This window comes from Enterococcus hailinensis (genome assembly GCF_045862035.1).
Lineage (GTDB): Bacteria > Bacillota > Bacilli > Lactobacillales > Enterococcaceae > Enterococcus_A > Enterococcus_A hailinensis.
The window spans coordinates 1-186,101 of the sequence record NZ_BAAFRV010000005.1; the positions used below are offsets into that span (position 1 = coordinate 1).

At 37.4% G+C, this 186,101-nt stretch carries 185 protein-coding genes, 1 pseudogene and 2 riboswitches; of the genes and pseudogenes, 166 read left to right on the forward strand and 20 right to left on the reverse strand.

From position 1 onward, the window contains the following. Positions 1–250 precede the first annotated feature (250 nt). Positions 251–685 (reverse strand): GNAT family N-acetyltransferase, encoded by a 435-nt coding sequence (locus tag ACKTSC_RS05130; RefSeq protein ID WP_407855938.1) that lies wholly within the window; start codon positions 683–685, stop codon positions 251–253. A gap of 76 nt (positions 686–761) precedes the next feature. Between ACKTSC_RS05130 and ACKTSC_RS05135 the strand changes: the two genes are divergently transcribed. The 4 genes from ACKTSC_RS05135 to ACKTSC_RS05150 all read left to right on the forward strand — a co-directional run bounded on the left by ACKTSC_RS05135 (position 762) and on the right by ACKTSC_RS05150 (position 6,934). Continuing rightward, a complete protein-coding gene (locus ACKTSC_RS05135) occupies positions 762–1,886 on the forward strand; it encodes an AI-2E family transporter (RefSeq protein ID WP_332580391.1) in 1,125 nt (374 codons plus the stop codon). A gap of 119 nt (positions 1,887–2,005) precedes the next feature. Beyond that, positions 2,006–3,382, forward strand: a complete 1,377-nt coding sequence (locus tag ACKTSC_RS05140; protein WP_332653372.1) for a hemolysin family protein — start codon at positions 2,006–2,008, stop codon at positions 3,380–3,382. A gap of 172 nt (positions 3,383–3,554) precedes the next feature. Then, on the forward strand, positions 3,555–5,132 hold the full coding sequence (locus ACKTSC_RS05145) for a peptide chain release factor 3 (RefSeq protein ID WP_332580389.1): 1,578 nt from the start codon (positions 3,555–3,557) through the stop codon (positions 5,130–5,132). 23 nt (positions 5,133–5,155) lie between these two features. After that, positions 5,156–6,934 (forward strand): hypothetical protein, encoded by a 1,779-nt coding sequence (locus ACKTSC_RS05150; protein ID WP_407857028.1) that lies wholly within the window; start codon positions 5,156–5,158, stop codon positions 6,932–6,934. Between the two features lie 18 nt (positions 6,935–6,952). Here the strand turns inward: ACKTSC_RS05150 and ACKTSC_RS05155 are convergent, their stop codons facing one another. Together ACKTSC_RS05155 and ACKTSC_RS05160 are read right to left on the reverse strand one after the other, a co-directional pair. Next, positions 6,953–7,249: a DUF1827 family protein gene (locus tag ACKTSC_RS05155; protein ID WP_407857029.1), complete on the reverse strand. Its 297-nt coding sequence runs from the start codon at positions 7,247–7,249 to the stop codon at positions 6,953–6,955. Positions 7,250–7,391: 142 nt separating this feature from the next. Continuing rightward, positions 7,392–9,605: an ATP-dependent Clp protease ATP-binding subunit gene (locus tag ACKTSC_RS05160; protein ID WP_332653375.1), complete on the reverse strand. Its 2,214-nt coding sequence runs from the start codon at positions 9,603–9,605 to the stop codon at positions 7,392–7,394. A 434-nt stretch (positions 9,606–10,039) separates the two neighbouring features. On the opposite strand from ACKTSC_RS05160, the gene ACKTSC_RS05165 reads away from it, so the two are divergent. The 32 genes from ACKTSC_RS05165 (at position 10,040) to ACKTSC_RS05320 (ending at position 37,445) form a co-directional block, all read left to right on the forward strand. After that, the gene (locus ACKTSC_RS05165) at positions 10,040–10,306 is read left to right on the forward strand and encodes a phosphocarrier protein HPr (protein WP_071858253.1); all 267 of its coding nucleotides are present in this window, start codon (positions 10,040–10,042) and stop codon (positions 10,304–10,306) included. Further along, entirely contained in the window at positions 10,306–12,033 is a 1,728-nt protein-coding gene (gene ptsP / locus ACKTSC_RS05170; RefSeq protein WP_407855941.1) for a phosphoenolpyruvate--protein phosphotransferase, read from the forward strand. Before ACKTSC_RS05165 ends, ptsP begins: the two co-directional genes overlap by 1 nt. Before the next feature lie 149 nt (positions 12,034–12,182). Further along, entirely contained in the window at positions 12,183–13,226 is a 1,044-nt protein-coding gene (locus ACKTSC_RS05175; protein ID WP_407857030.1) for an LTA glycolipid anchor biosynthesis glycosyltransferase, IagA/BgsA family, read from the forward strand. A 15-nt stretch (positions 13,227–13,241) separates the two neighbouring features. Then, on the forward strand, positions 13,242–14,480 hold the full coding sequence (locus ACKTSC_RS05180; RefSeq protein ID WP_407857031.1) for a glycosyltransferase family 4 protein: 1,239 nt from the start codon (positions 13,242–13,244) through the stop codon (positions 14,478–14,480). Between the two features lie 19 nt (positions 14,481–14,499). Further along, positions 14,500–15,405 (forward strand): NAD(P)-dependent oxidoreductase, encoded by a 906-nt coding sequence (locus ACKTSC_RS05185; protein WP_407857032.1) that lies wholly within the window; start codon positions 14,500–14,502, stop codon positions 15,403–15,405. Between the two features lie 110 nt (positions 15,406–15,515). Continuing rightward, positions 15,516–15,746, forward strand: coding sequence for a YkuJ family protein (locus tag ACKTSC_RS05190; RefSeq protein WP_010740403.1), 231 nt, complete (start codon positions 15,516–15,518; stop codon positions 15,744–15,746). Between the two features lie 160 nt (positions 15,747–15,906). After that, positions 15,907–17,070 (forward strand): cyclopropane-fatty-acyl-phospholipid synthase family protein, encoded by a 1,164-nt coding sequence (locus ACKTSC_RS05195; protein ID WP_332580381.1) that lies wholly within the window; start codon positions 15,907–15,909, stop codon positions 17,068–17,070. Positions 17,071–17,231: 161 nt separating this feature from the next. After that, positions 17,232–18,611 (forward strand): DUF2142 domain-containing protein, encoded by a 1,380-nt coding sequence (locus ACKTSC_RS05200; protein ID WP_407857033.1) that lies wholly within the window; start codon positions 17,232–17,234, stop codon positions 18,609–18,611. Between the two features lie 200 nt (positions 18,612–18,811). After that, on the forward strand, positions 18,812–19,252 hold the full coding sequence (fabT, locus tag ACKTSC_RS05205; protein ID WP_332580380.1) for a fatty acid biosynthesis transcriptional regulator FabT: 441 nt from the start codon (positions 18,812–18,814) through the stop codon (positions 19,250–19,252). Continuing rightward, positions 19,249–20,208, forward strand: a complete 960-nt coding sequence (locus ACKTSC_RS05210) for a beta-ketoacyl-ACP synthase III (protein ID WP_407857115.1) — start codon at positions 19,249–19,251, stop codon at positions 20,206–20,208. The genes fabT and ACKTSC_RS05210 overlap by 4 nt, the downstream gene beginning before the upstream one ends. A gap of 53 nt (positions 20,209–20,261) precedes the next feature. Next, positions 20,262–20,489 carry an acyl carrier protein gene (locus tag ACKTSC_RS05215; RefSeq protein WP_332580379.1) on the forward strand — a complete coding sequence of 76 codons (228 nt, stop codon included), beginning with the start codon at positions 20,262–20,264 and terminating at the stop codon, positions 20,487–20,489. A 65-nt stretch (positions 20,490–20,554) separates the two neighbouring features. Continuing rightward, complete coding sequence (gene fabD / locus ACKTSC_RS05220; RefSeq protein WP_332580378.1) at positions 20,555–21,493, forward strand: ACP S-malonyltransferase; 939 nt, start codon at positions 20,555–20,557, stop codon at positions 21,491–21,493. A gap of 9 nt (positions 21,494–21,502) precedes the next feature. Continuing rightward, positions 21,503–22,234, forward strand: coding sequence for a 3-oxoacyl-[acyl-carrier-protein] reductase (gene fabG, locus ACKTSC_RS05225; protein WP_407857034.1), 732 nt, complete (start codon positions 21,503–21,505; stop codon positions 22,232–22,234). Between the two features lie 17 nt (positions 22,235–22,251). Next, positions 22,252–23,478 carry a beta-ketoacyl-ACP synthase II gene (fabF, locus tag ACKTSC_RS05230; RefSeq protein WP_332580376.1) on the forward strand — a complete coding sequence of 409 codons (1,227 nt, stop codon included), beginning with the start codon at positions 22,252–22,254 and terminating at the stop codon, positions 23,476–23,478. A gap of 2 nt (positions 23,479–23,480) precedes the next feature. Further along, positions 23,481–23,951: an acetyl-CoA carboxylase biotin carboxyl carrier protein gene (accB, locus tag ACKTSC_RS05235; protein ID WP_407855947.1), complete on the forward strand. Its 471-nt coding sequence runs from the start codon at positions 23,481–23,483 to the stop codon at positions 23,949–23,951. A gap of 59 nt (positions 23,952–24,010) precedes the next feature. Continuing rightward, complete coding sequence (fabZ, locus tag ACKTSC_RS05240; RefSeq protein WP_010746010.1) at positions 24,011–24,433, forward strand: 3-hydroxyacyl-ACP dehydratase FabZ; 423 nt, start codon at positions 24,011–24,013, stop codon at positions 24,431–24,433. Between the two features lie 6 nt (positions 24,434–24,439). Beyond that, positions 24,440–25,804, forward strand: a complete 1,365-nt coding sequence (locus ACKTSC_RS05245) for an acetyl-CoA carboxylase biotin carboxylase subunit (protein ID WP_407857035.1) — start codon at positions 24,440–24,442, stop codon at positions 25,802–25,804. 11 nt (positions 25,805–25,815) lie between these two features. Beyond that, entirely contained in the window at positions 25,816–26,679 is an 864-nt protein-coding gene (gene accD / locus ACKTSC_RS05250) for an acetyl-CoA carboxylase, carboxyltransferase subunit beta (RefSeq protein ID WP_407857036.1), read from the forward strand. Between the two features lies 1 nt (position 26,680). Next, entirely contained in the window at positions 26,681–27,466 is a 786-nt protein-coding gene (locus ACKTSC_RS05255) for an acetyl-CoA carboxylase carboxyl transferase subunit alpha (protein WP_332580372.1), read from the forward strand. Between the two features lie 132 nt (positions 27,467–27,598). Continuing rightward, a complete protein-coding gene (locus ACKTSC_RS05260; protein WP_407855951.1) occupies positions 27,599–28,405 on the forward strand; it encodes a transporter substrate-binding domain-containing protein in 807 nt (268 codons plus the stop codon). A gap of 153 nt (positions 28,406–28,558) precedes the next feature. Further along, positions 28,559–29,395, forward strand: a complete 837-nt coding sequence (locus ACKTSC_RS05265) for a transporter substrate-binding domain-containing protein (protein WP_407857037.1) — start codon at positions 28,559–28,561, stop codon at positions 29,393–29,395. 12 nt (positions 29,396–29,407) lie between these two features. Further along, positions 29,408–30,097: an amino acid ABC transporter permease gene (locus ACKTSC_RS05270; protein ID WP_332653382.1), complete on the forward strand. Its 690-nt coding sequence runs from the start codon at positions 29,408–29,410 to the stop codon at positions 30,095–30,097. 16 nt (positions 30,098–30,113) lie between these two features. Next, complete coding sequence (locus tag ACKTSC_RS05275) at positions 30,114–30,848, forward strand: amino acid ABC transporter ATP-binding protein (protein ID WP_332580400.1); 735 nt, start codon at positions 30,114–30,116, stop codon at positions 30,846–30,848. Between the two features lie 126 nt (positions 30,849–30,974). Then, positions 30,975–31,499 carry a YqeG family HAD IIIA-type phosphatase gene (locus ACKTSC_RS05280; protein ID WP_332580368.1) on the forward strand — a complete coding sequence of 175 codons (525 nt, stop codon included), beginning with the start codon at positions 30,975–30,977 and terminating at the stop codon, positions 31,497–31,499. Beyond that, positions 31,500–32,609, forward strand: coding sequence for a ribosome biogenesis GTPase YqeH (yqeH, locus tag ACKTSC_RS05285; RefSeq protein ID WP_332580367.1), 1,110 nt, complete (start codon positions 31,500–31,502; stop codon positions 32,607–32,609). Between the two features lie 108 nt (positions 32,610–32,717). Beyond that, a complete protein-coding gene (gene yhbY, locus ACKTSC_RS05290) occupies positions 32,718–33,029 on the forward strand; it encodes a ribosome assembly RNA-binding protein YhbY (RefSeq protein ID WP_332580366.1) in 312 nt (103 codons plus the stop codon). 70 nt (positions 33,030–33,099) lie between these two features. After that, positions 33,100–33,699 (forward strand): nicotinate-nucleotide adenylyltransferase, encoded by a 600-nt coding sequence (locus ACKTSC_RS05295; protein ID WP_332580399.1) that lies wholly within the window; start codon positions 33,100–33,102, stop codon positions 33,697–33,699. Continuing rightward, complete coding sequence (gene yqeK / locus ACKTSC_RS05300) at positions 33,686–34,282, forward strand: bis(5'-nucleosyl)-tetraphosphatase (symmetrical) YqeK (RefSeq protein WP_332580365.1); 597 nt, start codon at positions 33,686–33,688, stop codon at positions 34,280–34,282. Before ACKTSC_RS05295 ends, yqeK begins: the two co-directional genes overlap by 14 nt. A 98-nt stretch (positions 34,283–34,380) precedes the next feature. Further along, positions 34,381–34,737 (forward strand): ribosome silencing factor, encoded by a 357-nt coding sequence (rsfS, locus tag ACKTSC_RS05305; protein WP_332580398.1) that lies wholly within the window; start codon positions 34,381–34,383, stop codon positions 34,735–34,737. Further along, a complete protein-coding gene (locus ACKTSC_RS05310; RefSeq protein WP_407857038.1) occupies positions 34,737–35,465 on the forward strand; it encodes a class I SAM-dependent DNA methyltransferase in 729 nt (242 codons plus the stop codon). The genes rsfS and ACKTSC_RS05310 overlap by 1 nt, the downstream gene beginning before the upstream one ends. A 48-nt stretch (positions 35,466–35,513) precedes the next feature. Next, positions 35,514–36,653, forward strand: coding sequence for a nucleotidyltransferase (locus ACKTSC_RS05315; protein WP_407857039.1), 1,140 nt, complete (start codon positions 35,514–35,516; stop codon positions 36,651–36,653). 72 nt (positions 36,654–36,725) lie between these two features. After that, positions 36,726–37,445: a YebC/PmpR family DNA-binding transcriptional regulator gene (locus ACKTSC_RS05320; RefSeq protein WP_332580362.1), complete on the forward strand. Its 720-nt coding sequence runs from the start codon at positions 36,726–36,728 to the stop codon at positions 37,443–37,445. Positions 37,446–37,487: 42 nt separating this feature from the next. Here ACKTSC_RS05320 and helD read toward each other — a convergent pair whose 3' ends face one another. Beyond that, positions 37,488–39,767, reverse strand: coding sequence for an RNA polymerase recycling motor HelD (helD, locus tag ACKTSC_RS05325; RefSeq protein ID WP_407857040.1), 2,280 nt, complete (start codon positions 39,765–39,767; stop codon positions 37,488–37,490). A 658-nt stretch (positions 39,768–40,425) separates the two neighbouring features. On the opposite strand from helD, the gene ACKTSC_RS05330 reads away from it, so the two are divergent. The 8 genes from ACKTSC_RS05330 to ACKTSC_RS05365 all read left to right on the forward strand — a co-directional run bounded on the left by ACKTSC_RS05330 (position 40,426) and on the right by ACKTSC_RS05365 (position 49,148). Beyond that, positions 40,426–42,003, forward strand: coding sequence for an AbgT family transporter (locus tag ACKTSC_RS05330; RefSeq protein ID WP_407857041.1), 1,578 nt, complete (start codon positions 40,426–40,428; stop codon positions 42,001–42,003). 91 nt (positions 42,004–42,094) lie between these two features. Next, positions 42,095–42,271, forward strand: coding sequence for a 2-hydroxymuconate tautomerase (locus tag ACKTSC_RS05335; RefSeq protein ID WP_332580359.1), 177 nt, complete (start codon positions 42,095–42,097; stop codon positions 42,269–42,271). 355 nt (positions 42,272–42,626) lie between these two features. After that, positions 42,627–44,564, forward strand: a complete 1,938-nt coding sequence (gene thrS, locus ACKTSC_RS05340; protein WP_407855956.1) for a threonine--tRNA ligase — start codon at positions 42,627–42,629, stop codon at positions 44,562–44,564. A 367-nt stretch (positions 44,565–44,931) separates the two neighbouring features. Next, entirely contained in the window at positions 44,932–47,049 is a 2,118-nt protein-coding gene (locus ACKTSC_RS05345; RefSeq protein ID WP_407857042.1) for a penicillin-binding transpeptidase domain-containing protein, read from the forward strand. 46 nt (positions 47,050–47,095) lie between these two features. Continuing rightward, the gene (locus ACKTSC_RS05350; protein WP_407857043.1) at positions 47,096–47,569 is read left to right on the forward strand and encodes a glutathione peroxidase; all 474 of its coding nucleotides are present in this window, start codon (positions 47,096–47,098) and stop codon (positions 47,567–47,569) included. Between the two features lie 124 nt (positions 47,570–47,693). After that, positions 47,694–47,843, forward strand: a complete 150-nt coding sequence (rpmG, locus tag ACKTSC_RS05355) for a 50S ribosomal protein L33 (protein WP_010740369.1) — start codon at positions 47,694–47,696, stop codon at positions 47,841–47,843. 145 nt (positions 47,844–47,988) lie between these two features. Continuing rightward, a complete protein-coding gene (locus tag ACKTSC_RS05360) occupies positions 47,989–48,420 on the forward strand; it encodes a hypothetical protein (protein WP_407857044.1) in 432 nt (143 codons plus the stop codon). Further along, entirely contained in the window at positions 48,417–49,148 is a 732-nt protein-coding gene (locus tag ACKTSC_RS05365; RefSeq protein WP_407857045.1) for a DUF6681 family protein, read from the forward strand. Before ACKTSC_RS05360 ends, ACKTSC_RS05365 begins: the two co-directional genes overlap by 4 nt. 56 nt (positions 49,149–49,204) lie before the next feature. Here ACKTSC_RS05365 and ACKTSC_RS05370 read toward each other — a convergent pair whose 3' ends face one another. Then, complete coding sequence (locus ACKTSC_RS05370; RefSeq protein ID WP_407855959.1) at positions 49,205–50,131, reverse strand: ABC transporter substrate-binding protein; 927 nt, start codon at positions 50,129–50,131, stop codon at positions 49,205–49,207. Between the two features lie 158 nt (positions 50,132–50,289). Here ACKTSC_RS05370 and ACKTSC_RS05375 point away from each other — a divergent pair, with 158 nt between their 5' ends. The 12 genes from ACKTSC_RS05375 to ACKTSC_RS05430 all read left to right on the forward strand — a co-directional run bounded on the left by ACKTSC_RS05375 (position 50,290) and on the right by ACKTSC_RS05430 (position 60,457). After that, entirely contained in the window at positions 50,290–51,078 is a 789-nt protein-coding gene (locus ACKTSC_RS05375) for an ABC transporter ATP-binding protein (RefSeq protein WP_407857046.1), read from the forward strand. A 3-nt stretch (positions 51,079–51,081) separates the two neighbouring features. Beyond that, entirely contained in the window at positions 51,082–52,065 is a 984-nt protein-coding gene (locus ACKTSC_RS05380) for a FecCD family ABC transporter permease (RefSeq protein WP_332653408.1), read from the forward strand. Continuing rightward, the gene (locus tag ACKTSC_RS05385; protein ID WP_407857047.1) at positions 52,062–53,042 is read left to right on the forward strand and encodes a FecCD family ABC transporter permease; all 981 of its coding nucleotides are present in this window, start codon (positions 52,062–52,064) and stop codon (positions 53,040–53,042) included. The genes ACKTSC_RS05380 and ACKTSC_RS05385 overlap by 4 nt, the downstream gene beginning before the upstream one ends. Positions 53,043–53,058: 16 nt before the next feature. Then, positions 53,059–54,045 (forward strand): GDSL-type esterase/lipase family protein, encoded by a 987-nt coding sequence (locus ACKTSC_RS05390; RefSeq protein WP_407857048.1) that lies wholly within the window; start codon positions 53,059–53,061, stop codon positions 54,043–54,045. 64 nt (positions 54,046–54,109) lie between these two features. Then, positions 54,110–54,649: a 5-formyltetrahydrofolate cyclo-ligase gene (locus tag ACKTSC_RS05395; protein WP_407857049.1), complete on the forward strand. Its 540-nt coding sequence runs from the start codon at positions 54,110–54,112 to the stop codon at positions 54,647–54,649. A 17-nt stretch (positions 54,650–54,666) separates the two neighbouring features. Continuing rightward, positions 54,667–55,335, forward strand: a complete 669-nt coding sequence (locus ACKTSC_RS05400; RefSeq protein WP_407857050.1) for a rhomboid family intramembrane serine protease — start codon at positions 54,667–54,669, stop codon at positions 55,333–55,335. Between the two features lie 45 nt (positions 55,336–55,380). Then, entirely contained in the window at positions 55,381–55,914 is a 534-nt protein-coding gene (locus ACKTSC_RS05405; RefSeq protein ID WP_407855964.1) for a DUF1697 domain-containing protein, read from the forward strand. A 120-nt stretch (positions 55,915–56,034) separates the two neighbouring features. After that, complete coding sequence (locus ACKTSC_RS05410; protein WP_332580345.1) at positions 56,035–56,241, forward strand: YqgQ family protein; 207 nt, start codon at positions 56,035–56,037, stop codon at positions 56,239–56,241. Between the two features lies 1 nt (position 56,242). Further along, complete coding sequence (locus ACKTSC_RS05415; RefSeq protein WP_407857051.1) at positions 56,243–57,199, forward strand: ROK family glucokinase; 957 nt, start codon at positions 56,243–56,245, stop codon at positions 57,197–57,199. A gap of 27 nt (positions 57,200–57,226) precedes the next feature. Beyond that, the gene (locus tag ACKTSC_RS05420; protein ID WP_332580343.1) at positions 57,227–57,628 is read left to right on the forward strand and encodes a rhodanese-like domain-containing protein; all 402 of its coding nucleotides are present in this window, start codon (positions 57,227–57,229) and stop codon (positions 57,626–57,628) included. Between the two features lie 140 nt (positions 57,629–57,768). Then, on the forward strand, positions 57,769–58,584 hold the full coding sequence (yidA, locus tag ACKTSC_RS05425; RefSeq protein ID WP_407857052.1) for a sugar-phosphatase: 816 nt from the start codon (positions 57,769–57,771) through the stop codon (positions 58,582–58,584). Between the two features lie 100 nt (positions 58,585–58,684). Beyond that, on the forward strand, positions 58,685–60,457 hold the full coding sequence (locus ACKTSC_RS05430; protein ID WP_407857053.1) for an FAD/NAD(P)-binding protein: 1,773 nt from the start codon (positions 58,685–58,687) through the stop codon (positions 60,455–60,457). A 27-nt stretch (positions 60,458–60,484) separates the two neighbouring features. Here ACKTSC_RS05430 and ACKTSC_RS05435 read toward each other — a convergent pair whose 3' ends face one another. Further along, entirely contained in the window at positions 60,485–60,652 is a 168-nt protein-coding gene (locus ACKTSC_RS05435) for a DUF3042 family protein (RefSeq protein WP_071858302.1), read from the reverse strand. Between the two features lie 140 nt (positions 60,653–60,792). On the opposite strand from ACKTSC_RS05435, the gene galE reads away from it, so the two are divergent. From galE to argS, 10 genes are all read left to right on the forward strand, one after another. Continuing rightward, positions 60,793–61,782: a UDP-glucose 4-epimerase GalE gene (gene galE / locus ACKTSC_RS05440; protein ID WP_407855966.1), complete on the forward strand. Its 990-nt coding sequence runs from the start codon at positions 60,793–60,795 to the stop codon at positions 61,780–61,782. A gap of 76 nt (positions 61,783–61,858) precedes the next feature. Further along, entirely contained in the window at positions 61,859–63,340 is a 1,482-nt protein-coding gene (gene galT, locus ACKTSC_RS05445) for a UDP-glucose--hexose-1-phosphate uridylyltransferase (RefSeq protein WP_407857054.1), read from the forward strand. Between the two features lie 12 nt (positions 63,341–63,352). Further along, positions 63,353–64,336 (forward strand): LacI family DNA-binding transcriptional regulator, encoded by a 984-nt coding sequence (locus tag ACKTSC_RS05450; RefSeq protein WP_407857055.1) that lies wholly within the window; start codon positions 63,353–63,355, stop codon positions 64,334–64,336. A 126-nt stretch (positions 64,337–64,462) separates the two neighbouring features. Beyond that, a complete protein-coding gene (gene tsaB, locus ACKTSC_RS05455) occupies positions 64,463–65,170 on the forward strand; it encodes a tRNA (adenosine(37)-N6)-threonylcarbamoyltransferase complex dimerization subunit type 1 TsaB (protein WP_407857056.1) in 708 nt (235 codons plus the stop codon). Further along, positions 65,154–65,702: a ribosomal protein S18-alanine N-acetyltransferase gene (rimI, locus tag ACKTSC_RS05460; protein WP_332580336.1), complete on the forward strand. Its 549-nt coding sequence runs from the start codon at positions 65,154–65,156 to the stop codon at positions 65,700–65,702. The genes tsaB and rimI (ACKTSC_RS05460) overlap by 17 nt, the downstream gene beginning before the upstream one ends. A gap of 2 nt (positions 65,703–65,704) precedes the next feature. Then, positions 65,705–66,130 (forward strand): ribosomal protein S18-alanine N-acetyltransferase, encoded by a 426-nt coding sequence (rimI, locus tag ACKTSC_RS05465; RefSeq protein WP_407857057.1) that lies wholly within the window; start codon positions 65,705–65,707, stop codon positions 66,128–66,130. Further along, positions 66,123–67,145 (forward strand): tRNA (adenosine(37)-N6)-threonylcarbamoyltransferase complex transferase subunit TsaD, encoded by a 1,023-nt coding sequence (tsaD, locus tag ACKTSC_RS05470; RefSeq protein ID WP_407857058.1) that lies wholly within the window; start codon positions 66,123–66,125, stop codon positions 67,143–67,145. The genes rimI (ACKTSC_RS05465) and tsaD overlap by 8 nt, the downstream gene beginning before the upstream one ends. Positions 67,146–67,666: 521 nt before the next feature. Beyond that, entirely contained in the window at positions 67,667–69,013 is a 1,347-nt protein-coding gene (locus ACKTSC_RS05475) for a cation:dicarboxylate symporter family transporter (protein ID WP_407857059.1), read from the forward strand. Positions 69,014–69,149: 136 nt separating this feature from the next. Then, positions 69,150–70,163: an ornithine carbamoyltransferase gene (gene argF, locus ACKTSC_RS05480; RefSeq protein WP_407857060.1), complete on the forward strand. Its 1,014-nt coding sequence runs from the start codon at positions 69,150–69,152 to the stop codon at positions 70,161–70,163. 347 nt (positions 70,164–70,510) lie between these two features. Then, positions 70,511–72,202 (forward strand): arginine--tRNA ligase, encoded by a 1,692-nt coding sequence (gene argS / locus ACKTSC_RS05485; protein WP_332580331.1) that lies wholly within the window; start codon positions 70,511–70,513, stop codon positions 72,200–72,202. Between the two features lie 358 nt (positions 72,203–72,560). Here the strand turns inward: argS and ACKTSC_RS05490 are convergent, their stop codons facing one another. Next, positions 72,561–73,046 (reverse strand): arginine repressor, encoded by a 486-nt coding sequence (locus tag ACKTSC_RS05490; protein ID WP_332580330.1) that lies wholly within the window; start codon positions 73,044–73,046, stop codon positions 72,561–72,563. 389 nt (positions 73,047–73,435) lie between these two features. Here ACKTSC_RS05490 and rpsB point away from each other — a divergent pair, with 389 nt between their 5' ends. From rpsB to ACKTSC_RS05585, 19 genes are all read left to right on the forward strand, one after another. Continuing rightward, positions 73,436–74,233 carry a 30S ribosomal protein S2 gene (gene rpsB, locus ACKTSC_RS05495; RefSeq protein WP_332653427.1) on the forward strand — a complete coding sequence of 266 codons (798 nt, stop codon included), beginning with the start codon at positions 73,436–73,438 and terminating at the stop codon, positions 74,231–74,233. 79 nt (positions 74,234–74,312) lie between these two features. Continuing rightward, positions 74,313–75,197: a translation elongation factor Ts gene (gene tsf / locus ACKTSC_RS05500; RefSeq protein ID WP_332581116.1), complete on the forward strand. Its 885-nt coding sequence runs from the start codon at positions 74,313–74,315 to the stop codon at positions 75,195–75,197. A gap of 129 nt (positions 75,198–75,326) precedes the next feature. Next, positions 75,327–76,049, forward strand: a complete 723-nt coding sequence (pyrH, locus tag ACKTSC_RS05505; protein ID WP_071858314.1) for a UMP kinase — start codon at positions 75,327–75,329, stop codon at positions 76,047–76,049. A gap of 1 nt (position 76,050) precedes the next feature. Beyond that, positions 76,051–76,608, forward strand: coding sequence for a ribosome recycling factor (frr, locus tag ACKTSC_RS05510; protein ID WP_332581115.1), 558 nt, complete (start codon positions 76,051–76,053; stop codon positions 76,606–76,608). A 184-nt stretch (positions 76,609–76,792) separates the two neighbouring features. Then, the gene (locus ACKTSC_RS05515; protein ID WP_407857061.1) at positions 76,793–77,593 is read left to right on the forward strand and encodes an isoprenyl transferase; all 801 of its coding nucleotides are present in this window, start codon (positions 76,793–76,795) and stop codon (positions 77,591–77,593) included. Beyond that, positions 77,590–78,384 (forward strand): phosphatidate cytidylyltransferase, encoded by a 795-nt coding sequence (locus ACKTSC_RS05520; protein WP_407857062.1) that lies wholly within the window; start codon positions 77,590–77,592, stop codon positions 78,382–78,384. Before ACKTSC_RS05515 ends, ACKTSC_RS05520 begins: the two co-directional genes overlap by 4 nt. 164 nt (positions 78,385–78,548) lie before the next feature. Next, a complete protein-coding gene (gene rseP / locus ACKTSC_RS05525; protein WP_407857116.1) occupies positions 78,549–79,817 on the forward strand; it encodes an RIP metalloprotease RseP in 1,269 nt (422 codons plus the stop codon). A gap of 149 nt (positions 79,818–79,966) precedes the next feature. Then, entirely contained in the window at positions 79,967–84,292 is a 4,326-nt protein-coding gene (locus tag ACKTSC_RS05530) for a PolC-type DNA polymerase III (RefSeq protein WP_407857117.1), read from the forward strand. 166 nt (positions 84,293–84,458) lie between these two features. Further along, a complete protein-coding gene (gene rimP, locus ACKTSC_RS05535; RefSeq protein ID WP_332581111.1) occupies positions 84,459–84,932 on the forward strand; it encodes a ribosome maturation factor RimP in 474 nt (157 codons plus the stop codon). A 57-nt stretch (positions 84,933–84,989) separates the two neighbouring features. Continuing rightward, a complete protein-coding gene (gene nusA / locus ACKTSC_RS05540) occupies positions 84,990–86,192 on the forward strand; it encodes a transcription termination factor NusA (protein WP_407857063.1) in 1,203 nt (400 codons plus the stop codon). Positions 86,193–86,210: 18 nt separating this feature from the next. Beyond that, positions 86,211–86,507: an RNase P modulator RnpM gene (gene rnpM, locus ACKTSC_RS05545; RefSeq protein WP_332581109.1), complete on the forward strand. Its 297-nt coding sequence runs from the start codon at positions 86,211–86,213 to the stop codon at positions 86,505–86,507. Next, complete coding sequence (locus tag ACKTSC_RS05550) at positions 86,500–86,802, forward strand: L7Ae/L30e/S12e/Gadd45 family ribosomal protein (protein ID WP_407857064.1); 303 nt, start codon at positions 86,500–86,502, stop codon at positions 86,800–86,802. The genes rnpM and ACKTSC_RS05550 overlap by 8 nt, the downstream gene beginning before the upstream one ends. Positions 86,803–86,814: 12 nt before the next feature. Beyond that, complete coding sequence (infB, locus tag ACKTSC_RS05555) at positions 86,815–89,163, forward strand: translation initiation factor IF-2 (RefSeq protein ID WP_407857065.1); 2,349 nt, start codon at positions 86,815–86,817, stop codon at positions 89,161–89,163. 124 nt (positions 89,164–89,287) lie between these two features. Continuing rightward, positions 89,288–89,635 (forward strand): 30S ribosome-binding factor RbfA, encoded by a 348-nt coding sequence (rbfA, locus tag ACKTSC_RS05560; protein WP_332581105.1) that lies wholly within the window; start codon positions 89,288–89,290, stop codon positions 89,633–89,635. Positions 89,636–89,756: 121 nt separating this feature from the next. After that, entirely contained in the window at positions 89,757–90,047 is a 291-nt protein-coding gene (locus ACKTSC_RS05565) for a hypothetical protein (RefSeq protein ID WP_332581104.1), read from the forward strand. Positions 90,048–90,051: 4 nt separating this feature from the next. Continuing rightward, positions 90,052–92,124, forward strand: a complete 2,073-nt coding sequence (locus tag ACKTSC_RS05570) for a cation:proton antiporter (RefSeq protein WP_407857066.1) — start codon at positions 90,052–90,054, stop codon at positions 92,122–92,124. 132 nt (positions 92,125–92,256) lie between these two features. Beyond that, complete coding sequence (gene truB, locus ACKTSC_RS05575) at positions 92,257–93,180, forward strand: tRNA pseudouridine(55) synthase TruB (RefSeq protein WP_407857067.1); 924 nt, start codon at positions 92,257–92,259, stop codon at positions 93,178–93,180. A 4-nt stretch (positions 93,181–93,184) separates the two neighbouring features. Beyond that, on the forward strand, positions 93,185–94,123 hold the full coding sequence (gene ribF / locus ACKTSC_RS05580) for a riboflavin biosynthesis protein RibF (RefSeq protein ID WP_407855980.1): 939 nt from the start codon (positions 93,185–93,187) through the stop codon (positions 94,121–94,123). 124 nt (positions 94,124–94,247) lie between these two features. Further along, entirely contained in the window at positions 94,248–94,433 is a 186-nt protein-coding gene (locus ACKTSC_RS05585; protein ID WP_407857068.1) for a DUF6440 family protein, read from the forward strand. Between the two features lie 44 nt (positions 94,434–94,477). On the opposite strand, the gene ACKTSC_RS05590 is transcribed toward ACKTSC_RS05585, so the two are convergent. After that, positions 94,478–94,849 (reverse strand): hypothetical protein, encoded by a 372-nt coding sequence (locus tag ACKTSC_RS05590; RefSeq protein WP_332581099.1) that lies wholly within the window; start codon positions 94,847–94,849, stop codon positions 94,478–94,480. Positions 94,850–95,197: 348 nt separating this feature from the next. Between ACKTSC_RS05590 and ACKTSC_RS05595 the strand changes: the two genes are divergently transcribed. Continuing rightward, the gene (locus ACKTSC_RS05595; RefSeq protein ID WP_407857069.1) at positions 95,198–96,364 is read left to right on the forward strand and encodes a pyridoxal phosphate-dependent aminotransferase; all 1,167 of its coding nucleotides are present in this window, start codon (positions 95,198–95,200) and stop codon (positions 96,362–96,364) included. Positions 96,365–96,407: 43 nt separating this feature from the next. On the opposite strand, the gene ACKTSC_RS05600 is transcribed toward ACKTSC_RS05595, so the two are convergent. Beyond that, entirely contained in the window at positions 96,408–96,608 is a 201-nt protein-coding gene (locus ACKTSC_RS05600; RefSeq protein WP_407857070.1) for a hypothetical protein, read from the reverse strand. A gap of 191 nt (positions 96,609–96,799) precedes the next feature. Between ACKTSC_RS05600 and ACKTSC_RS05605 the strand changes: the two genes are divergently transcribed. Then, positions 96,800–97,672, forward strand: a complete 873-nt coding sequence (locus tag ACKTSC_RS05605; RefSeq protein ID WP_407855983.1) for a phosphate ABC transporter substrate-binding protein PstS family protein — start codon at positions 96,800–96,802, stop codon at positions 97,670–97,672. 80 nt (positions 97,673–97,752) lie between these two features. Here ACKTSC_RS05605 and ACKTSC_RS05610 read toward each other — a convergent pair whose 3' ends face one another. Next, positions 97,753–99,489 (reverse strand): sensor histidine kinase, encoded by a 1,737-nt coding sequence (locus tag ACKTSC_RS05610; RefSeq protein WP_407857071.1) that lies wholly within the window; start codon positions 99,487–99,489, stop codon positions 97,753–97,755. Beyond that, positions 99,486–100,181, reverse strand: a complete 696-nt coding sequence (locus tag ACKTSC_RS05615) for a response regulator transcription factor (RefSeq protein ID WP_332581094.1) — start codon at positions 100,179–100,181, stop codon at positions 99,486–99,488. The genes ACKTSC_RS05610 and ACKTSC_RS05615 overlap by 4 nt, the downstream gene beginning before the upstream one ends. Positions 100,182–100,340: 159 nt before the next feature. On the opposite strand from ACKTSC_RS05615, the gene ACKTSC_RS05620 reads away from it, so the two are divergent. The 5 genes from ACKTSC_RS05620 (at position 100,341) to ACKTSC_RS05640 (ending at position 104,050) form a co-directional block, all read left to right on the forward strand. After that, positions 100,341–100,802, forward strand: a complete 462-nt coding sequence (locus tag ACKTSC_RS05620; protein WP_407855985.1) for a 2-thiouracil desulfurase family protein — start codon at positions 100,341–100,343, stop codon at positions 100,800–100,802. Continuing rightward, positions 100,802–101,140, forward strand: coding sequence for a putative DNA-binding protein (locus tag ACKTSC_RS05625; RefSeq protein ID WP_407857072.1), 339 nt, complete (start codon positions 100,802–100,804; stop codon positions 101,138–101,140). The genes ACKTSC_RS05620 and ACKTSC_RS05625 overlap by 1 nt, the downstream gene beginning before the upstream one ends. Positions 101,141–101,221: 81 nt before the next feature. Then, positions 101,222–102,637 carry a signal recognition particle protein gene (gene ffh / locus ACKTSC_RS05630; protein WP_407855986.1) on the forward strand — a complete coding sequence of 472 codons (1,416 nt, stop codon included), beginning with the start codon at positions 101,222–101,224 and terminating at the stop codon, positions 102,635–102,637. Between the two features lie 111 nt (positions 102,638–102,748). Further along, complete coding sequence (locus tag ACKTSC_RS05635) at positions 102,749–103,324, forward strand: DNA-3-methyladenine glycosylase I (RefSeq protein WP_407857073.1); 576 nt, start codon at positions 102,749–102,751, stop codon at positions 103,322–103,324. A gap of 210 nt (positions 103,325–103,534) precedes the next feature. Further along, entirely contained in the window at positions 103,535–104,050 is a 516-nt protein-coding gene (locus tag ACKTSC_RS05640) for a dihydrofolate reductase family protein (protein WP_407857074.1), read from the forward strand. Between the two features lie 5 nt (positions 104,051–104,055). Here ACKTSC_RS05640 and ACKTSC_RS05645 read toward each other — a convergent pair whose 3' ends face one another. Continuing rightward, entirely contained in the window at positions 104,056–104,703 is a 648-nt protein-coding gene (locus ACKTSC_RS05645; protein ID WP_407855989.1) for a GNAT family N-acetyltransferase, read from the reverse strand. 116 nt (positions 104,704–104,819) lie between these two features. After that, the gene (locus ACKTSC_RS05650) at positions 104,820–105,374 is read right to left on the reverse strand and encodes an NADPH-dependent FMN reductase (RefSeq protein WP_407855990.1); all 555 of its coding nucleotides are present in this window, start codon (positions 105,372–105,374) and stop codon (positions 104,820–104,822) included. A 196-nt stretch (positions 105,375–105,570) separates the two neighbouring features. Here ACKTSC_RS05650 and rpsP point away from each other — a divergent pair, with 196 nt between their 5' ends. The 8 genes from rpsP (at position 105,571) to mmuM (ending at position 111,441) form a co-directional block, all read left to right on the forward strand. Then, positions 105,571–105,846, forward strand: a complete 276-nt coding sequence (gene rpsP, locus ACKTSC_RS05655; protein ID WP_071857144.1) for a 30S ribosomal protein S16 — start codon at positions 105,571–105,573, stop codon at positions 105,844–105,846. Positions 105,847–105,857: 11 nt separating this feature from the next. Next, on the forward strand, positions 105,858–106,103 hold the full coding sequence (locus tag ACKTSC_RS05660; protein ID WP_071857143.1) for a KH domain-containing protein: 246 nt from the start codon (positions 105,858–105,860) through the stop codon (positions 106,101–106,103). Positions 106,104–106,182: 79 nt separating this feature from the next. Next, positions 106,183–107,028 carry a membrane lipoprotein lipid attachment site-containing protein gene (locus tag ACKTSC_RS05665; RefSeq protein ID WP_332581085.1) on the forward strand — a complete coding sequence of 282 codons (846 nt, stop codon included), beginning with the start codon at positions 106,183–106,185 and terminating at the stop codon, positions 107,026–107,028. 28 nt (positions 107,029–107,056) lie between these two features. Beyond that, positions 107,057–107,581, forward strand: a complete 525-nt coding sequence (rimM, locus tag ACKTSC_RS05670; protein ID WP_332581084.1) for a ribosome maturation factor RimM — start codon at positions 107,057–107,059, stop codon at positions 107,579–107,581. Continuing rightward, positions 107,571–108,305 (forward strand): tRNA (guanosine(37)-N1)-methyltransferase TrmD, encoded by a 735-nt coding sequence (gene trmD / locus ACKTSC_RS05675; RefSeq protein ID WP_407857075.1) that lies wholly within the window; start codon positions 107,571–107,573, stop codon positions 108,303–108,305. The genes rimM and trmD overlap by 11 nt, the downstream gene beginning before the upstream one ends. Before the next feature lie 139 nt (positions 108,306–108,444). Further along, positions 108,445–108,792, forward strand: a complete 348-nt coding sequence (gene rplS / locus ACKTSC_RS05680) for a 50S ribosomal protein L19 (RefSeq protein WP_071857139.1) — start codon at positions 108,445–108,447, stop codon at positions 108,790–108,792. A gap of 347 nt (positions 108,793–109,139) precedes the next feature. Next, the gene (locus ACKTSC_RS05685; RefSeq protein ID WP_407857076.1) at positions 109,140–110,537 is read left to right on the forward strand and encodes an amino acid permease; all 1,398 of its coding nucleotides are present in this window, start codon (positions 109,140–109,142) and stop codon (positions 110,535–110,537) included. After that, positions 110,530–111,441 carry a homocysteine S-methyltransferase gene (gene mmuM, locus ACKTSC_RS05690; RefSeq protein WP_407857077.1) on the forward strand — a complete coding sequence of 304 codons (912 nt, stop codon included), beginning with the start codon at positions 110,530–110,532 and terminating at the stop codon, positions 111,439–111,441. Before ACKTSC_RS05685 ends, mmuM begins: the two co-directional genes overlap by 8 nt. A gap of 214 nt (positions 111,442–111,655) precedes the next feature. On the opposite strand, the gene ACKTSC_RS05695 is transcribed toward mmuM, so the two are convergent. Next, the gene (locus tag ACKTSC_RS05695; protein ID WP_407857078.1) at positions 111,656–113,131 is read right to left on the reverse strand and encodes an AcpB/EbpR/MafR family transcriptional regulator; all 1,476 of its coding nucleotides are present in this window, start codon (positions 113,129–113,131) and stop codon (positions 111,656–111,658) included. 227 nt (positions 113,132–113,358) lie between these two features. On the opposite strand from ACKTSC_RS05695, the gene ACKTSC_RS05700 reads away from it, so the two are divergent. The 4 genes from ACKTSC_RS05700 to ACKTSC_RS05715 all read left to right on the forward strand — a co-directional run bounded on the left by ACKTSC_RS05700 (position 113,359) and on the right by ACKTSC_RS05715 (position 119,991). Continuing rightward, positions 113,359–117,009, forward strand: a complete 3,651-nt coding sequence (locus ACKTSC_RS05700) for a mucin-binding protein (RefSeq protein ID WP_407857079.1) — start codon at positions 113,359–113,361, stop codon at positions 117,007–117,009. Positions 117,010–117,155: 146 nt separating this feature from the next. After that, positions 117,156–118,547, forward strand: a complete 1,392-nt coding sequence (locus tag ACKTSC_RS05705) for a gluconokinase (RefSeq protein ID WP_407857080.1) — start codon at positions 117,156–117,158, stop codon at positions 118,545–118,547. Between the two features lie 89 nt (positions 118,548–118,636). Next, entirely contained in the window at positions 118,637–119,482 is an 846-nt protein-coding gene (locus ACKTSC_RS05710; RefSeq protein WP_407857081.1) for a sialate O-acetylesterase, read from the forward strand. Then, on the forward strand, positions 119,479–119,991 hold the full coding sequence (locus ACKTSC_RS05715; RefSeq protein ID WP_332581048.1) for a PadR family transcriptional regulator: 513 nt from the start codon (positions 119,479–119,481) through the stop codon (positions 119,989–119,991). The genes ACKTSC_RS05710 and ACKTSC_RS05715 overlap by 4 nt, the downstream gene beginning before the upstream one ends. Positions 119,992–120,034: 43 nt before the next feature. On the opposite strand, the gene ACKTSC_RS05720 is transcribed toward ACKTSC_RS05715, so the two are convergent. Beyond that, positions 120,035–120,379 (reverse strand): SDR family NAD(P)-dependent oxidoreductase, encoded by a 345-nt coding sequence (locus tag ACKTSC_RS05720; protein WP_407857118.1) that lies wholly within the window; start codon positions 120,377–120,379, stop codon positions 120,035–120,037. Next, positions 120,343–120,735 carry an SDR family NAD(P)-dependent oxidoreductase gene (locus tag ACKTSC_RS05725; RefSeq protein ID WP_407857082.1) on the reverse strand — a complete coding sequence of 131 codons (393 nt, stop codon included), beginning with the start codon at positions 120,733–120,735 and terminating at the stop codon, positions 120,343–120,345. Before ACKTSC_RS05725 ends, ACKTSC_RS05720 begins: the two co-directional genes overlap by 37 nt. Before the next feature lie 143 nt (positions 120,736–120,878). Here ACKTSC_RS05725 and ACKTSC_RS05730 point away from each other — a divergent pair, with 143 nt between their 5' ends. From ACKTSC_RS05730 to dnaJ, 14 genes are all read left to right on the forward strand, one after another. Then, complete coding sequence (locus ACKTSC_RS05730; protein WP_407857083.1) at positions 120,879–121,289, forward strand: MarR family winged helix-turn-helix transcriptional regulator; 411 nt, start codon at positions 120,879–120,881, stop codon at positions 121,287–121,289. A 262-nt stretch (positions 121,290–121,551) separates the two neighbouring features. Beyond that, a riboswitch (glycine riboswitch) is annotated at positions 121,552–121,654 on the forward strand. A gap of 177 nt (positions 121,655–121,831) precedes the next feature. Then, positions 121,832–122,218, forward strand: a complete 387-nt coding sequence (locus ACKTSC_RS05735; protein ID WP_407856087.1) for a GrdX family protein — start codon at positions 121,832–121,834, stop codon at positions 122,216–122,218. A 41-nt stretch (positions 122,219–122,259) separates the two neighbouring features. Beyond that, the gene (locus ACKTSC_RS05740; RefSeq protein ID WP_332581044.1) at positions 122,260–123,546 is read left to right on the forward strand and encodes a glycine/sarcosine/betaine reductase component B subunit; all 1,287 of its coding nucleotides are present in this window, start codon (positions 122,260–122,262) and stop codon (positions 123,544–123,546) included. 25 nt (positions 123,547–123,571) lie between these two features. Continuing rightward, positions 123,572–124,045: a glycine/sarcosine/betaine reductase complex selenoprotein A gene (grdA, locus tag ACKTSC_RS05745; RefSeq protein WP_407857084.1), complete on the forward strand. Its 474-nt coding sequence runs from the start codon at positions 123,572–123,574 to the stop codon at positions 124,043–124,045. 17 nt (positions 124,046–124,062) lie between these two features. Further along, positions 124,063–125,364 (forward strand): glycine reductase complex selenoprotein B, encoded by a 1,302-nt coding sequence (grdB, locus tag ACKTSC_RS05750; RefSeq protein ID WP_407857085.1) that lies wholly within the window; start codon positions 124,063–124,065, stop codon positions 125,362–125,364. Positions 125,365–125,467: 103 nt separating this feature from the next. After that, the gene (locus ACKTSC_RS05755) at positions 125,468–126,436 is read left to right on the forward strand and encodes an NAD(P)/FAD-dependent oxidoreductase (RefSeq protein ID WP_407856083.1); all 969 of its coding nucleotides are present in this window, start codon (positions 125,468–125,470) and stop codon (positions 126,434–126,436) included. Then, on the forward strand, positions 126,433–126,756 hold the full coding sequence (gene trxA / locus ACKTSC_RS05760; RefSeq protein WP_407856082.1) for a thioredoxin TrxA: 324 nt from the start codon (positions 126,433–126,435) through the stop codon (positions 126,754–126,756). The genes ACKTSC_RS05755 and trxA overlap by 4 nt, the downstream gene beginning before the upstream one ends. 12 nt (positions 126,757–126,768) lie before the next feature. Continuing rightward, positions 126,769–128,304, forward strand: a complete 1,536-nt coding sequence (grdC, locus tag ACKTSC_RS05765; RefSeq protein WP_407857086.1) for a glycine/sarcosine/betaine reductase complex component C subunit beta — start codon at positions 126,769–126,771, stop codon at positions 128,302–128,304. Between the two features lie 10 nt (positions 128,305–128,314). Beyond that, positions 128,315–129,472, forward strand: coding sequence for a glycine/sarcosine/betaine reductase complex component C subunit alpha (gene grdD / locus ACKTSC_RS05770; RefSeq protein ID WP_407857087.1), 1,158 nt, complete (start codon positions 128,315–128,317; stop codon positions 129,470–129,472). 164 nt (positions 129,473–129,636) lie between these two features. Beyond that, positions 129,637–130,779, forward strand: a complete 1,143-nt coding sequence (gene hemW / locus ACKTSC_RS05775; protein WP_407856079.1) for a radical SAM family heme chaperone HemW — start codon at positions 129,637–129,639, stop codon at positions 130,777–130,779. A 127-nt stretch (positions 130,780–130,906) separates the two neighbouring features. Then, positions 130,907–131,947, forward strand: coding sequence for a heat-inducible transcriptional repressor HrcA (gene hrcA, locus ACKTSC_RS05780; protein ID WP_407857088.1), 1,041 nt, complete (start codon positions 130,907–130,909; stop codon positions 131,945–131,947). Positions 131,948–131,980: 33 nt separating this feature from the next. Next, the gene (grpE, locus tag ACKTSC_RS05785) at positions 131,981–132,532 is read left to right on the forward strand and encodes a nucleotide exchange factor GrpE (protein WP_332581035.1); all 552 of its coding nucleotides are present in this window, start codon (positions 131,981–131,983) and stop codon (positions 132,530–132,532) included. A 53-nt stretch (positions 132,533–132,585) separates the two neighbouring features. Then, positions 132,586–134,415: a molecular chaperone DnaK gene (gene dnaK / locus ACKTSC_RS05790; RefSeq protein WP_332581034.1), complete on the forward strand. Its 1,830-nt coding sequence runs from the start codon at positions 132,586–132,588 to the stop codon at positions 134,413–134,415. 147 nt (positions 134,416–134,562) lie between these two features. Further along, complete coding sequence (gene dnaJ, locus ACKTSC_RS05795; protein WP_407857089.1) at positions 134,563–135,723, forward strand: molecular chaperone DnaJ; 1,161 nt, start codon at positions 134,563–134,565, stop codon at positions 135,721–135,723. 38 nt (positions 135,724–135,761) lie between these two features. On the opposite strand, the gene mprF is transcribed toward dnaJ, so the two are convergent. Beyond that, on the reverse strand, positions 135,762–138,341 hold the full coding sequence (gene mprF, locus ACKTSC_RS05800; protein ID WP_407857090.1) for a bifunctional lysylphosphatidylglycerol flippase/synthetase MprF: 2,580 nt from the start codon (positions 138,339–138,341) through the stop codon (positions 135,762–135,764). A 4-nt stretch (positions 138,342–138,345) separates the two neighbouring features. After that, the gene (locus ACKTSC_RS05805) at positions 138,346–139,065 is read right to left on the reverse strand and encodes an alpha/beta fold hydrolase (RefSeq protein WP_407857091.1); all 720 of its coding nucleotides are present in this window, start codon (positions 139,063–139,065) and stop codon (positions 138,346–138,348) included. Positions 139,066–139,252: 187 nt separating this feature from the next. On the opposite strand from ACKTSC_RS05805, the gene ACKTSC_RS05810 reads away from it, so the two are divergent. The 12 genes from ACKTSC_RS05810 to ACKTSC_RS05865 all read left to right on the forward strand — a co-directional run bounded on the left by ACKTSC_RS05810 (position 139,253) and on the right by ACKTSC_RS05865 (position 150,964). Beyond that, positions 139,253–139,888, forward strand: a complete 636-nt coding sequence (locus ACKTSC_RS05810) for a lysozyme family protein (protein ID WP_407856074.1) — start codon at positions 139,253–139,255, stop codon at positions 139,886–139,888. A gap of 150 nt (positions 139,889–140,038) precedes the next feature. Then, positions 140,039–141,859 carry a DNA primase gene (gene dnaG / locus ACKTSC_RS05815; protein ID WP_407856073.1) on the forward strand — a complete coding sequence of 607 codons (1,821 nt, stop codon included), beginning with the start codon at positions 140,039–140,041 and terminating at the stop codon, positions 141,857–141,859. A 22-nt stretch (positions 141,860–141,881) separates the two neighbouring features. Beyond that, positions 141,882–142,991 carry an RNA polymerase sigma factor RpoD gene (gene rpoD, locus ACKTSC_RS05820; RefSeq protein WP_407857092.1) on the forward strand — a complete coding sequence of 370 codons (1,110 nt, stop codon included), beginning with the start codon at positions 141,882–141,884 and terminating at the stop codon, positions 142,989–142,991. A gap of 177 nt (positions 142,992–143,168) precedes the next feature. Continuing rightward, positions 143,169–145,082, forward strand: coding sequence for a cell division site-positioning protein MapZ family protein (locus ACKTSC_RS05825; protein ID WP_407857093.1), 1,914 nt, complete (start codon positions 143,169–143,171; stop codon positions 145,080–145,082). 130 nt (positions 145,083–145,212) lie between these two features. After that, positions 145,213–146,067: a CvfB family protein gene (locus ACKTSC_RS05830; RefSeq protein ID WP_332581026.1), complete on the forward strand. Its 855-nt coding sequence runs from the start codon at positions 145,213–145,215 to the stop codon at positions 146,065–146,067. 112 nt (positions 146,068–146,179) lie between these two features. Continuing rightward, on the forward strand, positions 146,180–146,635 hold the full coding sequence (gene fur / locus ACKTSC_RS05835) for a ferric iron uptake transcriptional regulator (protein ID WP_332581025.1): 456 nt from the start codon (positions 146,180–146,182) through the stop codon (positions 146,633–146,635). A gap of 109 nt (positions 146,636–146,744) precedes the next feature. Then, on the forward strand, positions 146,745–147,635 hold the full coding sequence (gene xerD / locus ACKTSC_RS05840) for a site-specific tyrosine recombinase XerD (protein WP_332581024.1): 891 nt from the start codon (positions 146,745–146,747) through the stop codon (positions 147,633–147,635). Positions 147,636–147,649: 14 nt separating this feature from the next. Further along, positions 147,650–148,015, forward strand: coding sequence for a GNAT family N-acetyltransferase (locus ACKTSC_RS05845; protein ID WP_332581023.1), 366 nt, complete (start codon positions 147,650–147,652; stop codon positions 148,013–148,015). 1 nt (position 148,016) lies between these two features. Beyond that, the gene (locus ACKTSC_RS05850) at positions 148,017–148,763 is read left to right on the forward strand and encodes a segregation/condensation protein A (RefSeq protein WP_332581022.1); all 747 of its coding nucleotides are present in this window, start codon (positions 148,017–148,019) and stop codon (positions 148,761–148,763) included. Continuing rightward, positions 148,760–149,341, forward strand: a complete 582-nt coding sequence (gene scpB, locus ACKTSC_RS05855) for an SMC-Scp complex subunit ScpB (protein WP_332581021.1) — start codon at positions 148,760–148,762, stop codon at positions 149,339–149,341. Before ACKTSC_RS05850 ends, scpB begins: the two co-directional genes overlap by 4 nt. Beyond that, positions 149,342–150,058: a pseudouridine synthase gene (locus tag ACKTSC_RS05860; RefSeq protein WP_332581020.1), complete on the forward strand. Its 717-nt coding sequence runs from the start codon at positions 149,342–149,344 to the stop codon at positions 150,056–150,058. A gap of 68 nt (positions 150,059–150,126) precedes the next feature. Continuing rightward, a riboswitch (FMN riboswitch) is annotated at positions 150,127–150,245 on the forward strand. A gap of 125 nt (positions 150,246–150,370) precedes the next feature. Next, on the forward strand, positions 150,371–150,964 hold the full coding sequence (locus ACKTSC_RS05865) for an ECF transporter S component (RefSeq protein ID WP_332581019.1): 594 nt from the start codon (positions 150,371–150,373) through the stop codon (positions 150,962–150,964). A gap of 102 nt (positions 150,965–151,066) precedes the next feature. Here the strand turns inward: ACKTSC_RS05865 and ACKTSC_RS05870 are convergent, their stop codons facing one another. Then, on the reverse strand, positions 151,067–151,282 hold the full coding sequence (locus ACKTSC_RS05870) for a ferredoxin (protein WP_332581018.1): 216 nt from the start codon (positions 151,280–151,282) through the stop codon (positions 151,067–151,069). Positions 151,283–151,310: 28 nt separating this feature from the next. Here ACKTSC_RS05870 and ACKTSC_RS05875 point away from each other — a divergent pair, with 28 nt between their 5' ends. The 11 genes from ACKTSC_RS05875 (at position 151,311) to ACKTSC_RS05925 (ending at position 162,428) form a co-directional block, all read left to right on the forward strand. After that, entirely contained in the window at positions 151,311–152,297 is a 987-nt protein-coding gene (locus ACKTSC_RS05875; RefSeq protein ID WP_407857094.1) for a helix-turn-helix domain-containing protein, read from the forward strand. Then, on the forward strand, positions 152,288–153,682 hold the full coding sequence (locus ACKTSC_RS05880) for a RecQ family ATP-dependent DNA helicase (protein ID WP_407857095.1): 1,395 nt from the start codon (positions 152,288–152,290) through the stop codon (positions 153,680–153,682). Before ACKTSC_RS05875 ends, ACKTSC_RS05880 begins: the two co-directional genes overlap by 10 nt. Before the next feature lie 68 nt (positions 153,683–153,750). Further along, the gene (locus tag ACKTSC_RS05885) at positions 153,751–154,434 is read left to right on the forward strand and encodes a LysM peptidoglycan-binding domain-containing protein (RefSeq protein ID WP_407857096.1); all 684 of its coding nucleotides are present in this window, start codon (positions 153,751–153,753) and stop codon (positions 154,432–154,434) included. A gap of 56 nt (positions 154,435–154,490) precedes the next feature. Next, positions 154,491–155,162, forward strand: a complete 672-nt coding sequence (cmk, locus tag ACKTSC_RS05890) for a (d)CMP kinase (RefSeq protein ID WP_332581014.1) — start codon at positions 154,491–154,493, stop codon at positions 155,160–155,162. A gap of 145 nt (positions 155,163–155,307) precedes the next feature. Then, on the forward strand, positions 155,308–156,528 hold the full coding sequence (gene rpsA / locus ACKTSC_RS05895; protein ID WP_332581013.1) for a 30S ribosomal protein S1: 1,221 nt from the start codon (positions 155,308–155,310) through the stop codon (positions 156,526–156,528). Positions 156,529–156,849: 321 nt separating this feature from the next. Continuing rightward, positions 156,850–158,160, forward strand: coding sequence for a ribosome biogenesis GTPase Der (der, locus tag ACKTSC_RS05900; RefSeq protein WP_407857097.1), 1,311 nt, complete (start codon positions 156,850–156,852; stop codon positions 158,158–158,160). A gap of 220 nt (positions 158,161–158,380) precedes the next feature. Then, positions 158,381–158,656, forward strand: coding sequence for an HU family DNA-binding protein (locus tag ACKTSC_RS05905; RefSeq protein ID WP_332581011.1), 276 nt, complete (start codon positions 158,381–158,383; stop codon positions 158,654–158,656). Between the two features lie 174 nt (positions 158,657–158,830). Continuing rightward, positions 158,831–159,466, forward strand: a complete 636-nt coding sequence (locus ACKTSC_RS05910) for a hypothetical protein (protein WP_407856067.1) — start codon at positions 158,831–158,833, stop codon at positions 159,464–159,466. Between the two features lie 110 nt (positions 159,467–159,576). Then, a complete protein-coding gene (locus tag ACKTSC_RS05915; RefSeq protein WP_407857119.1) occupies positions 159,577–160,620 on the forward strand; it encodes a hypothetical protein in 1,044 nt (347 codons plus the stop codon). Next, a complete protein-coding gene (locus tag ACKTSC_RS05920; protein ID WP_332581313.1) occupies positions 160,621–161,868 on the forward strand; it encodes a tetratricopeptide repeat protein in 1,248 nt (415 codons plus the stop codon). A 14-nt stretch (positions 161,869–161,882) separates the two neighbouring features. Then, positions 161,883–162,428 (forward strand): YpiB family protein, encoded by a 546-nt coding sequence (locus tag ACKTSC_RS05925; protein WP_407857098.1) that lies wholly within the window; start codon positions 161,883–161,885, stop codon positions 162,426–162,428. Between the two features lie 38 nt (positions 162,429–162,466). Here the strand turns inward: ACKTSC_RS05925 and ACKTSC_RS05930 are convergent, their stop codons facing one another. Next, on the reverse strand, positions 162,467–163,357 hold the full coding sequence (locus tag ACKTSC_RS05930; protein ID WP_332581311.1) for a YitT family protein: 891 nt from the start codon (positions 163,355–163,357) through the stop codon (positions 162,467–162,469). A gap of 309 nt (positions 163,358–163,666) precedes the next feature. Here ACKTSC_RS05930 and ACKTSC_RS05935 point away from each other — a divergent pair, with 309 nt between their 5' ends. The 25 genes and pseudogenes from ACKTSC_RS05935 to ACKTSC_RS06055 form a co-directional block, all read left to right on the forward strand. Continuing rightward, positions 163,667–164,017, forward strand: a complete 351-nt coding sequence (locus ACKTSC_RS05935; RefSeq protein WP_407857099.1) for a nucleotide pyrophosphohydrolase — start codon at positions 163,667–163,669, stop codon at positions 164,015–164,017. Then, positions 164,014–165,231, forward strand: coding sequence for a CCA tRNA nucleotidyltransferase (locus ACKTSC_RS05940; RefSeq protein WP_407857100.1), 1,218 nt, complete (start codon positions 164,014–164,016; stop codon positions 165,229–165,231). Before ACKTSC_RS05935 ends, ACKTSC_RS05940 begins: the two co-directional genes overlap by 4 nt. Then, a complete protein-coding gene (locus ACKTSC_RS05945; protein ID WP_407857101.1) occupies positions 165,228–165,590 on the forward strand; it encodes a thioesterase family protein in 363 nt (120 codons plus the stop codon). The genes ACKTSC_RS05940 and ACKTSC_RS05945 overlap by 4 nt, the downstream gene beginning before the upstream one ends. Positions 165,591–165,662: 72 nt before the next feature. Continuing rightward, entirely contained in the window at positions 165,663–166,115 is a 453-nt protein-coding gene (locus tag ACKTSC_RS05950; RefSeq protein WP_407856061.1) for a hypothetical protein, read from the forward strand. 243 nt (positions 166,116–166,358) lie between these two features. After that, a complete protein-coding gene (locus ACKTSC_RS05955; protein WP_407857102.1) occupies positions 166,359–166,934 on the forward strand; it encodes a MarR family winged helix-turn-helix transcriptional regulator in 576 nt (191 codons plus the stop codon). 104 nt (positions 166,935–167,038) lie between these two features. After that, on the forward strand, positions 167,039–168,913 hold the full coding sequence (locus ACKTSC_RS05960) for an ABC-F family ATP-binding cassette domain-containing protein (RefSeq protein ID WP_407857103.1): 1,875 nt from the start codon (positions 167,039–167,041) through the stop codon (positions 168,911–168,913). A gap of 28 nt (positions 168,914–168,941) precedes the next feature. Next, complete coding sequence (locus tag ACKTSC_RS05965) at positions 168,942–169,439, forward strand: dihydrofolate reductase (protein WP_407857104.1); 498 nt, start codon at positions 168,942–168,944, stop codon at positions 169,437–169,439. A gap of 104 nt (positions 169,440–169,543) precedes the next feature. Beyond that, positions 169,544–170,383 (forward strand): DegV family protein, encoded by an 840-nt coding sequence (locus ACKTSC_RS05970; RefSeq protein WP_332581303.1) that lies wholly within the window; start codon positions 169,544–169,546, stop codon positions 170,381–170,383. Positions 170,384–170,438: 55 nt separating this feature from the next. Beyond that, positions 170,439–171,320: an SGNH/GDSL hydrolase family protein gene (locus ACKTSC_RS05975; RefSeq protein WP_332581302.1), complete on the forward strand. Its 882-nt coding sequence runs from the start codon at positions 170,439–170,441 to the stop codon at positions 171,318–171,320. After that, a complete protein-coding gene (locus tag ACKTSC_RS05980; RefSeq protein WP_332581301.1) occupies positions 171,320–171,925 on the forward strand; it encodes a YpmS family protein in 606 nt (201 codons plus the stop codon). The genes ACKTSC_RS05975 and ACKTSC_RS05980 overlap by 1 nt, the downstream gene beginning before the upstream one ends. 31 nt (positions 171,926–171,956) lie before the next feature. Next, positions 171,957–172,178 (forward strand): YozE family protein, encoded by a 222-nt coding sequence (locus ACKTSC_RS05985; RefSeq protein WP_332581300.1) that lies wholly within the window; start codon positions 171,957–171,959, stop codon positions 172,176–172,178. Positions 172,179–172,261: 83 nt separating this feature from the next. After that, positions 172,262–173,680 carry a S41 family peptidase gene (locus tag ACKTSC_RS05990; protein ID WP_407857105.1) on the forward strand — a complete coding sequence of 473 codons (1,419 nt, stop codon included), beginning with the start codon at positions 172,262–172,264 and terminating at the stop codon, positions 173,678–173,680. A gap of 45 nt (positions 173,681–173,725) precedes the next feature. Continuing rightward, positions 173,726–174,274 (forward strand): signal peptidase I, encoded by a 549-nt coding sequence (gene lepB / locus ACKTSC_RS05995; protein WP_407857106.1) that lies wholly within the window; start codon positions 173,726–173,728, stop codon positions 174,272–174,274. A gap of 164 nt (positions 174,275–174,438) precedes the next feature. Next, positions 174,439–175,290 carry a ribosome biogenesis GTPase YlqF gene (gene ylqF, locus ACKTSC_RS06000; protein WP_407857107.1) on the forward strand — a complete coding sequence of 284 codons (852 nt, stop codon included), beginning with the start codon at positions 174,439–174,441 and terminating at the stop codon, positions 175,288–175,290. Continuing rightward, positions 175,290–176,054 (forward strand): ribonuclease HII, encoded by a 765-nt coding sequence (locus tag ACKTSC_RS06005; RefSeq protein ID WP_407857108.1) that lies wholly within the window; start codon positions 175,290–175,292, stop codon positions 176,052–176,054. Before ylqF ends, ACKTSC_RS06005 begins: the two co-directional genes overlap by 1 nt. 57 nt (positions 176,055–176,111) lie before the next feature. Beyond that, complete coding sequence (dprA, locus tag ACKTSC_RS06010) at positions 176,112–176,972, forward strand: DNA-processing protein DprA (RefSeq protein WP_407857109.1); 861 nt, start codon at positions 176,112–176,114, stop codon at positions 176,970–176,972. Positions 176,973–177,066: 94 nt separating this feature from the next. Then, positions 177,067–179,145, forward strand: a complete 2,079-nt coding sequence (gene topA / locus ACKTSC_RS06015; RefSeq protein ID WP_332581294.1) for a type I DNA topoisomerase — start codon at positions 177,067–177,069, stop codon at positions 179,143–179,145. A gap of 21 nt (positions 179,146–179,166) precedes the next feature. Further along, the gene (trmFO, locus tag ACKTSC_RS06020; RefSeq protein WP_407857110.1) at positions 179,167–180,465 is read left to right on the forward strand and encodes an FADH(2)-oxidizing methylenetetrahydrofolate--tRNA-(uracil(54)-C(5))-methyltransferase TrmFO; all 1,299 of its coding nucleotides are present in this window, start codon (positions 179,167–179,169) and stop codon (positions 180,463–180,465) included. Positions 180,466–180,659: 194 nt separating this feature from the next. Further along, positions 180,660–181,559: a tyrosine recombinase XerC gene (gene xerC, locus ACKTSC_RS06025; protein WP_407857111.1), complete on the forward strand. Its 900-nt coding sequence runs from the start codon at positions 180,660–180,662 to the stop codon at positions 181,557–181,559. Between the two features lie 40 nt (positions 181,560–181,599). After that, positions 181,600–182,145: an ATP-dependent protease subunit HslV gene (gene hslV, locus ACKTSC_RS06030; protein WP_332581291.1), complete on the forward strand. Its 546-nt coding sequence runs from the start codon at positions 181,600–181,602 to the stop codon at positions 182,143–182,145. A 48-nt stretch (positions 182,146–182,193) separates the two neighbouring features. Next, positions 182,194–183,585 carry an ATP-dependent protease ATPase subunit HslU gene (gene hslU, locus ACKTSC_RS06035; RefSeq protein ID WP_407857112.1) on the forward strand — a complete coding sequence of 464 codons (1,392 nt, stop codon included), beginning with the start codon at positions 182,194–182,196 and terminating at the stop codon, positions 183,583–183,585. 16 nt (positions 183,586–183,601) lie between these two features. Further along, the gene (gene codY / locus ACKTSC_RS06040) at positions 183,602–184,390 is read left to right on the forward strand and encodes a GTP-sensing pleiotropic transcriptional regulator CodY (protein ID WP_407857113.1); all 789 of its coding nucleotides are present in this window, start codon (positions 183,602–183,604) and stop codon (positions 184,388–184,390) included. A 14-nt stretch (positions 184,391–184,404) separates the two neighbouring features. Beyond that, positions 184,405–185,274 (forward strand): aldose 1-epimerase family protein, encoded by an 870-nt coding sequence (locus ACKTSC_RS06045; protein WP_407857114.1) that lies wholly within the window; start codon positions 184,405–184,407, stop codon positions 185,272–185,274. Positions 185,275–185,395: 121 nt separating this feature from the next. After that, complete coding sequence (locus tag ACKTSC_RS06050; protein WP_332581287.1) at positions 185,396–185,869, forward strand: GNAT family N-acetyltransferase; 474 nt, start codon at positions 185,396–185,398, stop codon at positions 185,867–185,869. 111 nt (positions 185,870–185,980) lie between these two features. Continuing rightward, positions 185,981–186,101: pseudogene (locus tag ACKTSC_RS06055) on the forward strand (helix-turn-helix domain-containing protein); the annotation flags it as partial.

Here is a 186,101-nt window from a genome sequence, read left to right on the forward strand (position 1 = left end):
GATTCAGCTCAACAATCATCTGTTTGAAATTTTCTTCGTATCGGGTCATAAAATCCATCCTCTCGTAGATAAGTTTAATTTATTTCTGTCTCTACGAAAAGTTGTCTAAGATTTGATACTAACACCATATATAGAAACGAATATTAATGTTGAGAATAAGTATAAGTAGAGAACAAAAGACTCAAGATGGTTTTATTCATCTCGAGTCTTTTTGTATTGATAAATATTATGTTTTTAAGATAAAAGCAAACTAAAATTCTTTTTTCATATGGATATGATCGATACCGGCATCTTGAAAAATTTCGCCATAGGCGTTGTAGCCTAGTTTTTGATAAAATTTTTCTGCGCTCAGCTGTGCGCCAAGTTCGATTGTTTTAAACTGATGTTGCTTAGCAAAAAGCTCGGCTTCTTCCACGATTGCGGCGCCTAAATTTTGACCGCGATAAGCTTTAAGAACAGCCATCCGTTGGAGCTTGAATGTTTTTTCATCTAAAGGCAATAGACGAACGGTCGCTGCCGCTTGTTTGTCATCGGTATATAAAACAAAGTGGACAGCATAAGCTTCGTTGCCATCGATTTCTAGATTTGATGGAACACCTTGTTCTTGAACAAAAACTTTTTGCCGAATCCGAACAGCATCGAGATAGATTTCGCTCATCGTATCTTTAGTGATTAAAATTTTCATAATGACACCTTCCTAAAGGGGATTTTTCTTCACATGATGTATACTATAAACTAAATTGAAAAAAAGGAGTAGATGAATGTTTGAAAAAATAAAAAATTCAAAATTAATGTTTTGGTCGATTGAAATATTGATCATTGCGACGTTTATCCTAGTTTCGTCAAAAATTGATTTTGTTTTTAAACCCATTGGCACATTTTTTACCACACTATTTGCACCAATCTTGATTGCTGGATTTTTGTATTATCTATTGAATCCATTAGTGAATTTATTAATGAAGTTTGGGATGAAACGCCTGTTGGCAATTGCTCTCATTTTTATCTTATTGATCGGTATCATCATTTTGATTTTCATGAGTATCATTCCTAATCTAGTAGAACAGCTTGTTTCACTAGCAAAAAATATTCCAGGCTTCATTGATAATATGCAAACGTGGTTGCAAGAAACAGCAGATAAAGCGACACATTTTCCATTGTTCAAAGAATTAGACGTTGATAAATATATCAATAATCTAGATGTTTCAGCTGGTGATTTGTTACAACAATTTTTAGGTGGGCTAACCAATGGGTTAGGTTCATTTATTGGGAAAATTACGACAGTCGTTTTATTATTGATTACCGTGCCGTTTATTCTCTTCTATATGCTAAAAGATGGAGATAAATTGGTTCCAAATATTGAGCGTGTCTTTCCTGAAAGACAACGAGGCAATATCAATGATTTATTGAAACAATTGAATAAAACGTTGTCTGACTATATCAGCGGACAAGCGATCGAATGTTTGTTTGTCGGTACATTCACCTTTTTAGGCTATTTATTGATCGGTGTGGAATATGCTTTTCTATTCGGCGTGATTGCTGGATTAACTAATTTGATTCCTTATTTAGGGCCCTATCTAGGTTTGGCACCGGCACTGATTTACACGTTCTTTGATTCACCAACACGAGCGTTGTTATGTATTTTAGTTGTTTTGGTTGTTCAACAAGTTGATGGCAATGTGATCTACCCAAATGTGATCGGAAAATCTTTAAATATCCATCCATTGACGATCATTTTAATTTTATTAGTTGCTGGAAATTTAGCGGGTATCTTAGGCGTCTTTTTAGGTGTTCCAGTATATGCAATTTTACGTACGATCGTGATTTTTATTATTAAAATTTTCAAACAAAGTAAGCAAGAAGAACGGGAACAAGAATTTCTTAGTTAAGTACGGACTATTTTCTATAATTGTTTAAAAGATTGCAATAGAACAACTGATGTGATAGGATTTTACTGTGGCCTTTGTGCCACTTTTTTTACACTTTAAATTAAGGAGCGAATGCAATTATGAATGCTGACCCCGATAGTCAGTCGTTATTACTCCAATCAGGTTTATTGGTAGTTTTAACGTTAATCAACGGATTTTTAGCTGCGGCTGAAATTGCGGTGGTGTCGGTCAATAAAAACCGAGTAGAACAAAAAGCAGAAGAAGGTAATCTTAAATCTAAAAAATTATTAGCGGTTCTTCAAAATCCCAATAATTTTTTATCAACGATCCAAGTAGGGATTACGTTAGTCAATATTTTATCAGGAGCTTCGTTAGCAGATAGTTTATCTGCCCAATTGGCGCCATTGCTAGGTGGGAGCGCAGCTGCTAAGACGATCTCAACTGTGATTGTAATGCTTTTGTTGACCTATGTTTCGATTGTATTTGGTGAATTATATCCAAAACGAATTGCTATGACCAAAACCGAAGAAGTAGCACAATTTACTTCAGGTGTGGTTAGAACTTTAGGAATCATCACGAAACCCTTTGTTTGGTTGTTAACGGCTTCGACCAATCTTTTAGCCAGATTGACACCAATGACATTTGACGACGAAGATACAAAAATGACTCGTGATGAAATGCGCTATATGTTGGAAAATGAAGGCGTATTGGACAATGATGAAATCGAGATGCTGCAAGGTGTGTTTTCTTTAGACACGAAGGTAGCACGTGAAGTAATGGTTCCTCGGACTGATTCATTCATGATCGATATCAATGATTCTGTCTTAGAAAATATTGATGAAATCTTAAGTGAAAGCTATTCAAGAATTCCAGTTTATGATGAAGATAAAGATAAAATTGTTGGGATTTTGCATACAAAAACATTGTTAAAGGCCGCTCGTCAGTTTGGCTTTGAAAATGTAAACTTGCAAAAAATCTTACAAGAACCATTGTTTGTTCCTGAGACGATTTTTATTGATGATCTATTATATGAATTGAAAAAAACGCAAAACCAAATGTCGATTTTGCTGGACGAGTATGGCGGTATGGTCGGTTTGGTTACATTAGAAGATTTATTAGAAGAAATTGTCGGCGAAATCGATGATGAATCTGATGAGATCGAAAAGTTATATGAAAAAGTCGGTGAGAATGAATTTTTGATCAATGGTAAAATGTTGATTGATGAATTCAATGAAGAATTTGAAACGAGTCTTCATATGAGTGATGTTGATACAATGGCTGGTTATTTGATCACGGCATTAGGAACGATCCCTGATGAAGGCGAAAAGCTATCTTTTGATGTTGATAATATCACTTTGATTTCAGAAGAGATGGAAGGTTCTCGTGTCTTAATGATTCGTGCTATTTTCCACCCTGACGATGCTGAAATGGCGGAACCAGAAGAAGAACGCCGTTTGTTTACCAAAGAATTTGAAGACGATGAACCCCGTCGTTAATAAGCTTAAAAGAAAACATTCTGCTTTAGCAGGATGTTTTCTTTTATCTAACCTAAAAAGTGCTAAAGACTCTATCAGAAAATTGATTCAACTTTCCAACAGAGAGTGTTCCATGATATACTGATTGGGTTGAAATTTTATGATATTAGATATAGATGAATGGAGCAAGAAAATGAACAATCCTAATTTAAAACAACAAGTGGACAGTCGTCGTACCTTTGCTATTATTTCCCATCCGGATGCTGGTAAAACTACGATTACTGAACAACTTTTACTATTCGGTGGAGCGATTCGCCAAGCTGGTACGGTTAAAGGTAAAAAAACCGGTAACTTTGCCAAGTCTGACTGGATGGATATTGAAAAGCAACGTGGAATCTCTGTTACCAGCTCAGTGATGCAATTTGATTTTGATGATAAACGAGTTAATATTTTGGATACTCCTGGACATGAGGACTTCTCTGAAGATACGTATCGAACCTTGATGGCAGTGGATAGTGCAGTAATGGTTATCGATAGTGCAAAAGGGATTGAAGCACAAACGAAAAAGCTTTTCCAAGTTGTAAAGCGTCGAGGAATCCCGATTTTTACTTTTATCAATAAACTAGACCGTGATGGTCGTGAACCGCTAGAATTGTTAGAAGAATTGGAAGAACTATTAGCGATTGAATCTTATCCAATGAATTGGCCAATTGGAATGGGTAAGGGTTTAGAAGGGATTTATGATATCTATAATGAACGGATTGAATTTTACCGTCCAGAACAATATGAAGGCGAGCGCTATGTTAAATTAACAAATGGAGAAATCGCAGGCGATCATCCATTAAAAGAAAAATCAATTTATGAAGATGTGCTTGGCGAAGTAGAATTGGTCCGCGAAGCAGGCGATCAATTTGATTTAGAAAAAATCAGCCGTGGCGATCAAACACCGGTTTTCTTTGGTTCAGCTTTGACTAACTTTGGAGTAGAAACATTCTTAGAATCATTTGTTGATTTAGCACCAAAACCACATGCTCATAAAACAATTGACGAAGAAGCTGTTTCACCTTATGAAGAAGAATTTTCTGGTTTTGTCTTCAAGATCCAAGCCAACATGAATCCGAATCATCGCGATCGAATCGCGTTTGTTCGAGTATGTTCAGGTACTTTTGAACGTGGAATGGATGTTACTTTAGGACGTACCGGCAAGAAAATGAAATTGAGCAATGTCACACAATTCATGGCCGATGCCCGTGAAAATGTTGAAGAGGCTGTCGCCGGCGATATTATTGGGGTTTATGATACAGGGAATTATCAAATCGGTGATACTTTATATGAAGGAAAATTGAAAGTCGCATATGAAGAATTACCATCATTCACACCAGAACTATTTATGAAAGTTACTGCTAAAAATGTAATGAAACAAAAATCATTCCATAAAGGTATCTATCAATTGGTTCAAGAAGGCGCGATTCAATTATATAAAACATATTTGACAGATGAATATATCATCGGTGCCGTCGGTCAATTGCAATTTGAAGTCTTCCAATACCGGATGTTGAATGAATACAATGCCGAAGTAGTGATGACACCAATGGGCAATAAAATCGCTCGTTGGATCAATCCAGAACAATTAGACGAACGCATGAGCTCAAGCCGAAATATTTTGGCTAAGGACCGTTTTGATCAACCATTGTTCTTATTTGAAAATCAATTTGCGATGCGTTGGTTTGCAGATAAATATCCAGAAGTAGAACTAAAAAGTTTGATGTAAATAACTATAAGAAGGTAGCCTTAATGCAGAAGAAAAAAAATAGTGTAACAGCATATTTGAAAAAAATATTAGATCAACCTAGTAAAGTATTTTTAATTACTGTGGTGTTCAGTTTAACTATTTTACGTTTGGTTCTTAGTGCTAAGGCGCCTTATTTTGTTAATATGTATGCTGGATATGACGATCAATTATTTGTGCGGTATAGTAAAAGTATACTGTCAGGTAATTGGTTAGGAGGCTACTCAACAACGACCCTATCAAAAGGAATTTCTTATGCTCTCTTTATGGTTTGGGCCAATAAACTTCATATTTCATATGGAGTTTTTTTAGGTCTATTCAATATCTTAGCGAGTAGTGTGTCTGCTTTTGCTTTAAAGCCGTTGATAAGAAATCGGTGGATATTAGTATTTATCTATACTTTCTTCTTGTTTTCACCAGTTGGTTTTACAAGTGAATATAGCACTAGAATTTATCGTAATCCATTAGTTATACCTGCTGTTTGTTTAGTTATAGGATGTTTAGTAGGTCTGTATTTTAGACGAGACACACGCGTAAAAATATTTGCTTGTTGGAGTACTGGGTTGGCATTTTCATTTCCATTTTTTTGGTATATCAGAGAAGATTCTTTGTGGATTCTGCCATTCGTTTTTGTCGGTTTACTAATTATTGCTGGAGCTGTATTCTTTGATACGATAAAATCCTTTAGGTTAAAAGAATGGCAATCTTTTTTTAGCAATCTGGTACTTACAAAGCAAAAAGTGATCAAATTATTTCTATGTTTACTGCCCTTTATATTTTTATTTACTACCACTAAAATATTGCAAAGTTTAAACAATCAGTATTACGGTGTTTCAATAGTTAATGATCGCACTGGTGGATCTTTTAAGGATGTTTCAAAGCAATTGATTCGTATGGATGATGGTACAAATTTAAATCAAACAAATGCAACGATTTGGGTCTCAAAAGAAGCTTTGAAAAAAGCTGAGAAAGTATCACCTACGTTGAAATCAATTTCAAAAAATATTGATTGGATTTACAATGGCAGCCCTTGGTCAGGTGGAGAAGAAATCGCAGGAGATATTATCTTTTGGGCGTTAAGAGATGCAGCCGCTCAAGCAGGTTACTATAAAAATGCAAAAAAAACAGAAGTCTTTTGGCAAAAAGTAAATACTGAGTTATCTGAGGCTTATGCCAATGGTAAATTGGAAAAGAAAAAAGAAATCTATTTAAATGCTACTGGTGATGGTAAAGTTTTAAAAGATTTACCTTTAATTGGAGAATTTATGCGTACAGGTCTAGCATATAATTTACTTTATGAGGATTACAGTCAAGGTTCTGATCAAACGTTAGGTCTTAAAAAAGATATTGCTGAGGCTGAGGAAATATTGAAATACTCTTTCGATAATAACTGGCGTGACGTAAATGAACAAAATAAAGCACCAATAAAAGTAACATTGACTGCTAAGCTATCTAATACAATTATTCGCTTGTACCAAAAATTATTACCTGTTTGGTTAATAATAAATGTTTTAGGGATAGGGATTATTTTAGCAGGTAGCCTTTTTTCCAAATCCCAATTGATTACATTTAGAGGATTACTATTACTAATTGTTGGTTTGACGCTGACGTATTTGATTTTCTTAATTGGTGTTTCTTGGTTCTGTTCTTGGGCCCCAGATCGTAAGGAACTTTTCATGATGACTTATACAGGTGCAGGAGTTCCAGTGATCCAATGGATTGAAATACTCTCATTTACAGGTTTATTACAGTTACCAATCCTAGCTAAAAAAATGAAAAAATAGCTGAGGCTTTTGCCTCAGCTATTTTTTTACGATAGACATTTCAATTAGTCCAGGGGATTCTAAATAAGAGATATGTTCAAAATCATATGTTCCATCATTTAATTTGCGTTGAAAGTATTTATGTACGAAATCGATTTCATTTGGCAAAATGTTTCGATTGTCATTTTTGATAACAATTTCGGCATGTTTAGTCGCATCAGTATAAATCACCGTCGTATTTCCAATCGTGTATACTTTGATCATGTTGGCATCCGTATTGTTTAGTTGATTATAAACCATTTTAGAATGGCTATTGGTCACATTGATTAATTTCATAGCGAAACACCTTCCTTCAAAAAATTATTTGTATAGTAATTATATAAAAGAAAACGAGAAAAAAGAAAAATTTTGCTCATAAAAGAAGTTTGAACCAAATAATTTATAAAAAAGGTTCCCATAATTTTGGGAACCTTTCTCTTTATTCTTTGTTTTCTTTTGCTAAGCGTTCTGGTTTAGAAGTAATGATGATGTGATCTTCCTTGTCTAATTTAGCTTTAAGATCAGTGATTGTTGGATGATCTAGATAAAATTCAGCAATACCATCTTCAATATTTTCTTGGATCGTACGGCGAAGTGGTCGGGCTCCCATTGCTGGATCGTAACCCAAATCGACCAATTTTTCTTTAACATTTTCGGGAACATCAATGTGTAATTTTTGAGCTGCCAACATTTCGTTGACATCATCTAACATTAACGAAACAATATTCATCAAATTATCTTTCGACAATGCACTAAATTCAACGATTGCATCAAAACGATTCAAGAATTCAGGCGCGAAAAAGTCTTTTAATTGGCCTAAAACAGAGCGAGTTACACCGTCTCGAGCAGCGCCAAAGCCGACATTTGCTTCAATTTTTCCAGTACCGGCATTGCTAGTCATAATAATAATTGTATCTTTAAAGCTGACTGTTCGACCTTGGGAGTCCGTCAAACGGCCATCATCAAGAATTTGTAAAAACATGTGCAATACATCAGGATGAGCTTTTTCGATTTCATCTAATAAAATCAAGCTATATGGATGACGACGAACTTGTTCAGTTAATTGACCAGCTTCTTCATAACCCACATAGCCTGGAGGCGAACCGATCAATTTAGAAACACTATGTTTTTCCATATATTCACTCATATCAAAACGAATCATAGAGTCGCTTGAGCCGAATAATTCTTCTGCTAATTGACGTGCTAATTCTGTTTTACCGACCCCTGTAGGTCCAACAAATAAGAATGATCCAATCGGACGGTTTTTCTTATTTAATCCTACACGATTTCGGCGAATAGATTTGGCTACTTTATCGACTGCTTCATCTTGACCAATCACATGTTGTTTCAAATCAACAGCAAGATTTTTCAATTGTGTCTGTTCTTTTTCTTTCAGTTCACCGACAGGGATACCTGTGCGTTTTTCAACGATTTGCTCCATGTCTTTTTCAGTGATGATAGGCGTTTCTTCATCAGTGATTTGACGATCTTTCATTTTTTGTAATTTGTTGATTTGGTCGCGATAATATGCTGCCTTTTCAAAATCTTCCTCTTGTGAGGCTTGAGATTTTTGTTGTTCTGCTTCAGCTAATTTTTTATCGATTGTTTTAGGATCAACGATTTGGATTGTTAAGTTTTTCTTTGAACCAGTTTCATCTAATAAATCGATTGCTTTATCCGGTAGGAAGCGATCTTGGATGTAGCGGTTTGAAAGCTCAGCAGCTGAACGAATTGCTTCATCTGTGTATTTTACATGATGATAATCTTCATAACGAGGTTGTAAACCTTTTAAGATTGCGATCGTTTCTTGGACAGAAGGTTCTTCAACGCGCACGGGTTGCATCCGACGTTCTAACGCCGCATCTTTTTCAATGATTCGATACTCATTTAAGGTAGTAGCACCGACCATTTGCAATTCGCCGCGTGCTAATGCAGGTTTTAAAATATTCCCTGCATCCATGTTTCCATCGCCAGCAGAACCAGCCCCAACAATTTCATGGACTTCATCAATAAACAAAATAATATTTTCTGCTTGACGAATTTCTTCGATCAATTTTTGCATTCGTTCTTCAAATTGACCACGGATCCCAGTACCCTGAACAAGCGAAGCAACATCTAAACGAATGACTTCTTTATCCATTAATTTTTGTGGAACATCGCCATCGACGATTTTTTGCGCTAATCCTTCAACAACTGCTGTCTTACCAACACCAGGTTCTCCGATTAAAACAGGGTTGTTTTTTGTTCGACGATTCAAAATTTCGATTACCCGTTGGATCTCATCGTCACGTCCAACAACAGGATCAATATTTCCTTCACGAGCAAGCCCAGTAATATTGATACCATATTCATCTAATAATCCACCGTTTCCACGAGGGGGTTGATTATTTCCATTTCCACCACCGAATTGAGTTGGTGGAGTTTGATCTGCTGCGCCTTGTCGTTGTTGCATTTGTTGCGACATTGAGCGGAACAAATCATCTAAACTTCCGAAACCAAAAGGATCATTTCCAGCCATTTGCGGTGCACCTCCAGCTTGATTCTTCAATTTTTGATAGCAGTTTTGACAATAATCTAACTGCTTTCGTTGTCCATTAACATTTGCGTATAAATGAATCGTTGCTTCATTTTCATGGCAATTTTGGCAAAGCATTCGTTTCACCCTTTCAATAGTTGATTATTTCTTCCATTGTACATCGAGTAGGCGTTTCACGTAAAAAGAAACGCTAGTCAGTTTTTTGACTATCACTGACCTATAGATAATTATAGCGAGATTTTTGATAAATGCAAACAGTTTGTCTTAGTTTTTAGCACTTGTTAATAGAGAGTGCTAAAAATAATTATCTGATTTTTTCTATTTTTTTATGTTATGGAAAAAAAATGAAAACCAGATAAATCAATAACTAAGTGATTCAGTCTAGATATTTTAAGAAAGGGGATTCAACAAGCGACGAATATTCGTCTAAAATTGTTGTATCTAGCGTAAAAAAATGGTAATCTTAGGAAATGAAGGGCGCAAAATAATGTCGATTATTATTCTGACCCCTAACATAAAAAAACAACTTTTTATAAAGGAGAACGGTCAATATGGAAAAAAAAGATTTTCACGTAGTAGCAGAAACGGGGATTCATGCACGTCCCGCAACTTTATTAGTGCAAGCTGCAAGCAAATTTAACTCTGATATCAACTTAGAGTATAAAGGAAAATCAGTTAACCTAAAATCAATCATGGGCGTTATGTCTTTAGGTGTTGGCCAAGGATCTGACGTTGTTATCTCTGCTGAAGGTGCTGACGAAAAAGAAGCTATCGAAGCTATCGAAGAAACAATGAAAAAGGAAGGATTATCTGAATAATGGTTGAATTACTAAAAGGTATTGCCGCTAGTGACGGAGTTGCCGTTGCTAAAGCTTATCTGCTAGTACAACCGGATTTATCTTTCAAGAAAAACAATGTAGAAGATACGGCTGCCGAAGAAAAGCGTCTTGACGACGCTTTGGCGGCTTCTTCTGCTGAATTAGAAAAAATTCGGGATAAAGCAGCAAAAAGTTTAGGCGAAGCAGAAGCACAAGTTTTTGATGCTCATTTAATGGTTCTTTCAGATCCAGAAATGATTGGTCAAATCAAACAACATATTAATGATAATAAAGTGAATGCTGAAAGCGCACTTAAAGAAGTTACAGACATGTACATCGGTATGTTCGAGGCGATGGATGATAACGCTTATATGCAAGAACGCGCTGCGGATATCCGCGACGTGACCAAACGTGTATTAGCACATCTATTAGGTGTTTCATTACCTGATCCATCAATGATCGACGAAGAAGTTATCGTTGTAGCACATGACTTGACTCCAAGTGACACAGCACAATTAGATAAAAACTTTGTAAAAGCATTTGTAACCGATATCGGTGGACGTACGTCTCACTCAGCAATCATGGCTCGTTCATTAGAAATCCCTGCAATCGTTGGTACGAAAGAAATCACTTCTAAAGTTAAAGAAGGCGATGTATTAGCAGTTAACGGAATTATCGGTGAAACGATCGTTAACCCAACTGATGATCAAGCGGCTGAATACAAAAAAGCCGGCGAAGCTTACGCTACACAAAAAGCAGAATGGGATAAATTGAAAGATGCTGAAACAGTTACGGCTGATGGCAAGCATTTTGAATTAGCTGCAAACATTGGTACACCGAAAGATTTAGAAGGTGTTCATAACAATGGCGCGGAAGCAATCGGTTTATACCGTACTGAATTCTTATACATGGATTCACCAGATTTCCCTACAGAAGACGATCAATATGAAGCTTATAAAGCTGTATTGGAAGGCATGGATGGCAAACCAGTTGTTGTTCGTACGATGGATATCGGTGGAGACAAAGAATTACCATACTTAACATTACCTCATGAAATGAATCCTTTCTTAGGTTACCGTGCATTACGTATCAGCCTATCTGAATTAGGTGACGACATGTTCCGTACACAGTTACGTGCTTTGTTGCGTGCTTCTGTTCACGGAAACTTACGTATCATGTTCCCAATGGTAGCCACATTGAAAGAATTCCGTTCAGCTAAACAATTATTTAATGAAGAAAAAGAAAAATTAGTCAAAGAAGGCGTAGAAGTTTCAGATACGATCCAAGTCGGAATCATGATCGAAATTCCTGCAGCAGCAGTATTAGCTGATAAATTTGCTAAAGAAGTCGATTTCTTCAGTATTGGAACAAATGATTTGATCCAATACACAATGGCAGCTGACCGTATGAATGAACGCGTTTCTTATCTTTACCAACCATACAACCCATCAATCTTACGTTTGATTAAAAACGTAATCGATGCCGCTCACGCTGAAGGCAAATGGGCTGGTATGTGTGGCGAAATGGCCGGCGATCAAACAGCGGTTCCATTATTAATGGGTATGGGATTAGATGAGTTCTCTATGAGTGCAACATCTGTTCTTAGAACACGTAGTTTGATGAAACGTCTAACAACGACTAAAATGGCTGAATTAGCTGACAAAGCGTTGAAAGAATGCGACACAATGGAAGAAGTACAAGAATTAGTTGCAGAATATGTAAAATAATTCTTTTTAGACCGTGGCTTGATAGCCACGGTTTTTTTGTTTTTAATTAAATTAATATCATTCGGTATGTTAAACTCATACTATAGATGGAGAAATTAAGCAGATGCTTGTGATATAATTGACTTGTTTTTGAGGAGGCGTAGTGCAGTATGAAAGTTTTACTTTATTTCGAAGGACAAAATGTTATTGGAAAGTCCGGCATTGGGAGAGCTCTTAGTCATCAAAAAAGAGCGTTAGCATCGGTAGGGATCGACTACACCTTAGATCCTAAGTCGACTGACTATGATATCTTACATATAAATACTTATGGGCCAAAAAGTTTATTACTGGTTAATAAAGCTAAAAGGATGGGTAAGAAGGTTATTTATCATGCTCATTCTACAGAAGAAGATTTTCGCAATTCTTTTATCGGTTCGAATCAATTAGCTCCATTAGTAAAAAAATGGTTAGTAAGTCTGTATCAGCAAGCTGACCATTTGATTACACCGACTCCTTATTCGAAAAAATTGCTGCGCAATTACGGATTGAAACAACCAATTGCTGCAATCTCAAACGGCATCGATTTGAAGCGATATTATCCTGATGAACGAAAAGAAACAGCTTTTCGAAAATATTTTGGTTTGTCAAAAACACAAAAAGTAATTATTTGTGTAGGATTGTTTTTCGAACGAAAAGGGATTCTGGATTTTGTAGAAATTGCTAAAAAATTGCCGGAATATATATTTATTTGGTTTGGCGATGTACCGATGGCTTCGATACCAGCTAATATTCGCAAAATTGTAAAAAAGGATCATCCTGATAATGTTATATTCCCAGGGTATATCGATGGAGACTTAATAGAAGGGGCTTATTCAGGAGCAGATTTATTCTTTTTCCCGTCTTATGAAGAGACAGAAGGAATCGTTGTACTTGAAGCTTTAGCTAGTCAGCAACAAGTATTATTGAGGAATATCCCGGTTTATGAAGGATGGATGGCAGATCGGAAAAACTGCTATATGGCGGAAGACAATCAAACATTTAGCGAATTGATCCGCGAGTTAGTCAATCATCGATTACCGAATCTTTCAATGGAAGGTTTTCGAACAGCTCAATCGAAAAGTATCAATCAAATTGGTAAAGAGTTAGAATCGGTCTACCAAGCGGTATTGGATGTCCCTTATGACCATCAAATGTACGCAAAAGTTGTAAAATAGTTCGGAGGAATAAACGTGCGAATCGGTTTTTTTACAGACACTTATTTCCCCCAAGTCAGCGGGGTATCCACATCAATCAAAACATTAAAAAATCAGTTGGAGTCAAGAGGTCATGAAGTTTATATATTTACTACGACTGATCCAGAAGCAGACGAATTCGAAAAAGATATCGTTCGGATGCCGAGTGTACCGTTTGTATCTTTTAAAGATCGTAGAATCGTCGTTCGTGGTCTATTTTTTGCCTATCAGATCGCAAAAGAATTAGAATTGGATATCATCCATACTCATACAGAGTTTGGCTCGGGATTTTTAGGAAAACTAGTGGCGAATCGCCTGAAAATTCCCGTAGTGCACACGTACCATACGATGTATGAAGATTATCTTCACTATATTGCAAATGGAAAAGTCGTCCGTCCGACTCACGTCAAACATTTTATCAAGATGTTTGTTAATCACTCATCTGGTGTGATTTGTCCCAGTAAGCGAGTAGTAGATACGATGAAGCGGTATGAAGTCGATGTTCCGATGCGAATCATTCCTACGGGGATCGAAGTCAACGGTTTTGTCCGCCCAGATATTACAAAAGAGGATACTGAGAAGTTACGGGAACGTTTAGGGATCCACGCAGATCAATTGATGATTTTATCCTTAAGTCGAATTTCTTATGAAAAGAATATTCAAGTGATCATCAAACAATTTCCAGAAGTCTTGATGAATCTTCCCAATGCACGCTTAGTGATCGTCGGTAAAGGACCCTACTGCGAAGAATTGAAAGCCATGTCGCATGAATTAGGCATCGATGAATATGTTCAATTTGCTGGAGAAGTGCCTCATGATGAAGTCACTTGTTATTATCACTCAGCAGATTATTTCGTAAGTGCTTCTACGTCAGAAACACAAGGGCTCACTTACGCTGAGGCAATTGCTTCAGGGACACAATGTGTTGTAGAAGGAAATGATTACTTGAATGAACTCTTCGATGATGATTCTCTAGGTGTTACTTTCGAAAAAGATGAAGATTTCAGTGAAACATTAGTTGATTATATCCATCAACAAATTTTGTTGGATTCCGAAGTCCAAAAAGCAAAATTACTTGAAATTTCGGCAGATCGTTTTGGTGAAGATGTCTTGGATTTCTATCAAGAATTGATTGGAAGCTACGTTAAAGCACCTTCATCGGAAAAATTACCTAAAAGAACCGTTCGCAAAGTAAGAGTGCGGATCAATTCTTTGAAAAACAGCGAGGATAAATAAAGCTGAAATCCATCTCTTCATGTATACTGGAGATGGATTATTTTTTATTTTGGAGGTTAGTAGAATGAAGATAGGATTTATCGGAACCGGTGTCATGGGAAAATCGATCGTTAAACACTTTTTAGCTGCAAAACATCAAGTATCTGTTTATAATCGCACTAAAAGCAAGACCGACGAATTAGTAGAACAAGGAGCGGTATGGCAAGATACACCTGCTAAAGTGGCATCTGCCAGTGAAATTATTTTTTCAATGGTTGGTTATCCTAGTGATGTAGAAGAAATTTTTTATGGAGCTGAAGGAATTTTCTCTGTTGATGTAACAAAGAAAATATTGATTGACTTGACGACCTCAACCCCAACGTTAGCCCAAAGAATTGATCAAACAGCTAAAGAAAAGGGCGCTGAAGCTTTGGATGCTCCGGTTTCTGGAGGTGATTTAGGTGCTAAAAATGGAACGTTAACGATCATGGTCGGTGGTGATCAAACAACGTATGATAAAGTAGTCCCGTTGTTTGAAATCATGGGAAAAAGTTATTCACTGCAGGGTGCTGCTGGTGCGGGACAACATACAAAAATGGCAAATCAAATTATGATTGCCGGCGCAATGACTGGTATGACAGAGATGCTAGTGTATGCGAAAGCAGCAAAATTAAATATACCTAAAGTATTAGAGACTTTAGGCGGTGGAGCAGCACAAAACTGGTCGATGGATAATTATGCTCCTCGTATTTTAAAAGAGGATTATACACCAGGATTTTTCGTTAAACACTTTATCAAAGACTTGAAAATAGCGTTAGACGAAGCAGAAAAGCTGCAGCTGGATCTACCTGCAACAAAACTTGCAACGGAACTTTATGAACGTTTAGCAGCTGAAGGATTTGAAAATGACGGGACTCAAGCGTTGATCAAATTGTGGTGGGCGTAAACTTAAGTTAGATTTAGCAAAAAATTCATAAATTAATTGATGAAAATCAATGCAAGTGACGGTCTTATTTGATACAATAAGACAGAATTGAGAAGAAGGGGGGCATCTAGATGAAACACTCACAATTAGTTGCCATTATTAAACGCTTAGAAGCAATGACTGAATCAACTGATAATGAAGTACAATTACGTCGCTTTGAAAAAGAAGGCGTTGAAAAATGTACTGTAACTTATGATAATACAACAGAAACATTCGAGCTTACTGAAAGCGACAGCAAACAATCATATCAATTTGACAATATTGATATCGTTGCAATGGAAATTTATGATTTGATTCAATAAAACGGGTTTTCCCGTTTTATTTTTTTTTTGCCTTTAGTTAAGGGGTTACATGCAATTTTAATGAAAATTTAATGAGAATTGACTATTTTTTTTTCAAATGGTTAGTTTTTCTTTTGAACTTATCTCTTTTTAGGAACAGAATATCCTATGGAGGGATAATATGTTAGATAAAGAAGTATACAATCAATTATTTAAACCATCGTTTTCTCAAAAAACGCAAGTAACTTTTTGGGATGGCTCTGTTAAAGAATATGGCAATACCGAAGGCGATACCGTCTTTAAAATTATTTTTAATGAAAAGATTCCAGTAAAGGATTTGTTGAACAATGCTTCTTTAGCACTTGGCGAAGCCTATATGGAAAAGAAAATTGAAATTGAAGGCAATATCCAAGCTTTGATTTATGATATTTATAATCAAGCAAATGGCTTTTTCCATAATAGTAATTTCAAAAAATGGATGCCAAAAGAAAAACATACAAAAAAACAATCTGCTCATGATATCCATAGTCACTACGACTTAGGAAATGATTTTTATGAAATGTGGCTAGATCGTACATTAACGTATTCATGTGCTTATTTTGAAACACCAGAAGATACATTAGAACAAGCTCAAATCAATAAAGTACATCATATTTTAGATAAATTATTTATTCAACCAGGTGAAACATTACTAGATATCGGTTGTGGATGGGGAACATTGATCTTGACTGCTGCCAAAGAATATGGTGTAAAAGCTAAGGGAATCACTTTAAGTGAAGAGCAATACCATCATATTCAAGAAATTATCCAAGCGGAACATTTAGAAGATACTGTTTCTGTAGAATTAATGGATTATCGTGATTTGAAAGAAACATTTGATCATATCACAAGTGTCGGTATGTTTGAGCACGTAGGTGCAGAAAATCTACAAGAATACTTTAAAGTTGTTGAAAATCATTTAGCGCCCAACGGTACAGCCTTGATTCATGGAATCACGCGTCAACAAGGTGGTGCTAAAAATGCGTGGATCAACCAATATATTTTCCCGGGTGGCTACATTCCAGGTGTGACTGAATTGGTGGGTCATATCACAGAAAATAATTTGCAGTTGCTTGATTTAGAAAGTTTGCGTCGTGATTATCAATTAACATTGGAACATTGGACTAAAAACTTCCATCAAGTAGGAGAAACAGTCATCGCCCAAAAAGGTGAAGACTTTTATCGGATGTGGGATCTTTACCTACAGGCCTGTGCGGCTTCGTTCCAAGCAAGTAATATCGATGTCATCCAATACTTATTGGTTCATCCAAACAATAATACAATTCCAATGCATCGAAATGTCTAATAAGCGGGTTTCCCGCTTATTTTTTTGTCAAAAATATTTTTTATTAGGGTGTTTAGTTTGGCTAGGATATTTTTTTTACTATTTTCGTAGTATAATTTGGTCATTAGGATACATTGGGAGGGTTTATGAGGGGGAAAATGAAACAGGGCTGTTTAGAAGTATTGAAAACTTTGCGAAGATTACCATATCCTTTGAAATTTTTTTTGGTTTTTTCAGTTATATTTGGTGGACTGATTATAAAATGTGTACCACCATTACAAGCACCTGATGAGATTGGACATTATGTAAAAGCCGAATCTTTTGCTCATTTTGATATTCGACCAAAACCAAGAACAAATGAAACAAACAAAAATAATAGAAAAACTTGGGGAGAATATGGGTTTAAGGTTTCGAATGAGATTCAAAAAATGAATGATTATGCAAATGCAACTTTGGGAAAACAAGCGAAATATCCTTATCAAACAGATGAAACTTTTGAAACTGAAAAAGTATTTATTGGGACTGGTGGGATCACAAATTATTCGTTCATTAACTATATCCCTCAAGTAATAGGAATCTGGGTTGGAAGAATTATTCAAAAACCGATTATTTGGCAGTATTATTTGGCACGTGTGTTCAATCTAGTGACGTATATTACGATTGTCTTTCTTGCTATCAAAATGTTTCCTTTTTCAAAATGGGGTGCTGTCATCCTGGGATTAAATCCTATGGCATTATTTTTGAGTGCCTCTGTTTCCGGTGATGGAATGATTATGGCGGGTGGTTTTTTCTTTGTATCATGGATGATGAATCTGTATCAAAGTAAGGAAATTACAAATATAAAACTATTTTTTAGTGGAATTTTACTTGTTAGTCTAGTTCTGATGAAACCGACGATGATCGTATTGGGTTTGTTGTTCTTTATGATTCCTAATAATAAATTCGATATAAAAAGAAAAATTTTCTGGGGAGTAGGAATATTTTTAACGTGTATTTCGTTTTATCTTCTTTGGAATCATTTGATGATAGACCAACAATTAGTTTATCGTGATTTTGCGGATCCGAAGAATCAAGTTTTGGCTTTTTTAAAAAATCCTGGAATCTTTTTTAGCAATCTGTTTGGGAATTATTTTTTTGGAGCAAAAGGAGATGGCGTTGTCTATTCTTTCGTTGGGATTTTTGGATGGTTAGATACCCCTCTTGGTTGGCATTGGGTAGTTCTTTACTTTATTACCCTTACTATAGGTTGTTTAGTGAGTCAAATAGAAGATAACTCATTACAGCTTTTTCAACGTTTGATTTTACTGATAACAATTGCTGTTTATATTATCCTGACTTTTTTTGCATTATATCAAATTTGGAATAAAGTAGGACGCGAAGATGCGATTGAAGGAATCCAAGGGCGCTATTTTATCCCTGGGAGTTTGTTAATGGTACCATTATTTTCGAGCAAAGAAAAAATATTGATTGTTTCAAATAAAAAAATCAATATGATTTTATCTATTTGTTTATTAGTGGTATTAACCGCTATGATAATTACTCTAAATAATCGATATATATAAAACTTTAAAAGTCGCTATCAGCGACTTTTTTTATGTAATTAATTTGATAGCCAAAGTAAATTTTTATAATCTAAATAATTCAAACAAGGTACTAATCATTAATTTTTAGTTAATTGAAAAAATGTTGTTGCATTCAGAAAAAAAATAAGATATAGTTTGAACATCAAATGATTTGATAATCAAACTAATTAGGTGAGGACATGGAAAGAAACTGGGAAGAATTAAATACCTATTTAGTTTCAATCTTCAATGATGTTTTATCGATTGAAGAAAACGAACTAAAGAAATCGCAATTCAGCGATTTAACGATCACAGAAATGCATACGATTGATGCGATCGGGATGTATAAGAAGAAAACGACGACTGAAGTGGCACGAGAACTACTTGTCACGGTCGGAACACTTACGACATCGATCAACCGATTAGTTAAAAAAGGTTATGTAGAGCGTATTCGCAGCGAAGATGATCGTCGCGTTGTAAAGCTAGGATTGACAAAACAGGGGCGTCTAGTATTTCGAATCCATCAGCACTTCCATCATGAAATGGTGAAAAGTGCCATCAAAGATTTGGATACGGCTGAACAAGAAGTTTTCTTGAAAGCATTAGTCAATCTTTATAATTATTTAGAGGAGATCAAATAATGAGTTTCGGAAAAATAACCGCAACTGCCCGCTATCTTCCAGAAAAAATCGTAACAAATGACGATCTGGCTCAATGGATGGAAACATCTGATGAGTGGATCCAGTCACGAACTGGGATTCGGCAGCGTCGCATAGCAGAAGCTGAAAATACTTCTGATATGTGTTTTAAAGTTGCGGAAAAATTGATGACTAAAAGCAAATTAGATCCAATTGATTTAGATTTTGTGATCGTGGCTACGATGTCTCCGGATTACACGTCTCCGTCAGTTGCTTGCCAAGTCCAAGGAATGATCGGGGCGAGTCGAGCAATGGCATTTGATATCACAGCGGCGTGTGCAGGTTTTGTTTACGCCTTAGCAACAGCTGAGAATTTTATTCGTAGCGGGATGAAACGTGGTCTTGTGATCGGTGGGGAAAAAACATCTAAGTTATTAGATTGGGATGATCGTTCTTCAGCAGTATTGTTTGGTGATGGTGCAGCAGGTGTCTTATTAGAAGCGAGTGAACAAGCATCTATTATGAAACAAATGTTGCGTGCAGATGGCGAAAGAGCAACTTCGTTAACTGCTGGTTATCGCCAAAATAAAAATCCATTTTGTGCCAACTCAGAAGTAAATCCGTCTTTATCAATGGATGGTCGAGGAATTTGGAACTTTGCCTTAAACGATGTAACAAAAAGTTTGAAAGAATTTATCGGTGATGAATCAGTAGACTATTATTTACTGCATCAAGCTAATAAACGAATCATTGAAAAAATTGCACGCAAGATGGATGAGCCGATTGAAAAGTTCCCAATGAATTTAATGAACTACGGCAATACATCCGCAGCAAGTATTCCAATTTTATTGGATGAATTGATTGAAGCGGGCATCTTATCTTTAAATGGAAAACAAAAAGTGGTATTGACAGGCTACGGCGGTGGATTAGCATGGGGAAACCTATTGATCCAGCTGTAAGTTTTGTTAAAAATATAAAAATTAAATTTTAAAATTATCGGAGGAAACAACTTATGACATTCGAAAAAATTCAAGACATTATCGTGGAAGAACTAGGAGTAGAGAAAGAAGAAGTAAAATTAGATACTAACATCCAAGAAGACTTAGAAGCAGATAGCTTGGATTTATTCCAAATCATCAACGAAATCGAAGATGAATTCGATGTGAAAATCGAAACAGAAGACGGTATCGCAACTGTTAAAGATTTAGTTGAATACGTTGAAAAACAACAAAACGCTTAATCAATAAAATTTTTAGGAAAAGGCTAGGCATCAGGCCTGGCCTTTCCTGTTATTAGGAGAAAATCATGAAAACAGCATTCTTGTTCAGTGGGCAGGGCGCTCAATATGTTGGAATGGGAAAAGAATTATTTCAACAAGAAAAAATTGTAAAAGAAACGTTTGAAGAAGCCAGTGATTTACTTGGATTTTCAATGGAAGAACTATGTTTTGAAGAAAATAACCAGTTGAATGAAACAAAATATACGCAGCCAGCTATTTTGACAGTTAGTACAGCGTTCTTAAGAATATTACAAGCTAAAGGATTTCAAGCAGATGCAGTCGCTGGTTTAAGTCTAGGGGAATATACAGCCTTAGTTGCATCTGGAGCATTGTCGTTTAGCGATGCTGTTCAACTAGTTCATCAACGTGGGCAATTTATGAGTGAAGCAGCGCCGACAGGCAGCGGTAAGATGGTTGCTGTATTGAATACTGATGCAGCTGTGATCGAAGAGTGCTGCAAGCAGGCTTCTGATCTAGGTATTGTATCACCAGCTAATTATAATACTCCACAACAGATCGTGATTGGCGGTGAAGTAGCCGCAGTCGAAAAAGCGGAAGAATTATTAAAGGCTGCTGGAACAAAACGAATGATTCCATTAAATGTCAGCGGGCCATTTCATACGGCTTTACTAGCACCAGCAAGTAAACGCTTGAATGAAGTATTAGCTACGATTACGTTTAAAGAAATGACTGTTCCAGTTATTTCAAATACGACGGCCACTGTCATGGAACAATCAGCTATCGTTTCCCTATTAACAAAACAAGTCATGTCACCGGTTCGTTTCAGCGATAGCATTGTGACGCTAAAAGAGTTAGGTGTTTCAAATTTTGTTGAAATCGGTCCAGGCAAAACATTGACTGGTTTTATCAAAAAAATCGATCGCGGATTAGCGACTAGTCGAGTAGAAGATAAACAAACATTGACTGAAACAATCAGCTTTTTAGAATCTGAGAATACTAAGTAGGAGGTCCGAATGGAATTAACAAATAAGACCGTTTTTATCACTGGAAGCAGCCGGGGAATTGGTTGGGGCATCGCACAAGCTTTTGCACAAGCTGGAGCAAATATCGTATTGAATGGACGAAAAGAAATTCCACAAGAAAAAATTGCAGAAATTGAGTCGTTTGGCGTAAAGTGCATCAGTATTTGCGGTGATATCAGTTCATTTGAGGATGCCGGAAAGATGATCAAAGAATGCGAGACAACCTTAGGGACAGTCGATATTTTGATCAATAATGCCGGTATTACGAATGATAAATTACTTTTACGAATGAAACCAGAAGAATTTGATGCCGTTTTAGATATCAATTTAAAAGGAACATTCAATATGACACAACAAGTATTGAAACAAATGATGAAGAAACGCGCGGGCGTAATCATCAATCTTTCTAGCGTTGTTGGCTTGATCGGTAACGTAGGTCAAAGTAATTATGCAGCCAGCAAAGCTGGTGTGATCGGATTTACAAAGGCAGTAGCTAGAGAAGTTGCTCCTCGCGGGATCACTTGTAATGCCTTAGCACCAGGATTTATCAAAACAGATATGACCAATGAATTAAATGATAAAGTTAAAGAACAGATGGAAGGACAAATTCCGCTTAAAAGTTTTGGTCGTGTTGAAGATGTAGCAAACGCCGCATTGTTCCTAGCTCAAAACAATTACATTACAGGACAAGTATTAAATGTTGATGGCGGAATGGTCATGTAAAGAAAGGAAGTAAAAAAATGAATCGTGTCGTAATTACAGGATTTGGTGTTGCATCACCAATTGGTAATGATGAAGAAACATTTTTAAACAACTTAAAAGAAGGAAATCATGGTTTAGGTCCAATCACACGGTTTGATGCGAGTGAAACAGGCATCAGTGTCGTTGGGGAAATAACAGATTTTCCATTAGAAAAATATTTCGTAAAAAAAGATACCAAAAGAATGGAAACTTATTCTTTATATGCGATCTACTCAGCGTTAGAAGCGTTAGAAATGAGCGGTATCAATACAGAAGAAGAAGACATGGAACGTTTTGGTGTAATGATTGGATCAGGCGTTGGTGGTCTAGGAACAATCCAAGATCAAGTGATCAAAATGGACAAAAAAGGCCCGGCTCGAGTATCGCCAATGTTCGTGCCATTAGCAATCGTGAATATGGCAGCCGGGAATGTTGCTTTAAGAATCGGCGCGAAAGGTATTTGTACTAGTACTGTTACCGCATGTGCCAGTGGTACACATTCAATCGGCGAAGCTTTCCGAAATATCAAGCATGGGTATTCTGATGTGATTATTGCAGGTGGGGCTGAATCTTGTATCAATAAGATTGGGATTTCAGGCTTTGCGGCATTAACAGCTTTAAGTACTTCTGAAGATCCGGCTCGTGCTTCTATTCCTTTTGATAAAGAGCGTAATGGATTCGTAATGGGTGAAGGTGCCGGTGTCTTAGTTCTTGAATCGTTAGAACATGCTCAAAAACGCGGCGCAACTATTTTAGGTGAAGTCGTCGGTTACGGCGCTACTTGCGATGCTTACCATATGACATCACCATCACCAGATGGCGAAGGTGCTGCTCGTGCCATCAAAGAAGCTGTCAAAGAAGCTGGGATTGATCCTGCTGAAGTTAATTATGTAAATGCTCACGGAACAAGTACCCAAGCAAATGACAAAGCAGAAAGTAAAGCTATCAAAGCAGCCTTAACTGACAATGCTTATGTCAGCAGCACAAAATCATTAACCGGACATTTATTAGGTGGTGCTGGTGGGGTCGAAGCAGTTGCCTCTTTAATGGCGTTGCAACACCAATTTATTCCACCAACTGCAAATGTCAAAGAAGTAGATCCTGAAATCGAAGCAAATGTTGTTGTGAACGAAGCAAAAGAAACTCAAGTGAATTACGCCGTAAGTAACTCTCTAGGTTTTGGCGGACACAATGCAGTGATCTGCTTGAAACGCTGGGAGGCATAATAATGGAAATCAACGAAGTTAAAGAACTATTGAATCAATTCAATGATTCAAGCCTTACAGAATTCGATTTACGTGAAGGCAGTTTTGAATTATATATGAATAAAAATCAAACGAGTCGCCAAGCAACACCAGTTCAAACAGAAACGATTGGTGAATCAGTGTCAGTACCTCCCGTGTCGACAACAGTGGCACCGAGTGCTGTCGCAGAATCAGCTTCAGTTGCTGAACCTGTTGTAGAGGGCCAAGTAATCACATCTCCAATCGTTGGGATCGTTTATTTGCAACCTTCACCAGAACAATCAGCGTTTAAAGCGGTTGGAGAAATGGTCAAAAAAGGTGATACAGTCTGCATCATTGAAGCAATGAAATTGCTGAATGAAATCACAAGTGATTTTGAAGGAACGGTCACTGAAATCCTAGTAGAAAATGAAGATGTTGTTGAATTTGGTCAACCACTCTTCCGAATTAGTTGAGTAACTACAGCAATTAGGATTGTTTGAACAAAATTTTTTCATACACAAGGAGCGTAAATATGTTAACGATTGAAGAAATCAAAGAAATCATTCCCCACCGTTACCCAATGCTATTGATTGACCGTGTGGAAGAGTTAGAACCAGGTAAATCGATCAAAGCGAAGAAAAATGTTTCAGTTAACGAACCATTTTTCCAAGGACATTTCCCACACGAACCAGTAATGCCGGGTGTTTTAATCGTTGAGGCAATGGCTCAAGCTGGTGCAGTTGCACTATTATCAATGGATGAATTCAAAGGAAAAACAGCCTACTTTGGTGGAATTGACAAAGCAAAATTCCGCAAAAAAGTAGTACCTGGCGATACATTAGTTTTAGAAGTAGAATTAACAAAAGTTCGTTCTTCAGCTGGTTGCGGAAAAGGCATCGCTTATGTCGATGGTAAAAAAGTTGCCGAAGCAGAACTAACTTTTATGATTGGATAGATGTCTATGTTCTCAAAAATATTGATCGCCAACCGTGGCGAAATCGCTGTTCGAATCATTCGTGCTTGTCGTGAATTAGGAATTTTGACAGTTGCCGTCTATTCGGAAGCGGATAAAGAAGCGTTACACACAGAAATGGCGGATGAAGCGATCTGTATCGGACCCGCTCGTTCGACAGATTCTTATTTAAATATGCAGGCTATCTTAAGCGCAGCGATCGTAACAAATGCAGAAGCTATTCATCCTGGATTTGGCTTTCTATCAGAAAATAGTTTGTTTGCGACGATGTGTGCGGAATGTAATATTAAATTTATTGGTCCTAGTGAAGAGACCATCGATGCGATGGGAAATAAAATTCATGCGCGCCAATTGATGCAAAAAGCTGGTGTACCTGTGATTCCTGGTAGTGATGGAGCGATTGATACATTAGCTGAAGCAGAAGCTTTAGCAGATGAAATTGGTTACCCTGTCATGCTAAAAGCAGCGGCAGGCGGTGGCGGAAAAGGGATTCGAAAAGTTCCTAATAAAGATGAATTAGAAAAGAATTTTTTATCTGCTAAGTCAGAAGCTAAAGCAGCTTTTGGTGACGATGCAATGTATTTAGAAAAAATTATTTACCCAGCACGTCATATCGAAGTCCAAATTTTAGGAGATCAGCATGGAAACGTGATCCATTTAGGCGAACGTGACTGTTCTTTACAACGAAACAATCAAAAAGTATTAGAAGAATCACCTTCTGTTGTGATCGATGATGAAACACGGAATATGTTAGGGGATATCGCGGTCAAAGCAGGAAAAGCTGTGAATTATGAAAGTGCCGGTACGATCGAATTTTTACGTGATGAGGCGGGAAATTTTTATTTCATGGAGATGAATACCCGAATTCAAGTCGAACATCCAATTACGGAAATGGTAACAGGAATCGATATTGTAAAAAAACAAATCAATATTGCCGCAGGTGAGCCGTTAGGATTAAAACAATCTGACGTGACTTTCCAAGGTCATTCAATCGAATGTCGAATCAATGCTGAAAATCCAGCATTCAACTTTGCTCCGTCTCCTGGTAAAATTAAGACCCTCCTTTTACCTAGCGGTGGCTTAGGCTTACGAGTGGATAGTGCGATGTACAGTGGGGTAACGATTCCGCCATTTTATGATTCAATGATCGCTAAAATTATCGTTCATGGAGATGATCGTTTGGATGCCTTGATGAAGATGCAACGAGCGCTAAGTGAATTCGTTTCAGAAGGCGTGATCACAAATGTTGATTTTCAAATGGATTTGATCAGTCATCCAAATGTTTTAGCAGGAGATTACGATACAAGTTTCTTACAAACAACATTTTTACCAGAGTGGCAACAAAGCGAGTAGGAGGAATATAGGTGGGACTTTTTAACAAGAAAAAAAACTACATTCGGATCAATCCTAACCGTGATAACATGCCAACAACGAAGCCGACTGTGCCTGATGACATGTGGGCGAAGTGCCCGAATTGTAAACGAACACTCTACAAAAAAGAAATGGGTGCAGAAAAAGTCTGCCCTCATTGCGGATACAGTTTTCGGATCAGTGCTTGGGAACGCTTGGCACTAACAATAGATGAAAAAAGTTTTGTTGATTGGGATAATGATTTAGAGGAAAAAAATCCAATCAATTTCCCCGATTATCTAGCAAAAATAGATACGATGCGTGAGAAGACAGGATTAGATGAAGCCGTTATTACTGGTTTGGCTACGATTGCTGATCAGCCAATCGCGATTGGTGTCATGGATGCCAACTTTATCATGGGGAGTATGGGGACTGTTGTCGGGGAGAAAATTACTCGGCTTTTTGAAAAAGCAACGCAACAGCAGCTACCAGTGGTATTGTTTACTGCTTCTGGCGGAGCTAGAATGCAAGAAGGGATTTTTTCTTTGATGCAAATGGCAAAAATTTCTGCTGCGGTCAAACGTCACAGTAACGCCGGATTACTTTACATCACTGTCTTAACTGATCCAACAACTGGCGGTGTCACAGCTAGTTTTGCGATGGAAGGCGACATTATTTTAGCTGAACCGCAAACATTAGTCGGTTTTGCTGGCCGTCGTGTGATCGAACAAACGATCCGCCAACAATTGCCGGAAGATTTCCAAAAAGCAGAGTTTCTTTTGCAACATGGGTTTATTGATCAAATTATCCCACGTTTAGAACTCAAAGGTCAGTTAGCACAAATATTGGATCTTCACCAACAGAAAGGCTGGTGTTAATATGAGTCTGACTGCCGGAGAAATCGTTAAATTAGCAAGACATCAAGATCGTTTAACTAGTCTGGATTATTTTAAAAAAGTCTTTACTGATTTCCAAGAGTTCCACGGAGATCGTTTATTCGGTGATGACCCTGCTATTGTAGGCGGAATCGCTAAACTCACTGGAAAGCCAGTGACTGTGATCGGAATCCAAAAAGGAAACGATTTAAAAGAAAATATGGCTCGTAATTTTGGTCAACCCAATCCTGAGGGTTATCGCAAAGCTTTACGCTTGATGAAGCAAGCGGAAAAATTCAAGCGTCCAGTGATTTGTTTTGTTAATACGCCGGGTGCTTTTTGTGGGGTTGAAGCAGAAGAACGTGGCGAAGGTGAAGCCATCGCTCAAAATTTGATGGAGATGGCCGATTTAAAAGTACCGATCATCTCGATTGTAACCGGTGAAGGTGGAAGTGGCGGTGCATTAGCGCTAGCATTAGCTGATGAAGTTTGGATGATGGAATACAGTATCTATGCGATTTTATCTCCTGAAGGTTTTGCTTCGATTCTTTGGAAAGATGGAAAACGGGCGGATGAAGCTGCTGAGCTGATGAAAATAACTGCTGCTGAGCTTTTAGATCTTGATGTCATCGATCGTGTAATTCCTGAAACGCTCAAAGGTAAAAAATTAAGTGAAGAAAAAATTATTCGCATGATGCAAAAATCATTAGTTGAAAAACTGAATGAATTAACCAACTATTCAACAGAAGAATTATTAGAGAAACGGTATCAACGATTCCGAAAATTCTAATTAAAAAAAAGACAGCGAAAGCTGTCTTTTTTTATGCATTTAATTAAGTTCATAATAAATAAATATTCATAAAAAGCTATATTTTATGAAATAATATGCTATACTGTAAAAAATGGTTTTGGGGGTATCTATATGAAAAAAGGAATAAAAATGATTTTAGCGGGATTAGTATTGTTATCACTCAGTGCATGTGGAACGAAAGAGACAACAGATAAGTTAGATACGATCAAGAAGGAAAAAGTAATTAAAGTAGCAACTTCACCAGATTACGCACCCTTTGGATTTCATACCAAAATTAACGGGAAAGATAAGATTGTTGGTGCTGATATTGAAATGATGGAAGCTATCGCCAAAAAAATGGGCGTAAAAATTGATTGGATCGATATGAGTTTTAATGCAGTTTTGGCAGCAACCAAAGAGGGGAAAGCAGATGTAGCTGTATCAGCCATTTCTGTTACAAGCGAACGTGAAAAAAGTTTTGATTTTACGACTGACTATTATACGTCTCCGCAAGTGATCGTGATCAATAAAAAGCATGCCGCTGAATTTACTTCACTAGATACTTTTAAAGATAAACAAATTGGTGCTCAAAAAGGAACGATCCAAGAAAACATCGTAAAAGAGCAATTAACGAATGCTAAGCTTGTTTCAATTGAAAAGTTGCCGAATATTTTTGTAGAAGTCAAAAATGATACGTTAGATGGATTGGTTGTCGAAAAAACAGTCGCAGATGCTTATGTAGATAAAAATCCTGATTTAATGATCGCAGATGTTCCATTAAAAAGTATGAAAGAGGATGCTTTGTGTATTGCCGTACCAAAAGGAAATGAAAAGTTAGTGGAAGAATTGAATAAATATATTAAGGAAATGAAACAAGAAGGCACCATCAACAAATTAGTTGCAAAAAATAATCAAATAGCACTCTCTAGTAGTAATTGATTGTTTTATGCAGTTTTAAATCGAATATATACAGTTAATTACCTTCTATTCAATAAAAATTTAATATTTATACATTAAATACTTGTTTTATAAAAAGTTCGTGCTATAATAAATTCATTGAAACAAGTAGTTTAATTTTTAGGGGGAAATAGGATGAAAAAGATTACCGGCTTAGTAATAACTCTAGCAGCATTATTTACCTTAGCAGCATGTGGCGGAAGCAGCAGCAGTACGGATGCGTCATCAAGCGCTAAGACAGAAAATCAATTAGCAGCTATCAAGAAATCAGGTGTATTAAAAGTAGCGACTTCAGCTGACTATGCACCATTTGAATTCCACACAATGGTTGATGGAAAAGATAAAATCGTCGGAGCTGACATTGATCTAGTCAATGAAATCGCCAAAGAATTAGGTGTGAAAGCAGAAGTTTCTGATATGAGCTTTAACACAGTCTTAGCATCATTGAATCAAGGGAAATCAGATATCGCGATCTCAGCGATTTCAGCAACTAAAGAACGTAAAGAACAATTTGACTTTACGGATAACTATTACAATCCACCACAAGTAGTGATCATCAACAAAAAGAATAAAGACAAATTTACTAGTTTAGATTCATTGAAAGATCAACAAGTCGGTGCTCAAAAAGGTTCGATCCAAGAAGATATTGTAAAAACACAAATCAAAGACGCTAAATTAGTCTCAATCGAAAAAGTACCGAATATGGTCGTAGAAGTAAATAGCGGATCATTGGATGCAATGGTTGTTGAAAAAACAATTGCTGAATCTTATGTTCAACAAAACCCAGATCTAATGGTAGCAGATATTGATTTAGAACCATCTTCTGATGAAGCCTTTGCGATTGCTTTACCAAAAGGCAGTGAAGAATTACAAACGGAATTAAATAAAATCATCAAAAAATTGAATGACGAAGGCAAAATTGATGAATATGTCAAAACAAACCATGAATTAGCCGAAAAATCAGCAGAATAGAGGGACCATGCATTGAATTTTTCATTTTTAGATAAATACCTGTCTTATTTTGTATCTGGGACTGGGATCACAATCATGATCTCGCTAGTTACTGTCTGCTTAGGAACGTTCATCGGATTAGTAATGGCGTTATTGAAGCTTTCTAAACACAAACCATTGAATTGGTTAGCCAACGTTTACATCGAAATCCTTCGCGGTACGCCGATGTTGTTACAAATTATGATCGGATTTTTACTCTTACAAGGATTTTTCCCTTCAAAAGATATCAGTGTCGGCGTATTGACCGTCGACTTGGGACGTCTTTTTCCTGGGATGATCGTCTTGTCACTAAATTCAGGTGCTTACGTTGCTGAGATTATTCGTGGCGGTATCACAGCGATCAATTATGGACAAACGGAAGCCGCCCATTCATTAGGCTTACGACCAGCACAAACGATGCGCTATGTGATCTTGCCGCAAGCACTAAGAAACATTTTGCCTCCATTGGGGAATGAATTTATTACATTGATCAAAGATTCCTCTTTATTGACAGCAATCGGGATCAATGAGTTAATGGGTTCAGCTCAAATCGTTATTTCAAATTCATATATTCCATTAGAGCCTTACTTTGTAGCCGCAATCTTGTATTTCATAATGACTTTTGCGACTTCACGTTTGTTGAATCTATGGGAGAAAAAACTTGGAAAAGGATATCAACGATAAGATAGAGGTGGAAATGATGACAGAAGCATTGATTCAAATCGAACATTTAAATAAAAAATTTGGTGACAATGAAGTGTTGAAAGATATTTCTGCTGAAATCACTTCCGGGGAAGTAGTCGTAATCATCGGACCATCTGGTTCTGGTAAAAGTACTTTCTTGCGGTGCGTGAATTTATTAGAAGTACCGACTTCTGGTTCAATCAAATTCGAAGGTACAGATATTACTAATAAAAAGAATGATATTTTTAAAACACGTGAAAAAATGGGAATGGTTTTTCAACAATTCAACTTATTCCCTAATATGACGGTGTTGGATAACATTACATTGTCACCAATCAAAGTTAAAGGTCTATCAAAAAAAGAAGCTGAAGTGATTGCGAAAGAATTATTAGAAAAAGTCGGCTTATCAGAAAAAGCGGATGCCTATCCGCAATCATTATCCGGCGGTCAGCAACAACGGATCGCGATTGCGCGTGCGTTAGCGATGCAACCGGATGTGATGTTGTTTGATGAACCAACATCTGCTTTAGATCCAGAAATGGTCGGCGATGTTTTAGCGGTCATGCAACAATTGGCTAAAGAAGGAATGACGATGATGATCGTTACCCATGAAATGGGCTTTGCCAAAGAAGTCGGCGATCGCGTGATCTTTATGGATGGCGGCGTAATCGTTGAAGAAGGAACTCCTGAGGAAGTCTTCGATCAAACAAAAAATGCTCGGACGATCGATTTTCTATCGAAGGTATTGTAGAAATAGTAGACTAGGCTGAAAAAGCCTAGTCTTTTTTTTAAACCTTTGGAGTGAAATGTAGAGTTTTCAGAAAAATTGCGTTATAATCAGGTTTTGTAGAAGTATAAAAAAATTTTAGGAGCTGCCATGTTAGACAAATACAAACCAACGTGGATGGTCGAGGCCATTTATCAAATAACCCCTGAACAATTAAAAGCGCATGGATTAAAAGCGGTTCTGACTGATCTGGATAATACTTTGATTGCCTGGGATAATCCTAATGGCACCAAAGAATTGATCGATTGGTTAAAAATGATGGATAAAGCTGGAATCCCAGTTGTCGTCGTATCGAATAATAAGGCGAGTCGTGTCGCAAAAGCGATTGAAAGTTTTGAGCTCGATTTTGTGTCGCGTGCTATGAAGCCTTTTTCTGTTGGTATAAAAAGTGCTCAGCAAAAATTGGGCCTATCAAAAAATGAAATCGTAATGATTGGCGATCAAATCATGACAGATGTTCGCGGAGCCAATGCCGCTGGGATCCGAAGTATTTTGGTTCGACCAATCGTGGATACAGACGGTTGGAATACTCGGATCAATCGTTTCTTTGAACGTCGTATCATGCGGACACTGCTGCGTAAAGATTCTGAAATGAAATGGAAGAGTGGATTATAAATGGAAGAAGAATTATTTTGTATTGGTTGTGGTGCGAAGATCCAAACAGAGCAACCTAAAGAATTGGGTTATACTCCACAATCAGCTTTAGAAAAAGGACTAGAAAATGGAGAAGTTTATTGCCAACGTTGTTTCCGTTTACGCCATTACAATGAAATCCAAGATGTTTCCTTAACAGATGATGACTTTTTACGTTTGTTAAATGAATTAGGCAAAGCGGATGCGTTGATTGTGAATGTTGTTGACATCTTTGATTTCAACGGCTCATTGATTCCAGGATTGCATCGTTTTGTTGGTGATAATCCGGTATTATTAGTTGGAAATAAAGTGGATTTATTGCCTAAATCATTAAAACGTGGTCGATTGACACAATGGATGCGTGAACGCGCCCATGAAGAAGGTTTGCGACCAGTGGATATTTTATTGACCAGTGCTCGTAAGTCGAATGAAATGACTGATCTATTAGCTAAAATCGAAGAATACCGCGATGGACGTGATGTCTATGTCGTTGGCGTGACGAATGTAGGTAAATCAACGCTGATCAATCAAATCATCAAACAAACTGCCGGAGTGCAAGATTTGATCACGACTTCGCAGTTTCCAGGAACAACACTAGATAAAATCGAGATCCCATTAGATGATGGACATTATTTGTTTGATACTCCAGGGATTATTCATCGTCATCAAATGGCCCACTATCTTGGAAAAAAAGATTTGAAAATTATTGCCCCACATAAAGAAATCAAACCGAAAGTCTATCAATTGAATGCTGGTCAGACTCTGTTCTTAGGTGGGTTGGCGCGTTTTGATTTCATCCAAGGCGATCGTGCTTCTTTTGTTGCGTATGTCTCAAATGATATCGAGCCCCATCGGACAAAATTAGAAAAAGCGGATGCTTTTTATGACAAACATAAAGGTGGACTATTGCAACCACCACGTCCAGATGAAGTAGCAGAGTTTCCTGAATTGGTTCGTTTTGAATATTCAATCAAAGAAAAAACCGACATTGTTTTTGCTGGTCTTGGTTGGGTAACTGTTTCAACGCCAGCGGTTGTAGCTGGCTGGGCACCAAAAGGCGTCGATGTTTTAACGCGTAAAGCATTGATCTAAAAAAGATAAAATTGATGATAGTTGAATATATTATAGAAAAATTTGACTATCTATTGGTTGATGAGATGGCTGTTTAAGCAGGTTATCGTTTAAAAAAGGAGACTATTAATGGAATTAAGAGGAAAACAAAAACGTTTTTTACGAAGCAAGGCACACCATTTACAACCGATTTTTCAAATCGGAAAAAATGGAATCAATGATGCTGTTTTAGTCCAAATCGCAGAAGCGTTAGAAAAACGTGAATTGATCAAAATCAATTTATTACAAAATACTGATGAAATCGCTGATGATGTCGCACAAGTAATTGAAAAAAATGTTCATTGTGACGTGGTTCAAATCATCGGTCGTGTATTGGTTTTATATAAACCATCAAGCAAAGAAAAATATCAACGAATTTCAAAAGAAGTCAAAGCGATTTAAGTTCTAGGTTTATCAAAAGGAGGAATAACGGTTGTTTCAAGATTGCTTAACAATTCCAAAAGTTGAACCAATGGTAGAGACCTCAATGCCTAAAAAGCAGGTCGGACTACTAGGTGGTAATTTCAATCCAATCCATAATGCGCATTTAATGATTGCCGAACAAGTGGGTCAAAAAATGGGATTTGATGAAGTGCATCTGTTACCAAGTTATCTTCCACCCCATGTGGATGAAAAGAAAACAATCGATAGTAAAGACCGTTTAGCGATGGTGAAACTAGCGATTGAAGATAATTCATTTTTATCGGTAGATACGAGAGAGTTCACCCGTAAAGGCAAAAGTTATACGATCGATACGATGGTAGAGATGACAGCTGAAAATCCTGATACAGAATATTATTTTATTATTGGTGGCGATGAAGTTGCCTATCTTCCTAAATGGCATCGAATCGATGAATTAGTACAACTCGTAAATTTTGTTGGTGTGAAACGCGCTGGTTATGAGCTTGAGAGCCCTTATCCGATTATTTGGGTTGATGTTCCTGAGATACAATTGTCTTCTACCTATATCCGTAAACAAGTCAAACAAGGTTGTTCGATCCGTTACCTTGTTCCAGATCGAGTCCGAGAATATATTATGGAGGAAGGGTTGTATCTTGATGAATTACAGTAAAGCATACACATCATTAAAACGGGAAGCTTTGATGCAAGCTGTTCAAATGCGTATGAGCGAAAAAAGATTCAAGCATGTCTTAGGCGTAGAAGAAACTGCTGTAGCATTAGCAGAACGATTTGATGCTTCACCCGAAAAAGCGAGTATTGCTGCCTTGACTCATGATTATGCAAAAGAACGTTCAGATGAAGAATTTCAACTTGCAATCGAGCAAGGAGATTATTCGAATAAATCGGAGTTGTTAAAATATGGCAATGCGATTTGGCATGGCGTAGTCGGGGCGGACTTTGTAGCTCGTGAATTGGAGATTACTGATGAAGAAATCTTAACTGCCATTCGCTTGCACACTACAGGTGCAGCTGAAATGAATTTGCTTGATAAAATTATTTATGTAGCGGATTATATTGAGCCTGGAAGAAATTTTCCTGGAGTTGAAGATGCACGAGTGATTGCTTTTAGTGATTTGGATCAAGCGGTAGCATTTGAAACAAAACACACTTTAGCGCATCTGATTGAAAGTGAAACGCCAGTCTATCCTAAGACGATCGAAACATATAATCGCTGGGTTGCTGGAATTGAGTAGTGATTTTTTAAATAAGTCTTATAAATACTAACGACACTGTACAGTGTCAGTAGAGAAGAATAGAATGAAACATGGTAGTACAATCAAGGAGGAGAATTATCATAGATAGTAAAAAAATGTTGGAAATCGCTGTTAAGGCAGCCGATTCAAAACGAGCAGTAGACGTTGTGGCTTTAGATGTAACACAAGTATCATTATTAGCGGATTATTTCATGATCTGTTCAGCAAATTCAGATCGTCAAATCAACGCCATTGTTGACGAAATCGTTGATAAAGAAGAAGAACATCAAGTGACAGTCAAACGTGTAGAAGGTAAAGATGGCGGAAAATGGGTCTTGATCGATCTTGGAGACGTAATCGTTCATGTATTTAGCCCTTCAGAACGTGAATTCTATAATCTAGAAAAATTATGGTCTGATGCACCGCTTGAAAATATCGAGGCTTGGATCGACTAATGGCGTACGAAACATTTGCTTTCGTTTATGACGAAGTAATGGATGATTCGTTGTATCAACAATGGTTAGATTTTTCCATTCGTCATTTACCCAAGGATACTAATCAGATTTTTGAATTGGCCTGTGGTACTGGAGCTTTAGCGGTAGAATTTGCTAAAGCAGGGTACGACGTGACTGGTTTAGATTTATCAGAGGAAATGTTGACCTTAGCTAGCAATCGGAGCATCGAAGAAGATGTTTCAATTAATTGGGTAGCAGGGGATATGTTAGATCTAACTGATTTAGGTCAGTATCAAGCAGTTACTTGTTTTTCAGATTCATTATGCTATATGCAAACACCAGAACAAGTCCAACAAGTTTTCAATGGTGTATACGAACTTTTAGAAAAATCAGGAACGTTCATTTTTGATGTTCATTCGACATACCAAGTCGATGAAGTTTTCCCAGAATATAGTTTTCATGAACAAACAGAAGAGTTTGCTTTCTTATGGGACAGCTATGCGGGAGAACTTCCACACAGTATCGAACATTTTTTAACTTTCTTTGTTAAGCGTGAAGATGAATTGTTTGAACGAGTGGATGAATTGCATCAAGAACGGACCTATCCGTTACCAACGTATCAAAAAATGTTGGAAACAGCTGGATTTGAAACTGAAATTTTTGCTGATTTCACAGATCAAGCACCTAATGAAACAAGTAAACGTTGGTTTTTTGTCTGTAAAAAATAACCGAGAGCAATCTCGGTTTTTTATTTATCATTTTTTAGGAGGAAATATATGCGTAGTTGCGGCATTGTTGTAGAATACAATCCATTTCATAATGGGCATAAGTATCACGCTCAGAAAGCTCGTGAGTTGAGTGGCGCGGATGTTGTTGTTGCTGTGATGAGCGGAAACTTTCTCCAACGTGGAGAGCCTGCGATCGTTGATAAGTGGTCACGCGCTCAAGCGGCTTTGGAAAATGGCGTCGATTTAGTCGTAGAACTCCCTTTTGCTTGGGCAGTCCAATCAGCAGATTATTTCGCTAAGGGAAGCATCAAGCTATTGCAAGCATTAATGTGTGATGCGCTGTGTTTTGGGACTGATGGTGGAGAGTCCTTTGATTATGCTGATTATGGACGTTTCTTTATTGAAAAAAAATCAGCGATTGACCAATTATTTCATGAATTGCCGATTGGCTGGAGTTATCCTGAAAAAATGGCTGAAGCTGTATCTAGATTGTACCCAGGAACGCAAGCATTTCCGCCAAATCATATCTTAGGCTTGAGTTATGCGAAAGAAAATGCAACTTATGGACGGCCGATGGATATCTATCCGCTTGTGCGAAAAGATCAAGGTTATCATGATGAAGCGTTGATTAAAGATCAATTTGCCAGTGCAACGGGAATTCGCCAAGCCGTTTTTAAAAATCAGTCGATTTCATCATTTGTACCTAAGCAGACAGCCATGGAATTAGCCGAAACTCAGATATCTTGGGAAGATTTTTGGCCGTATTTAAATTATCAGTTACGGGCATTGCCACTGGAAAGAATGCAGAGAATTTACCAGATGGCAGAAGGACTAGAGCATCGTTTAGTAGCAACCAATGCGAATGATTTTGCTGAATATATCGATTTGATCAGTACTAAGCGCTATACAAAACCGCGATTGCAGCGATTGTTAATTTATTTATTGTTGCAAGTCAGTTTGTTAGAAATAAAGACTGAACAAGAACAGACGATGCTGCATATCTTAGGATTTACTGAAAAAGGGCAACATTATTTAAACCAGAAGAAAAAGCAATTCGCATTGCCTGTGGCTGCTAAAATAGGACAAAAAGAAAAAGAACAGCATTTTCTAACTTATCGCGCAGACCAAATCTATCAATTAGTGCATCCGAGAGAGCAAACAATCGGCCGATTTCCGATTCGATTATAAAAAATACTTTGCAAAGTTTGTCGGAGTCGTTATAATGGGAAAGTATGAAATTAACGAAAGAGAAGTGAAAACATGGGACGTAAATGGGCAAATATCGTAGCTAAGAAGACTGCGAAAGATGCAAACAATAGTAAAATTTACGCTAAATTTGGGATCGAGATTTATGCAGCGGCAAAATCAGGAGAACCTGATCCGCATGCGAATCAAAAATTACGTTTCGTTATTGAACGTGCTAAAACGTATAATGTTCCAAAACATATCATTGATCGTGCAATCGAAAAAGCAAAAGGTTCTGGCGATGAAACATTCCAAGAATTACGTTATGAAGGTTTCGGACCAAACGGATCAATGGTCATCGTGGATGCCTTGACAAACAATGTGAACCGTACAGCTTCAGATGTTCGTGCCGCATTTGGCAAAAATGGCGGAAACATGGGTGTCTCTGGTGCGGTTGCGTATATGTTCGATCACACAGCTTTATTTGGTTTTGCTGGTGAAGATGCAGATGAGATCTTAGAATACTTGATGGATAAAGAGATTGATGTGCGTGATGTTGTAGAAGAAGATGGTCAAATCATCGTCTATGGCGAACCTGAAGATTTCAATGCGATCCAAGAAGCATTGAAAGAAAAAGGTATCACAGAATTCTCTGTTGCTGAAATGCAAATGATCCCACAAAACGAAATCACTTTAACTGGTGAAGATTTAGAAAAATTTGAAAAAATGATCGATGTTTTAGATGAATTAGAAGACGTACAACAAATTTATCACAACGTTGAATTAGAGGACTAATAATCAGCAAAAAAGACCAGCCAATTTTTGGCTGGTCTTTTTTTAAATTGTTTTTGTTTGATATAGTGTTTCAGGAATCTTATCTAATAGCGGACTTTGTTTTCCGATTACTAATAGATTTAGTTCGTGCATTGCTCGTGTACATACAGTGTAGAGGATCAATTTGTCTTGCTCAGTATAGTAATTTTCGGGTGAAATATTCCAGGCGAAGACACGATCAAATTCTAATCCTTTTGCTAAATACGTCGGAATGATGATCAAATTCTTTTTCATGAAATCTTCTTCATCGGTCAGCAACTGTACTTGATCTTTTTGTTCAGCCGATAATTGATCATATAAAGCCTGACATTCTTCAACGGTCTTAGCGATAATCGCAGTCCGCCAGTAACGAGCGGCTTCTTTTGTTTCGTCGATTTCACGAATCAAACCATCGATCATTTGACGGGTATCATTCGTGTAATAAATACTTGGCAAATCGCCAACGCGGGCAGTCAATTCTACTCGATTTTCTTGCGTTAAGAACTGATTGGCAAAATTCGTGATCTCTTCGGTTGAACGATAGCTAGTAGTCAATTCAAAATGTGTCAATGATTCATCTGGGAAAATTTGCGCTAAAGAATGAACCATACTTTCATTACCAAAGACTTTTTGATTCAAATCTCCACATAAAGTATAGGTTGCTTTTGGATAAAGATGTCTCAATAAAGCTACTTGAGCGGGTGAAAAATCTTGCATTTCATCAATGAAGATAAAGCGCGCTTTTTGTTGAACATCCATTGGGTGGATCGACTTCATTAAGAGAAATAAAAGCGTTCCATCTTCTAAACTAAGATCTTTCCGCTTGAAGTCAGCCATCAGTTCTTCTAGCATAGTTTTCCAATTTTCTTCCGTCAATTGATAATGTGTTAATAGACTAGTCGGTACATTTTGTAAAAAGTGAAGATATTGTTTAGCGTAATTAACGAAACCGAAACGATTGATTTGGCGACGTAAAGGACGCATTTTTTTACGGACGACTTTTTGAGTCATTTGACGACGTAGACGTCTTTCGGCTTTTTCAGAATCTTCCATATCTGGATTATTGACAAAGACAGCATCAACTAATTCATCAGCAGCTTTCTTCGCCCAATCTTTTTTCATTTCATCTTTTTCTAAACCACCAAGTTTTTTCAACAGTTTTGTTTGCAATAATTGCATCCGTTGATACATGGGTAATTCAGGATTAGCCTCTTGATACCAATTGCGGATTTGTTTTTTAGAGATCAGAACTTTATCTTTTAATTTCAAATCGCGGAACAATGGGCCAAAGCCAGTGATCCGCTCGATGTATTTATACAATTCTTGAACAATCAAAAAGCTACTTTTTGCTCTAAGGACACGATCATCTTGACCAGATAGAAAGACTTCTTCATGACTTTCTTCGGTATGGATCTGATAATTCGGTAACAAGGCCGCTAAAAAAGTTTTAAACGTTTCTGTTGGAATGCCGCTCTCACCAAGTGAAGGTAAGACAGTCGAGATATAATCAGAAAAAATATGGTTAGGCGAGAATAATAGTACTTGATCATTTTCCAACCATTTACGATTGTGATAGAGCAAATAAGCCACACGCTGTAAAAGAGCAGAAGTCTTACCGCTGCCGGCGATTCCTTCAACAACTAAAACTTTGCTTCTTGTATCACGGATAATTTCATTTTGCGAACGCTGAATAGTCGCCACGATATTTTTCATATGATTAGAAGATGCTTCATCTAAGATCTCTAATAAGAAATCATCATTGATCGCTTCGGATGTATCGACCATCGAAAGGATATTTCCTTCGCGAATCTTAAATTGGCGTTTCAATAATAATTCAATCGGAATGATCGCATCATGAGCCTCATAAGATGTTTGACCTAATGTTCCTTCGTAATAAAGGTTGGCGATTGGTGCACGCCAGTCGATCACAATCGTCTCTTCTTGGGTATCACGCAGCGAGGCGATCCCTAAATAAAGTGTTTCGGCTTCTTGATCTTCTTTGAAATCAATACGTGCAAAATAGGGGTTTTCTTCCATCAAACGTAATACTTTTTGACGTTTTTCTTGAGATGCTAAGGTTTGATAACGCATCAATAGTTCAGTTTCATGCTGGCGAGTTTCTGCCATTGTATCTGCTAATGCTTCAAAAGAACCAGCTTGGATTTTTTGTTCAGCATTTTCACGCATATTAGTATCAAACTTTGTTTTTGTTTCTTGTTTTTGACGATCCAAAAAAGTTAGTTCTTGTTGGATCAAAGCGCTTGTCTGTTGGACGTGCTCTTGTTCGTACTCTCTTGCGTTCATTGAGCATCCTCCTTTTTCTACCATTCATTGTTTTTAACAGCATAATAGTATAGCACACAAGGGTGGATGGAAGCAAAAAGATGGAATTATCTATTTTTACAAAGTAAGTAAATATCCATAAATATGAAAATATTGAGTACTTTTATAAAAAGATGAAAGGTACTACGTTTGTTGACTAACTTAAAATAACGTCTATTTAGAAAGGATTTCAATTAAGTTAAATTTTGAAAAAAGAATAAAAGGTTGATTTTATAGTCTTTTTAAATGCAGTACCAAATTTCAAATGCAAGTAGGTCTATTCCAATCAATGATACGTAATGTTATTTATATAATTTTCGGGCTATTATAATAAATCTAATAATTTTATTTTATTCTAATTAAAATTAATAATTATTGATTTTTTAATCGATCCTAAATTCGCTTAATATTATTAAAACGCACTTTTTATCAGTATTTTCAGAATATTTAATCATTAGTTTTATTAAAAAAACTTTAAAATTAACATTGACACTGATGGGTTATGTTGTTATTTTGGATATATAAGTAAGTGTTTTCAAACTTGTTATTTAAAAACACTTAGATTAGTTGTTTGATAAATGCCAAGGGCCCGGCAGAAAAACAACTGATCGAAATCATTTTTTATGGGAGGTCTATTAAAATGGATCAGAAGCTAGACTTAGAACGAGAGAAAAAAGGTGCTAAGCCGCATACGCGAATTGACAAGATGCTGAATACGATCGAACAAATCGGGAACAAAGTTCCGCATCCCTCAATTATTTTCCTTATTTTGATTTTGTTGGTGGTTGTTTTGTCACATATTTTTGCTTCAATTGGGGCTCAAGCGACATTTGAAACATTGAATGCTGAAACAAATAATGCAGAAATGACAACGATGGCAGTCGAAAGTTTATTGAGTGCCGAAGGGATTCGTTTCATGTTTACGTCGACGGTTGCTAATTTCATGAGTTTTAATGCGTTGGGTGTGACGTTAGTAGCGATGGTCGGAGTTGGTTTTGCTGAGGAAGTTGGTTTGATCAGTGCTTTGATCCACAAGTTGGTCAAAGTTGTACCTAAAGCCATGATGACAAGTGTCCTAGTATTTATCGGAGTACTTTCAAGTATTGCTTCTGATGCAGGGTATCTAGTATTGATTCCTTTAGGAGCAGCTGTTTTCTACAAAGTCGGGCGCCATCCGATTGCTGGTTTATCTGCAGCATTTGCTGGGGTATCAGCTGGATTTGGTGTAAATATCATCATCACACCAATCGATGGGATGTTGACGGAAATTTTGAATGAAGCAGTTCATACTGTAAACCCTACGTATACAGTCGATTTAGTTTCCAACATGTTCTTTTCGATTGCTTCAACCGTTTTAGTAGTTATTGTTTGTACATTAGTAAATGAAAAAATTATTGAACCTCGACTTGGGGTATATAAATCGGATAAAGATCTTTTCCCTGAAGAAGATAATGCAGACGAAGCAAAAGGTTTACGCTGGGCATTGATCGGCTTACTAGGATTAACAGCGATCATCATGATGGTGACATTACCAAGTGGCGCACCATTACGTCATGCAGAAACTGGAAATATCATTGGTTCAACACCATTTATGGATAGCTTGATCACGATCATTATGTTAGTAGCATTAGTGCCGTCAATTTTTTATGGTCGAGCAATGGGTAAAATCAAATCAAGTTTAGATGTCGTTAATCCGATCATTAAAGTATTCGGCAATCTAAGCGGAATGATTTTCTTACTATTGATCATCAGCCAATTTATTGCTTACTTCAACTTTACTAACTTAGGAACTGTATTGGCAGTAAATGCTGCTGATTTTATTGAAGGCTTACAAATGAGTGGTCTAGCATTGTTGCTTTGCTTCATTCTATTGATTGCTGGATTAGATATTATTTTAGTCGGAGCAGTACCAAAATTTGCGATCTTAACGCCAATTTTTGTTCCATTATTGTATCAATTGGGTATCGCGCCAGAAGCAGTATTAGCAGCTTACCGTGTGGCAGATTCCCCAATCAATGTTATTACACCATTGCTTCCATATTTTGCTTTGATCGTAACCTTTGCAGCAAAATATGATAAGAAGACCGGTGTGGGAAGTATTATTGCATTGATGCTACCGCACGTTATCGTCTTGTTCATAACTTGGGTGCTGTTGTTCATTGCCTTTTACGTCTTCAAATTACCGTTAGGCCCTGGAGTGGGAATGTATCTATCATAGAATTCAAAATAGCTAAATAACAAGTGGTTCTTTTATGCTTACTTGTGATAAAATTAGGAGAATTAAATTTAAGATCAAGGGAGCGATTGATATGCCATTTGTTCATATTGAATTACTTGAAGGAAGAACCGAAGAACAGTTAACAGAAATGGTCAAAGAAGTAACTGAAGTCGTATCTAAAACAGCAGGTGCGCCTAAAGAAAATATCCATGTGATCATTAATGAAATGCAAAAAGGAAAATATGCTCAAGGTGGAAAGTGGAGATAATATTTGATATTATACTTGCTTTTTAAATTGATACATGTTTATAATGAGTTTGTAATTGATCGATGAAGAAAGACAACTGAACTTGAAAGCTATTTAAAAGAGAGGGAAAGCATGGCTGAAACTTTTCCAGATGAGCGCAAGGGATGACCACTTTCTGAAGGACTCTTGTCAAATGCAAGAGCGGACAGCGCCGTTATCGCTTGTGAGGAGCACAATAGTTGCTCAAAGATTAGGTGGAACCACGTTTATTCGTCCTAGTACCGTTACGGTACTAGGACTTTTTTTATACTTAATTTTTGAGGATTAGCGAAGCTTTCTTGATTATCGATCAAAAATCATAAGGGGGAACTACAGGATGGTAAAAATTTCATTTCCAGATGGATCAACAAAAGAATTTGATAAAGGCATTACTGGGTTAGAAATCGCAAAAAGCATTTCTAGTTCATTAGCAAAAAAAGCATTAGCTGTCGTAGTAAATGGTCAGTTAGAAGATTTAAATCGTGCAATCGATGAAGATGCGGAATTGAAAATTGTGACCGATAAAGATGAGGAAGCATTGCCACTTGTTCGTCACTCAAGTGCTCACTTGATGGCACAAGCAATCCGCCGTTTATTCCCAAATATGCATTTTGGTGTAGGGCCAGCGATTGATTCTGGTTTCTATTATGATACTGATAATGGGGAAGAACAATTAAGTGAAGAGGATTTCCCAGCAATCGAAAAAGAAATGAAAAAAATTATCAAAGAAAACTTACCAATCGAACGTAAAGTGATGAGCCGTCAAGAAGCGTTAGATTTCTTTAGCTATGATCCTTATAAAGTTGAATTGATCAGCGATCTTCCTGAAGACGAAGTGATCACAGCGTATACGCAAGGTGAATTCACTGACTTATGTCGTGGACCACATGTTCCATCAACTGGAAAAATCAAAATCGTTAAATTATTGTCTGTAGCAGGTGCTTACTGGCGCGGAAATTCAGACAACAAAATGATGCAACGTATTTATGGAACAGCCTTCTTCAATCAAGCAGATTTAGATCATTTCTTGAAAATGCGTGAAGAAGCAAAAGAACGTGATCATCGTAAATTAGGTAAAGAATTAGATCTATTCATGATTTCGCAAGAAGTTGGTTCAGGATTGCCATTCTGGTTGCCAAAAGGTGCAACAATCCGTCGCACAATCGAACGTTACATCGTTGATAAAGAAATCTCAATGGGTTATGAACATGTGTATACACCAGTCTTAGCTGATACAAGTTTATACAAAACTTCAGGCCACTGGGATCATTATAAAGAAGACATGTTCCCAATCATGGATATGGGTGATGGTGAAGAATCATTAGTATTACGTCCAATGAACTGCCCGCACCACATGATGATCTATAAAAACCATATTCATTCATACCGTGAATTACCAATCCGTTTAGCGGAACTTGGAATGGATCACCGTTATGAAAAATCTGGCGCATTATCTGGCTTACAACGTGTGCGTGAAATGACAATGAACGATGCACATATCTTCGTTCGTCCGGATCAAATCAAAGAAGAATTCCGTCGTACATTAGATTTGATTTTAGAAGTATACAAAGACTTCGGTTTTGAAGATTATCGTTTCCGTTTAAGCTACCGCGATCCAGAAAATACAGAAAAATACTTTGATGACGATGAAATGTGGGAAACATCTCAAGGTTTATTAAAAGAAGTAATGGACGAATCTGGTTTTGATTACTTTGAAGCAGATGGCGAAGCTGCATTCTACGGTCCTAAACTTGATGTACAAGTATTAACAGCATTAGGAACAGAAGAAACATTGTCAACGATCCAATTTGACTTCTTATTACCAGAACGTTTTGACTTAACATATATCGGGGAAGACGGAAAAGAACATCGTCCAGTCGTAGTTCACCGTAGTGTGGTTTCAACAATGGAACGTTTCACTGCTTACTTGATCGAACAATACAAAGGAGCTTTCCCAACTTGGTTAGCACCTGAACAAGTTGCGATTTTACCAGTCTCACCTGAACACCATGGAGATTATGCTTATGAAGTGAAAGATCGTTTAGTCCGCGCAGGTGTTCGTGTAGAAGTCGATGACCGTAATGAAAAATTAGGTTACAAGATCCGTCAAGCACAAACACAAAAAGTTCCTTATCTATTGGTTATTGGAGATAAAGAAGTCGCAAGTGCTTCAGTCAATGTTCGTCGCTATGGTAGCGAAGAACAAGAAGCACAAGATTTGAACATGTTTATCGAAGCAATCAAAGATGACATTGCGAACATGAGTCGCCAATAAAAAATTGAAATTGAGGCAAAAGTAAATTTACTTTTGCCTCAATTTTTTGTAGTTTAACTTGTGGAAAAAAAGATATACCCAAGTTGTAGTTAAAGTCTTTTTAAGAATCTGTTTTTCCACAGAAATTATATAGCTAAAATGTTTCACGATAAATGAGTGAATCTTTAATTGTAAAACGAGACTTTAGCTTGAAAATGTCCGTCAACTAAATTTTTTATCATGAAACTGTGAAACATTGGCGAAGACGAAAAAGGTTTAAATTATTAAAATGTTTAAACTATGGTAAAGGAACTAAGAATAATCCTTTTGAAAAATTCTTTTTTCGGCTACAATAAAAAAAGAACTGTTGAACGGAAGGAACAGATGAATGAAACCAACGAACCCATTAAAGAAATTTTTTGATCATTTAAAAAAGGCGGACGAATCTGACCGCAGCAAAAGCAAGAGTCATGTGCCGTTTCGGCTAAATATTCTATTCTTCGTCATCTTTGCTTTATTTGTTATCTTAGTCTCACGTTTGGGCTATTTGCAGATCGTAGAAGGTGACAAAATGAAATCGCAGATGAAAGCTTCAACTACCATCACTGTGAAAGAGAACGCACCACGGGGTGTCATTTATGATGCAAAAGGAACGGCATTAGTCAATAATGCTGCGAATCCAGCAATTACCTTTACACGAGGGAATTCAATGGCAGCCAAGGACATCCTTAAATTAGCTGAAAAATTAAATAAACTGATTGATGTTCCAGCAGATGAAACACTAACTACCCGTGATAAGAAAGATTTCTGGTTAGCAGATGCCGATCATTTGAAAGAAGCTGAAGATCGGTTATCGTTTAAAGAAAAAAATCTTGATACATCAGATGAATATCAAAAACTAGTCGATAAAGTCAAAGATAGCGAAATCCAATTCAGCGATGAGCAGCTAAAAGTTGCGACGATTTTCAAACGTATGAATAGTGCATCGGCTTTAAGTACGGTTTTTGTCAAAAATGAAAATGTCACAGATGAAGAATTGGCTGTCGTGGCTGAACGGGCAGCAGATTTACCGGGGGTTTCCACTGGAACAGACTGGGATCGTTCATATAATGACAATTTAGATGGATCATTAAGAAGTATTTTAGGTTCGATCACGACGGAAAAAGAAGGCTTGCCTGCTGAAGAAGCTGAAGCTTTACTGAAAAAAGGCTATGCAAGCAATGACCGTGTCGGAAAAAGCTATCTAGAAAAACAATATGAAGATGTCTTGCAAGGCAAAAAAGGTGAATATAAAGTCACTTTGAATCAACAAGGAAATATCGAAAAACAAACTGAAGTCAAAAAAGGTGAAAAAGGTTCGAATGTTGTTCTAACGATCAATGCAGAATTCCAGCAAAAAGTAGAAGATATTTTACGAACACATTATCAAAAAATGGTCGACAGCGGCGTGGCTAAATACTCACCCGGTGCTTACGTGGTTGCGATGAATCCAAATGATGGTGAAGTGTATGCGATGGCTGGTTTTAGTCATGACACTAATAGTAAAACATTGACCGAAAATGCACTCGGAACAATCACAAATGCCTTTGTACCAGGTTCAGTTGTCAAAGGCGGGACTGTTACTGCGGGATATCAAACAGGTGTTATCACCGGTAATGATACATTGATCGATCAACCAATCAAATTAGCAGGGACTTCACTTAAAGGATCGATCTACAATCAGGTCTTAGGAAATCAAATTCCTTTAAATACAGTTAAGGCGCTAGAATGGTCATCTAATGCGTACATGATGCAACTGGTCTTACGAATGCTAGGTGTTACCTATCAACAAAATATGAGTTTGCCGGAAAGTGCTTCAACTAAAGAAAGTTATAATAAATTACGCGATGCTTTTGCCGAATACGGTATGGGCGTAAGTACAGGGATCGATTTACCCAATGAATCCACTGGGATCAAGAATACCAACTTTGGTGAAGAAAATGGTCCTGGCGGCGGTAATCTGCTTGATTTATCTTTTGGACAATATGATACGTATACTCCGATGCAGCTGGCACAATATGCAGCCACAGTCGCAAACGGCGGAACGCGGATCTCACCACATGTAGTCAAAGGAATCTATGGAAATAATGACAGCGGCGGCTTAGGCAGTCTGGAAAAAGAAGTCACGGGGAAAAAGTTGAATCAAGTAAATATTACTTCAGATCAAATGGGTATTATTAAAGAAGGTTTCTATCAAGCCGTCCATGGTACCGATGGCAACACGACTGCCCGAGATCTTGCTTCAGCAAAATTAGATCCAGCAGCTAAAACAGGTACAGCCGAAACCGTAGCAGACGGTGGAGAAAGTACGATCAACAGTAATATCGTAGCTTATGCGCCGTATAACAATCCACAAATTGCAATCAGTGTGATGCTTCCAAACTTAGACGAAGCACATGATAGTGAGAATAAAGCTATTACAAAAGAAATAATTGATGCATTTGCTGACACTTATGGCGTACAATAAAACTAAGGAGCTTTTGCTTCTTAGTTTTTTTTGAGGAGTGGAATCAATGACAGTATATGATTTTAAAGTAAAGACAACCGATGGCAATGAAAAGGCAATAGCAGATTACAAAGGTAATGTTCTTTTGATTGTTAACACAGCAACAGGATGCGGGTTTACACCTCAGTACGAAGGCTTACAAAACTTATATGAGAAATATCAAGCACAAGGATTTGAAGTGTTAGATTTTCCATGTAATCAATTTGGCCATCAAGCTCCAGGTTCAAACGAAGAAGTAGCCGATTTTTGTCAGTTGAAATACCATACGACATTTCAAACATTTGCCAAAATCGATGTGAATGGTGAGAATGAAGATCCGTTATACAGCTATTTGAAGAGTGCGCAAGGTGGTTTACTTAACAAAGCAGTCAAATGGAATTTTACAAAATTCTTGGTCGATCGTGAAGGAAACGTCATCAAACGCTATGCATCGCAAACAAAACCAGAAGAGATCGCAAAAGACATTGAAGCCCAATTATAAAAACGTCAAGTAGATATACTTAACAAATTTTACAAAAAAGCTAGTCAACAAGATAAAAACATGATATGATATCAAAGTCTGAGAAATATCTTGGAAAAACCGTTATTACTAGGGAGGGAAAATCATGCGCGTAAACATCACTTTAGAATGTACTTCTTGTAAAGAACGTAACTACCTAACAAATAAAAACAAACGTAACAACCCAGATCGTTTGGAAAAAATGAAATATTGCCCACGCGAACGTAAAGTTACTTTGCATAAAGAAGTAAAATAATTACATTGAAAAGCCAGCGTCCGTTCGCGGATGCTGGCTTTTTTTAAAACTACATAAAAAATTCATATATTCCTAAGCAAAAGATAAGTTTCAAATGGTAAAACTATCAATAGAGTAAATGATCTATTTAGAAAGGAAGAATTCGATGCGTAAAGTTCCACCCATTTTAAAACCAATCGCATTACTAACGGTATCGATCTTGATCGCGACGACAACGAGTGTGTTTAACCATTCAAGTTACCGTAGTTCCACTACGCCAAGTAGTACAACTGAAACAGTCATATCACAAACGAGCGATTCTTCTCAGCGATCGGATAGTCTTTCAAGTGAAAATGCTACAATCGATTCTTCAACAAGTATAATAAGTGAAGAACCAACTACTAGTGAAGATGAGGTAGTCACTAGCGATGACAATAATGCTGATAATCGTGCTGTTAGCACAGTAGAAAGTTCAGCAGACAATACAGATACATCATCTAGTGAAGCATCATCAACAACCGAAGAATCGCAATCCGTGGCTACGCAACAACAGCCTACAAATGGCGCGGAAGCAACAGAAGCAGGTGATAGTCAATGACAGTATTATTAGATATTATTAATGGTTTAAATAAATTTTTGGGTTTCTTAGATATCAGTCCTAAATATTTGAACCGGGCATATACATTATTGAGTATTTTGCCGACACTTTATGTTTTACGAATCGTTTATGGTTTGTGGGGTAATCAAAATTATCTCCAGTTTTTCCTTTATAGTTTGGTTTTTATCGTTTTGATTTATTTTTCTGTGCTAAACTTCTTTTACTATTTCTTAGATAAAAACTTGAAATTAGATATCACACAATTATTTGTTAAATATTTACCAGATGATGCCTTTAATATTCAAAGCGAACAAGCAAAACAAAATAGAAAATTATTTGAACATGCAAAAGAAATCTCTGTGGATTTCAATGAAGATTATCAATTAAGATTGGTTGAAAATATCCAAGCATTGATTGATAAACAAGAAATCACAACGAATGATTTAACAAAACATGAAGGATTTTTAATTGAAGAAAACACGCTTTATCCTTATTACTATGTCAAACAGATCAACGATCAGACGTATCAATTACAAATCGGAAAAAATTATCGAGATTTAGAAACAGTCGGAATGATTCGTCAAACAGAACCACTAAATCCAATCGGTTTATTCATTGTTGGCGGGGATTTTGTCAAACAAGGGATTCGCTATCATGAACCTTATCAATTAAAATTTTTAGCCAAAACAACAGAACCAGTTACAAGAAGCCGTCGAAGTAAAAAATAAAGTCGTTTGACTGAAGCCTTTCTTATTGAAAAGAAAGGCTTGGTCAAACGACTTTTTTATTTAAGGACGTCCTTGATGTTTTCAACAATTTTAGTATAGGCGATTGGTCCGTTATACAACCAACTTGAATTGCCATCGAATTCATATAAATGGTTGTTTTTGACTGCTGGAATATTGCTCCATAATGGGTCTTTAAACATAGCAGCCCCTGTATCGCTGTTGACTAAGAATAAATAATCAGCATCTAGTTGTGAAAGACTTTCTAAAGAGACTTGTGAGAAGTCAGAGGTAGCTTTTTCACTGATTTCTTTAGTTAATTCAGGAACTTCAAAGCCTAGTTCTTTATAGATCAACTCACCACTGGAACGATTATCCGCAACCATGAAGGCAGAATTGTTTGTTACCCATAATACAGCAGCAGATTTTCCTTGAATCTTATCTTTTAAATCTGTTTTTGTTTGTTTGACTAAATCGTCATAATCAGTTTCAACTTTTTTTGCTTTGTCTTCTTTGCCTAGGACTTGAGCAATATCTTCTAATTGCTCACGCCAAGTTACACCATCACCATTTTTGACTACATAGGTAGGAGCGATTTTTGAATATTCTTTATATTTCCCGCCTTCTAACGTACCATCAGAACCAATTAAAAGTAGGTCGGGTTCGAATTTTAAGACGTCTTCATAAGGAAGATCATAATTGATTGTAGGAATGCCATCTAACTTATCTTGCAAGTAATGTTGGATTTTTCCTTCACCAACGGTCCATTGAGCAACCGGTTTTTCATCTAAGGCAACTAAATAATCTTCTAAGTAAGAAGCGATGATTCGTTTTGGTTTATTAGGAACTTCGACTTTATGGTCTTGTGCATCTGTTAACGTACGCACGTCACTTGATGTATCTTTAGTTTCGCCGCTTTGCCCACAAGCCGCCAAACTTAAAAGCGTTAACATTGAAACAGTCGTTAAAATTATTTTCTTAAACATAAAAAACTCCTTTAAAGTTAATTGAGAACATTTCTCAATTGTTATTATTGCTGAAAGTCCAGAGCCTGTCAATAAGTAATTTTAATTAAATTTGAGTTGACGTAAAGATAAAATAAGGTGATAATTGAGAACGATTATCAAAGAAATGAGGAAGATCGATGACAAAATTGAAAACAAGTGATCTTTCAATTGGGTACGACAAAAAGATTATTGTGAATGATATTACAGTGGAGATCCCTGATGGGAAAATTACTAGTTTGATTGGACCAAATGGAAGTGGGAAATCCACTTTTTTGAAAGCTTTAGCACGTATTTTAGAACCGGCTCAAGGTGATGTTTACATAGATGGCGAGAACGTTCAGTGTTTAGATACAAAAACTGTCGCTCAAAAGATTGCATCCTTGTCTCAGACAACTACACAAGTGAATGGATTAACAGTTGAAGAAATCGTAGCCTATGGACGCTTTCCTTATCAAAAGGGTTTTGCAGGTTTGAAAGAAGAAGATCATCAGCTGATCCAGTGGGCCTTAGAGGCAACAAATCTGACAAAATTAAAACAACGGACTTTACTGACACTTTCTGGTGGGCAACAACAGAGAGTTTGGATTGCGATGGCTTTGGCGCAGGATACCGATATTTTGATTTTGGATGAGCCAATCACGTTTTTAGATCCAGCTCATCAATTAGAAATTTTAGAATTGTTACAAGAAATCAATCATCAAGGAAAAACGATTTTGATGACAATCCATGACCTGAACCATGCTTCGCGTTTTTCTGATTATCTTTTAGGAATGAAGAAAGGCGAATTGATTTTTCAAGGGACTCCGAAAGAAATTTTTACCGCTGATAAATTGCTGAATCTTTTTGATATCCAAGCAACCTTTGCTACTTTGCCAAACAGTGATAAACCAATTGTACTGACATACGATTTGGTAAAGGAGAGCTGACGAATGACGAAAAAAAATTTATTTTTTCCGCTTGTGATTATAGGATTAGTCGTTGTGATGCTTCTTTCGTTACGCTATGGAGCAGTAACCAGTAAATGGTCAGATGTGAGCCATGCTTTACTACATTTTGATGCTAGCAATCAAGGGGAACAATTAGTTCGTTACTTGAGATTGCCCAGAATGATTGGAGCAGTGCTAGTTGGTGCTGGTTTTGCGGTATCAGGAGCTTTGATGCAAGGCATTACATCTAATCCAATCGCTGATTCAGGATTATTAGGAATCAATTCAGGTGCTAGCTTAGGTTTAGCATTGATTTTTGCACTTACAGCCAATCCGGCACCAATTGTTGGCTTAGCAGGATCATTTTTAGGCGCTTTAGTTGCGATCTTATTGATTTATTTAGTATCAACACGGGTCTCTTTTGGTTTGTCACCTGTTCGGATCGTGTTGTTGGGGGCTGCGCTAAGTGCCTTTTTCTCAGCTATTAGTCAAAGTATTAATTTGATGTTTGATTTGAATCAATCGTTAACTTTTTGGTTTGTTGGGGGGACAAGTAACATCACTTGGGAACAGATAAAGATTATCTCTCCACTAGTTCTTGTCGGTCTGATCGGATCATGCATGATAAGTTCTCAAGTCACTCTATTAAGTCTAGGAGACGAGACGGCTCTCAATCTAGGACGAAACCCAAATCGAATTCGACGGCTCAGTATGTTTTGTGTCTTGTTACTGGCAGGTAGTGCGGTGTCTTTAGTCGGAACAATCAGTTTTATAGGCTTGATCGTTCCTCATATCGTGCGCTATTTTGTTGGTCATGATTACCGTTACGTTGTGCCAGCTTCCGCAGTATTTGGTGCTCTCTTTTTTGTGATAGCAGATGTTGTATCTCGTCTAATAGCACCACCGCTTGAAACTCCGACTGGGGTAATCATCACGATCATCGGTGTACCATTTTTACTTTTACAAATAAGGAAGGGAAGCTTATGAGAAAAAAAATCGGATGGCTTTGCTTGCTGTTGTTGATGATCATCGGGATTTTTTTAAGTTTGACTGTTGGGACAAACAAATTGTCTTTCTATGATCTAATGCAGGTCTTTCAAGGGACCGGAAGTAGAAGTCAGCAATTAATTGTTTTTGATTTTCGTTTTCCGCGGCTATTAGTTTCAATTCTTGCCGGTATGGGATTGGCTGTTTCAGGTTATATTTTTCAAACGATCACCCATAATGATTTAGCGGATCCAGGAATTCTAGGGATCAATGCCGGAGCAGGACTGACTGTTTTGATTTACTTGGGATTTTACGCAAGTGGAGAGAGCAGTTGGCTTTTACCTTTCATTGCTTGTGTAGGAAGTTGTTTAGCTACAATATTAGTCTATTTTTTTGGTCGACAATCTGAGCGGATCACGCCCAATCGTTTATTATTATCTGGTGTCGCAGTCAATGCAGGCATCTCTGCTTTGACTTTATTAGGAACGATTCGTGTTTCGAAAGACAATTATCAATTTGTTACTTCATGGTTATCAGGAACCATTTGGGGAACAACTTGGCAGCATGTTTTTCTATTGCTACCATGGATCGTTTGTTTGATACCCTTAGTGATGTCTAGAGGACGCTATCTTGAAGTGTTAGAATTGGGCGATGATGTAGCCGTCGGGTTAGGCGTAAAACTAAAAAAAACGCAATTATTCTTTTTAGTATGTGCTGTCTGTTTAGCAGCCGTAAGTGTTTCGATTGCCGGTAGTATCAGTTTTATCGGCTTGATCGCTCCCCATATCGCACGTCAGATTACACGTAGAAAAAATAATCAAACATTATTGATGACTGCTTTGATCGGTGGTGTTTTATTATTATTCAGTGATGTATTCGCACGAGTAATTTTACCTAGCGGCGAAATGGCTGCTGGGATCATCGTCTCATTGATTGGGGCTCCTTATTTTATTTTACAATTACTTAAACGTGTATAGATTGGAGTAATGGCAGATGGTCTGGACAACGATTTGGAGTCACGCGCAACGTGGGATTGCGAATTATAGTGAAGGTAATGGAACAGTTGATTTGTCTTTTAAGCAAATTTTACCGGTTGAACAGATCCGATTAGTTTTTGCGAATGAATACGGCCATCAGCGACAATCGATCGAAGCTCTGACGGTTCAATCAAATGAATTGATTGAGCAAATTGGTGCGTTCTCTGTTGATCCAGGTAAATACCACTATACGCCCGCTATTTTAATTGATTCTGAAGCTGCTAAATGGAAAATTAAATTTGAAGCGAAACCGATGGAAAGTGGTTATGCTTTTAATGATGCTGACTTTTTACCGATAAAAGGACATACTGATTTTTGTACAGGATTATTAGCGATCGAAGCCGATATCGAAGGAGAGTGTCTGATTGCTTTAGGTGATTCTTTGACCGAGGGGGCTACTTGGACAGCTCCGCTGCAACGAAAACTAAGATCGAATAATTTATTTTTGGTCAATCAGGGAATCAATGGCAGCTTCTTATTGAAAGATAGTAGTGACGATCAGTCAACGGATAAGAATCAGTTTTTTTATGGTCATGATAGTTTTACACGTTTAAAAAGATGTTTAGAGAGTCATCATAATGTAAAAAAAGTGATCATCTTTTTTGGGGCAAATGATTTGATCCATGGAGAACTGGATTTAAAACATTTTCAACTAGCGGTCCAACGATTGATTGATTATTGTGTAGAACGCGGTGTGGATTACCAACTTTGTACGTTAACGCCATGTTTAGGTTATCCAGGAATGGATACGACCAAAGAAACGGTCCGTCAAACAATCAATCAATGGCTACGTGAAAATAATGAGCAAAAGCTCTGGGATTTTGCAGCTATTGTTGAAGAGAATGGTCGATTGATTTCTAATTATGACAGTGGCGATCATTTACACTTTAATGCGATTGGTGGTTTGATGATTGCACGTCAAATTGTTAGTGATTTTTTTTAAGGGGAGTGATCCCCTTTTTATTTTGGTCAGACTTTGCTATTCTTTTTATTAAGAAGGTGATAGGGTGGAAAAAGATAGATTACGCCAACAAGCGATCAAGCGATTGGTTGAATTGTCAAAAAGTGAATTGCGACAAGACCAAGTCACTCAAATCTATAATCAGTTTTTTGAGAGCGCGATTTGGAAAGAGGCCAAAACAATTGGTGTTACAAAAGCAACAGCGATTGAATTTCCGACAGAAAGATTAATCCAAAAGGCGTTTGAGTCAGGGAAAAACATTGCTGTTCCAAAATCTTTGCCTAAAGGAAAAATGGTTTTTCATTGGGTTGATCCAGAAACGAGTTACCAGATGACGAAATTTGGTGTCGAAGAACCTGAGGTTGAAGCTGTTGCAACGCCTGAAGAAATTGATTTGCTGATTGTTCCTGGTCTATGTTTTACGCATCAAAAATACCGGATCGGTTTTGGCGGCGGATATTACGATCGCTACTTAGCAAATTATCAAGGCGATACGGTCAGTTTTGTTTTTAAAGAACAAATTTTTGAAAATTGGCAGCCAGAAACGTTTGACTTACCGATTGATCGTTTGATTATGGCGAAGTAAATTGAAAGAGGGAAAGCATGAGAAGAGATAAACCGTATGTTATGTATACGATTTTTGTAATCAATACAGTTGTTTTTTTACTGCAATATTTATTACCTAGTCTAGGAATCGAGAGCCAGTTAGGAATGTTTGCTCCATCGATCGTTTTTCAACATCAGTATTGGCGCTTCATTACACCAATGGTCATCCATTTTGGTTTGATGCATTTTGCTTTGAATAGTGTAGTCCTTTACTATATGGGCCAACAATGTGAAGCGATTTTTGGTCACTGGCGTTTTGCGATCATTTATTTATTAAGTGGCGTGATGGGAAATTTTGCTAGTTTTGCGTTTAATCAGCCGACGACTTTGTCCGGCGGAGCTAGTACAGCCCTTTTTGGTTTGTTTGGCGCATTTTTGATCGTGGGGTTACATTATCGCGATAATCCTAATATCCAAGCGTTGACTCGCCAATTTGGATTGTTTATTTTAATGAACTTAGCATTTGGAGTGTTTGATTCTACGATCGATATCTGGGGTCACTTAGGCGGTATTGCTGGGGGAGTCTTCTCTGGTTGGGGACTAGCCGTACCTTTTGCTAAAGATCGCTTTACTACGCGAGAACGAGTGACTGCTGTTTTATTATTTATTTTTGTTACAGTGATTTGTCTTTTATTCGGTATTCGAAAATTTGGCCTATTGAATTAATACGAGCATTAAGCTCGTATTTTTTTATTGAAAGGAAAAAATAAAATGAATTATATAGCGTTGTTTAGAGGAATCAATGTCGGAGGAAAGAATCGTGTAAAAATGGCTGACTTAAAAGAAATTTTTAATGGATTAGGCTGTCAGGATGTCGTTAGTTATATCCAAAGCGGGAACCTGATTTTTTCAACTGATGAAGCGATCGAAGTGCTCGCTGCTAAAGTGGCCGTATGCTTCATGCAACGATTTGGCTTTGAAACTACAGTTGTTTATCTAACAAAGGAAAAATTCTTGCAAGTTATTGAAGATTTGCCATTTTCAGCGACTGAAATTTTACATACAGAAGAAAAAAATCCCAAAGTAGCACATTTATATGTTGGTTTTTCTGCCGAGCAAATCACCTCAGCGTCTCTTTTGATGGAAAGTGAACGCGCTGTTGTTGCTGGAAAACAAGTCTATTTTTTGATGGATGATAGTCTACATTTTTCAAAAATTGTGCCAAAAATAGCAAAAGATTCTAAAAGTATGACGTTGCGAAATTGGAAAACAGTCTTGAAATTAGCCGACTTATTAGAAAAATAATATTTTTCGATTTGCGACTGATGAGACAATACTATAAAATACAATGTGAAGAAAATTTTTTTGAGAATTTAGGCTATAAAAATAGCAAATTTTTCTGTATAATACTGGGGATGTGTTTTGATGGAAAGTTTATATGATGTACAACAGTTATTGAAACAATTCGGCATTTATGTTTATGTCGGAAAAAGGATCTATGATATTGAGTTGATGCAAATCGAACTGAAGAATTTATACGAAGGTCGATTGATAGATCGTGATACTTATTTACAAGGCTGGGGCATCCTAAAACGGGAACATCACATTGAAGAAAGTCGAGAAGGTGACTAGTATGGATAAAAAATTATTAGGAATTGATTTAGGCGGGACAACGGTTAAGTTTGCAATTTTGACTGAAGACGGAGAAATCCAACAAAAGTGGAGTATTGAGACCAATATTCTAGATGATGGCTCACATATTGTACCAGACATCATTGATTCAATTAATCATCATTTATCTTTATATGGAATGACTTCAGATCAATTTATCGGGATCGGTATGGGAACTCCTGGTAGTGTAGATATTGAAGCCGGAACAGTTATCGGAGCATACAACTTAAACTGGACAACATTACAACAAGTTAAGAAAGAAATCGAAAAAGGAACTAACATCAAATTCACGATTGATAACGATGCCAATGTTGCTGCCTTAGGCGAACGTTGGAAGGGTGCTGGCGATAACGAACCCGATGTAATCTTTGTGACATTAGGAACTGGTGTTGGCGGTGGAATCATCATGAACGGTGAATTGCTTCATGGATTAGCCGGCTGTGCTGGTGAAATCGGACACGTAACAGTCGATCCTCATGGATTTGAATGTACATGCGGCAAACGTGGTTGTTTAGAAACAGTCGCTAGTGCAACAGGTGTTGTACGTGTGGCTCGTCAATTAGCCGAAGAATATGCTGGCGGTTCTAAATTAAAAGCTCGTTTGGATAATGGCGAAGACATCACAAGTAAAGACGTGTTTGAATTAGCGGAAGAAGAACAAGATGATTTAGCATTGATGGTCATCGACAAAGTGACTTTCTATCTTGGTTTAGCTTGCGGAAACTTAGGAAATACCTTGAATCCTTCATCAATCGTTATTGGCGGCGGTGTTTCTGCAGCCGGTGAATTTTTACGTAGCCGAGTAGAAAAATACTTCAAAGAATTTACTTTCCCACAAGTTCGTGAAAGTACAAAAATCAAATTAGCAGAATTAGGAAATGAAGCGGGCGTGATCGGCGCTGCATCATTAGCTAAATAGAAAAAGCAGCAGGGAAGGAATCGTTCTATGTCAATTTGGTGGAAAATCAATATTGTATTAATTACAATAATCGTTTTATATGGGTTGTATGAATTATTTGTTCGCATCATGGTCAAACGTTCTGCAAAAGTAATCACGCAAGAAGAATTTCAAGCGGGGATGCGTAGAGCACAAGTTATTGATGTCCGTGAACGTGATGAATTCAATGCAAAACATATTTTGGGTGCACGTAGTTTCCCTTACACAATGTTAAAAGAAACGATGAGTTCTTTACGCAAGGATCAACCAGTCTATATCTATGATCAAAATAAATCAATCAGCGCACGCGCTGCCAATTTATTGCGTAAAAATGGTTTTACCAACTTGTTCATTCTAAAAGGTGGTATTCAAGACTGGACAGGCAAAGTGAAACAAAAAAAGATCGATTAAGTTGAAACAGTTAGACGTTCGTCTAACTGTTTTTCTATGTAAAATAGTATTGTGAAAGATAAAATGTATTTTTTCATTCGATTGACTGCAAATTAAAATACATTTATTATATTAGATGAAAACTTTTTCAGGAGGATATTATGACTATAAAACTTGTTGCTATCGATTTAGATGGAACCTTATTGAATGAGAACCATGAAATTACCCAACCAGTGATCGATACGATCAAAGCGGCCCGAAAGAATGGCGTTTATGTGGTTCTTTGTACTGGCCGTCCACTTACTGGAGCACGTGCACAGTTAGACTTATTAGAATTAAATCAAGTTGATGACTACATTATTACTTATAATGGCGGTTTAGTTTTGAATACGAATACCTGGGAAGTCATCGCGGAGCATAGTTTGACACGGGAAAATTATTTAGAGATCGATCATTTAGCACGCACATTAGATATTCATTTGCATAGTGCCGATAAGAAAGCGATGTATACATCTAATCGTGACATTAGTTCGTATACTGTTTTAGAAGCACATTTGGTAAATATGCCGTTACATTTCCGTACTCCGGAGGAAATTGCTCATGATGTGACGCCTGTTAAAATGATGATGATCGATGAACCAGAAATATTAAAAGCAGCCTTTGAAAAAATTCCTGCTGAATACTTTGAGAAATACACGATTGTACGTAGTTCACCATTTTTTGTTGAGTGGTTGAATCCAAAAGCTAGTAAAGGTATGGCCTTGAAAGAATTAAGTGAGCACTTAGGAATCAAACAATCCGAAGTGATGGCAATCGGCGATGCCGAAAATGATCTTTCAATGATTGAGTTTTCTGGTACAGGAATCGCAATGGGAAATGCTACTGAAAATATTAAAGCTGCTGCTGATTATACGGTAGCAACAAATGCAGAAGATGGTGTGAAAGAAGCATTTGATCGTTTTGTATTAAAAAAATAAGAACTTGAGGCCGTTGTAAATGTTCAACGGCTTTTTTAATTGCCAAATTGCTAATTCTTCTCTAAGCTGAAACTATCAACTAAGTGGAGAAGGAGTCCTTATGAAAAAAATTGCGATTATCGGAGCAGGACCATATGGTCTGATTGCACTAGAACAATTAGTTAAACAAGTACCCACAACTACTGAAATCAAATTAATAATTTTCGATCCTGATGGTCCTGGTGGGAAAGTTTGGCGAAAAAATCAAACGGACCAAGTTCTCATGAATACAGTTATGCAACATGTAACGCTTTTTTCGGAAGATGAAGGACCCAATTTTGCTGAATGGAACCAAAAGGAAGCCAAAGCCTATTTGAAAAAAGCTGATCTCAGTGCTGAATTTTTACCAGAGCTAGCATTAGGAGCCAATGATTATTGTCAACGCCGTTATTATAGTGTCTATCAAAGTTGGTTTTTTGAACAAATAAAAAAGACAGCTCCTAAAAATATCCAGATTGAATTGATCCAAGAAAAAGTTATTGGCTTAAAAGTACAAGCTGATCAAGTTATTGTACAGACAACTGATTCTTTCCAATTCGATGATGTAATCCTTGCCACTGGTCAATCGCAAGATGAATTACAAAAAGCGGAACAAGAAAATCAACAATTTGCAAATGCACACGGTCTATTTTATCAAGGTCCGGGAAATCCGGCGGATACAGATTTGACTCGTTTGAATCCAGAAGGCGCTATTTTGATCAGAGGATTAGGCTTAAGTTTCTTTGATTACCTGGCTTTATTAGTAGATCATTGGAATGGATCATTTATCGAAAGAAATGGCCACTTAATTTATCAAAAAACAGGTAAAGAGCAGCCAGTCATTGTAGGCTCAGGCAGAGGGATTCCTTACCACGCACGACCGAATAATCAAAAACGGCCTGGAGAAGAAGCCAAACCGCAGATACTGACACCAGAATTTATGGAGGGGTTTGAAGGAAATGTTCAATCTTTTCTTAAATTAATCCGAAAAGAAGCTGAACTAGTATATTATCAAAAGAAGTTAAAATCTGTCGAAAAACTAGACTTAGCGGCGTTTTTAACTGATTACCGATTGGGTGAGTCTGAAGACGTATTAGAAGAATATAAAATACCAAAAGCTCAGCGATTGGATTGGCAAGTGTTGTTAGATCCAGCTAAAGATGTCGAGCCAGAAGATTTTCAAACATTCATCCAAACGTATCTAAGCAAAGATATTGAAGCAGCAGAGCAAGGGAACCAAACAGGTGCTATCGGATCCGCAATTGATACATATAAAGAATTGCAAGATCCTTGGCATTGGATGCTTGACCAGCAAAAATTCACACCTAAAGATCTGTTTGAAGAATTTTTTGGAACCTTTGATCGTGAGTATAGCTTTTTGACGATTGGAGCGCCGGTGCTTCGTCAAAAACAATTGTTAGCCTTGGCAGAAGCAGGGATTATTACATTCTTGGCGCCTCAAATGACAGTGGAAAAAACAGACCAACAGTTCATCGCTTATAGTAAACAAAAACCAGCTGAATCTTATCAAGCAACCAATTTGATTGAAGCCCGTTTACCAGCAACAAGTCTTGAGCGAACGGAAAATCCGCTCCTTATTCAAATGCGTGAAGCGGGACTTCTTGCCCCGCATAACCTTTTCTTTGAAGGAGAAAATCATTTTACCGGTGCGCTGAAGGTGAAACGTGAAACCCATCAAGTGATCGACCAAGAAAACCAGGTTTTACAGCATATTTATAGTTACGGTATTCCTTTAGAAGGGCTCGATTGGCTGACGGCAGCTTCACCACGGCCTAAAAGCTCAGACCGAATTTTTTATTTAGCGAAGAAGATCGCACAATCAATTTTGACATAAAAAAGAACGCCAAGCTGGCGTTCTTTTTTATCGTGCAATTCTTTTTCTTTGAGCTTTTTTACGATTTTCATCGACTTTTGATTCTTTTTCTTCGATTGGGTCAATGACTTTCTTTTTCACGCTCATTACGACACCTGTAACTACCGCTGCGGCAGCTAAAGTACCAGTAACAAAACCAGAAGCAAATCTACGCATTTACACCACTCCTTTATCTGATACATTCATTATGAAGCAAAAGCTAAAAAATGGAAAGCTTAAGGTATGAAACGGCTTGCGGAAATTTAGTAAACAAATTATAATTTGTTTACTAAATAAAATTGATTGGAGTTCATTATATGGCTATTTTGGTTTTAGGGGGAGCAGGGTACATCGGATCACATACAGTCGACAAATTAATTTCACAGGGGTATGAAGTTGTAGTTGTTGATAATTTATTGACAGGCCATCGTGCAGCAGTTCATTCAGCAGCGACTTTTTATGAAGGCGACTGCCGAGACAAAGCATTTATGCGTAAAGTTTTTGATCAAGAAACGATTGAAGGGGTCGTGCATTTTGCAGCTAGTTCTTTAGTTGGAGAATCTGTCGAGAAACCATTGAAATATTTCAATAATAATGTAGTTGGAATGGAAAGTTTATTAGAAGTAATGGAAGAATTTAACGTCAAAAATATCGTTTTTTCTTCAACCGCAGCAACATACGGGGAACCGGGAGTATCGCCGATCACTGAAGAAGTTCCAACCAATCCAACCAATCCCTATGGTGAAAGTAAATTAATGATGGAGAAAATGATGAAGTGGTGTGACAATGCCTATGGTATGCGTTATGTGGCATTGCGCTATTTCAATGTTGCTGGAGCAAAAGCAGATGCAAGCATTGGTGAAGACCATGATCCAGAAACACATTTAGTCCCAATTATTTTACAGGTTGCATTAGGTCAACGGGATCATCTAACTATTTTTGGTGAAGATTATGATACGCCAGATGGTACATGTATTCGAGATTATGTTCAAGTTGAAGATTTAGCGGCTGCTCATATTTTAGCTTTAGAATATTTAAAAGCTGGAAATCCCAGCAACTTCTTTAATCTTGGATCAAATAATGGCTACTCAGTAAAAGAAATGTTGGAAGCTGCCCGTGAAGTGACAGGAAAAGAAATCGCAGCTGAAGTGGGACCACGCCGAGCAGGTGACCCTAGTCGCTTAGTCGCATCAAGTGAAAAAGTAAAAGACACATTAGGCTGGAATCCAGAATATACAGATATCAAAGCCATTATTCAAACTGCTTGGGATTGGCATGTCAGTCATCCTCATGGTTACGAAGATTAAGTGATTAGAAATAAGACAGCAACTGAATAATCAGCTCGGAAACTAAGTGCGTGGAAACAAATTAGGAGGAAGTACAGTGTCAATCAGTCAAACAGTTAGAGATTTTATTACCTTAGCGATCCAATCAGGTGGTTGGATGGAAATGGATCGAATCTATTTAGAAAATCGTGTGATCGCTTTGATCGGTGAGACGACATTAACCAAAACAGAAGTACGTCCAGTGACTGTTTCGGCAGTTGAATTGGTCGATAGTTTGCTTGATCAAGCGCTCAAAAACCAGCAAATTACTGATAATATGGCAGAAAGAGATATTTTAGCTGCACAATTAATGGACTTTATGACGCCGCCGCCCTCTGTGGTCAACGCCTATTTCGCCCAATATTATTCTAAAGATCCTATTCAAGCAACAGATTATTTTTATAAGATTAGTACTGACAATGATTATATAAAAACGCGCGACATCGCTCGTAATATTCATTTTCCAGCGAAAACCGCTTATGGTGAGCTGCAGATCACAATCAACCTTTCAAAACCAGAAAAGGATCCCAAAGACATTGCTGCAGCAAGCAAAGAATCAACTTCAGATTATCCGAATTGCTTATTATGTATGGAAAATGAAGGTTATAAAGGTCGAGTAAATTATCCGGCTCGGACCAATCATCGAATTATTCGAATGAATTTAAACGGGGAGAGCTGGGGCTTCCAGTATTCACCGTACGCTTATTATGATGAGCATTGCATTATTTTGTCGGAAGAACATCGTCCGATGCAGATCACGAAAGCGACTTTCCAGCGTTTATTGAAAATCACTGAAGTTTTACCGCATTATTTTGTGGGTTCTAATGCGGATTTACCGATCGTAGGGGGATCGATTCTTTCGCACGATCATTATCAAGGCGGCAGACATACTTTCCCTATGGCAGTGGCTGAGATTGAACGTGTGATCGAATTAAATGAGTATCCAACAGTTACTGCGGGTATCGTGAAGTGGCCTATGTCGGTTATTCGTTTACAAGGTAAAAATCAAAATGAAATGATTGAGGCAGCCAATCATATTTTTGAAAAATGGCAAAATTATTCTGATACGGCCTTGAATATCGTTGCTAAAACGGCTGATGGTGTTCAGCATCATACTCTTACACCAATTGCTCGTCGTAAAGAAGGGATCTTCGAATTAGATTTAGTTTTACGTGACAATAATGTTTCGGCTGAGTTTCCAGAAGGAATTTTCCATCCTCATCGTGATGTCCAACATATCAAAAAAGAAAATATCGGATTGATCGAGGTCATGGGACTAGCGATTTTACCGCCGCGTTTAGCTGCAGAACTGGAAGAAGTCGCCAACTATTTATTGGATGAAGAAAATACGATCGCGGACTACCATAAGTCATGGGCCGATCAGTTGAAAGAAACACATGAGATCACTCGTGAAAATGCCATGGCGATCATCCAACAATCTGTAGGAGATATTTTTACTAGAGTATTAGAAGATGCTGGCGTATACAAACGGGACGTTGAGGGGCAAGCTGGCTTTACTCGCTTCATCGAGACGTTTTAGGGAGGAGCTGCGATGGCTACTATTCGTGATATTGCAAAACAAGCCGGTGTTTCACCAGCAACAGTTTCCCGGGTATTGAATTATGATCAAGAATTATCCGTCGCTCAAGAAACAAGACAAAGAATTTTTGAAGTTGCAGAAGAATTAAATTATACAAAAAACCGTCGCAGAAACAAAACTGAAAAAATGAATATCCGCCTGGTTCAATGGTACGACCAGACAGAAGAACTAGCAGATCTTTATTACTTATCGATTCGATTAGGGATTGAAAAAAAGGCGGAAGAATTAAATCTTCAATTACAGCGGGAGACTTTTGATGAGTTATCGGATCACACCTTTAGTGGAACGATTGCGTTAGGAAAATTTGATGATAAGCAGCTTCAAAAATTACGAGAAACAAACGAACAGATATTAGTTGTTGATTTTGATGGAATGAAGCAAGGCTTAAATTCATTAGTCGTTGATTTCGATCAAAGCATGGATTTGGTCATCGATCATTTTATTCAAAAAGGTCATCAAGATATCGCGGTTCTTTCGGGAAAAGAAAAAACGAAACCTGCATTTTATCAGCTTGAAGATCCACGGTTGCATGCTTTGGAACAGAAATTAAAACAATTGGATTTATATCAAGCAAAATGGATGTTACAAGCTGATTTTTCTATGGAAGCTGGTAAAATAGCTGTTGCTGATTTTTTAGTAAAAACTGAAAAATTACCAACTGCTCTGTTTGCATCCAGCGATGCGCTGGCGATTGGGGCAATGCAGGCAATCCAAGCGGCCGGCTTACGTGTACCGGAAGATATATCTGTGATCGGTTTTAACGATATCAGTGTGGCAAAATATGTATCTCCCGCATTATCAACGATTAAAGTTGAGACCGAATGGATGGGAGAACTCGCCGTGACCACATTAATGGAACTGGTCAAAGAGGTGTCACCGGTGCCGCGGAAAATTACTTTAGGAACCACTTTAGTTCAACGTGAATCCACGAATTAAAATGAAAGATCTGTCTTGTAGGCAGATCTTTTTATTTTGAAACGATTAATCTTTAAACAGTTAGTAGGAAAGCTTTTCTAGTTTATGTTAAAATATGGCTATCTTAAATGCGAGGAAATGAACAATATGAAACTATTAGCAATGGATACATCCAATCAAACATTAGCCGTAGCGGTCTTAGAAGATGATCGAGTACTAGCACAATTTCAACTGAATCGAAAAATGAATCACAGTTTGACGTTGATGCCGGCAATTGAAATGGTCATGCAAACAAGCGGGTTAAAACCGGCCGATTTAGATCGGATCGTCGTTGCTGTGGGCCCCGGCTCTTACACGGGGATTCGGATTGCGGTAACAACTGCTAAAACGTTGGCAGAAACATTAAAAATCGAATTAACGACGGTCTCGAGTCTAGCCGTGATCGCTGCCAATGCGCAAACAAATAAATGGATCGTTCCTATCATGGATGCTCGCAGAAATAATGTTTATGCAGGTGTTTATCGCTGGGAAAATAATCAATTAGTCAATCTGATCCCAGACCAACACACATCTTTTGAAGCATTGATTGAAAAAATTACTGAATCTGCATTATTTATTGGTGAAACAACTAAATTTATCGAGCAGATTGAAGCAAAACTTCCTGCGGCCAAAATCGCTACGTCAGATATGTTGAATTTGCCGAATGGTTTGGTTTTAGGAAAATTGGGGTATCTAGCACAACCTATCGAGGATATCCATGGATTAGTACCAGCTTATTTAAAACGAGTAGAAGCGGAGGAAAAATGGTTGGAAACCCATCATCCAGAGGACGAAAATTATGTTGAAAAAATTTAGCGGGTTAGTCAAAACGATTTTATACGGAAAACAATATCCTTTTACAACAAAATTCGTCCGCTTAGGAGACGACAAATATTTATTGAGAAAAATCATGGATCGTGACATCAAAGAATTGATTGCTTTAGAGCGGGACGTTTATTTTGGCGAAACGCCTTGGACGAAGAGTGCCTTTTTATCGGAAATCCATTCGCCGATTCCCCATCTTTATTTATGTCTGCTGACAGAAGAAGAGCAGATTGCTGGTTTTATCGGTAGTCGGTTGATTGGTAACGATACCCATATTACGAATATTGCTGTAGCTAGTTCGTATCAAAATAAAGGAATCGGTCGTTTGTTGATTGACGAAGTAAAAAATTTCGCTATAATGAACGATTGTAAAACACTCTCGTTGGAAGTTAGAGTGAGTAATGCTGATGCACAACGTTTGTACCGCCGACTGGGTTTTGTAGCAAGTAATATTCGGAAAAATTATTATACTGAGAACAATGAAGATGCCTTAGATATGATCAAACAATTGGAAGTGGAATAGTTTTGGAAGAATTGGCTCAAACATTTTTTGAAATCAGTCAAACAGCTTATCAATTCGGCTCGCCTTGGACGGTCGAGCAATTTGCTAGCGATTTGATACAGCCACATAGTCATTATCTAACCGAAGGAATAGAAACTTGTGCGTTCTTAGGTTTTCAACAAGTATGTGATGAAATCGAAATCACAAATATTGCTTCGATAGATAAAGGTCAAGGATATGGCCGCAAGTTGATGAAGCAATTGTTGCAACGGGCAGAGTCGCAAGCGATCGCTAACATTTTTTTAGAAGTTCGTGCTTCGAATCAAGAGGCGCGTCTTTTTTATGAAACGTTTGGTTTCCAAGAAATTGGGATCAGAAAAAATTATTATCAACATCCGCAAGAACATGCGATTTTAATGAGCTTGAAAGTAGGAAATACAAATGAATGAAACAGAATTGATTTTAGCAATCGAAAGTAGCTGTGATGAAACAAGTGTTGCTGTGATCGAAAATGGCGAAAAAATTCTTTCGAATATCGTGGCATCACAGATAAATAGTCACAAACGTTTTGGAGGTGTCGTTCCTGAAGTTGCGAGTCGGCATCATGTCGAACAAATCACGATTTGTATCGAAGAAGCCTTGGCTGAAGCAAATATTCGCACCGAAGATTTAACGGCAGTGGCGGTAACCTATGGTCCTGGTTTAGTAGGCGCTTTGTTGATTGGGTTAAGTGCTGCTAAAGCATTTGCTTGGGCAAACGAGTTGCCGTTGTTGCCGATCAATCATATGGCGGGACATATTTATGCTGCTCGCTTGGTTCAACCGTTAGAATTCCCTTTGATGGCTTTATTAGTTAGTGGTGGTCATACTGAACTTGTTTATATGGCTGAAAATGGTTCGTTTGAAATCATTGGCGAAACACGTGACGATGCTGCCGGTGAAGCGTATGATAAAGTTGGGCGTGTACTAGGTTTGAATTATCCAAGCGGAAAAGAAATCGATGAGCTGGCTCAACACGGTCAAGATACATATAATTTTCCAAGAGCGATGATCAAAGAAGATAATTTTGACTTTAGCTTTAGCGGCTTAAAAAGTGCCTTTATCAACTTGACACATAATGCGGAGCAACGGGAAGAACAATTGGATCGAAATGATCTTGCTGCCAGCTTCCAAGCGAGCGTTGTGGAAGTTTTAGTAACTAAAACAATCAAAGCATGTAAAGCTTATCCGGTGAAACAGTTGATCGTAGCTGGAGGAGTGGCAGCGAATAGAGGATTAAGAGAAGCAATGACTGAAGCTATTGAAAAAGAATTGCCAGAAATGACCTTAATTGTTCCGCCATTACGGCTTTGCGGTGATAACGCAGCCATGATCGGTGCAGCAGCTCATGTAGAATTACAGAAAAAACATTTTGCCAATATGGCACTGAATGCTGATCCAAGTTTGGCTTTTCAACATATTTAAATAAACATAAAAAGAGCAGCTCGCTAGAGTTGCTCTTTTTATATTTATCTGAACATTATTATTTCACAAGCCAATCAAATAATGGAGTATTTCTAACAATGACTTGAAAACCCAATAGGACTCTTTTTTTAAAGATAAATCATGAAAAAATTTTCAATGATATTTAAAATGAAAAGATAAAACAGTGTTTTTTTAATTTTCCAACCTTGAAAATAAGTAAGAAAAATCCTAAACAGACCCTTTATTCTGGTTGTGAGAGCGCTATTTAATTTTTATACTTTAGTTGTAAGTGACCAGAAAATAATCGAAAGGGAGTTGAAGCTGTGAATAGATCTCGTCAATGATTTTGAGCAACAATCAAACTTAGAGTTTCTAAGGATAGTGATTCAGCTCATCAAGTCTTTCCAATCAGTCATGTGAAAATGGTCACTTAAAAAAGAGCAGGCGATTGCTGACCATTCCTTAGTACTCAAAAAAAAGATCGTGTATCTTTATCAAACAAATCGAAAGGTAGTGGTTAGGTGTTGTTAGCAGGAGCTTTTCTAATTATTATAGGATCTTTGTATGGATTGATCTATTTAAAAAAGAAAAAGTGGGCCTTTTCTAAACGGGTGGTATTAGCAATGGCTATTGGTATTATTTTAGGACTGATTTTTAATCAAGTATTATCTCAATCGGCTAGTGTAATCTTGGCAGATTGGATCGGAATTGTTGGTAGTGTGTATGTTAAATTATTACAAATGATCGCCGTTCCGCTGATTTTTGTTTGTGTGCTGTTAGCTTTTACTAAAATCGAGATCAAAACGAATGTCTTGAAGGTAGGGATGACGATCATCAGCACATTGATTGTCACTGCTGGAATTGCTGGAATGGTCGGAATCGTTACAGGTTATTTTTCAAAAATCGATGGGAATTCGTTCAACATCTCTCAGACCGCCTTGCATTCCGCTAATGAAATCCAACAAAATTATGTTGCAGGCGGTGAAAAAACCTTGACGATGCCACAAAAAATCATCGCGATTTTTCCATCAAATCCTTTTTTTGATTTGACAGGACAACGAGCGAGTGCAACATTAGGAGTAGTGATTTTTGCTTTCTTTTTAGGAGTAGCCTATTTAAAAATCAAAGATAGAAAAGTCAAGGAAGCAAAATTGTTTAAAGATAATTTAGACAGTGCATATGAAATTATCATGTCAGTTGTTCGTTTATTTATTTCTTATGCTCCTTATGCAGTTTTGACCATTATGATCGCTACGATCGTCAATAATGATGTAACAGCTGTATTGAAATTAGCGCAATTTTTTGCGGCAGCTTATATCGGAATGTTGATTATGTTTTTGATTCAGCTAGCGATTTTAGCATTATGTGGATTGCCGCCGGTACGCTATTTGCAAAAAGCTTTTCCAGTTTTATCCTTTTCGTTTATCACGGCCTCAAGTGCCGGATCAATGCCAATGAATATCGAAATGCAAGATGAATTAAATATTCCTCGTGGTGTCTCCGGATTAGCCGCTTCATTTGCGACCTCGATGGGAATGAATGGTTGTGCCGGTGTGTATCCTGGATTGATTATCTCAATCGTAGCCATGACACAAGGCATCAATCCGTTATCGCCGCAGTTTTTATTGTATGCCGGTTTTATTATTGCCATGACTTCTTTTGGTATCGCAGGAACCGGTGGCGGTGGGACCGTGGCGACGATCATTTCTTTGTCCGCTTTAGGATTGCCTGTCGGATTGGTTGGTGTTTTCATTGCAGTAGAGCCATTGATCGATATGGGAAGAACGGCTATCAATTTAAATGGCGGAGTCGTGGCTAGTGCAGTAACTTGCAAATTGAATCGAATCAAATTGTCACAAGCTAAATAAGAAACAGCGTCGAAGAAATTCGGCGCTTATTTTTTGCATTAAATTTCAAATCCACTCTTGATATTTCTTTTTTATTCGTATAATATGAATAAAAATACAATATTAAGTAACGTTTATTCAAGAATGGGGTATTGTTATGAAAAATATTTTTTATGGGAAAAGTTATTTGAAAGAAATCGATTTTACAAAAGATGAAATCCTTTATTTGATTGAATTCGCTGCACACTTAAAAGAATTAAAGCAAAAAAATATTCCGCATCAATATTTATTAGGAAAGAATATTGCTTTACTATTTGAAAAAACATCTACACGAACGCGTGCTGCGTTTACCGTAGCTGCAAATGACTTAGGTGCTAAAGCAGAATATCTAGGGAAAAACGATATCCAATTTGGGAAAAAAGAATCTGTAGAAGACACAGCGAAAGTTTTAGGTAGTATGTTTGACGGGATTGAATATCGAGGCTTTTCTCAGAACATCGTGGAAGAATTAGCAAAATATTCTGGCGTCCCTGTTTGGAATGGGCTCACTGATGAATGGCATCCTACACAAATGCTGGCGGATTTTTTAACGATCAAAGAACATTTCGGCACATTAGACGGATTGACCGTAGCTTATGTTGGAGACGGTCGTAATAATGTTGCTAATTCACTTTTAGTCACCAGTGCTATTTTGGGAGTAAATATCTCAATTGTAACACCCAAAAGTCTTTATCCCGATACTGAATGGATCTCACTAGCCAAAAAATATGATGCTGAAACTAATAGCACCGTCTTAGTTACCGATGATATTGATCAAGGTGTCAATCAAGCAGATATCATCTATACCGATGTTTGGGTATCGATGGGCGAGGAAGAACAGTTTAAAGAGCGAATCGATTTATTACTACCTTATCAAGTCAATCAACAGTTAATGGCTAAAACATATAATCCGGAAGCGATTTTTTTGCATTGTTTACCGGCTTTTCATGATCTAGAGACAGACGTGGCGAAAGAGATTCAAATGAATTATGGTTTGTTAGAAATGGAAGTTACAGATGAAGTCTTCCGCAGCAGCAAAGCTTTACAATTTCAACAAGCCGAAAATCGTCTGCATACGATCAAAGCAGTTATGGCGGTGACTCTCGGAAATTTATTTATTCCAAAAGTATAAAATTTCTTCACGTGACTAGTCAGACATGCATTTTTCTGTTAGTATGAATGCCAGATAAATCATTCATCGATGAAAAAGAGAAGTCTATGGTCTGTTTCAGAGCGAATTCGGGAAGGTGAGAGCCGAATAAACAAAAATAGAGGGCGCACTTTTGAGATGAACCGGCAGCTACCGTTATAGCCTAAGTAGGTCGATTTACGACAATAAGAGTGGTACCGCGGGAAATTCTCGTCTCTGATGCATCAGGATGCATCAGGGCTTTTTTTGTTTATTGCTCGTTTTACCGAAAAATCGTATGTGGAGCTAAGACAATTACGGATAGTTGTATTTCAAGGGAGGAAATTTGGATGAATAATAAAGAAATCGTTGCACAAGCTGTATATGAAGTAGTAGAAGATCAATTAACTTTAGAAGAAGTTGAACGTTTGCTTGAAAATCCTAAATCAGTCGATCATGGAGACGTAGCATTTCCAGCGTTTTCATTAGCAAAAGTTTTTCGTAAAGCACCACAACAAATTGCTGCTGAATTAGCAGAAAAAATCAATCCAGAAGCATTTGAAAAAATCGAAGTGGTTGGACCTTATTTAAACTTCTTCATGAAAAAAGAAGTTATTTCAAGTATGGTCTTAAAAGAAATCGCTAAAGAAGATCAAAATTTTGGAGATAGTAACATTGGTAATGAAGGCAATGTTACGATCGATATGTCATCACCGAACATTGCTAAACCAATTTCGATGGGTCATTTACGCTCAACTGTGATCGGTAACTCAATTAGCTTGATTTTAAGTAAAATTGGTTATAATCCAATCAAAATCAATCACTTAGGTGACTGGGGCACTCAATTCGGTAAATTGATCGTTGCCTATAAAAAATGGGGCTCTGAAGAAAAAGTCAAGGCGGAACCAATCAATGAGTTGTTACGGTTGTACGTAGAATTCCATGAAAGAGCGGAAGAAGAACCCGAATTGAACGATGAAGCTCGTGCATGGTTCAAAAAATTAGAAGACAATGATGAAGAAGCTTTGAGCTTATGGAAATGGTTCCGTAGTGAATCATTGAAAGAGTTCAATAAAATCTACGGTATGCTAGAAATTGATTTCGATTCATTCAACGGAGAAGCCTTCTATAATGACAAAATGGATGAAGTCGTAACGATGTTAGAAGAAAAACATCTATTGAAAACCAATGAAGGTGCGGAAATCGTTGACCTTGAAAAGTACGGTTTGAATCCTGCTTTGATCAAAAAATCTGATGGTGCAACACTTTATATTACTCGTGATTTAGCAGCTGCACTATATCGCAAACGTGAATACAATTTTGTAAAATCATTGTATGTCGTGGGAAATGAACAAAGTGGCCATTTCAAACAATTAAAAGCAGTCATTAAAGAATTAGGCTTTGATTGGTCTGACGAAATGGTTCATGTACCATTTGGCTTGATCACAAAAGACGGCAAAAAGTTATCTACACGTAAAGGAAAAATCGTTCTTTTAGAAGAAGTATTAAATGAAGCCAAAGATTCTGCTTTAGCACAAATCGAAGCGAAAAATCCTGATCTACCAAATAAAGAAGAAGTTGCTAATCAAGTTGGTGTGGGTGCCGTAGTATTCCATGACTTGAAAAACGATCGTCTAAATAATTTTGACTTTAGTTTAGAAGAAGTCGTTCGTTTTGAAGGTGAAACAGGTCCTTACGTTCAATATACGCATGCTCGTGCAATGACCGTGTTAGGAAAAGCAGATTTCACGATTGATCCAGAAGCAGTTTATGCTTTAAATGATGCAGATAGCTGGGAAATCATTAAATTATTACAAAGCTATCCAGAAGTTGTGATGCAGGCAGCAGATCAATATGAACCATCAGTGATTGCAAAACATTCAATTAAATTAGCTCAGGCTTTCAATAAGTACTATGCCCATACAAAAATTTTGGTTGACGATGATCAAAAAGATGCTCGTTTAGCATTGGTTCATGCTGTAACAGTGATCTTAAAAGAAGACTTACGTTTATTAGGGGTTCATGCTCCAAACAGAATGTAAAAACAACTGTACTAGACAACGCAAAAATGCTGCGTTGTCTTTTTTTTTTGTGAAAAAATACCCCTTATTTATAAACGTTAAGTAAAGTTTTTCACAATAAATTAGTGAGCAGATTGTTTAGTACGAGCAGTTAATGTTTGTTGAAATTATTTTTGGAGATATATTTATTTTTGGAAATTGTTATTTAGTATGACTTTTATATAGATTTAGGTAAAGGGAATGGATCGATTACTAGTTGTAGGCGGAGCATTATTACTATTTAAGCGAAACACACGTAAAAATATACACTAAGTAAAAGAACGATGAATAGACAAAAAGCGACCCTAATGTATTAGGATCGCTTTTACTTTATGTTAAATTAACTTTGCGTGAAGATCGATCCCTGTGTGGGGTCTTTTAAAAATTCAGTGACTTTCTCTGCGTCCGCTGGAGTGCGAGAGATCACAATGATGGTATCAAAGCTTGCCATTGTAGCAACGATGTATTCGCTAGACAGATCATCTAAAACAGCAGCCAATAAATGGGCATTGTCAGGAATCGTCCCTACGATAGTCATAAATTGAACAGTATCGACTTTTACAATTACTTCATCAGTCATTCGAATCAAACGTTTGATATCGTCATCTTCAGTTGGTACAGGATGTTCTTGGAACAATTCAAAGCGCGGTTTGCCTGTCTCATCGATTGTTTTAACAATCTTTAAGTCCCGGATATCTCTTGAAATCGTCGCTTGCGTTGCAGAAACATGTTGTGCATTGAGATGATCCATCAATTCATTTTGATTTCGAATGGGATTCTCAGAAATAATTTGTTTAATCAATTCGTGCCGGTCTTTTTTTCGCATAAAAATGCTCCTTACCTTAATAGTAATGAACTAATTTTTGTTTGAAATTAGTCAGAATCAAGTAGTGTCAGCTTTAAACCTTCGAGCATTAAACAATCTAAGTCAGCTCCAGAAAAGGATTAAATGAAAATACAAGATAATATTTATGCACTCAGTATAGCAGAAAAAGTTTTTTTAAGCATTATTATAGGATAAATATTAATCATAAAAAGAAGAATAAAAAAGATTGATTTATTACAAATAGTCTTGTATAATTACTAATTGTGTGTAGGCGACTACATACAAAAAATCCACATTCTGACTTGATTTATAAGGCGGTGCTGCTTGTCAGTTCCTTATAAAGAAGAGAGCAGGAGAGGAAAACAAAAAACCAATTGGAGGAATCACAAATGTCAGTATTGTCTATGAAACAATTACTAGAAGCCGGCGTACACTTCGGTCACCAAACTCGTCGCTGGAACCCAAAAATGAAAAAATATATCTTCACAGAAAGAAACGGAATCTACATCATTGACTTACAAAAAACAGTTAAATTAGTAGATGCTGCTTACGATTACATGAAAGATGTTGCTGAAGACGGCGGCGTTGCATTGTTCGTAGGAACTAAGAAACAAGCTCAAGAAGCTATTAAAGAAGAAGCTATCCGCGCTGGTCAATACTATGTAAACCACCGTTGGTTAGGTGGAACTTTAACTAACTGGGACACAATCCAAAAACGTATTGCTCGTTTGAAACAAATCAACGCTATGGAAGCTGACGGTACTTTTGAAGTATTGCCTAAAAAAGAAGTTGTTGGTTTGAACAAAGAACGGGAACGTTTAGAAAAATTCTTAGGCGGTATCGCTGATATGCCTCGCATCCCTGATGTTATGTATATCGTTGATCCTCGTAAAGAACGTATTGCTGTTCAAGAAGCTCAAAAATTAAACATCCCAATCGTTGCTATGGTTGATACAAACTGCGATCCAGATGAAATCGACGTAGTTATCCCTTCAAATGACGATGCTATCCGCGCCGTGAAATTAATCACTGCTAAAATGGCTGATGCATTCATCGAAGGAAACCAAGGTGAAGATCAAGTAGCAGAAGCAGACTTCGCAGCTGAAGATGGCGGACAAGCAACTTCAATCGAAGAAATCGTTGATGTAGTGGAAGGCGACAACGCTTCTACTGAATCAGCTGAATAATTTCGTAGCATATGCTGCTTCAAAGTAAATAATATCCTTTGAAGCAGCTTTTTTTATAAAATCTAAGGAGGCCCTTAAAATGGCAGACGTAACAGCTAAAATGGTAAAAGAACTACGCGACATGACTGGCGTAGGTATGATGGATGCGAAACGTGCATTAGTAGAAGTAGAAGGCGATATCGAAAAAGCTGTCGATCTTTTACGTGAAAAAGGTATGGCTAAAGCAGCTAAGAAAAATGACCGTATCGCTGCTGAAGGTTTAGCTTCAGTTGCAATCAACGGAAACACTGCTGCAATCGTAGAAGTAAACTCTGAAACAGACTTCGTTTCTAAAAACGAAATGTTCCAAGATTTAGTTAAAGAAATTGCTTCTTTAGTTGCTGAAAACAAACCAGCAGACATGGATGCTGCAATGAAATTAACTACTTCTAAAGGCGAAACTTTAGAAGCAGCTTTAATCGAAGCTACACAAGTTATTGGCGAACGCATCAACTTCCGTCGTTTTGAAGTTGTTGAAAAAGAAGATAATGCTGCATTTGGCGGTTACCTACACATGGGCGGACGTATTGCTGTGTTAGCTTTATTAAATGGTACTACTGACGAATCTGTGGCTAAAGATGTTGCTATGCACGTAGCTGCAATCAACCCTCGTTATGTTGACGAAAGTCAAATTCCTGAATCAGAATTAGAACACGAAAAAACTGTTCTAACTGAACAAGCATTAAACGAAGGCAAACCTGCTAATATCGTTGAAAAAATGGTTATTGGTCGTTTGAATAAATTTAAAGCAGAAATCGCTTTGGTTGACCAACCATTCGTTAAAGATCCTGATATGACTGTTGAAAAATATGTATCTTCTAAAGGTGCTACAGTTGCAAGCTTCGTTCGTTTTGAAGTTGGCGAAGGTATCGAAAAACGTGAAGATAACTTTGTTGAAGAAGTTATGAGCCAAATCAAAAAATAATTCTGTTTTAACTAACAGTCGGGAACGCATATAACTGTGCGCTCCCTTTTTTTAAGCAAATTCAAAATAGGCTCGCTTCAAGAACAGAATATGCTAAAATATCAGTAGAGTGACAGTGGAGGTATTGTGATGAATGAACCAAAGTATAAACGTGTAGTATTGAAACTCAGCGGAGAAGCTTTAGCCGGCGATGAAAAATTTGGGATCAATCCACCTGTGATCCAAGAAATCGTTGAAGAAATCAAAGAAGTCCATGATTTAGGTATCGAAATGGCAATTATTGTTGGTGGCGGAAATATTTGGCGTGGACAAATCGGTGCTCAAATGGGTATGGAACGTGCACAAGCAGATTATATGGGAATGTTGGCAACTGTTATGAATGCATTGGCATTACAAGATGCGTTAGAAAATATCGATGTCCCAACTCGTGTTCAAACATCAATCGAAATGCGTCAAATTGCTGAACCGTATATCCGTCGTAAAGCGGAACGTCACCTTGAAAAAGGACGTATCGTAATTTTTGCCGGAGGAACAGGAAATCCTTACTTCTCAACAGATACGACTGCGGCTTTGAGAGCTGCGGAAGTAAATGCTGATGTTATCTTAATGGCGAAAAATAATGTTGATGGTGTCTATTCAGCAGATCCAAAACTTGATGAAAATGCAGTGAAATATGATGAATTGACTCATTTAGATGTCATCTCAAAAGGATTACAAGTCATGGATTCAACAGCAAGCTCATTAAGTATGGACAATGATATTCCACTTGTTGTATTCAACTTAAATGAAACTGGAAATATTAAACGGGTCGTACTCGGCGAAAACATCGGGACAACCGTAAGGGGGAAATAATATGGCAGATGCAGTAATGAACGAAGCAAAAGATAAAATGAAAAAAGCTCAAGAGGCGTTACAACGTCAATTGGGTCAAATCCGTGCTGGACGTGCGAATGCAAGTTTACTTGACCGTATCTCAGTAGATTACTATGGAGTGCCAACACCAGTAAATCAAATGGCTTCTATCACGATTCCGGAAGCTCGTGTGTTGATGGTTACACCATTCGATAAAAATATGATCAAAGATGTGGAAAAAGCGATCTTGGCTAGCGACATTGGTTTGAATCCTGCGAATGACGGAAATGTGATTCGTTTGGTGATTCCTCAATTAACAGAAGAACGTCGTAAAGAATTAGCAAAAGAAGTGAAAAAAGAATCTGAAGGTGCTAAAATTGCGGTTCGTAATATTCGTCGTGATGCAATGGATGATTACAAAAAACAACAAAAAAATGGCGATCTAACAGAAGATGATCTACGTAGTCTTGAAAAAGACATCCAAACGTTGACTGATGACAATATCAAAGCAATCGATGAAATTGTTTCAGAAAAAGAAAAAGAATTGTTAGAAGTATAAGCAAACAGATCAAAGTCTGGAGAATTTATTCTTCAGACTTTTTTTTATTGAAAACAGTCGTTGAATCATTGAAAAAGGCTAAAGGAATCGAAATTCCCATAGGAATCACCTGAGTTTATTGATATAATGTCAGATGACTTTTCAAAAGTATTTGGTTACTTATATTAATGAAGGAGGAAAAAACATGGTTTTACGATTTTTTCCACAAAAACAAAAATATACTCCTGAAGAATCTTCGTTCATTTTTAATCATGAAGGAGCTATTCCGAAGCATATCGCGATTATAATGGACGGCAATGGACGTTGGGCACAAAATCGTAGGCTACCAAGAATTGCTGGTCACAAAGAAGGCATGGAGACGGTTAAAAAAATTACGAAGCATGCGAATCGTTTAGGAGTAAAGGTGCTAACGCTATATGCCTTTTCAACGGAGAATTGGAAACGCCCAGAAGAAGAAGTCAGCTTTTTGATGCAGCTGCCAGTGGACTTTTTTGATACCTTTGTGCCAGAGTTGATTGAAGAGAATGTTCAGGTGCAAGTAATGGGTTACGAAGAATATCTGCCTGCACATACTCAAGATGCCGTTAAACGAGCAATCGAACAAACAGCTCAAAACGATGGGTTAGTTCTGAATTTTGCTTTGAATTATGGTAGTCGGGCAGAAATTGTTACGGGAATCAAAGAGATGGCACAAGAAGTGAAGGCGGGGACGCTTGAAATTGATTCAATCGATGATGATATTGTAGGGGATCATTTGATGACTGGTTTTCTGCCTAAAGAATTACGTGATCCAGAATTGGTGATCCGTACAAGCGGTGAAGAACGAATCAGTAACTTCTTGCTTTGGCAATTGGCCTATAGCGAGTTATATTTTACTAAAGCTTTATGGCCAGATTTTGACGGAGATCATTTGGAAGCGGCCATTGCTTCATTTCAACAACGAAACCGTCGTTTTGGCGGTTTAAATAAGGAGGAGAAAAAATGAGACAACGAGTAATCACTGCAGTCGTCGCATTAGTGATCTTTATTCCGATATTGTATGTCGGTGGGGTCGTACTTGAAGTAGCGGCAGCTGTCTTAGCTGGAATCGGTGTGTATGAACTATTTCGAATGAAAGGACTAGCAATCCTAAGTTTTGAAGGCGTGCTATCTATATTAGGAGCTGTTTTTCTTGTCTTGCCAGCCGAACGCTGGATGCCATTTTTAAGCGGGAACAATAGCAACTTTTTATTATTTTACTTAACAGTCATGATTATTTTAGGTTTTTCAGTAGTATCGAAAAATACTTATACAATTGATGAAGCTGGCTTTCCAGTCATCGTCAGTCTATATGTAGGTGTGGGATTCCAAAACTTAGTAACTGCCCGAGCAAATAGCTTAGCTATTTTATTGTTTGCCTTCTTTATTGTTTGGTCAACAGATATCGGTGCATATATGGTTGGACGCCAAATTGGAAAACATAAACTTTGGCCAGAGATTTCACCAAATAAAACAACTGAAGGAGCCTTAGGCGGAATTGCTTCAGCAATTGTTGTAGCGATCATCTTCTTTTTAGTTCAACCAGCTGTTTTCCATCATAATTTAGTAACGATCATCCTCTTTACTTTTATTTTCTCAATCGTTGGTCAATTTGGCGATTTAGTAGAATCAGCGATCAAACGTCATTATGATGTGAAAGATTCAGGGAATATTTTGCCTGGCCATGGCGGTATCTTAGACCGTTTTGACAGCATGTTGTTTGTCTTTCCAATGATGCATTTATTAGGTTTATTCTAAAAGAGCGGTGACGCTCTTTTTTTTTTAGGATCAGCTTTAAAAAAAGACTTGATCCTTTCTGTATTTTTAAATTTTCTATGAAATCATAAGGAATGGAATCAATTTTTTTAAGACTATGATAAACTAACGTTAAGAAACTTGAGAAGGTAGGATTAGGATAAATGGTGCGTACAATAATTACGTTTTTAATTGTTTTTGGTGTTCTTGTCATCGTTCATGAATTCGGACATTTCTTTTTTGCTAAACGGGCTGGAATTTTAGTTCGAGAATTTTCGATCGGCATGGGTCCAAAATTGATTGCTCATATGGCTCAAGATGGTACAACATATACGTTAAGACTACTGCCAATTGGTGGTTATGTTCGGATGGCAGGTTTAGAAGATGAAGAAACAGAATTGAGTCCGGGGATGCCTCTCTCTGTTGAATTGACGCCACAAAACGAAGTGAAGCGAATCAACGTCAGTAAAAAGGTACATTTGCCAAATAGCGTTCCGATGGAATTGATCGCGGCGGATTTAGCAGGCGATTTAACGATCAAAGGATATGTGAATGGAGACGAAAGTCAAGAAACAATCTATCACGTTCAACATGATGCAACAGTTATTGAAGAAAATGGTACTGAAGTACGCATTGCGCCAAGAGATGTCCAATTTCAGTCAGCAAAATTAGGCGCTCGAATTATGACAAATTTTGCTGGACCGATGAATAATTTTATTTTAACAATTGTTTTATTCATTGCATTAGCCTTTTTGCAAGGAGGCGTAGCGGATTATAATACAAATCAAATCGGTGAAGTTCAAGCGGGAAGTCCTGCGGCTGCAGCTGGATTGAAAGATAATGACGCTATCGTCTCGATCGACGGGAAAAAAATCAACAAATGGGAAGATTTAACTGGCGCAGTAACGAATAAACCGGGGAAAAAACTTTCAGTTGTCATTGATCAAAACGGCAAACAAAAAACGGTTGAAATGACCGCTAACAGTGTAAAAAGTAATGGAGAGAAAATCGGTCAAATCGGTGTGGCTCCTTATTATAAAACTGGTTTTGGTGACAAAGTTATCGGTGGATTGACTCAGTCTTGGGATATGACCAAACAAATCTTCAGTGCATTGGGTTCACTTTTCAGCGGTTTTAGCTTGGACAAACTCGGCGGCCCTGTAATGATGTATCAAATGTCTTCCGAAGCATCAAAACAAGGTGTGAAGACAGTTATTTACTTAATGGCATTATTATCTGTCAATTTAGGGATCGTCAATCTATTACCGATTCCAGCGTTTGATGGAGGTAAAATTTTGCTGAACTTTATTGAAGGGATTCGTGGGAAACCGCTCGATCCAGATAAAGAAGGTATGATCACCATGATCGGGTTTGGTTTTATCATGTTCTTGATGATCTTAGTAACGTGGAATGATATCCAACGCTTCTTCTTTTAATCAAACAGAGATTAGTTTGGACAATCAAAAAAGGTTTGAGACATTAAATTGTCACAAACCTTTTTCTAATGCAATCATAAAAAAAAACAGGTATACTGGAACATACTTGAAAAAGTGAAGGAGATGCCATTTTGTCTAAAAATCGTGAAATGTTCGAAAACTTATTACGACAAATTGAATTGGCTGAAACAGAACAACAACATCCGATGATTCAAGCATCAGAGATCAAAGAAGTTGTCGTTCATGAAAAATCACGGGTATGGGAATTTTTTATCCAAACACCAGAGATTTTACCAGCTAAACTATTCCATGCGTTTTATCAAAAATTACAAATCGCATTTCAATCAATCGCGAAAGTAAAATTACATATTGTTCCGCTAGAAGATCAATTTTCTGAGGAGGCATTGCAACAGTATTGGCAATTTGCTCTTGGGGAGCAAGACTGCGATACACCGCTGGTCAAACAAGTGTTAAGCAAAACACTACCTTTGGTTCAAGAAAAACGAATCGTTTTATTGATCGATAATGAAACGGTTATTCCATTTTTGAAACAGCAATATTTGCCTTTGATCGAAGAGAACTTAGTTTCTTATGGCTTTCCACATTTACGGATCGATCCTGAGGTCGATAAAGAGCAAGCAGATAAGAAATTAAAAGAATTTGAAGTCCGTAAGCAAGAGCAAGCCCAAGCGATGCAAGAACAGGCTGCAGCAAGTTTGGCACAATACGAGTCGAAGAAAAAAGAGAAGAAAGAAAGTTCCGCCCATTTTGATGGTCCGATCCAAATGGGTCGTAATATTCCTTCAGACGAAGCGATCACGCCGATGGGAAATATCATCGAAGAAGAACGCCGCATTACGATTGAAGGGTTCATCTTTGATAAGGAAGTCCGTGAGCTGCGTTCGAAACGAAAAATTTTGATTTTGAAAATGACAGACTATACTTCATCTTTCGTAGTCAAGAAATTTTCTAATGGTGAAAAAGACGAAGCTATTTTTGATGCTATTTCAAACAATAGTTGGATTCGTGTTCGAGGAAGCGTTCAAGAAGATACGTTTATGCGTGATTTAGTGATGAACGCGCAAGATATTCAAGAAGTAAAACATCCCGAACGTCAAGATACATCTACCGAAAAAAGATCAGAATTACATTTGCATACGAATATGAGTACAATGGATGCTATCAATAGTGCATCTGATCTAGTTGCTCAAGCAGGTAAATGGGGACACAAAGCAATTGCGATTACCGATCATGGTGGCGCCCAATCTTTTCCAGAAGCCCATGCAGCAGGCAAAAAAGCGGGTGTGAAAATCTTATACGGTGTTGAGGCTAATGTTGTTTCAGATGGAGTGCCAATCGCCTATAATGATGCACACGTTTCATTGACAGATGCTACGTATGTCGTATTCGATGTGGAAACCACGGGTTTATCTGCTGTTTATGATACGATCATTGAACTCGCGGCTGTGAAGATGCACAAAGGAAATGTAATTGAAACATTTGAAGAATTCATTGACCCTGGACATCCATTATCTGAAACAACGATTAATTTAACCGGCATCACTGATGAAATGGTTCGCGGATCTAAACCAGAAAAAGAAGTAATGGAACTATTTGAAAAATTCTGTGAAGATGCGATTTTAGTGGCCCACAATGCGACGTTTGATATCGGATTTATTAATACGACCTATGTTCGTCATAACATGGAAGAGACACCTAATCCAGTTATTGATACGTTAGAATTAGCTCGCTACTTATATCCTGAATTCAAACGATTTGGATTAGGAGTACTGACGAAAAAATTTGGTGTAGGCTTAGAACAGCATCACCGAGCAGTCTATGATGCCGAAGCAACGGGACACTTAGCTTGGATTTTTGTTAAGGAAGCAATAGAAAAACACGAAATGAATTATCATGACCAATTGAACGATCACGTAGGTGAAGGTGATTCTTATAAGCGAGCGCGTCCATTCCACGCAACGATTCTAGCGAAAAATCAAGCTGGGCTGAAAGATTTGTTTAAATTGATCTCTATGTCGAATATTGATTATTTTGAACGTGTCCCTCGAATTCCACGGTCGCAGTTAAATAAAATGCGTGAGAACTTATTGATTGGATCTGCATGTTCTCAAGGTGAGATTTTTGAAGCAATGATGCAAAAAGGGGTAGAAGAAGCAAAGAACCGCGCCGCTTTTTATGATTACATCGAAGTGATGCCTAAAGCTGTTTACGCGCCATTGATTGAACAAGAATTAGTGAAAAATGAAGCTGATTTGGAAGATATTTTACGTAACTTGATTCAGATTGGGAAAGAGCTGGACAAAACGGTCATAGCGACAGGTGATGTCCATTATCTAAATAAAGAAGATGCGATTTATCGTAAAATCTTGATTAGTTCTATGGGTGGTGCTAATCCTCTGAACCGCCATAGTCTTCCAGATGTCCATTTCCGAACGACAGATGAAATGTTGCAAGCCTTTAGTTTTTTAGGTCCTGAATTAGCAAAAGAAATCGTAATCGATGGTCCTAATACGATTGTAGATACATGTGAAGAAATTATTCCGGTCAAAGATGATCTATATACGCCGAAGATTCCTGGATCAGAAGAAGAAATCAAAAAATTAAGTTACGATCGTGCACGAGAATTGTACGGGGATCCATTACCAGACATTATTGAGAAACGTCTTGAGAAAGAATTGACTTCGATCATTGGTAATGGTTTCTCCGTTATCTATTTGATTGCTCAAAAACTTGTTCATAAAAGTAATGCTGATGGTTATTTGGTTGGTTCACGGGGGTCAGTCGGATCAAGTTTTGTTGCGACAATGACCGGGATCACGGAAGTAAATCCTTTGCCACCACATTATTATTGTCCAGACTGTCAATACTCAGAATTTTTTGAGGACGGCTCTTACGGTTCTGGTTTCGATATGCCAGAAAAAGCATGTCCGAAATGTGGCGCACGCTTGAATAAAGACGGCCATGATATTCCCTTTGAAACGTTCTTAGGTTTCCATGGAGATAAAGTTCCCGATATTGATTTAAACTTTTCTGGTGATTATCAAGCAGAAGCGCACAACTATACAAAAGTATTGTTTGGTGAAGAGTATGTTTATCGTGCCGGAACGATCGGTACGGTCGCAGAAAAAACAGCCTATGGTTTTGTTAAAGGGTATGAACGCGATCATAATTTAAATTTCCGTAATGCAGAAGTTGATCGATTAGTTAAAGGCGCTACGGGAGTCAAACGAACAACTGGACAACATCCGGGAGGGATTATTGTTATTCCCGATTATATGGATGTGTATGATTTTACACCGATCCAATATCCAGCGGATGATCAAAACTCTGAATGGAAAACCACCCATTTTGATTTCCATTCGATCCATGATAACGTCTTGAAATTGGATATCCTAGGTCACGATGACCCAACAGTAATTCGGATGCTGCAAGAATTATCTGGCGTCGATCCTAAGACGATTCCGACAGATGATCCAGAAGTTATGAAAATTTTTGCTGGTCCACAAGTGTTGAATGTCGAACCTGATCAAATTTATTCCAAAACTGGAACGTTAGGAATTCCTGAATTTGGAACCCGTTTTGTCCGAGGAATGTTAGAAGAGACAGCTCCTACGACTTTTGCGGAATTATTACAAATTTCTGGACTTTCTCACGGTACCGACGTTTGGTTAGGGAATGCTGAAGAATTGATCAGTCGTGGCGAGGCCAATCTAGCTGAAGTAATTGGTTGTCGGGATGATATCATGGTGTACTTGATCCATGCTGGTTTAGATAGTGGGATGGCTTTCAAAATTATGGAAACAGTGCGTAAAGGACAGTGGAATAAAATCCCTGATGAATTACGTGAAACGTATCTAACAGCTATGAAAGAGAATAATGTCCCTGATTGGTATATCGATTCATGTTCAAAAATCAAATACATGTTCCCGAAAGCCCATGCGGCAGCTTATGTATTGATGGCCTTGCGGGTGGCTTACTTTAAAGTTTATTTTCCAATTCTTTATTACTGCGCGTATTTTTCTGTCCGAGCAGATGATTTTGATTTAGTGGCGATGGCTAAAGGAAAAGATGCTGTCAAAGCAGCGATGAAAGCCATCACTGATAAAGGTATGGATGCATCAACAAAAGAAAAAAATCAACTGACTGTTTTAGAATTATGTAATGAGATGTTAGAGCGTGGCTTCCATTTTGGGATGATCGATTTATACAAATCAGATGCGCAAGATTTTGTGATCGATGGCGATACATTGATTGCACCTTTCCGGGCGGTTCCTGGTCTGGGCTTGAACGTAGCTAAACAAATCGTTGAAGCACGCAAAGATGGAATTTTCTTATCTAAAGAAGATCTTGCTTCACGGGGGAAAGTTTCTAAAACATTGATTGAATATATGGATACTCATGGTGTATTGAAAGATTTGCCAGATGAAAATCAACTTTCATTATTTGATATGTAAAGAAAAAGATAAATTCAATTTTGAAATGAAAGAAAACATAGTTTTGAAAATGACACGGTTGAATTTTCAAAAAAATTATGCTACTATAAATAAGTAATCATAGACTGATGGTGAGTGAGCGGAATTTTCGCTCACTCTTTTTAATGGAATAAAGGAGGCTGACAGTTTGAGCAGTGTAGTCGAAACAGTGACTGACTTAGTAACACCGATTTTAGATGAACAAAATTTTGAGTTGGTCGAAGTCGAATTCGTCAAAGAAGGAAAAAGTTGGTTTTTGAGAGTATTTATTGATAAAGAAGGCGGCATCGATATTGAAGAATGTGTCTTCGTTAGTGAAAAACTTAGCGACAAGTTAGATTTGGCTGATCCCGATCCAATTCCACAGGAGTACTTTCTCGAGGTGTCTTCACCTGGGGCAGAACGTCCATTGAAGAAAGAAACGGATTATCAAAAAGCAATGGGACAATATATCAATGTTTCGCTTTATCAAAATGTCGATGGTGAAAAACAATATCAAGGTTTCTTGAAAGAACTAACAGAAGATGAATTGACATTAACTGTTAAGATCAAGACACGGACAAAAGACATTGTTTTTGATCGTAAAAACATTGCGAAAGCGCGTTTTGCAATTGAATTTTAAATTTTAACAGTCATAGTGAAGCATGATGTGTTAATTTGAACTAGGAGGAAATAAGTAATGAGTAAAGAAATGCTGAATGCGTTGGATACTCTAGAAGCAGAAAAAGGTATTTCAAAAGAAATCGTGATCGATGCATTGGAGGCAGCCTTAGTATCTGCTTACAAACGTCATTATGGTCAATCACAAAATGTAGAAGTGGACTTCAATGAGAAAAAAGGCGATATCCACGTATACGCAGTGAAAGAAGTGACAGAAGAAGTCATGGATTCACAATTAGAAGTATCATTAAAAGATGCGATGGAAATCAACCCTGCATATGAAATCGGCGATACAATCCGCTTTGAAGTAACACCGAAAGATTTTGGCCGAATTGCTGCTCAAACAGCGAAACAAGTTATCTTACAACGTGTTCGTGAAGCAGAACGCAATATTATTTATAATGAATATAGCGCGTACGAAAATGACATCATGCAAGGTGTAGTGGAACGTCAAGATAACCGCTATATCTATGTGAATTTAGGCAAGATCGAAGCTGTTCTTTCAAAACAAGATCAAATTCCTAATGAACATTACAAACCACATGATCGTATCAAAGTGTATGTTTCTCGTGTAGAAAATACATCAAAAGGACCACAAGTTTTCGTAAGCCGTAGTCATCCAGATTTATTGCGCCGCTTATTCGAACAAGAAATTCCTGAAGTCTATGATGGAATCGTTGAAATCGTAAGCATTGCTCGTGAAGCGGGAGACCGTGCAAAAGTTGCTGTTCGTTCTACTGATCCTAACATCGATCCAGTTGGAACATGTGTGGGACCAAAAGGACAACGTGTCCAAGCAATCGTTAACGAACTAAAAGGCGAAAACATGGACATCGTTGAGTGGAATGAAGATCCTGCTGTATTCATCGCAAATTCTTTAAATCCTGCTCAAGTAGAAGATGTGATCTTCGATGTCCGTAATACAAAATTCTGTACAGTAGTCGTTCCTGACTATCAATTATCATTAGCCATTGGTAAACGTGGACAAAATGCCCGTTTAGCAGCTAAATTAACGGCACACAAGATTGACATTAAATCTGAATCTGATATGGCAGAATTTTATGCCAACTACGATGAAACAGCTGTCGAAGAAGCAATCGAAGATACAGAAGCAGAAGTAAAAGAAGTAGCAGAAGTAAAAGAAGCAACAACAGAAGTTCCAGAAGAAATCGTAGTAGAAACAGAAGATACAGAAACAATTGTTTCTGATCCAGAAGAATAGGCATTGGAGGACAAGCAAATGAAAAAGCGAAAAGTTCCTTTGCGTAAATCAGTCGTTTCCGGTGAAATGTTCCCAAAAAAAGATTTAATCCGCATTGCTAAGTCTAAAGAAGGCGAAGTTTCGATTGACCCTTCTGGCAAGAAACCTGGACGAGGCGCTTATGTGGCGTTGGAACCGGCGGAAGTAGAAGAGGCTTGGAAAAAGAAGATCTTAGACCGCACGCTAGGAACCGACTTAAGCGATGAATTTTATCAAGAATTACTTGATTATGTGAAACACCAAAAAGCTAGAAAAGAGCTCTTTAGTAATGGATAAGCAAAAGGTCTTGAACATGTTAGGCCTTGCGATGCGTGCAGGCAAACTGATCACAGGAGAAGAATTGACGATCAATGATATTCGTAAGAATAAAGTTCGTTTAGTGATCGTCACTACTGATGCGAGTGAAAACACTCAGAAAAAATTACTAGATAAAAGCAAGTACTATAAAACGACATGTTTTGTAGAATTTACTCAAGAGGAGATTTTAGGTGCGATTGGTAAACCTCGAAAAGTTATCGGGATCTTAGACCAAGGCTTCGCCAAAAAAATCATGTCGTTAATAACAGGTTAGGAAGGTGATTGCATGGGAAACAAAAGAGTATACGAATTTGCAAAAGAAGTGGATCAATCAAGTAAAGATGTTGTAGAAAAAGCACAGACTTTAGGTATTGACGTAAAAAATCATATGGGTTCGTTGTCTGGAGACGATGAATCAAAATTGAAACAAGCTTTTTCTAGCAAGACGCAAACTACGACTCAAGCAAAACCATCAGCTAACCAGCACGAGAAACCAAAATTTCAAGGGAAGAGCTCAAAGAACAACCCAAACTTCCAGAATAGAAAAGGGACTAAAGACTTGACACAAAATAATAATCAGAACAACTCAGCGAACGCAAACCGTTCGAACCAAGGACAACAACGTCCAGCGCAAAACAATTCAAGCCAAGCACCTCGTTCAAACCAAAATGGTAGCAATCAAGGACAACGCTCGAATGACAACAATCAAAACCGCAACAATAGCAATAATCGAAATAATTACGGTAATCAAAATCGTAACAATAGTTTTGGTGGTAATCAAAACCGCAATAAAAACAAATTTAATAAAAAAGGGAAAAAAGGCAAGTATCAAACTAGTCAAAAACCTGCTGTGCCACCACGTAAATTCCGTGAACTTCCTGAAGTTTTGGAATACACAGATGGCATGAACGTCGCTGATATCGCGAAAAAAATTCACCGCGAGCCAGCTGAAATCATCAAAAAATTATTCATGATGGGTGTTATGGTCAACCAAAACCAACCATTGGATAAAGATACCATCGAATTATTAGCCACAGACTACGGTATCGAAGCACAAGAAAAAGTAACGATTGATATTGCTGATATCGACCGCTTCTTTGATGCTGAAGAAGTTGATGAAGACAAATTAGTTTCTCGACCACCAGTAGTAACAATCATGGGACACGTTGACCATGGTAAAACAACTCTTTTAGATACTTTACGCCATTCTCGTGTAACAAGCGGCGAAGCAGGTGGTATCACGCAGCATATCGGTGCTTACCAAATCGATATCAATGGAAAACCAATTACTTTCTTAGATACACCAGGACATGCGGCTTTCACAAGCATGCGTGCACGTGGAGCAAGTATCACAGATATTACTATTTTAGTTGTTGCAGCTGATGACGGAGTAATGCCTCAAACAATCGAAGCAATCAACCATGCAAAGGCAGCGAAAGTGCCAATTATCGTGGCAGTCAACAAAATCGATAAACCAGGTGCGAATCCACAACATGTAATGCAAGAATTAAGTGAATATGAATTGATTCCTGAATCATGGGGTGGCGATACGATTTTTGTAGAAATCTCTGCAAAATTCAACCAAAATATTGAAGAATTATTGGAAATGATTCTTTTAGTAGCTGAAGTAGAAGATCTAAAAGCTGATCCAACACAACACGGTATCGGTACAGTTATCGAAGCTCGTTTAGATAAAGGTAAAGGACCGGTTGCTACATTATTAGTTCAACAAGGAACAGTTAATGTTGGAGACCCAATCGTAGTAGGTAATACTTACGGACGTGTACGTGTTATGACGAATGACATTGGCCGCCGTGATAAATCAGCTGGTCCTGCAACACCAGTCGAAATTACTGGTTTGAATGATGTTCCTCAAGCGGGTGATCGTTTTGCTACTTTTGAAGATGAAAAAACAGCTCGTGCTGCCGGTGAAGAACGTGCTAAACGTGCATTGCTTGAACATCGTAATGCCAACGCTCGCGTAACATTAGATAACTTGTTCGAATCACTTAAAGAAGGTGAATTGAAAGAAGTTAACGTTATTATTAAAGCCGACGTACAAGGTTCTGCTGAAGCATTGGCAGCATCATTGAAGAAAATCGATGTCGAAGGCGTTCGTGTAAAAATCGTCCATTCAGCTGTTGGCGCAATCAACGAAAGTGATGTTACATTAGCTGCTGCAAGTAATGCGATTATCATTGGATTCAATGTTCGTCCAACACCGCAAGCAAAACAACAAGCATCTGCTGAAGAAGTCGATATCCGTTTGCACCGTATCATCTACAAAGCAATCGAAGAAATCGAAACAGCAATGACAGGACTGCTTGATCCTGAATTTGAAGAAAAAATTACTGGTCAAATGACTGTCCGTGAAACATATAAAGTTTCTAAAGTCGGTATCATTGCTGGTTGTTATGTCAATGAAGGCTCAATCCAACGTGATAGCGGAGTTCGTATCATCCGTGATGGAATCGTTATTTACGAAGGCAAGTTAGCCAGCTTGAAACGCTTCAAAGACGATGTTAAAGAAGTTAAAATGGGCTACGAATGTGGCGCTATGGTTGAAAATTATAACGATCTTAAAGTCGATGATGTTATCGAAGGATTCGTTATGCAAGAAGTGAAGAAAAAATAAATTTAGATCACCTTCTTTAACGCAAATGATGTTTCTTAGGACATACTGCTGATAGCCTTAGGTGGCTATTGGTAGTATGATAAAGAAGAGATACTTTTTAATAAGTAACAAGGAGGTAGCTAGTATGCCAAATTATCGCGATCGTCGTCTTGCACAAGAAATCTTAAAAGAGATCAATGATATTTTACGTAAAAAAGTACGTGATCCTCGTGTTCAAGATGTAAATATCACTGATGTTCATGTAACAGGTGACTTACAGCAAGCTACGATTTATTACAGCTTATTGTCTGATAAAGCTTCAGATAAGCAAAAGGCGCAAGAAGGATTGACAAAAGCAAGTGGTTTAATGCGTCGTGAATTAGGTCAAGCATTGTCAATTTATAAAACACCGGAACTATTTTTCGAATTAGATGAATCCGTTGAATACGGCTCTAAAATTGATCAAATGATCCGCGATTTAAATAAAGAATAAATTCTTTAAAACTCGAATTTTTTTTCGAGTTTTTTTTGCATTATTGGTAAAATACTGTTACATTGTATGAAGTTTGTAATTAATCCTTTTGCTGGATATTTCAAGGAGGCAAAGTCAAGAAATGACGACAGAATTTGAAGAACGGATGAAAGCTCTACACAAGGAATTTGATGAATTAAGCCCAGAAGAGCGTAAAGCCGTGAAGCAAAAAATCAAAAGAATCAATGTGTTGACGTCCCGTAAACTAGAACGAATGAAACATGAATTGTTACGCATGGAAACCAAAAGAGCACAGCTGTCTTTAGATGGCGAATCAAAAGAATTGTCAGAATTAGAAGATCGTATTATAAATAAAAAAAGAGAATTCTTAAAAGTATTGTTTAAAGCAAAAGAGAATTGTTCAAAGAGGTGAGTGAATGGGCCTAGTTGAGATTATTATCGTCATAGCCATTGCCATAACCTTATCGAATGTATTAGCAAAAGTCTTGCCATCATTCCCCATTTTTATGATTCAAATTATTATTGGTATTATTCTTGGTTTAACAGAGGTTGGAAATTCGATTAATTTTGAATCAGAAGTTTTTCTGGTCATGATTATTGCTCCATTGCTGTTTCGTGAAGGCGAAACAGCAGATATCCCATCAATTTTGAAACATTTTGGATTGATCTTGTTACTAGCTTTTGGAGGTGTCATATTTACACTTTTCGGATTAGGATTCGTTCTGCATCGGATCGTTCCCGCCATTCCTTTTGCGGCCTGTTTAGCCTTCGGAGCATCTTTAGGTCCGACAGATGCGGTTGCAGTAAGTTCATTGGCAAAGCGGTTGAATATTCCGGATTCTATCATGCATGTGTTAGAAGGGGAAGGATTGATCAATGATGCGACCGGTGTTACGGCCTTCCAGTTTGCTGTCGCGGCACTTTTAACGGGACAATTTTCAGCTGCTGATGCTTCTATCTCATTGGTTGAATCTAGTATCGTGGGTGTTTTAGTCGGATTAGTCATTATGTGGGTCAAAAATGAGGTTATTAAAATAATTGAGCGGATATCGGCTCAAGATATTTCCGCTTATTTATTGATTGAATTGATTTTGCCATTCGCTGCTTATTTTATTGCTGAATTATTCCATGCATCAGGAATTATTGCTGCAGTTGTAACCGGTGTGTTGCAGGCTAAAGGTTTCCGTAGAGTAAATCTATTTGAAGCTCAGTTAGCAAATGTTACAGAAACATCTTGGAATACGATCGGCTTCATGCTGAATGCATTGGTCTTTATCTTTTTAGGGATCGAATTATCGCAAGTCTTTTCACCAGTTTGGAATAGTCGGAACTATTCAAACTTACATTTGTTAGAAATTGTTGTATTTTTGACAGCATTATTATTTATTTTACGGTTCTTGTTTGTTAGTGGCTTTTACATTTTGACTCAAGGTTGGAGAAAAAGCCATGAACAATTGAGAGATCGCTTATTGTTAACTTTTGGTGGTGTAAAAGGAACGGTCAGTATTGCAACAATTTTTATTTTGCCTACGACGATTAATGGAATGGATTTTCCAGAACGTTCCTTGCTTTTATTTATTACTGCATGTGTCACGTTCTTAACCCTGATTATCGGAATGATTTTATTACCGATAATTTCTGAGGGTGAAGTGATACCTCAGACCGATCCGAAGTTGATGTTGATTTTTAGAGATGTGATCAGTCAACTTTATGATGATCTGGAGAACAAAGAACTGAGTGAAAAAGAGCGATTTGCTCTGCAGGCAGTGATCGCTAATTACCAAAATCGTGTACAATTAGTTTTTAATAACTCAATGCCTGAAAGTGCACAACAAGAGTTTCAAGAAATTCAAGCCTTGATCATTTCGGTGGAGCGAGATGGTTTAGATGAGAGCTTCCGCCGTCATGTAATTGACTCTGGGGCCTATCGTTTGTATTCGCGCTTCATTTCAAATGTATCGGAATCGGTAGCCAAACAAATGCTTTCTTTACTTAGTTTTTGGCTAATTTTTGTGAGACGGATTATTCGAATCATTTCACATCCTAAAATGTTTTGGGAACGCCGTAAAAATCAGCGAGAAACTGTTGATAATGAAGATATATCTGCACTCAGAAAAGTCTTTTTACGAAATAGTGAAGCGATTTTAGACAGTTTGGAAAATTTACGTGATGTTTATGATGAAGACTTAATTGATTTCTTTGTTGATGAACGAAAAAATTTGATGAAACAAGTCGAAAATCATGGTTTATTTGGAACCTATTTGATCCAACAAGATCCACTATATTCAAAAGAATTGATTCGCGGTTTTTATTTAGAACGGAAATTGATTGATGAATATGAAGTAAAAGGAGATATTAGTAACTTTGTAGCTAATGATTATCGCCATCAAGTCAATCAATTGGAATCTTATGCCATTCAAGAGCCAGTTGATCCAACGATCAATTTTGTAATTGATCGACGTAAAAAGAAAAAAAATAGAAATAAATAAACCATCATACTTGTTATGATGGTTTTTCTTTGGCCAAAATTTCAGCTTTCGTTAAAACGCGAGTTCTTATTTCTTTGTTGGGCTATGCTATAATAGGAATGTTGAATATTAAATGAAATGAGGAACAGAGCGATGGACGGGATCTTACCGTTATGGAAAGAGCGCGGCATGACGAGTCATGACTGTGTTTTTAAATTAAGAAAGATTTTACATACAAAAAAAGTTGGACATGGTGGGACTTTAGATCCTGATGTAGATGGTGTTTTGCCGATTTGTATCGGTAAAGGAACGAAAGTGATCGAATACCTTCAAGAAAGTGGAAAAGTCTATGAAGGAGAAATAACTTTAGGCTTTTCGACAACTACAGAAGATCGTAGTGGAGAAATCGTGGAAGAAAAAACTGTTTTGTCTGAATTAAGTGAAGCAGAGATAGATGAAGCGATGGCAACATTTATTGGAACGATCACTCAAGTACCGCCGATGTACTCAGCAGTCAAAGTTAACGGCCGCCGTTTATATGAGTATGCGAGAGCGGGAGAAACGGTCGAACGACCTGAACGGAAAGCGATGATCGAAAGCTTTAAACGAACAACGACACCTGTTTATAATGAAGCAACTAAAACACAAAGTTGGCGGTTTGAAGTTAGCTGTGGCAAAGGGACGTATGTTCGGACATTAGCAGTCGATCTAGGGGCCAAACTTGGTTATCCAGCACATATGTCAGACTTAACCCGTTTGGCTAGCGGTGGGTTTTCTGTAGGGCAAGCAGTGACATTAGCTCAAGTAGCCGAATTGATGGAAAAAGAACAGATGGATCAGGCACTGCAACCGATCGAAGAAGCGATGAAAGATTTTCCAAGAATTGATCTAAGCGATGCAGAATGGCAAAAAGTTAAAAATGGGCAAGTTTTACCAATGAAAGATTTTGGACTAAAAAAAATGCCGGAGCCATTACTCGCTTTTTTCTATCAAAATCGATTAGTCAGTATGTATGCGCAGCATCCTGAGAAAAATTGGTTGTTAAAACCAAGTAAAGTAATTCGAAACGAGGTATGACAATATGGAAATAATCAAATTGCATCATCCGTATAAACGCGAAGAAATCCCTGTTGATGATTGTGTACTGGTCTTAGGTTTTTTTGATGGTGTACATCGTGGGCATCAAGCAGTGATCGAAGCTGGAAAGAAAATCGCCCAAGAAAAAAATTTAAAACTGGCTTTGATGACGTTTAATCAACACCCTGCTGTTGTTTTTCAACGGGTGCAAAGTAAGCCAATCAAATATTTGTCGACGTTAAAACAAAAAGAAGAGCACTTAGCTGCTTTAGGAATCGAAAGGTTATATGAAGTAGCATTTACTTCATCCTTTGCGGCATTATCGCCTCAAGCATTTGTTGATCAATATATTGTAGGGTTGCATGCCAAAGTAGTGGTTTCAGGCTTTGACTATACTTATGGAAAAGACCGTGACGCAGATGCGCAACATTTACCTGATTATGCGAACGGTCGTTTTGAAGTTGTAACAGTTGCCAAAAAAACTGAAGCCGATGAAAAAATCAGTTCTTCTCGGATCCGTCGTTTGTTATCAGAGGGACGTTTGGATGAGGCCAATCATTTATTAGGCTATATCTATGAAACGAGCGGCACGGTGATTCACGGTGAAGCACGAGGACGTACGCTAGGTTATCCGACGGCGAATATCCAAGTACGAGAAGATATGAATTTACCTAAAGAAGGCGTGTATGTTAACCAAATCGAAGTCGATGGAAAATGGTATCCAGCCATGGGATCAATCGGACATAATGATACATTTGGTCCTAACCGGATGCTGACAGTGGAAATCAATATTTTAGATTTTAATCAAGAAATTTATGGAGAAAAGGTAAAAGTTCGTTGGAATCATATGTTGCGTGGACAAGTAGCGTTTGAATCTGTAGAGGGCTTGATTGAACAATTGCAGGCGGATGAGCAAGCAACTAGAGATTATTTTGAACAATAGCATTTCTCAGATGCATCGATAAATTTTTAAGTCAATCATTTATTCAGAAATTGAATAAAGCTCCTTTCATCAAAGACTTTTTACTATTATTTATAGTATAAAAATTTTTGAAAGGAGATAAAAAATGACAAAAGATCGATTTATAAAAACATATTCACAAGGAAAAATTGAGACTACTCGAATTTTTATTGATCGGGAAACGGGGGTGAATTATATATTTGTTAATGCCGGCTATTCCGGTGGGCTGACACCATTACTAGGAATAGATGGTAAACCTGTGATCACTCCTTTAAGTGAAATCGAAAAATAAAAAATAAAGGCTTCAACTCAAATTGAGTTGAAGCTTTTATTTTGTTATTTAGAAGTAGCAGTATTTTTCTTTGAAAAGAGACTGCCCCAGAAAATACCAGTAAATTGTGCAATCAAAAAAAGCAATAACAATGGAGCGGAGGCTGATAGCGGGGAGGATGAATGATAGTATGTAGTAATTGGATTTTCTATTAAAACCAATAAAATACTCAGTAAAATGTTCAATCCGTTTCCAAAAATCAAAAGAGGTATTTGATAGCTGATTTTCCCATAAAAACCAATCACGACGGAAGCGGTAGTGAATAATAAAATCCCTATAATAGAATGAAAAAGATAATCCATTGCTAACGTAAGATGGACATATGGTATTAGGAAAAAGAGAAACGGCAGCAAGCGAATTACTTTTTTGTTTAACATGAGGGAACTCCTTTTTAATTTGTCTTTATATAGTTATTTTATGGGTTAAAATTATTCAATACAATAAAGAAAATAGAAAACATATTAATTATTAACGTTATTTTATTGAATTATCAAGAGAACGTTATCAAAACCATCAAGATTCTATGCTTTATTTCACTTTGGAAAAACGTTTTCTCATAATCGTCTATTTTTTAGAGTAGTTATTTAATTAAAATTATTTTAGAGTAGCTGTAAATAATTTAAATTAGTCTGCTGATAAGTGATACTACAACGAAAAAGAAATAAAATTATTTTTCTTTACTATCTGACTGATTGTGATAATATGATTAAAAATGGAGGGGTTATATGAATAAATTGCAAAATCGATTTAACAAAAATGTTTATGAGATCGCAGTCTCATTGATTCGTCAATTTGATGAAAAAGTGTCAGGAATTCCTAATATGTTGAAGTTAACATTAGGCGAGCCTGATTTTAATACTCCTGAACATGTTAAAGAAGCAGGACGTCAGGCAATCAAAGATAATTTTAGTCATTATACAGGGATGTCTGGCTTGATGGATGTGCGGGAAGCAGCCAGCCGATTCTTGTCTGAAAAATATACTGTTAATTATGATCCGTCAACGGAAGTATTAGTCACTGTCGGAGCAACTGAAGCGTTGTCAGCTAGTTTATTAGCTATTTTAGAACCGGGTGATAAAGTATTATTACCAGCACCAACTTATCCAGGTTATGAACCATTGATTTTATTAGCTGGAGCAGAACCTGTCTATATTGATACTCGAGAATCAAATTTTGTTTTAACACCAGAACAGATCGATCAAGCCATGGCGGAACATGGTGAAAAAGTGAAAGCTATTATTATCACATCGCCATCAAATCCGACCGGTGTTGCGTATAATGAAGCAGAAGTTGCTGCTTTAAGCGCAACATTAGCAAAATATCCATTGTTTGTTATTAGTGATGAGATCTATAGTGAATTGAATTATGAAGGACAGCATGTTTCTTTTGGTAAATACTTACGTGAACAAACAATTTTGATCAATGGATTATCAAAATCCCATGCAATGACGGGCTGGAGAATTGGTTTCATTTTTGCACCGGCAGAGTTAGTGGCGCAAATAATTAAAGTCCATCAATATTTGGTAACGGCGGCGGCTACTGTGTCTCAAAAAGCAGCCGTTCGAGCATTGGTTCAAGGAATCTCAGATGCTGAAGTCATGAAAGAAGAATATCGCGAACGCCGCGATTTTGTTTATCAAGCGATGACAAAACTTGGTTTTGAAGTGGCACGACCATCGGGAGCTTTTTATATTTTTGCTAAAATACCTGCTGGTCAAGAACAAGATTCAATGGCCTTCTGTATTGATTTAGCTGAAAAAAATCAATTAGCGCTTATTCCGGGAGTTGCTTTTGGTCCTGAAGGTGAAGGGTATGTACGAATCAGTTATGCAGCTTCTATGGAAACATTAGTAGACGCGATGAATCGTCTGTCCGCTTATATCAATGCATAAAAGAAAAAAACGATCAAATCATTTAAGATTTGATCGTTTTTATTTATTTGTTTAAGTAATTGAACAAGCCGCTGATTGTTTTATCTTCTAAAGAGATTTCTTTTCCATCTACTGTTGCTTTGATTACATGATAATAATCAGGTAGATCAGGGACTTCTTTGAATTGTGCTGCGACAAAATCGCGGGCACTGTTGTAAGTTTTTTCTTTTTCTGCTTCATTTAATTCATACGTAATAACTAACATTGTTCTCGCTTCTCTCATGTTTGATTTTTAGTACAAAATCATTATACACCAAAACTAATAAAAAGTAAGTATTTTGTCTTTACCAAATATTTACAGTTCTTAACGGATCGTTTACATCTCGTCAATCAGATATTTACGTTGAGCTGTTAAAGTAAATATGTACTAAAGAAAAGGTATGAGGAGTGTACTACATGAAAAAAATTATTTTGGCATTAGCATTTTCAGGAATTTTATTAGCCGGCTGCGGCAACGGAAATAATGCAGCAACTTCTAGTTCTGCAAAAGAAGAGACTGCAAAAATCACAGCTGTGGGTTCGACTGCTTTACAACCTTTAGTGGATGCAGCACAAGAAAGTTATACTCAAGATCATCCCAATGTCCAGATCTCTGTCCAAGGTGGCGGTAGCGGCACTGGCTTAAGTCAAGTGGAGAGTGGTTCAGTTGAAATAGGAAATTCTGACGTCTTTGCAGAAGAAAAAGACGGAGTAGATGCTAGTAAATTAGTGGATCACAAAGTAGCTGTTGTCGGCTTTGTACCGGTAGTAAATAAAGATGTCGGGGTTAAAAACATTACGAAAGAACAGTTGATCAGCATTTTTACTGGTGAAATCAAAAATTGGAAAGACGTTGGCGGAAAAGATGAAGCAATCCAGGTTGTTAATCGGGCTGCCGGCAGCGGTACGCGAGCAACGTTTGAAAAATGGGCATTAGACGGGAAAGAGCCCATTCAGTCACAAGAACAGGATTCATCAGGAACGGTGAAAAAAATTGTAGCACAAACACCTGGCGCAATCAGCTATTTAGCCTTGTCATACGTTGACGATAGCTTACAGTCACTAGAATTAGATGGTGTAAAAGCAACAAATGAAAATATTACCACTAATAAATGGACGATCTGGTCGTATGAACATATGTATACAAATGGAAAACCTGATAAAGCATTAGCTGGTTTTCTTGAATACATGACAAGCGAGGCAGTTCAATCAGGACCCGTCAAAGAGTTGGGCTACTTACCGATCACATCCATGAAAGTGGAACGCTCTGCTGACGGAACGATCAAATAAAATATATTAATGGAGTAAAAAAACTTCCCCAAAGTTTTTGATACAATCAAAAGGATCACGGAAATTTCCGTGATCCTTTTTTATTTATTAGGTAAGAGTACAATAAAAGTCGAACCTAATTTTGGATGGCTCTCAACGCTGACTGATCCGCCAAGAATTTCACTGTATTCTTTGACGATCGCTAAGCCTAAACCAGTACCACCAGAATGACGGCTACGGGCTTTATCCACGCGATAAAAACGCTCGAAAATCCGTTTTTGATCTTCTTTAGACATCCCGATACCATGGTCTGTCACGATAAGTTTTAATTCATCGTTTAAAGCATAGCTTATTTCGATTTGGCTGTTTTCAGGTGAGTATTGGATAGCATTTTCCAATAGATTCTTGATAATTGGCTGAAAAAAAGTCAAACGTGTTTGATAAAAACCATCCGCCGGTCCATCAATAGTGATTGCGATCTTTTTTTTCTTCAAAATATGTTGATACAAATCAATTTGTTGTTGCAAGAAAGTATTGATTTCGATCGTCTGCCGATCTTCTGCTAAATCATCGCTATCTTTTGAAAGTTCGATAATGTCTTGGATCAACCGTTGCAGTCGTTTGGCATCATTTTCCATGATCGTCAAAAATTCAGTAGTCAATTCCGGATCTTCTTTCGCACCATCTAATAAAGTTTCCGTGAAGCCTAGTAAAGAAGTGACGGGAGTTTTCAGTTCATGAGAAACATTGCCGACAAAATCACGTTGGATTTTTTCCAAACGGCGGACATGGGTCAAATCATAGACCGTTCCCATAATTTGATCTCCATGAAGTTCATTTTCGATATAGCGTAAACGAATATCTAAATTCATGGAAGTAGGTAATTTAGTAGAAATCTCTCGATGCACTTGCCCTTTATCAACTAAAATTTGTTGGATCAATTGAATAAATTTATTATCTGCGATCACTTGCCAATAATAATGATCTTTTGCACCACCGATTTGCAGTAATTCTTCCATTGCAGGATTGACCATGCTGAAACGACCCTCTGTATCGATAATAAAGACACCAATCGTCAATTCGTGGAACAATGTAGAGAACTGTTCTTCCGTCGAAGTATATGCGGCATAAGTTTCATTTAATTGTTCACTGATTTGATTGACCGTGATATAAAGTTCTTTCCATTGAGAAGAGTGTTGCATCACGTAATTACTTTTTTCAGGGGCCTTCAACATTCGTTGTAAAACAGGTAAAACCGCTTGGATCGGTCGATTTCTTTGATAAGTCAAATAGCAGATGATCAAGTAAATAAAGACATAAAAGAAAAGTAAAATAATAAAAATCGTTCGTTGGAAATTTCTCGTCTTGGGTTGGAACGCAGAAGTCCTTTTTGCGACCCGTAAGATTCCGACGATTTTGTCACCCGAACGAATCGGCTGAGCGGTGTACAGCAATTCGGTATCTAAAGTCGAACTGTAACGGACAGAGGCACCGATACTAGCATTGCTTAAGACGGTTTTTACTTCGGGCCGATCCTCACGACTGCCTTTTAAATCAGGATCGGTACTATCAAAAATAATTTTTGCATTCGAATCCATCAAGGTGATTCGATCATGAGCCTCCTGAGCAAAATAATCAATGGCCTCGTGATTTGCACTTGAACTTAAGTTCTCAAGATCCAACCGATGAATCATCAACTCACCATTACTAGTCAAAAATTCTTCTTGTTGTTCCAGTAATTCCTTATTATAAAAATGATTGGCTAATTTCCAACTGCCGAAAAAAAGTAAGCAAACGAGAAGAAGTGGAATGAGATAATCTAAATGTTTGTGTTTCATTGAACCGGCACCTGGAACTTATAACCGAAACCGCGAACGGTTTGTAAATATTGAGGATGTTTTGGATCGAGTTCTATTTTTTCACGTAAATGAGAAACGTGGACATCAACAATTCGGCTCTGACCAGAAAAGTCATAGTGCCAAATTCGATCTAACAACGTATCACGATCAATCACGCGCTCTTTGCGTTTCATAAAGTAAACAAGTAATTCAAATTCTTTGGGAGTTAATTCAATTTTCTTACCGCGAACGGTTACTTGATAATTTGATAAATCTGCCGTAATTTCCCCAGTAGTTAAAAAATCATGAGTCACTGCTTCTTGGCGTGGTTCAACTCGTCGGAAAATAGCTTTCATTCGAGCCAATACTTCTCGTGGTGAAAAAGGTTTAGTCAAATAATCATCTGCACCGATTTCTAATCCTAAGATCCGGTCGATCGCATCATCTTTAGCAGTCAACATCAAGATCGGTGTATCAATTTTTTCTTGTCTCAACTTCCGAGCGATTTCTAAACCATCCATCGACGGCAGCATGACATCTAAAATAATAAAATCAAATTTTTCATTCAAGGCCAATTCATACCCAATTTGACCATCATCCGCAGTTGTTACTGCATAGCCCTCTTTTTCTAAATTGAAACTCAATAACTTTACGATCGAAGGCTCATCGTCCACAACTAACACACGTTTCATAAGTATCTCCTCTCTTGATGTAAAAGAAATGCCTTCGTTTGCAGCTTTCTTCTTTTTTTTAAGAAGATTTAGGAAGGACTATTTCCACACATGAATAAATGGTATAATGTGAAAGCAGTTTTGTCACCTATTTTCTATTAAATGATGGGAGAAGAAGCGATGCTAGGGATTAGTGCCTGCTTAGGCGGGATAGCTTGTCGATACGATGGCCGATCAAATGAAAGCCCATTGTTAAAAGAATTAGTAGCAACCAATCAAGCAATCGTTGTCTGTCCAGAAGTGTTGGGCGGATTACCAATACCACGAACACCGGCAGAGATTCAAGGCGGGGATGGCTTTGATGTTTGGAACCATCATGCAAAAGTGATCGATAAAAATGGTCTCGACGTGACAGAAGCCTTCAAAGAAGGAGCGATTCTGGCATTTGAACAGCTTCAACATTTACAAGTGACCGAATTGATTTTAAAAGAAAAAAGTCCATCTTGTGGCAGTACTATGATCTACGATGGTAGTTTTTCTGGAAATCGTATTAAAGGTGTCGGAGTTGCCACCGCTTATTTTATACAAAAAGGGCTGACCGTATACTCTGAAGAAAATTGGCAAGAAATGAGGCTGACGTAGTGGAACTCGAAAAAACGAACCGAATGAATGCGTTGTTTGAATTCTATGCAACGCTATTGACTGAAAAACAAATGAATTATATGGAATTGTATTATGCAGATGATTTTTCACTGGGCGAGATTGCTGAAGAATATCAAGTGAGTCGTCAGGCAGTTTATGATAATATTAAAAGAACAGAAAAAATCTTAGAAGATTACGAACGCAAACTACATATGTTTTCAGATTATATTGTTCGGGGTGAACAGCTAGATAAGATGGCACTCTATGTGACAGAGCATTATCCAAAGGATGAATTTTTGGCTGAGGCAATCACCAATCTTCAAAATTTAGATGATTAGTAATCATTTATTGTTCTAAGTAAAAAAGACATTTATTTGAGCATAAGTTATGCTCATTTACAGAAAGGAAAGTAATCAACAATGGCATTTGAAAGTTTAACGCAGCGTTTGCAGTCTGCGATGGGGAAACTACGTAAAAAAGGGAAAGTGACAGAAGCTGACGTTACTGAAATGATGCGCGAGATCCGTCTGGCATTATTAGAAGCCGATGTTAACTTACAAGTCGTAAAACAATTTACAAAAGAAGTTCGGACACGGGCATTAGGTGTGGAAGTATTAGAAAGCTTGTCACCTGCACAACAAATCGTAAAAATCGTTGACGAAGAATTGACGAAAACGTTAGGATCAGAAGCAGTCGGTATCGAAAAATCACCAAAAATCCCGACTGTGATCATGATGGTTGGTTTGCAAGGGGCTGGTAAAACAACTTTTGCTGGTAAATTAGCCAATTCGTTGATTAAAAATGAAAAAGCGCGTCCGTTGATGATCGCAGGCGATATCTATCGTCCAGCGGCGATCGACCAATTGAAAGTCTTAGGGCAACAATTAAATGTGCCTGTCTTTGATATGGGGACAGAAGTAAGCCCGGTTGAAATCGTTCGTCAAGGGATGGAACAGGCCCGTGAAAATAAAAATGATTATGTTTTAATCGATACGGCAGGTCGTTTGCATATCGATGAAGCGTTGATGGATGAATTAAAACAAATCAAAGAAATCGCGCAACCAAATGAAATCCTCTTAGTTGTCGATGCGATGACCGGTCAAGATGCCGTAAACGTTGCTGAAAGTTTTAATGAACAATTAGGTATAACTGGGGTCGTGATCACAAAACTTGATGGCGATACTCGTGGTGGTGCTGCGCTATCAATCCGTGCAGTCACTGGAGCGCCAATCAAATTCATTGGTTCTGGTGAAAAACTAACGGATTTGGAAGTTTTCCATCCAGATCGAATGTCTAGTCGGATTTTAGGGATGGGTGACATGCTTACCCTGATCGAAAAAGCCCAAGTGGATTACGATGAGAAAAAAGCAGAAGAATTAGCTCGTAAGATGAAAGAGAATAGTTTTGACTTTAATGATTTCATTGAGCAATTAGATCAAGTCATGGGCATGGGGCCGATCGAAGATCTATTAAAAATGATTCCCGGAATGAGTCAAATGCCTGGAATCGAAAATATCAAGGTAGATCCAAAAGACGTCGAACGTAAAAAAGCAATGGTTTATTCTATGACGCCAGCTGAACGAGAAGATCCAGATTTATTAAATCCTAGTCGTCGCCGTCGAATCGCTGCTGGCTCTGGGAACTCAATCGTTGAAGTCAACCGCATGATCAAGCAATTTAAAGAATCACGCAAAATGATGCAACAAATGAGTAAAGGCAGTATGCCTGCTGGAATGGATCAAATGTTTGGTTCAGGTATCAAAGGTAAGATGGGTAAAATGGCTATGAATCGGATGGTCAAGAAAACTAAGAAAAAGAAAAAGAAACGTAAATAATCGATGATCTGGCTCAAATTTTTTGAGTCAGATTTTTTTATTGTTTAAAGGATGAGTTCTGCTATACTAAGGGCGAGCGTATGTTCGTTTTTTACAAAAAGGAGGATAACTATGGACCGTTGTAACTGGGCTGGAAGTAATGAGAATATGCAGATCTATCATGATACTATTTGGGGCGTTCCTGAATATGATGATCAACGACTTTTTCGTAAATTCGTCTTAGATATGAATCAAGCAGGATTAAGTTGGCAAACGATTTTAAACAAAACAGCGAGTTTCGATCAAGCGTATGATAATTTTTTCATCGAGAAAGTCGCAAAATTTGATGAAAAAAAGATTGAAGAATTAATGCAAAATGCTGGTGTGATCCGGAATCGGCGGAAAATTGAAGCAGCTATCAATAATGCGCAAAAGATATTAGAGATGCAAGCAACGGGGATGGGCTTTTCTGATTATTTATGGGGATTTACAAATCATCAAGTGATCGATGGTCATCGACAATCTGCTGCTGAAGTTCCAGCTACCACCGATCTTTCCGATGCCATTGCAAAAGATTTAAAAAAGCGAGGATTTAAATTCGTTGGCAGTACGACGATCTATGCATTTTTGCAAGCTGTGGGAATCGTCAATGATCATGAAAAAAAGTGTTTTCGTTATGAAGAATTGCAGATGAAGTCAGCGTTTTAAGGTGTCTTTATTTTTTTACGTTAGCGCTATAGTGGGTGTGTAGAAGAAATTAAATCGATAATCAGCAAACTTTTATCTAATTTATTATGATGTAAATTAATTTTTTAAGTATAAACAAAGCCTTCTCAACTATGAGAAGGCTTTGTTGTGAGCAATTAGCTGGTGTCTGATAAAAGGTCTGGATACAATCAAAAGAAAGGAGTGGTAGAAATGACAGCGCGGGTTGTATTTTATGGAGCGATTAGTTTAGATGGTTACCTAGCAGATAAAACCGATCATTTAGAATGGTTATATCATCAGCCAGGCGGAGAACTGGTTCCTTATGAAGAATTTTATCAAGCGATTGATTATACGATGATGGGACGACGTACTTATGATGTAGTCAAACGAGATGCGCCTGAAGAAAAACTGTATCCCGAAAAAGAAAATTATGTTTTTAGTCACTCGGAAATTTTAGTGGACGACAATATTCAGCTAGTCCATAAAAATCCTATCGAATTTATCAACGACTTGCCTGATGATAAAACCGTTTGGGTCGTTGGCGGCGGTGCATTATTAAAACCGATCATCGAAGCAAAACTGATCGATGAGTGGTGGATCCAAATTGTTCCAACTCTGTTGGGGGAAGGCATCCCGCTATTTATACCGCAACAAATGCCACAGACCTTGCAATTGATCGACACTAAACAATATGGACAGTTTGCTCAATTGCATCTAAAAAAATAAACGAGTTAATAGACTGTTGTATCGATTTCAACAACTGCTGCTTCAAATTCAGCTTGGCAGTCAAGTAGTTGCTTTTTCTTTTTAGGAAAATTTTTATCGTAAGTTACTAACGTGGTTAAATCAGGTTCCATACATTCTGAGAAAAACACTTGTCCTTGAACATGATCAAGGGCATTTTCTTGTAAAGGAAGCACCATGATCCCAGTATAGTATTTTCCATCTGGCATTGAAATATTATATTTTTTCGTTCCGATAAATCCGAAGCGATGATAATGATAAGGAAAACCGCCGATTACGAGCGCATCGTAGCCTAATTTTTTTGCTTCAGCAATCGAATGTTCAATCAGTAGCTTTCCGTAACCTTGATGTTGATGATTTGGAGCGATACTGATCGGACCGAAAGAGATGACAGGAAATTCTTTTCCAGTGGAATCAATGATCGTAGTTTTGCTATAAAAGATACTACCGACTATTTTACTGTTTACTTCGATGACAAATGATAATTCTGGAAGATAATCTGGATGTTCTCGTAGTTGATGTACGATGAGGTGTTCCACAGCTCCAGGGGTGTATAAGTTCCAAAATGCTTCTCGCGTGATCGTTTCTACAAGCTGATATTCTTTTTCTTCTTCATGTCGAATGTTGATCTTCAAAAAAACGCCTCCTTTTCATCATTTAATTGTAACAAAGGCTGAGTGAAGAGTTCAATCAGTAATATCTTTTCACAAAAAACATCTCACAGTTTATCTGTGAGACGTTTAGTCCAAAATTATTTAACTAATTTATTGAAAAATTCAACATATTTATCAGTGATTGTTTGGAAGAATTCTACTGTGCCATCAGCGATGCGACCATCATTGTCAACTAAGTTCATAATGCCGCCGATGTAAGCTTCTGGTTGTTGAAGTGTAGGAACATCCAAGAATACTAATGATTGACGTAAAGCATGGTTTGCTCCAAATCCACCAGGTCCACCAGGAGAAACAGTCACGACTAAACCAGGTTTGCCGCCCCAAACGCTGCTGCCCATTGGACGAGAACCAACATCTAAAGCATTTTTCAATGCTGCTGGAACAGAACGATTATATTCAGGAGAGAAGAAGAATAAACCATCGACTTCGCTAACATCGTTACGGAAACGCGTCCATGCTTCCGGTACTGAACCTTCAACTTCAAGATCTTCATTGTAGAAAGGCAGATCATCGATTTGAATGAATTTTGCTTCGAAACCATCAGGCAATAATTCTGCAAATTTTTTCGCTACAATCTTGTTATAAGAGTCTTTTCTAAGACTACCAACTAAAATACCAATTTTTTTAGACATATTTGTTCCTCCATTTTTAAAATTAATATTTATTGCTATTTAATAACTATGAATATATCTTACAAAAAATAAGTAAAAATTGCAAAAGATATGCCTTTAGAAAAAAATCACCCTGTAAAGAAAAAACTCTTTACAGGTGCAAATAATAATGCTATTATACTTCTTGTGATTAATTATATGGAGGTGTAGTTATATAATGGCAGTTAAAATTCGCTTGAAACGTATGGGTTCTAAGAAAAAACCTTTCTACCGTATCGTTGTTGCTGATTCTCGTTCTCCTCGTGATGGACGTTTTATCGAAACTGTGGGTACTTACAATCCTTTGAAAAACCCAGCAGAAGTCGTATTAAAAGAAGAAAATGTTTTAAACTGGTTAGGCAAAGGTGCGCAACCTTCTGATACAGTTCGTAACATTCTTTCTAAAGAAGGCATCATGCAAAAACACCACGAAGCTAAATTCGCTAAGAAATAAGGTGATCAATTATGCAAGATTTAAATAACCTTGTGTTGACCATTGTTCACCCGTTGGTGACAAAGCCTGAAGAAGTGAAGTTAGAGATCGAAGAATCGAATGATTTCTTAGAGTACAACTTAACTGTTGCACCCGAAGATATCGGTAGAATCATCGGAAAACAAGGCCGAGTAGCAAAAGCGATCCGCACGATCGTGTACAGTGTTCGGACAAATGGACCGAAGAAAGTTCGTCTTAACATCGTGGATGGTAAATAAAGTTGGAACACTCGAGTCAGTTTGATTCGAGTGTTTTTTCATTGAAAATGCGTTAGACTATAGGTGGAGGTGTTCCACCATGAAAAAATATGTACTATTGTTCAGTGCGTTGTTTGTTTTATCTGCATGCCAGTTGGGAAATAATGATTCAAAAGATAGCACCACTAAAGAAACCGCAAGTGCAACCGTTAAGACCAGTAGTTCTCAAGTAAGCTCAGAAAAAAATACTTCAAGTAGTAGTTCAAGTACAAATTCGTCGACCACTTCAAGTTCAAAAACAGCTAATAGCAGTTCTGCTACCGATTCTACTCACAGCGACCATTCGTTATCTGCAAATGAGGAACTGAAGGCAAATTATCCAAATGATCAATTTCCAGATCCTACAACTATCAGTAGCGGGAAGCAAATCGGCATTACTGCTTCTGAAGAACAAGGGATTTTAAAAGTAAACTATTATATAGTAGATAAAGAAACACCTTTTAATGATGCTTCATTAAATAATCAAACGCCGATAGCCCAATATCAACGACAAACTTATGCTTCAAATGCAGAAGCGCAGAGTGCTGTTGGCCAAAACTACGATCCCAATGGACAACAAGTCGATTTAGGTCATAATATTACAGGTTATCAAAATTCTGGAGCCGGATCAACGTACTTAACGTGGAAAGAGGGCAACTGGAGTATCGGTGTTCAAGCAAATAATTTAGAACAAGAGAATCCAGTACCTTTTGCTAAACAAGTAGTTGAATATTTAGAGGGAGCCTTTTTACCCGTTCCTCAAACGGTTGGCCAAATTTCTTTACGAGTGTCAGCGAGTGATTATCAATCAAATCGAATTGCATGGCAAAATAACCAAGCCGTCTACACTATCATGAACTCAGATGGTATGAACGGATTAAAAATGGCTGTTTCAATGGCTCAATAAATACAGTAAGTAAGAAAGAGGAAAGTCCGTGACTAATTATTACAAAGTTGGAAAAATCGTCAACACACATGGTATTCGTGGAGAAGTCCGTGTAATTTCTACAACCGATTTTACAGAAGATCGTTATCAAGTAGGAGAACAGTTATATTTATTTCGTGACAATCAAGATGTGTTACCTTTAACGATTACTAGTTACCGTAGACATAAAAATTTTGATTTGCTAAGTTTTGAAGGCTACGGCAATATCAATTTAGTTGAACCGTTCCGTGAAGGTATTTTAAAAATTTCTGAAAAACAACTAGGCGATCTTGATGAACATGAGTATTACTATCATGAAATCATTGGTCTGACAGTTGTTGATGAGGAAGATAAAGAAATCGGTAAAATAACTGAGATTTTATCACCAGGTGCGAATGATGTTTGGGTCGTGAAACGTAAAGGTGAAAAAGATGCATTGATTCCATATATTGAATCAGTGGTAAAAGATATCGATCTGACTGAAGGAGTCGTTCACGTTGAGATTCCGGAAGGATTGTTAGACGATGCGAATTGATGTATTGACTCTTTTTCCCAAAATGGTCGAAGGTCCATTAAACGAATCAATTATTGGAAAAGCGATCGAAAAAGAATTGTTAGAGATTAATGTACATGATTTTCGCCAGTATTCTGACAATAAACATAAACAAGTAGACGATTATCCTTATGGCGGCGGTGCGGGCATGCTGTTAAAAGTCCAACCTATCTACGATAATTTAAAAGCTATCGAGGCTGCAACGGATAATCAAAAGAAGCGTGTGATTTTGCTAGACCCTGCCGGCAAACCTTTTAATCAAAAAATGGCGGAAGAGTTCTCCAAAGAAGAACAACTCGTTTTTATCTGTGGTCATTATGAAGGTTACGATGAACGTATTCGTACGTTAGTCACAGATGAAGTTTCATTAGGAGATTACGTATTGACCGGTGGAGAGTTAGGTGCGATGGTCATGATCGACGCAACGGTTCGCTTGCTACCTGATGTATTAGGCAACCAAACTTCTGCTCAAACTGATTCACATTCTACAGGATTATTAGAACATCCGCAGTACACTCGCCCGGCTGAATTTGAAGGTATGGGAGTACCGGAAGTTTTAATGAATGGGAATCATCGCCTGATTGAAGAATGGCAGCTAAAAGAGTCTTTGCGCCGTACGTACCAACGTCGACCAGATATGTTAGAAAAATTGGAACTGACGAAAGAAATGGAAAAGTTGTTAGCTGAAATAAAAAAAGAAGCTTAGCATAGGGATGACAAGAAATTTATCTTTACAGATAGGTTTTAGTCTGATAGAATATGTTGGTGAGTGCAAACTCATCTATTACGATAATCCGCTAGGGTGATGCATCCTAAGATTGTTTGGAAATTAGGAGAATGATAAAATGAATCCATTAATCGAAGCTTTAACACAAGAACAATTACGTTCTGACATCCCAGCATTCCGTCCTGGGGACACTGTTCGTGTTCACGCGAAAGTTGTCGAAGGAACTCGCGAACGTATCCAGTTATTCGAAGGTGTTGTAATCAAACGCCGTGGAGCTGGTATCAGCGAAACTTATACAGTACGTAAAATCTCTAATGGTGTTGGTGTGGAACGTACATATCCACTACACACTCCACGTGTTGCTAAAATTGAAGTAGTTCGTTACGGTAAAGTACGTCGTGCGAAACTTTACTACTTACGTGCATTACACGGAAAAGCAGCTCGTATCAAAGAAATCCGTCGTTAATCTATTATCAGATAGCGCAAAGCCCTTGGACTTTCCAAGGGCTTTTTTCTTTTTTTTATAAATAAATAAAAATGTTATTTTATGAAAATTTCACTTGACTTTCTTTTTTTAAAGGTAAATAATTAGAAAAAATTAATTTTTTTTAAATTTACCTATCATATTAACTGTTGTATAAAAAATAATAAGATGAATAAATGAAAAGATCGTTTTAATTTATAAATTAAGCCATTTTTTAGTTTTTCCTTTTTCACATAAAAGACTTCTAGGTAATACACTGTATTTCCGTTTAAAAAGTATCTTAACAAATCAATTAGTTAATTGTTTTTAGGAAAAATGGAGGAAATCAGATGAATGAGTCTTTCGTTCGTGAAATGAGTGCAAAACATTTAATTATGTTGTCACTAGGAGGAGTTATCGGAACAGGAATATTTTTAAGTACAGGATATTTGATACAGACAGCTGGAGCAGTAGGAACGATCATCGCTTATGCCGTGGGTGCTGTATTAGTTAGTTTAGTTATGTTGTGTCTGGGTGAATTATCTGTTCATGAACCAAATACTAGTTCCTTTCATACTTATGCGACTAAGTATATTAATCCAGGTGCTGGTTTTTTAATTGCTTGGCTATACTGGCTGACTTGGACAGTTTCTTTAGGTTCTCAATTTATTACAATTGGAATTTTGATGAAGCGCTGGTTCCCTGATGTTGCTATTTGGGTCTGGTGTTTAATTTTTGTAATGATCATTCTCCTTTCTAATATTATTGATATTCGTTGGTTTTCGGTTAGTGAATTTTGGATGTCCTTTATCAAAGTAATTGCTTTAGCTATTTTTTTGATTTTAGGTGTAGCCGGAATCTTTGGTATTTTGCCGATTTCTAATACGAATCCTGCACCATTTTTTAAGGAATTTATAGCGAATGGAGTTTTTCCCTCGGGAGTTGGAGCAGTTTTCTTAGCCATCTTATCTGCTAACTTTGCATTTTCTGGAACAGAATTGATTGGTGTAGCCGCTGGAGAAACCGACAATCCGAAAAAAAATATTCCGAAAGCAATTATTCGTACAATTGTCATATTGGTTGTTTTATTCATTGGAACAATAATAGTAATTGGAGCACTATTGCCCCAATCATCTGCTGCATTAAAGGAAAGTCCATTCACCCATATTCTTTCTAGCTTGGGGATTCCATATGCGGCAGACATCATGAATTTTATCCTTATTTCTGCGATTTTATCTGGTGCCAATTCCGGAGTTTATGGTGCATCAAGAATGCTTTGGTCTATGTCGAATGCAGGTACTCTGCCAAAAATATTTTCTAAATTAAGTAAAAGAGGACTGCCTATTTATGGTTTGTTCTTAACAATTTTAGGCGGTTTTTTATCATTGTTTTCAAGTTTTTATGCGGCGGATACAGTTTATCTTGCCTTGGTTTCTATTTCCGGTTTTGCTGTTGTGGCAGTTTGGCTAAGCATTGGTTGGTCACAATTGAACTTTCGAAAACAATATATAAAAAATGGTGGGAAAGTAGCAGATCTTTCGTACAAAACACCTTGGTATCCAATAGTCCCATGGTTGGTGATTATTTTATGCCTGATTTCTATGATAGGTATTGCTTTTGATCCTAGCCAGCGAATAGGTTTGATTATAGGTGTGATTTTTTGTGGCGTTTGTTATGGAACACATGAACTTTTTCTAAAGAAAAAGTTTAACTATTCTGAAGATGAAAGAAGCGATATACATGTTTAAAGAATGGGCGCGCGAACAAGAAGTTATTTTAATTGATGGTTCAATGTCTCAGGGGTTAATGGAAAGAGATGCAAATTTAAATCATCGTCTTTGGACTGCAAAGGCATTGATTGATTCTCCAGAAAAAATTCAAGCCGTTCATCAATCATACTTTGATGCAGGCGCAAACATTGCGATCACAGCTAGTTATCAAGCAAGTTACAAAGGTTTCGAAGAATTGAATTATTCTGAACAAGAGGCAACTGACTTTTTACGATCATCGGTTTTACTTGCAAAAGGGGCTAAGAAAGCTTCATCTGGATCTCAAGAAAAATGGATCGCCGGATCAATTGGTCCATATGGGGCCTATTTAGCAGATGGCTCCGAATATCGTGGGAATTATGCAATCAGTAAGGATGAATTGATTAAATTCCATAAGAAACGGATTCAAGTTTTAGTGGAAGCCGGAGTAGATCTATTAGCGATTGAAACTATGCCCGATATAGAAGAGATAAAAGTTCTTTTAGAGTTGTTAAAAGAATTTCCTAAAACGATTGCTTGGGTCAGCTGTACGTTAAGTGATAGTCAGCATATCAGTGACGGGACACTTCTCTTAGATGTCCAATCGTTGTTAGAAAAAAATCCGCAAATTATTGCTTATGGAATCAATTGTGTTGCCCCCGAATTAGTAACGCCAACGATAAATATATTGAAACCGGCAGCAACAAAAGAATTGGTTGTTTACCCTAATTCAGGTGAACATTATGATCCAGAAACAAAAACCTGGAGTCATGAACATACTGACAATTCGGTTTTTACTACACAAGCAAGAGAATGGGCTGAACTGGGTTGTACGTGGATTGGTGGTTGCTGCTGTACCACAGAAAAAGATATTTTAGCACTCAAAAGGACTTTTCAGAAATAGCAGAAAAATTTTACTTCAAACTTTTTACAAAAAACCTTCTACTTTTAATAAAGTAGAAGGTTTTTGTTCATTTATAGATGTAATTTATTTCACGCTAGTTATAATTCATTTCCTTTGAGAGATTCAATAAATTTTTTCGGATTTGTGGATTAAAACAATTTTTCGAGAAGGTGCTCTTTTTTATATCATTTTACTTAAGTTAAAATGTTAAAGATCAAATGTTTTTTATAATATTTATTAGATTAGTTAAATCTGTTTCTGAGCCTAAATCGTAAAGAATATAATAACTATCAAAAGATAGATCATTACTTATATTATAGGTGTCACTGATTAGTAAATCGTAATTTTTATACTGAGTTGCTGGTTCAAAATTTATTTTAAAATTTTTAGGAAAAATTCTCTCAATTTTTTGCTTTAGTAATTGGACTTTTAAATAACCTAAATATGAATAAATAACAATTAAAATAGTTTTTTTAGTTAGATATTCAATTTGTTTTAGCATATTAAAGTAGACTAATTTTACAACTTTTGCTGATTTTTCTGAAAAAGACAAATTAAAATTAGAAATTATTCCTTCAATTAGTTCATCTAAAAAAAGTAAATTAGTCGTAGTTATTTTTTTTACTTCCATTTCATAGATTTCTTCAAAATTTAATAAAGTTGGAGAGCTGATCGTCTTAAAAAAGAATATTTGGGTATGTATTTCAGTAAGAGGATAAATCCAATTTCTTATAATAGTACGTGAGCTTTCTTTTTTACTGATTTCAAGTTGGTTAAATAGTTTTGAAAAAATATAGTTATTAATTTCAATAATTGAAGGTATAATCAGTTCTTCGTAGCTCAAATTCCCATTTTTAAATTTTGTAGAAGGATGAGTAGAAATTGTTGCAATAAAAAAATATATAAACATAATTTGGCTTTCGTATTTATTAAAATCGCGATAGCCATAAAAGTTATGATAAGAATTTTTTATTTCTTTAAAAAAATAGTTGGATTTCAGAAAATCTAAATTTTGTTTATTCAAATACTTTTTTGCCAAAATACTTTTTCTTTGAACTATAATATCATGCCATAATTTTAATTTTACTTTATCATCTGGAGCAAGCTCTAAAAATAATCTTTCTATCAAATAATCAATAAAAATATTCTCATTCGTATCATTGATGACATCAGTCGGAAGACTTTCACTTGCTAAAAAAAAATGGTAATAGAAGTAGCAAATATTGATTTCATCGCCTTGTAGCATCCCTTGTTTTATTTTTATTTTAAATGTATCTAAAAATAAATTAAGTTCTTTTAAGTAATGATAGATTGAGGTTTCACTGATATTAAATTTGTTTGAAATATCACATATAGAACGATGTTTGTTCTTAAAAAAATATAGTAATAATTGATATTCTGTAGAATTATTTAGCAAAAAATGATAAAGCTTGTTTATCCCTCCATGATCGCCATTAATCAGTGTAAGATAAATTCTATTTTCTATTTTTCTTTTTTCTATTCGCATATTTGAATGCAATTTTTGGAAAGTATTTGATAGTTCTTCTAGATTAGATTGGAAGACATACTTAGTAAGGGATAAGTCTCTTATTAAATCATTTTGTTTAACTGGATGTTTTGAACTCATTAAATAGTTAACGATAGACAATTGAGTTTTATCTTTTTTTTCTAGTAATAATGTTAAATCCATAATCATATCTCCAAACTCTAAAATATTTGAATATAGTTATTCTACTTCTTTTATATAATTTTTAAAATATAAATTCCTAAATACAAACATTTTAATCTAAAATATCAAATATTTTTATGCATTTTAAAAAAATAAATAGTGTGCAATAAAAAACAAATAATTTTTTATTATAAAAATAGTATATGTTAATTTGGGATTCTTAAAATATTTGATTAGGGGTTGGTAATATGATTATCTTAAAAAGAAAAAATTTAGTAGCTACACATGAACCCAAAAAAAGGTACAAAATGTGGAAAAAGAAAAAGCATTGGGTATGTGGAGCTATCTTTTTTTTAGGGACGGGGGCAATTCTTTCTACGGATTTATTAAACGTTAAAGCAGATACAATAGAAGGAATGAATTCGACAACTGTTGTAGAAAATCAAGAGAAGAATTCAACGGAAGAATCACCTTCTACTATAGATAGTACAGCTTCTACAGAAAAGATAAATAATGAAATTAACACTGCAAAATCAGTTTCCGTAGTCGATGCAAAGGACATAAATACAGAAAGCTCTGATCTGCAAAGCGAAGTAATTAGTATGAAAATCGATTATGTCGATGAAGCCGGATCATTAATAAAAGAAGATCAAACTAGTGGTTCTTTAGAAGCAAATATAAATTATTCGGTATCTATTCCTGAAGGTTATACACTTATATCGAATGAGCTACCAAGCACATATAGTAAAAATATAAATGTTGCAAAAATTATTGTGAAAAAAAACACAGAATTGGCAAAAACTGCGGTACAAACTACTAAAGCACTACAAGTATTTGATTCAAATAGTGATGCTCAAACTAATGAAGTAGTGGATCAGAATACTTCTCAATCATCTACATCATCTACAGATTCAACGAAATCAATTACTATAAAATACATGGATGAAGCCAGCAAAACTATTATTCAAACAGATTCGATTTCAGGTGTTGTAGGAGAAGCAATAAATTATTCGCCAAATGTTCCAGCAGGTTGGGAGATAGTTGATACTAATGTTCCGAGTCAGTTCAATGATCTTGATCAAGATAGCACGATTACGCTGAAAAAAATTGAGCAGGCAACAACTAATGTAGCATCATCACAAAAGCCGATCATCAGCTATAAAACTATTAATGAGGACAATCATGTTGAAGTAACAAAGGACAACTTCTCGAATTATTTTAATTTAAAGGGGAGTGCCACTTATGATAAATTGCAAGGCATAGTAACTTTAACCAAAGATAAACAAAATCAAGCTGGAAATGTAACGCTAAAAAGTAAGATCAATGTAAATCAAAGTTTCACTTTAACAGGTAAAATAAATATAGGTAGTAAAACCCAACCGAATGGAGCAGATGGAATCTCGATTGATTTTCATAATGGTAATACTGGTGCTCTAGGAGAAGATGGAGGAAGTTTAGGCTTAGCTGGGCTTAATGGTGGTTTTGGCTGGAAAGCCGACACTTATTGGAATACTAGAGATGATCAACATGGCAATAACTATCACTTTGAAGCTGACCCAGAGAAGTTTCATAATAAAAGGGGAAGCAATATGACTTTTGGAGGCTTTATTTTTAATAAAGGTCTTGTAGCAAATACGTATGATGGTAATGATGCACCAGCCCAAGCAATTGATAATCCAAATGGAAAGTTTAAAGATATTAGCATTAATTATGATGGCGCTACAAAAATGATGACTATAGTCTATGATGGTAAAACTTGGTCCAAAGATATCTCTGAATGGATAACTTCAGATGAACTTTCTTTTATCATTGCAGCCTCAACAGGAACATTTTCTAACTTGCAACAATTTTCTATAAAATCATTTGATTACTATGAAGCGGCAACAATCAATGTAAAATATACAGATAAAAATCAGAATGAAATTGCGACTGGTTCAGTGGAATATCCTGAAGGCGCATATAAATCAAAAACATATAAAACAGAACAGAAAGACATTCCTGGCTATGTATTTGAGAAAATGGATAAAGATAGTAAAGAACCTGAAGGGATTTTAAATGATTGGGGATCCAATGGTGACGTAGTTTATGTATATGCACCATTGATAGATTCAACGACTGAAAGCAAAGAAGTAACAGAAACAATTCATTACGTGGATAAAGCGGGAAATAAATTAGCAGATGATCATACGGATAAAGTGAGCTTTACGCGAACAGTATCAAAAAATGGAGCAACCGGCGAAATCATCTACGGAGATTGGGTGGCAGATAACAGTGATAACCAATTTGATCTAGTGAAAAGTCCAGAAGTTAAAGGATACAAACCAGATAAAAGTGAAGTAGCGAGCCAAGTGGTCACACCAGATACGAAAAATATAGAAGTGACCGTTACCTATGAACCGATCATAGATAAAACAAGTGAAAGCGAAGAAGTAACGGAAACGATCCACTACGTGGACAAAGCTGGTAAAAAAGTAGCCGAAGACCATGTAGATAATGTGCGCTTTACCCGAGATGTATTCACGAATGAAGTAAACGGAGAAGTTACCCACGGAGATTGGGTAGCTAATAAGAACGATAACCAATTCGATCTAGTGAAAAGTCCAGAAATTGAAAAGTACCACAAACCAGATAAAAGTGAAGTAGCGAGCCAAGTGGTTACACCAGATACGAAAAATATAGAAGTGACCGTTACCTATGAACCAATCATAGATAAAACAAGTGAAAGTAAAGAAGTAACGGAAACGATCCACTACGTGGACAAAGCTGGTAAAAAATTAGCAGATGATCATATTGATAACGTGCGCTTTACCCGAGATGTATTCACGAATGAAGTAAACGGAGAAGTTACCCACGGAGATTGGGTAGCTAATAAGAACGATAACCAATTTGATCTAGTGAAAAGTCCAGAAGTTAAAGGATACAAACCAGATAAAAGTGAAGTAGCGAGCCAAGTGGTTACACCAGATACTAAAAATATAGAAGTGACCGTTACCTATGAACCAATCATAGATAAAACAAGTGAAAGTAAAGAAGTAACGGAGACGATCCACTACGTGGACAAAGCTGGTAAAAAATTAGCCGATGATCATATTGATAACGTGCGCTTTACCCGAGATGTATTCACGAATGAAGTAAACGGAGAAGTTACCCACGGAGATTGGGTAGCTGATAAGAACGATAACCAATTTGATCTAGTGAAAAGTCCAGAAGTTAAAGGATACAAACCAGATAAAAGTGAAGTAGCGAGCCAAGTGGTTACACCAGATACGAAAAATATAGAAGTGATCGTTACCTATGAACCAATCATAGATAAAACGAGCGAAAGCAAAGAAGTAACGGAAACAATCCATTACGTGGACAAAGCGGGAAATAAATTAGCAGATGATCATACGGATAAAGTGAGATATACCCGAACGGTATCGAAAAATGAAGTGACTGGAGAAATCGCCTACGGGGATTGGGTGGCCGAAAATAACGATAGCCAATTTGATCGCGCAGAAAGTCCTAAAATTAAAGGGTACGAACCAGACAAAAACGAAGTAGGAAATCAAGAGGTAACGGCCGAGACAGGTGATATAGATATAGTAATCACCTATTATAAAATTAAAAATGAGAGCCCGGCGGGTAATGAAATACCTAAAATTTCTGAACCACCAGTTACAAAATATCAAGAAAATATAAATGAAAATGATACAATAAATAGCCAAAGTACTAATACTAAAAATTCAGAGCCAAGTTTAGCTATGCAAAATCATTTAACAAAAATACAAGAAAATAAAAAAGCTTTACCGAAGACAGGTGATGATTCATCTAATATCATCTCTATTTTAGGGGTAGTATTAACATCAGTAATTGGATTAATAGGTGTGAATAACAAAAAAAGAAAACACGAAAAATAAAAATTGAGTTTAGAGTAAGAGTGTTAATAGCCTTTTATAAATGAAGGTAATTAACACTCTTTATTTATAGTTAAACGGATTAAAAAGTTATATACTATCTAGTAATTAATTAAAAAACTAAGCTCTGTAGAAAAGGATGAAAGCTTTTGTCAGTTTTTTTAGGAATCGATATCGGAACAACAGCAATCAAAATCGGAGTGATTCAAGATAATCAGGTACTATATGCTAGTGAAAGTATATTGCAGACATATGGAGATGCTGTCGTAAAATATCAAAAGGGACACGAATTGTTAATGACCTTAAAAGAAGCTATTTTAACTATTCCTATAATATTTCGTCAGCAAATCGAAATCATTGCTTTTAGTACGGCTATGCATAGTTTGATGCCTGATAATGAGTACCAGCAAATTTTTTTGTGGTCAGACTTTCAAGCAGCAGAGGCAATAGAAGCATTCAAAAAAACAGATCAAGCAAAACAATTTTACACAATTTCTGGTACACCGATTCATGCGATGTCGCCATTTGCTAAAATATTAGCACTTCGCAATGGTTATCCAGAAAATATCCATTGGTACGGTATCAAAGAATTAGTTTTGCATTACTTTACTGGGAAAGCGCTGATCGATTATTCTACCGCCTCTGCTACCGGATTATTTGATATCCATAAAAAACGATGGAGTAATGAGATTCTAGCGTATTTAAAGATTGAAGAAACACAATTAGGCGAGCTGGTTGATCCTACTCAACTGTTCGAAATCTTACCAGAAATTTGTCAGGTATTTGATTTTAAACCTTCAATTAAAGTAATGGCAGGTGCAAGTGATGGTGTATTGGCTGCGTACGCTAGTTTTTATCGCACAGGAAGAAGTGCAAGCCTGACGATTGGTACGAGTGCGGCGGTTCGTCAAGTAGTATCTGATGTTAGATTAAATTATGAAAAACAAAATTTTTGTTATTATTTAAATGAACACTATTATGTCTGTGGTGCACCATCAAACAATGGTGGTTGTATCTTGAATTGGGCAGCGGAGCAGTTTGAACGTGAGTCAGTCGATTTTTTTGTTAGTTTGCCCGATATTTTAGCGCAGACTGAAGTAGGAGCTAAGAACCTTCGTTTCTGGCCTTTTTTAAATGGTGAACGCGCGCCTTATTGGTCTAATGATATTACAGGTGGATTTCAAGAGTTAACGTTACAGCATCGGAAAAATGATATGATTCGCAGTATAATAGAAGGTTTATTGTTAAACATAGCTCGTTTAGTTGAATTAGTAGCACCAAACGAGGAATTATCGATTAGCGGTGGTTTTTTTCAAACAGCTGTATTGGGAGAATTAGCATCTGATATTTTCGGAACTACTTGTTACTATGCAGTGGAAAATGAGCCGATTTTTGGATTATATTATCTTTTAGAACAACCGAAACTACCGAGAGAAAATGCAAAACAAATTTTCAGCGTAAATCGCGCGAATCATGATAAATATCAAGAAATCAGCAAAAAATATTTTTATGAAATTGATCAGTTACTAACCCAAAAATAAAATTCTTCTTTTTAGAAGAATTTTTTTATTTGACAATATAGTCTAATTAGACTATATTGTGTCAAGCAAAGTAATTGAGGAGTGAAAAAATGAAATCTATTTTATTGATTGGTCAATCCAATATGGCCGGACGTGGTTTTTTAAAGGATGTACCAACTATTTATAATGAAAATATTGAAATGTTACGCAATGGTCGCTGGCAAATGATGGCCGAACCAATCCATTTTGATCGGGAAGTAGCCGGAATAGGATCAGCGTCTTCTTTTGCAGCCGCTTGGTCAAACGAACATCCTAAAGAAAAAATTGGTCTGATCCCTTGTGCAGAAGGTGGAAGCTCGATTGCTGAATGGGCTGACGACCAAATCTTGACTCGTCACGCCTTATCAGAAGCAAAATTCGCGATGGAAACTAGCGAATTGATCGGGATTTTATGGCATCAAGGTGAAAATGATAGTTTAAATGGTTTGCACGAAGTTTATGCTGAAAAATTAGCAGCTGTTTTTGCTCATTTTAGAAGTGAGTTAGGCCTGCCCAATTTACCGATTATTGTAGGAGAACTTCCTGAATTTTTAGGAAAAAGCGGATTTGGCTTAAGTGCAACGGAGTATCAAGAAATTAATTCTGAAATAAAAAAAGTAGTCGCAGAGGATGAAAATTGTTACCTTGTGAGTGCTGAAGATTTGACTTCCAACCCTGATGGTATTCATATCGATGCAGCATCACAACGTAGATTCGGAATACGTTATTATGAAGCTTTCAGCAAAAAGATAGACGTACTTCAAGCTTTAGAAAATGAAGAAAAACAGTTATCCCAAATATATGCCCGCCAACAAACAAAGAATGAAAAAATTTATCGTTTAAGTCGCGGTTTTGCTTTAGGCGAATTAGACTTTCAGACCTTTATGACTAAATTTGGCGAGATATCAAGCGAATGATTCCATTATTGATTTTAGGTCTGCTAAAAGAAAAACCAGCGTCTTATGGCTATGAGTTATTGGCATATATGGAAGCTAGCTATTTTCAATATTTTGTCCGTTTTACTAAAGGCTCTTTTTATTACAATTTACAGCAATTAGAAGAAAAAGGCTTGTTAGAGCGAGTCTCAAGCGAAACCGCGGAAAAAGAAAAAAATCGTTATGTGATTACTAAAAAAGGAGAGCAGGAATTTGAGCACCTTTTTTTGAAATATGGTCATAAAAACGATGTGATCACTTTCTCTTTTTATACGCCAATGCTTTTTGCAGAGGAAACTAGTTCGGATAATATGATTGGCTTATTAGAAGCGCAGATTGAACAAACAAAAGAAAAAATTGGTTTAATCGAGGAATCGTTGAAGAATCCGGGTAATTTACGAAAGCCGTTTATTCAAATGATGGAAAATTCAAAACGCCATCATCAAGTAAATCTACAATGGTTTCAAGAGCAATTGTCAGAATATCACTAAAAAGACTAGAGAAATCAACTGATTTCTCTAGTCTTTTATTCGTCTACCAAGGGATAATACCATCACGATTGAAGAAGCAACCAGTTGGACCAGTTGGATCAATCGTTGCTAATTTTACGATAGTATCAGAGCCTTCTTCGAGTGTTTGGATACCGTTGCTAAAGTTTTCACCTGTATTTGTCGGACCGGGATCAACGGCATTGACTTTGATATTTGGCAATCCTTTTGCATATTGAACTGTCAGCATCGAGACAGCAGCTTTAGAAGAACTATAAGCTAATGAATTAACTTTTGATTCAATTTTATCAGGATTTTGAACTTGGCCAAACGAACCTAAACCACTGCTGACATTTACAATAACTGGAAAACTAGATTTTCCAGAAGTGATAAAAAGTGATGTGTGACAGACACTAAACCGAAAACATTCGTATCAAATACATTTTTCATTGCTGCAGCATCGATTTCTGCAGGTTTACGATAGCCCCCGGGAATCCCTGCATTATTGATTAAAATATCGATCCTTCCTTCTTTTGTTTTGATCGATTCAGCTGCTTTAACGACCGATTTCTCATCAGTTACATCTAAAGCTACATAGGAAGTTCCTATTTCTTCAGCAACTTTTTTAGTTTTCTCCACAGTTCTGGAAGTAATATAAACGGTATAACCCATTTTCTTTAAGCGAACAGCCGTAGTAAGACCTAAACCCGTACTACTTCCAGTAATTAAAACAATTCTTTTATCCATTATTTTACCAACTTCCTGTTTTAAACTTGTATTTACAACTTTAAACGGATGATACGCTTCGTTGATTTATTTGTCAATAAAACAGTTGCAAATAAAAGTTAAACTTGTTCTTTTATGTTATGATAAAAGAAAAGGTGGTTATGATGAAAACAAATCAAGATACATTATCAGAAAATATTTATTTAGTAAATTTAATGCAGCAAGAATTTATTGACACAAGATTAAAAAAAATTGGTCTGACGGCTCATCAAGCACGAGCTCTAAATTATATTGGCTTTAATCCTGGTGTTATTCAAAAAAAATTGGCTAATTATCTTGGGAAACAAGACGCTACGGTTACTAATATTTTAAAAGTTCTAGAAAAAAAAGTTTATATAGAACGTAAGATACCTGTGGATAACGAACGCCAAAAAAATTTATTTTTAACGGAACAAGGCTTAGAGCTGACTCAAGAAATTCGAAAAATATTTGATGATTTAAATCAGCGTGTAATCGATGGATTAGCTGAAGATGAGCAAGCGCAATTAAAGAAGTTACTGAAGAAAATTCAATAAATACTGGTTAAACTGATACGCAAATGAGCGGTATCAGTTTTTTTGTTTGAAAACAATAATTGAAGTTTATCGGAGAAAATAAAAAAAGATTTTTCATATTGTGTCGACCAAACAATTTATTTATAGTAAAAATTTATTCCTTAGCAATTAATTTTTAATTAGCTAGGTTTTCAATCGCTTAAAAAATCTAAAAAAAGTTGGTTTGTAATCATTTCTTGGAGTTGCTAACATTTAAATCGTAGAAAGCGTTTACGAATATTTTTTTCTGATTGCGGGAGAGTACAAAAATTTGTCACCGAAGGTATAAGTTGTAAAGCTGCTAACTTTATGATGAACATCTCAGGTAAATGGACCGTAATCTTATAAACCTCTGAAGAGCAGTTATGCACCGATGGAGCAAACCTCAAAAAGGTGAATCTCTCAGGTTAGTGACAGGGGCAACGGCAAATGCTGCTGTTGCCCTTTAGTTATGTGTAAAAAATTCTAAATAGGCTTAATGCCTGTTATGTGAAATAAGTAACAATTGAAAGGGTGACAAAGAAGTGTTCATTATCACAAATAATCCAAAGGTAAAAGAAAACATCGGTCAACTAATTGGCATCCATTTTGTCGAAGGTTCTTATGGAGATGTGTTAATGGCAGTAAAAAAATCAGTTGTGGAAAAGCATAGCTCTTTATTGACTCATCCATTGAGTGGCAGTATCAAACCGAATGAAACGTATTATAAAACTATTTTTTTATTAGAGACCAACTCTCAATCTATTCATATCGAGAGTTTAGAATATATTGAATCTGCGATATCTGTCTATGAAAAATTTATCAAAAATAAGCAGCGGCCTAATTGGTCTTTAAGCATACTGCATGATTTTGCTTTTGTAGACTTTTATATCGTACAAAGTACGTTGAGCAGAATGGGGGTGATGTTTTAAGTGTTCAGCGACTTTCAACTAACCAGAACTGAGGTGAATGCATGAAGCTTGAACTTGGAACTATTGAGATTAAAAAAGTTGTTTTGTCCCAAGAAGAGAAAATTGAAACTGGAATATTATTTATTGATCCAATTAAAATTAAAGAATTAGTTTTATCTGATGATCGTTTAAAGAGTTGTGAGATTGAAATCGCTAATCCTGGAGAGAGCATTCGGATTACACCAGTCAAGGATGTAATTGAACCAAGATGTAAAGTTGGTTCGTCTACGGGAGTATTTCCAGGAGTCATAAATAAAGTCGATGTTGTCGGTAGTGGACGGACGCATGTTTTAAAAGGTTGTGGAGTGATGACGGTCGGAAAAATCGTTGGTTTTCAAGAGGGAATCGTCGATATGCAAGGTCCGGGCGCTGAACTGACACCTTTTTCTCAATTGATTGAAATTTGCTTAGTCTTAAAACCTCAAGAAGGATTATCGCCACATTTATATGAAGAAGCGGTCCGCTTTGCCGGATTAAAAGTGGCAGATTATATTGGGAAATTTGGTGAAAATATCGTTCCTGATACCATTGATATTTTTGAAACCTTACCATTACTAGATCAAATTCAACAATATCCTGAGTTACCCAAAGTGGGTTATGTCTATATGCTGCAAACACAAGGGCTACTTCATGACACGTATGTCTATGGTACAGATGCCAAACATATTGTCCCAACGATTTTATATCCAACTGAAGTGATGGATGGAGCGATCATTAGTGGAAATTGTGTTTCCGCCTGTGATAAAAATACTACTTATCATCATTTAAATAACCCAGTAATTGCTGATTTGTATAAGAAGCATGGGAAAGAGCTGAATTTTTTAGGAGTAATCGTCACAAATGAAACAGTCTATTTACAAGATAAACATCGTTCAAGTGACTTTGTTGCAAAATTAAGCGAGTATTTAGGTTTAGACGGTGTCATTATTTCACAAGAAGGATTTGGAAATCCAGACACTGATTTAATTATGAATTGTAAAAAAGTCGAAGAAAAAGGAATCAAAACAGTTATTGTCACAGATGAATATGCTGGTAGAGATGGTGCTAGTCAGTCGCTAGCAGATGCAGATAAATTAGCAACTGCAGTTGTGACAGGCGGAAATGCAAATGAAACGATCCGATTACCAAAGATGGATCGTTTGATTGGGCAATTAGATTATATCGATGTCATTGCAGGCGGCTTTGATGGCAGCTTGAAAGAAGATGGATCGATTGAAGTTGAAATCCAGGCAATTACCGGTGCAACAAATGAACTTGGTTTTAATAAAATGTCAGCCAAAGGCATTTAACAATAATAATAGGGAGGAATAACTAATGACTTTAGAATTAAACAATAAAAAAGTCTTAGTGATCGGCGACCGTGATGGTATTCCAGGGCAAGCAATTGAAGCTTGTATCGCAGGAACCGGAGCAGAGGTAATATTCTCATCAACAGAATGTTTCGTCTGAACGGCCGCTGGTGCAATGGACTTAGAAAATCAACGTAGAGTAAAAGAAGCGGCTGATACATTCGGCGCAGAAAATGTCGTTATTCTTATTGGAGCTGCTGAAGGAGAAGCAGCAGGATTAGCTGCAGAAACTGTAACGAATGGTGATCCTACGTTTGCCGGTCCATTAACCAATGAACAGCTAGGTTTAGCTGTATATCACGCTGTAGAGCCAGAGTTTAAAGAAGTTGTTGATGCAGATGTTTTTGAAGAGCAAATCGGCATGATGGAAATGGTTTTAGATATTGATGACATCATTGAAGAAGTTTCTGAAATGAGGAATCAATACTCCAAATATTAATTGTAAGGGAGTGTCTTATGACTAAATATAGAGTTGTTCACTATATCAATCAATTCTATGCTGGAATTGGTGGTGAAGAAAAAGCAGACATCCGACCATTCTCTGAAGAAAAAGTAGTAGGGCCGGGACTTGCTTTTATGAATTCATTTGGAGAAGAAGCTGAAATCGTCGGTACTGTCGTTTGCGGGGATAGTTTTTTCAATGAAAATTTGGATAGTGCCAAAACAGATGTATTAGAACGAATCAAACAATTCAATCCCGACATTGTAATTGCCGGTCCGGCATTTAATGCTGGACGCTACGGAATTGCTTGTGGGGAAGTTGCTCAGGCAGTCATGTCAGAATTAAAAATTCCGGCTGTCACTGGAATGTATGAAGAAAATCCTGGTGTAGACATGTATAAGAAAGGGGCATATATTGTCCCTACAAGAAACAGTGCAGCAGGAATGCGAAAAGCTGTTCCATTTTTAGCGCATTTAGCATTGAAGCTATTAAAAGGTGAGTGTGTCTCACCAGAAAAAGATAACTATTTCATTCGTTATCGTAAAAACTTCCAAGCGGAAAAACGAGGTTCTGAACGGGCTGTAGATATGTTAGTTAAGAAATTAAAGAAACAAGATTTTATAACAGAATACCCAATGCCAGAGTTTGATAATGTAGCTCCGGCAAAACCTATCTACGATTTATCCAAAGCAAAAATTGCTTTGGTAACTTCCGGAGGTATCGTTCCCAAAGGAAATCCAGATCGAATTGAATCTAGTAGCGCATCAAAATATGGCATGTATCCAATTGAATCGCTAGATACTTTTGCAGCAACTGCTTATGAAACGGCTCATGGCGGGTATGATCCTGTCTATGCAAATCAAGACCCTAACCGAGTATTGCCCCTAGATATAGTAAGAGAAATGGAACAAACAGGTGTGATCGGAAGCTTGCATGATTTTTTCTATACTACAGTAGGAAATGGTACGGCAGTTGCTAACGCCAAAAAATATGCAGCAGAAATTGCACAAAAATTGGTAGCAGATGGAGTCGATGCAGTGATTTTGACTTCCACCTGAGGAACCTGTACACGTTGCGGTGCAACGATGGTAAAAGAAATTGAAAAAACAGGTTTGACTGTTATTCATATCTGTACAGTCGTTCCAATCTCGCAAACGGTTGGCGCAAATAGAATTGTTCCAGCAATTGCGATTCCTCATCCATTAGGAAATCCTAATCTTAGTTTGAATGAAGAGAAAAAAATCCGCCGTAGCATCGTTGAAAAAGCTTTGAATGCAATGACAGTACCGGTGGACGATCAAACCGTGTTTGAATAGTATTTCTGCCTGAACGAGTTTCGTTCAGGCGAAATTGCTATTTAGATCATTGAAGTTCCTACAAAAAAATAAAAAATACTTGTTTAAAAAAGGAGCGAAAAAAATGTACGATGTGATCATTATTGGCGGAGGACCTGCGGGGCTTACAGCTGCTATTTATAATGCTAGAGCGCGATTGAAAGTATTGCTTTTAGAAAAAACAAAATTAGGTGGACAGATTGTCTCAACACATGAAATTGCTAATTTTCCAGGATCGATCAAACTGACTGAACAAGAAACTTCAGGTCCGGAGTTGATCCAACGAATGGCAGAACAAGCCGAACAATTTGGAGCAGAAATCCAATTACGAAAAGAAGTGATCGATCTGACTTTTGATGAGACGATCAAAAAGGTAGTTTGTAGTGATGGTTCAGTTTATGAAGCGTCCGCTGTAATTTGTGCAAATGGTGCTTTTCCAAGAGAAATCGGTTGTCCAGGAGAACGTGAGTTGGCTGGAAAAGGTGTTTCTTACTGTGCGACTTGCGATGGTGCTTTCTTTGAAGATCTGGAAGTTTATGTTATTGGCGGAGGAAACTCTGCAGTCGAGGAAGCAATGTTCATCACTACATTTGCTCGTAAAGTTACGATTATTCAAAATCTAAGTCAGTTGACTGCAGATGCTATCGCGATTGAACAAGCAAAAGCAAACAATAAAATCGATTATATCTTTGATTCTATTGTAGAGAGTATCGAAGGTGATGGGATGGTAGAAGCAATGACTATTCGAAATACGAAATCAGGAGAAATTACACGGATCGAAGCAGATGAAGATGATGGTTTATTTGGCATTTTTATTTTTATTGGAAATGTGCCAAGTACAAAACTTTATGTGGGAAAAGTGCCATTGAATGACTATGGCTACATGATTACTGATGAGACAATGTCCACACCGATACCAGGTGTATTTGCAGCTGGCGATATGCGTCCTAAAGTATTACGTCAAGTGATAACAGCTTCTGGTGATGGTGCTACAGCGGCATTTTCAGCACAAAAATATGTTGAAAAAGTAAAACGGGAGGTTTCAATGGCATGATTGAATTAACAGTAGAGAGTTTCGAAGAAGAAGTCTTAGGACAAAAAGCACCAGTTCTAGTAGATTGGTGGGGTGAGAGTTGTGAGAATTGTTTAGCGCTCATGCCAGATGTAGAAGCATTGTATAACGAATATGGAGATAAAATTCGCTTTACTAAATTTAATACTTCTCAAAAAAAAGTGCGCCGTTTTTGTATCCAACAAAAAATTTTAGGTCTGCCCGTCATCTCGATTTATCATCATGGGGAAAAAGTCGCAGAAATTACAAAGGATGACTGCACAAAAGAAGCGATTGAAACAATGATTCAAAAATATATTTAAGGTGGTACAGAGATGAATTATTCTACTTTAAGAGGAGCAAGTTACGTTTTAGTCCATACCCCTGATATGATCGAACACAATGGGACAACTCAGACCACGGAAAAAATTACGACTCCAGACAGTCCTTATTTAGCCAATCTATATGATAACTTGCGAAATTTTGAAGAAGTGGTGAACTATGCCCCAAACCAAACCTTTATTGGAAATTTAAGCTACGAAGAATTGAAAACGCTACCTCAACCTTGGGTAGGGAAGCCTTTTGTTGGGACTCGTGATGGGAAATTTGGGGAAATCATGCCAGAAATCGAATTTTATGGTTTGTTGCAAATCGTGGATGTTTTCGAATTGGTTCATTTAGAAGAATCATTTGCAGAAAAAGTTCGTGAAGCTTTAGGTGAACATTCACTATTTGCTGAAGACATCCATAAAATCAAAGTTGGCAAAAGCAGTTTATGGGTTGAAAAAGAAGTGGCTGAAAATCATGCTGAAGGTCTTTATTTCGAGCGTCATTTAGTTGGTTGTGTCAGTCCAGCACATCAAATCGATGTAAATTTGAATGCTCATGTAATGTTAGAAAATTTGGTAGTTAAAGCTAGTGGAGTTTTGGCATTGCGCCAGCTTATTGCAAAGCAAAATATTGATCCTAAAGAAATTGATTATGTGATTGAATGCAGTGAGGAAGCTTGTGGGGATATGAACCAGCGTGGCGGAGGCAATTTTGCTAAATCAATTGCTGAGCTATGCGGATGTATTCATGCAACAGGTTCTGATATCCGAAGTTTTTGCGCCGGTCCCGCCCATGCATTAATTACGGCTGCTGCTTTGGTAGCTTCGGGTACGCATAAAAATGTAGTATTAGTAGCCGGAGGTGCTACAGCTAAATTAGGGATGAACGGGAAATCTCACGTTGGAAAAGAAATGCCGATCCTAGAGGATGTTTTAGGCGGATTTGCTGCGTTAATCAGTGGAAATGATGGTAAACATCCGGTTTTACGGCATGATATGACTGGAAAGCATGAAGTTGGCAGTGGTTCTAGTCCGCAAGCAGTCACAACAGCATTAATAGCAAGTGTATTAGATAAAGGACAATTAACGATCAATGATATCGATGTTTATTCAGTAGAAATGCAAAATCCTGATATTACCAAACCAGCTGGAGCAGGAGATGTACCATTAGCAAATCTGAAAATGATTGGTGCCATTGGTGTCTTACGTAAAGACATCGAGAAAAAAGAATTAATGAATTTTGTGAATGAAAAGTCACTTGTTGGCTGGGCACCAACTCAAGGGCATATTCCAAGCGGTATTCCTTATTTAGGTTTTGCAACCGAAGATCTAGTTAGCGGAAATAAAAAGCGGGCGATGATCGTTGGTAAGGGTTCCTTATTCTTGGGAAGAATGACTAATTTATTTGATGGTGTCTCGATTTTGATCGAGCGAAACAATGGAAATACTTTCGAAGAGAATCAACAAGATGTAGAAGAATTGGTCAAAAAAGAAGTGGCACAAGCCTTAAGAAGTTTTGCAGCCACTCTTACTCTGGAATAGAGGTGTTTCGATGTCTGAACAAATAAAACAAACTGTGAAAAAAATTTTTGAAGATTTAGCGACTGGTTTAGAAACAGGCCGAATGGGATCAAAAATCAAAATAGGCTTAACGATTGAAGGCAGTGAATTAGGAACTGAAGTGATGAGTGAAGCGGCAAATATCATCAAACAAAAAAATTTGTTTGATCTAGTATTGATTGGTCCGGAAATGGATTGGACAGATGAATTTATCCATTATTCAACGAATGAATGTCAAAAAGAAGCAGCTACTTTGATGGAGGAGTTGTTAGATAGTGGAGAAATCCAAGGTTGTGTGACACTGCATTATAATTTCCCAATCGGTATTTCAACGGTCGGTAAAGTCGTTACACCAGCACTAGGTAAAGAATTATTCATTGCTACGACGACTGGGACGACCAGCGGTAATCGAAATGAAGCGATGGTATTGAATGCGATTAATGGAATCGTTGCTGCTAAAGCGACAGGGATCAAAAAGCCGACAATCGGTATTTTGAATGTTGAAGGAGCAAAAACTGTTGAACGTGCGTTGACCACATTGAAAGAAAATGGATATGAGATCATATTTGGTGAAAGTCAACGTGAGGATGGTGGGAAAGTACTGCGAGGAAACGATTTATTATTAGGTAGTGTCGACGTAGTTGTCTGTGACAGCCTAACAGGAAATATCTTAATGAAACTTTTTTCTGCTTATACAAGCGGCGGTAATTACGAAACAGGTGGTTCTGGGTATGGTCCTGGTATTGGACGTAACTATGAAAGAAATATCTGCATTATTTCTCGAGCAAGCGGCGCACCAGTCATTGCGAATGCTTTAGAATATGCTTATGAACTAGCCAAAGGTAAATTAGCAAAAGTAAGTCAAATTGAATATAGCAAGGCGCAACAAGCAGAATTAAAAAATATTTGTGAGGAATTAACTGCATCGCAAATAACAGAAACAAAAGAGAGAACGATGCCACCAAAAGAAATCGTAACCTGTGAGATTTCAGGAATTGAAATTATGGAATTAGAAGAAGCGGTTTATACTTTATGGGAAGTCGATATTTATGCGGAGAGCGGTATGGGGTGTACCGGTCCAATTGTTTTAGTCAATGACGAAAAAATCGATCGAGCAAAGGAAGAATTGAAAAAGGCGAAGTATATATAGTTATTGAAAAGGATGACTTTTTATAAGTTGTCCTTTTTTATATGGAATAATTAAAAACAAAATCAATCATTACAATTTATTTATTAAAAACATTTCCCCAGTGTAGTAGCACAATATTGTGTTAGAATACATTCTGTTACTATATCGTAAGAAAGAGGAACAAAATGACAGAATCAACTTCAGCCTATATTCACATTCCTTTTTGTGAACATATCTGTTACTACTGTGATTTCAATAAAGTTTTTTTAGAGGGTCAGCCAGTAGATGAATATATAGAAGCGTTACTAACCGAAACACGTCTTTCTTTAGAACAATATCCGATAAAAAAAATGGAGACAGTTTATGTAGGTGGGGGAACTCCGACTTCATTGAACGCAAAACAATTGGATCGTTTATTGAGCGGATTGCGTGAATTACTTCCATATAAAAATGGTGAGTTTACCGTTGAAGCGAATCCTGGTGATCTATCTGGAGATAAATTAGATGTAATGAAAAATTACGGTGTTAATCGTTTATCGATGGGTGTTCAAACATTTGATGATCGTTTATTGAAGAAAATCGGCCGCAAGCATACGGCAAAAGATGTGTATGACACGATTCAATTGTTAGAAGATAAAAATTTCCAAAACGTAACGATCGACTTGATTTATGCGTTGCCTGGTCAAAGTTTGGAAAGCTTCCGAGATACGGTTCGCCGAGCATTAGAATTGGATTTACCACATTATGCGTTGTATTCGTTGATATTAGAAAATCAAACCATGTTTATGAATTGGGTTCGTCGTGGGAAAATGCAATTGCCTGAACAAGAGGTTGAAGCCCAAATGTATGCTGAAACGATCGAAGCAATGGAAAAAGCAGGTCGCATGCAGTACGAAATCAGTAACTTTGCTAAACCAGGTTTTGAAAGCCAACATAATTTAGTGTATTGGAATAATCAAAATTATTTTGGTCTGGGCGCAGGTGCTAGTGGTTACTTAGCTAATAAGCGATACAAAAATAGAGGGCCGATTCAGCATTATTTAAAAGCATTGAATAATGGTCAGCTCCCCGTGTTAGAAGAAGAATCGCTCACCCAGAAAGAACAAATCGAAGAAGAGATGTTTTTAGGCTTAAGGAAAATTTTAGGAGTCGAAAAAAAAGTTTTTGAAGAGCGTTTTGGCCAATCAATTGTAAGTATATACGGAGAAGTTATCGAAGATTTAAAACAGCAAAACCTGATCATAGAAAGCGATACAAACATTCGTTTAACGAAGCAAGGACTGTTTCGAGGGAATGATGTTTTTGAACAATTTTTATTGAGTAAATAAAATTAGCACTCTTGTGTGAAGAGTGCTAATTTTTTGTGTTTAATGCTTGACATTAAAATCAGATATGGTATATTAATAATCGAGTTGGCACTTAAAGATAAAGAGTGCTAACTAAAGGATGAGGAGAATGTTAACAGAAAGACAAAAACTGATTCTCAGCTTGATCATCCAAGACTTTACGAATTCAGGTCAGCCTGTAGGTTCAAAAAGTTTGATGGAAGAAGGCGTAAAAGCAAGTTCTGCAACGATTCGTAACGATATGAAAGCATTAGAAGAACTTGGTATGTTGGAGAAAACTCATTCTTCATCAGGGCGGATTCCTTCTGTATCAGGATATCGGTATTATGTGGATCATTTATTGACGCCGGCAAAGGTGAGTAATCAAGAAGTAGCTCAAATTCGTAATTCGTTGAAAAAAGATATCCATGAAATTGATGATATTATTCAACAATCGGCTAAAATACTTTCTCAAGTAACAAGCTATACTGCATTTTCATTGGGTCCTGAAATGAAAGATCGTACATTGACTGGTTTTCGGATCGTGCCGCTAAATGATCGACAAATTTTAGCAATCATCGTTACCGACAAAGGAAATGTCGAGAGCCAAGTTTTTCGGGTGCCGGAAAATGTCGAAAGCCAAGACTTAGAGAAAATGGTTCATATCATCAATGATCGTCTTGTAGGCCAACCGTTAGTAAGTGTCTATCAAAAGTTAAGAACTGAGATTCCGATGATTTTACATCGCTATTTTCAATCAACTGAGGGTATTGGTCGTTTGTTTGATGTCGTTTTGAATGAGGCATTTGAGGATAAAGTCTTTGTCAGTGGTCGAATGAATATTTTGAATTTTAATTCAGAGTATGATTTAGGCCATGTGAAGTCGATGTATTCACTTATGCGCAATTCAGAAGAATTGACACAATTGCTCCTGCCGTCTGATGATCGCATCCATGTAAGGATCGGTGCCGAGATGGGCAATGATCTATTTGACCATTTAAGTATGATCCAAGCAAATTATGAAATCAGCGGACACGGTCGAGGCACGATCGCTTTATTAGGTCCAACATCGATGCCGTATTCAAAAATCGTTGGTTTATTAGAAGTATTTCAATCTGAGTTGACAAATGCTCTGGACGATTACTATCGTTCATTGGATTTATATCACTAGAAACGATTCCTAAAAAGAAAGGAAGTACGCGTAGTGGCAAAAGAAGAAAAACATGAAGTGGAAGAAGAATTAGAAGAAGTTGAATCAACGGATACTAGTTCTACAGAAACAGAAGAAATCGATATTCCTGAAATTTCTGAAGTCGAAGAATTGACTGGGAAATTCAATGAAATGGAAGACAAATTTTTGCGAGCTCGAGCAGAAATCGCAAATATGTCAAACCGTAACAAAAATGAACGGGAACAACTGGTTCGTTATCGTTCACAAGATCTTGGTAAAAAATTATTACCAGCGATCGACAATTTAGAAAGAGCCCTAGCAACAGAAGTAACAGATGATCAAGGAGCTAGCCTTAAAAAAGGTGTTGAAATGGTACTTGAAAGTTTGAATGTTGCATTAAAAGAAGAAGGCATCACTGAAATTAAAGCTGAAGGTGAAGCATTTGATCCAAATCTACATCAAGCTGTTCAAACAGTTCCTGCAGATGACGATCATAAAGCGGACACTATTGTAAATGTCTTACAAAAAGGGTATCAACTGCATGATCGCGTGTTGCGTCCAGCAATGGTGATCGTTGCTCAATAATTAATGTATTCTACTAAAAATTTAACAGATAAATGAAAAGGAGATTTTCAACTATGAGTAAAATTATTGGTATTGACTTAGGTACAACAAACTCAGCTGTCGCTGTCTTAGAAGGCGGAGAAGCTAAAATCATTACAAATCCAGAAGGAAACCGTACAACTCCATCTGTAGTATCATTCAAAAATGGTGAAATCCAAGTCGGTGAAGTAGCAAAACGTCAAGCTGTTACAAATCCACATACAATTTCATCAATCAAACGTCACATGGGCGAAGCTGGTTACAAAGTTGAAGCTGAAGGAAAAACATATACACCACAAGAAATTTCAGCAATGGTTTTACAATACATCAAAGGATTCGCTGAAGACTATTTAGGTGAAAAAGTTGAAAAAGCTGTCATCACTGTTCCCGCTTATTTCAATGACTCACAACGTCAAGCAACAAAAGACGCTGGTAAGATCGCTGGTCTAGAAGTTGAACGTATCGTTAACGAACCAACTGCAGCAGCATTAGCTTACGGTTTAGATAAAACAGATAAAGATGAAAAAATCTTAGTATTTGACCTTGGTGGTGGTACATTTGACGTTTCTGTCCTTGAATTAGGCGATGGCGTTTTCGATGTATTGTCAACTGCTGGAGATAACAATCTAGGTGGGGATGACTTTGATAACAAGATCATCGATTACTTAGTTGCTGACTTCAAACAAGCAAATGGTATTGACTTATCTAAAGATAAAATGGCAATGCAACGTTTGAAAGATGCTGCTGAAAAAGCGAAAAAAGATTTGTCAGGTGTAAGCTCAACACAAATCAGCTTGCCATTTATCACTGCTGGAGATGCTGGTCCATTGCATTTGGAAACAACATTATCACGTGCTAAATTTGATGAAATCACTGCAGACTTAGTAGAACGTACTAAAACTCCAGTTCGTCAAGCATTAAAAGACGCGGGCTTATCTCAATCAGAAATCGATGAAGTTATTTTAGTCGGTGGTTCTACTCGTATTCCAGCAGTTGTTGAAGCTGTACGTAAAGAAACAGGTAAAGAACCAAATAAATCTGTAAACCCAGATGAAGTAGTTGCTATGGGGGCTGCAATCCAAGGTGGCGTTATCACTGGTGATGTAAAAGACGTTGTTTTACTAGACGTAACACCATTATCATTAGGTATCGAAACAATGGGTGGCGTATTTACTAAATTGATCGATCGTAATACAACGATCCCAACAAGCAAATCACAAGTATTCTCAACAGCAGCTGACAATCAACCAGCAGTAGATATTCACGTGTTACAAGGTGAACGTCCGATGGCTGCAGACAACAAAACATTGGGTCGTTTCCAATTAACAGATATTCCAGCAGCACCACGAGGAATTCCTCAAATCGAAGTATCATTCGATATTGATAAAAATGGTATCGTGAATGTTTCTGCGAAAGATCTAGGAACACAAAAAGAACAAAAAATTACAATCAAGTCTTCATCAGGTTTATCAGATGATGAAATCGAACGCATGGTAAAAGATGCTGAAGCAAATGCTGATGCAGATAAAGCTCGTAAAGAAGAAGTTGACTTACGTAACGACGTTGATGCGTTGCTATTCTCTGTTGATAAAACATTGAAAGAATTAGAAGGCAAAGTTGATGCAGACGAAGTGAAGAAAGCTGAAGATGCTCGCGATGAATTAAAAGCAGCAGTTGAAGCTAACGATGTCGAACAAATGAAAACAAAACGTGACGCATTGAACGAAATCGTCCAAAACTTAACGGTTAAACTTTATGAACAAGCTGCGCAACAACAAGCAGATGCTGATCCAAATGCTGCTCAAGGCGGCGCGGATGATGTTGTAGATGCTGATTTTGAAGAAGTTAACGATGACGACAAATAATTAATTCGTTGATCAAGGCCAAAGTCATCGCTTTGGCCTTTTTCTTTAAGATTGGTCGCTCCTTTAGAAAAAATCTAAGAAAAGTATCGTATCGAAATCGACTTGTGATACAATACTAACGATTCTATGAATTACGGAGGGAAGCCAATGGCTACAAAACGAGATTATTACGAAGTCCTTGGGGTTCAAAAAGGTGCTTCTGATGCTGAAATAAAAAAAGCGTATCGCAAGCTTTCCAAGCAATACCATCCAGACATCAACAAGGAAGCTGATGCAGAAGAAAAGTTTAAAGAAATATCTGAGGCTTACGAAATTTTGAGTGATCCTCAAAAGCGTGCGGCCTATGATCAATATGGTCATGCTGGAACAGATCCTAACTTTGGCGCAGGTGGTGCCGGAGGCTTCGGCGGTGCTGGTGGATTTGGCGGCGCAGGCGGTTTTGGGTTTGAAGATATTTTTGAATCTTTCTTTGGCGGCGGGGGTTCTCGTCAAGCCGATCCGAAAGCTCCAAGACAAGGGGCGGATCTACAATACTCAATTAATTTAGAGTTTGAAGAAGCAATCTTTGGTGTTGAAAAAGATATCAAATATAATCGCGAAGAAACTTGTCATACGTGTCACGGCAATGGTGCAAAACCCGGTACTGAACCTGAAGTTTGTCACAAGTGTCATGGTTCAGGTTCAATCAATGTAGAACATCAAACACCACTTGGTCGTGTGATGAGTCGTCAAACATGTGATGTTTGTCATGGGACGGGTAAAGAAATCAAAGATCCATGCTCAACTTGTCATGGTACTGGACACGAAAAACGTCCGCATACTGTCAAAGTAAAAGTTCCTGCGGGTGTAGAAGATGGTCAACAAATGCGTTTAGCAGATCAAGGTGAAGCTGGTATCAATGGCGGACCTTACGGTGATCTTTATGTCGTCTTCAAAGTAAAAGAAAGCGACATTTTCGATCGCGATGGTGGCGAGATTTATTACACATTACCTTTGAGCTTTGTACAAGCTGCACTAGGTGATGAAATCAATGTACCGACTGTTCATGGTGATGTGAAGCTAAAAGTTCCTGCTGGTACTCAAACGGGCTCTAAATTCCGCTTGCGAGGCAAAGGGGCTCCTAGATTACGTGGTAATTCTAACGGTGACCAACAAGTGACTGTTAAGATCATCACACCTAAGAACTTGAACGAAAAGCAACAAGAAGCGTTGCGTGCGTTTGCTGAAGCAAGTGGACAGACAGTTACTGAACAACGAGACGAAGGATTTTTTGGAAAAGTAAAAGATGCTTTTGGCGGCAAGAAATAAAAAAATCCCTTACCATTTGGTAAGGGATTTTTTGCTTATTAAGCTTTGAAGATGAAACGACGGATGCCACGATATTTTTTCTCGCCTTGTACGGGTGCATTATCGGTAATCAATAAAGCAATCATCACATACCCAATCCAACTGTCACGTGAATAGAGAACATACTCCGGCAACCATTTATTCGCATATTTGTCTTTGTATTCTTTCAAACCGCCGAAAGAGTAAAAGCGTGAACCAAAGTTATAAACTAAATAGGCAATTCTTTCTTGCGTAAAACTTTTGCGTGAGATGCCGACATTCGCTAATGGGGCCATCCCTAAATCGAAATATTCGATGCCCATTTCATCGCGCATATATTGGAATAGATTTATGAATAAGAAGTCCATCGTGCCACCAGGTGCTTTTTCTGGGTTGTGTCGCATCAAATCGATCGTTCCAAGATTGTCTGTATACGTGGGCATGAAATTAGCAAACGCAACGATTTCATGCTCCGCGTTTTTTATCACAGCAATCGGTGCTCGCTGCAAATAGTCCTCAGAAAAGAAACCTAGAGAAAAGCCTTTTTCTTTTCTTCCATCTAACCATTCATCAGAAATTGATCGAAGATTTTGCATGGTTTCGGTTGAGAAAGGAGGTTTTAAGACATCAAATTGATAGCCTTCTTTTAGTACTTTATTGAAACTTGCTCGTTGGCCTTTCATCTTTTTGCCGCTCATAGTAAAGTCTGGCAAGAAGACATGGGCTCGTTCGCCAAATTTGATAAAGTCATAGCCAAATTCATGAAGGATCATGACCATTTCTTCACTGTTCTCATAAAAGACTGGTAAATAATTATAACGATCAGCTTGTTCAATCAATTCTTCGGTTGCCGCTTCGAAATCAGCCGCTTTTCCTGAAGGATCACCCATGATCAAGACTTTATTATTGAAGGTCGATAATTGGAAAAAGACTGTATCGTCTTCGCCATCGTTGTAATAGAAAACTTTTTTGTCATTTAAGAAAACCAATTGGCTGTCTGCGTTGCCGCCGTAAGTTGCTAAAATATGCTGAACGCGCTTCTCGTCGAGTTTTTCACCAAGCTGAACTCGTTTGTTTTTTAAGAACCAAATCAATAAAAGAACAAAGAAGGCGCCAATAAAAATAGCAATAAAACCAACCACCCAAATCTGTTCGCTAGGGAACAAAAAGAAATCTGGTAATCTATGGCGATGGTGAATCTTTGGACTATTGTATACACCGATGATGATATAAAGGATCGCTAAACTACCCATAATGATGCCATCGATCGTTAGCCATTCGGCAGAGTAAACGAGTTGTTCACGGAATAGTTCGTTTTTAGAAAAAATGACAAAAATCAAAACTAGAGCTAAGAAGATACCACTCGATATTCTAAATCCGGCCAACATAGAATATAAAAATGTTGCAGCTACAATCACAATCGTAGGGATATAAGCTCGTTTGACTCGAGCGGCAACGCCGCGTCCCAAGACCATCAATAAGAAACCTAAAAGAATAGCCGGGAAAACAACGATCACGCGGGAATGAATCGGATTTAAATGTTGTAAGAAAGGTACTCGAACAAAAGCCTCTGGAATCGTCGCAGATAGGACCAGCATGATACCAGTGAAATAAAGCAAGAAGCTTTCCAGTTTGTGGGCGACTTCTTTTAACAGACTTAGCGGGATACCTTTGTAACGATCATTAATCGTTGAGCTGATGTTTTTAAAGAAAAAGATCAAGCCAATTGCGAAAGGCAGTAAATAGTAGAATAATCGGAATAATAAAATCCAAGCAATGACCGTTTCTCGCGGAGTCCCTAAGGCAGACAAACCAAGGATCATCATCAGATCAAAACTACCCAGTTCTCCCGGAATCATCGAGACAATTCCGATCACTGTCGCAGCAATAAACAATGGCACTACATCACGAACGCTGACAGATACGCCCATCAATAAACCCGTTGAAATAAAACTAACTAAGACACCAGTCCATTCTAGAAAAGAATATCCAATTAGTTGTAATCGGTGAGAATTTTTAAGGTCACCTAAGTATTCGCCTTTTCCAAAAAGGCTTAAACAAAAGATAATCGGGAAATACAAACCACCAGCGATCAGCCAAATCCAATATTGTCGTAAGTATTCATTATGGTCATCAAAGATCACAAGGAAAAATGAGAGCAATGCATAAATAGATAATCCGGACATCGTGAATACTAAAATTTTAGATAGGGCTTGAATTACTTTTTTTCCAGAAGTCTGTTTTCCATAAAATTCGGAACGCAATCCAGCGCTAACGACACCCCCAAAACCAGCAATGTTGTTTAAAGTATTTACAAACCAACTGGTCTCAAATACATACAATTTTTTAGGTTTTTGTTCCAAAATATGATTCAACGTAAAATCATACCCGATCATTGGTGTCACTGAGACTAACCCGATCAATGCCATCAGCAAAATATTTTTGATGCTTATACGACTAAAAATATCTGAAAGCTGATCAAATGAAATAGTCTTAGCAATATTTGATAATTCGAAAATAACAATAACAATAACAGAAATCAAAAAAATCATTTTTAATTTACTTAGATGATTCTTAACCCATTCAACAACTCTTTCCATCGAATCACTCCTTTTCCAATAAAAACTGTAGAACTTCTTGATTAAAGCGCTTTGGATTCCGCCGTGCAAACATATGACCTTGTCCTGAAACAATCGCGAAACTAGCATTTGGGATAGCGCGAGCCAAATACATTGAATGCCTTGTTTTGATTGAATCATGCTTGCCCACGATAACCAGAGTGGGTGCTTTAATACTATTCAGATTTTCTGTCGATAAGCCGATGTCACGAAAAAGCAAGCGTAAAATAGGCAAAAAATTCCGCATGCCTTTATCTACGAATGCGCCCATCCAAACAACTCCGTATTGCAAGTAACTAAGTACATGGGGGATGAAGCGAACCCCACTAGGTACGGTATTCCCAGCATTCAGAACTAAATGATCCACTTTTTCTGGATAGAGATGTGCGAAAACCATAGCCAAATTGGCGCCGTCGCTAAATCCTAATAAATCTGCACAGGCAATTTTTTCTTGTTCCATGATTGTTGCCAAGTCATGAGCCATAATTTGAAAACTAGTTTCTTTTTGTGTGTTGGTCGAGCGTCCATGTCCGCGACTGTCTACTACATAAACATTGAAATGTTTACTAAAACTATTGATTTGTTTTGAAAAATACCTTCCGCTTCCGCCGTTACCATGTAGTAAGAATAGTGCAGGCCCGCTACCGTACTTTTCATAATAAATTTCTGATCCGTCGCTCATCCGAGCGATTCTTTTTTCAGACATTCTGTTATCACCTTCCAGATTCAAGTATACCGATTTTTTTCCTTCTTGAACATTAATTTAGTTATAAGAACAAGGGAGCATAATAGAATGATTAATTTAATATAAAGCTATCATTTTTTACTTTTAAAACCCTAATAACTTCTAGTAGTATAAATAAAGAAAATAAGAAGATGGTTGGATAAGTCATATGTTGAAATTAATTGGTAAAATAATAAAATTCATTATAACCCTGGGCATTGTCATTGTTATTTTTGTTGGAGGATTTTTTGCAGTTCGGACATATAAAAGTGTCAAAACCGTTACTAGCTATCGTAGTGAAGTCCAACAGGTGGCAGATGAAGCTGATGTAGGCAAATATACAGATGTCATTTTAGGGATTATGTACACAGAGTCAAAAGGAAAAGGCACTGACTTGATGCAAAGTTCTGAGAGCGCCTATGGTAGTCGCGGCCAAATTGATAGCCAAAAAGAGAGTATTGAGAGTGGTGTAGAACATTTCGCTCAAAGTTATAAGTTAGCCAGCGCTGCTGGGTGTGATCTAGCCACTGCGATTCAAGCCTATAATTTTGGAACGAAGTATATTGATTTTGTTAAAGACAATGGTGGCAAGAATAGTGTCGAATTGGCGGAAGAATACTCAAGAGATGTATTATCTCCTGGTTTTGGTAATGATCAGCAAGAAACTTATCGGTATATGAAATGGCAATCAGTTCTGTATAATGGCGGGTATTTATATCGTGATGGAGGAAATATGTTTTATGCAGAACTCGTCCAAACCAATAAGCAGTTCATCACATGGTATGAAAGGTTTCAAAAGAGTTAAAATAGCAAGCGGAAAACTTGTAATAATAAGGAAGTATGCTAAAATGGTACATGTATAAGTTTGTCTAAAACAATCGCGCTGATCGGAAGATGAATTAGGGCGATTTTTTAGGTCTTTTATCATATTTTATGGAAATCAGGGTGATATTTTTTGGCACAAAGAATCCCCCAACAAGTGATCGATGAGGTTCGTGAAAAAACGAATATCGTTGAAGTGATTGGGCAATACGTCCAATTGAAAAAATCAGGGAAAAATTATTTGGGATTATGTCCATTCCATGAAGAAAAGACACCGTCGTTTTCAGTTGCTGAAGACAAACAAATTTTTCACTGTTTCGGTTGTGGCAAAGGTGGGAATGTCTATACATTTTTACAAGAGCTAGAAGGTATTACTTTTCCTGAGGCAGTAAAAAAAGTTGCCGACATTGAACAGATTCCTTTGGCTATTGATATTGCAACTGAACCAATCAGCCAAACATCTACTGGACAGCAACAATTGATTGGTTTGCATGAACGTACGCGGGATTTGTATCATCATATCTTGATGAATACTAAAGTCGGTGAAGAAGCATTGGATTATTTGCATGAGCGTGGATTAACTGATGAGTTGATTAACGAGTTCAAAATCGGTTTTGCACCTAATCAACGAGATTTTTTAGTTCAAGTAGCTCAGCAAGATAAAGTCAATGCTGATTTAATGGAACGAAGCGGATTGTTCATTCGTCGCGATAATGGGAGCTTTAGTGATCGTTTCTATCAACGAGTGATGTTTCCTTTAAATGATTTCAGAGGAAAGCCAATTGGTTTTTCTGGTCGTTTATTAAAGACGAAAGACTATCCTGGCGACGATCAGCCTAAGTACCTGAATTCGCCTGAAACGGAATTGTTCAATAAACGTCAAGTTTTATTTAATTTCGACAAGGCGCGCAATGAAATCCGAAAACAAGGTGAAGCGATTTTATTTGAAGGATTCATGGATGTATTAGCAGCATGGCAAGCGGATATAAAAATTGGATTAGCATCGATGGGGACCAGTTTGACGGAACAGCAGATCTCAGCGATTGAGCGAATCACGGGTCAAGTAGTAATTGCTTATGATGGCGATGATCCCGGACAAGCAGCGACTGATCGAGCTTTGACACTTTTAAGTACGCACAGTCGGTTGAATCTTTCAACGGTGACGATTCCTGAAAAGTTAGATCCGGATGAATACTTACGTAAATATGGAATCACGGAATTACAGAATTTAATTCACCATGGACGTCAAACGCCTTTTGCATTCAAAATGTATTATCGTAAAAAAGGACTGAATTTGGAAAATGAATCGGATCGCTTGAATTATTTAGAAGCGGTGATGCAAGATTTAGCAAAAGTCCAATCGCCAGTCGAACAGGATATGTATTTGGGTCAGCTTGCAGCTGAATTTCATCTCTCTCGTGAGAGTTTGAAGCAACAATTGCAAATGGCGCGTCAAACGCAACGAACAGAGCGAAGGCAACAACAAGTTGCTATAGCACCTTCACCGATCCAATCTAATAAACGTGTATTAACTAAAGAAGAAAAAGCAGAACGGATGCTGATTTATCGTTGCATGAACGAGAATTCGGTGCGCGAACAGTTGGTTCAATCGGAATTTCAATTTATTCACGATCAGTATCAGGAATTGCTTCTTTATCTAGATAGTTATATGATGGTTCATGGAAATTTTATTTTGGCAGACTTCCTGAACTATTTAAAAGAGGAAGAGATGAAGCAGTTAGTCATCGACATCTCTATAATATCCATGTCAGAAGATAGTAATGAACGCGAAATCTATGACTTGATGCGGGTTATTTCCCAATCTGGCATTGCTGAAGAAATCAAACAACGACAAAAAGAGCAGCTTGAGGCCAGAAAAAGCGGAAACCAACAACGAGAACTGGAGTTGACGATTCAGATTATCGAATTGACGAAACGCTTGAAACAAGCCTAGAAGTGAAAGGGGCATTTATTTTATGGCAGATGTAAAAAATGACAAAGAATATCAAAAAAAATTAGCAGCCTTTATCAAAGAGAAAAAACCTTTGGGACAGGTAGTCTATGATGAATTGACGAACCGTTTAGCAACACCGTACTCATTAGGTGCTGAAGCAATGGATGACTTGATTCAAAAAATCGAAGATGCTGGAATCAGTGTTGTCGATGAAAATGGTGAACCTTCTAAAGCTAGTTTGAAACAAAATGAAAAAACGGCAAAAGAAGCACAAAAAGAAGATTTATCAGCCCCAACTGGCGTTAAAATCAATGACCCAGTTCGTATGTACTTAAAAGAAATCGGTCGTGTGTCTCTTTTGACGGCACAAGAAGAGGTTGAACTTGCATTATTGATTGAACAAGGAGATCAAGAAGCAAAACAACGTTTAGCAGAAGCTAACCTACGTTTAGTAGTAAGTATTGCGAAACGTTATGTGGGACGTGGAATGCAATTCCTTGATTTAATCCAAGAAGGAAATATGGGCTTGATGAAAGCTGTTGAAAAATTTGATTACCGCAAAGGATTCAAATTCTCAACGTATGCAACATGGTGGATTCGTCAAGCGATTACTCGTGCAATTGCTGACCAAGCGCGTACGATCCGTATCCCTGTTCATATGGTCGAAACAATCAATAAATTGATTCGTGTGCAACGTCAATTATTACAAGACTTAGGACGCGAACCAACACCCGAAGAAATCGGTGCTGAAATGGATCTTCCGACTGAAAAAGTGCGTGAAATCCTTAAGATTGCTCAAGAACCAGTTTCATTGGAAACACCAATCGGTGAGGAAGATGATTCTCATTTAGGTGATTTTATCGAAGACCAGGAAGCAACCAGTCCAGCAGAACATGCAGCATCTGAAATGTTGAAAGAACAACTAGAAGATGTATTAGATACTTTAACAGATCGTGAAGAAAATGTTTTACGTTTACGTTTTGGATTAGATGATGGTCGAACACGTACGTTAGAAGAAGTAGGCCGTGTATTCGGTGTTACCCGTGAACGTATTCGCCAAATCGAAGCGAAGGCATTGCGTAAATTACGCCATCCTTCTCGTTCGAAACAATTGAAAGACTTTTTAGAATAGACATCGTTGAACTCCTTGAGGCAACTCAAGGAGTTTTTTATTTGTCGCAATTATAAATCAAACAATTTGTTCAAAAAGGATTTTCTTATTTTTGATTAATTCAACCGAAAACTGCTTGGAACATCCCGTGACATATGATAGATTAAAGCATAAGATTGAAAAAAGGAGCCGATTTCATTGCAAAAATGCCCTAACTGTGGTTTTGAACCAGTCGAAGGATGCACGACTTGTCCGAAGTGTGGCTTTTCACTACAGTTAAATGAAGAAGATAAAATTAAAACAGACGATGATTTAAATGATACTATTGAGTGGTCTAAATTGGCGAATATGCCGATCGAATCTGTCCAACAAATGTTTAAAGAAAATGAGGACAAAATGAAAGAAGCGGATTCTGAGCGCGAAGATCCAAAGCATGAACCGGAAGAAGCGCTAGAAATGAATCCAATTTTGGCACAGTATATTCGTCAACATAAAGAAGGCGCTGACCCTGAGGATGATTCTTTACTTGCTGAGGCAATCGAAGAGGCAAAGGCTGAGGAAGAACACTCATCAGCAGAAGAAAGTGATCAATCTGAAAAGTCGAACGAGCTTTCTGAAGAGCCGAATGAACCAGAGGTACCAGACTTAATTATTGAATCTGATAACGTGACTTCTACAGAAGAATCCTTGAAGGAAGAGCAACCAGAAGTTGTTAATGAAGCCAAAGTTGTTTCTGAAGAGTCTGAAGAATTAATCGAAGAGACTGACTCTAGCCCTGAACAGCCTGAACCAAATCCAATAATTGTCGACCCTGAGTTTGAATCAGAAGTTTCTGCACCACTTGAAGAAGATGCGGCGACAAATGAATCGAAAAAAGTAGTAGTTAAACCGATAGGCGAAAGCCAATCAGAAGAAACTGATACTGAAACAAATGCAATAAAGGAGCCGGAAGAAGCTATCATTGAACCGGTAATATCTAACAAAAACGAAGAATTATCTGCTGATGAACCAGTTGTAGAAACTACAGCTGATCAACAAGAACCACCTTCAAATACTCAACCGCCTGAAGAAAAACCAAAGAAAAATCGCAAGAGATTATTCATTACATTAGCAGCTGTTATTGTTTTAGGCTTAGGTGGGGGTTATTATTACCAGCATGAGAAGAAAGTAGAAGCGCAACGGATCGCAACAATCAAGAAGGATAATGAGTCATTGGATACGATCGAAAAAAGTATCAATGATTACTATACTACGGATAAAAAAATCTATCTTGCAGCAGACAAATTAGATTTAAATGCCGCAAAAATCGATGAAGAATTAGCTGGCTATAAAAGTAATAATCGTTATGATGATTTGAAAAAAGAGTATGATGAATTGATAGCTAAACAGACAGCTGAGCAAGCAGTCAATCAATTATTCACTAGTGCTGCAATCGATGGCGATAAAATAGTTGAGAAACCTTTATTAAAAACAGCAGATCCTGTTGATTTGACAGTTGATACAGGAGATAAAGAGTTTGATGGACTAATGGCGCAAGCAATCACTAATGCTAAAGATCAATATACAAAAGTTGAAGCTGCTAAAAAAGAGACTGCTAATTTATTAAAAGATGGGAAAATGATTGATTCAGTGACACGCGATCAATACAATACTGCTAATAATGCAGTAAAAGCAGTCGCTAATCAACAGCTGGTCAAGACTCAAATAGAGGAATTAGCTAGAGTAGATCAAACATTGAAAGATAAAGAAAAGAAAGCGGCTGAAGAAAAAGCTGCAGCTGAAAAGGCTGCTAAAGAAAAAGCCGAGCAAGATAAGGCCGCTCAAAAAGCGGCGAGTACCAGTGCCGCCGGGGACACAAGTAGTTCTGCTTACACTTGGGCTGCGGGTGTAAAAGAGCAAGTGATCCAAACGTGTATTTCACGAGGATACATTGTTGAAGGTGGTTACAGCTTAGTTCCTGTCAAGATAGAAAATGGTGAAGGTTATTATAATCTTTATGCTACTTCTAATCGTGCAGCTTTGACTAAGGGCTATTCAGATTCCGATTTGCCAATGTATTTGGTGACGATCAACTGTAAAACGGGTTGGTTCAAAGGAAATGGTCCTAATTAAATCAATGACATTGAGCTGGGAAGAATACTTCTTTCCAGCTTTACTGCTTGCATTGGTCTGCTAGAGAATGTTATATGTTAAATAAAATCACGAGACACTTTGTCTTTATTATAAGTAAGGAGCAAAAATTATGAACGAGCTATTAGGTCAAGTTATTACTGGTTTGATTATTGATGAGAATGAAACAATGTATTTAGTACAAAAAAATGGTGTTACTTTTCGATTAGCAAAAACGGAAGGCGAACATGAGATTGGCGAGAGTATCGAAGGATTTGCCTATGTCAATCAAAAGAAAGAAGCTGTTATAACTACGGTGATTCCTCAAGTACGGATCGGACATTTTGCTTTTGGTGAAGTAACTGACGTTCGCCGTGACTTAGGAGCATTCGTTAATATCGGATTGCCTGACAAAGATATGGTGGTATCTTTAGATGAAATGCCTAGCATGAAAGAATTATGGCCTAAAAAAGGCGATCGTTTAATGATCAGCTTACGAGTAGATGAAAAGGATCGTATGTGGGGTGTTTTAGCAGATGAAGCGATTTTCCATTCATTAAGTCGATCTGGTTCGGCTGAAATGCAAAATGAAAATAAAAACGGAACGATTTATCGTTTAAAAGTTGCCGGATCTTATCTGATCACGGACGATTTTTATATTGGCTTTGTTCATCCATCTGAACGCTATAAAGAACCTCGTTTGGGTGAAGTAGTTGAAGCACGTGTTATCGGTGTTCGCCCTGACGGCGTTTTAAACATGTCGTTAAAACCACGGAATTATGAAATGATCAACGATGATGCAGCGATGATTTTGACCATGCTGCAACGAAATGCAACACACTCGTTACCCTATTGGGATAAATCTGCTCCTGAAGAAATCAAAGAAGCCTTTGGCATCAGCAAAGGCCAATTCAAACGTGCGATCGGTCATTTATTGAAAGAAAAATTGATTAGTCAAACTGAGGGAGAAATCAAGTTGAAAAGCTAATTGAGAATAACCTTGCATAACTCTCAAGCTTAAACTATAATAATTCTAAGAAAGAGACGTTTATTTGGTTTCTTATTTATAATTATTATAATGTAGATGAAGGAGAATTCTCTTGAACGCAGTTTTAGCCTTACAAAAAACGAAAAAACAGCTCCATGATTCTGGTTTCAAGTTGACTCCTCAACGTGAAGCAACGGTGCTCGTTTTATTAGAAAATGAAAAAGATCATTTATCAGCAGAAGAAATCTATTTTCTCGTGAAGAAAAAAAGTCCAGAAATTGGTTTAGCGACTGTTTATCGAACACTAGAAATTTTGACAGAATTGCGGATCGTTAACAAAATCAGTTTTGATGATGGCTTGGCACGCTATGACTTACGCAAAGAGGGTGCAGAGCATTTCCACCACCACTTGCTTTGTTTGGAGTGCGGCAATATCGAAGAAATCGAAGAAGACTTGCTGGGAGATGTCGAACGAATCGTGGAATCACGTTATCATTTTGCAGTAAAAGACCATCGCTTGACCTTTCATGGGATTTGCCAAAGTTGTCAACAAAAAAATAGAGCATAAAGCTTTTAATAAATCGATTAATTCATAATTAAATTTGTAGTCCCTTGCAAAGATACGTGCTATCATTTCAAGGGGCTTTTTGTTATGATAAAGCGAAAGTGGTGAAAGCATGGAAGAACAAATTACGGAATATTTGCATTTTTTATCGATTGAGCGAGGTCTTTCAGAAAATACTCGAACTAGTTATCAACGCGACTTGCTTCAATACTTACAGTTTTTAAAAGAGCAAGGAATAACTGAATGGACTGCCGTAGATCGTTACGTAGTCGTTGCTTTTTTGGCGAGTCTAACCGAGGCTGGCAAGGCAACCACAACGATTACGCGAATGATTTCTAGTTTACGACGTTTTCATCAATTTTTACGTCAAGAACGTTATACTGATCATGATCCAATGCAACACATCGATAGTCCTAAAAAAGCGCAAAAATTACCGCAGACACTTTCTTTGGCAGAAGTGGAACGTTTGATTGCGGCACCTGATACAACGACTGATCTAGGGATTCGCGACCGCGCGATTTTAGAAGTGATGTATGCCACAGGATTACGGGTAAGTGAATTGATTGGCTTGAAGCTGGGAGATATTCATTTAGAAATGGGTCTGTTGCAAACAATCGGTAAAGGTGATAAAGAACGAATCGTACCTTTAGGTGATTATGCGATTCATTGGATTGAACGTTACCTTTCAGAAGTTCGACCCTTATTAACTAAAAAAACACCAAATGAAATCCATGTATTTGTGAACAACCATGGGCATGGAATGAGTCGTCAAGGAATATGGAAAAACTTAAAACAGTATGTGATCAAAGCTGAGATCACAAAAGATGTCACACCACATACATTACGCCATAGTTTTGCGACCCATTTATTAGAAAACGGGGCTGATTTACGAACAGTCCAAGAGCTATTAGGTCATGCGGATATCTCAACGACCCAAATTTATACACACATCACGAAACGCAGGATGACCGAAGTGTATAAAGAATTTTTCCCGCGTGCTTAACAGGAGGAGAAAAAGTGCTTACTAAATATCGAAAAAATCAACGAAAAATTGCTATGGGGCTATTAGGCTTTCATGACGGTTTAAAAGATCAAAAACATTTATTAAAAGAGATTGATACATACGAGGAAGATGAACGGTACCAATTATTTTGTTACTATGATGAAACTTCTGATAATGTCCAAGGAGTCATTGGTATCAGTCAACTAGAAGGCGACGAACTTATTTTGCACGATATTAGTTTAAATCCATCTTATCGTGGAGAAGGGATCAGCTTGAAAATGATGGATGAGCTCCAAGAACTTTATCCGGAAGAGCGAATCATTGGCACTCCTGCTACGTCAATGTTTTTAGCAAAATGGCAAGAGCGTAAACGAGGATAATATGGAAGCCATTAATTTAAAATTAGATGTTTTTGAAGGTCCATTAGATTTGCTATTGCATCTGATCCAGCAATTGGAGATAGACATTTATGACATCCCGATCGCTGGGGTAACAGAACAGTATATGGATTATATTCATGCAATGAAAACGTTAGAACTAGAAGTTGCCGGGGAATACATCGTTATGGCAGCGACATTGATGTCGATCAAAAGTCAGATGTTATTACCAAAACAGGAGTTAGAATTTGATTATGAGGAAGACGAGGGAGAAGATCCTCGTGATGCATTAGTGCAGCAATTGTTAGAATATCGCAAGTATAAATATGCAGCGACTGTCTTATCTGAAAAAGAACAAGAACGCAGCCAATATTATACGAAAGCTCCAATGGATCTCAGTGATTATGAAGAAGAGATTTTACCCTTACCTAAAGATCAATTGAATACGATTGATTTGTTTTTGGCGCTACATGATGTTTTAAAACGCAAAAAAGATTTAGAACCGATCGCTACAACGGTCGCTTCGGAATCAATCACTATCGATCAAAAAGTAACAGAGATCCAGCAGCGCTTGGCTGATTTAGCTGAAAATGAAAGTTTAACTTTAGAATCAATGTTTACGCATTATACTAAAGATGAAATGATCACAACGTTTATGGCGTTGTTAGAATTAATGAAAAAAGGTCAGGCAATCGCTAGTCAGTCAGAGACCTATGCACCAATTTTAATTTTTAAAGGAGTTACCCCATGAACCAAATGAGTCAAATCGAAGCCATGCTTTTTGTTGTTGGTGATGAAGGATTGAGCTTAGAAGAATTATCATTTACATTAGACTCTGCGACTTCAGAACTTTACGATAGCATCCAAAAGTTAAAAGAGCGTTATGAAAATGATAAAGCCTCTGCACTGACCATTTTAGAAGTGGGCAATCACTTTGTCTTAAGTACAAAGAAAAGATTTGCTCCGCTATTAAAGGATTTTGCGCGTTCGCCGATGGCTAATCGTTTGAGCCAAGCTGCGTTAGAGACACTATCGATCATTGCTTACAAACAACCGATCACGCGATCTGAAGTCGATGAATTACGAGGTGTTCAATCAAGTGGGGCAGTTCAGACGTTAGTTGCTCGCCAATTGATCGAAGAACAAGGACGAGTAGAAGGTCCGGGTCGTGCTATTTTATACGGTACAAGCGATTATTTTATGGATTATTTTGGGTTAAAAGATATCAAGGAATTACCTGATGTACAAATGATGGAAGAAGATCTGGCAGACGATGAAGAACCATTGGATTTGTTTTATGATCGTTTCAAGGAAGAGGATGAAGTATAAATGGAAAGATTACAAAAAATTATTGCTCACGCCGGTATTGCATCACGCCGCAAAGCAGAAGATTATATCACGAGTGGGCGTGTCAGCGTCAACGGTGAGGTCATTAGAGAATTAGGAACTAAAGTTGGAAAAAAAGATATCGTTGAAGTAGACGGTGTGCCGATTTATCAAGAAGAACCAGTTTATTATTTATTTTATAAACCCCGGGGAGTCATCTCGGCTGTTTCAGATGATAAGAAGCGGAAAGTCGTCACAGATTATTTTGCAGCCGTTCCGGAAAGAATTTATCCTGTAGGCCGTTTGGACTATGATACATCGGGTATATTATTGTTAACCAATGATGGTGATTTTTCTCAACGTTTGGCCCATCCTAAACACGAAATCGATAAAGTTTATGTGGCAAAAGTTAAAGGATATGCTGAAAAACGAGTATTGATGCCATTGACTAGAGGCGTAAGAATCGAAGGAAAGAAAACAGCTCCAGCCCGTTTTGAAATTCTTTCAACTGATAAAGTTGCTGGTACAAGTATTGTGGAATTAACAATTCACGAAGGTCGTAATCATCAAGTAAAAAATATGTTAGCAGCAGTTGGTTTACCAGTTCAAAAATTAAAACGTGAACGTTATGGTGATTTGACGCTTCAAGGACTACGACCAGGTGAATATCGCCGGTTAAATAATAAGGAAATTAATTCATTATTAAATCAATCAAGATAACTAAACTCATTTACTTGTTTTTTGATAGTAAAGTTGTTATAGTGAAGCTATCAAAAAAATAATTTAAGGTTCGTCTTCAGGGGCAGGGTGAAAATCCCGACCGGCGGTCATAGTCCGCGAACTGCGTAAGCAGCCGAATCGGTGGAAATCCGATACCGACAGTACAGTCTGGATAAAGAAGATAGAGCTTATTTGAGTGAGTCTGTATTCAATTCAAGTAACTCTATGCTTTTGCTGAAGCATAGAGTTTTTTGCGTATTAAATTCTACTCAAATAGTTCGATGAAGATGATTCCGAATCGGAGGATTTCAGATGAAGAACTTAAAGTTACAAAAAATGACAGCAGTAGCAGTAGCAGCAGCAATGGGATTGATTTTGCAATTGATTGCATTTCCAATCGTTCCTATGTTTCCATTTCTAAAGTTGGACTTTAGTGATATTCCAGTATTGATCAACATGTTTATCTTTGGACCTATGACGGGAATTGCGACCGCGCTCATTCGCTCAATCGTCCATCTAACAATGACTGGGTTTTCGATCGATAATATGATTGGTGATTTTGCCAGCTTCTTTGCATCAGTATTATATACATTACCGATTTTTCTGATGTACCGTCAAAAAACGAAAGCTAAACATGCACTAGGGTTAGGTCTGGGTATTCTAGCTATGACGATTTTTATGAGCGTAGCTAATTATTTTGTCATCACGCCACTATACTTAAAAGTCTTTGGACTTTCAGCAAGTCAAATGTTGGGGATGGGCTTAGGACGCTATATCTTAGTTGGGATCGTACCATTTAATTTAATTAAAGGAGCCATTGTCAGTGGGGTCTTTCTAGTACTACATGCTAAGTTATTACCTTGGTTATCTAGAAAAACAGTTGCTTCACAACACCACTCAATCTAAAATAAAAAAGAAGCTTGGACAAAAGTAATAATCTTTTGTTCAAGCTTTTTTTATTTTTTAGCGACAATTGTTGTTTAACAACGAGCATAAATTTAAAATATGTTATAGTGAGTCTTGATATAAGATTGCATGAGAAGGACAACGTTTAGCTGACTCAATGACAGCTGCTTGCTGTGCTTTAGGTACAAATTCATGGGTCGCTTCAGGTTCGCCTACGAATAGAACAAGTCCTTCGTCTGTATAATCAAAAATTTCTGGCGCGATCGTTTGGCATAAACCACAAGCGATGCAACGTTCAGGAATGATTTCGCATTTCATTTTTTCACCTTCCACAGGAGATTTTACTATGACAATTTTTATTTTAACGTTATTTCGAACAGGCTACAAGTTAAGAACCTCTACTTTATACCATTTATTAGTAGGTAAAAGAACCAGTTCAGTTTTACTACATGGTTTTTTTTATCAGAATTTAGCTTTTTTAGGGGCGTTGCCTCAATTAAAAGAAGCCGCTTTTCAAGAAGCTATCCAACAGTTAGCGGTCCAACACCTGATTGATATCGAGGCTGGATATGGACAGTTGACATCTTCTGGCGAGCAGTTATTAGTAGCAGAAAAAGTAGATCTGACCGGGATCGACAATTTACGTTTTGGCCGGATGCGCGAAGAAAGTTGGCAATTGATTTTGTTTAGCATCCAAGTGACCAGTCACCTATCGTTTAATGAAAAAAACTATCTACCAATTGAACATCGCCCGTATTATTTGCATCAAATAAAAAAATGGTTGGCACAGTCAGATCAACAACTATTAGCTAATATCCAACAGGAGCTGATCGAAACGTTAGAAAGCTTGCCCACTGATGAAGCAAATTTTTTGGCCAATCAATTTTCAGGACATGACTTTCAAGGGAAAACGATTTTTCAGCTTTTACCAGAGAAATGGAAAATGGAACCTTGGGCTGAATTGTACCGCCAACGAGCAATTGACAGTTTTTTACAGGCGTTACCAGAAGGTGAATTCAAACGTTTGATTGATTTTTTAGATCAACAAAATATCAATCGCAGTATGTTAAAAACGAAAGAGTTGTTCTTAACAGAAAAAAACGTGGACGAAATATTGATACTACGTCGATTAAAACAAGGAACGATCAACGATCATTTTATTGAATGGGCTTTGTTGGATGAAAAATTTCCGTTCGATCGGTTTGAATTATTGAGTTTTGAAGACATGGATATAAAGGAAGTCATCAATGCGCATTATCAATCATATGACTTATCGTATTTGAATTTTCGTTTATCACAAATCTATTTTTTGAGGAAACAATTATGGAACTAAAACAAGTAGTAAAAAAGAAATTTGGGTTTGATGGATTTCGACCAGGTCAACAAGAAATTATTGAAACGCTCTTAGCTGGTGATTCAGTGTTAGGGATGCTGCCGACTGGGACAGGAAAATCATTGTGCTATCAATTACCTGGCTATCTCTTAGAGGGGACTGTGGTGGTGATTTCTCCATTGATTTCGTTGATGGAAGATCAAGTCACTCAGTTGCAACGTTTAGGTGAAAAAAGAGTTGTTGCGTTGAATAGTTTGTTGACCTCATGGGAAAAGCAATGGATTTTGAATCAAGCCCATACTTATAAGTTTATTTTTATGAGTCCTGAAATGTTTTTAAGTCCATCTGTCCAACAAACCTTAAAAGCCATCAAATTAGCATTCGTGGTTGTGGACGAAGCACATTGCATTTCTCAATGGGGCATTGATTTCCGTCCTGAGTATTTAAAACTTTCGGAAGGCACTAGCTTTATCGAAGCACCTTTCGTGCTAGCCCTGACTGCTACGGCGACACCAGCTGTTCGCAAAGATATCCAACGTCTATTGTTTAATGAAAAGTCTGCAAAAGAATTTGTTTATTCAGTTGATCGGCCGAATATCAGTTTCTTTGTTAAACGGGAAGACAAATTAAAGGAACTGCAAACATTGATCAATTCACTGGATGGATCGGGAATCATCTATTGTGCGACACGCAAAAAAGTTGAAGAGCTGTATGAAACATTCAAAGGTCAACAAGCGATCGCTTATTATCATGGTGGATTAAGCGGACAAGAGCGGCGAATGTTGCAGCAGCAATTTTTAACAGGAGACTTGAGAATTTTGATTGCGACGAATGCGTTTGGAATGGGAATAAATAAAGAAGATATCCGTTTCGTTATTCATTACGATTTGCCAGATTCCCCAGAGAATTATTTACAAGAAGTTGGCCGTGCAGGTCGTGACGGATGTTTAAGTCAAGCTATTCTATTATATGAAGATGGAGATGAACATATTCACCATTTTCTTCAGGAACAAACAGTCCAATCAAAAAAACTTTATGAAATTAAACAAAAAATGACGGATATCACTTTTGATGATCCATTGATCGATAAGTGGGAGCGTTTCTTTCCAAATACGGGGGAAGAGTTGTTGGGGCTATTAGAACAACGAGGAATGACTAAAAAAATCCAACTGCAAAAGATGTTGGACTATGTTCATACCAACGATTGCAGGCGAGACTTTTTAGTGAGTTATTTTGCTGAAACATTAACTAGTAAAAATGATTGCTGTTGTGATAATGATGGTGCTCAATTGCAACTGCATCCGTTTGAACGAGCCAAGATTGAAGAAAAGATACCATGGCAAAAAATTGTTCAAAAAATTTTTAAAAATCCCTTGAAAGATTGAAATATGACGCAAATTGAATTAGAGCTATGGTATAATACATGGCGATAGCATTTAGGAGGTTAGAGAAATTGAGTAGAAAAGATCGCTATAATGATACGAAAAACGAACCATGGGAACAAAATATTTATGAATCTGATGGTGAAGAATCAACAAGTTCACGTAGCCAATCTCGCCGCAGTAATGGTGGGAACAAAGGTGGCGGAAACACAAAATTCTTGACGATTCTTGTCGCGTTATTGTTAGCCCTAATTTTGATTCCGGCCGGTGCATTTTTCTGGATCACTAATGGAGACAGCAAATCAGCAGCCTCATCAGAAAGCACGACAGAAGTTTCAAAAGCCTCTTCAACTGAAACTTCAAGTAGTGAAGAAAGTACAACCGAAGAAAGTACTGATGACTCAGCGGCTATTGCGGCATCACAATCGCAAGAAGCAGCCGAACAAGCAGCGGCAGCTTCAGCATCACAAGAAGCAGCCAATCAAGCGGCAGCGGCGGCCTCAGCATCGCAAGCAGCAGCCGAACAAGCAGCGGCAGCCTCAGCATCTCAAGCAGCAGCGGCGACGACACCTTCTTCATCTTCAACAACTGAAGGTGAAACAACAACTGTTCAAGCTGGTGAAGGGTTGCAGCAAATTGCTAATAGAACCGGTGTTGCGGTAGAAACAATTGCTGAACTGAATGGTAGAACAATCTTACCTAATGGTAGTTTTTCGCCCGCAATCAATCCTGGAGATTCAATTAGAATTAAGTAATTTATACAGCCGTGATCATTTATGATTACGGCTTATTTATTGGAAAGAGGTAAAGTATGGAGAAAATTTCGATTGCCATCGATGGGCCAGCATCGTCTGGTAAAAGTACGGTGGCTAAAATACTAGCTAGCGATTATGGATTTATTTATGTTGATACTGGAGCGATGTATCGTACGATCACTTATTTGGCGATCAAACATCACGTCGCATTTTCAGATGAAGATAAATTAGCGCAATTAGCAATTGATTATCCAATCACTTTTAAACAATCTGCTCATGGCCAACTGGTCTTTGTTGATGGTGAAGATGTCACAATGGCAATTCGTCAGCCTGACGTGACCGCAGCTGTTTCTGAAGTTTCGGCCCGCGGAAAAGTTCGTGAAGAATTGGTAGAAGCACAACGTAAATTGGCAAAAACCGGCGGTATCGTAATGGATGGACGCGATATCGGAACAACGGTATTGCCAGCAGCAGAAGCCAAAATTTTTCTGGTTGCAAGTGTTGAAGAGCGAGCACAACGTCGCTATAAAGAAAATCAAGCAAAAGGTATCGAGATGGATTTTGATGCGATCAAAGAAGCAATTGCTAAACGTGATTACTTAGATTCTCATCGGGAAGTATCACCGCTTATTCAGGCAGAAGATGCCATATTAGTAGATACGACAGGAATGTCGATCATCCAAGTAGTTGAAAAAATTAAAGCGATCGTCACAGCAAAAGGTTTTTAAATTATTAACATTTTAGACAAATAAAGCGAATTTCTACTAATTTTTAGAAAAAAAGAAGAAATCGCTTTATTTTTCGTGTGTATTATTTTAGAATAGACTATGTAGTGTATTTTATGAAGAATTGTTGGTTAGGAGGACAAACGACATGACAGAATTAGAACGAAATTCAGTGGAGAACGAAAGTGTTTCCATGGAAGCAGCAATGGAAAGTGTGCACGAAGTTCAAGTTGGCGATATTGTTAAAGGTGAGGTACTTGCCTTAGAAGACAAACAAGTGATCGTTGGTATTGAAGGTGCGGGAGTGGAAGGTGTTGTTCCTGCAAAAGAACTTTCTACATTACCTGTTGAAGATATCAATGATGAAGTCAAGGTTGGCGATATTCTTGATTTGGTCGTTATCTCTTCTATCGGAAAAGATAAAGAAAACGGTAGCTATCTTCTTTCTAAACGCCGTTTAGATGCGAAAAAAGTTTGGGAAGATATCGAAAAAGAATACCAAGATGGCAATATCATCGAAGCGCCAGTAACGAGTACTGTTAAAGGTGGGTTAGTGGTTGATGTGGGTGTTCGTGGTTTCGTCCCTGCTTCAATGATCGATGATCATTTTGTAGATGATTTCTCAGTGTATACTGGTAAAACATTGAAATTCAAAATTATTGAAATCGAACCTTCTGAAAATCGTTTGATTCTTTCTCACAAAGCAGTTGTTGCTGCTGAAAAAGCTGAGAAGAAAAAAGACCTTTTAGCTGATTTATATGAAGGACAAGTAATTAAAGGACAAGTTGCTCGTCTGACTGACTTTGGTGCTTTCGTTGATTTAGGCGGAATCGATGGCTTAGTACATGTTTCAGAAATTTCACACAGCCACGTGGCGAAACCGGCAGATGTTTTAAATGTTGGTGACGAAGTAGAAGTTCAAGTTCTTTCTGTCGATCCTGATAAAGAACGTATTTCATTATCAATCAAAGCAAACTTGCCTGGACCATGGACAGATATCGAAGAGAAAGCTGCTCCAGGAACGGTTCTTGAAGGAACAGTTAAACGTTTGACTAGTTTTGGTGCTTTTGTTGAAATCTTCCCTGGAGTAGAAGGTTTGGTGCATATCTCACAAATCTCTCACAAACATATTGCGACTCCGCACGAAGTATTGCATGAAGGCGATCAAGTCCAAGTCAAAGTCTTAGAAGTACACCCTGAAGATCATCGTGTTGCTCTTTCGATCAAAGCTTTAGAAGAAAAACCTGAAGAAGCCAAAGAAGAGCCAGCTGAAGAAGAAGCGTATGAATTACCAGAAGAAAATACTGGTTTTACAATGGGCGATATCTTAGGCGATGCGTTGAAAGATGATTCAGACGCTAACGAATAATCATGATCGAGAGCAGACCAGTTTACTGGAATGCTCTCTTTCTTTGCTATTTTACTAAAATATCAAAGAGTATCTAAAACCTTCTTATGAAAATGGCTCCTTCTCTTGCCAGAAGGAGTTTTCTTAGTTAAACTAAGGAGAATTTGAAAAACGATGCTAGTCCAACTGTTTGCGATGTATTTACGTGCTATAAGTATGAGTCAAATAGTAGGTCTATAGCTATAATCTAATACGGATAGTTGGATGTTATATGCTGAAGAGCATCAGATTTATTTTTCATAAGGGAAAATAAATACATTAAGAGGAACGAGGAATCAAGTTATGTCAAATCCTACAATTGCAATCGTTGGTCGTCCAAACGTTGGTAAATCAACATTGTTTAATCGAATCGCTGGAGAGCGAATTTCAATCGTCGAAGATACACCGGGGGTAACCCGTGATCGGATCTATGCTAAAGGTGAATGGTTGGGCCATGAATTTTCAATCATTGATACTGGTGGTATCGATATCGTTGATGAGCCCTTTATGGAACAAATCAAGCAACAAGCACAAATCGCTATTGATGAAGCAGATGTTATCTTGTTAGCAGCTAGTGGTAAAGAAGGTGTCACGGATGCCGATGAAGCTGTTGCTAAAATTTTATATCGAAGCAACAAGCCAGTTATTTTGATGGTCAATAAAGTAGATAATCCTGAAATGCGTAATGACATTTATGAATTTTACGCTTTAGGATTAGGTGATCCATACCCTGTTTCTGGTAGTCATGGATTAGGTTTAGGTGATGTATTAGACGAAGCAGTCAAACATTTCCCAACAGATAATGAAGAAGAAGAAGATGAAACAATCAAATTTAGTTTGATTGGCCGCCCAAATGTCGGTAAATCTTCATTGATCAATGCCATTTTAGGAGAAGATCGCGTGATCGTTTCTGATATTGAAGGAACAACTCGAGATGCAATCGATACAAAATTTGTTGGCGAAAGTGGACAAGAATTTACAATGATCGATACAGCTGGTATGCGTAAACGCGGGAAAGTTTATGAAACGACAGAAAAATATTCTGTGATGCGTGCAATGCGTGCGATTGACCGTTCGGACGTCGTATTAGTGGTATTAAATGGTGATGAAGGTATTCGCGAACAGGACAAACGAATCGCCGGCTATGCGCACGAGGCAGGCCGTGGGGTCATCATGGTTGTAAATAAATGGGACTTGGTCAAAAAAGATACAAATACCATGAAAAAATTTGAAGAAGAGATTCGCGAAGAATTTGCCTATTTAGATTACGCGCCAATCATTTTTGTATCAGCAATGACGAAACAACGTTTGAATAAGATTCCAGCAATCATCGAAGAAGTCAGCATGAACCAAAATCTTCGTATCCCTTCATCTGTATTGAATGATATCATCATGGATGCTGTAGCAATCAATCCGACACCAACGGATAAAGGAAAACGTTTGAAGATCTTCTATGCAACGCAAGTCGCTGTGAAACCGCCGACCTTTGTTGTTTTTGTAAATGAAGAAGAGTTGATGCATTTCTCATATGCTCGTTTCTTAGAAAACCAAATCCGTAAAGCTTTTGAGTTTGAAGGAACACCAATCAAGATTATTCCACGTCGTCGAAAATAGAGTATTTTATCATACTTTTATTTTAGTGACAACAGATTTCACTGAAACCTAAAACCAACAAGAATTTTAGTGGATTAATCGCCAAAACCCTTGCTATCACTAGGTTCATATGCTATCGTTATAAAAGAATATTGACCAAATCAATATTTCTTACTAATTACTGGACCACTCAGTGATTAGTCGATGTTTATACATCATGTCTCAGGAGGTGAATTCATTCATGGCAAATAAAGCAGAATTGATCGAAAAAGTTGCAGCAGCTACTGACTTAACTAAGAAAGATGCTACAGCAGCAGTTGACGCTGTATTTTCAACAATCCAAGAAGCATTAGCTGACGGAGAAAAAGTACAATTGATCGGCTTTGGTAACTTTGAAGTACGTGAACGTGCGGCCCGTAAAGGACGTAACCCACAAACTGGTGAAGAAATCGAAATCGCAGCAAGCAAAGTACCTGCATTTAAACCAGGTAAAGCATTGAAAGATGCTGTTAAATAATTTGGTTGCTAAAACCACTGTGTCACTAGACACAGTGGTTTTTTGTTCTCTCATCAAAACAGTTATTTTTTGTAACATTCATTCTTATTAATAAATCGTATTCTTTTATTTTACGAAAAGCCTTACATAAGATAAAATTAAGTAATAATAAAAAATAGAAATGAGTGGGATGCGATGTCGGAAGAGCGATTGTTTTATGTTGAAAAAAATGATTCATGGCAAACATATGCGTTTCTTGAGAGCAGACAAAATGATATTCAATGGCATGCGGGCTTTTTAGATGCACAGGCGCTATTGGCCCAAGAAGAAAGTCGAAGCCAACGTCGCAAATTTACAGCCTTGATTGTGGCTGTTCCAGTTGTAGTCCTTGGATTAATCGTGGGAGTCTATTTTTATGGCCCGGGTGGAGAGCCGGTGATCCCGCAACGTGAGGTAACGTTGAATACAACGATTACCAGCTCAGCAGTAGGTACTGAACAGTCTGAGACAATCGATACGTCTAGCGTTGGGCAAGTCCTCGTTACACCATGGGGAGAACAAGTTACTGTATTAAGAGTTTTATCTAATGGCGAACATGTCATCAATGAGAATGCTACACAGTCTGACTTGAATGGCGATGGTATTTTGACGTATGAAGAATTATCTAAAGTACAAGAAGAAGCAAATCAAGGTCAAACCAATCAGCAACAGTCGCCGCAAGACTATAATACAGTCGTTCAAAATTATCCTGAACAACCAGAAGTAATAAATGATGGAACAAACCAACAAAATAATTCGACTCAGGTTATTTATCAGCAAGGACAACCTTGATCCTTACAATAATAAAGATTCAAAATGTCTAACTGCCTTTCGCCGAATTGTTGCGGGAGGTTTTTTAGTAGTATAAAATGAATTTGAGGGGATGTGATTGGTTGAAAAAAGTGTATCAATATCATAAAAAAGCGACCTGCATCACCTATGGCGAAACAATTGCATCGATGCTGCGCAAAAAAGATTTAGCCAATAAACAAATTCTTTTTTGCGGTAATCAGCGTTACTATGATTTATACGCTGAAAAGTTACGACAATTTGTTCCGTCGTCAAGTACACATGAATGGTTCATACTAACGAATAATCGCTATTGCAATACCATGGATAATTTTCAAGAATTAATTTATTTTCTCGAACGTTTCAGCCGACAACAAGAATTAATCATCTTTAGTCTTGGGAATGAAGGTGTAATGGAGCTCTTGGGGTTTGTCCAGCATGTGACAAAGTTCAAATCCGAACTATGTTTTTTACCAGTGTCTCTACGCTCTTTTGCTCAAACATTGACATTTTCTCAACAGATCGTTTCATCAGAAACAGTAGTGAGTATTATGGAAGTGGAAGAAGCGCCAGCCAGCATTTTATTTGATCCAACGCTAGCTAATCAGCAGACGACTGGTAAAATGATTGATCTTTTAACATTGATTCGTTGCGGGATCGTATGTGAATATTCCTTTTTACAAAATCTTTATCAAAATTTTCCGAGTCGAGAAGCGCTATTGCAACATTCTTTTGCTGCATATAGTGATACCGTAATCCAATATTATCAATCTAATAGTGAAGCTATTCAAAACTTTGGCAAGACATTTGAAAAGGCCTTTTTCCAAACAGAAAATGGTTCTTTATTATCAAATAGTATGAAAATGATGTTCGGATTGCTATTTGAGCTTGCTTGGAATATCGAATCAAGCGAACTTCATTTCAATTTTAAAAATTTTATGATATGGTTGGTGCGATTAGGTTTTCCTATCGTGATTCCACCGGCGGTTTCCCTAGCTGATTTTGGCCAACAAGTTATCAACTTAGCTAAAGAAAAACCGTTGAGAGGCTTAGCAAAAATTGGTGGAATCGGAATAGAAAAAATACCGACTCAAAAAGAATTGCTTCAAACATTTGAAGTGTATCAAAAAATCGTTACAGAGATCAGGGGAGAATAAATGTCAAGTTACAGTGAAAAAATGCTCACAGCATTAAGAAATGAAGATTTAACCGAAGCCAATCTAATGTTTGAGGAAGCTCTGAAAAAAGATGATCCAGAAATATTAGCAAGTTTAGCTGGCGAATTACAAGCAATCGGCTTTTTAGATGAAGCCAAACGTATTTTAGCAAAACTCTCCGTTGATTTTCCTGAAGAAGATGTATTTAACCTTTCATTGGCAGAAATTGCGATTGAAAATGATGATATCGATAGTGCCTTTGAATATTTGGAACGAATCCAACCAGAGAGCGAAAATTATTTAGAGAGCTTATTAGTGACTGCTGATCTTTATCAAGTTTTAGGAATTCCTGAAGTCAGTGAAGCAAAACTTTTGCAAGCCAAAACGATCGCACCAGAAGAACCATTGATAACATTTGCCTTAGCCGAACTACACTTTACTGCGAACCAATTAGGTGAAGCCATCAATGATTACTCGCAATTGCAAAAAGAAGGCATTGATGAGATTGCGAATATCTCGATTGATGAACGAATTGGTTCTGCGTATAGTATGATGGGCGGTTTTGAAGATGCGATTCCATTTTTAGAACGTGCGTTAGAAAAAGAACATACTTCTGACCGTTTATTCCAAACAGGTTTTACGTATTATCAATTGCATGATCATCAAAAAGCGATCAATTATTTGCAAGAGTTGATTACGTTAGATCCAGAATATCAAAGCGGCTATTATTATTTAGCGGAAAGCTTGAAAGAAGAAGAATTGCTTGAAGAAGCGTTATCTGCTGCTGAAGCTGGAATCAAAGAAAATCCTTATCAAGTAGAATTGCTGCATCTAGCTTCTGAGATTGCTTATCGTTTAAGAGATAGCAAAAAAGCGGAAGAATTGTTGCAACAAGCTCTTGAAACCGGAGATAAAACAGATGAAACATTATTGACTTTGAGTAATCTGTATTTGAATGAAAATCAACCAGATAAAACAATCGAAATGATTAGTCAAATGGATGAGGAAGGCAATCCTTATGCATCATGGAATTTAGCGCAAGCATATGATGAACTGGAAGATTACGCCGCCGCAGCTACTTATTATAAGCAGGCCCATGAAGATCTAGCCCATGAACCAGATTTCTTAAAAGCATATGGGATTTTCTTACGGGAAGATGGTCAAATTGAATTGGCGAGAACAGTATTATTGAGCTATTTAGAATTAGAACCAGGAGATTTAGAGGTGTTATCATTATTAGAAGAGTAGAGAGGTGAGGAAATATGATCGATGTAGCTGAAAAACGTGATTTTCTCGTTTGGCTGATCAATAACGTAAGCTTTCCGAGAAGAGAAATAATTTGGATTTTAAACTATCTAATCAATCATGAAGCAATTTTAAGAAATGTTCATATTGTGGAACAAGCATTGACTACGAAACGTGGTTTAGTTTTTCGTGATAGTACGCAAGATGAAGAACCGATGATGTTCAATGTAGAAGGCCATCAGTTTTCCAATAGTGATCAAATTTTCCACGAGATTCGTCTACATTGGCAACAACCTTTATACTTAGAATGTGTGTTTCCTAATTCTTGGCAAAATGCTCAATACCTATCTGTTTTAGAAGATAATCCAGCGATTCCTTGGAATGATAATGTTAGTGAAGAAATCGTGATGGAAGTTGAGAATTTTTTGAAATATCAAGAAAAAGAAGCTAAAATCGATTTGTTGAAAAAACAAATTGATTTGGCGCTAGAAGATGGAGACCGGGAAGCCTTTCTTTATCTAAGTGATGAATTGAACCGATTGAAACTAGCTTTACACGAATAAAAACAGCCCGTCTCTCTTGTGAGAGACGGGCTGTTTTTTTATGAAGTGCGCTTTAGTTTAAAACGCCGACGTTGAGGTTTTAAGAAGGTAAAACCCTCACCATCCACATCATGAACATTTGTGATTGAAATAAATGCTTTTTCATCGATTGAATGAACAATTTTTTTGACCTCATTGATCTCTTGAGGTGATACTACGATATAAACGATTCGTTTCAATTCAGAAGAAAAACCGCCTTCGCCATGAAGATAAGTCACACCACGTTCCAAATGTGACATCAATAATTCAGCAATCACGTTGTTTTCATTAGAAATAATCATAACACCTTTGGCTGCGTAACCGCCGGAAGAAAGAACATCGACAACTTTGCTGAAGACGAATGAAACGATCAGTGTGTACATCATTCGTTTTAAATCTAAATAGGTCAATGAACAAATCAAGACAATAATATCAAAAACAAGTAAAGACTTACCCATTGTAAAGCCAAATTTTTGTTCCAATATTCGAGCAACGACATCGGCACCACCAGTTGTTCCACCATTGCGATAGACTAAGCCGCTGCCAAAACCCGCGACTAAACCAGCTAAGATCGATACGATAAATAAGTCGTGATCTAAATTGATTTCGATTGTAACCCGTTGCCAGATCCATAAGAAAACAGATAAACTGATCGTTCCTAAAATGGTGTAATAAAACGATCGCTTCCCTAAAATTTTTCCACCAATCAAAATCAAAGGAATATTGATGATCAATGTAGTATAAGCAGGATCGATTCCAAATAATGCCCGAATGATCAAGGTGATCCCAGTAACACCACCTTCAGCTAAATCATTTGCGATATTTAAGTAAACCAATCCAAATGCATAAATTGCTGTCCCAAATAGGATAAATAAAATCTCTTTGGCCCTTGTAGCCATCGTCGTCTCCATACGACACCTCCTGATTTAATAATTGGAATAATTTTTCTGATGAAAAATTAAAAATAAATCAAATGCCGGATGCCTTTTTCTGTGTGACTGATTATTTTTTTAGTAAATAAGTTTTTTGAAATAATCAACAGTTTAGTAATTTTATTTAAAATTGCAGAGGCTGTTGGTAAAGTATGTCATATTCGGCAGAGCGAGTCGGTGGCATTTTCAAAATTCATCCTTATCCAACATAGCATGAAATTTCAAGAGTTACAACATCATGATAGGAAACAAATCTGTTTTTTGATAAGATAGGTCTGAGGTGATTTGATGAATCAAAAGACAATGAAAATCATGCAGCAAGAAGTGGACGAATACATCCAACAATTTAAAGCAGGTTATTTTTCTCCTCTAGGACAAATGGCTCGCTTAACTGAAGAAGTTGGAGAGTTAGCACGCGAGGTCAATCATTATTATGGCGAAAAAGCAAAAAAAACAACTGAAAAAGCAAATACAGTAGAAGAAGAATTAGGTGATGTGTTATTTGTAACCATCATCATGGCCAATTCTTTAGGGATTGATTTAACGGAAGTTTTTGATCGGAATATGGAAAAATTCAATCAAAGAGATCGCTATCGTTTTGAACGCAAAGATGGATTGACAGAGGGAGACGGAAAATGAGATTAGAAACATTACCACTAGAATTTCAAGGGGCTATGCCGATCTTGAGAACTTTACAAGAAGCAGGATACGAAGCGTATTTTGTCGGCGGAAGCGTGCGAGATATTCTACTGAATAAACCGATCCATGATGTCGATATCGCAACGAGCGCTTTTCCAGCAGAAGTCAAAGAATTGTTTCATCGTACGATCGATGTCGGTATCGATCATGGGACAGTAATGGTCGTTACTAAGGAAGAAACGTATGAAGTGACGACCTTTAGAACAGAGTCAACCTATCAGGATTATCGCCGCCCTGATCATGTGGAGTTCGTTCGTTCCTTAAAAGAAGATTTAAAACGTCGTGATTTTACGATCAATGCTTTAGCCGTTGGTATCGATGGAGAAGTCATCGATTTATTTGATGGGTTAGCAGATTTGCGGAACAAAATTTTGCGAGCTGTAGGCAATCCACATGAACGATTCCATGAAGATGCGCTTCGAATGATGCGGGCCTTACGTTTTGTCAGTCAGTTAGGATTTACAATGGAGCCTCAGACCTTTGAAGCCATTCGCGAGTATCATTCTTTGCTAGCAAAAATCTCTGTGGAACGAATCAATGTAGAATTTGTCAAATTAATGATGGGGTCTTTCCGAGAAGCTGGATTACGTTCTTTTGTTGAATCTGAATGTTATATCTATTGTCCCGGGCTAAGAGAGTCTGGTGAAAGTTTACTAGCTTTTGCTGATTTGAAGGGTCCAGCAATTCCGACAGAACGTCAAGCGTGGGCATTACTGATGTCACGCCTCAAACTGACGCCAGAAGATATTCGCAAATTCATGAAAGAATGGAAATGCTCCAATCAATTAACAAAAGAAGTTATCCAAATGGTTCCGGCATTAGAGTTTCGTTTGGCTTACGAATGGGATAATTGGTCACTTTATCAATTAGGAAGAGAATTGGCCTTATCTGTAGAATATTTATTACAATACTTTGATCATGAACCAAACTTAGAAAAAGTACGTTTACTTTATCAAAATCTTCCTATGCATTCGTTGAAGGACATGGCTTTGAAAGGCAACGATTTGATGGCTCATTTTGATTATCCTCGTGGTGCTTGGATCAGTTCGGCATTGCATGCGCTAGAAAAAGAAGTAGTTGAAGGCAGATTGAAAAATAATTCCGAAAGTCTGTTAGCTTTTGCAAAAATATTTTTAGAAAAGGAGATGGCATGAGCACATTCACGAAAGAGTATGTAGTAACCTCTGATCAAACGGCTCTTGCAATGGGATCTGGTGATTTAGAGGTGTTGGCGACACCGGCTTTAGTAGCTATGATGGAAAATTGCAGCAAAGAATTGTTAAAGAGTTATTTGACGTCAGAACAAACGAGTGTAGGAGCTGCTATAGAGGTGAAACATCTAGCTCCATCGAAAGTAGAAACAGTTATTAAGATTACGGCAGAAATCATTAAACAAACGGAACGAAAAGTTTTATTTTCAATTCAGGCTTTTCAACAAGAACAGTTGATCGGTAGTGCATCACACTGCCGAGTTGTTGTAGAAAAAGCAACTTTTCTAAAAAAAATGAAGTAAGAGCACAACATGTGACCGTTTACTCAAGGTGTGCTACACTTATTTTTAGATTAGTAGTGAGGAGAATGTAGAATGGCAAGAGAAATGACAGCGTTAAAATTCTATTTCCGCAATGGAGAAACTTGGACAATTGGTCGTCGTTACATCGGTGATTTGTGGATCAAACAAATTACCACTAGCTTTGGTAGAATCCACGGTAGCGAATTTGTTGAGATTCATCCTTGTGCAGGCTTTAAAATCGAAATCTATCAAGAAGGCGATCATGTTCAAACCTCTGATATCAATTTAGGTGGCTTAGAACTTGGTATGTTTGAACGCGCACGTAAATTTGAAGATATCGAAAGAATGGAAATCATCTATCGTGCAGGTCATCCGGATTCTGTTTATTTCCCTTATAAAGATAAAGACACTGAAGGGTTAGATAATGTCTATCAATCAACAAAAGTTTCTGAAAAAACTAAAAGTCTATACATCGTTATCGATCCGACTAAAACAGTTGATGATGTTTACGGTGAAAATTTCTAAAGCAGCTAAAAACGAGACAAAAGTAGAAAATACTTTTGTCTCGTTTTTTTATAAGTTCCTAATCATGAACGTCAGCTTTTGCAATAATTATCAGCGCGTAAATAATTTCTAATGTTAGTGCTTCTTAAAATAATTAAGCAATTGTTAAGGTACCAGATTAATTTTGCTTTTACGCTTGTATTTTTATTAAGGTACCTGTATTATATATTATATAAGGTACCTTAATAAAAGGAGAGATTACTTATGGAAAATCAAATGAATGAACAATTTATGAAATTGCAACATGATCTACGTCGTTATTACCATCGTCAAATGGCGAAAAATCAAACATTTGGAGCTCATAGAGGTCAAGGCCGAGTTTTAGCACTTTTAAAAATGAACCCAGAAATCAGTCAAAAAGATTTAACGTTTGTTTTAGGCATGCGTCCTCAATCAGTCGGCGAATTATTGCAAAAGTTAGAAGAGAAAGAATTTATCACTCGCGAAGCATCTGAAGAAGATCGTCGCGTAATGATTATTCGGTTAACAGAAATTGGAAAAGCAGAAGCAGAAAAACTTTCAGAGACACCTGATTTTGGTGAAGATTTATTTGCTGAATTTACAGATGAAGACAAACAAGAATGGACACGTTTAGTAGATAAATTAAGTGAAACGTTAAAAAAACAATTAGGTGAAGAAAACACAGAAGATTTCTTCGGTGGAGGCCGCGAAGCTAATGGTCATCATGGGCATGGTGGACCACACGGATTCGGCGGTCCCCATGGACACGGTCCATTTCATGGGCATCATTTTGAAAATTTTGGCGGTTGCAACTGGTAATTTGCCGATAAATCAAATAATTATTGAGAAAGCCATCAAGGAAAATTTCCTTTATGGCTTTTTTTTGTTACAATAGCTTAGAGAAATTTTGAGGATGGTTCAAAATGAAAGAATTGAAAGTAACAGAACTTTATAAGACATTTGGCGATAAAACATTGTTTGACCGTATTTCTTTTTTGATTCACGAAAAAGATCGGATTGGATTGATTGGGGTCAATGGCACCGGCAAATCTAGTTTATTAACGATTTTAGCGGGAAAAGATAGCGGTGACGGGGATGTTTCTGCTATTGAAAAAGCAAGTGATTATCGTATCGGCTACTTGGCACAGACCCAAGATTTTCCAGCAGATCTATTAGTTTTAGACGCTGTTTTTCAAGGGGACAATGCCTTGATGCAGACAGTTAGAAATTATGAAAAAGCTTTATTACGTTTATCAGAAGTGAATACCACTGAATCCCAACGTCAATTCACGTTAGCTGAAGAAGCTATGAACAAACAAGATGCTTGGACAGCTGATAGTGAAGCAAAAGCAATTTTAAATAAATTAGGAATTGATACGTTAGATAAAAAAATCAGCGAATTGTCTGGTGGCCAAATCAAGCGTGTTGCTTTAGCACAGGTGTTGATCGATGCACCGGATTTATTATTATTAGATGAACCAACCAACCATTTAGATTATGAAGCAATTCAATGGTTAGAACATTATTTGAAGAGTTATACCGGTTCTTTATTGATGGTTACTCATGACCGCTACTTTTTAGATCGAGTAACGAACCGTATCTTTGAATTGTCATTTGGCAAGCTATATGAATACCAAGGGAATTACGAAGCTTATTTAGTTGAAAAAGCTGAACGTGATCGGGTAGCAGTAGAACAAGAGGGCAAGCGGAAACAATTATATAAACAAGAACTTGCTTGGATGCGTGCGGGAGCGAAAGCTCGATCGACGAAACAGCAAGCGCGGATCAATCGTTTTGAAGATTTGAAAGAGAATCTTCATCAAGTACAAACGGATGGACAGCTTGAAGTCAATATCGCTGCAACTCGATTAGGTAAAAAAGTTTTAGAACTGAAAGATGCTGCTTATTCAATCGAAGGAAAAACGATTCTATCTGATTTTGATTTATTGATTCAAAGTGGAGAACGTTTAGGGATTACCGGGAAAAATGGCGCGGGTAAATCAACCTTATTGAATATTTTAGCGGGACGGTTGCCTTTAGACAGCGGTGTATTTGAGATAGGAGAAACGGTTCGTTTAGCTTATTACACACAGCAAAATGAAGAAATGGATCCTAATAAACGGATGATCGCTTATTTGCAGGAAGCTGCGGAAGAAGTGAAGCAACGTGATGGTTCGCAGATCAGTGTGGCTGAAATCTTAGAACGTTTCTTATTTCCGCGTTTTATGCATGGAACTTTGATCGGAAAACTATCTGGTGGTGAGAAACGGCGGCTGTATCTATTAAAATTATTGATCCAACAACCGAACGTCTTATTATTGGATGAACCTACGAATGATTTAGACATCGCGACTTTGACTGTATTAGAAGATTATTTGCATGAATTTGCCGGCTCAGTTATTACTGTTTCCCATGATCGTTATTTCTTAGATAAAGTAGCTGAGAAATTATTGATTTTTGAAGGCAATGGAAAAATCATTTCTTATTTTGGCTCGATCATTGAGTATTTGGAACAACAAATACCTGTGAAAGAAGAAAAAGCAGTCAAGGCGAAGCCACAACCAAAAGAGCGCAAAAAGAAACTTTCATACAATGAACAAAAAGAATGGGAAACGATCGAAGAAGATATCGCTTTGTTAGAAAGTCGTATTGAAGAATTAACCGAATCAATGAATCATCAAGGTGACGACTTTACCAAATTACAAGATTTGCAAAAAGACATCGATGCATCAGAGCAGGCTTTAGAAGAAAAAATGGATCGTTGGGAATACTTGAGTGAAATCGTTGAAGATAATTAGTTAGATTTTGAATGCAGGGAGGAAAGCTATGCTAATCGCAATTTGGGCGCAAGATAATCAAGCGTTGATCGGGAAAAATAATCGTTTGCCATGGCACTTACCAAATGATTTACAGTTTTTTAAAAACACAACGATCAACCATACCTTAGTGATGGGCCGTAAAACCTTTGAAGGAATGGGGGGGCGCCCGCTGCCTAAACGGCAAACGATTGTTTTAACCCGTGATCGAAATTATCAAGCAGAAAATGTGTTAGTTATGCACTCAGTAGCTGAAGTTTTAGACTATAGTGAAAAGCAAGCTCAAACAACATTTATTGCCGGCGGCTCTGAGATTTACAAAGCATTTCTACCGTATTGTGATAAAATTTATCGGACGTACATCAACGAATCTTTTGTAGGCGATGCCTATTTTCCAACAGTTGACTGGAGACAATGGCACTTAGTAGATCGTCAACAAGGACCACAAGATGAAAAAAATCCGTATGAATACTATTATGAAAAATATAATAGAAATAGAGCCGATTAAGGGACGATACAAGTTTTATAAAGAAATAGTTTCAGCAATGATTTATTTCACGAGGTTTGATATACTAAAATTAACGTGAAACTCGGTAGGAAAGAAGGATCAGCATGCCAAATGTAAAAATTGTTACCGACTCGTCTTGTACGATTGAAAAGTCGGTTAGAGATGAATTAAATATAACTGTCATTCCATTATCAGTAATGATCGATGATGTCGTCTATCCGGATGATGATGATTTAACCGGAGAGAAATTTATGGAGATGATGGCGAATGCTAAAAATCTCCCTAAAACTAGCCAGCCGCCAATTGGTTATTTTGCTGAGTTGTATGATGAATTAGGAAAAGACGGCAGTCCAATCGTCTCTATTCATATGTCGCATACACTAAGCGGAACGGCTGAAGCCGCGCGTCAAGCAACTTTTTTAAGCAACAGTGAAGTCACTGTGATCGATTGTGGATTTATTGACCAATCACAAGCATTTCAAGTGATCGAAGCCGCAAAATTAGCTGAAAAAGGTGCAAGTGTCGATGAAGTTTTGGAAAAAATCGAAGAAGTAAAAAATCACAGTAAATTATTTATCGGGATTTCTTCATTAGATAATTTAGTTAAAGGTGGACGGATCAGTCGTGTAACTGGAGTGATTTCAAGTGTATTGAATATGCGTGTGATCATGGAACTTGAAAATGGGGAGCTATTACCTGTCAATAAGGGACGTGGAAAGAAAACATTCAGTAAGTGGTTCGCGACTTTTAAAGAAGAGCTTACAAAAGTCAACGTCAAACAAATCGGTATCTCATATGCTGGTAAGTTAGAATTTATCGATGAAGCAAAACAAGCGCTGCAAGAAATGTTCCCTGAGATGCATATACCTGTCTTGCACACGAATCCCATCGTTGCGACTCATACAGGGCCGGGTGCTTTCGCAATCATGTATTATACAGATTAGTTGAAACTGTCTCTAGGAATAGAGGCAGTTTTTTAAAAAGGAGTTGGATAGGTAAATGGATCGATTGAAACGCTTTTCGACGCTATTTATTTTACTAGCCGCTGTTGTTGTAACATTGCTAGTATTATTTTTAACGATTCCTAAAGCAGATTCTCGTTTAAAAGTCAGTCAGGATGGCAATCAAAATTATAAAAAAACGATTCATTTTGTTGCAGTCGGTGATTCTTTAACCGAAGGCGTCGGTGATGAAACAAAAAGTGGGGGTTATGTACCACTAGTCGCAAACGCATTACAACAAAAATATGAATTGAATTCAGTGGAAAAAGATAATTATGGTGTTTCCGGTGAACGAAGTGATCAAATCTTAAAGCGGGTAAAAAACGATAAAGATTTACGAAATAGTTTAGCTAGCGCAGACATCATCACGATGACTGTCGGCGGGAATGATTTGTTTCAAGCATTTCAAAAGCATTTAAATGCAAAAAGTGCGAAACAATTTGATTCTTCTATCAAAAAATACGGTAAATATGTCGAGGATATCTTAGCCCAAATGCGTGAGTTGAATCCAGACGCCCCAATATACGTAGTTGGAATCTATAATCCGTATTATATGAATTTCCCTGATATCACAGCCATGCAAACTGTGGTAGATAATTGGAACAAAAAAACCAAAAGTTTAACAGCAGATGCGACACACTGCTATTTTGTACCCGTCAATGATTTATTATATAAAGGGATTCAAACTGAAACGAGCGCTAGCGAAAGTACAACCGCAAGTAGTACAAGCACTAGTTCGACTACAGAAACAAAGAATAATGTTCTGTACGATGAAGACAATTTCCATCCCAATAATTTAGGATACCAATTGATGGCGAATGCAATTCAAGATAAAATCATGGATACAAAAGACTTATGGTTATTGAAGGAGAAGAAGTAATGAAAAAAAGAATCAATGGCTGGAAAATTGCTTTTCTTGTATTGGTAGGTATTTTATTGGGCGGAATCATTTTTACAACCGTTCGAGTTTTTTCAACGCGTGAAACAAACCTTCCACCAAGTAGTGAAACCACCGTACCAGCAGGTTCACCAGTCTTAACGATGAATACCAATAAGAAAAAATTAAATACGGTTATGGCTTATTTTTTGAATGATCTTCAAAAAGGTTCTGATGTAAAATATGAATTTTACTTAGAAAATCAAGCGATGCTAAAAGGGGAATTCAAGCTTTTAGGCGCACCGATAGACTTTTATCTTTACTTTGATCCGTATGTTATGGATAATGGCAATGTTCAATTAAAAGCGCGTGAGCTGTCGATTGGAACATTGAGTTTGCCAGTTAGTCAAGTCATGGCGACTATCAAGCGGAGCTATGATTTTCCTAAATGGGTAGAAGTAGATTCGAAAGAACAAACAATCACTTTGAAATTAAATGAATTCAAATTGAATAATGGAATGTTTATCAAAGCAAATCATATTGACCTTGTAAATGATGATATTCAATTTAGTTTGTATCTGCCAAAAGACAAGAAAGCCGATGAATAATTGATCAGCAAATCATTGGAGTGAAATCACTATGAGAAGAAGTTTTTATCATTATATCCTGACACAACGTGGGCACAACTTGCAGGATCCTGTTGAAGCCTTTGCCGGCGAAGTTTCTAAAGACATCATGTTTCCAAAGCAATCAGAAGAATATCATGAAGTAGCAGATTATTTAGAAATGAATGTCGATTATTTGGATTCAATGGATCTGTTTGATCAGCTTTGGGAAAAATATTTAGAAAACAACAAATAATTTAAAAAGGAAAAGTTCAGGAAGACTTTTCCTTTTTTTTCTAGCATGCTATGATGAAAAAAAAGGTGAAAGGATAATGCGCCTTGCAGAAAAAAACGTTACCACTCCCAATCGTTATTATTGTTCTTGTATGTACAGTGATCGTTACCGCAGTTGTGACTCATTTTATAGAACAAAAACAAATTTTAAAAAATGAATCGGTCGTAAAAATCACAAGGAATGACTTAGATGATGTTCAAGACCTTTATGATTTGATTAGTACGAATTATGTTGATAAAGTAGATAAAGAGACTCTGATTCAAGGGGCGTTAAAAGGGATGACTGAAGCGCTCGGAGATGCAGACTCAGAATTTTTGACTGCAAAAGAAACAAAAGAACGTCAATCGCAAGTCGCAGGGAGTTTTGAAGGAATTGGGATTGATTTTGATATCCAAAATCGTTTGCCTGTGCTCAATCGGGTACCAGAAAAAAATTCTCCAGCCGAAAAAGCAAAACTGAAAATAGGAGATATCATCCTAAAAGTCAATGGAAAGTCGACCAAAGATTTGTCCGTCGATACAGTTACTAGTATGATCCGTGGAAAAAAAGGTACTCAAGTGACTTTGTCGCTCCAACGTGGTGAGGAAAAATTTGATGTCGTTATTGAACGAGACGTTGTTTCTGAAGATACGGTTACTGGTGCGATCGATAAGAACCATCCAACAGTTGGTTCAATCCAAATTGCAAATTTTAGAGATACAACAGCTTTAGAATTTCGAACGATCGTTGAGGAATTACGCAAAGAAGGTGCGACTTCTTTTGTGATTGATCTGCGACAAAATTCAGGTGGATTATTGGCCGAGGCAGAACGTGTAGCCAGCTATTTTTTGGAAAATGGCGATACGATTGCTCAATTCTCCAATAATAAACAAGTCATCTCTGTCGATAAAGCGAGTAAAAAAATCGATCAAGGGTTTAAAGTCAAAGAACCAAGTGTCTTTTTGATCGACCAAGAAAGTTCTTATGGTGCAGAATTACTAGCAGCAGCAGTGAAAAATAAAAATTATTCTTTGATCGGTTTGACAACGTTTGGCAAAGGCAGCGTCCAAACGATCAGTCCAATTGGGAAAAATAACTATGTCCAATTAACGATCATGAAATGGTATACGCCGGACGGTTCTTCTGTGGAAGGCAAAGGAGTAACACCAACGATCGAAGCAGATTATCCAGCGTATGCTAAACTGCCACCGATTTCGAAACAATCGAATTGGCGAATCGGTGACTCTGGCGATGCTATAAAAAATGTTAATACGATGCTTAACGCGCTAGGTTATCCGACTGAGGGAGATTCATTCAATGAGGCGACCCGAGACGCTGTGATTGGAATCCAAACAGAAAACAATTTACCTGAGACTGGCGCATTAGATGATAAGACGATTGATGCGCTTCAGGCAAAAGTATTTAATTTAGTCAAAGCTAATGATGTAGCCTATGCCAAGGCCATAGAAACGTTACAAAAGTAAGTGTTGATACTATTTTGATGCTTATGATTGCAAGGGGGGTAGTATTTGAAAAATCTACTTACAAAAGGTCATTTATGGTTAGGTGTGAAATATTTATTGATCGCTCTTTTTGTAGGAGTGATCATTCGAGGATTTCTACTAATACCAGTTCCAGTGACTGGTAATTCGATGGATCAGACATTAGCCCAAGGTGATATGGTACTGATGGAAAAATTTAGTAAAATCAAACGCTTTGATGTAATCGTCTTCCAGCAACCTGATGGAACGATCTACATCAAACGTGTAATTGCTTTACCAGGTGATGAAGTGCGCTATGAGCACGATCAATTATACGTAAACAATAAAAAAGTTGCGGAACCTTTTCTAACAAATAATCGCCAGCAAGACCATCAAGTATCGCCCTATACAACTGATTTCAAGTTAGAGGACCTTACTGGTAAAACAAAACTTCCAGCTGATGAATATTTTGTATTAGGCGACAACCGACGAATTTCAAAAGATAGTCGTTCATTTGGAACGGTCGATAGCGCGGATATTTTGGGAAAAGCTCGAGCTGTGTATTATCCATTGAGCCATATTAAGTGGATATCATAGTCAAACATGTTATTTGAAGATCGTGGCTATTAGTAGCGCGGTCTTTTTATTTTTAATCCTTATTATTAAAGTAAGGCGACTTGTGATACAATCAGAAACGGAAAATAATTTCTGTGGCTATGATATAGATTGAAATAATAAAAAAATCAAGGAGGAAACAGATAATGCCAACAATTCAATGGTTTCCAGGCCATATGGCTAAAGCAAGAAGAGAAGTATCAGAAAAATTAAAATTTGTCGATATTGTGTTTGAATTAATCGATGCACGTCTACCTTTATCATCACGTAATCCGATGTTAGATCAAATCGTGCAACAAAAACCACGTTTAATCTTATTAAATAAATCAGATCTTGCTGATCCGAATCAAACCAATTTATGGGTCAATTATTTTAAAGAAGCCGGCCATCATGTGCTTGCTTTAACTGCGAAAGATGATAAGAGCGTCAAACAAATTGTTCCTGCTAGTAAGAAAGTTTTAGTAGAAAAAATTGCTCGAGACCAAGAAAAAGGAATCAAACCACGAGCAATCAGAGCGATGGTATTAGGTATTCCAAATGTCGGAAAATCAACTTTATTGAATCATTTAGCTGGTAAAAAAATAGCGAGTACAGGAAATCGTCCGGGTGTAACTAAAGGGCAACAATGGTTACGTTTTGGTACGCAGCTTGAATTATTAGATACACCAGGGATCTTATGGCCAAAATTTGAAGACCCAGAAGTTGGCCAACGTTTGGCACTTACAGGAGCAATCAAAGATGATCTATTACATTTAGATGATTTAGCTCTATATGAATTGGAAGTCTTCACGCGTTTTTATCCAGAACAATTAAAAGAACGCTATAAATTAACGGATGATGATTTAACTTTAGAATTGCCAGAGTTGTTGCTTTTGATTGCATCTAAACGGGGATTCAAAGACGATTACGAACGTGCAAGTGAAATGTTGATTCTTGAATTACGTCAAGGAAGATTAGGCCGTTACACATTAGATCGTTTTGAGGAGCTGAGCGAGTAATGGAAAAATTATCCATCAAAGCGATCAAAGAACAATTGAGCGAAATTATTGATGCCGAAGATCCTAAACTAGTTGAATTTCGTGCGGATACTCGTAAAGGTGTTCAACAAGCATTGGTTCAATGGCAAAAAAAACAAGATAAGCAAATAGCTTTAGAACAAAAATACATCGATATGTCTGTTTTTGAGGCAGAAAAAAAAGCTCAAGGATTTCAGGCAATCTGTGGGATCGACGAAGTGGGACGTGGACCTTTGGCTGGTCCTGTCGTTGCAGCAGCTGTGATTTTGAATGAAGAGCATGCTATTTTAGGACTGAATGATTCAAAACAACTTTCAGCTTATAAACGTGAAGAATTGGTTCAAGAAATCAAAAAAAATGCTCGTGCGATTGGTATCGGTGAGGCAACAGCTGAAGAGATCGATCAATTGAATATTTATCAAGCAACAAAAGTTGCGATGCAACGGGCGATCGACCAATTGACGATCAAACCAGATTGTTTATTGATTGATGCAATGGTACTTGATAATGGTTTGCCGCAAGAAAAAATCATCAAAGGCGATGCTCGTTCGGTTTCGATTGCTGCGGCAAGTATTATTGCTAAAGTTTATCGAGATGAATGGATGACTAAATATGGGGAAGATTATCCATCCTACGGTTTTGCCAATAATGCTGGCTATGGAACCAAAGAACATTTGAAAGCTATTGATGAACAAGGGATTTTGCCGATTCATCGCAAGACCTTTGCCCCGATTAAAAATAAATAAATGAAGGTCCTTCTTTTTATGTATCTTTTTGATAAAGAACTGAAAAGAGGGATTTTTTTGAAAAATAATTTTCTTTTACGTTTGAGTATGACAAAAGGCATCGGAGCCGTCGGAAAACAACGTATTTACCAATTTGCGAAGCGTCATCAGCATTGGCAATTTGATAGCTTAGAAATTCGTCTGCTTGCTCAGACGACGCGTAAGAACGATTGGAATGAATGGGACGAGGAACGTTTAAACGAAATAAAACGAATGCATCAGTATATAACGATTGAAGATTCAGCGTATCCAGAACAATTGAAGCATGTCCCAACACCGCCGCTGGTATTATTTTATAAAGGTGATTTAGCTTTTTTAGAAAGAAAAATGCTGGCAGTTGTTGGTGCCCGCGACGCTTCACGATATGGGTATTTAGTTTTACAGGCATTGATTCCAGAGTTGATCAAACGGGACTTTGTAATTGTTAGCGGCTTAGCAAAAGGAATCGATAGTTTTGCCCATCAATTTGCCATCAGTAATCAAGGAAAAACTGTCGGAATAGTTGGAACTGGTTTAGATATTTGTTATCCTAAAGGAAGCGGTAATTTGCAAATCGAGATGAGTAGGCATCATCTTGTAGTAAGTGAATACCCCAACGGAACTACGCCAGCTAAATTTCATTTTCCGATGCGCAATCGGATCATCGCCGGATTAAGCAGCGGTGTGTTAGTGGTGGAAGCGAAGAAACGCAGTGGGTCATTGATTACTGCTCAGCAAGCATTAGATTACGGAAAAGAAGTTTTTGTTGTTCCTGGATCCATTTTAGATGGGCGCTCGAGCGGCTGTCATCAGCTGATTCAAGATGGTGCCGTTTGCGTTGAAAAAGCACAAGATATTTTTGATTGTTATGATTTACTGAATAAATTCGATAAGCCCTGACTTGACAAACAAAATTTGAATAGCGTATTATAGGCTACGATTTGTCAGTAGTTATCAATATATAATAGAAGTAAAAATTGAGGAGGCAAAGCATTTGGCCTATAAATACCTAGTTATTGTGGAATCACCGGCGAAAGCTAAAACGATTGAAAAATATTTAGGAAGAAATTATAAAGTCGTGGCAAGTGTTGGACACGTCCGTGATTTACCTAAAAGTAAAATGGGGATCGATGTTGAAAACAATTATGAACCTCACTATATTTCCATTCGTGGTAAAGGTGACGTGATTAAAAGTTTAAAACAAGCGGCAAAAAAAGCCCAAAAAGTATATCTCGCAAGTGACCCGGATAGAGAAGGGGAAGCCATTGCTTGGCACCTTGCTTACTTATTAGGATTAGATTTAAATGATAAGAATCGAGTAGTATTCAACGAAATTACTAAAGATGCTGTTAAAGCGGCATTTAAAGAACCAAGAACGATCGATGTTTCCCGTGTAGATGCGCAACAAGCACGTCGCGCATTGGATCGTCTAGTGGGCTACTCGATTTCGCCTATTCTTTGGAAAAAAGTTAAAAAAGGCTTGAGTGCTGGTCGGGTACAATCGATCGCATTGAAGATGATCATCGATCGTGAACAAGAAATCCGTGATTTCATTCCAGAAGAATACTGGAGCATCGATGGAAACTTTAAAAAGAAAACGAAGAAATTTAAGGCTAATTTTTGGGGTGTCGATGGTAAGAAGAAAAAATTACCAAACGCTGAAGCTGTAAAGGAAGTAACTTCAAGAATCGATGGCAAGGATTATGAAGTAACTAAAGTTGAGAAAAAAGAACGTAAGCGTAATCCAGCATTGCCATTTACAACAAGTAATATGCAACAAGAATCTGCACGTAAATTAAATTTCCGTACGCGTAAGACGATGATGGTTGCTCAACAATTGTATGAAGGAATTGCTTTAGGTAAACAAGGAACAGTTGGTTTGATCACTTATATGCGTACCGATTCGACTCGGATCTCAGATACAGCAAAAGCAGAAGCAGCTGAATTTATCGAAAATACTTACGGCAAAGAATTCTCACAGCATCAAGCCAGAAAAACTAAAAATCCTCAGGGCTCTCAAGATGCTCATGAAGCGATTCGTCCTACCAGTGTCCAACGTACACCCGATGAAATGAAAAAATATTTAGATAAAGATCAATTGAAGCTTTATACATTAATTTGGTCACGTTTTGTTGCAAGCCAAATGACAGCGGCAATTTTAGATACAATGAAAGTAACGCTAGAACAAAATGGCGTAATCTTTATTGCTAATGGATCTAAAATTAAATTCAAAGGATTTATGCAAGTCTACATTGAAGGCAGGGATGACGGCAAAGAAGACAAAGAAAATGTCTTACCAGATTTAGAAAAAGGCGATGTTGTTAAATCAGTGGATATTGAACCAAAACAACATTTCACTCAACCGCCAGCACGTTTCAGTGAAGCTACGCTGATCAAAACGTTAGAAGAAAATGGCGTAGGACGTCCTTCAACCTATGCTCCGACATTAGACACGATCCAACGTCGTTACTATGTGAAGCTAACCCAGCGTCGTTTTGAACCAACTGAACTTGGTGAAATCGTTAATACATTGATTGTTGATTTCTTCCCGCAAATTGTCGATGTCAATTTTACAGCGGAAATGGAAAATGATTTAGATAAAGTCGAAGACGGTAAAGAAGAATGGACAAAAGTTGTCGATCGCTTCTATAAACCTTTCGCCGTTGAATTAGAAAAAGCCGAAGAAGGCATTGAAAAAATTCAAATCAAAGATGAACCAGCTGGCTTTGACTGTGACGTCTGCGGTCATCCGATGGTCATCAAACTGGGGCGTTACGGAAAATTCTACGCTTGTAGTAATTTCCCTGAGTGCCGCAATACAAAACCGATCATCAAAGAAATCGGTGTCGAATGTCCGGTCTGTCATAAAGGGCAAGTTGTGGAACGCAAATCTAAGAAAAATCGTTTATTCTATGGTTGTTCACGTTATCCAGATTGCGACTTTACTTCATGGGATAAACCAGTCGGCCGTAGCTGTCCGAAATGCGATGGCTATCTAGTCGAGAAAAAAGTCAAAGGCGGAAAACAAGTTGTCTGTATCAATGGCGACTATGAAGAAGTAGTTCAAAAATAATTATTTGTAAGCGAGGAAGAGATGGTTAAAACAGTTAATGTTATTGGGGCCGGTCTGGCCGGAAGTGAAGCTGCATGGCAGCTAGCCGAGGCAGGAGTACCCGTGAATTTATATGAAATGCGTCCCGTTAAATCTACACCAGCGCACCACACAGCAAATTTTGCAGAGCTTGTCTGCAGTAATTCACTCCGTGGTAATGGTTTGACCAATGCGGTTGGTGTCTTAAAAGAAGAAATGCGTCGTCTAAATTCGGTTGTGATTACATCAGCTGATGAAACAGCAGTGCCTGCTGGCGGTGCATTAGCAGTTGATCGTGATAATTTTTCTGAATTGATCACTAAAAGAGTCAAGGAACATCCATTAGTGACGGTGATCTCAGAAGAAATCACTGAAATTCCAGAAGGGATCACGATCATTTCGACTGGTCCGTTGACTTCTGAATCATTAGCTGCGGATATCGCAGAATACAATGGTTCTCACGGCTTTTATTTTTATGATGCAGCAGCTCCGATTTTGGATGGTTCAACGATCGATCGTGATAAAGTTTATTTAAAATCACGTTATGATAAAGGTGAAGCGGCTTACTTAAACTGTCCAATGACAGAAGAAGAATTTATGCGCTTTTACAATGCATTGATTGAAGCTGAAGTAGCTCCACAAAAAGAATTTGAAAAAGAAAAATTCTTTGAAGGTTGTATGCCAATCGAAGTGATGGCAAAACGTGGCGTCAAAACCATGTTGTTTGGCCCGATGAAACCTGTTGGATTAGAAGATCCTAAAACTGGCAAACGTCCTTACGCAGTGATTCAATTACGTCAAGATAACGCCGCTGCTTCAATGTACAATATCGTTGGTTTTCAAACACATTTAAAATGGGGCGAACAAAAACGAGTTTTCCAATTGATTCCAGGGTTGGAAAATGCGGAATTTCTCCGTTACGGTGTCATGCATCGAAACAGTTTCATGAATTCACCAGAATTATTACGTCCAACTTATCAAAGTAAAAAACGCGATGATCTATTCTTTGCTGGTCAGATGACGGGTGTCGAAGGGTATGTTGAAAGTGCAGGCAGCGGACTCGTTGCAGGATTAAATGCTGCACGCTTAGCTAAAGGCGAAGAACTGCTAGAGTTTCATCGAGAAACAGCAATCGGCTCAATGGCTTATTACATCACACACGCAGAAGGCAAACATTTCCAACCGATGAATGCAAACTTTGGTCTCTTCCCAGCATTACCTGAACGAATCAAAGATAAAAAATTGCGTTATGAAACATTAGCTGAACGTGCATTGAATGCGCTAAGTGAAATGAACTTATAAAAATAAAATCACTGCTGAGGCAGTGATTTTTTATTGAGAAAAATATTTAATAATTTTTTAGTTATGGATTAATTATGAAAAAATTGTAAGGAATTGTTAGTATATTCGTGAAAAGTCAATAAATTCTGACAATTCAATTGTAATTAAAAAGTTCTTATGCTACATTTATTTTAGGTTGGAGAGGTGAATAATATTTGGATAATGAACAGGCAACAAATGAATTCATTAGTTATTTAATGACCGAAAGAGGTTATTCAGAAAAGACTAAAGATGCCTATCAACGTGACTTGAACGACTTCACTCAATTTTTAAAAGAATCTGGTGAAGATTCTTTATTAGCGGTGGATCATTTGGATGTTCGGGTTTATTTAGCCTTTTTGAATGATAAGAAATATAGTCGTAATACGATCAGTCGTAAAATCGCTAGCTTACGTTCTTTTTATCAGTACCTTCTGAAACATGGACAATTAGAAGAAAATCCTTTTTCCTATGTCCATCTAAAGAAGAAACAAGCTCGTCTGCCACGCTTTTTTTATGAGAAAGAAATCCAAGTATTGTTTGAAAGCGTTGACGGAGATCAGCCGTTGGACCAACGAAATCGCGCGCTCTTAGAAGTATTATACGGTTCAGGGCTTCGTGTAAGCGAATGTGCCAATCTGACATTGTCTGTAATTGATTTTGATAACAGTGTCATGCTGATTCACGGAAAAGGGAATAAAGATCGTTATGTTCCGCTAGGTTCTTATGCTGCTGATGCGATCCAAGAATACCAGCAAACAGGACGTCAACAATTGATGGCTCGTTATGGAAAAGAGCATGATTATTTATTTATCAATCACCACGGAGATCAGATTACTGCTACGGGTATCGAATATGTCTTAAATCAAATTATTAAAAAAAGTAGTTTAAGCAGCGCTATTCATCCGCATATGCTGCGTCATACATTTGCCACCCATTTATTGAACAATGGAGCAGATTTAAGAACTGTCCAAGAATTATTAGGACATGCGAATTTGTCAACGACTCAAATCTATACGCATGTCACTAAAGAAAGTTTACAAAAAAGTTATCGTTCGTTTCATCCACGAGCGTAATCAAAATTTCAACTATTAAAAAGCGTAAGGAGAGAATACAATGTCTGAATCACAATTTCATTCCACTACGATCTGTGCGATCGAAAAAGATGGAAAATTAGCAATGGCTGGTGACGGTCAAGTAACTATGGGAGAACAAATCATCATGAAAGGTACGGCTCGAAAAGTTCGCCGCATCTATAATGGTCAAGTAGTAGTCGGTTTTGCCGGTAGTGTGGCTGATGCTTTTACGCTGGAAGAAAAATTTGAAGGTAAATTAAATGAATACAATGGTAATCTGCAACGCGCAGCTGTTGAGTTAGCGCAAGAATGGCGGACACAACAAGCGATGAAAAATTTAGAAGCGCTATTGATCGTGATGAATAGTGAAGAAATGCTATTGGTTTCAGGAAATGGTGAAGTAATTGCTCCTGATGATGGCATTTTAGCGATTGGTTCTGGTGGTAACTATGCATTAGCTGCTGCACGTGCAATGAAAAAGCATAACATGGACATGAGTGCTAAAGAAATCGCAGAAAGTGCTTTGAACATCGCTGCGGATATCTGTGTATTCACAAATCATAATATTATCGTAGAAGAAGTATAAAAACGAATAGTTTTAAAAACTGAATCTAGCAGATTAAGGAGAATGAAGATGACTGAAGTCAATAAAACACCAAAAGAAATCGTAAGTGAATTAGATCAATATATCATTGGACAAAACGAAGCAAAACGTTCTGTAGCGATCGCTTTGCGTAACCGCTATCGTCGAATGCAATTAGAAGAAACGATGCAACAAGAAGTTACGCCTAAAAATATTTTAATGATTGGACCGACGGGTGTTGGTAAAACAGAGATTGCCCGTCGCTTGGCACGTATCGTGAAAGCACCATTTGTCAAAGTGGAAGCAACGAAATTTACAGAAGTCGGTTATGTTGGCCGCGACGTTGAATCGATGGTTCGGGATCTAGTCGAAAATGCGATCACGATCGTTGAAAAAGAACAATATTCAAAAGTCTATTCACAAGCATTAAAACGTGCGAATAAACGTTTAGTCAAAATCTTAGTTCCGGGAATCAAAAAGGAACAAAAACAAAGTACGAATCCCTATGAACAAATGATGAATATGTTTAATCAAACGCAAACAGAGACGAAAGAAGAAGTTACTGAAGACATTAAAGTCAATCGGCAAACGATCCTTGAACAATTAGAAAAAGGATTGCTTGATCAACGCGAAGTAACGATCGAAGTGACAGAATCTAAAAAAGCCGCACCAATGAATAATGGCTTAGAACAAATGGGGATCGATTTGTCTGATACGCTAGGAGCCTTGACACCAGAAAAGAAAGTCCAACGTACAGTGACCGTCAAAGAGGCTCAAGAATTATTAGTTAAAGAAGAACAAGCGAAATTAGTAAATGAAGGAGATATCTCAACGGCAGCTATCAAGTTAGCTGAAAGTTCAGGAATTATTTTCATCGATGAAATCGACAAAATCACTTCTAAATCACAACAAAATTCAGGTGAAGTATCACGCGAAGGGGTTCAACGGGATATTCTACCGATCGTTGAAGGTTCTCAAGTTAATACTAAATATGGTGCAATCCAAACAGATCATGTGTTATTCATCGCTAGCGGAGCATTCAGCTTATCAAAACCAAGTGATTTGATTCCCGAGTTACAAGGACGCTTCCCGATTCGAGTTGAATTAAGTGATCTTACAGCAGAAGATTTTGTTAAAATCTTGACTGAACCAAACAATGCGTTGATCAAACAATACATTGCTTTAGTAGGTACTGAAAATGTCAATATCATCTTCACTCAAGAAGCAATTGAGAGAATCGCCCAAATGGCCTTTGATGTGAACCGTGAAACGGATAATATCGGCGCTCGTCGTTTGCATACGATCTTAGAAAAATTATTAGAAGATCTACTATTTGAAGCACCAGATATGCAAATGGGTGAAATCACGATTACCGAAGCATACGTGGATGAAAAATTAGCATCCATTGCTCAAAATAAAGATTTAAGTCGTTATATTCTTTAATCATTGGAGGGAAAAAATGGAAACATTGTTAGAAAAAACACGTCAAATCAATAAAATGATGCAACAAAAGAACGCTTTTGAACCTGCAGCTGAATTACCATATAACAATATGGCAAGAATCTTAGGTGATATATTAGGAACATTGACTTATATTATTGGTGCAGAAGGCAAACTGCTAGGTTTGAATGAAAAATTGGATATCAATACTGATCGCGTTCGTTCGTTTATTGTCGACCGTCAATTTCCTGATAGTTACGTAGACGGTATGCGTGAAGTGTATAAAACACAAGCGAATATACCCGTCGAAAATAAATTGACCGCTTTTCCAACTGAACGTGCAGAACTTTATCCTCAAGGTTTAACAACGATTGTTCCTATTTTTGGTTCAGGTGAACGCTTAGGAACGATTATTCTAGCTCGTACAGAAGGGGCTTTTGCGGATGATGATCTAGTCCTTGCCGAATACGGTGCAACGGTTATCGGGATGGAAATTTTATATCAACAATTTTTAAATGTAGAAGAAAAAGTTCGCAGCCAAACAGCTGTTCAAATGGCTGTCAGCACACTGTCTTATAGTGAATTGAAAGCTGTTAAAGCAATTTTTGATGCTTTAGATGGTGACGAAGGTCGTTTGACAGCTTCGAATATCGCGGATAAAATCGGTATTACCCGTTCAGTTATCGTGAATGCTTTACGTAAACTAGAATCAGCGGGAATCATCGAATCTCGTTCACTTGGAATGAAAGGAACATACTTAAAAGTATTGAATCCATTATTTAAAGAAGAACTAGTGCGTCACAAATAAGGAGTGTTAAAGTTATGTCAGTAACGATCAGTAATGATTTTTTAACAGCAACGATCAATGAAAAGGGAGCTGAGCTTGCAAGTTTAAAAGCAAATGACATCGAGTATATTTGGCAAGCAGATCCTAAGTATTGGGGACGTCATGCACCATTCTTGTTTCCTTTTGTCGGTCGGTTGAAAGACAATCAATATACGTACAAAGGAAAAACTTATCCTATGGGGCAACATGGCTTTGCTCGAGACAAAGAATTTTCAGTCGTAGAACATTCAACGGATAAAGCAGTCTTTATCTTGAAAAGTGATGCTGAAACGAGAGAAATCTATCCTTTTGATTTTGTATTAACAATTAGTTATGAAGTCTGGGGCCAAGGAGTACGCATTCGTTTCAACGTTGAGAATAGCGGGGAAGACGAAATGATTTTTGCGTTAGGTGGCCATCCAGCCTTTAATATTCCGCTGACGGATGATTTGAAATTTGAAGATTACTTTATTGCTTTTTCACCTCAAAAATCGCGAGTAAAAATTCCATTGGAAGGTCCTTATACCAATCTAGATCAAAAAACGATTGGTCAAACGAATACGAATATTCAATTGAGTCGCGAGCTTTTCAAAGAAGATGCGCTGATCTATGAAACAAGAGGCTTAAATGCTTATACGTTAGGAACAGAAGAATCTACTCACAGCGTACGAGTAGCCTATAATAATATCCCTTACGTTGGTTTATGGTCACCTTATCCTGAAGAAGCGCCATTTGTGTGTATTGAACCTTGGTGGGGATTTGCTGACTCAGTCGACAGTACCGGACGTCTAGAGGATAAAGAAGGTATGAATCGTTTAGCACCTAAAGAAAACTTTAAAACAGAATTTTCCATTACAGTAAGTTAAAAAAAACTGGAGATTTACTCCAGTTTTTTTTGTTTCTAATTAGTTGCTATTCTCAGCTAATTAGAGGATGCTAGAAGAAAGAGTTCTTTAGCATTTGATTAGACTAGGGAGAGTGAACTAAATGGAAATTATTGAATATCAAGAGCAATACAAAATGCAAGTAGCGGAAGTTATTACGAAAATCCAACAGGAAGAATTTCAGATCGCAATCACTCTGGAAGATCAACCAGATCTAATGGAGATCCAAGATTTTTATATCGCTGGTGGCGGAAATTTTTGGTTGGCGTTGGATGGAGACCAAGTGGTAGGAACAATCGCGTTGATTCGTTTGGAAAATAAAAATTTGGCTTTACGCAAGATGTTTGTCAAAAAAGAGTATCGCCGACATAAAGTCGGACAATTATTATTGGATACAGCAATTGAATTTGCTCAAGCAAAGGGTTATAAGGCTATTTATTTAGGGACAATCACGACTTTCGAGGCTGCAATTGCTTTTTATAAGAAAAATGGATTTGAAGCATTGGCAATAACCGATTTTCCAGCTGATTTTCCTGTAGTGGCTGTTGATAATGTCTTTTTGAAAAAAGAGCTATAAAAAGGGAACTGACACTATAATTAGATACAATTAAAAAAGAGCATCTCAAATTTAGTAAAATAAATTTGGAGGTGTTTTTCTAATGGCAAAACATAATTATTATCCGGAGAATCAGGTTCCTCCCTTCGGGAAGAATTTAATATCCCAAGTAGAGGAACAATATATAGGTGGAAACAGTGGTACATGAAAGGAGAAATTCACCGTTTAAAAACTTCTTCAGGTCGTCCTTTAG

Bases quoted from the DNA above. Each gene is read 5' to 3' on its own strand.
- ACKTSC_RS05155 (WP_407857029.1), bottom strand. From the start codon at position 7,249: ATGAAATTAATCAATGTGACCAATAGCCATTCTAAAATGGTTTATAAT.
- hslU (WP_407857112.1), top strand. From the start codon at position 182,194: ATGACTGAAGTCAATAAAACACCAAAAGAAATCGTAAGTGAATTAGAT.
- ACKTSC_RS05635 (WP_407857073.1), top strand. From the start codon at position 102,749: ATGGACCGTTGTAACTGGGCTGGAAGTAATGAGAATATGCAGATCTAT.
- ACKTSC_RS05390 (WP_407857048.1), top strand. From the start codon at position 53,059: ATGGTCTGGACAACGATTTGGAGTCACGCGCAACGTGGGATTGCGAAT.
- ACKTSC_RS05930 (WP_332581311.1), bottom strand. From the start codon at position 163,357: ATGGAGACGACGATGGCTACAAGGGCCAAAGAGATTTTATTTATCCTA.
- fabG (WP_407857034.1), top strand. From the start codon at position 21,503: ATGGAATTAACAAATAAGACCGTTTTTATCACTGGAAGCAGCCGGGGA.
- infB (WP_407857065.1), top strand. From the start codon at position 86,815: ATGGGAAACAAAAGAGTATACGAATTTGCAAAAGAAGTGGATCAATCA.
- ACKTSC_RS05965 (WP_407857104.1), top strand. From the start codon at position 168,942: ATGCTAATCGCAATTTGGGCGCAAGATAATCAAGCGTTGATCGGGAAA.
- ACKTSC_RS05950 (WP_407856061.1), top strand. From the start codon at position 165,663: ATGGCAAGAGAAATGACAGCGTTAAAATTCTATTTCCGCAATGGAGAA.
- rnpM (WP_332581109.1), top strand. From the start codon at position 86,211: ATGAAAAAGCGAAAAGTTCCTTTGCGTAAATCAGTCGTTTCCGGTGAA.
- ACKTSC_RS05150 (WP_407857028.1), top strand. From the start codon at position 5,156: ATGCAGAAGAAAAAAAATAGTGTAACAGCATATTTGAAAAAAATATTA.
- ACKTSC_RS05905 (WP_332581011.1), top strand. From the start codon at position 158,381: ATGGCAAATAAAGCAGAATTGATCGAAAAAGTTGCAGCAGCTACTGAC.
- ACKTSC_RS06005 (WP_407857108.1), top strand. From the start codon at position 175,290: ATGGAAAAATTATCCATCAAAGCGATCAAAGAACAATTGAGCGAAATT.
- ptsP (WP_407855941.1), top strand. From the start codon at position 10,306: ATGGTTGAATTACTAAAAGGTATTGCCGCTAGTGACGGAGTTGCCGTT.
- ACKTSC_RS05165 (WP_071858253.1), top strand. From the start codon at position 10,040: ATGGAAAAAAAAGATTTTCACGTAGTAGCAGAAACGGGGATTCATGCA.
- ACKTSC_RS05405 (WP_407855964.1), top strand. From the start codon at position 55,381: ATGAATTATATAGCGTTGTTTAGAGGAATCAATGTCGGAGGAAAGAAT.
- ACKTSC_RS05935 (WP_407857099.1), top strand. From the start codon at position 163,667: ATGAATCAAAAGACAATGAAAATCATGCAGCAAGAAGTGGACGAATAC.
- ACKTSC_RS05865 (WP_332581019.1), top strand. From the start codon at position 150,371: ATGAAGAACTTAAAGTTACAAAAAATGACAGCAGTAGCAGTAGCAGCA.
- ACKTSC_RS05710 (WP_407857081.1), top strand. From the start codon at position 118,637: ATGAAATCTATTTTATTGATTGGTCAATCCAATATGGCCGGACGTGGT.
- ACKTSC_RS05275 (WP_332580400.1), top strand. From the start codon at position 30,114: ATGACAGAAGCATTGATTCAAATCGAACATTTAAATAAAAAATTTGGT.
- ACKTSC_RS05590 (WP_332581099.1), bottom strand. From the start codon at position 94,849: ATGTTAAACAAAAAAGTAATTCGCTTGCTGCCGTTTCTCTTTTTCCTA.
- ACKTSC_RS05695 (WP_407857078.1), bottom strand. From the start codon at position 113,131: ATGGATTTAACATTATTACTAGAAAAAAAAGATAAAACTCAATTGTCT.
- ACKTSC_RS05700 (WP_407857079.1), top strand. From the start codon at position 113,359: ATGATTATCTTAAAAAGAAAAAATTTAGTAGCTACACATGAACCCAAA.
- ACKTSC_RS05910 (WP_407856067.1), top strand. From the start codon at position 158,831: ATGTCGGAAGAGCGATTGTTTTATGTTGAAAAAAATGATTCATGGCAA.
- xerD (WP_332581024.1), top strand. From the start codon at position 146,745: ATGGAAGAACAAATTACGGAATATTTGCATTTTTTATCGATTGAGCGA.
- ACKTSC_RS05600 (WP_407857070.1), bottom strand. From the start codon at position 96,608: ATGTTAGTTATTACGTATGAATTAAATGAAGCAGAAAAAGAAAAAACT.
- ACKTSC_RS05385 (WP_407857047.1), top strand. From the start codon at position 52,062: ATGAGAAAAAAAATCGGATGGCTTTGCTTGCTGTTGTTGATGATCATC.
- hslV (WP_332581291.1), top strand. From the start codon at position 181,600: ATGTCTGAATCACAATTTCATTCCACTACGATCTGTGCGATCGAAAAA.
- yqeK (WP_332580365.1), top strand. From the start codon at position 33,686: ATGAATTACAGTAAAGCATACACATCATTAAAACGGGAAGCTTTGATG.
- rbfA (WP_332581105.1), top strand. From the start codon at position 89,288: ATGCCAAATTATCGCGATCGTCGTCTTGCACAAGAAATCTTAAAAGAG.
- ACKTSC_RS05410 (WP_332580345.1), top strand. From the start codon at position 56,035: ATGGAAAGTTTATATGATGTACAACAGTTATTGAAACAATTCGGCATT.
- dnaK (WP_332581034.1), top strand. From the start codon at position 132,586: ATGAGTAAAATTATTGGTATTGACTTAGGTACAACAAACTCAGCTGTC.
- ACKTSC_RS05490 (WP_332580330.1), bottom strand. From the start codon at position 73,046: ATGCGAAAAAAAGACCGGCACGAATTGATTAAACAAATTATTTCTGAG.
- ACKTSC_RS05860 (WP_332581020.1), top strand. From the start codon at position 149,342: ATGGAAAGATTACAAAAAATTATTGCTCACGCCGGTATTGCATCACGC.
- ACKTSC_RS05370 (WP_407855959.1), bottom strand. From the start codon at position 50,131: ATGTTTAAGAAAATAATTTTAACGACTGTTTCAATGTTAACGCTTTTA.
- tsf (WP_332581116.1), top strand. From the start codon at position 74,313: ATGGCAGACGTAACAGCTAAAATGGTAAAAGAACTACGCGACATGACT.
- ACKTSC_RS05605 (WP_407855983.1), top strand. From the start codon at position 96,800: ATGAAAAAAATTATTTTGGCATTAGCATTTTCAGGAATTTTATTAGCC.
- ACKTSC_RS05985 (WP_332581300.1), top strand. From the start codon at position 171,957: ATGAGAAGAAGTTTTTATCATTATATCCTGACACAACGTGGGCACAAC.
- ACKTSC_RS05805 (WP_407857091.1), bottom strand. From the start codon at position 139,065: ATGTCTGAAAAAAGAATCGCTCGGATGAGCGACGGATCAGAAATTTAT.
- cmk (WP_332581014.1), top strand. From the start codon at position 154,491: ATGGAGAAAATTTCGATTGCCATCGATGGGCCAGCATCGTCTGGTAAA.
- ACKTSC_RS05875 (WP_407857094.1), top strand. From the start codon at position 151,311: ATGACAATTTTTATTTTAACGTTATTTCGAACAGGCTACAAGTTAAGA.
- ACKTSC_RS05315 (WP_407857039.1), top strand. From the start codon at position 35,514: ATGCGTAGTTGCGGCATTGTTGTAGAATACAATCCATTTCATAATGGG.
- ACKTSC_RS05970 (WP_332581303.1), top strand. From the start codon at position 169,544: ATGCCAAATGTAAAAATTGTTACCGACTCGTCTTGTACGATTGAAAAG.
- trmD (WP_407857075.1), top strand. From the start codon at position 107,571: ATGCGAATTGATGTATTGACTCTTTTTCCCAAAATGGTCGAAGGTCCA.
- ACKTSC_RS05255 (WP_332580372.1), top strand. From the start codon at position 26,681: ATGAGTCTGACTGCCGGAGAAATCGTTAAATTAGCAAGACATCAAGAT.
- codY (WP_407857113.1), top strand. From the start codon at position 183,602: ATGGAAACATTGTTAGAAAAAACACGTCAAATCAATAAAATGATGCAA.
- ACKTSC_RS05260 (WP_407855951.1), top strand. From the start codon at position 27,599: ATGAAAAAAGGAATAAAAATGATTTTAGCGGGATTAGTATTGTTATCA.
- ACKTSC_RS05415 (WP_407857051.1), top strand. From the start codon at position 56,243: ATGGATAAAAAATTATTAGGAATTGATTTAGGCGGGACAACGGTTAAG.
- ACKTSC_RS05550 (WP_407857064.1), top strand. From the start codon at position 86,500: ATGGATAAGCAAAAGGTCTTGAACATGTTAGGCCTTGCGATGCGTGCA.
- ACKTSC_RS05945 (WP_407857101.1), top strand. From the start codon at position 165,228: ATGAGCACATTCACGAAAGAGTATGTAGTAACCTCTGATCAAACGGCT.
- ACKTSC_RS05940 (WP_407857100.1), top strand. From the start codon at position 164,014: ATGAGATTAGAAACATTACCACTAGAATTTCAAGGGGCTATGCCGATC.
- ACKTSC_RS05585 (WP_407857068.1), top strand. From the start codon at position 94,248: ATGACAAAAGATCGATTTATAAAAACATATTCACAAGGAAAAATTGAG.
- fabT (WP_332580380.1), top strand. From the start codon at position 18,812: ATGGAAAGAAACTGGGAAGAATTAAATACCTATTTAGTTTCAATCTTC.
- hrcA (WP_407857088.1), top strand. From the start codon at position 130,907: ATGTTAACAGAAAGACAAAAACTGATTCTCAGCTTGATCATCCAAGAC.
- ACKTSC_RS05335 (WP_332580359.1), top strand. From the start codon at position 42,095: ATGCCATTTGTTCATATTGAATTACTTGAAGGAAGAACCGAAGAACAG.
- ACKTSC_RS05320 (WP_332580362.1), top strand. From the start codon at position 36,726: ATGGGACGTAAATGGGCAAATATCGTAGCTAAGAAGACTGCGAAAGAT.
- ACKTSC_RS05685 (WP_407857076.1), top strand. From the start codon at position 109,140: ATGAATGAGTCTTTCGTTCGTGAAATGAGTGCAAAACATTTAATTATG.
- ACKTSC_RS05850 (WP_332581022.1), top strand. From the start codon at position 148,017: ATGGAAGCCATTAATTTAAAATTAGATGTTTTTGAAGGTCCATTAGAT.
- ACKTSC_RS05245 (WP_407857035.1), top strand. From the start codon at position 24,440: ATGTTCTCAAAAATATTGATCGCCAACCGTGGCGAAATCGCTGTTCGA.
- rimI (WP_332580336.1), top strand. From the start codon at position 65,154: ATGTTGAAAAAATTTAGCGGGTTAGTCAAAACGATTTTATACGGAAAA.
- ACKTSC_RS05920 (WP_332581313.1), top strand. From the start codon at position 160,621: ATGTCAAGTTACAGTGAAAAAATGCTCACAGCATTAAGAAATGAAGAT.
- ACKTSC_RS05265 (WP_407857037.1), top strand. From the start codon at position 28,559: ATGAAAAAGATTACCGGCTTAGTAATAACTCTAGCAGCATTATTTACC.
- ACKTSC_RS05660 (WP_071857143.1), top strand. From the start codon at position 105,858: ATGCAAGATTTAAATAACCTTGTGTTGACCATTGTTCACCCGTTGGTG.
- tsaD (WP_407857058.1), top strand. From the start codon at position 66,123: ATGAATGAAACAGAATTGATTTTAGCAATCGAAAGTAGCTGTGATGAA.
- ylqF (WP_407857107.1), top strand. From the start codon at position 174,439: ATGCCAACAATTCAATGGTTTCCAGGCCATATGGCTAAAGCAAGAAGA.
- ACKTSC_RS05530 (WP_407857117.1), top strand. From the start codon at position 79,967: ATGTTCGAAAACTTATTACGACAAATTGAATTGGCTGAAACAGAACAA.
- frr (WP_332581115.1), top strand. From the start codon at position 76,051: ATGGCAGATGCAGTAATGAACGAAGCAAAAGATAAAATGAAAAAAGCT.
- ACKTSC_RS05665 (WP_332581085.1), top strand. From the start codon at position 106,183: ATGAAAAAATATGTACTATTGTTCAGTGCGTTGTTTGTTTTATCTGCA.
- yhbY (WP_332580366.1), top strand. From the start codon at position 32,718: ATGGAATTAAGAGGAAAACAAAAACGTTTTTTACGAAGCAAGGCACAC.
- rplS (WP_071857139.1), top strand. From the start codon at position 108,445: ATGAATCCATTAATCGAAGCTTTAACACAAGAACAATTACGTTCTGAC.
- ACKTSC_RS05615 (WP_332581094.1), bottom strand. From the start codon at position 100,181: ATGAAACGTGTGTTAGTTGTGGACGATGAGCCTTCGATCGTAAAGTTA.
- ACKTSC_RS05360 (WP_407857044.1), top strand. From the start codon at position 47,989: ATGCGTAAAGTTCCACCCATTTTAAAACCAATCGCATTACTAACGGTA.
- ACKTSC_RS05145 (WP_332580389.1), top strand. From the start codon at position 3,555: ATGAACAATCCTAATTTAAAACAACAAGTGGACAGTCGTCGTACCTTT.
- ACKTSC_RS05400 (WP_407857050.1), top strand. From the start codon at position 54,667: ATGAGAAGAGATAAACCGTATGTTATGTATACGATTTTTGTAATCAAT.
- ACKTSC_RS05135 (WP_332580391.1), top strand. From the start codon at position 762: ATGTTTGAAAAAATAAAAAATTCAAAATTAATGTTTTGGTCGATTGAA.
- ACKTSC_RS05195 (WP_332580381.1), top strand. From the start codon at position 15,907: ATGTTAGATAAAGAAGTATACAATCAATTATTTAAACCATCGTTTTCT.
- ACKTSC_RS05515 (WP_407857061.1), top strand. From the start codon at position 76,793: ATGGTTTTACGATTTTTTCCACAAAAACAAAAATATACTCCTGAAGAA.
- fabF (WP_332580376.1), top strand. From the start codon at position 22,252: ATGAATCGTGTCGTAATTACAGGATTTGGTGTTGCATCACCAATTGGT.
- ribF (WP_407855980.1), top strand. From the start codon at position 93,185: ATGGAAATAATCAAATTGCATCATCCGTATAAACGCGAAGAAATCCCT.
- ACKTSC_RS05725 (WP_407857082.1), bottom strand. From the start codon at position 120,735: ATGGATAAAAGAATTGTTTTAATTACTGGAAGTAGTACGGGTTTAGGT.
- der (WP_407857097.1), top strand. From the start codon at position 156,850: ATGTCAAATCCTACAATTGCAATCGTTGGTCGTCCAAACGTTGGTAAA.
- ACKTSC_RS05755 (WP_407856083.1), top strand. From the start codon at position 125,468: ATGTACGATGTGATCATTATTGGCGGAGGACCTGCGGGGCTTACAGCT.
- ACKTSC_RS05980 (WP_332581301.1), top strand. From the start codon at position 171,320: ATGAAAAAAAGAATCAATGGCTGGAAAATTGCTTTTCTTGTATTGGTA.
- ACKTSC_RS05190 (WP_010740403.1), top strand. From the start codon at position 15,516: ATGAAACACTCACAATTAGTTGCCATTATTAAACGCTTAGAAGCAATG.
- scpB (WP_332581021.1), top strand. From the start codon at position 148,760: ATGAACCAAATGAGTCAAATCGAAGCCATGCTTTTTGTTGTTGGTGAT.
- ACKTSC_RS05810 (WP_407856074.1), top strand. From the start codon at position 139,253: ATGTTGAAATTAATTGGTAAAATAATAAAATTCATTATAACCCTGGGC.
- ACKTSC_RS05870 (WP_332581018.1), bottom strand. From the start codon at position 151,282: ATGAAATGCGAAATCATTCCTGAACGTTGCATCGCTTGTGGTTTATGC.
- mprF (WP_407857090.1), bottom strand. From the start codon at position 138,341: ATGGAAAGAGTTGTTGAATGGGTTAAGAATCATCTAAGTAAATTAAAA.
- ACKTSC_RS05565 (WP_332581104.1), top strand. From the start codon at position 89,757: ATGACGACAGAATTTGAAGAACGGATGAAAGCTCTACACAAGGAATTT.
- ACKTSC_RS05365 (WP_407857045.1), top strand. From the start codon at position 48,417: ATGACAGTATTATTAGATATTATTAATGGTTTAAATAAATTTTTGGGT.
- ACKTSC_RS05650 (WP_407855990.1), bottom strand. From the start codon at position 105,374: ATGTCTAAAAAAATTGGTATTTTAGTTGGTAGTCTTAGAAAAGACTCT.
- argF (WP_407857060.1), top strand. From the start codon at position 69,150: ATGAAAAATATTTTTTATGGGAAAAGTTATTTGAAAGAAATCGATTTT.
- ffh (WP_407855986.1), top strand. From the start codon at position 101,222: ATGGCATTTGAAAGTTTAACGCAGCGTTTGCAGTCTGCGATGGGGAAA.
- pyrH (WP_071858314.1), top strand. From the start codon at position 75,327: ATGAATGAACCAAAGTATAAACGTGTAGTATTGAAACTCAGCGGAGAA.
- grdD (WP_407857087.1), top strand. From the start codon at position 128,315: ATGTCTGAACAAATAAAACAAACTGTGAAAAAAATTTTTGAAGATTTA.
- ACKTSC_RS05620 (WP_407855985.1), top strand. From the start codon at position 100,341: ATGCTAGGGATTAGTGCCTGCTTAGGCGGGATAGCTTGTCGATACGAT.
- ACKTSC_RS05955 (WP_407857102.1), top strand. From the start codon at position 166,359: ATGGAAAATCAAATGAATGAACAATTTATGAAATTGCAACATGATCTA.
- ACKTSC_RS05310 (WP_407857038.1), top strand. From the start codon at position 34,737: ATGGCGTACGAAACATTTGCTTTCGTTTATGACGAAGTAATGGATGAT.
- rpoD (WP_407857092.1), top strand. From the start codon at position 141,882: ATGGCAGATGTAAAAAATGACAAAGAATATCAAAAAAAATTAGCAGCC.
- ACKTSC_RS05350 (WP_407857043.1), top strand. From the start codon at position 47,096: ATGACAGTATATGATTTTAAAGTAAAGACAACCGATGGCAATGAAAAG.
- accB (WP_407855947.1), top strand. From the start codon at position 23,481: ATGGAAATCAACGAAGTTAAAGAACTATTGAATCAATTCAATGATTCA.
- truB (WP_407857067.1), top strand. From the start codon at position 92,257: ATGGACGGGATCTTACCGTTATGGAAAGAGCGCGGCATGACGAGTCAT.
- ACKTSC_RS05430 (WP_407857053.1), top strand. From the start codon at position 58,685: ATGAAAAAAATTGCGATTATCGGAGCAGGACCATATGGTCTGATTGCA.
- ACKTSC_RS05610 (WP_407857071.1), bottom strand. From the start codon at position 99,489: ATGAAACACAAACATTTAGATTATCTCATTCCACTTCTTCTCGTTTGC.
- trxA (WP_407856082.1), top strand. From the start codon at position 126,433: ATGATTGAATTAACAGTAGAGAGTTTCGAAGAAGAAGTCTTAGGACAA.
- rpsB (WP_332653427.1), top strand. From the start codon at position 73,436: ATGTCAGTATTGTCTATGAAACAATTACTAGAAGCCGGCGTACACTTC.
- galE (WP_407855966.1), top strand. From the start codon at position 60,793: ATGGCTATTTTGGTTTTAGGGGGAGCAGGGTACATCGGATCACATACA.
- rpsA (WP_332581013.1), top strand. From the start codon at position 155,308: ATGACAGAATTAGAACGAAATTCAGTGGAGAACGAAAGTGTTTCCATG.
- ACKTSC_RS05345 (WP_407857042.1), top strand. From the start codon at position 44,932: ATGAAACCAACGAACCCATTAAAGAAATTTTTTGATCATTTAAAAAAG.
- ACKTSC_RS05880 (WP_407857095.1), top strand. From the start codon at position 152,288: ATGGAACTAAAACAAGTAGTAAAAAAGAAATTTGGGTTTGATGGATTT.
- ACKTSC_RS05715 (WP_332581048.1), top strand. From the start codon at position 119,479: ATGATTCCATTATTGATTTTAGGTCTGCTAAAAGAAAAACCAGCGTCT.
- ACKTSC_RS05740 (WP_332581044.1), top strand. From the start codon at position 122,260: ATGAAGCTTGAACTTGGAACTATTGAGATTAAAAAAGTTGTTTTGTCC.
- ACKTSC_RS06050 (WP_332581287.1), top strand. From the start codon at position 185,396: ATGGAAATTATTGAATATCAAGAGCAATACAAAATGCAAGTAGCGGAA.
- ACKTSC_RS05295 (WP_332580399.1), top strand. From the start codon at position 33,100: ATGGTAGAGACCTCAATGCCTAAAAAGCAGGTCGGACTACTAGGTGGT.
- fabD (WP_332580378.1), top strand. From the start codon at position 20,555: ATGAAAACAGCATTCTTGTTCAGTGGGCAGGGCGCTCAATATGTTGGA.
- ACKTSC_RS05215 (WP_332580379.1), top strand. From the start codon at position 20,262: ATGACATTCGAAAAAATTCAAGACATTATCGTGGAAGAACTAGGAGTA.
- rpmG (WP_010740369.1), top strand. From the start codon at position 47,694: ATGCGCGTAAACATCACTTTAGAATGTACTTCTTGTAAAGAACGTAAC.
- ACKTSC_RS05435 (WP_071858302.1), bottom strand. From the start codon at position 60,652: ATGCGTAGATTTGCTTCTGGTTTTGTTACTGGTACTTTAGCTGCCGCA.
- ACKTSC_RS05595 (WP_407857069.1), top strand. From the start codon at position 95,198: ATGAATAAATTGCAAAATCGATTTAACAAAAATGTTTATGAGATCGCA.
- ACKTSC_RS05975 (WP_332581302.1), top strand. From the start codon at position 170,439: ATGGATCGATTGAAACGCTTTTCGACGCTATTTATTTTACTAGCCGCT.
- ACKTSC_RS05730 (WP_407857083.1), top strand. From the start codon at position 120,879: ATGAAAACAAATCAAGATACATTATCAGAAAATATTTATTTAGTAAAT.
- ACKTSC_RS05570 (WP_407857066.1), top strand. From the start codon at position 90,052: ATGGGCCTAGTTGAGATTATTATCGTCATAGCCATTGCCATAACCTTA.
- thrS (WP_407855956.1), top strand. From the start codon at position 42,627: ATGGTAAAAATTTCATTTCCAGATGGATCAACAAAAGAATTTGATAAA.
- ACKTSC_RS05960 (WP_407857103.1), top strand. From the start codon at position 167,039: ATGAAAGAATTGAAAGTAACAGAACTTTATAAGACATTTGGCGATAAA.
- hemW (WP_407856079.1), top strand. From the start codon at position 129,637: ATGACAGAATCAACTTCAGCCTATATTCACATTCCTTTTTGTGAACAT.
- ACKTSC_RS05130 (WP_407855938.1), bottom strand. From the start codon at position 685: ATGAAAATTTTAATCACTAAAGATACGATGAGCGAAATCTATCTCGAT.
- ACKTSC_RS05380 (WP_332653408.1), top strand. From the start codon at position 51,082: ATGACGAAAAAAAATTTATTTTTTCCGCTTGTGATTATAGGATTAGTC.
- ACKTSC_RS06045 (WP_407857114.1), top strand. From the start codon at position 184,405: ATGTCAGTAACGATCAGTAATGATTTTTTAACAGCAACGATCAATGAA.
- nusA (WP_407857063.1), top strand. From the start codon at position 84,990: ATGAGTAAAGAAATGCTGAATGCGTTGGATACTCTAGAAGCAGAAAAA.
- yqeH (WP_332580367.1), top strand. From the start codon at position 31,500: ATGGAAGAAGAATTATTTTGTATTGGTTGTGGTGCGAAGATCCAAACA.
- ACKTSC_RS05160 (WP_332653375.1), bottom strand. From the start codon at position 9,605: ATGCTTTGCCAAAATTGCCATGAAAATGAAGCAACGATTCATTTATAC.
- rpsP (WP_071857144.1), top strand. From the start codon at position 105,571: ATGGCAGTTAAAATTCGCTTGAAACGTATGGGTTCTAAGAAAAAACCT.
- ACKTSC_RS05175 (WP_407857030.1), top strand. From the start codon at position 12,183: ATGAAAGTTTTACTTTATTTCGAAGGACAAAATGTTATTGGAAAGTCC.
- ACKTSC_RS05420 (WP_332580343.1), top strand. From the start codon at position 57,227: ATGTCAATTTGGTGGAAAATCAATATTGTATTAATTACAATAATCGTT.
- ACKTSC_RS05925 (WP_407857098.1), top strand. From the start codon at position 161,883: ATGATCGATGTAGCTGAAAAACGTGATTTTCTCGTTTGGCTGATCAAT.
- ACKTSC_RS05520 (WP_407857062.1), top strand. From the start codon at position 77,590: ATGAGACAACGAGTAATCACTGCAGTCGTCGCATTAGTGATCTTTATT.
- ACKTSC_RS05450 (WP_407857055.1), top strand. From the start codon at position 63,353: ATGGCTACTATTCGTGATATTGCAAAACAAGCCGGTGTTTCACCAGCA.
- tsaB (WP_407857056.1), top strand. From the start codon at position 64,463: ATGAAACTATTAGCAATGGATACATCCAATCAAACATTAGCCGTAGCG.
- argS (WP_332580331.1), top strand. From the start codon at position 70,511: ATGAATAATAAAGAAATCGTTGCACAAGCTGTATATGAAGTAGTAGAA.
- ACKTSC_RS05280 (WP_332580368.1), top strand. From the start codon at position 30,975: ATGTTAGACAAATACAAACCAACGTGGATGGTCGAGGCCATTTATCAA.
- ACKTSC_RS05640 (WP_407857074.1), top strand. From the start codon at position 103,535: ATGACAGCGCGGGTTGTATTTTATGGAGCGATTAGTTTAGATGGTTAC.
- helD (WP_407857040.1), bottom strand. From the start codon at position 39,767: ATGAACGCAAGAGAGTACGAACAAGAGCACGTCCAACAGACAAGCGCT.
- ACKTSC_RS05375 (WP_407857046.1), top strand. From the start codon at position 50,290: ATGACAAAATTGAAAACAAGTGATCTTTCAATTGGGTACGACAAAAAG.
- trmFO (WP_407857110.1), top strand. From the start codon at position 179,167: ATGGTTAAAACAGTTAATGTTATTGGGGCCGGTCTGGCCGGAAGTGAA.
- ACKTSC_RS05185 (WP_407857032.1), top strand. From the start codon at position 14,500: ATGTATACTGGAGATGGATTATTTTTTATTTTGGAGGTTAGTAGAATG.
- ACKTSC_RS05330 (WP_407857041.1), top strand. From the start codon at position 40,426: ATGGATCAGAAGCTAGACTTAGAACGAGAGAAAAAAGGTGCTAAGCCG.
- dnaJ (WP_407857089.1), top strand. From the start codon at position 134,563: ATGGCTACAAAACGAGATTATTACGAAGTCCTTGGGGTTCAAAAAGGT.
- grdC (WP_407857086.1), top strand. From the start codon at position 126,769: ATGAATTATTCTACTTTAAGAGGAGCAAGTTACGTTTTAGTCCATACC.
- mmuM (WP_407857077.1), top strand. From the start codon at position 110,530: ATGTTTAAAGAATGGGCGCGCGAACAAGAAGTTATTTTAATTGATGGT.
- fabZ (WP_010746010.1), top strand. From the start codon at position 24,011: ATGTTAACGATTGAAGAAATCAAAGAAATCATTCCCCACCGTTACCCA.
- yidA (WP_407857052.1), top strand. From the start codon at position 57,769: ATGACTATAAAACTTGTTGCTATCGATTTAGATGGAACCTTATTGAAT.
- ACKTSC_RS05830 (WP_332581026.1), top strand. From the start codon at position 145,213: ATGAACGAGCTATTAGGTCAAGTTATTACTGGTTTGATTATTGATGAG.
- ACKTSC_RS05140 (WP_332653372.1), top strand. From the start codon at position 2,006: ATGAATGCTGACCCCGATAGTCAGTCGTTATTACTCCAATCAGGTTTA.